Raw genomic sequence first — 230,686 nt, forward strand, 5'->3', positions numbered from 1 at the left:
GGTCGGCGCGGTGCCACCGGTGCAGGTCGTGCCGTTGAGCACGAAGCTGTCCGGCGTCGGGTTGCTGGCGTTGTTCCACGACGCGTTGAAGCCGAAACTCGCGGTGCCGTTGGTGCCCAGGGCGGCGTTGTAGCCGGCGTCCTTGGCGCTGACCTGCGCCCCGGACTGGGTGACCGTGGCGTTCCACGCCTGGGCCACCTGCTGACCGGCCGTGTAGGACCAGGTCAACGTCCAGCCGTTGATCGGGTCACCGAGGTTGGTGACCAGGACGTCGGCGCCGAAGCCGCCGCCCCACTGGCTACTGATCTTGTAATCGACCCGGCAACCGGCGGCGGCGGCCGAAGCCGTCACGGCGGTGAGGGTGCCGGCGGCGAGCGTGGTGGCCGCGGCGGCGGCGAGCAACGCGGCGCGACGACGGGGTGGGCTCAGGTGCACGGAAACGCCTTTCGCGGAGGTCAGCGCACGGTGCCGACGCCGGCCTGCCCGGGCCGGCGGGATGAAGCGCCGTGCTGACGGTGGTGACGGGACGCCTTGCATCGACGTCCATGGTTCGACTCCGCGCAGTCGGATCGTAGGACAACGCTTTCCGCCCGCACAACCCGTACCCGCCCTTGCCCCCGACCGGCCCACCTGATCGACTCGGCCCATGGCTGAGCACATGGACCCCGAGGAGTTCCGTCGCGCCGGGTACGCGGTGGTCGACTGGGTCGCCGACTACTGGCGGACGCTGGACCAGCGCCCGGTGGTCCCCCGGGACCCGCCCGGCACGGTCACCGCCGCCCTGCCGGCCACCCCGCCCACGCACGGCGAACCGGTCGCGGCGATGCTGGCCGACCTGGACGACATCATCGTGCCCCGGGTCACCCACTGGCAGCACCCCGGCTTCTTCGGCTACTTCCCGGCGAACACCAGCGGCCCCAGCGTGCTCGCCGACCTGGTCAGCTCGGGCCTCGGCAGCCAGGGCATGCTCTGGGCCACCAACCCGGCCGGCACCGAACTGGAGACGGTGGTGCTGGACTGGCTGGTCGAACTGATGGACCTGCCCGCGCGGTTCCGCTCCACCGGCACCGGCGGCGGCGTCATCCAGGACTCCGCCTCCTCGGCGACCCTGGTCGCCACCCTGGCCGCCCTGCACCGGGCCAGCGGGGGCCGCTGGCGGGAGGTGGGCGTCGACCGCCGGTACCGGGCGTACACCTCGACACACGGGCACTCCTCGATCGAGAAGGCGGCCCGCATCGCCGGCCTCGGCGGGCAGGGCGTCCGCACCATCGCGGTGGACCCGCAGACCCAGGCGATGCGCCCGGCGGCCCTGCGGGCGGCGATCGAGGCGGACCTGGCCGAAGGCGAGGTGCCGGCCATCGTGGTGGCGACCATCGGAACCACCTCCACCACCGCCGTCGACCCGCTGCCGGAGATCGGCGCGATCTGCGCCGAACACGGCATCTGGCTGCACGTCGACGCCGCGTACGCCGGCGCGGCGGCGGTCTGCCCCGAGCTGCGCTGGTCGCACGCCGGGGTGGAGCACGCCGACTCGTACTGCTTCGACCCGCACAAGTGGCTGCTCACCGGCTTCGACTGCGACGCCTTCTGGGTGGCCGACCGGGGCGAGCTGATCGAGGCGCTGACCGTCATGCCGGAGTTCCTGCGCAACGCCGCAAGCGAATCCGGTGCGGTGATCGACTACCGGGACTGGCAGGTCCCGCTGGGCCGCCGCTTCCGGGCGCTCAAGCTCTGGTTCGTCCTGCGCTGGTACGGCGTCGAGGGGCTGCGCGCGCACCTGCGCTCCGGGATCGCCCTGGCCGACCGGTTCGCCGCCCGGGTCCGCGCCGACGACCGGTTCGCCATCGCCGCCCCGCACCCGTTCTCCCTGGTGACATTCCGGCTACGGGCCGGCGACGAGGCCAGCGCGGCCCTGCTGGCCCGGGTCAACGACGACGGTCAGGTGCACCTGACGCACACCCGGGTCAACGGCCGGTACACCCTGCGCCTGGCCGTCGGCGCACCGCTGACCGGGCCGGAGCACGTGGACCGGGCCTGGGCACTGCTGTCGGCTGCGGCCACGGACCTGCTGGCCGGGGACACCGCCACGGATGGAGCCGCCCGGGGCGACGCGCTTCCCGGGTGACCGTCGCCGCCCCGTACGGGTCACACCGGTGCGCGACGGTCGCCGTGGCCGCGACGGTCGGCCGCGTACCCCCTCGGTGGTTCAGCGCTCGACGACGGCGAGCCGGTCGTCGTCGGCGTCGGCCGGGGCGGCCCCGGCGACGACCCCGGCCGCGACAGCGGAAGCCGCGGTGTCCGGCGACGGCGACGTGGCGACGGCGACGGCGGGGCTGGGCGCGTCGGCGGGGGTGGTGACGGCGGGGGTTTCGGCGGTGGCGGCGTCGACGATGGCGCGGGCCCGACGGGTGCGGCGCAACGCCCGGACGGCGAACGTCAGGGCGACCACCCAGCCCACGGCGAGCAGCACGTAGACCACCGGACGCACGGTCGACCCGGCGTCACCGGCCTTGAGCAGGATGCGGGCGTTGGTCAGCACGATCACCCCGCCGATGGTGGCGCCCAGCAGTTGGGCGGGGACGATCCGCACCAGCCAGGCGGCCACCGGCGCGGCGATCAGGCCGCCGATCAGCAGCGCCGCGACGGTGGGCAGCAGGAAACCCTCGCTGCCCAGGCCGATCAGGAAGCCGATGCTGGCCGCCCCGGCCACCACGAACTCGGCGGTGTCCACCGACCCGATCACCTTGCGGGGCTCCATCCGACCGGAGACCAGCAGCGCCGGAGTGGCCACCGGACCCCATCCCCCGCCGCCGGTGGCGTCGACGAACCCGGCGACCAGGCCCAGCGGGCCGAGGAACCGGCCACGCAGCCGCCCGGCACCGGAGCGCTGGCGCAGCGGGCGGGAGAAACGCACCAGCAGGTACGCCCCGAGGGTGAACAGGATGCCGGCCATCCACGGGGCGGCGTTCTCGGTGGAGATGGAGCTGAGGAAGGTGGCCCCGACGAACGCGCCGACCGCGCCGGGCAGGGCGATCCGGGTGACCACCCGCCAGTCGACGTTGCCGAACCGCCAGTGCGCGACACCGGCGGCGAGCGTGGTGCCGATCTCGGCGAGGTGCACCGACGCCGAGGCGGCGGCCGGGGCGACGCCGACGAAGAGCAGCAGCGTCGACGAGGTCAGCCCGTACGCCATGCCGAGCGCGCCGTCGACGAGCTGTGCGGCCAACCCGACCAGAGCGAGGATCAGAAGCTTGCGCACGAGCCCTCCGAACTTTTCGGCATCTCCTATCGACTTGGTCGAGAATGCGGCACGGCGGCTCCCCGGTCAACCCCTGATCGGTGGGTGGGACGCCCCGGGGCGCGGCGGATCAGCTCCAGGCGCGGGGGTCGGCAGCCAACTCGGTGATCCGGCCGGGAAGTGTCCCGGCCGCCACGTCGGCGATGGTGACCTGCTCCAGGATCGCCCGCTCGCTGGCCCGCAACGCGATCCAGACCTCCTGCAACGCCTGCGCCGCACCGTGGTAACCGAGCTGTTCGGGGCGCTGCCCCCGGACGTGGGCGAGCGGACCGTCGATGACCCGGATCACCTCGGCGAGCGAGATCTCGGCCGCCGGGCGGGCCAACCAGTAACCGCCCTCGGGACCCCGCTGGGCGTGCACGATGCTGCCCCGACGCAACTGGAGCAGGATGCTCTCCAGGAATTTCGGTGGGATGTCCTGCGCCCGGGCGATCTGCTCGGCGGTGACGGGACGGGACCGTCCGGAGTCCCCGCCATCGGCGACCGCCGCGAGCTCGGCGGCCGCGCGTAGGGCATAGTCGACCCGAGCGGAGAGGCGCATGGCCGCAAGGTTAGTCGGCGACCCGGCCGGCCGGGTCGTCACCCTCCACCGAACGGGCAGGGTGTCATGTCCCGGTGGCGGGGACGTGGCACCATACCCCTGTCGCCGGCAGGGTCGCCGGCACACCACGACACACACCAGCGCACCGAAAACCGGCCGATGGGGGCAGCGACAGCGATGCCGGACGTGACACCGCTGAGCCCCCGCGACCCCCGCCAGGCCGGGCCGTACGAACTGGTCGGGAGGCTCGGCGCGGGCGGCCAGGGCGTGGTCTACCTGGGCCGCGACGAGCAGGGCCGATGGGTCGCGGTCAAAGTGATCAACGTGGACCTGCACCAGCATCCCCGGGCGAAGGCACAGTTCGTCAAGGAGATCGCCGCCGCCCGCCGGGTCGCGCCGTTCTGCACCGCGCAGATCCTCTTCGCCGACGTCGACGGTGAGCTGCCCTACGTCGTCAGCGAGTTCATCGAAGGCGTCACCCTGCAACGGCACGTCCGTGAACAGGGCCCGATCAGCGGCAACGCGCTGCACCGGCTGGCCGTGGGCACCGCCACCGCGCTCGCCGCGATCCACCAGTCCGACGTGGTGCACTGCGACCTGAAGCCGGACAACGTCATCCTCGGGGCGGACGGCCCCCGGGTGATCGACTTCGGCATCGCCCGCGCGTTGGACGTCACCGAGACGATGACCAACCGCGTCATGGGCACCGCCCCCTACATGGCCCCGGAACGGTTCCGCGACGACGAGGTCGGGCCGGCCAGCGACGTGTTCGCCTGGGCGGGGACCATCGCCTTCGCGGCGGGCGGACAACCACCGTTCGGCACCGGCCCCGTCGCGGCGGTGCTGCACCGGATCCTGCACGACCCCCCGGACCTGACCGGGCTCACCGGCCCACTGGCCACCCTGATCGGCCAGTGCCTGGACAAGGACCACCGGGCCCGGCCGACCGCCCAGGAGGTGCTGCTGCGGCTGCTCGGGCGGGACACCCGCGAGGTGCCGTTGCAGACCGTGCTGCGGGCCGGCACCGACGCGGCGGCCACCCAGCAGCTGCCCCGTACCCTGTCCTCCCCGCCGGCCGCCCCGCCCGCGCCGACCGGCGCGGTGGCCGACCCCTGGCCGACCGGCGCGGCGGCGGACCCGTGGCCGACCGCCGGGGTGGCGGGACCCGGGCCGACCATCTCGACCGGCCACCCGGCACCGCACGGGCCGAGCGGGCCGGCGATGGCGGCGGCACCGTGGCCCACCACGTCGACCTCCCACCACACTCCGCAGGTACCGACCGACCCGGCGACCGCCCCACCGGCGGCGACCCGGCCCGCCCGGCCGGACCGACGGCACCCCGGGGACCCGGGCCACCGCCCCCGCCCCGGCCCTCACCCCCACACCCACCCGGACGACGACGGACCGGCCGGCCCGGTCACCCCGCCGACCCGGCGGGACGGTTTCGGGCGGCGGCTGCGTCGACAGTGGACCGACCCGTGGGGGATGTCCCTCGCGATCTTCCTCGGCGCGGTGGGCTTCGCCGCCGGGTACGTCGCCAGCACCGCCGTGGGCACGGCCGCCGCCGTCGGCGCGCTCACCCTCGTCGTGGTCTACGGTGTCCGTCTGCTCGTCGCCGCCGCGCTGACCCCGTCCACCACGCCGGACGGTCCCCCACCGCCGCCCGTGCCGGCACCGCGCACCGACACCTGACCCGCCGAACCAACCCCTGGAGGAGCCGATGGCCACCGGTCAGCGTCCCGCCCGACCGTGGCTGCCGCACGCGGTGGCCGTCGTCGCGGGGCTCGCGGTGATCGCCGGGGCGTACCTGTACGTCCGGCCCACGCCCGGCACCGACCGGGCCGACTGCGTACCGCTGGAGGTCAGCTCCTCCACCGAGAAGAGCGCGCTGGTCGCCCAGCTCGCCGACCGGTACAACGCCGCCGACCGGCGCTTCGGTGGGCGGTGCGCGCAGGTGACCGTGCACGGTCTCAACTCGGGCGAGGCGATGGAGGCGCTGGCCGGCGGGTGGGCGCTCACCCAGCCGAAGGTCGCCGAACCACAGGTGTGGCTGCCCACCTCGTCACTGTGGACCGGGCAGCTGCGCCTGCTGGACTCCGCGGCGGGCCGACCCGCCCAGACCCCCGGGCAGTACCCGTCCATCGCCAACAGTCCCCTGGTCATCGCCATGCCCAAGGACCGGGGCGAGGTGGTGCAGCAGCGCGGCCCGCTCGGCTGGGCCGACGTGCTCGGCCTCTCCGGCGACACCGGTTGGGCGGCGTTCGGCAAGCCCGAGTGGGGCCGGTTCACCTTCGGCAAGGACAACCCGCACCTGTCCACCTCCGGCCTGGCCGCCACCATCGCCACCTACTACGCGGCGGTCAGCCGGGCCAGCGACCTGACCAGCGAGGACCTCGCCCAGCCGGCGGTGACCCAGTTCGTCAGGCGGATCGAGGCCAACGTCTCGCACTACAGCGACGACTCGGTGGACCTGCTGCGCAACCTCGCCGAGGCCGACGCCACCGCCACCGGGGACACCCCGGCCACGGACATGAGCGCGATCGTCCTCCAGGAGGAGCTGGTCTACCTCTACAACCAGGGGCAGCTCAGCCCCACCGGCAGCAAGCCCCGGGTCCCGCTGGTGGCGGTGCACCCCAAGGAGGGCACCTTCAACCTCGACCACCCGTACGTGGTGCTGCCCTCCGCCGACCCGGCGCAACGCGAGGCCGCCGAGGACTTCCTCACGTTCCTCCGCGACGGTCCGCAGCAACGCAGCTTCGCCGCGCTCGGTTTCCGGGACGACGAGCGCCAGCCCGCCGACACGCTGCTGGCCACGGTGGCCGGGCCGGGCGGCGACCGGCTCACCTACTTCGACCCGCCCACCCCGGAGGTGGTCGGCGCGATCCTCGGCAGCTGGGACACCCTGCGCAAGAAGGCGAACATCCTGCTCGCCGTGGACACCTCCGGCTCGATGAAGGCCACCGTCGGCGACCGGACCCGGTTCCAGGTGGCGACCGACGCCGCCAGCAAGGCGATCGGGTTGCTCAACGCCGCCGACCAGGTGGCGCTCTGGTCGTTCTCCAGCGAGACCCCGCAACGGCCGAAGAAGCCGTACAGCGAGGAGGTACGGCTCGCGCCGCTGAACCGGGAAGCGTTCAACCGGAAGCTGGCCGGGCTGCGCATCGGCGGCAACACCGCCCTGTACGCGACGGTCCGCGCGGCACACCGCTCCCTGCTCGACAGGTACGACCCGAAGCGGATCAACGCGGTGGTGGTGCTCACCGACGGCAAGAACGAATACCAGAAGGACAGCGACCTGGACCGGTTGCTGCGGGACATCGCACTGGACCCGAACAAGCCGGTGAAGGTCTTCTGCGTGGCCTTCGACCAGGAGTCCGACCTGGCCGCGCTGGACCGGATCGCCAAGGCGTCGTCCGGCAAGGCGTTCGACGCCAAGAACCCGACCACCATCGACGAGGCGTTGGTCAAGGTGGTCAGCAGCTTCTGACCACCCGGCCGGTCCCTGCCCGACCACCTGCGCACCGCCACCGCCCGACGCGCCACCTTCCCCGCACCCCACGGTCAGCGGGTGGCGGCGACCCGGCGCGGGCGGGTCCGCTCAGGCGCCGACGCGGCGCAGCAGGCCCTCCTGGACGGCGCTGGCGATGTGCCGGCCGTCAAGGGTGAACAGCCGGCCGGTGGCCAAACCCCGCGCACCGGAGGCGGACGGGCTCCAGCAGTCGTAGAGGAACCACTCGTCGGCCCGGAACGACCTGTGGAACCACAGGGCGTGGTCCAGGCTCGCCCCGACCAGACCGCCCGGACCCCAGACCTCGCCGTGCACCGACAGGACCGAGTCCAGCAGGGTCAGGTCCGAGGCGTAGGTCAGCGCGCAGGCGTGCAGCAGTGGATCGTCGGGCAACTTGCCGTCGATGCGCATCCAGACCCGCTGGTGCGGGTCGGCGGGCCGGTCGCCGGGGCGTACCCAGCCGGGTTCGCCGACGTAGCGGACGTCGATCGGGCGGGGAATCTGCCCCCAGATGCCGAGCCGCTCCGGATAGCGGGCCAGCCGGTCGGACATCGTCGGCACGTCGTCCGGGCCGGGCACGTCGGGCGGGGTCGGGGCCTGGTGTTCCAGGGCCTCTTCCTGCCGCTGGAAGGACGCCGACATGAAGAAGATCGGCTTGTCGTGCTGCAACGCCACCGAGCGGCGGACCGAGAAGGACCGCCCGTCCCGGACGTTCTCCACCTGGTAGTCGATCGGCTCGGCCGGGTCGCCGGGCCGGACGAAGTAGCCGTGCAGCGAGTGCACGAACCGGTCCGGGTCGACGGTGCGCCCGGCGGCGACCAGTGCCTGTCCGGCGACCTGCCCCCCGAACACCCGCTGCGGACCCACCGAGGGGCTGACCCCACGGAAGGTCATCGAGCCGGTGTGGTCGAGGTCGAGGACCTCGAGGAGCTGGTCGACCGCGGCCTGACCGGTCGCCGCCGGACGCCCGTTCACCGGCCTGCTTCTGTTCGCGACTGCGGGGCTCGCAAACCCGGCTCACTCCTCGCGCTCACCGGGCTGGCTCTGTTCGCGACTGCGGGGCGCGCAAACCCGGCGTGCTCCTCACGCTCACCGGGAGTTTCCCTGTGCTCACTGGAGCGCCCGGGCGGAGGCGGCGTCGACCAGGGAGCCGAGCTGGTGCACCCGCAGGGTGTTGGTGGAGCCGGGGGTGCCGGGCGGGCTGCCCGCGACGATCACCACGTAGTCGCCGGGGGTGGCCTGGTTGAGGCCGAGCAGAGCCTGGTCGACCTGACGGAACATGTCGTCGGTGTGCTGGACGAACGGCATCAGGAAGGTCTCCACGCCCCAGCAGAGCGCCAGCTGGCTGCGCACCTCGGGGACGGGGGTGAAGGCCAGCAGCGGCAGGTCGCAGTGCAACCGGCTGAGCCGCTTGACGGTGTCGCCGGTCTGCGAGAAGGCCACCAGCGCCTTCGCCCCGATGGCGCGGGCGATCGAGGACGCCGCCACGGTCAGCGCGCCACCGTGGGTGCGCGGGTCGTGCTGGAGCCGGGGCACCCCGATCGAACCGGCCTCGGTGGTGGTGATGATCTTTGCCATGGTGCTGACGGTGAGCACCGGGTACTTGCCGACGCTGGTCTCGCCGGAGAGCATCACCGCGTCCGCGCCGTCGAGCACCGCGTTGGCCACGTCGGAGGCCTCGGCGCGGGTGGGCCGGGAATTCTCGATCATGGAGTCGAGCATCTGGGTGGCCACGATGACGGGCTTGGCGTTCTCCCGGCACAGCTGCACGGCCCGCTTCTGCACCAGCGGCACCTGGTCCAGCGGCATCTCGACACCGAGGTCGCCCCGGGCCACCATGACGCCGTCGAAGGCGAGCACGATCGCCTCCAGGTGGTCGACCGCCTCGGGCTTCTCGACCTTGGCCAGCACCGGACGGCGCACACCCTCCTCGTCCATGATGCTGTGGACGAGCTTGATGTCCTCCGCCGTACGGACGAAGGAGAGCGCGATCAGGTCGACGCCCAGGCCGAGGGCGAAACGCAGGTCCTCGGCGTCCTTGTCCGACATCGCCGGGACGCTGACCGCCACGTTGGGCAGCGAGACGCCCTTGTTGTTGGAGACCGGGCCACCCTCGGTGACCAGGCACCGGATGTCGTTGCCGGTGACGTCGCTGACCTCGACGGCGACCCGGCCGTCGTCGATCAGCAGCCGGTCACCCGGCTTCACCTCCTGGGGCAGCTTGCGGTAGGTGCAGGAGACCCGGTCCCGGGTGCCGAGGATGTCGTCCCCGGTGATCACCACCGAGTCGCCGGTACGCCACTCGTGCGGCCCGTCGGCGAACTTGCCGAGCCGGATCTTGGGGCCCTGGAGGTCGGCCAGGATGGCGACCGGCACGCCGACCGCCTCGGCTGCCTCGCGGACCATGCGGTACACCGACTCGTGGTCGGCGTGACTGCCGTGGCTGAAGTTCAGCCTGGCCACGTTCATGCCCGCCTCGATGAGGCCCCGGAGCCGCTCCGGGGACGAGGTGGCGGGACCAAGAGTGCAGACGATCTTCGCGCGGCGGTTCACGCCCATCAGGCTAGTCTCTCCTCCGGGTCGACCTGGGGGTCGACCCCTTGCGGACTGAGGAACAGGGGTCCGACGACGCGCGGGGTGGGCGCCTGGCCGGCGGGACGCAGCCCACGCCGGGACGTCGGGGAGTCGCGGGCATCGGCGACCGCGCGCCGGGAATCGTACCGCCCGGGGACCAACGCCGTCCGCGCGCTCCCGTGCTCGTCCGCCCCGACACCGGCACCGTCGGTCACCACGACCCGACGTCCGGACCCCGCCGCCCCTAGCTGTCGGTCTTGACCAGCGGAAACTCCAACGAGCCGGCCGGGCAGAGGAAACTCAGCACGTCGACCATGTAGAGACCGGCCTGCACCGCCGGGTCCGCCTCCATCACGCTGCGTACGTCCTCGACCGAGCCGGTGCGGGCCAGGCCGATGCCGATCGGCGGGGCGGGCTCCCGGGCCGGGCCGTCGATCGAGCCGGCCACCAGCACCAGACCCCGGCGTTGCAGGGCCCGCATGTGCGCGAAGTGCTCGGCCTGGAGCCGCTGCACGGTCTCCTTCGGCAGCACCCGACCGGCCGGGCCGGGATAGAGCACGATGCACTCGTACGTGTCGAGTGCGAAGTCCAGCTGCGGCGTACCCGTCATCGCGTCCCTTTCCCCGCGTCGGCGCCACCCCGCGCCGGTCTGCCCCGGACCCGGCCAGCGTCGCACGGTGGGCACACCCCTCGCGGCGGGTCGGGACAACTCCCCGGACCGCCTCCCCGGACCGTCGCCGGCACCGACCCGGACCGACGGCGGGCACCGGGACCGGAGCGGGACGGCCGACGCGGGCGGCGCACCGGGTCGGGGTCCGCCGGGCGGGCCCCGGCACGGGCCCGTCGGACAGCGGGGGCGACGTTCCGGCAGACCCGAACCGGATGATCGACAGACGTGCGGATCGGCCCACGCTGGTACGGTCCGACTGATGGGGAAGCGCTCGATCCGCAGAGCGGAGGTCCCGACATGACTCGCTCCGCCGCCGCTCCCCGGCCGCCGGACGACGCACGCTGGCGGGACCTGCTCTCCCGGGCCGGCCGGGCCGGCCGTCGGATCGTCGGGCACGACTGGGCCGGCAGCCCGCTCGGGCCCGTCGAGGACTGGCCGGCGAGCCTGCGTACCGCCCTGGTGATCTGCCTGTACAGCCCCGAACCGGCCGCGATCTGGTGGGGACCGGAACTCGTGCTGCTGCCCAACGACGGGTACCTCGCGCTGCCCGACCCGGTCGGCGCGCAGGAGCCGGGCCAACCCGGGGCGGCGGTCTGGCCGGACGCGGTGCCGACGCTGACCGGGCTGCTGACCACGGGCCAGGTGACCTGCCGGCAGGAACGGGAGGTCGGCTCCGGCGCGGAGCGCCACCGACTGGTCTTCTCGTCGGCTCCGATCGTCGACGCCACCGGCCGGCCCGGCGGCGTCTTCACCACCGTCGCCGAGGCGATCGGCCCCACCGGCGGGGCCACCGACGCCGACGACCCGACCGGATCCCCACGGTCGGACACCACCAGCGCCGGGACCGCCACCAGCACCGGGGTTCCCGCTGTGCGCCGCCGTGGCCGCCGGGACCCCGGCCAGCAGGCCCCACACCCGGCGGCCGGGGAGCGGCGTCAGGCGCTGCGGCAGGCTGAAGGGCTGGCCCGGCTCGCCGGGTCGCTCAGCGCCGCCGGGACCCGCACGGCGGTGACGGACGTGGTCATCACGGTCACGCCGGCGCTGGTCGGGGCAACCGAAGTCCGGGTCGCGGTGGCCACCGCGGGCGCGTTGGACCTGACGGTGACCGACGGGAACGGCCCCGGTCGGCTCGCGGTGGCCGACGACGCGCCGCTGGCCCGCGCGGTACGCGAGGAGGCGACCGTCGCGCTGCCCGACGGGCTGTGCCTGCCGTTGCGCGACGGCACCGGCACCGTGCTCGGGGCGTTGGAGGTGCGCTGGGACGGGCCGGTCGCCGACGAGGAGGCCCGCCGGATCCTGCTCGACGCGGTGGCGGGGCTGTGCAGCCAGGCGTTACGGCGGGCCGAGCTGACCGCGTCCGCGCGGGCGATGGCGGAGTTCGCCGCCCGGCTCAGCGTCACCCGGTCCACCGGTGAGGCGATCGAGGTGATCCTGGACGCCGCGCCGATGGCCCTCGGTGCGGCGCTGCCCGGCCTGGCGATGCGCGACGAGGGCCGACGGGTCCGGCTGTGGCACGCGGAGCTGCCCAGCGGGCTGGTCGCCACCTTCGACGACCTGACCATCGACGATCCCCGGCCGATCGCCCGCGCGCTGCGCACCGGGGAACGGATCATCCTGCGTAACCGGGCCGAGTTCGCCGCCCGGCATCCCGGCCTGCCGGACCCGGCCGGCGAGTACGGGATGGTGACCACCGTCGTGCTGCCGCTGCTGGACGCCTCCCGGCGGCCCATCGCCGCGTTGGGCTTCGGCTGGCCCCGCGAACGTCCGCTGCCCGACGACGACCTGGCGTTGCTGGACACCATCGCCGACCTGTGCGAGCAGACCCTGGAGCGGGTCCGGTTGGCCGCCGCCGAGCACAACCTGGTGACCCGGCTCGCGGGCCGGCTGCGCACCTCGGCCACGGTCGGGCCCCCCGGTCTGGACGTGGCCACCCGCTATCAGCCGGCGATGAGCGGCCTGCACCTGGGCGGGGACTGGTACGACCTGGTCGACCTGGACGACGGCCGGCTGGCCGTGGTGGTCGGCGACGTGGTGGGCCACCAGGTCGAGGCGGCGGCCGACATGGCGCAGCTGCGGACGGTGGTGAACACCCTGATCCGGTCCGGGGTGCCGCTGGCCGAGGTGTTCCCCCGGTTGACCGGGCTGCTCGGGGTCGGGTTCCTCGGCACCTGCCTGGCGATGGTCGTCGACCCGGTGGCCGGCGAGGCGCAGGTGGCCCGGGTGGGGCATCCGCACCCGGTGCTGCTGCCGTCGGGGCGGCCCCCCGAGACGGTCTGGACGGGGCACTCGCTGCCGCTGGGGCTGGTCCGTGATCCGGTGCCGGTGACCACGGTGGCGTTCGGCCCGGGTGACCTGCTGGTGGCGTACACGGACGGGTTGGTGGAACGGCGCGACCAGGCGTACGACGCCGGGGTGACGGCCCTGCACGAGGTGATCGTGCCGGTGCGCGACCAGCCGGTGGAGGCGATCGCGGACACCCTGCTGGCCAAGCTCTCCGGTTCCGACGACGACCAGGCGCTGGTGGTCATCCGGCACGTCGGCTGAGCACCCGTGTCGGTGCCCACATTCGGCCCGTGGGTGTTGCCGACGGCGATCTTCGGGAAAGGCGTTGAGGCGGTGGCTAGATTTGCCGCTGACGACAACGAACAGGATCGGGGTACGGCACATGGGGTCCAGCAGTCAGCCCGCGAAGGCGTCCGGCACCTACCGGATCGGTGGCGACCTCCAGGTCGACCGGCTCGGTTACGGGGCCATGCAGCTCACCGGCCCGGGGGTGTGGGGTGACCCGAAGGACCCGGCCGAGGCGGTGCGGGTGCTACGCCGGGCGTACGAGCTGGGCGTCACGTTCATCGACACCGCCGACTCGTACGGGCCGTTCGTGTCCGAGCTGCTGATCAGGGAGGCGCTGCACCCGTACGCCGACGACCTGGTCATCGCGACCAAGGCCGGGCTGACCCGCTCCGGGCCGGGTGACTGGCGGCCGGTGGGGCGGCCGGAATACCTGCGCCAGCAGTGTGAGCTGAGCCTGCGGCACCTGGGCGTGGAATCGATCGGGCTCTACCAGCTGCACCGCATCGACGCGAAGGTGCCGCTGGCCGACCAGCTCGGCGAGTTGGCCCTGCTCCAGCAGGAGGGCAAGATCCAGCACATCGGGTTGTCCGAGGTGACCGTCGAGCAGATCGAGGCGGCGCAGCAGATCACCCCGATCGTGTCGGTGCAGAACCTCTACAACCTGGCCGACCGCAGCGCCGAGGACGTCCTGGAGCACTGCGAGCGCAACGACCTGGCGTTCATCCCGTGGTTCCCGATCGCCACCGGCAACCTGGCCAAGCCGGGCGGCCCGCTGGACGCCATCGCCACCGGCCACGAGGCGACGCCCGCCCAGCTCGCGCTCGCCTGGCTGCTGCGCCGCTCGCCGGTCATGCTGCCCATTCCGGGTACGTCCTCGGTCGGTCACCTGGAGGAGAACGTCGCCGCCGCCCAGGTGCAGCTCACCGACGAGGAGTACGACGCCCTGGCCAAGGCCGCCTGACCGACCCGCCCCGGCGCGTCGTGCCTGACGGCAACAGGTCGAACAACCCTTATGCCTGTCCGTCATAAATATGACGGACAGGCATAAGGGTCTCGGCGAAAAGTGCCTCCGACAGCCTCCGCAGCACCCGACCCACGACGGGAGCGATGTGGTTTCCGGCCCCGGACGAGACCGGAACCCCGTTCCTCCCGCAGCGCCCGGCACACGAGGGGGGCGATGTAGCGGCATCCCAAGCTGCGGATACCGCTACATCGCCCCCTCGTTGAGCCCCGACGCCCCGAGCGCCGCACGCCGGGCGGGCCCGGGGCGGGCGGGCCCGGGGCGGGCGGGCCCGGGGCGGGCGGGCCCGGGCCCGGGTCGGCTCGGGGCAGGGTGGCGGTGGGTCAGCCGCCGGGGGTGATCTCGTTGCCGGGGTCGGTCGGGCGCAGCGCCCGCTGGGCCTCGTCCAACAGCTTCGCCGCGTCGGTACGGCCGTTGACCTGGATCTCCACCTCGGAGTCGCCGACCTGGAGCCGGATGCTCACCTCGGTCCGCTGCTGGTCCACCCAGCTCTGCACCAGGTTGAACAGGCCGGGCAGCAACCCCTGGGCCACCACCGCGATGATCACCGCGTCGCTGAAACCGGCCCGGCCACCGGCCCCGCCCCCCGGGCCTGCGTCGCGGACCAGGGCCCGGTAGCGCGGGTCGCGGTGCAGCCAGGCCAGCAGCGGCACCCGGTGCGGCCCGGCGGCACGCGGGGCCAGCACCAGCCGGGCCGGGGCGGTGGAACGGGGGGCGGTCATCTCGATCTCCCTATCAGTCGTCGCCACGGTGCGACCCGGCACCGGACGGCACCGTCGACACCGGGTGGCTCAGTCGGCACACGCCGGCTCAGTCGTCACCGGGTTGGAAGGTCAGCTTGCCGTCGACCACCGACAGCACACCGCTGACCCCGACCGTCTGGGTGTCGCTGAACGGGGTGGTCCCGAAGTAGCCGACGGTGCTGCCGGTGGCCCGCGCCGACCCCTGCGACTCGTACGCGGTGGAGACCCGCGCGGTGGTCGGGCCGGTCAGGGTCAGCTCGATCCTCGGGTATTCGGTGATCTTCCAGGCGATCTTCTTCACCGTCGAACCGCCGCTGTAGTAGCGCAGCGGGCAGCCCGGTGGCGCGGCCACCGCCTGCGCCGCGCAGCCGTCCAGGTAGGACCGCACGCTCTGTTCCGCCGCCGCCAGCGCCTCGGGTCGCAGGGTGGGCGTCAGCTCCGCGCCGCTCACGCTCTGCTGCCCGGGTACGACGTAGACCACCCGGGGCGCCGTCTCGCTGAGCGCGTTGCTCTCCCCCGCGACCGTGTACGCCCCGGGCAGCAGCGGTACCGCGACCCCCTCCTCACCGGTGGGTGCGGGCACCCCGTTGACGGTCAGCGGGGCCGGGCCGCCGGGCAGGGTCAGGGTCGCCGGGGCGGCGTCGAGGTGCCAGCGGTGGAACAGCCCGAGCACGGCGGAGTCGTCGCGGCGCAACGGCAGCTCGGCGGTCAGCTTCCGCCCGGCGAGGGTGTAGGCGACCGTCGCGACCGCCTCGTCGCCGTCGCGTTCCACCCCCGTCACGGAGACGTCGGTGGGCGGGCGGTAGTCCTTCGCCGCCACCATCCGGGCGAGCTGCCCGCTGTCGCCCAGCGCCGCCCGCACGCCGGGGGTGAGCCGTTCGAGCGCCTCGGGGGCGTCGTGGTCGTCCAGGGCCGCGAAGTAGTCGCTGACGGCCGCCTGGGGGCGGAAGAACGCCCACTGGGTCGCCGTCAACCCGCCGCCGAGGCAGCTCACCAGCACCAGCGCGCCGACCAGCAGCAGCGCCCGGCGGGAACCGACCGTCGCACCCGTCGTACCGCCGAACAGCTCGTCGAGGCCGCGTGCGGTGGCCGCGCGGTCGGTGGCCGGGTCGGGGACGGGGTGGTCCAGCCGGTCCAGGCGCAGCTCGGACGGCGGGTGGGTGGCGCAGACCGCCTCGTCCCAGCCGCTGCGCCCGGTCTCGAAGGAGCGCCGCCGCTCCAGCATGGCGCGCATCCCCTCCCGGTGCCCGGCGAGCACCGCGCCGGTGTCGGCCCGGTACTCGGCGGCCCGGACGTCCCGGCGGTGGCAGGGCAGGACCAGGTAGCGCATGGTGAGCAGCACCGGCCAGAAGAACAGGAACACCACGAAGTCGGTGGCCGGGTGCGGGAACCGGCGCATCAGCCAGGCCGGCAGTGCGTGCACCAGCACCAGCGGCAGGCCGACGCCCCGGATGAACGCGCTGGTCACCTCGTCGCCGGTGCGCCAGTGCACCAGTTCGTGGCTGAGCAGCGCGGCGATCTCCTCGTCGGTGCAGTCGAGTACGGCGGTGCTCACCACCACGTGCCGGGCGTACGCGCGGGCGTTGGTCAGCACCGGGTCGTCCTCGATCAGCAGCCGGGGTTCACCGGGCAGGCCGAGCCGGGCCGCGCAGTCGCTCAGCAGCGGACGCAGCCGTTCGGCCTCGCGACGGCTGAGCAGACGCGCGCCGGAGACCCCCAGCAGCCACGGTTCCAGCAGCACCCGCCCGACGGTATAGAGCAGCCCGACGAGGCCTGCGGCGACCACCATCCCGGCCAGGCCGGTGAAGAGGTTCGCCGGCTCGTCGAAGGCGTTGCGCCAGGGCAGCACCAGGATGGCCAGGAAACCGACCAGGGCACCGAGCGCGAACCCGGCGAACCCGCCGACCACCCCGCCGGAACGTGCCACGAAGGCTTCCAGCAGCGGCCCGACCAGCGGGGCGTCCCGCAGCAGCGCCGGCACCGCCTCCTCGGACTGGGTGCCCCCGGCGATCAGCCCGTAGAGGCCGAGGGCGAGGCCGCCCCAGACGGCTGCCACCAGCGCCAACGGCACGTAGAACCAGGTGGCCAGGAACGAGCCGAGCACGCCCCGCCAGTCCCGCAGGATGCCGGCGCGCAACCAGACCAGGGCACTCGGGTAGCCGGGCGGGCGGTGGGCGAACCGGTCCCCGGATTCGTCGGCGGGCGACCCGGCCACCGCCCCGGCGGGCGGCGCGGTCGGCGACCCGGCGGGCGGCGCGGTCGGCGACCCGGCCGGTGGCACGTTCCGGGCCGGGGCGGGGTCGACTTCGGGTCCGGGCTGCGGGGCGCTGTCCATGTCGGACACGTCAGGGCTCCTCGACTACAGCGTCACCTGCCGAAACGGCGGGACGATTCCATGGGCACGGCCGAACCACCCACGAGCAGAGTGGGACGATTCCACGAACACGGCGGTTCGTACGGGCCGTGGGAGGCAGCACATTACTCGCCGCGAATGCGCTCGGCGATTCATATTCACCGGCAGAAACGTCGGGACCGTCCATTGTCGGATATCCGTCGGAGTGCGCCCGGGTTCGTCGAGCAATGGCGGCGAAACTGCGCCGGCGAACGGGTCCACACCCCCGCAGGATCCGACGCCACGACGACGCCTGACGGATCAGCAGGTGGCGAGCAGGGCGACGAGCCGACGGACGGCCGGGTCGGTGGTGCCGGTCCGCCAGGCCAGGGCCACGTCGACGGTCGGCACCGGGGCGGCGAAGCGCCGCAGGCGTACCCCCGGAACCTTCAGGGCACGGGCCCGGCCGGCCGGGACGGCCGCGACCACGTCGCCGCCGGCCACCGCGCGCAGCAACTGTTCGTCGTCGGGTTCCTGGCGGACCAGGTGGAAACCGCCGTCGGGCCACACCTGGGCGATGGTGCGGTCGAACATGCCGGGGCCGTTCGCCCGGGGCCACATCACCGCGGGCAGCCCGACCACCTCGGCCCGGCGCACCCGGGCCCGGCCGGCCGCGAGCGGATGCCCCACCGGCACCGCCAGCAGCAACTCCTCCCGGTCGACGGGGTGGCAGGTCAGCCCCGCCTCCGGTAGCGGCGGACGGACGAAGGCGACGTCGAGTCGACCGGTGAGCAGCCCGGTCACGTTGGGTGCGGTCCAGCCGGTCTCGGGGACGACCTCCACCTCGGGGTGCGCCGCCCGGAACCGGGCCACCAGCGCGTCCACCCGACCACCCCGGGCCGAGCGGGTGTACGCCAACCGCAGGCGACCGCCGCGCCCACCGACCAGGTCCCGGATGCGGGCGGTGGCGGCATCCACCTCGGCGAGCAGCCGACGGGCCTCACCGGCCACCTGCGCGCCCACCCCGGTCAGCGTGCAGCCGTGACTGTCCCGGTGCAGCAGGGTCACCCCGAGCTGCCGTTCGAGGGCGCGGATCTGCTGGCTGAGCGCCGGTTGGGCGATCCGCAGCCGGGCGGCGGCCCGGGTGAAGTGCAGTTCGTCGGCCAGCACCACGAAGTACCGCCACCGGCGCAGGTCCCACCCGTCCCGCCCTGGGTCCGGCCGGTCCCGGTCGTGGTCCGGTCGGGTCGGACCGGTGGTCGGTGGTGCCCCCATCCGGGGAGCATAAGCGGCACTTATCGCCGGCCGCCGATTCTGTCTTGGACCGGTCCGTCGGGTCGGGGAGACGATCCAGGTCCGGTCGTCCGCACTGCGGGCGGCACCGACGGGAAGGTCGACGATGGACACGGACGTGCTGGTGGTGGGGGGCGGGATCATCGGGTTGACGGCGGCGGTGCGGCTGCGGGAGCGGGGCGTACGGGTGACACTGCTGACCGCCGACCCGCCCGAAGACACGGTGTCGGCGGTGGCCGCCGCCGTCTGGTACCCCAGCCACACCGACGCCGACCCCCGGGTGCTGCGCTGGGCCACCGAGACGCACACGGAGCTGGGCCGGCAGGCCACCGCCGGGGTGCCCGGGGTGGTGGCCCGGCCGACCCGGATGCTGCTGCGCCGGCCGGGGGTGGGCCCGCCGTGGTGGGCGGCGGCGACCGGCGACCTGGTGACCGGGCCGGGCTTCGGCCCGTACGCGGCGCAGCTGCGGTTCACCGCCCCGACGGTGGAGATGTCGCCCTATCTGGACTGGCTGCGGGACCGGTTCACGGCCGCCGGTGGGGTGCTCCGGGCCGGTCGGCTCGACCGCCTCGACGACGGCTTCGCCCTCGCCCCGACCGTGGTCAACGCCACCGGCCTGGCCGCCGGCCGACTCGCCGACGACCCGGCGGTGCACCCGGTACGCGGGCACCTGGTGCTGGTGGCGAATCCGGGCCTGACCACCTCGGTCCGGGACGAGGAGAACCCGGCCGGGATCACCTACGTGCACCCGCGCCGGCACGACGTGGTGCTCGGCGGCACCTTCGAGCCGGACGAGTGGGACACCGGCCCGGACCCGGCCACCTCGGCGGCGATCCGGGCCCGGTGCGTGGCGCTGGTGCCGGAACTGGCCGACGCCCCCGTGCTGGGGGTGCGGGTCGGGTTGCGGCCGGCCCGGCACGGTGGGCCGAGGGTGGCGGTGCGGGCCGCGCCGGGGCGGCGGCTGGTGCACGCGTACGGCCACGGGGGTGCCGGGGTGACGCTGTCCTGGGGGTGCGCCGACGAGGTGGCCCGGTTGGCGCTGGACACCTGAGCGGTGCCACCCGGCCCCGCCTCACCAGGGGGACCGTGGGACGGGGCCGGGCGTCGGGGCGGAGGGGCGGGCACCCTCCCCCGCGCTAGCGGCGTTCGTAGAAGGTGATGCTCACGCCGCCCGGGGCGGAACCCGGGTCGGAGCTGAGCCAGGTGTTGGCGTTGAGGAAGGCGTACGGGCCGGCGGCGCGGGCCTCGAACGTCGGCACCAGCCGGCCGAACGCCCCGCAGTTGCGGACCAGGATCAGCTCCCGGTCGTTGGTGGACAGCACGTACCGGGCGTCGAGCGTGCTGGTCGCGCCGATGAGCTGGTAGTCCGCCCCGCCGGGCAGGACGGTCCCGGTCACCCGGCCGGTCATGGTGCCGCCGGTGATGGGGATGATGTTGCGGGTGCCGCGCTTGCTGGCCCCGACCGAGACGCTGGCCCCGAGCGTGACGGTCTCGGTGAACACCGCCGAGCCCCGGGTGCCGCTGCCGGTCAGGCAGTCCCACGACTGGTTGGCCGTCCCGGCCGGGTCGCGTAGCTGCACGCGCGGGTCGGCCGGGGACACCCCGGCGACGTCGTACACGGCCAGGGTGAGGGTGTTCGTCGCGGTGTCGACGGTCCGGGTGCCGACGTACGTCCCGGTGTTCAACCAGGCGTACGCGCTGGAGTTCGGGGCCTCGAAGTCGGGCACGATCCGCACGGTGGACTCGCCGGCCGGTGCGACGCCACAGGTGCGCAGGTAGATCGGGGTGCCGTCGCCGGTGCGCAGGATGGCGACCTGTTCCAGCTCGGTCGCGCCGGTGCCGAGGGTGAGTTCGAGGTCGAGGCCGCCGGTGAGGATGGTGCCGTTGATCCGGTCCCCGGTGATCGTGCCGCCCCTGATGTCGAGGATGCGGCGGTGGCCGTACTGGGTGACGCCGACGTCGCGGATCGCGCCGAGTTGGGCGGTGGCGCGGAAGACCAGCCGGCCACGGGTCGGGGGCACGAGGCCTGCGGACCGGCCGCAGGTCCAGGACGGGTCGGGCACGATGGTCGCCTCCGCGCCGCTCGGGGTGGTGCTGGGGGTGGGTGGCGGGGTGCCCGGGGTGGGTGTGTTCGGCGTGGTGGGCGGGGTGGTGCTACCGGTGCAGGGGGTGCCGTTGAGCGCGAAGTCGGTCGGTGCCGGGTTGCTGGCGTTGTTCCACGAGCCGTTGAAGCCGAACGACGTGCTCGCCCCGGTGCCGAGTGCGGCGTTCCAGGTGGTGTTGCCGACGGTGACCCGGCCGCCGTTCTGGGTGACGGTGCCGTTCCAGTACTGGGTGATCTGCTGCCCGGCGGTGAACGACCAGGTGAGCTGCCAACCGTTGAGCGGGTCACCGAGGTTGGTGACGGCGACGTTGGCCCCGAACCCGCCGTTCCACTGGCTGGAGACCGTGTAGGTCACCCGGCAGCCGGTGGCGGCGGAGGCCGAGGTGGCGACCCCGACGACGCCGACCAGGGTGGCGGCGGCAAGCGCTCCCGCGAGCAGGGGCCGCCGGTGTACGAGCCTCATCTGGTCCTCCCGCATCGACGGCACGACGCCGCGCACGCACGGTTATGTTTCAACCAGTGTCTCGATCGGACAAACTTCTGTCAATCGACGTATCTCGATTAGGATGCCGTGGTCGACTCCTCCGGACACCGGGCGGCGCGGGTCGCGACGGAGGAACGGTCCTGGAGGTGGGGACCGGCGCGGGGCGGCTCCGAGCCGGGCTCGGGAGCTGGAGTTCGGCCGGCTGGACGTAGATCGAGCGGCGGGCCACCGCGTCACCCTTGGCGTCGATCTGGTAGCCGTCGAGCCAGGCCCAACCGTCGTACGTGATCCACTCGGTGCGGACCCGGATCAGGCGGAACAGGATCGGCCTGACGAACTGCGGGCTCGCCTTCCGCGTCACCTGCACCAGCACCCCGGCCCGCAGCGCGATCATCGCGGCCCCTCCTGGCCCGGCCAGTGCCGCTGGTTGATCGGGATGCGGTGCCGGTAACGGCAGGGCAGTTCGTTGCCGCACCGGCAGACGAACCGCCACCGCCGCCACGACCACGCCGGCCGGTGCCGCCGCGCCAACGTCATCGCCGTGGCGAGCAGATACTCGTGGTAGGACACTCGTCGTGACATACCGACACGGTCCCTGGTGGAGGTTTAGTCAGATGGCAATAGCCGATCGCAAAGTAGGCGACTCGCTACCGTCAGCCACATGAGTCGTGACCCGGTGCTGCTGATGGGTCCGTACGAGATCGCCCAGCGGATGGGTGTCTCGCGGCAGCGGTTCCAGCAGCTCACCCGGCATCCCACCTTCCCGCGGCCCTACCAGGAGCTACGCGGCATGAAGGTGTGGCTGGCCGAGGACGTCGAAGAGTGGATCACGAAGCACCGGCCGCCGCGCCCCACCGAGGACGACACCCCGGAGTGACCGGCCGCACCTCGGCGCACGACCGTTCGTCGCCGGCACTCACGACGTACGCGACACAGTCGGATCTTGGCGGGAGTGGGTCGGACGCCCACGGCAACGTCCCCGCCGTCGGAGGTCAACAGTGATTGTGGAGAGTTCTTGTCGCCCTGGCGACAAGAACTCTCCACGAAGAAGACCGAGGGCCGGCCTTCGCCAGCGACGAGACGAACAGCGCGCGTACGGCGGAACGGCGCGTCGCGGGGTGGCCCGTCTCGGCAGGACGGTGTCGGAGCTGGGCGTTGCGCAGCTCCTGTTTGCCGGCTCCGACTCCCCTGTTCCCCGCCGGCCCGTTCGACGTGCTCGGCGCGGATGTCTTCCATCGCACGTGGCAGGTGGTCGCCCTTCGTTCCCCCAGGCATGTCCCGTACCGCCGACCCGGAACGGCGTACCCCCGGATTGTTAAATCTTGGGGCCGGCACATAGCTGATCTTGTTTGCCGGATTGGCCTCCCCTACGCTCCCTTCTGCCGGCCACGCCAACCGCGTCCATGGCCCACGCAAAGCCTGCCCGAGGAGCACAATGCTGCCCAGATCCACCTTCTTCGCAGGCAGGCGCCTTGCCGCCGTGGCCGTGACGCTGACAACCACGCTGCTTGCCGTCATGGTCGGGCAACCGGCGAGCGCAATCATCGACGGCACCACCAGTGGCAACCTGACGGGCCAGGTGAACATCTGGATCAACAACGGCGCGTCGTTCCAGTGCACGGGTTCCCTGATCGGCGAAAGATACGTGCTGACCGCAGAACACTGCCTGGTCAGTCCGATTACCAGCATGCGCATCTGGACCGGGAACCGAGCCCCGAAACAGGGTCAGCAGATCGCTGTCGACGGTTACGCGGCGGCGGAGAAGGGCTACGACATCGCCATCCTGCACCTTGCCGGGCCGGTCAAGCAGACACAGAACATCGTCAAATACAGTGCCGGCCCTGGGATCATCAAAGCCGGCGTGAACGTGGCCGTGCGCGGCTGGGGCCGCGAAAGCCGGACCGGCACCGGCCCCAGCCCGTCACTGAAGGTCTGCTCGATGAAGGTCGAGTCCTCCGTTGCCGACGTCTTCCAGATCAAGAGGATCAACGGAGTAACCGCAAAGGGCGATTCCGGCGCGGGGGTCTGGGACGGAAGTCTGATCCGAGGTGTCGTCTCCACCGGGGACGAGCAGGCCTACACGAAGGCGGTGCCGACCGCGCTCGTCGCTGACTGGATCTATGCGAAGACCAACGTCCGGGGCGTCACCTCCTGAGCGGCGACTGATCAGGTCACGACCACTGCGGCGGGCCGATCCTGGGATTCCCGGGATCGGCCCGCCCGGCGTTTACGCGTCACCACCGGGAGCGCTGCGGAAGCGGCGGCCAGCCGGGCAGCCCCACGCATGTGCATGCCGATGACCGGGTCCGACCGGCTACCCGCGTGCCCGGTGGCGGATCTTGATGTCGTCGAGGTCGGTCGCCACCGACCGGAGGTCACGGTGGTCGACACCGAGTGCCGCGACGGCTGCTGCGGCAAGCGTTTCCGCCCGCCCGATCACGACCGCCTCCCCGTCCTCCTCGGTGGCCGGGATCAGGCAGCGGAAGGTGAACGCGAGCAGGGACCGCTCATAGGTCACCGTGCCCTCTTCGGTGAACTTCGCCCGGAACACCTCATGCTCATCGGCTCTCGCGAGCAGCGCGGCACGCTGCACGTCGCCGAGCGGCGCGAACTTGCCGCGCACGATGACCTGATAGGTCTTACCGGCCATGGTGGGGACCTCCGGCTCTGCTGAGCACGACGACATCGGATGGGCGGCGAGCTGGTGCGCCCGGAAGGAAGACGGACAGGCCACCGGGCAACACGCCACTGACCGGCCGGTACGGTACGCGCTGGCGACCCTACCGGGAGGGCCACCGGAACGCCCGGGCTTTTCCAGCAGGGCGCCCCACCGAGGACGCCACCCCGGAGTAACCGGCGCACCACAGCACACGTTCGATCGTGGCTGACACGAAACGATGTAGCGGAAGCCGGTCGGACCTGCCGAGCGGTACGGGCTATGCGATGGCGGCAATGTCCCCGTCGTCAAAGTAGATCGCCTGATGGAGGCGTCCGCCGAGTGCAGCGGCATAGCGGGCGAGGACGTCCTGTCCGGAGATCTTGCCCTGCTCGATCTGGGACACGCGCCCCTTGGTGACACCCATGCGGTCGGCAACCTGCTGTTGAGTCAGGCTGCGGGCACGACGTACCTCGGCGAGGCGGTGCCCGACCACCTCGGCGAGCAACTCCCGCTTGCCGGCCTCGACAGCTCCTTCACCCCCGGCCCGTTCCACATGCTCGGCACGGATGTCGTTCCATCGCACGTAGTTGCTGCTCACGGCCGGTTACCTCTCTCCTCGGCACGTTCCTTCAGGTAGATCTCGTAGCGGTGCTCGGCCAGCGGAATCGCTTCGACGTACCACTGGTGCCATTGTCCGGCCTTGTCGCCCGCGACCAGGAGGACGCTTGAGCGCCAAGGATCGAAGGCGAACAGGATTCGCACGCTGCCGGGTCGCAACTCCTTGAGGTTCGCAATCGTCGAGCCGTGGATCGTGTCGACCAGTGGCCGCCCAAGCCCCGGGCCGACTGCAGCAAGAAGGTCGATGGCCTGCACGACCCTGAAGTTGTAGTGCTGGTCGTAGTTGGTCGACTCGTCGAGCGCGAGCGTGGGTAGCTGGATCGAGGCTGTCGATCCAGTCGCGCACCTCATCGACGAGGTAGATGTCCCACTCTGCCACCACCAGCACAGTATAGCGGATGGTATACATGCGCAGGTAGCCTCGGTCAGTCGGCTTCGACCCGGGAGCCTGTCGCGCCGAGGGCTTCGGCGATGGCGGCGAACTCGCGCAGGGCCGCCTGGAGGTCCTCGACGATCTCCTGGGCGATCACCTCGGGTGGCAGCAGCGCGTCGGCGTCCTCCAGGGAGGCGTCCTTGAGCCAGGTGATGTCCAGGTTCACCTTGTCGCGCGCGATCAGCTCGTCATAGGAGAACGCGCGGAAGCGCTCGGTCGGCACCCGCTCGGAGCGGTCCTTGCCGGGCAGGTAGCAGTCGACGAAATCCTGGAGGTGTTCCCGGCGCAGCGGGTTCTGCTTGAGCGTAAAGTGCTGGTTGGTGCGGAAGTCGTACACCCAGAGGTTTTGGGTCCAGGGTTGTTCGCGGGCGCGCTTGCGCTCGAAGAACAGCACGTTGGCCTTGACGCCACCGGCGTAGAAGATGCCGGTGGGCAGGCGCAGCATGGTGTGCAGGTCGTACTGCTTGAGCAGCCGGCGGCGGATGGTCTCCCCCGCGCCGCCTTCGAACAGCACGTTGTCGGGCAGGACGACGGCCGCCCGGCCGTCGATCTCCAACAGCGCGGCGATGTGCTGGACGAAGTTGAGTTGCTTGTTGGCGGTGGTGGCCCAGAAGTCGGCGCGTTCGATCTCGCGTTCCTCGCGGGAGGAACGGCCGTCCTCCCCCACCATCCGGATCGACGAGCTGCGCCCGAACGGCGGGTTGGCGAGCACCAGGCTGACCCGCTGGTCAGGCTCCCGGCCGAGGGCGTCGCGCACGGCGATCAGCGACGGGCCGTTGGGGGTGCCGATGCCGTGCAGCAGCATGTTCATCGCGGCCAGCCGGGCGGTGCCGTCGACCAGCTCGGTGCCGGTGATCGCGCCGTGGGCGAGCCGTCGCCGCTGGTCGGGGGTGAGGGTGCTGCCGTGGTGACGCTGGATGTGGTCGTAGGCGGCGAGCAGGAACCCGCCCGTGCCGCAGGCCGGGTCGGTGATCGTGTCGTCGGGGGTGGGCAGCATGCAGTCGACCATCGCGGCGGTCAACGCACGCGGGGTGAAGTATTGCCCCGCGCCGGATTTCGCGTCCTCCGCGCCCTTGGCCAGCAACTCCTCGTAGGCGTCGCCCTTGACGTCGACCCCGGTGCCCGACCATTCCTGCTTGTCGATCAGGTCGACGATCAGCCGCTTGAGCTTCGCCGGGTCCTGGATCTTGTTCTGCGCCTTGCGGAAGATGGTGCCGAGGGTGCCACCCTCCCGGGCCAGCCCGGTGAGGATGTGCCGGTATTGCACCTCCAGGTCGTCGCCCTCGGCGTCCAGCAGGGTCTGCCAGCTCAGCTCGTCGGGGACGATCTGCTCCGGCCGGAACGTCCGGTTGGCCCGCTCGTCGGCCATCTTGAGGAACAGCAAATAGGTCAACTGCTCCACATAATCGATGGTCGACACGCCGTCGTCGCGCAGCACGTCACAGTAGTTCCAGAGCTTCTGCACCAGACGGCGCGAATCCACAGTGCTCACAGTGGCAAGGTCTCCTGCTGGTAGTCGTCGCCGGTCACCCTGGTCGGCGGTGCCGCCAACTCCCTGGGGGTACGCCGGGAGCGCGTCCGCTGCTTCGGGATGGTGGCCGCCCGCTCGGCCCTGATCCGGGCGAGCAGTTCGGCAGCCGACTCGTCATTGGGGTCCTGCGCCACAAGCCGCCCGGCAAACGCCTCCATGAGCAACGAGGAGCGAAGTAATCTCGCCTTGACGATCGACCTTTGGCATGCGTCTGATACACGATCAACTATCGCCAAGAATTCACGAAAGCGATTTACGATTTCAGCCTGCCGATCTCGACTCGGCAGCCGGAAAGAGAAATCCTGGACAACCTGCTGATCTATCTTCGGCATCGAACCAGCCAGACCCTTAGCACGCGAGCGGAAATAGTTCCGGGCTGCCGGTGTTTGAAGCATGAGGGCCACGAAGGCTGGCAGCGCGGTTTCGTTCACTCGAACCCGAATGACGAGGTCCGGAAAAATAGCCCAGTCATCAGGCCCTTCGTAGATAGCCGCCGTTCCGACCAACTCCGGCGTATTGGACCGTTGGATCAGAATGTCACCTGACTTAAGCCACAGGTCGCCGACCCGCAGAGGGTCGACTGCAGTCATCTTCGTGAAATCGTCTACGAATTCTGATCTCGTGATCGCAGTCAGGGTCAGCGTCCGAACCGCCCCACCTGCAGCAGCCGGAGCAGAGTGTCCGTTCCGCAGCGGAACGGCCAGAATGTCTCCGAGCCTTACAAGTTCGCCGCCTTGCGCATTGAGCCGCGCATACTCCCGCCCCGCCTCACGAAGACGAACAGCCCGCGCGGCGGCACGACGAACCTGTTCAGATGCAGCATCACAACGAACAACCTGTTCTTCAATAACAGCTACGATGCGGCGCTGCTCAGCAAGCGGCGGAATCGGCAAGGTAATTGACTTCAAATTCGCCCCCGAAATACCCGCTTGTCCGGCGGTCGTGCGCGCAACAGCACGCACAAGCGACCGCACCCGTGGAGCCTCAAAGGCATACTGAACATAGCGGGAGTCGGCGAAAGCTGGATTCACTCTGACCCGGATAAGCTTGTCGGGATAGGTGAGGTCGCCAGTCCCCTCAGGAACCCTAGCGCACGCGCCGACGAAGTCGATGTTTCCGTTGTAACGGGTAAAGAGTAGGTCGCCAGGCAGGAGCAGCGCATCCGAGTCTCTTAGCTCGTGCATATCTCGGGTGCTGTAACGAATATCGCCCAGATTTAGCACCCCTGGCCGCACAGAGCTGATACGGAGAATCGGGACCCCGTTCGGCTCAAGCCCTGGGCGAGAGACGAAGATGCCATTCTTGACGGATTCGGCGATTTCTCCAAGAGTTACTTCGGTCCAACCGGGTGGCAGGTCGGTCACGCGGTTAGCTCCTGGTTGAGTTCGGTGAGGAGGGGTTCGGCACGGTTGCCGAAGGCACCCGCGTACCCGTCGATGCCGCCGCGTTCGGTGAAGGGTGCCCCTTCCAGGTCGTCGGGGGTGATCTCCACGCTGACCGCTATCACGTCCTTGATCCTCTCCAGCCACCACACCTGATCGGCAGTGAAGGTAGCGCCCGCCTGCTGTTGCCGCAGCAGCCACCCACGGAAACGCTCCTCTGTGGCCGTACGAAATGGACGCAATTCCTGGTCGTGGCCCAGTTCGTAGCGGATCAGGGCGACCAGGTCGGTCACCCCGCGCGACCCGGACTGCTCGGCGGTGCGGCCGAGCAGCACGTACGCCTGCCACAGCGACTCCGGGGTCCACGCCTGCGGGGGCCGGGCGATCCGGGCCGCGAGCTCCTTGAGCTGTTCGTAGCTGACCCGGCCCTTGCCCTCGTAGAACACCTGCAACGCGGTGATCTCGTCGCGGTGCTGTTCCAGGTAGTCGTGCCAGCTCCGCACGGTCACCTGGGCGCGTTCGGCGGCGGGCACCCCGGCGGCCGACACCAGCTTGTCGACGTTGACCTCGTCGATGGTGATGTCGTGGGCGCGGCGGATCTCCAGGATGCGGTCGCGGAGCTGCGGGTTCGCAGCCAGCGGGCGCAGCGCCCCGGCCAGCAGGTCACGGACGGCGTCCGGCCCGGCCTGGGTCGCCGGGTTGAGCTGTTCGGGGGCGACGGCGTCGACCAGGCCCCGGACGATGCCGGTGAGCGGCTGCCCGCCCAGCTCCGCCAACTCGGCGCGTTCGTCGTCGGTGAGTTGCCGGTCGAGGCGGGACAACCGGGACGCCAGGGTGGCCACCTCGTTGGCGTCGGCGGTGAGGGTGCCGGCCTTGCGCAGCAGGTCACGCAGCGAGATCTGCTGTTCGGTGTGCCGTTGCAGCGGCACCGCCTCGTCCAGGTCGGCCTCGGTGACGCCTACCGCGTCGACGATGACGAACCGGTCCTTCACCTGGGCGTCCGGGGTGACGGACTGGAAGTCGGCCGGGTCGATGGTGCGTGCCCCACGCCCCTTCATCTGCTCGAAGTAGGTGGCGCTGCGCACCGGCCGGAGGAAGAACACACACTCCAGCGGGCGTACGTCGGTGCCGGTGGCGATCATGTCGACGGTGACCGCGACCCGCATCTCGGGGCTGTTGCGGAACGCCTGGATGAGGGTGTCGGGGTTGTCGCCGTCCCGCCGGGAGGAATAGGTGATCTTCCTGGCGAACTCGTTGCCGCGCCCGAACACCTCCCGGACCATGGCGACGATCTCCTCGGCGTGGTTGTCGTCACACGCGAAGATCAGCGTCTTGGGCACCGTGGAACGGCCGGGGAAGATCTCGGTGAACAGCCGCTCGCGGAAGGTCTCCAGCACCAGCCTCAGCTGCCCCTTGGAGATCACCGACCGGCCGACCTGGCGGCCCGCGTACGTGAAGTCGTCCTCCAGCTCCTGGTAGCGCTCGGCGCGGGTGCGGCGGTCGCGCAGCGGCACGACCGTGCCGGCCTCGATCTTCTGCCCGCCCTCGGTGATCTCGGTCTTGATCCGGTAGACGTCGAAGTTGACGTTCACCCCATCGGCGACCGCCTGCTCGTAGGTGTATTCGGACACCAGGTTCTGCTGGAAGAAGCCGAGGGTCTGCTTCACCGGCGTCGCGGTCAGCCCCACCACGAAGGCGTCGAAATACTCGATCACGGCACGCCACTTGCCATAGATCGAGCGGTGACACTCGTCCACCACGATCAGGTCGAACGTCTCCGGCGGCAACTGCGGGTTGTAACCCACCTCGGCCGGGGAGTCCAGGTCGTAGCTGTCGTACGCCCGGTCGTCCAGGTCGACGTCGGGTAGTTCGACGCCGCGCAGCGCCCCGTGGAGGCGCTGGATCGTGGAGATCACCACGTTCGACGAGTCCAGCAGGCCGACCCCGGAGAGCCGGTCCACCGTGTACAGCTCGGTGAACTTCCGCCCGTCGTCGGGGGTCTGGTAGCCGGCGTACTCGCGCAGGGTCTGCTTGCCGAGGTTGTTCCGGTCGACCAGGAACAGGATGCGGCGGGCACGGGCGTGCTTGAGCAGCCGGTAGCTGCTGGTGACCGCGGTGAAGGTCTTGCCCGCCCCGGTCGCCATCTGGATCAACGCCCGGGGTCGGGCGTCGGCCAGCGAGCGTTCCAGGCCGTCGACCGCGTCGATCTGCGCCGGGCGCAGACCCAGCCGGTCCAGCGCCGGCATCCGGCGCAGCCGGGCACGCAGCGTCGGGGCCTCCGGCTCGTCGTCCGCCTCCCGCATCCACCGGGCGAGCGTCTCCGGCCGATGGAACGCGAACACCTCCCGGGTACGCGGAAACGGGTCGAGCTGGTTGACGAAAGCGGTCTCCGTGCCGGTGGCGACGTATCCGAACGGCAGTGCCGCCTCCCGCCGCCACGCGCTGAGCCGCTGCTCGGCGGTCAACCCGTTGAGGTAGCGGTCGAGCTGCGCCTCCACCCCACGCGGGGCGGTGCCCTCCCGCTTGGCCTCGATCACCCCGACCAGCCGCTGGTTGACATAGAGCAGATAGTCGGCGCGGCCCGTCGCCAGGGTCACCTCGCGCACCGCGACACCGACGCCCGCGTACAGGTTGAGCTGGTTCTCGTCCTGGACCTGCCAACCGGCGGCGGTGAGCTGACGGTCGATCTCGACCCGGGTCTGCGCCTCGTTCAGCGGCTCCTGGGAGGCGCGGCGGGCGCGGGCGATGAAATCCTCCCGCTTGGCGGCGGACACCGTCACCGGCTGCGCACTGTCGAATGCCTGCTGCGCCGCCTCGGCGGCCGGTTCGAGACTGGCGACCAACGCGGCGGCCTGCGGGCGTCGGGCGTCGGCGTCCCGCACCGCCTGCTCGGCGGCATCCGTCGCGGCGGCCTGGGCCAGCGCCAGCGACGGTTGCCCGTCCAGCAACAGCTTCGTCTGGGCAAGCTCCTGCTTGTACCGTTCGATCTCGGCGCGCAGCCCCTCGGCAATCGACACCGGGACCTGCGCCGGAGGCGGGGTCGGGGGCACGAAGCCACGCGGGGAACGGTCGTCGGTCAACGCCCGGTGGTACCAGACGCCCAGCTCGAAACAGGTCCGTAGCAGCGCCAGTGCCTCACGGACCTCGCCGAGGTGGTCGTGGACCGCCCGGTTGCCGGTGTCCCGCAGGCGGTCGAAGGCGGCGTAGACCTTCGCGGTGACGGCACCCGAGGTGTGCAACGCCTGCACCTGGTGAAAGAAGGTGTCCTTGGCCGGGGTGACCTGGGTACGCCGTACCAGGTCCCGGGCGAGGACGTCACCGAACGCGCGGGCCTTGAACATCGCCGACTGCGCGTCGACGTAGACGAGCAGTTCCGCCCCGGCGCCGTACCAGACCAGCAGCGGATGGTCCGCCAAGAACCCGAAGTTGGCAGACTGCTCCGCCAGGCGGCGTACCTCTCGATGATCCACGACTCTCCACGTCCATAGCCGACGGTGAACACGTCAGAATATGAACGGGTGTACATTTTCGGAACCTGGTGCGTTATCGGAAACCCGACAACGTCGGGGCACGGGCGACGCCGGGACACGGGCGGCGTCGGGACGCGGGGCGACGCCGGGACAGACTATGCGGGGAAGGCCTTATGCCACAGCGTCATGAATATGCCTGACAGGCATAACCCTCCCCCAGGAATCATCCCCGCCCGGGGTCAGCCGTGGGGTAGCTCCCTGATGGAGCTGGCGACCTCGATCGACGCCTCCGCATCGAACCGGTCGACATCCACCAGCACGTCGACCGCGAGCCCCGGTCGGACCAGCCAGAACGCCTCGCCCCCGCCGGTCAACCCGACGCCGTCACCGCGCCCGAACTCGGCAAGCGGCCACTCAGCGGAATCCCGCTCGTGGTACCCGGCCAGGAAATCGCGCACCTGCAACAGCGTGGTCAGCCGTTCCCCCCGCAACACGTGCACCCGCAGGTCGACCCGGTAGCCGTCCTCCACCGCACGTTCCCAGACCCGGCTGGCGAAGCTGACGTCCTCCCACTCGGAGGCGAAGTCCGACACCAGTTCCCCGGCCCCGTCCGGCACCCACCCGACGTGGAACCCGTCCAGATCGCCACCGTCACGCCCACCCAACTCCGCCATCCCCATCAACTTGCGGCCTCCAGCCCCGTACCACCGACACGAGCGGTGATCACTCCATCACAACGGAGCAGCCGTGTCACTACCGCTTGGCGACGAGCACTCCGAGCCGTGGACGCCCTGCGCCTCACCCGGCGTCCATTGCCAGTTGCTGCGTCCTGTCGTCCACATGCGACGATCACAGCATGGCCCTGGTCTCTGCCGATGCCCTCGCCGGATATCTTCTCGAGGAGGCGATCGCCTTCCTGCTCAGCTCGAACGGATACCGGCTCCTGCAGGACTCGGATGCCGACGAGCAAGCCCTGCGGCAAGCAGGGCACGGCCTGCTTGTTCGCGGCCGGGGTGCTGACCACCAGGCTGACGTGTTGGGCGATCTGCTGATGCCGACACCGTTCTCTCTGCCTGTTCGATTGTTCGTCGAGGCGAAGAACCGCAAGTCGAAGGTCGGCCTGACGGAGGTGCGGAACGCCCACGGCGTCATCGATGACGTGAACCAGCATTATTCGACCGAACTGTCGAGGTCCTACCGGCATCCGTTACGCCGGTACCAGTACCGCTACGCGCTGTTCTCAGCCGCTGGTTTCAAAAAGGAGGCGCAGAGCTACGCGCTCGCGCAGCAGATCTCGCTCGTCGACCTGTCCGGGCCGGCGTTCTCGCCCCTCATCACCTCGGTGGAACGGGCCGCGAGGCTGATCCTCGCCGAAGCGGTAAGCGCGGATCTCACGACTTTCCCAGTCCGGCAGGTACGACTGGCACTCCGGAGTGCGTTCAGCAGCGCGGGCGCCGAGGTGCCTGCGGCCGAGGCGCCCTATCAGGGTACGGACGGCGGCCTGCCCGGGAACATCCTGGCATCCTGGGCGGCCCGGATGACCGCCGAACTGCAGGATTCGGCAACCGGTGAAGGTCTCATCCTGGGCTTCCCCGCAGCGCCGTTCATTCTGGCCATGCACCCCGACAGCATGGAGGACTTCGAGGCTTTCATCGCAACGCACGGCCCGAACATCGATGTGGACATTCGTTTCGGGCGGGAAGGGGTAAGCGGGGATTGGACCATCACCCCTGTGGCAGACCCTGACGCCTTCCGGCTGTCATTCGGTCTCCCCGGCGCGCTCGAGGCCTGGTTGTTGTCCGTACCTGGGCAGGACCGTCGGCGTGCGGCCGAGTCGAGGCAACTCCTATTGCCGACGATCAGCCTGTTTCTGGAGGACCGGCTGATCCGGTTGCGGTATGAGCCGGTCCAAGCGCCTGCCTGGCCTCCCCCCGACGAGGAGCAGGTCGAGGGCGACGCGGGGACGGATGCAGCCGACACCTCGTTCCTGCGCCGTAGCCTCCCGGCACGGCCCCGGCAACGGGAACGTCCCGAGGTGCGGATCGCGGCCGACAACCAGGCCGAGCGGCTGCCACGCGGGCTCCGAGGCTGGTCGGCGCGGTCAGCGGAAGAGCTGATGACCGTGCTCGACGACTCCTACCCGCTGCACGCCAACCTGATCCGTATGGCGGCGCTCCATCAGGGTCGGTTGGAGCGGGCTCAGGTGTACGACATCGCCGAGTTCCCACCCGCTCGTACGCTGCGCGGACTGACCCGCCCCACGAACCGCATCACGGCCTCGCTCATCGAGCAGGGCCGCCTTCCCGAGGAAGTGGAGTATCCGCTCCAGACGGGCTACGACCACGGCGTCCAGGCGACTCACTTCACCGTGCCGCCCGACCTCGTGGCAGCGCTGCGAGCACTCGGACCGCTACACGGCATTTGAACGAGCGATTGTTGCTAGTACGACCAGGCATTCCCCGACCAGACCGGGATGCTGACCACGCTGGTGGGCTGTGGCTACTACCACCAGAGATCAGTTTCCCAACGCGCGTACCTTGGAGATCGTCTCCTGGAGCTGCTGGTAGGCCGGCTGACCGCCCTGCGTGGCCTGGGCGAGCGCCTGCCGGTAGCTGTCGATCACGCCGATCAGCGGGCCGGCGGCGACGCCCTGCAACGCCCCGGCGACCAGGGAACGCGCCTCGGCGGCGTCCTGTGCGGCCGCTGCCGTCTTCGCCCGCGCCTCGTCCAGCTTCTGCGAGGCCGCCGCCAGCTTCGCGAGCATCTCCGCCGCGCTCACACACGCTCCCCCCTGGCCTGTCGACACACCACAGTCACGCCGCCGCACCGACGATGACCACAGAGAGCCTACGAGGTGAACACCGAACGCAGCCACCCCCCACCGGGACCACCCCCACGCGGTACGGGTGACCACCGCCAATGCCCGGCCCACGCAAAGGCCCCACTGGCCGCCCCCGCCCGGCTAACCCCGCTGGGCTACCCCCGCTCGGCTAACCCCGCTCGGTTAGGCCGCCACCTGCGGCCAAGATCGTGCTCGATCCACGATGTAGTGGCCTCGTAACGCCCGCGGGGATGCCACTACAACCAGGAAGTAGCACGATCTTGGCGTCGGCGTCGACATGGGGCGTCGCCGTGGGGCGTCGGCGTGGCAGGGCACGGGGTGTGGGGCATCCCGGTCACTCCCGCTCGGCGACAAACACCCCAAGCCCGTGGACACCCTGCACCCATCCCTGCGTCTGCAAGACGAGAATGGCTTGCCGCACGACGGTCGTCGAGACGCCGTGCTCAGTCTTGAGCTGCATGGTGGAGGGCAACTGGTCCCCTGGCGCAAGCTCTCCTGATTCGATCTGCCCACGGATCTGGTCCGCGAGTTGTTGCCACTTGGGCTTGACGGGCATGTGTGTACTCCCAGGTCTGCCCCGCCATTCGATCACGTGCCACTACTCGTGACAAGTAACGTGTTGTCGTGCTTGCCTTGCGTGACTAGATGTGTAAAGCTCCCATCGATCGGCTCCCAGGTCTGCAAACCCGGAGCTGGTCGGTTCCGCACCCGCACAGAGCGCCCGGTCGGGTCATCCCCCCGACCCGACCGGGCGTGCCACCACCTGCCCACACGCCCCGACTACTTGTGCACCACCCTCACCAAGATCAGATTGCGATTTTGTACACGACACGCCGAGGGGAGTACGCAAATCGCAATCTGATCTTGAGCGCCAGTCGCTCAAGCAACTGGACCAGCACCGTGCAGCTGACCGTCGCCCCCGACGGCGCGCTCCAGCCACCAGACCCCGCCGAGACTCACCGGATCCGGCTCAACACCCACCAGCCCTCGCCCGAGGAGACCGACCTGGAGGTACCCCGATGAACGACCGACCCGACCACCACCCCAGCCGACGACAGCACGACAACCAGCGACCACACGACAACGAGCGAGCACAGGGCGACCAGCGAGCACAGGACAGCCAGCGAGCGCACGACAACCGCCGTCCGTACGACAGCCACGCGTCGGACGCCGACCTGCCCTCGGAGTCCGGCGGCGACCTCGGCCTGCTCGTCTCCGACCAGGACGTCGAGGACGCCGACGACATCCTGTTCGCCCATCCCCCGCGCGTGGTGACCCGCCGGGTCTGCGGCTGTGGCGCGGACTACCCCTGCGAGCAGGTGAGGTACGCCCGACTGATCAAGGCCGCCGCGCCGAGGGGACGCCGGTGAACGCCGCCGAGCTGCGCCGGTACGCCGCCGGGCGGGCCGCCGAGGCATGGCGGACGTTGGCCGACCACGGCATCGAGACGTACACCGGGATCTGTCGGGGGTGCGGCCGGGGCTGCTCCCCGCCGAGGTGGGCGACCGGCACCAACTCGATCCCGACCCGGCGCAGGCGAAACAGGTACCGACCGTGCGGCCCGGCGGTGACCACGTCGGCAACAGCGGCCGCGAAGGGCTTACCGCCCGACCTCTCCGGTGGTCGTCCCCGTACGAAAGACCACCGGGAAAGCGGAGGCACCGAATTCGGGAGATCAGAAGAGGCGGAGGTCAGCAGACGTTCGCCGTATTCCAACTCACCTTCGTCACGCCCATTGGTACATAGAAGAATCCGTCGCCGGGGGTAGCACAGTCCGTGCCGGTCATAATCGTTCCGGCAGAGTTGAAGCGCCAGCTGATCGCGGCGTTTCGGTTCGTGTAGTTGTAGTAGTTGAAACCCGTGATGTTGCCGGTCCACTCGGTGGTGGTCACCAGGGACGGAGTCTCCGTAGGGACCCCGTTCGGGTGATCCCAGTGGGGCCAGACGCAGAATGTGCCCGGCTGGCAGTTCCCGGGCGGATAGACGCCGGCCCCCAGCTGGGGTGCCGCCGAGGCAGGAGGGGCCACAGCCAGCACACCGGCGACGACCCCGGCGATGGCGAAGGATTTCAACAGCACGGCTACCTACTCCCATTGATGCTGGTGGATCGAAATCTCAAGCTACCGCCGGAAAATTGCACGGTCAAGTACCTGACGCTCGCGGGGTGCCGGCAGGAAACTCGGGCCACCCGGCGGCAGCAATCAGTGACGAGGTTGTTGACACGGGGAATACAATCGATCCAGATCAATTCATTGCGGGTGAACGAGCTCCGGCCCCGTTCCTGGACACCGTGAGGAAGGGAAGCTCATGCGCAGTTTCACCAGCCGAATCGCTGCGGGTCTCGCCGCCGCATTGATCACCACACTGGCCGTAACGATACCGGCGTCGCCCGCAGCCGCTGTCGAGACGCTCAAGGTCCCCGACGTCGGCCTCGTCTTCTACCAGGCCACCACGCAGATCATCGTCGGCAGACAGGCCACGCCCGACGGCATCTGCCGCCCGGTCCCGGCAGAGGCGATCTGGGCGATCGGCTGGAACGGCTTCGGTTCCGTCTCCGGCTACCGGACCTCCGACTGCACCGGTACCGCGTCCGAGCTGAACAACTTCCACAGCTGGCCGTACGAGGGCTACTACCTCTCCTACCGGGCCGGCTGACCAGCGTTCCCGGTGGTCGTTCGCACACGAGCACCGGGACGAGGTCCCTTCTTCACCGCCGCCGCAACGACCACCACCGCCGCAGCAACCGCCACCGGCCCCGCCAGGCACCTCACCGCACGACGCGGAACAGCAGCAGGGTCACGCAGTACGCCAGCGGCACCAGCAGGACGCAGACGACGAAGCCGAGCGGGGCGTACCGGGGCGGATCGGTGCTGGCCAGTGCCGGCCGTCCCCACCGCCCGAGGATCAACCAGCCGGCGACGAAGGAGATCAGCGGCAGCCCGGCGCAGGTCAGCGCGCCCAGGGTGAAGCCGTCGACCACGCCGATGCCGTTGGCGACCACCAGCACCAGCATGACCAGTGCCCCGACGGCGGCACAGCCGGCGTAGACGGCGACCGCGCGGGCGGTCGGTGACCAGGTGGGCAGCAGAGCAGGCCGCTGGGCCAACGCCTCGGCCTGCTGCCCCAGCCGGTCCGCCTCGTCGACCAGCCGCCCGGTCTCCGCCAGCACCACCGCCGGATCGCCGTCCACCCCGGACCCGCCGGGAGCCGTGCCCGCCCGGGGGCGGGCCCCGGGGCCGAACCGGAGCCGACGGCGGGACCCGCACCGGCCCCGGGGACCGGCCCCGGACCGGGGGTCGGGTCGGCCACGGCAGGTAGGCCGGCGGCGGCGGCGAGCTGGGTGAGGCGCTGTTCCTGGGCGGCCAGCCGCTGACCGAGCTGGGTCACCCCGGCGTGCAGGCTCCGGCGGCGTTCCGCCTCGGCGGCGGCACCCCGCTCACCCTCGCGGATCCGGGCGGAGAGCTGCCGGACGGCCGCCGCGTAGTCGTCGTAGCCGGCCACTCAGCGTTCCTCCTCGTCGGGCTGGTGTCCGGGGCGGACGAACGGCACGATCACCGTGCGCCGCTGGGCGTGCCGGTCGACCAGCAGGGCCCGGTTGGGGCGAGGGGTCCACACCAGATCGGTCACCCCGAGATACAGCCCGAGATCGTCGGCGGGCACGTTCAACGCCACCAGGCAGGCCACGTCGTCGCGGTTCTGGCTACCACCGAGGTCGTCGGCGAGCCGACGCAGCCCCCGCCACCAGCCGAGCAGGTGCACCCCACGCCCCGGCCCCTCCCCCAGCAGCGCCCGCAGGTCGTCGTGGCCGGTGCGGTAGGTGTCGGGGTCGGCGGCGGCGAGCACCGCGCCGGCCGCGTCCACCCCGAAGACCACCAGGTACGTCCGGCCGCGCTCGCCGGGGCCGGCGGTCAGCGCACCGATGCGGGCCCGCAGGCCGGCCGCGTCGACCTGGGTCACCTGGTGTCCGGCGGCCTTCAACCCGGCAGCCGTGTCGTCGGCGAGTTCGTCGGCGGCCGACACCAGCGGGACCAGCACGAACTCGGCCTCGCCGGGGCGGTGCTGGCCGGCCAGGCTCAACGCGGCGGCCCGCAGCACGTGCCCGCCGGTCGCCGAGGTGCCCACCACGGCCAGGTGCCGGCCGGGGGAGGCGTCCAGGTCGAACCGGGCGGTGCTGCCGACCACGTCGACCGTCCGGCCCACCAGCACCGCCGGGCGGCGGGTCACGGCGGCGGCCGGCATCGGCTCGTCCTCCACGTGGGCGGTGGCGTAGCCCCGGAAGACCGCGGGCGGGCCGGTGTCGTCGGGGCGGGCGTCCCACAGTTCGTAGCGCAGCCGGGCGAGCTGGCGGGCGTCGGCGTGCGCGTCGGGGAACCGCAGCAGGGTGTCCGCGCCGGCCGCCCCGGCGGCGGTGTTGACCAGCGCCGTGCCGATCCGGGTCGGGCCGGTCACGGTGGCCCGGGGGCCGAGCACCGGCTCACCGCCGGGCAGCGCCACCCGCAGCGCGAACTGCCCGAACAGCGACTCGGCCCGGCCGTACAGGGCCTCCACGCCGCTGGTGCTCTGACTGGCCAGCACCAGGTGCACCCCGTACGAGCGGCCCTTGCGGGCCAGCTCCTCCAGCAGGTCGACGGCTTCCCGGGCCAGCCGGTCGTTGCCGGCGAACAGCACGTGGAACTCGTCGATCACGGCCACCGTGCGGGGCACCGGTTCGGTGTCCGGCAGGTCGGCGAGCTTGGTCACCCCGTGCCGCTTGAACAGCCCGGCCCGCCGGCCCAGCTCCCGGCGCAGCTCCCGCAGCACGGCCAGGCCGTACTCCCGGTCGGATTCGACGCCGACGGCCCGCGCGTGCGGCAGGAACGACGGGTCCCGTTCGGTGGGGACGAACTCGGTGAAGCTGACCCCCTCCTTGAAGTCGAGCAGCCACAGCTGAAGCTCGGCCGGGGAGTAGCGGGCCGCCAGGCCGTAGAGCACGTCGAGCAGGAAGACCGTCTTGCCCGCGCCGGTGCGGCCACCGACCAGCCAGTGCGGCGTCGCGTCGTCGAAGGCCAGCACCACCGGGGTACGACCCGAGCGGCCGACCACGGTCCGCAGGCCGGCGCGGGCGGACTCGCTCCAGCGCCGCTCGGGCAGCAGGTCGGCCAGGTGCAGGGCGGTGTCCCGGCGCACCTGCGCGCCCAACTGGTCGGCCAACGCCTGGACCGCCCCGGCGGGCGGATCGCCGTCGAGCAGCACCGGCACGGGCAGGCCGGTGCCGTCGGCGCTGAACGGTTGCCCCGGCGGGTCGCCGATGCGGGCGTAGCGTTCGTCGAGGCGTACCTCGGTGGTGCCGCCCAGCGCGGGTGGGACCTGCCCGGGCGTGGTCACCGCGCGCCCGGCGAACAGCACGCACACCCCGGCGGTCGGGCCGGCGTGGGTCAGCGCGGCGAGCCGGGCCAGCTCCCGCGGACCGGGCGCGGACGCGGCCACCACCAGCAGCAGTTCCGGTTCCCCCGCACCGGCCTGGGCGGCGCGGGCGTGCGCCTCGGCGGTGTCCAGCAACGCGCCGATCTCCGCCTCGGTGGTGGCGACCCCACCGAGCACCCCGGCGTCGCGCAGCGGGCGCAGCGGAATGAAGGTGGCACCCCACGCGGCCGGGTCGATACCGACCACCCGCACGCTGCCCGGCGTGGCCGTGCTGAGCAGCCGCAGCACCAGCACCCGCAGCAGCACCGCCACCCGGGGATCGCGGGCGTCCCGGTCGACCGCCAGGTGCCGGCCGGCACCCAACGGCAGCAGCAGCGGGAACCGTCCGTCCGCCGTGGACGCCTCCCCGATGCGCACCGGGGCGGGGCCGCCGTCCGCCGGTGGGGCGGCCAGCGTGTCGGCGAGCCGGGCCAGTCGGGCGACCAGGTCGGCGGTGCGTTCCGGGACGGGCTCCCCGGTCAGCCGGTCCAGCAGCGCACGGGCCGCCGTCCACCGCTGCCGGGCCTGCCGGTGCGCGGCGACCGCCTGCCCGTACGCCGATGCGAGCCTGCCCACCCACTGCTCCCCACCGCCGCGCTGACGAATCGAGGGAACCCTAGCGCCCCGGCCGGTCGGCACGCACGACCCGCCCACCGATCAACTCGTCGGCGTCCCGACTGCGGCCCGCCGTCGGCGTCCCGACTGCGGCCCGCCGTCGGCGGTGTCGCCCGGCGCTCCGGTGGGGCGCCGGAGGCGACCGACGCCCGACGCCGACGGTCGGCGACCCGGGGGCCGCCGACCGTCGGCGTGGGTCAGCGCAGCGCGGCGGTGAGCGCCGGCAGGTAGCCGGACCGGTAACCGTCGGCGTTCGGGTGGTATGCCTCGATGACGCCGCTGACGTCGCGGATCCACGGGGCGGCGGCGCAGACACCGTGCCCGGTGAAGAACGGCCGGGTGTCGGCGAAGGTGGCCCCGACCGCCCCGGCCCGCGCGGCGGTGACCGTGGCGAGCACGTCGGCGGCCTCGTTGAGGATGGTCCGCTTGTAGCTGCTCATCGCCAGCACTCCACAGGAGCCGGTTTCGAAGAGCCGGGGGTAGCCGAGCACCACCAGTCGGGCGTTCGGGGCCCGGTCACGGATCGCGGCGTAGGTGGCGTCGAGCCGGCCGGGCAGCGTCGAGGTGGCGAAGCTCTTGGCCTTGTCGACCGCCGCGGTGCAGGTCGCCGTGCTGCCGAACCGGCAACTGGTGATCACGTCGGCGAAGCCTGCGTCGTTGCCACCGATGGTGATGGTGACCAACGTGGTGGTGGCGCTCAGCGAACCGACCTGCTTGCTGATCACGTCGGAGGTGACCGCGCCACCGCAGGCGGGGAAGGCGAAGCTGGTCACCGCGTTGGCGGCGGCCCAGAGCGGGGCGTACGACTTCTGGCTGCGCAGGCAGGTGGACAGGTCGTACGGGCCGGCGCCGACGCCGGAGGAGTACGAGTCGCCGAGCGCCACGTAGTGGACGGTGGCGGCCTGGGCGGGGGTGGGGACGAGCACGACACCGACGGCGGTGGCGAGCAGGGCGGCGAGTGCGGTGGCCGCACGGGCCAGGGCACGACGGGGTAGGGCGCGGTGGGGCATGACGGTCCTCCGGGGGCAGGAAGGGTGGAGCCTCTGGACCGCGCGCGTGGCCAAGGGGGGTGAGGCGTTGTTACTAGTCGGTAATGCTAGCGAAACATCGACACAAAGAGAACAGCCGATCCCCATCGATCCGACGCACACGTTTCCACCGCCGTCGATTAGGTTGTCGGTGCGAACACCCCGATGGAGGGAGTCCACCCCGTGCGACGTGTTTTCACGGCGGCCATCGCCGCCCTGACCGTCACCACCGCCGGCACCCTGGTGACCGGCACCCCCGGCCAGGCCGACGCCCGACCGGGCAAGAGCCGGTCGGTCGCGGTCTCGGCCGCCCCGAAACCCGGCAGCCCCGGCCTCGGCGACCCCTACTTCCCCGACTACGGCAACGGTGGCTACGACGTCGACCACTACGACGTGCGGCTGCGCTACGAGCCGGCCACCGACCGGCTCAGCGGCACCACCACCATCCTGGCCACCGCCACCCAGGACCTCTCCCGGTTCAACCTCGACTTCCTGCTCGACGTGGAGTCGGTGCGGGTCAACGGGTGGACCGCCCGGTTCGCCCGGGAGGGCGACCACGAGCTGGTGGTGACCGCGCCGCGCGGCCTCACCACCGGCCAGGCGATGACCGTCGTGGTCACCTACTCCGGCGTGCCGTCCGAGACCCTGGTGAACGGCTACTCCGGCTGGACCCGCACCGTCGACGGCGCGCTCGCCGTCAACGAGCCCGAGTCGGCCTGGTGGTGGTTCCCGTCCAACGACCACCCGCTGGACAAGGCCACCTGGGACGTCTCGGTGTCGGTGCCCGACGGCGTCGAGGTGATCAGCAACGGCGTGCAGCCCCGGCCCCCGCTGGCCGAGGCCGGCAACCGGATGCGGTGGGGCTGGCGCAGCACCAAACCCGGCGCGACCTACCTGGCGTTCCTCGCGATCGGCCAGTACGACATCGTCACCGACACCGCCCCGAACGGGCAGCCGGTGATCAACGCCTACAGCACCACGCTGGGCGACCGGGCTCCCGCCGCCCGGGCCAGCATCGAACGCACCGCCGAGGTCGTCGACTGGGCCAGTGGCGTCTTCGGGCCGTACCCGTTCGAGGCGCAGGGGGGTGTGGCCGCGCCGATCGACAGCCTCGGCTTCGCCCTGGAGACGCAGACCCGCCCGGTGTACGGGCCCGGCTTCTGGCGACGCGGCAGCAACCCGTACGTGGTGGTGCACGAGAACGCCCACCAGTGGTTCGGCGACTCGGTCTCGGTGGCGAACTGGAGCAACATCTGGCTCAACGAGGGCTTCGCCTCGTACGCCGAGTGGCTCTGGTCGGAGGCGCAGGGTGAGGGCACCGCGCAGGAGCTGTTCGACTTCACCTACGCCAACTACCCCGCCGGCGACGGCTTCTGGCAGGTGCTGCCGGGCAACCCGGGTGCCGGCGCGGTCTTCGACGACGCGGTCTACGACCGGGGCGCGATGGCCCTGCACCAGCTCCGGCTGACCGTCGGCGACGACGCGTTCTTCCGGATCCTGCCCGCCTGGACCGCCGAGCACCGGTACGGCAACGGCACCATCGCCCAGTTCCAGGCCCTCGCCGAGCGGATCTCCGGCCTCGACCTGGACCCGGTCTTCACGACCTGGCTGTTCACCCCCGGCCGGCCCACCCCGGCCACCGCCACCCGCAGCACGACCGCCCCGGCGCAGCCGAAGTCGTGGACCCAGATCCGGGCGGCGCACCAGCTGCTGGCGCGCTGACCGACCCCGGTTCGGGCTGCCCGCCCCCGGCACCGGCGCGGGCAGCCCGAACCGGCCCGCAACCGTGACCTTCCGGCACCCGGGCCGGTCCCGGCGGAACTCGGTCCCGGCTCGGCACGGTTTCGGCCCGAGGTCGGGTCTGGTCTGGTCTGGGGCTGGTCGGGGCCGGGGTCGGCTCTGGGCTGGTCGGGGCCGGGGTCGGTTCCGGGCTGGCCGGGGCCGGGGTCGGCTCCGGGCGACGCCGATCGGGGCAGCGTCGGACCGAGCCGGAACGATGGTTCCGGAGAGCGATATGCCTGACGGGCATATTTATGACTGTCAGGCATATCGCTCTCCGTGGTGATACGTGCTCTCGGGAGGGCTGGCTCCGACACCCCCGTGACACCACAACGGCAGGGCCGGGACAGGTGGTGCCGCAGAAGCGGCTGTGAGCCGGCAGGGCGCAGCGGGCGAAACGATGGCCGTGCCACAGGCCGTGCCACAAGGTCGGGCCGTCAGCCGACCCGGAGACCAGGTCGGCTGACGGCCACCGTTCGACGGGCGGGGGTCAGCGGGCGGCGAGGGGCTGGCGGGCCGGGTCGACCGGGGCCGGCAGGTCACCCACCCCACCCAGGTAGGAGTGGATCGCCGCGGCGGCGGCCCGCCCCTCGGCGATCGCCCAGACGATCAGCGACGCCCCCCGGTGCATGTCCCCGGCGACGAACACCCCGTCGGCGTCGGTCTGCCAGTCGGGGCGGGCGTCGACCGCACCCCGGGCGTTGCGGACCACCCCGAACTGGGCCAGCAGCGGCTGCTCCTCGGTGCCTTCGAAGCCGATGGCCAGCAGCACCAGGTCCGCCGGGAGTTCCCGCTCGGAGCCGGGCAGCGCGGTGACCACCCGTCGGCCGTCGCGCCGCTCCACCGTCACCTCGGCGATCCGGACGCCCTTGACCTGACCGGTGCCGTCGTCCACGAACTCCTGTACGGCCACCGCGAAGACCCGCTCCCCGCCCTCCTCGTGCGCCGGGTAGTTGCGCAGCACCCACGGCCAGGTCGGCCACGGGTCCCGTTCGGCGTCGCGGCCGTGCGGCGGCTCCGGGTAGAGGTCGAGCTGGTGGACGCCGGCCGCGCCCTGCCGGTGGGCCACGCCCAGGCAGTCGGCGGCGGTGTCGCCACCACCGATGATCACCACGTGCTTGCCGGCCGCGTCGATCGGCGTGCCGTCGGGCAGCACCGCCGGCGCGGGTCGACCGTCCCCGGCCGCCGCGACCACCCGGTTGGCGGCGACCAGGTGGGTCATCGCCTGGTGTACGCCGCGCAGCGGCCGACCGGGCGTCTCCGGGGTGTCCCGGCCCTGGAGCGCGCCACAGGCCAGCAGCACCGCGTCGTGCCGGGCCCGCAGCTCCTCGGCGGTCACGTCGACCCCGACGTTCACCCCGGTGCGGAACTGCACGCCCTCGGCGGCGAGCTGGGCCAGCCGCCGGTCGATGTGCTGCTTCTCCAGCTTGAAATCGGGGATGCCGTAACGCAGCAGACCGCCGATCGCGTCGTCCCGCTCGTACACCGTGACGGCGTGACCGGCGCGGGCCAGTTGCTGGGCGGCGGCGAGCCCGGCGGGCCCGGAACCGACCACGGCGACCGACCGCCCGGTCGACGCCGGCACCGGGCGGGGGTTCAGCCCGCCCTGGGCCACCGCCGCGTCGGCGATCTCCACCTCCACCTGCTTGATGGTGACCGGCTGCTGGCCGCCCAGACCCAGCACGCAGGCCGCCTCGCAGGGCGCCGGGCAGAGCCGGCCGGTGAACTCGGGGAAGTTGTTGGTGGCGTGCAGCGACTCGACCGCGGCGTCCCAGGTGCCGGTGCGGACCAGGTCGTTCCAGTCCGGGATGCGGTTGCCCAGCGGGCAGCCATCGTGGCAGAACGGGATGCCGCAGTCCATGCACCGGGTGGCCTGCTCCCGGATCAGCTCGGCCCCGGCGGGCGGGTACACCTCGCGCCAGTCGGTGATCCGCACCGCCACCGGGCGACGGGCCGGCAACTGCCGCTCGTAACGCAGGAAACCATTCGGGTCAGGCACGAGCCACCTCCTGGGCGACCACCCGCGCGGCGGGCGGCACCGACGCGGTCAGCGCAGACATGACCGCGTCGTCGACGTCGCGGCCGGCGGCTTCGGCGGCCTTCATGATCTCCATAACCCGGCGGTAGTCCCGGGGGACCACGGCGGTGAACTCCTCCACCGCCTCCGGCCAGTTCTTGAGCAACTCCGCGCCGACCGCCGAGTCGGTCTCCGCGACGTGCCGCTGCACCAGGTCGTGCAGCAACTCCCGCTCGGCGTCGCGCAGTGGGGACAGGTCGACCAGTTCCGCGTTGACCCGGCCGGTGTCCAACCGGTGCACGTACGCCGTCCCACCGGACATGCCGGCGGCGAAGTTACGGCCCGTCTCGCCGAGCACCACCACCGTGCCACCGGTCATGTACTCGCAACCGTGGTCGCCGACGCCCTCGACGACGGCCACCGCACCGGAGTTACGCACCGCGAAGCGCTCCCCCACCCGGCCGCGCAGGAACAGCTCACCGCCGGTGGCCCCGTACAGGATGGTGTTGCCGGCGATGATCTGGTCCTCGGCGCGCTGCCCTGCGGTGGCCTCGGGGTCGACGAACGGCGCGGCGGCGTCCGGGCGGATCACGATCCGGCCCCCGGAGAGCCCCTTGCCGACGTAGTCGTTGGCGTCGCCGTGCAGTCGCAGGGTCACCCCGCGCGGCAGGAACGCGCCGAAGGACTGCCCGGCGGTGCCGCGCAGCACGAACTCGACGGTGTCGTCCGGCAGGCCGGCGCCGCCGTGCCGGCGGGTCACCTCGCCGCCGAGCATCGCGCCGACGCTGCGGTGCTCGTTGCGCACCGCCACCTCCACCCGGACCGGGCTGCCGTCGCGCAGCGCCGGTTGGGCCAGCGCGATCAGCTCGTTGTCCAGGGCCAGCTCCAGGCCGTGGTCCTGGGCGCGGACACCGCGCCGGGCGGCACCCTCGGGCAGCTGCGGGGTGTGCAGCACCCGGGCCAGGTCGAGGCCGTGGCCCTTCCAGTGGTCGATCGCCGGTACGATGTCGAGCACCTCGGTCTGCCCGATCGCCTCTTCGATGCTGCGGAAGCCCAGCTCGGCCAGGTAGCCGCGGACCTCCTCGGCGAGGAAGAGGAAGAAGTTCTCCACGAACTCCGGCCGGCCGGTGAAGCGTTCCCGCAGCACCGGGTTCTGGGTGGCGATGCCGACCGGGCAGGTGTCGAGGTGGCAGACCCGCATCATCACGCAGCCCTCGACGATCAGCGGGGCGGTGGCGAAACCGAACTCCTCCGCGCCGAGCAGCATCGCCACCACCACGTCCCGGCCGGTCTTGAGCTGGCCGTCGACCTGCACGGTGACCCGGTCACGCAGCTTGTTGAGCAGCAGCGTCTGCTGCGCCTCGGCCAGGCCCAACTCCCAGGGGGTGCCGGCGTGCTTGAGCGAGTTGAGCGGGGACGCGCCGGTCCCGCCGTCGTGCCCGGAGATCAGGATGACGTCGGCCTTGAGCTTGGCGACCCCGGCCGCGACGGTGCCCACACCGACCTCGCTGACCAGCTTGACGTGCACCCGGGCGGCCGGGTTGACGCACTTGAGGTCGTGCACGAGCTGGGCGAGGTCCTCGATGGAGTAGATGTCGTGGTGCGGCGGCGGGGAGATCAGGCCGACGCCGGGGGTGGCGTGCCGGGTGCGGGCGATCCACGGCCACACCTTGTTGCCGGGCAGCTGCCCACCCTCGCCGGGCTTCGCACCCTGCGCCATCTTGATCTGGAGATCGTCGGCGTTGACCAGGTATTCGCTGGTCACCCCGAAGCGTCCGCTGGCGATCTGCTTGACCGCCGAGCGGCGGGCCGGGTCGTGCAGCCGGTCGACGTCCTCGCCGCCCTCGCCGGTGTTGGACTTGCCGCCGAGCCGGTTCATCGCGATGGCCAGCGTCTCGTGCGCCTCCGCCGAGATCGACCCGTACGACATGGCGCCGGTGGCGAACCGCTTGACGATCTCGGCGGCCGGCTCGACCTCCTCGATCGGCACCGCCGGACGCAGCCCGGTCCGCAGGGTGAACAGCCCGCGCAGCGAACCGGCCTGGGCGGCCAGCTCGTCGACCTTGGCGGTGTACTGGCGGAACACGTCGTACTGGCGGCTGCGGGTGGCGTGCTGGAGCAGGAAGACCGTCTCCGGGTTGAACAGGTGCAGTTCACCCTCGCGCCGCCACTGGTACTCGCCGCCCACCTCCAGTCGGGTGGAGCCGACGGTGCCGGGCGTCGGCCAGGCCTGCCCGTGCCGGGCGGCGACCTCGGTGTGGATCCCGGCCAGCCCGATCCCGCCGATGGTGCTGGGTGTGCCCCGGAAATAGCGGTCGACCAGCCGGGTGTCCAGGCCGACGGCCTCGAAGACCTGCGCGCCGCAGTACGACGACACCGTCGAGATGCCCATCTTGGACATGATCTTGAGGACGCCCTTGCCGAGCGCCTTGACGTAGTTGCGGACCGCCTTCGCCGGCTCCACCCCGACCAGGGCCCCGGTGGCGATCATGTCCTCCACCGACTCGAAGGCCAGGTAGGGGTTGACCGCCGCCGCGCCGTACCCGATGAGCACCGCCGCGTGGTGCACCTCGCGGCAGTCACCGGACTCCACGATCAGCGCCACCTGGGTCCGGGTCTGCTCCCGCACCAGGTGCTGGTGCACCGCCGCGGTCAGCAGCAGCGACGGGATCGGCGCCAGGTCGGCGTTGGAGTCCCGGTCGGACAGCACCAGGATGCGCACGCCGTCCTCGATCGCCTCGGACACGTGCCGGCAGATCTCGGTCAGCCGGGCCTTGATGCCGGCCCCGCCGTCGCGGATGCGGTAGAGCCCGGACACCCGGACCGCCTTGAAGCCGGGCAGGTCACCGTCCTCGTCGACGTCGAGCAGCTTCGCCAGCTCGTCGTTGTCGATCACCGGGTAGGGCAGCACGATCTGCCGGCAGCTCGCCGCACCCGGGTCCAGCAGGTTGCCCTCCGGGCCGATGGTCGACGCCAGGCTGGTCACCAACTCCTCCCGGATCGCGTCCAACGGCGGGTTGGTGACCTGCGCGAAGAGCTGGTGGAAGTAGTCGTAGAGCAGCCGGGGCCGGGTCGACAGCGGCGCGATCGGGGTGTCGGTGCCCATCGAGCCCAGCGGCTCCGCCCCGGTACGCGCCATCGGGGCGAGCAGGATCTTCAGCTCCTCCTCGGTGTAACCGAAGGTCTGCTGCCGCCGGCGCACCGAGTCGTGGGTGTAGACCACGTGCTCCCGGGCGGGCAGGTCACCGAGGTCGATCAGGCCGGCGTGCAGCCACTCGTCGTACGGCTGGGCGGCGGCCAACTCGGTCTTGATCTCGTCGTCCGAGACGATCCGGCCGTTGACCGTGTCCACCAGGAACATCCGGCCCGGCTGGAGGCGGCCCTTGGCGACCACCGAGGCCGGGTCGAGGTCGAGCACGCCCGCCTCGCTGCCCAGCACCACCAGCCCGTCGGCGGTCCGCCACCAGCGCCCCGGCCGCAGGCCGTTGCGGTCCAGCACCGCCCCGACGATCTCACCGTCGGTGAAGGCGACCGAGGCCGGCCCGTCCCACGGCTCCATCAGGCTGGCGTGGAACCGGTAGAACGCGCGCTTGTCCGGGCGCATCGCCGGGTCGTTCTCCCACGCCTCCGGGATCATCATCAGCACCGCGTGCGGCAGGCTCCGGCCGGCCAGGTGCAGCAACTCCAGCACCTCGTCGAAGTTGGCCGAGTCGGAAGCGGCCGGAGTGCAGACCGGGAACACCCGGCGGATGTTGCCGGGCAGGTGCGGGCTACGCAGCAGCGCCTCGCGGGCCTGCATCCAGTTCCGGTTGCCGCGGATCGTGTTGATCTCGCCGTTGTGCGCGATGAACCGGTACGGGTGGGCCAACGGCCAGGACGGAAAGGTGTTGGTGGAGAACCGGGAGTGCACCAGCGCGATCGCGCTGTCGACCCGCTCGTCGGTCAGCTCCGGGAAATACTCCGGCAGCTGGTCGGGGGTGAGCATGCCCTTCCAGGTCATCGTCCGCGCCGACAGCGACGGGAAGTAGGCGGTCACCCCCCGCTCGGCGGTCTCCCGCTCGGCCTGCTTACGCACGCAGAACGCCACCCGGTCCAGGTCGATGCCGGACAGCGGGGAACCGGCCGGACCCGCCGGGGTGTCGGTGAGCCGGTGCGCGGCCAGGAAGAGCTGCCGGATCCGGGGCATCGCCGCCAACGCCGTCTCACCGAGCCCGCTCGGGTCGGTCGGCACGTCGCGCCAGCCGAGCACCTCGGCCCCCTCGACGAGGGCGTACTTCTCCACCACCTGACGGGCGCGGGCCTCACCGCCGTCGTCGTCGGGGAGAAAGACCAGACCGGTGGCGTACTGGCCGGCGGGGGGCAGGGGGAAGTCCACCACCGCACGCAGGAACGCGTCCGGCACCTGGATCATGATGCCCGCGCCGTCGCCGGTGTTCTGCTCGGCGCCCCGGGCGCCACGATGGTCGAGCCGGCAGAGCGCACCGAGGCCGTTCGCCACCACCGCATGGGAGCGCCGCCCGTGGAGGTCGGCCACGAAGGCCACCCCGCACGCGTCGTGCTCGTGCGCCGGGTCGTACAGACCGGTCGCGGAAGGGACCGGCTGCGGGCTGTGCGGGTACGGAAGGGCCACCGGGTCTCCTGTCGTCACTCAGGTTGTTTCATGGTCGGGACGACGTCGGCCCTGGGCGGTCTGTTGAGTCTACGTTAGGGCGACCCGGGCAGGGCCAGTGCGGATTGATCACACCTTCCAGACTCTGGGACGTGTAGTCTCGCGCGGTGGATCCTGCGCACCGCGACCTGTTCGACCGGTTGGAACGCTTCTATGACGCGGTGCCCCGGGACGCCGCCCGCGCCGAGGAACACGGCGGCCTGGTGCTGTTCGCCCGGGACGGGGTCGGTTGGCCGTTCTATGCCCGCCCCCGCCTGGACGCCACCGCGCCACCGTCGCTGGCCGACCTGCACACCGTCCGGGAACGGCAGCGTGAGCTGGGCCTGCCCGAGGCGTTCGAGTGGGTGCACGAGACCACCCCGGACCTGCTCGCCACCGCCCGGGCCGCCGGCCTGAGCGTGCTGGAGGCCCCGCTGATGGTGCTCGACCCGCAGGTGATCCCGGCCGACCCGGCGACGCTCACCGACGTACCGGTGCGGGTGCTGGACCCGGACGCGCCCGGCTTCGCGCTCGACGTGGCGGCCCGCCGCGCGGTCGCCGCGGTCGGTTTCTCCGCCGCCGGCACCGCCCCCGGCGCCGCCGGCCCGGCCGAACGGGACGCCGCGATGACCGAGCTGGACGTGGCCGCCCTCGACGAGGAGCGGGCCGCGATCGCCGCCGGCCGGCGACTGTCGGCGGTCGCCTGGACGCCTGACGACGGCGCGTTGGCCAGCGGGATGGCGATGCGGGTCGACGACGTCGCCGAGGTCGCCGGGGTCGCCACCCTGCCGGCCGCCCGCCGCCGGGGCCTCGCCGCCGCGGTCACCGCCACTCTGGCCCGCACCCTGCGCGCCGCCGGCACCGACCTGGTCTTCCTCTCCGCCGGCAGCGAGGACGTCGCCCGCATCTACCTGCGCGTCGGCTTCCGCCGCATCGGCACCGCCTGCATAGCCGAACCCACCGCCCTCCTCTAACAGCCCCTGTCCCTCCCCCGCCCCGCCCCAGCTCGCCCCGCCCCCGCCCCGCCCCGCCCCGGCTCGGCTCGCCCCGCCCCGGCTCGGCTCGGTGATCAAGAAGTTTGCGTCAGGAAATGGGCCGCGCATGACGTAAACCTCTTGATCACCGGCCCGGGGACGGCCGCGCAGGCGGGGCGGGGCGGGGCGGGCGAGCCGGGGGCAGCGGGTCAGGGGGTGGGTGGGGGGCGCCAGGCGGCGGCCGCGGCGGCGGCACCGGAGAGCAGGCGGGGGCTGATCGTGCCGAGCGCCGCGTCGCGGGCGCGCAGGGCCAGCCGGCCCCGGGTCTGGAGCACCGCCGACATCCGGCGGGTCTGCCGGACCACGGTGGCCGCCCGGGGACGGCGCAACCGGTCGTACGCCAGCACGGCGTCGGGCAACCGGGACTCGCGCAGCAGCGACGACAGGGTGGCCGCGTCCTCGAAGGCCAGGCAGGCGCCCTGTCCCAGGTGCGGTGGCATGGCGTGGGCGGCGTCGCCGAGCAGCACCACCCCGCCCGGCCCGGCGGGAAAGCCGTACGCCCGGGGCAGCGGACGCAACTCACGCACCTCCTGCTGCACCAGGTCGGCGGGTTCGGTGGCCGCCAGGAGATCACCGATCGGGGCGGGCCAGCCCGCGTACCACCGCTTGAGCAGGGCGAGCTGGGTCTGCGGGGACTCCGGGCGGGGCGCACCGGCGGCGGTGGCCACCCAGTAGACGCCACCTCGACGGGACGCGCCGGAGGACCCCCGCTCGCCGAGCGAGGCCGCCACGAACCGGTAACCGGCGCCCAGCACCTCACCACCGACCGGCTGGTCGGCCGGCACCGGCACCCGGTACCAGGGGATCACCGCCCGCCAGGCGGCGCAGCCGGAACTGACCACGCTGGCCTCGGGGGCGAGCTGACGGCGCAGCACGCTGTCCGTGCCGTCGGCGGCGACCACCAGGTCCGCCTCGACGAACTGCCCGTTCAGCCCGACCCTGGGCCGCTCGTCGGGGTTCGCCCGGACGCTGTCCACCACGACCCCGGTCCGCAGCTCGACCCGGTCCCCGAGGCCGGCGATCAGGGCGTCGTGCAGATCCTCCCGGTGCACCACCACCGGCATCCGGTCGGCCGGGGTGGGCCGGGGCTGCGCCAGCCAGTGACCGTCGGGGCGGCGGATACCGCCGTCGGGCAGCGGGGTGGCGATGGCGTCCAGGCCGGCGCCGAGGCCGAGTACCCGCAACGCGCGTACCCCGTTGGGCCAGAGCACCACGGCGGTGGGTTCCGGGCGGACCCGGTCGGCCCGTTCCAGCAGGGTGACCTGCCAGCCGGAGCGGGCCAGCGCGCCGGCCACCGACAGTCCGCCGAGCCCGGCGCCGACCACCACCGCGCTGCGCATGCCGGGCCCGCTCAGTTGTCCCGGTCGGCGGGCCGGCCACCCGCGCCGCCGGCCCCCGCTGACGCGTCGACGTCGTCACCCGCGCCGGTCCCGGCGGCCCGGTCGCCGCCGGCCCCCGCCTCCGCACCGCCGCTGAGCCGGTCGGGCTCCGCCGGCTGGTCGTCGTGGCCCGCAGGCTGGTCGTCGTGGCCCGCAGGCTGGTCGTCGTGGCCCGCAGGCTGGTCGTCGTGGCCCGCCGGCTGGTCGTCGGTCGCCGCCGCGTCGTCGGCGGCGGGTCCGTCGGGCCGTACCCCGGTCTCCCGGTACGCGGTGAACTGTTCCTCGTCGACCACCTGGTAGCCCACCGGCGCGACCGTCGCGGCGGACCCCTTGCCGGTCTGGGACAGGTCGACCTGGGAGACGTCGCCGCCGGTCACCGGAGCCGGCGCGGGGGCGTCGATCGGGATCAGGTAACCCCGGGGGCCCCGCACCCGCAGGAAGTAGATCAGCGCGCCGAGGAAGACCAGCCCGGCGGTCCACACGTTGAGCCGGACCCCGAGGATCCGGTTCGCCTCGTCGCTGCGCATCAGCTCGATCCAGAACCGGCCGGCGGTGTAACCCATCACGTAGAGCGCGAAGGCCCGGCCGCGCCCCAGCTTGAACCGCCGGTCCAGGGCGAACACCAGGCCGGCGACGCCGAGGTTCCACAGCGCCTCGTAGGCGAACGTCGGATGGTAGAGGCCGGGCTCCAGGATGGGCTGGTTGGCGTCGTCGCGCAGCGCGTGCCCGGGATTGTCCGGGTCCATCCGGTGGATCTCCAGGCCCCACGGCAGGCTGGTCCGCCCGCCGTACAGCTCGTTGTTGAACCAGTTGCCGAGCCGGCCCACCGCCTGGGCCAGCGGCAGGCCCGGGGCGAGGGCGTCGGCCACCACCGTCAGCGGGATGCCGAGCTGCCGGGCGGCGATCCAGGCACCGACCGCGCCACCGGCGACGGCACCCCAGATGCCGAGACCGCCCTCCCAGATGGCGAACGCCTTCCAGGGGTCACCGCCGGTGCCGAAGTATTTCTCGGGTGAGGTGATCACGTGGTAGATCCGGGCGCCGATGATGCCGGTCGGGACCGCCCAGACCGCGATGTCGAGCACCGCGCCGGGGGCGACGCCACGCTGGCGCAGCCGATGCTCGGTCACCAGACAGGCGATCACGATGCCGGCGACGATGCAGAGGGCGTACGCCCGCAGCGGGACCGGCCCGAGCTGCCAGACGGCGGTCGTCGGGCTGGGCAGCGCCGCCAGGGGCGTCATCGAGACGTGGGTCACGGGTGCACAGGCTACCGCTGCGGAGCCCCACCGTGGCACCCGGTCCGGTCAGACCTGCCACCCGACCATGCAACCCCGTCGTCCGGTCGCCCGACGGACGCCACCCGTGGGGCGAAATGGCAGCATTCCGCCGCAGCGGACACCGCCGTCGCGCCCCCACTGAGTTGATCAATCCGAGCCGTACCGCACCTCGGCGACGGACGGCAGGGTGGGACGGGCCGGCCGGGTGCGGGCTCAGCGGGTCGGGTTGCGGACGCCCTCGGCCAGCTCGGCGGAGAGGGTACGCAGGGCGGCCAACCCCGCGTCGAGGTCCGGGGCGTCCAGCAGCCGGCGGATCAGCGCGCTACCCACGATCACCCCGTCGGCGTACCCGGCGACGGTGGCCGCCTGCGCGCCGGTGCCGACGCCGAGACCCACCCCGACGGGCAGCTCGGTGACCTCCCGCAGCCGGGAGACCAGCACCGGGGCGGCGTCCGAGGTCTGGGAGCGGGCCCCGGTCACCCCCATGATGGCGGTGGCGTAGACGAAGCCCCGGCAGTGCTCGACGGTCATCCGCAGCCGGGCGTCCGTGGACGACGGGGAGACCAGGAACGTCCGGTCCAGCCCGTACGCGTCCGAGGCGGCCAGCCACTCGCCGGCCTCGTCGGGAATGAGGTCGGGGGTGATCAGGCCGGTGCCCCCGGCGGCGGCCAGGTCCCGGGCGAACGCGTCCACCCCGTACTGCTCGATCGGGTTCCAGTAGGTCATGGTGACCACGGGTGCCCCGGTGGCCGCGACCGCCTCGATGATGCGCAGCGTGTCGGCGGTACGGACGCCACCGGCCAGGGCGATGTCGCTGGCCTTCTGGATCACCGGGCCGTCCATCACCGGGTCGGAGTAGGGGATCTCCACCTCGATGACGTCCACCCCGGCCTCGACCATCGCGGTCATCGCGGCGATGCTGCCCTCGACGGTGGGGAACCCGGCCGGCATGCAGCCGACCAGGACGGCCCGCCCGTCGGCCCGGGCCTTGTCGAAGGCCACCCCGATCCGGCTCACGGTCTCACTGCTCCTTGTCGAGGATGCCGAAGTATTCACCGGCGGTGTGCACGTCCTTGTCGCCCCGGCCGGAGAGGTTGACCACGAGGAGCGGTTCCCGGCCCAGCTCGGCGGCGAGCTGCGGGGCGATCTGCACCGCGCCGGCGAGGGCGTGCGCGCTCTCGATCGCCGGGATGATCCCCTCGGTGCGGCAGAGCAGCTCGAACGCGGCCATCGCCTCCCGGTCGGTCACCGGCTGGTAGCGGGCCCGGCCGCTGTCGTGCAGCCACGCGTGCTCCGGGCCGACGCCGGGATAGTCCAGGCCGGCGGAGATCGAGTGCGACTCGACGGTCTGGCCGTCGGCGTTCTGCAGCACGTACGTGCGGGCGCCGTGCAGCACCCCGGGGGTGCCGCCGGTGATGCTGGCGGCGTGCCGGTCGGTGTCCACGCCCTCGCCGCCGGCCTCGAAGCCGTACAGCCGCACGTCGGTGTCGGGCACGAAGGCGTGGAAGATGCCCAGCGCGTTGGAGCCGCCGCCGACGCAGGCGAGCACCGCGTCGGGCAGCCCACCGGTCAGGTCGAGGCACTGCTGGCGGGCCTCGTCGCCGATGCCGCGCACGAAGTCGCGGACCATCTCCGGGAACGGGTGCGGGCCGGCGGCGGTGCCGATCAGGTAGTGGGTGTCGTCGACGTTGGCGACCCAGTCCCGCATCGCCTCGTTCATCGCGTCCTTGAGGGTGCGCGAGCCGGTGGTCACCGGGATCACGGTGGCCCCCAGCATCCGCATCCGGGCCACGTTGAGCGCCTGCCGCTCGGTGTCCACCTCGCCCATGTAGACCACACAGTCGAGGTCGAACAGGGCGGCGGCGGTGGCGGTGGCCACCCCGTGCTGACCGGCGCCGGTCTCGGCGATCACCCGCCGCTTGCCCATCCGCCGGGTGAGCAGCGCCTGGCCCAGCACGTTGCGCACCTTGTGCGCGCCGGTGTGGTTGAGGTCCTCCCGCTTGAGCAGGACCCGGGCACCGATCTTGGCGGAGAACCGCTCGGCGGAGTAGAGCAGGGAGGGGGTGCCGGCGTAGTCGCGCAGCAGGGCCGCGAACTCGGCGAGGAACTCCTCGTCGGTCATCGCCTTGCGGTACGCGGCGTCCATCTCGTCGAGCGCAGCGACCAGCGCCTCGGGGACGAACCGGCCGCCGAACCGGCCGAAGTGACCGGCGGAGTCGGGAAACTGGCCGGCCGGGGTCGTCACGTCGGCGCTCATGCCGTCGCTCCCCGGCCGTCCGCGCGCCGACGCCCCGTCGCGTCGCCGGTGACGAATCGCTCGCGCTCGCTCATCGCGATGTCCTCTCGCTGCGCAGATCTGCCCGTCGGGTCAGCGCGCCGGGCGGGGCGTGGCCGGGTGGTTCCCGGCGTTGACCAGCTCGGCGACCGCCTCACGGGGGCTCTTCTGGGTGACCAGCCCCTCGCCCACCAGGACGGCGTCGGCGCCGGCCGAGGCGTACCGGATCAGGTCGTGCGGACCGCGCACGCCGGACTCGGCGATCTTGACGACGCTGCTCGGCAGGCCGGGGGCGATCCGTTCGAACACCGACCGGTCGACCTCCAGGGTACGCAGGTCACGGGCGTTGACCCCGATCACCTGCGCGCCGGCCTCCAGGGCCCGGTCGGCCTCCTCCTCGGTGTGCACCTCGACCAGCGCGCACATGCCGAGCGACTCGATCCGCTCCAGCAACCCGACCAGGGCGTTCTGCTCCAGCGCGGCGACGATCAGCAGCACCAGGTCGGCACCGTGCGCCCGGGCCTCGTGCACCTGGTAGCTGGAGACCACGAAGTCCTTACGCAGGACCGGCACCTGCACCGCAGCCCGCACCGCCGCCAGGTCGTCGAGTGAGCCACCGAACCAGCGCCCCTCGGTCAGCACACTGATCGCCCGGGCACCACCCGAGGCGTACTCGCCGGCCAGCTCGGCCGGGTCGGCGATCTCGGCCAGTCGGCCCCGGCTCGGTGAGGAACGCTTCACCTCGGCGATCACGGCCACGCCGGGCTTGCGCAGGGCCGCGTACGCGTCCAGCGGCGGCGGCGCGGCGGCGGCCAGTTCGCGCAACCGCTCCAGCGGAAGCTGCTCCTGCCGTCGCGCCACATCCTCGCGGACGCCGGCCAGGATCTCGTCGAGCACGCTTGCGGACGCCGCCGAACCGGCCCCGTCCCCCTCTGCGTGCGCATGCTCAGCAGTCACCAACGGACTCCCCTCTCCGGGTGTCATGGGCCGATGCTAGGGGGCGCCACCTGGCGACAAGTGCCGGGGGTATGGCGCTCCTCACGAGATGGGCTGTGGCATGATGCCGGACCTCCGGTGAACGGAATGTCACACAGCGCCACCGTACCCGTCGGCGGGTGTCATCGACATCCGTCGTCCGGAGCCGCCCGGACCATCGATAGACGCCCATATGCGTTATGAGATCACGTTCCGGCGCACCGCGCAGCTCGGCCCGGTCGAGGCGGCTGTGACGAAACTCAAGGATCTCCGCCCGGTGCAGGTAGGGGCCGTTGACCGGCCCGTCACCAGGGCGAAACGTGAACCGGGCAGCATCGGTTTCGGGCAGACTCGACCATGCGCCTGCCCACCATCGGATCTCATCGTGCGGGGTGACCTATGAGCACTGCGGGGCCGAACGCCGGCATCGGACTCACCACCATCTCCCGAACCGTCGCCTCGCTGGCCGTCGAGGTGGTGCACACCCTGGAACGGGTCGTCGCGGGCGAGGGGCGGGTACGCACCGCCCGGGCAACGCCTGGGAGGCGGTCTGCGCCGACCGGGCGCGCGCCGACCAGCGCGCCGAGCTGGACCGCCTGGTCGCCGAGCTGGCCGCCACCCGGGCCGCGGCCCGGGACCGGCACCCGGGTCAGGACCGGCGGGCCGTTCGGGACCAGCGCGCCACCTGCGCGCCGCAGCCGGTCAGCTGACCGTCGGGTCCTCACCCCGGTCGAGCGCGTCCCACGCCGCCCGGTTGCCCCCCTCGGCGATCGGCCGACCGTCGGGCCGGTCCGGCCCGGTGGCGCGCGCCGTCCGCTCGTAGCGGGCACCCATCGTCGGCCAACCCGCGCCGCGCAGCGCGGTGAGCAACCCGCCTCCGGCCGCCACCAGGCCGCCGAGCAGGCAGAGCGCCGGCCACTGCCGGTGCGCCTCAGCCCCCGGGTCGACGGCCAGCCCGTAACCGCCACCGGCCGCCACCGCCAGGCCGAGCAGGGCGACGAAACCACCCAGCAGCCGCCGCAGCCGCCCCGGGTGGCCAGCACCGCACCGCCACCGGCCAACGCGACCAGCGCCAACGCGGACAGCCAGGGCAGCAGGTCCGCCCCGGAGCGGTCCTGCCGGGCCGGCGGCAACGCCCCCCGGGCGAGCACCTCCACCGACCAGGTGCGGGTCGCCGTCCAGGTGGCCAGGCCCGCCCCCGCCAGGCAGAGCAGCACGGCGTACGTCAGCTCACGCCGCCCGGAGGTGGCCGAACCGCCGGATTCCGCCGAACCGTCGGGGACAGCCGGACCGTCGGAGGCGGTGCCGCTCACCGGGCCGGTCGCAGGGTCTCGGCGGCGGCGATGGCAGCCAGCACGGCGGCGGCCTTGTTCCGGGTCTCCTGGTCCTCGGCGGCCGGATCAGAATCGGCCACCACCCCCGCCCCGGCCTGCACGTACGCCCGGCCGTCGCGGATCAGCGCGGTCCGGATCGCGATCGCCATGTCGAGGTCGCCGCCGAACCCGAAGTAGCCCACGGTGCCGCCGTAGAGCCCTCGGCGCACCGGCTCCAACCCTTCGATGATCTCCATGGCGCGGACCTTCGGGGCCCCGGACAGGGTGCCGGCCGGGAAGGTCGCGGCCAGCGCGTCGAAGGCCGTCCGGTCCTCGCGCAGGGTGCCCACCACCGTGGAGACGATGTGCATCACGTGGCTGTACCGCTCGATGGTGGCGAACTCCGGCACCTGCACGGTGCCCGGCTGGCAGACCCGGCCCAGGTCGTTGCGGCCCAGGTCGACAAGCATCACGTGCTCGGCGCGTTCCTTCGGGTCGGCCAGCAGCTCGGTGGCGAGCCGGGCGTCGGCGACCGGGGTGGACCCGCGCGGCCGGGTGCCGGCGATCGGGTGCAACATCGCCCGCCGCTGCCCGTCGGTGTCGGCGTTGACCTTGAGGTGCGCCTCCGGGGACGAGCCGACGATGTCGAACCCGTCGAAGCGCAGCAGGTACATGTACGGGCTCGGGTTGGTCGTCCGCAGCACCCGGTAGACGTCCAGCGGGTCGGCGTCGGTGGCCCGCTCGAAGCGTTGGGCCAGCACGATCTGGAAGCACTCGCCGGCCCGGATCGCCTCCTTCGCCGCCTCGACCGCCTTCGGGTAGCCGCCGTCCGGGGTGCGGCTGACCACGTCGCCGGCCGGTGGCCGACCCACCGTCGAGATCATGGGCGGAATCGGTCGGGACAACGCGGTGGTCATCGCGTCGAGCCGCCCCACCGCGTGGTGGTAGGCGGCGGTGACCCGGTCGGCCCGGTCCGGGTCGGTAAGCGGTGGCAGCACCGCGTTGGCGACCAGGATCGCCGACCCGTCGTAGTGGTCCAGCACCACCAGGTCGGTGGCGAGCATCATGCCCAACTCCGGCACCCCGAGGTCGTCCTCGGTCAGCTCGGGCAACCGCTCGAACCGGCGGATCAGGTCGTACCCCAGGTAGCCGACCATGCCACCGGTCAGCGGCGGCAGGCCCGCCGCCGGGTCCGGGGTGCCACCGGCGAGCGCCTCGACGGTCTCCCGCAGCACGTGCACCGGGTCGCCGGAGACCGGAACGCCGGCCGGCGGGTGCCGGTCCACTGCGCGACGCCGTCCCGTTCGACCAGGGTGGCGCTGCTGCGCACCCCGATGAACGAGTACCGCGACCAGGCCATGCCGGCCGAACCGACACCCTGCTCGGCGGACTCCAGCAGGAACGTTCCCGGCCCGCCGGCCAGCTTGCGGTAGACCCCCACCGGGGTCTCCGCGTCGGCCAGCAGCCGGCGGGTCACCGGCACCACCCGCCACCGGGCCGCCGCCGCCACGAACCCCGCGAGATCCGGGCTGAGCGCACCGTCGGTCATCGCTGGACCCCCTGACCGGTGACCGGGAGTTCGGTGAAGAAGCAGGTGTGTTCGCCGGTGTGGCAGGCAGCGCCGACCTGGTCCACGCCGACCAGCAGCGCGTCGCCGTCGCAGTCCAACGCCACCGAACGGACGTACTGGTGGTGGCCGGAGGTGGCGCCCTTGACCCAGTACTCCTGCCGGCTGCGCGACCAGTAGGTGGCCCGGCCGGTGGTGAGGGTGCGGTGCAGCGCCTCGTCGTCCATCCAGGCGACCATCAGCACCTCGCCGGTGTCGTGCTGGCGCACGACTGCGGCCACCAGGCCGTCCGGGGTGCGGCGCAGCCGGGCGGCGATGGCCGGGTCGAGACGGGACGGGCGGGCCGCGTCGGCGGGTCCGCCGTCGCTGGGGGCAGAGTCAGGTACGGGCACAGTTCCCGATTGTCCCGCACGCGGTGCGGGCACCTGCGCCCCGTCCCCGACCGCCCGGGACAACTGGGCGACGTAGCGGTCCAGCCGGCCATCGTGCAGCGCCAGGGCGAGGTCCGGGCCGGCCGTCTCGGCGATCCGATCGGCGTACGGGCGGACCAGCGGGAGCACCCCGGCCACCAGGCGGGCCGCGGCGACGCCGACCTCGGCGGCGGCAGCGGGGCGTACCCCCAGGCAGCGCAGCATGTCGTCGCGGTAGCCCGGCGGCGCGACCGGCAGGTCCAGGGCGGCGGCGAAGGCGGCCCGGCGGGACACCACCCGCACCCCCGGGTTGGCCGGGCGCAGCACGCACGGGCAGAGCCGGGCCAGGTCGGCGGCGGCCAGCCGGACGCCGAGCGGGTCGTCGGCGGCCAGCGCCCCGGCCACCTTGCCGAGGGTGGCGACCAGCTCCTCCAGCCGGGGCTGGTCGGCGGGCTGGCAGAGCACGGGCAGGTCGATCCGGCGACGCCAGGTCGGGTCGGCCCAGAGCAGCCGGGTGGGGGTGGTCACCGGCAGCCCGAACGCCCAGTCGGCGGGTTCGCCCAGCCGGTCGACCCAGGTGCGGACGTCCCGCGCGGCCACCGAGACGTGCACGATCCGCCCGTCGACCTCGGTCAGGTAGGCGCGACGGGTGTCGTACGGCGTCTCGGCCGGCCGGCCCGTGCCACCCGGACCGGCGCGGTCGGCGTCGACCGGGGTCGTCTGCCGGGCCGGACCGGTCGGGCCCGGTGCGGACGGCGGACCGGCCCGGCGCGGGCCCGGCGCGGGACCGACCCGCTCGGGCGGCCCGGCGCAGCGGCCCGGCGCGACAGGGCCGACGGCCCCGCACCGGGCGGGGACGCCGGGTCCGAGGGCGGTGACGGGTCCGACAGCGGTGACAGGTGCCACGGATCCGCCGGGACGGGCCGGCCGGTCGCGGTGACCAGGACGTCGAGGTCGACGTCACTGTAGGCGGTGGCGGCTGACCGGGCGTGGCTGCCGCGCAGCAGAATCCCGACCACCGGACGCTCGGCGGAGGCCCGTAACCGGTCGGTCCAGTCGGCCAGGAAGGCGGCCTCCGGCAACGGAGCGTGATCCACCGCGCCATCGTGCCGTACGTCCGATCAGGTCCGCAATGCCCGAAGGCGGACATCCTGTCCGGTCAGAAGGCTAGCGCCCGGTCCGAAGGCTGAAGCCCGGGTCGGGGCTAAAGACCGGTAAGAAGGCTAGCGCCCGATCCGAGGGTAGGGCCGCAGGTGCTGACGGTCGCCTGAGCACGCGGCCCGATCCGGACACCGGCCGAGGTGACCGGATCGGGCCGTTCGTGGCGAGAGAGGCGACCGGCGCAGGTCAGTGGCCGACCGTCCGCATCCCGGCTGCCGCGTACCGCTCGCCGGCCACCGCGTCGGCGGGGACCGCCTCCCGCAACCGGGCCTGTTGGGCGGCGGTGAGCCGCAGATCGGCGGCGGCGGTGTTCTCCTCCAGGTAGCGGACCCGCTTGGTGCCCGGGATCGGGAGCACGTCCGGGCCCTGGGCGAGCAGCCAGGCCAGGGCGGCCTGGGCCGGCGTGCAGCCGATCTCGTCGGCCACCGCCCGGACGGCGGCCACCAGGCGCAGGTTGGCGTCGAGGCTCTCCGCCGCGAAGCGGGGAGCCGCCGCCCGCCAGTCACCCTCGGCGAGCTGGTCCCGCCCGGTGATCGCCCCGGTGAGCAGCCCCCGCCCGACCGGTGAGTACGCCACCAGGGCCACCCCCAACTCCCGGCAGGTGTCCAGCATCTCCCCCTCGACGTCCCGGGTGAACAGGGAGTACTCCATCTGCACGGCCGAGATCGGGTGCACCGCGTGGGCCGTACGCAGGGTCGCCGGGCTGACCTCGGACAGGCCGAGCCGGCGCACCTTGCCCGCCTCGACCAGCTCGGCCATCGCCGTGACGGTCTCCTCGATCGGGGTGCCCGGGTCACGGCGGTGCAGGTAGTACAGGTCGATGGTGTCGACCCCGAGCCGCCCGAGGGAGGCGTCACAGGCCTCCCGGGCCCAGGCCGCGCTGCTGTCGACGCGGACCCCGGTGCCGTCGGGGGTGCGTCGGTTGCCGAACTTGGTGGCCAGGAAGACCTCGTCGCGGCGGGCCCGCACCACCGGGGCGAGCAGCCGCTCGTTGGCGCCGAAGCCGTACATGTCGGCGGTGTCGAGGTGGTTCACCCCCAGGTCGAGGGCGCGGTGCAGGGTGCGCGTCGACTCCGCGTCGTCCGGCCCGCCGTAGGCGAAGCTCATCCCCATGCAGCCCAGGCCGATCGCGGAGACCTCCGGACCGTCGGCCCCCAGCTGTCGACGGATCATCGCCCCTCCTCCGCGCAACGGTAGATTTCGATCTTGTAGTTGAGCACCTTGAGGTCCTCCTCCAGTTCGGCCATCCGGGTCAGTACCCGGACCCGGTGGGCTTCGAACAGCGCCCGTCGGGCGGCCCGCGTCCGGTCGCCCTGGCGGGCCAGCTCGGCGTACCGGCGCATGTCACGCACGGGCATGCCGGTGCGGCGCAGCCGGGTGAGCAGCATCAGCCAGTTCAGGTCGGCCTCGGTGTAGCGGCGGCGGCCGGCCGAGTCGCGGCCGACCGGGGCGACCAGCCCTTCCTGTTCGTACCAGCGCAGTGTGTAGGTGGTCAGGCCGACCCGGGCCGCCGCCTCGCCGACCGACAGGACTCTCTCCCGCGTGCTGATGTCCACGTGCCCCAGGTTCTCAGTTCGAGCGTGCTCGAAGTCAACCGTTGCGCGACACCGGGTAATTCATCTAGCGTTGATTTCAACACACGATGAGTTTTGAGGAGGCGCGATGGACGACGCCATCGCCGTCCGCGACCTGGTCGTCGACCGGGGTCGACGACGGGTGCTGGACGGCATCGGCTGCACGGTGCCGCGCGGCGCGGTCACCGGGCTGCTCGGCCCGAGCGGCAGCGGCAAGACCACCCTGATGCGGGCCGTGGTCGGGGTGCAGACGATCAACTCGGGCACGGTCACCGTGCTGGGTCGACCGGCCGGCGCGGCCGAGCTACGCCGCCGGGTCGGCTACCTGACCCAGGCACCCAGCGTCTACGTCGACCTGACGGTCCGGGAGAACGCCCGCTACTTCGCCGCCCTCCAGGGGCGTACCGCCGCCGACGCCGACGCGGCGGTCACCGACGTCGGCCTGGCCGCCGCCGCCGGCCAACTGGTCGGCACCCTCTCCGGCGGGCAACGCAGCCGGGCCTCACTGGCCTGCGCGCTGGTCGGCGAACCGGAACTGGTCGTCCTCGACGAGCCCACCGTCGGGCAGGACCCGGTGCTACGGGCCGACCTGTGGGCCCGGTTCCACGCCCTGGCCGCCGCCGGGACCACCCTGCTGGTGTCCAGCCACGTGATGGACGAGGCGGCCCGCTGCGACCGGCTGCTGCTGATCCGCCACGGCCGGCTGATCGCCGACGACACCCCCGACGCGGTCCGCGCCGCGACCGGGGTGGACGACCTGGAAGAGGCGTTCCTGCGCCTCATCCGGGCCGGCGAGGCCGGCCCGGCGGACATCGGGGAGGCGGCGTGAACCCGACGATCCTGGCCGCCACCACCGGGCGCATCCTGCGTCAACTGCGACACGACCGGCGTACGGTGGCGCTGCTGGTGGTGGTGCCGACGGTGCTGCTCACCCTGGTCTACTACATGTACGCCGACCAGCCCGCCCCACCCGGGCGACCGTCCCCCTTCGACCGGGTGGCCCTGGTGATGCTGGGCTTCTTCCCGTTCATCATCATGTTCCTGGTGACCAGCATCGCGATGCTCCGGGAACGCACCAGCGGGACGCTGGAACGGCTGCTCACCACCCCGCTGGGCAAGCTCGACCTGCTCTTCGGCTACGGCATCGCGTTCGGGCTGGCCGGGGTGGTCCAGTCGACCGTCGCCGCCGCCGCGGCGTACCGGCTGCTCGGGCTGACCACCGCCGGGTCCGCCGCGCTGGTCGTGCTGATCGCCGCGGTCAACGCGGTGCTGGCCGTCGCGCTGGGGCTGCTGTGCAGCGCCTTCGCCCGCACCGAGTTCCAGGCGGTGCAGTTCATGCCGGTCGTGGTCGCCCCGCAACTGCTCCTGTGCGGGCTGTTCGTGCCGCGCGACCAGATGGCCGGCTGGCTCCAGGCCGTCAGCGACGCGCTGCCCCTGTCGTACGCGGTGGAGGCGCTCCAGGAGGTCGGCGCGCACCCCACACCGACCGGCCTGATGTGGCGCGACGTGTCGATCGTGGCCGGCGCGGCGGTGGTGGCCCTGGTGCTGGCGGCGGCGACCCTGCGCCGGCGCAGCGGGTGAGCCCGGTGACCCGACGCACCGGCCGCCGCCCCGGCAACCAGGACACCCGGGAGGCGATCCTCGCCGCCGCCCGGTCGGCGTTCGCCGAACGCGGTTTCGACGCGACCTCGATCCGGCAGGTCGCCACCGCCGCCGGGGTCGATCCGGCCCTGGTCCACCACTACTTCGGCAGCAAGGAGGAGCTGTTCCGGGCCACCGTCGACATCCCGGTCGACCCGGCCGCGCTGCTGCCCGCCGTGCTGGCCGGCGACCCGGACGGGATCGGGGAACGGCTGGTCCGCACGTTCCTCGGGGTGTGGGACTCGCCGGCCGGCGGGGCGGCGGTGGCGCTGCTCCGCTCGGCGAGCAACAACGAGTGGACGGCCCGGCTGATGCGCGAGTTCCTGACCACCCAGGTGCTGCGCCGGGTGCTCGACCAGCTCGACCTCGACCCGGCGGAACGGCCGCTGCGCGGCGCCCTGGTCGCCACCCAGATGATCGGCCTGGCCATGATGCGCTACGTCATCCGCCTCGAACCGGTCGCCTCCGCCACCCCCGACACCCTGGCCACAACCCTCGGCCCCACCATCCACCGCTACCTCACCGCCCCCCTCCCCTAACCCCGCCCCGGCGACGCCCCGCCCCGGTGATGCCCCGCCCCGGTGATCAAGAGGTTTACGTCACGAAAGCCGCCCGGCATGACGCAAACCTCTTGATCACCGGGGCAGGGGGCGGGGGTGGGAGCGGGGGTGGGGGTCAGGGGTGGGGGTGGGCGGGGTGGGGAGGTGGAGCAGGGGGTGCAGGAGGTGGGGCAGGTCCGCCGGGTCGGTGACCGGGTGGGGGAACGGCAGGCGGGTGCGGCGGCGGTCGCCGGGTCGGCCGTACGCCACGACCAGGCCGTAGCGGTCCAGGCGTACCACCCGGGGCTCGTCGCCGGTCAGCCGGAGCCGACCGCGCAGGTACGCGACCGTCTCCGGCCCGTGGCGGTTGGCGAGATCGGCCAGCAGCGCGGCCTCGTCGGCGTGCAGCGGGTCCGGCTCGGCGGCGGCGTACTCGCCGGGATCGACCCGGTGCACCACACCGGCGGTCTCCAGCCTGGCCTCGACCACCTCGAAGCGGTGCAGCCGGAAGCGGCTCCCGACGTCGAGCAGGTCGCCGGTCGGGTCCACGGCGGCGAAGTCGACGGCGGCGCGACGGGCCGACTCTCCGTCCAGTGGCACCGCCCAGCCGGAGACCCAGGCCCGGCCGGCCGAGGGTGCTCCGGCGGCCGGAGGCAGATCGAGCACGTCGAGCACCACGGCGACGTCCCGGGCGACCCCCGGGTCGAGCTCGGCGGCCAGATCGCTGAAGACCGGGACGAGCAGCAGCACCCGCCCCTCCACGTCGGTGGCGTGCCGGACGTGGAACGGCCCGGGTCGGTGGGCGAGATGCACCAGGCCGGGCAGCCGACCGGCCACCAGGGTACGGATCAGCTCAGCAGGGGTCGGGGCCACCGGGCACCTCCGATAAAGGTTAGCCTTACCTAACCCGCAGCGTAGAGCACCCGGGCGACCACGTCCACCGACCGCCGATTCCGCAGGGACACGCTGCTCGGCGGCACGGACCCGGCGGCCGGTCGCCCGTCACCGGCACCGCGCCGGACGTCAGCGGGCCTGCGCCAACCAGCCAGCCGAAGCGTCCACAGCAGGTGGCAGGGCGGTGTCCGGTGCCGGCCGGTCAGCGGGTCTGTTCCAACCAGGAGGCGTAGAGCAGGCCGTAGACCGAGTCGGGGTCACGGAGGAGTTCCTCGTGCGGGCCGCGCTGCACGATCCGACCCCGGTCCACCACCACCACCTCGTCGGCGGCCTGCGCGGTGGAGAGGCGATGCGCGATGGCCAGCGTGGTACGACCCCGGGTCACCGCGTCCAGGGTGCGTTGCAGGCGTACCTCGGTGGCCGGGTCGACGGCGCTCGTCGCCTCGTCCAGCACCAGCAGATCCGGATCCGCCACGTACGCCCGGGCCAGCGCCACCAGCTGCCGCTCCCCGACGCTCAACGCCTCCCCCCGCTCCCCCACCGCAGTGGCCAGACCCGCCGGCAGACCGTCCAACCAGTCGGCCAGCCCCAGCTCGGTGAACGCGGCGGTGAGCTGCGCGTCGGTCAGCTCGGGGCGGGCGAAGCGGACGTTCTCCCCGACCGTGGCGTCGAACAGGAACCCGTCCTGCGGCACCATCACCACCCGGGACCGCAACGAGTCGAACCGCACCTCGTCCAGCGGCACCCCGGACAGCAGCACCCGCCCCTGCGTCGGGTCCATCAGCCGGGTGAGCAGCTTGGCGAAGGTGGTCTTGCCGCTGCCGGTCTCGCCGACCACCGCCACCCGGCTCTTCGCCGCGATGTCCAGGGTGACGCCGTGCAGCACCGGCGGCCCGCCCGGATAGGCGAACGTCACCCCGGCGAAGCGGATGTCCAACGGCCCGGCCGGCAGCTCCCGACCCTGCTCGCCCGGGTCGGCCACGTCCGGCGCGATGTCGAGCACGTCGAGCACCCGCCGCCAGCCGGCAATGGCGTTCTGCGCCTCGTTGAGCACCTCGGTGGCGATCTGCACCGGCTGGATGAAGAGGGTGACCAGGAACAGGAAGGCGGTGAGCTGGCCGACGGACAGCGTCCGGTCCACCCCGAGCGACACCCCGACCACCACCACCCCGGCCAGTGCCACCCCGGCCGCCAACTCCCCCACCGAGCTGCCCATGATGCTGATCCGGATCGCCCGCTGCTGGGCCACCCGCTGCCCGTCGATCGCCTCGTCCAGCCGGCGGGCCGTCCGCCCGGACACCCCGTACGCCCGGATCACCGGCGCACCCACCACGCTCTCGGCGATCGTGCCGAGCAGGGTGCCCATCCGCTGCCGGACCACCCCGTACGCCCCGGCCAACCGGCGCTGCAGCAGCCGGATCATCAGCACCGCCGGGGTGAACGCGACGAGCACCACCAGCGTCAACTGCCAGGAGTACGCCAGCATCACCGCCGTGGTGACCACGAGCTGGCCCAGGTTGACCAGGAGGATGACCCCGCCCCACTGGAGGAAGTGGGTGATCTGGTCGACGTCGCTGGTCACCCGGGAGACCAGCGAACCGCGCCGCTCGGACTGCTGGTGCAGCATCGACAGGTCGTGCACGTGCCGGAACGCCCTGGTCCGGACGTTGGCCAGTGCGGTCTCGCTGACCGTGAACAGCCGCCGCATCATCAGGTACCCACAGGCGGTGGTGACCACCAGCACCGCCGTGGTGGCGGTGACCACCGTGACGATCACCCCGAGGTCCGGACCACCGGGTACGGCGATCCCCTGGTCGATGCCGCGTTGCACGGCGACCGGGACCGCCACCCGGCCGACCATGTAGACCAACGCCAGGGCGATCGTGCCGGCCAGTCCGGTACGCAGCTCGGGCGAGAGCGCCAGCCCCCGGCGCAACGTCTGCCAGGTCCCCTCGACCCGCTCGTCCCCGCCACCCACATTCGCGCTCACCGGCGTCGACCCTTCGTTCGCGACTGCGGGGCTCCGCTGCGCTGCACTCCTCGCGCTCACCGAACCAACCCTTCGTTCGCGACTGCGGGGCTCCGCTGCGCTGCACTCCTCGCGCTCACCGAACCAACCCTTCGTTCGCGACTGCGGGGCTCCGCTGCGCTGCACTCCTCGCGCTCACCGGTCCACCTCGATTTCCAGGCCCGACGGCAGCGGGGCGACCTCGTCGTACGTCCGGTTCTGTTCGCGTTCCTGCTCGGCCTGCTCGTAGGCGGTGACCAGGTCGACGTAGCCGGGCACGCTGGCCAGCAGCTCGGTGTGGGTGCCCCGGGCCAGCACCCGGCCCTGCTCCAGGTAGATCACCTCGTCGGCGAGCGCGATGGTGGCCCGCCGGTAGGCCACCACCAGGATCGACGCGGCTGCCGGCTGGCCGGGTGCCGGGGCGCGCAGCCCGGCCAGGATGGCCGCCTCGACCCGCGGGTCGACCGCACTGGTGGCGTCGTCGAGCACCAGCAGCCGGGGCCGGCCGGCCAGCGCGCGGGCCAGGGTGAGACGTTGTCGTTGGCCGCCGGAGAGCGAGGTGCCCCGCTCCCCGACCATGGTGTCCAGCCCGTCGGGGAGGGCGGCGACGAAACCGTCGGCCTCGGCCAGCCGCAGCGCCGCCCAGACGTCCTCGTCGTCGATGCCCGGCCGGTCCAGGCTGATGTTGGCCCGGACGGTGTCGTCGAAGACGAACGGCACCTGGGCGACCAGGGCGACGGTCGAGGCGAGTGACGCGGCGGTGAGCCGGCGCACGTCCACCCCGTCGAGGGTGACCGTGCCGGCGTCCGGGTCGACCAGTCGGACCGCCAGCGAGGCGATGGTGGACTTGCCGGCGCCGGTCGGCCCGACCAGCGCCACCGTCCGCCCGGCGGGCACGGTGAAGGCGACCTCGCCGAGCACAGACGTCCCGGGCAGGTGCGCCTCGGCGGGCTCGTAGCCGAAGTGGACGCCGTCGAAGGCGAGGGTGGCGGGCGTGGCGTCGTCGGCGAGGGTGACGTCCCCGTAGGGCATCTCGCCGGTGGCGTCGAGTACCCGGCTGACCCGGTCCCACCCGGCCACGCTGCGGGGCAGCTCGGCCAGCACCCAGCCGATGGCCCGCACCGGGAAGGCCAGCACGGTGAAGAGGAAGGCGACGCTGACCAGTTCGGTGACGGTGATCGCACCCTGCCGCAGCCGGATCGTGCCGACCACGAGCACGGCCAGGGTGCCGAGGCTGGGCAGCGTCTCCAGCAGCGGATCGAAGACCCCCCGCAGCCGGCCGACGGAGATCAGCGAGTCGCGTAGCTCGTGGGCCCGGCCGGCGAACCGGGCGGTCTCCTGAGCCTCCCGGCCCATGGTCTTGACCACCAGCGCGCCGTCGAAGCTCTCGTGGGCGATCCCGCTGACCTCGGCCCGCAGCCGTTGCGCCCGGGCCTGGCGGGGGGCCATCCGGCGGGAGTAGACCACGTTGAGCGCGAACAGGGCGGGGAACACGGCCAGCCCGACCAGGGCGAGCGCCCAGTCGGTGACGAAGAGTGAGCCGACCGCGCCGACCAGCATCACCAGCGTGCCCACCGCGAACGGCAGCGGCGCGATCGGATACCAGGCGGCCTCGACGTCGGAGTTGGCGTTGGACAGCAACGTGCCGGTGGAGTTGCGGTGGTGCCAGGACAGCGGCAGCTCCAGGTAACGGCGCGTCACCCGGCGACGGTAGGCGGCCTGGAGGCGGAACTGCATGTAACCGGCGCCGAGCCGACGGCCGAAGATGCCCACCACCCGCAGCACGCTGATCCCGAACAACGCCACGGCGGCCAGGGCCAGCGTGCTCGTGCCGACCTCGCCGGACTCGATCGCCGGCACCACCACGTCGCCGACGACCGCGCCGACCACGTACGCGCTGACGATCACCAGCCCGCCGAAGAGCACGCTACCGGCGACCGCCACCGCGAAGATCCGCGGTTGTTCCCGGATCGCCCGGCCGAGGACCCACAACCCCCGGTGGATCACGTCCCGACTCGTCCCGCTCGCCACGCTCTCCCCCGCCGTAAGCCGCAATTATCTCCCTTATCCTTACCGCTCGCCGCCACCTACGCCGCCCGGCGCGGTATGTCCACCATCACGTCGAAGACCGCGCCACCACACCGCGCCCGGGCCGCCGGCCCGCCGGACGGCGCTGCCGGACCGCGCGGGGCAGGTGGGAAGGGTCGCTCGCCGCGCCGACTGCGGCCGACCGTCCTACGATCGCTGCATGCCGCGGTACGCCCGAGCGGAGCGCGAGGCGCTCGCCGACCTGATGCTGGAAGTGGGCCCGGACGCCCCGACGATCAACGAGGGGTGGACCGCCCGGGACCTCGCCGCCCACCTGGTGGTGCGGGAGCGCCGCCCCGACGCCGCCGGTGGCATCCTGCTGCCACCTCTGCACGGGTACGCCGAGCGGGTGCGGCTGCGCACGGCCGCCCGGCCCTGGCCGGGGCTGGTCGACCAGGTGCGCCGGCCGCCGGTGTGGAGCCCGGTCAGCAACCCGCTCACCGACGAGTTGGCCAACACGATGGAGTTCTTCATCCACCACGAGGACGTCCGGCGGGCCCGGTCGGGGTGGCACCCCCGGGACCTCCCGGCGGGGCTGGCCGCCCGGTTGTGGAAGCCGGTCGCCCTGCTCGCCCGGACCCGGGCCCGCCGGTTCCCGGCCAGTCTGCTGGTGCAGGCGCCGGGGCACGGCGAGGTGGCCACCGGCCGGGGTGGTGACCGGGTACGCCTGGTCGGCTCCCCCGGTGAGCTGGTGCTGTTCCTCTCCGGCCGGCAACGGGTGGCCCGGGTCCAGCTCGACGGCCCGCCCGCGTTGACCGAACGGCTGCGTACCGCCCAGCTGGGGATGTAGGCGCCCCGGCCCGCACCCGCGTGCCGTCCGGGCACCGGACCGCACGGCCGGCGAGCACCCGCGCGCTGGCAGGTCACCCGTTGTGCCGTTCCCGTCACCTTCTGCCGTGGCGGTCGACTCGACCGCCCCGACCGCCACCGGCAATGATCTGTGTCGATTCCCCAGGCGTACTCTCCGGCAACGCCACCGGTGGGGTGGCCGACTGGGGAAACCATGCGAAGCTTCGACGTCTCGGCGCTGCTCGAACCACCCTTCGTCAGCCGACGGCACGCCGCCACCGACGCGGTGGCGGCGGCGAGCCTGGAGTGGGCCCACCGGCAGGGCCTGGTCGGGGCGGGTCGTTCGGCGGGCCGGCTGCACCGGGCCGGGGCCGCCGAGCTGGCCGGCCGCGCCTGCCCGCAGGCGTCGGTGGCGCACCTGCGGCTGCTCACCGACCTGTTCTCCTGGCTGTTCGTGGTGGACGACGTCTGCGACGACGACGGGCTGGGCAGCACGCCGGCCACCCTCGCGCCGACCGTCGCCGCGCTGCTGGACGTCCTCGACCGGCACGGGGCCCCGACCGGCCGGGGCGCACCGGGCGGGGCGCTCGGTGCCGCCCTGGCCGACCTGTGCCGCCGGGTCGGCCACCAGCGCCGCCCCGCGCTGCTGCTGCGGCTGGTCAGCCAGTTGCGGGCGTACCTGCTCGCGCTGCTGTGGGAGGCGGCGAACCGGGAGCACCGGCGGGTGCCGGGGGTGGCGGAGTACCGCCAGATGCGCCGGCACACCGGTGGGGTACGCCCCAGCCTGGCCCTCACCGATCTGGCGTACGGTCGACTGCCCGGCGCCCGGAGGCGGGTCGACCCCGCGGTGGTCGCGCTGGACGACCTCGCCGTCGACCTGGTCTGCTGGTGCAACGACCTGTTCTCCTACCGCAAGGAGCAGGGTCCGGTGGCCGACCCGCACAACCTGGTGACCGTCCTCGCCGCGCAGACCGGACGGGGTGAGGCGGCCGCCTTCCGCCTGGCTGCCGGGTGGTTCAACGACGGGCTGGCCGACTACCTGGTCCGCGAGGCGGCGCTGGTCGCGCACGGCGGGCCCGCGTTGACGCCCTACCTGGCGGCCCGCCGCTCGTGGCTGCGCGCCACCTACGACTGGTCGGCACGGGCGGACCGGTACGCCTGACCCGGCCGCCGCACCCGCGGGGCTCGGGGAGCGGTCACCGGCCACCTCTGCGGGGATTCAGCCGCCTCACAGGTACGGGGGCTAGCCGATGCCCCGGCGCAGGCAATACCCTTCGGTAACCGCAGCGCGACGTGACCCCCGTCACGTCACCCACCCCTGAAGGCGGCTTCCACGATGGCTCTCGATATCCCGTACCGCTCCATTCCCGACATGTTCCGTAAGCGGGTGGCCGCGACCCCCGACCAGCACGCCTTCGCCCATCCGGCACCCGACGACTCCGGCCCGGTCTGGTTGACCTGGGCCCAGGTAGGCCGGCGGGCCGACGCGGTCGCTGCGGGCCTGCACGGGCTCGGGGTCGGGCTGGAGGATCCGGTGGCGATCCTGGCGAACACCCGACTGGAGTGGATCATCGCCGATTTCGGCATCATGTGCGCGGGCGGGGCGACCACCACCGTCTACCCCACCACCGAGCCGCAGGACGCGGCGTACATCATCGCCGACTCCGGTTCCCGGGTGCTGTTCGCGGAGAACCCGGCCCAGGCGGCGAAGGTCGCGGGCACGCAACTGCCCGCGCTGACCCACGTGGTGCTCTTCGACGGCACCCCCGACCCGGCCGCCGCCGTGCCCCAGTTGACCCTGGCCGAGCTGGAGGAGCAGGGCGCGCAGGCGCTCGCCGCCGACCCGGGCCTGGTCGACCGGCTGATCGCCCCGGTCGGCCCCGATCACCTGGCGACGCTGATCTACACCTCGGGCACCACCGGCCGGCCCAAGGGCGTCGAGCTGCTGCACGGCGGCTGGTGCTGGGAGGGGGTGGTGCAGGCCGAGACGGGTCTGCTGCGCGACGACGACGTGCAGTACCTCTGGCTGCCGCTGTCGCACTCGTTCGGCAAGACGCTGCTCTGCGGCTCGACACACGTCGGACTGCCGACCTACGTCGACGGGCGGGTGGACAAGCTGGTCGAGTTGCTGTCGGTGATCCGGCCGACGCTGATGTGCGGGGCGCCCCGGGTCTACGAGAAGGTCTACAACAAGGCGGTCACCACCGCGCAGGACGCCGGCGGCGCGAAGGCGAAGATCTTCGCCTGGGCCGTCGCGGTCGGCAAGGAGAAGATCGCCCTGGAGCAGGCCGGCCGGCCGGTGCCGGGTGGCCTGAAGCTCAGGTACGCGGTGGCCGAGAAGCTGGTGTTCAGTAAGCTCCAGGCCCGGCTCGGCGGCCGGATCCGGGTGCTCGTCTCCGGGGCGGCCCCGCTGAGCGCGGAGATCGCCACCTTCTTCGCCGCGGCGAACCTGCCCATCTCCGAGGGGTACGGCCTGACCGAGACCAGCGCCGGCAACTTCGTCAACCCGCCCGACGGGTTGCGGATCGGCACGGTCGGCCGGGCGATGGGCGACCTGGAGTGCCGGATCGACACCGACGGGGAGATCCTGGTCCGGGGCCGGCCGGTGATGCGCGGCTACCACAACCTGCCCGAGGAGACGGCCGCCGCGTTCACCGAGGACGGCTTCTTCCGTACCGGGGACATCGGCAGCCTCGACGACGACGGTTACCTGCGCATCACCGACCGCAAGAAGGACCTGGTCAAGACCTCCGGCGGCAAGTACGTCGCGCCGTCGCACATCGAGGGGATGTTCAAGGCGATCTGCCCCTACACCTCGCAGGCGATCGTGATCGGTCAGGCCCGCAACTACTGCACCATGCTGGTCAGCCTGGACCCGGATGCGATCCGGGGTTGGGCGGCGGGCGGCCCGCTCGACGGGCGCGACTACGCCGAGATCGTCGCCTCGCCCGAGGCCCGGGCCATGGTCGAGGAGCACGTCGCCCAGCTCAACACCAAGCTCAACCGCTGGGAGACGATCAAGAAGGTGACCGTCCTGCCCCGCGACCTGACCATCGAGGACGGCGAGATGACCCCGTCGTTGAAGATCAAACGACGCGGGGTGGAGAGCAACTTCGCCGCCGAGATCGACCGGATGTACGCGGGCAGCCTGGCCGAGATCTGAGCGGTCCGGGCCGGTCGACGTCCGTGTCCCCCCGTCCCGGGACACGGCCGTCGACCGGTCACAGGTGCTCGCGACGCCACCGGCTCTGCTCGGCCTCGGCGGCTTCCTGTTCCGCCAGGGCCAGCTGGCGTACCCGGTGCCGACGCCGGCCCTGCCCCCGGGTCTCCACCACCACCAGGGCGACGCAGACCAGCGCCAGCAGGGCCAACGCGCCCACCTCGGACACCCGGGCCCCCACCGGGGCGAGCGCGGCCAGCGCCAGCACCGCCAGCACCGGCGGCCAGCGCAGCACCCGCAGCGCCCGCAGCCCGCAGGCGACGAGGCTGAGCAGGTAGAGACTCACCCCGCCGTAGAGCACCAGCACCCAGTAACCACCCAGCGGCACCCCCCAGTCCGGGTTGTCCGGGTCGGCCACCTCGGTCAGCAGGTCCTTGAGCCCGAGGGCGAAGAAGATGACCCCGGCGACGATCGGCAGGTGCAGGTAGGTGTAGGCGTCCCGGGCCAACCGGGCCCGGTGTGCCGGGTCCCGGCTGCGGTGCAGGGCCTGTTCCAGGGCGAGCGCCAGGGTGTCGAAGTAGGCCCACCAGAGCACCGACGCCACGGCGATGCCGAGCACCGCGGCGATCACCACCGGCCAGGTCAGCGGCAGGCCGGTGACGAACTTCGGGCCGACCCCCAGCGCGATGATCGACTCGCCGAGCGCGATCAGCACCATCAGGGCGTGCCGTTCCGCCCAGTGCCCGGCGGAGACCACCACCCAGTACGTCCCGCCCAGCCGCACCCCGGCCGCGTACTCCAGCAGCAGCGCGGCCGTCCACAGGGTGAGTTGCAGGGCGGTGGCGGCCCCGTCCCCGGAGATCCGGCGCGGCAGCAGCGCGGAGGCGACCAGCAGGGCGGCGGCGACCACCGGCAGCACCGCGAGCCGCCGCCACTGCCGCCACCGGGCCGCCTCGCCCCGGGCGAGCAGCCCGAAGACGGCCAACTGGCAGGCCCGGACCAGGAGGTAGCAGCCGACGAAGACCAACGGGCCGTTCAGCCCACCGGGCCGGTCGTTGAACGCCCCCGGCATGCTCAACGCCAGCAGGAAGGTGGCGGCGATGGTGACGAAGCCGACCACCGGCAACAGCCCCTGGTCGGCGCGGACCACGTTGCCGACGCCCGCGAACCCGGTCCAGCACCACCAGAGCAGCCCCAGCACCAGCAGGCAGCGCAGCAGGTTGGTGCCGGTGGGCTGCTGGGAGGTCAGCGCGGTGACGTTGAAGAAGGCGAAGACGAAGACCAGGTCGTAGAAGAGTTCCAGCCGGGTGGTCCGGGAGCCGGGCGCACCGAGCCGGACCCCGCGCGACCACTGCGGGCTGCCCACTCCGGCAGTCTTCCAGCCGACGCCCGCCGATCAGGCCGGTTCGTCCCGACCGGGACCGCCGTCAGTCCCCGGGGCGGGCCGTCAGGCGATCACTGCCGGTTCCCGCCAGCGCGCCCGGCCGGCACCCCGGTCGAGGTCGTAGCGGATCGCGGCCAGCCGCCCGACCGCCTCCACCAGGTCGGCGGCGGGCAGGGTGAAGGGCAGTCGCAGGAAGCGCTCCAGGGTGCCGTCGAGGCCGAACCGGGGACCGGGGGCCAGCCGTACGCCGACCTCCTCGGCTGCCCGGGCCAGGGCGCTGGAGATCGGGCCGTCCAGCTCCACCCAGAGCGTGACGCCCCCACGGGGCACCCCGACCCGCCAGTCCGGGAGCCGCTCGGCGAGCACGTCGAGCAGGGCGTCCCGCTGGGTGACGAGCTGCGCACGGCGGGCCGCGACGATCGCCGGTGCCTGGGCGAGCAGGTGCACCGCCACCAACTGGTCGAGCACCGGGCTGGCCATGTCCACCCCGACCCGGGCGGCGGCCAGCCGCTGCACCTGCGGCGCGGAGGCGCGTACCCAGCCGATCCGCAGACCGCCCCAGTAGGGCTTGCTCATCCCCCCGATGGAGATCACCCGGGAGTGCCGGTCGAAGACGGCGACCGGCGGGGGCAGCGGTGTGCCGTCCAACGGCAAATCCACGAACGACTCGTCGACGACCAGGTCGGTGCCGGCGGCGTGGGCGGTGGCGACCAGCCGCTCCCGCAGCTCGGCGGGCATCAGGTGGCCGGTGGGGTTCTGGAACTCGGGGATCAGGTAGGCCAGTTTGGGCCGGGTCTGCCGCACGCTGCCCAGCAGCAGGTCGGCGTCCCAGCCGGCGTCGACGGCGAGGCCGTGGGTGCTGATCCGGGCCCGCCGGGCCGCCAACGCGGCGAGCGCGTTCGGGTAGGTGGGCGATTCGACCAGCACGTTCCCACCGGGCGCGAGGGCCAGCCGCAGCACCAGATCCAGCGCGTGCTGGGTGCCGCTGGTCACCATGATCTGCTCGGCGCTGGTCGGCAACCCCCGCTCGGTGTACGCCCGGGCGACCGCCTCGCGCAGCTCGATGATGCCGGTCGGGTGGTAGCCCGCGCCGGACAGGTAACGCGGCAGGTCCTCCACGGCGGCTCGGGCGGCCGGCACCAGCTCGGGTGGGGCGGCCAACGCGGCCACCCCGAGATCGATCATGTCGCGGTCGTCCAGCGGGGTCCACAGGCCGGTGCTGGCGACCCGGTGGGTGCCGGGCAGCATGGTCCAGCTCCCCGCGCCGCGCCGGCTGGCCAGGTGGCCGCTCTCCCGCAACTGCCGGTACGCGGCGGTGACCGTGGTACGGCTGATCCGCAGCGCCTCGGCCAGCTCCCGCTCGGCCGGCAGGCGTACCCCCAGGGGGAGCCGGCCGTCGGCGAGCAGGCCCCGGACGGCGGCGGCGAGCGCGGCGTAGTCGGGGCTGCGGCGACGGCCCGGCAGCGCGTGCCACTGTCCGAGCAACCGGGCCAATTGGACCCCTCGCACCTGGCTGGTCACGGCCACCCCTTCGGAATTGGCTCTTCTGTGGGTGATATTGGACTCTAGAGTGGCATGCATGGCTCTGATTGGCAATCTCCGGCACCGCCCCGCCCGGCGGCTCACCCAGCTCTATGCCGGGCTGGTCCTCTACGGGGTCAGCATGGCCATGATGATCCGCTCCGGGCTCGGGCTGGACCCGTGGGACGTCTTCCACCAGGGGCTGGCCCGGCAGACCGGCCTGTCGTTCGGCACCGTGACCATCGCCGTCGGCGCGGTGGTGCTGCTGCTCTGGATCCCGCTGCGGCAACGGCCGGGCCTCGGCACGATCAGCAACGTACTGGTGATCGGACTGGTGGTGGACGCCACGGTGGCCCTGCTGCCGGCCGGGTGGCCGCTGCCCGCCCGGATCGGCCTGCTGCTCGGCGGCATCGTCGCCAACGGCGCCGCCACCGGCCTCTACCTCGGCGCGCGGCTCGGCCCCGGCCCCCGCGACGGCCTGATGACCGGGTACGTCGCCCGCCGGCCGGGCCGCTCCGTCCGGCTGGTCCGCACCGTCATCGAGATCACCGTGCTGGCGCTGGGCTGGCTGCTCGGCGGCACCGTCGGCGTCGGCACCGTCGCGTACGCGCTGGGCATCGGCCCGTTGGCCCAGTTCTTCATCCCCCGCTTCGCCGTCCCCGCCGAACCGGTCCACCCGGAACCGGTCCACCCGGAACCGGACACCGGGCCGCAGGTCCCCGGCAGGCAGGTCTCCGGGCCGCCGCCTGCGGAGCCCGGCCGACGGGACCATCCGGAACCGGCCCTCGGGCCACCCGTCGCCGGGCCACCCGTGTCGGCTTCCCCGCCGCCCCCGAGCCCGGCCCTCGGGTCACCGGCCCTTGGGTCGCCGGTGTCCGGGTCATCGGCCCCCGGGGCACCGGTGTCCGCCGTTCCGGCGTCCCCGGGAGTCCACCTGGAGGCACCGGTTTCCGGCCCCGGACAACGGTTCCCGGCGAAACCGCCTGCCGAGGGTCCGGGTGTGACCACGCTGAGCTGCGCTGACAGAACAGGGGGGAAGTAGGTGTTTCCTCAACGGACACCTACAGGCATCATTCGTGCATGGGGGAGAATGCGTGGCGCTGGACGGACGCCTGGATCTTCGTGTCACTGGTGATCGCCAGCGGCGCCGGACGGCACCGCCGCGCGGCGGATTCGCGCCGCCCGGAAGGGGTCCGGCTCACTGACGTGCTGTCCACCGCCGACCACCTCAACCAGGCGATACCCGAACGGCACGACGTGGAGACAGCGGTCCAGCGGCTGGTCGGCGCGGGGCTGGTCACCGTCTCCGACGGCTGGTTCCGGATCACCCCCGACGGCGAGCAGCTCTGGCGTACCCGGCCCCGGGCCGGAGTGGGCGGCACGGTCGACAGCATGCAGGGGGTGCTCACCCGGCGACACGCCCCGGGCAGCGCGCAGTGGCACCTGCCCGAGGAGGACCACGCCGCCGCCGTGCAGGAGTACGTGGTCCGATCGATCCCGGCCCCGCGCCGCTCCCCGGAGGGCCAGACCGGCCGCTGAGCCACCCGACCCGCAGGAGCAGTGCGCCAACCGAATGCACGGGGCGACCCGGCGACGGTGCGCTCAGCGGACAGGGTGCCCGGCGGCGGTGCGCTCAGCGCACGGGGTCGCCTGCGGCGGTGCGCTCAGCGGACAAAGTGCCCGGCGCTGCGTTCAGCGGACGGGGTGCCCGGCAGACAGGGTGGCCGGGGCTGTGCGCTCAGCGGACGGGGTGCCCGGCGGTGCGCAGGGCGTCCTTGACCTCGCCGACGGTCAGCTCGCCGAAGTGGAAGACGCTGGCGGCGAGCACCGCGTCGGCCCCCGCGCCGATCGCGGGCGGGAAGTGCGCCACCCGGCCGGCGCCGCCGCTGGCGATCACCGGCACGTCGACCACCGCGCGGACCGCCTCGATCAGGGTGAGGTCGAAGCCGGCCTTGGTGCCGTCGGCATCCATCGAGTTGAGCAGGATCTCCCCCGCGCCCAGCTCGGCCCCGCGCGCCGCCCACTCGACCGCGTCGAGCCCGGTGCCGCGGCGGCCACCGTGGGTGGTCACCTCGAAACCGCTGGGGGTGGTGCCGGCTGGTGCCCGCCGGACGTCCAACGAGAGCACCAGCACCTGCCGGCCGAAGCGGTCGGCGATCTCGGCGATCAGCTCGGGTCGGGCGATGGCGGCGGTGTTCACCCCGACCTTGTCGGCCCCGGCGCGCAGCAGGGTGTCCACGTCGGCGACCTGCCGGACCCCACCGCCGACGGTGAGCGGGATGAAGACCGACTCGGCGGTCCGGCGCACCACGTCGAGCATGGTGCCCCGGTCGCTCGAGGACGCGGTGACGTCCAGGAAGGTCAACTCGTCCGCACCGGCCCGGTCGTACGCCGCCGCCAGCTCCACCGGGTCACCGGCGTCGCGCAGGTCGAGGAAGTTGACCCCCTTGACCACCCGACCGGCGTCCACGTCCAGACACGGAATCACCCGTACCGCCACCGTCATGCGCCGAGCCTATCCAACGCCCCCGCCCCACCCCCTGCCCCGCCCACCCAACCCCACCAACCCCGCCACCTCCCCCACAACCCCGCCACCTCCCCGGTGATCAAGAGGTTTACGTCAGTTCGATCTCCAAAGGTGACGCAAACCTCTTGATCACCGATGCCGGGGCGGGGGCGGGGGGCGGGGAGGAGGGGCGGAGAGGAGGGGGAGGGAGGGTTAGAGGCGGACGAGCATTTTGCCGAGGTTTTCGCCGCGGAGGAGGCCGAGGAACGCTTCAGGGGCGTTGTCGAGGCCGTCGACGATCGTCTCGTCGTAGGAGAGGCGGCCCTCGCGCAGCCAGCCGGCGACCTCGGTGACGAACTGCTCGCGCAGGTCGCCGTGGTCGCCGACCAGGAAGCCGCGCAGGGTGAGCCGCTTGCCGATGACCAGCGCCAGGTTGCGGGGCGCGGCCGGTGGCTCGGCCGAGTTGTACTGCGCGATCATGCCGCAGATCGCGGCCCGACCGTGCAGGTTCATCGCCCCGATGGCGGCCTCCAGGTGCTCGCCGCCGACGTTGTCGAAGTAGACGTCGACCCCGTCCGGAGCGGCGGCCTTCAGCGCGTCGCGGACCGGACCGTCGTGGTAGTCGAACGCGGCGTCGAAGCCGAGCTCCGTCAACCGGGCCACCTTGGCCGGCGAGCCGGCGCTGCCGACCACCCGGCCGGCGCCCCGCAGCTTGGCGATCTGGCCGACCATGCTGCCCACCGCGCCGGCCGCGCCGGAGACGAACACGGTCTCCCCGGGCCGCATCGCCGCCACGTCGAGCAGCCCGGCGTACGCGGTCAGCCCGGTCATCCCGAGCACGCTCAGGTAGGCGCTGACCGGGCCGACGTCCGGATCGACCCGGCGGGCGGACCGGCCGTCGAGCACGGCGTACTCCCGCCAGCCCAGCCCGTGCAGCACGGTGTCGCCGACGCTGATCCCGTCGGCCCCGCCGGCCACCACCTCGCCGACCGCCCCACCGTCGAGGGGCGCGTCCAGGGCGTACGGCGGCACGTAGGACTTGACGTCGTTCATCCGGCCACGCATGTACGGGTCGACCGACATGAACTGGTTGCGGACCACGATCTGCCCCGGGCCCGGGGTGGGCACCTCGGTCTCGACGAGGCGGAAGTTGTCGGCCGTCGGCCACCCCTGGGGGCGGGAGGCCAGGTGGATCTCACGGTTGCTGGTCATCCGGTTCGTCCTCTCGTACGCGATGGTGGTGGTCTGCTGCGGCGCTCAGGCCGCAGCGGCCTCGCGCACGGTGAGCGCCACCTCGATGTTGCCCCGGGTGGCGTTCGAGTAGGGGCAGACCTGGTGGGCGGCCTCGACCAGCTGCTGGGCGGCGGCGCGCTCGACGGCCGGCAGGTCCACCACCAGGGTGACGGCAAGACCGAAGCCGCCGCTGCCGTTCGCTCCGATGCCGACCTCGGCCTCGACGACCGAGCCGGTCACGTCGGCCTTGGCCCGGCGGGCCACCACGCGCAGCGCGGAGTGGAAGCAGGCCGCGTAGCCGGCGGCGAAGAGCTGCTCAGGGTTGGCCGCGCCACCTGCGCCGCCCATCTCCTTCGGAATCGCCAGGTCCAGGTCGAGGGTGGAGTCGGAGGTCCGGACGTGGCCGTCCCGGCCGTCGCCGGTGGCGGTCGCGGACGCGGTGTAGAGAACCTGCATGGGAATCACTGCTCCTTCTGTCGGTGGATCGTCTCGGTGACCCGGGTGAGGGTGTCGCGCAACGCGACCAGCTCGGCCTCGTCGAGCCCGGTGGAACAGGCCACCCGCAACGGCACGTCGGTCATCCGTTGGCGCAGGGCCGCGCCGTCGGCGGTCAGCCCCACCTCAACCCGTCGCTCGTCGAGCGCGGAGCGGGTGCGGACCACCAGGCCCGCCGCCGCCAGCCGTTTGAGCAGCGGGGAGAGGGTGCCGGAGTCGAGCCGCAGCGCGGTCCCCAGCTCGGAGACCGTGGGCGGGTCGTCGCGCTCCCACAGCACCAGCAGCACCAGGTACTGCGGGTAGGTGAGCCCGAACTCGTCGAGGATGGGGCGGTAGACGTCGGTGAGCGCGCGGGAGGCCGCATAGAGCGCGAAGCAGACCTGATCACGCAACACCAGATGGTCACTCACCGGGAAAACGTAGCTCGCAATTCAATTGCGCACAACTTATCTGGCCGGAAGTGACCCGGGTCTCCCCCCGGCGGCGGGCCGGCACGGGGAGCGCCACGGGCCGGGACGGGTCAGCGCCACGGCCCGGGACGGCGGGTCAGGGCGACAGGCCGGGACGGCGGGTCAGGACGGCGGCAGGTAGGCCTCCAGCTCGACCTCCACCAGATGGTCCGGATCGACCAGCCCGGCGACGACGACAAGCGTCGCAGCCGGCCGGACCGGGCCGAAAACGGCATTGTGGGCCCGGCCGACCTCGTCGAGGAAGAGCCGGTCGGTCACGTACAGCCGGGTCCGCACCACGTCGGCGGCACCCGCACCCACCTCGGCCAGGGCGGCCAGGGCGATCCGCAGCGCCTGGGCGGTCTGCGCGGCGGCGTCGCCGACGTGCGTCACCACCCCGTCGACGGTCGACGTGCAGCCGGCCGTCCAAGCCGACCGACCGGCCCGGACCACCCGGGAGTAGCCGTACACCGTCTCCCACGGGCCGCCCGAGCCGAGCCGGGTGACGGTCGCGTCGTCCGGCCCGGCCACGTCGGTCACCCGGCCACCCGCAACGTGGCAAGCGCCTCGGCCACCGTGAACGCACCGGCGTAGAGCGCCTTGCCGGCGATCACGCCCTCCACACCCGCCGGCTCCAGGGTCGCCAGGGCACGCAGGTCGTCCAGGGTCGACACGCCGCCCGAGGCGATCACCGGGGCGTCGGTACGGGCGCAGACCTCACGCAGCAGGTCCAGGTTCGGCCCGCGCATCGTGCCGTCCTTGGTGATGTCGGTCACCACGTACCGGGACGCACCGGCCGCGTCCAGCCGGGCCAGCACCTCCCACAGGTCACCGCCGTCGCGGGTCCAGCCCCGCGCCGAGAGGGTACGACCCCGCACGTCCAGACCGATCGCCACCCGGTCGCCGTACTCGGCGCAGATCCGGTCACACCACTGCGGGTCCTCCAGCGCGGCGGTGCCGATGTTCACCCGGGCCGCCCCGGTGCCGAGCGCCGCGCGCAGCGACGCGTCGTCGCGGATGCCCCCGGACAACTCCACCCGCACGTCCAGCTTGCCGACCACCTCGGCCAGCAGGGCGGCGTTGGAGCCCCGGCCGAAGGCCGCGTCCAGATCGACCAGGTGGATCCACTCCGCCCCGTCGTTCTGCCAGGCCAGCGCCGCGTCGAGCGGGTCGCCGTAGGCGGTCTCGCTGCCGGCGGCGCCCTGCACGAGCCGGACGGCTTGGCCGTCGGCGACGTCCACAGCGGGCAACAGGGTCAGGCTCACGTTTCCTACTCCTCGGTCAGATCCGACGGTCCAGGGCGATCACCACGATCGCCGGCAGGACCAGCAGCAACAGCACGACCAGCGCCACCCGCAGCGCGAGATCGTCGACGAACACCCAGATCAGCACCAGCGCCGCGCCGGTCAACCCGACGATGGCGGCCCGTTCCCCCCGGCTGCGCCGGGCCAACCGGCCCGTCCGGCCCCGCCGCCACTGCGGGGTGACCCGACGGACCAGGGCGCGGCGACGCTGCCGACGGGCCAACTTGCGCTGGCGTACGACACGGTCGCGGGCCGCCTCCGCCTCCCGGACGGCCCGCCGACGGGCCCGCTCCTTACTCACCGCACACCCGACCCGGTGCCGCCGCGCGTCTCAGTCAACCGTGGCCAGCCAGTTGCGCAGCAGTACGGCACCCGTCTCGGCCGACTTCTCCGGGTGGAACTGGGCCGCCGACAGCGGGCCCCACTCCACCGCGGCGACGAACTCCGTGCCGTGGTGGGCGGTGGTGACCCGGGCGCCCGCCTCGCGCAACGACGCCTGGTCGAGCACCCCGTAGGAGTGCACGAAATAGAACCGGCTGTCGGCGGGCAACCCGGCGAAGAGCACCGACCCGTCCGGCGGGGTCACCGTGTTCCAGCCCATGTGGGGCAACCGGTCGGCGGGCAGCCGGGTCACCCCACCGGGCAGCAGCCCCAGCCCCTTGGTCACCACCCCGTGCTCGTCACCGTGCGCGAAGAGCACCTGCATGCCGACGCAGATGCCGAGCACCGGGCGGCCGGCGGTGACCCGTTCGGCGATCACCGGGCCGGCACCCGACGCCTCGATCCCGGCCATGCAGGCCGCGTACGCGCCGACACCCGGCACGACCAGGCCGTCGGCATCGGCGGCGGCGGTCAGGTCGGCGGTGACGGTCACGTCCGCCCCGGCGTGGGCCAGCGCCCGCTCGGCCGACCGCAGGTTGCCCGAGCCGTAGTCGAGCACCACGATCCGCTTGCCGGTGCCGTGCGCGCCCATCAGCCCTCCCCGGGTAGCAGCCAGAGCACCCCGCCGACGGTGGCCAGCACGGCGAGCAGCCCGGTGACCACGATCGCACCGCGTGGCGCGTCCTGCCGGTACAACGACCAGGCCCCACCGACGAGGATGCCGGCGAGGATCAGCAGCAGGGTCGGCAGCACCGGGCCCATCAGCGCCACCCCCCTGGTCGGCCGACCCGCGACGGGCAGTGCCGGGCGGAACCGGAGGCGACCGCGCCGGTCACAGCGCGCCCTTGGTGCTGGGCACCACACCGGCGTTGCGCGGGTCGAGCGCGGTGGCCTCCCGCAGCGCCCGGGAAACCGCCTTGAACTGGGCCTCCACCACGTGGTGGGCGTCCGGGTGGCCGCCCGGCCGGGCCGCCCGCAGCACGTCGACGTGCAGGGTGACCCGGGCCGACTGGCCGAAGGACTCCCAGATGTGCCGGGTCATGCTGGTCGGATAGACCGGCCCGATGTACGGCGACAGCGCCGGCTCGTCGTGCACCACGTACGGGCGGCCGGACAGGTCGACGGCGGCCCGGACGAGCACCTCGTCCATCGGGACGGTCGCCGAGCCGTACCGCCGGATGCCGGCCTTGTCGCCCAGCGCCTGGTCGAACGCGGCGCCCAGGGCCAGCGCGGTGTCCTCCATCGTGTGGTGGGCGTCGATCTCCAGGTCACCGACGGTGCGGACGGTCAGGTCGAAGCCGCCGTGCCGGGCGATCTGGTGGAGCATGTGGTCGTAGAAGCCGACCCCGGTGCTGATCTCGGCCTGGCCGGTGCCGTCGAGATCGATCTCGACGAGGACCTTGGTCTCCTTGGTGATCCGCTCCACCCGGGCGGTGCGACTCATGACAGTTTCTCCATCGCGGTGAGGAAGGCGTCGGTCTCGGCGGGGGTGCCGGCGGTGACCCGCAACCAGCCGGGCAGGCCCACGTCCCGGACGAGCACCCCGGCGTCGAGCAGGGTCCGCCACGCGGTGGCCTGGTCGCCGCCGACGGCGAAGAGCACGAAGTTGGCGTCGCTGTCGGCCACCCGGAAACCCCGGCCCCGCAGCGTGTCGACGATCCGGTCCCGTTGCACCTTGATCGCGTCGACGGTGCCGAGCAGGGCGTCACGGTGGGCCAGCGCCGCGCGGGCGGCGGCCTGGGTGAGCGACGAGAGGTGGTACGGCAGCCGGACCAGCTGCACCGCCGACACCACCGCCGGGTCGGCGACCAGGTAGCCCAACCGGCCACCGGCGAAGCCGAACGCCTTGCTCATGGTCCGGGTCACCACCAGCCGGGGGTGGCCGGGCAGCAGCGCCAGGGCGTCGCTCGTGCCCGGTCGGGCGAACTCGGCGTACGCCTCGTCGACGACCACCATGCCGGGCGCGGCGTCGAGCACGGCGGTGACCACCGCCGGGTCGAGCGCGGTGCCGGTCGGGTTGTTCGGCGAGCAGAGGAAGACCACGTCGGGGCGGTGCTCCCGGACCTCGGCGACCGCCTCGTCGGCGGTCAGCCCGAAGTCGACCCCCCGCTGGGCCGGGACCCACCGGGTGCCGGTGCCCAGGGCCAGCAACGGGTGCATCGAGTACGCCGGCACGAAGCCCAACGCGCTGCGCCCCGGCCCGCCGAACGCCTGCAGCAGCTGCTGCTGGATCTCGTTGGAGCCGTTGGCCGCCCAGACCTGCTCGGCGGTGATCCCGTGCCCGAGGTAGCCGGCCAGGTCGGCGCGCAGCGCCACCGCCTCGCGGTCCGGGTAGCGGTTGAGGTCACGCAGCTCGGCGGCGAGGGCCTTGCCGATCGCCTCCACCACCGGCTCGGGCACCGCGTAGGAGTTCTCGTTGGTGTTCAGCCGGACCGCCACGTCGAGCTGCGGCGCCCCGTACGGCGAGCGGCCCCGCAGGTCGTCGCGGATCGGCAGGTCGTCGAGGGTGGTCACGACGCCTCCCCGGCGAACCGCACCGCTACCGCCTGCCCGTGCGCCGGCAGGTCCTCCACGGTGGCCAGGGTCACCACGTGCGGTGCGACGTCACGCAGCGCCTCCCGGGTGTATTCCACCAGGTGCACCCCGCGCAGGAAGGACTGCACGGACAGCCCGGACGAGTGCCGGGCGCAGCCGCCGGTGGGCAGCACGTGGTTGGAGCCGGCGCAGTAGTCGCCGAGCGACACCGGCGCCCAGGGGCCCACGAAGATCGCCCCGGCGTTGCGTACCCGCAGCGCCCAGTCGCGGGCGTCGCGGGTCTGGATCTCCAGGTGCTCGGCGGCGTACGCGTCGACCACCCGCAACCCGTCGGCCAGGTCGTCGACCAGCACGATGCCGCTCTGCTGCCCGCCCAGCGCGGTGCCGACCCGCTCGGCGTGCTTGGTGGCCGGCACCTGCCGGGCCAGCTCCCGGTCGACCGCGTCGGCCAGCTCGACCGACGGGGTGACCAGCACGCTGGCCGCCAACGGGTCGTGCTCGGCCTGGCTGATCAGGTCGGCGGCGACGTGCGCCGGGTCGGCCGTGTCGTCGGCCAGCACGGCGATCTCGGTCGGGCCGGCCTCGGCGTCGATGCCGACCACCCCGCGCAGCAACCGCTTGGCGGCGGTGACCCAGATGTTGCCCGGCCCGGTGATCATGTCGACCGGCGCGCAGTGCAGGGTGCCCCCCGCGTCGACCGCCGACCCGTACGCCAGCATGGCGACCGCCTGGGCTCCGCCGACGGCGTACACCTCGTCGACGCCGAGCAGCGCGCAGGCGGCGAGGACCCGGGCGTCCGGGAGCCCCCCGTTGTCCAGCTGCGGCGGGCTGACCACCACCAGCGAGCGGACCCCGGCCACCTGGGCCGGCACCACGTTCATCACCACGGTCGACGGGTACATCGCCAGCCCGCCGGGGACGTAGAGGCCGACCCGGTCGACCGGCACCCAGCGCTCGGTGACCGTGCCGCCCGGCACCACCTGGGTGGTGTGGTCGGTGCGCCGCTGGTCGGCGTGCACCCGACGGGCCCGGCTGATCGACTCCAGCAGCGCGGCCCGCACGTCGGGGTCGAGCGTCCCCTCCGCCTCGGTGATCGCCTCGGCCGGGACCCGCAGTACCGGCGGGCAGACACCGTCGAACCGCTCGCTGGCCTCCCGGATCGCCGGGTACCCATGGTCACGGACGGCCTCGACGAGCGGGCGGATCCGCTCGACGGCCACGGACACGTCGAGCTGGGCACGGGGCAGCAGTCGGCGCGGGTCACGGACCCCGCCGCGCAGGTCGATCCGATTCAACACGCTCCCGAGTCTAGGCGGCGGCCCGGAGGGCGACCCGCGCCGCCCGTACCGCGAGACGGTGAGCCGGGACACGCCGACGTCGCGGGATCGGGCTACGCTCGGACGCGTGACCGCACGGCTGCCGGTGTTCCCCCTCGCCACGGTGCTCTTTCCAGGTCTGGTGCTGCCGTTGCACATCTTCGAGGAGCGTTACCGCCACCTGGTGCGGGACCTGGTCGGGCAGCCCGAGGGGGCGCCCCGCGAGTTCGGTGTGCTGGCGATCCGCTCCGGCTGGGAGGTCGCCCCGGGCGCGGGTCGGGCCACCCCGGGCGGCGGCGACGTGACCCTGCACGAGGTGGGCTGCACCGCCGAGCTACGCCAGGTCAACGAGCTGGACGACGGCGGCTTCGACATCGTCACGGTGGGCCGGCGACGGTTCCGGGTCACCGGGATCGACCGGGAGTCCGCCCCCTACCTGACCGCCGACGTCGAGTGGCTGCCCGAGCCGACCGGCCCGGACGAGGCCGCCGAGGTGCTGGCGGCCCGGGTGATCGCGGTCTTCCGGCAGTACCTGGGCCTGATCCGGGCCGACCCGCAGGAGCTGTCCGAGCAGCTCCCGGAGGACCCGACGGTGCTGTCGCACCTGGTGGCGGCCACCGCCGTGCTGACCGTGGCCGACCGGCAGCGGCTGCTCGCCATCGACGACACCACCGCCCGGCTCCGCGCCGAGCTGCGGCTGCTCAATCGCGAGTCGGCCCTGCTGCGTCAGGTGCGGGCGGTTCCGGTGCCGCTGTCGGAGCTGGCGTCCCCGCCGGCCCCCAACTGACCCCGGCCACCCCGTCGTCCCCCGGCTGGTCGGGGGCGGCGGGCATCCCGGGTCCGGGCGGCGGGCCGGTGACGCCGGCGCCCGACCACCCGGTGGCACCGGGGTCGACCGGCCATCCGGGCCCGCCGGGCTCCGGCTCCGGGCGCAGCGAGGGCCAGCGGGACCAGCCGGCCAGCAGGGTGTACGTGACGGCGGCGGCGAACGCCGGCAGCAGCAGGTTGCCGTACGGCAGCGGCAGCACACCGAGGACCCGTTCGATGCCCCCGGCCCGCAGGTCGGCCGGTTTGTCGAACGGCGTACCGGCGGGGGCGGTGGCGAGCAGCCGCTGGTAGCCGTCCAGCCCGATCCGGCGGCCCAGCTGCCAGGCGACCAGGGCGGTGCCGAGCGCCCCCACGGTCAGCGCGACCAGGTTCACCGGCCCGCGTCGGCGGCGCAGCAGCGTCCACACCGCGATCGCGGCGAGCACCCCGAACCCGAGGCCGAGCAGGCTGAACCAGCCGTCGGCGGCGATCGGCTGCTCCGGTTGGGGTTGGGCGTAGACGGCACCCTCGGCGGTCTTGAGCACCGGGGTGTCCGGGGCCAGCGCCGCCCAGAGCAGCCCCAGCGGCCCCCCGAGCAGGGTCAGGCCCAGCACGAGGCTGGCCGCCACCGCGCGGGTGTGCCGGGGGCGTTGCTCCCCCGGCTGCGTCGGCCCGCCCGACGGCGGCGGCCACGGCAGATACGACCCGCCCGGGTCGTATCCGGACACGGTCGGTGGCCCGTCGGCCGGTGCCCCGGTGGGGACGGTGTGCGGGGTGGGCGCGACACCCGCCGGGGCGTCGGCGGGGCGGTACGGATCGGGGGTGTCCGGGCTCACCCGATGATCCTCTCAGGCGGGGCGGTACGGCGGGGCGGCGGAGCCCGTACCGCCCCTCAGCGGGCGAACGGCTCCACCATCACCGAGGCGGCCCGCAGCCACGCGGCCCGGGTCTCGGCCTGGAGCTGGTGGTACTCGATCGACGACCCGGTCTCCAGCACCGGGTCGTACGGCACCACCGCGACGGCCCGGGTCCGGGTGGCGAAGTGCCGCTCCAGGTCGTCCTGGAGCGTCGACCGGCCCGGGGTGGGGCAGGAGATCAGGGTGACCGCGTTGTCGGCCAGCTCACCCATGCCCTCCTCGTGCAGCAGGTCGAGCATCCAGTCGGCGCTGAACGCGGCGTCCTCCCGGGGCACGGTGGTCACCACGAGCTGGTCGGCGGCGTGCATGACGGTGCGCCAGTTGGGGCTCTCCACGTTGTTGCCGGTGTCCACGCAGACCACGTCGTGGGTGCGCCGCAGCAGTTCCAGCACCCGTTTGACGGTGAACTGGTCGAGGCGCTGGGCGAACCGGGGGCTCTCCTCCCCGGCCAGCACGTCGTACGAGCCGTCGGAGGCGTGCCGCAGGTAGTCGTCGAGGGACTCCAGCAGCTCGGCGCCGTCGCGGATCTCGATGTGCGCCAGGTCGCTGATCAGGTGCCGGATCGTGCGGGCGTGCCGGGCGCTGCCGGCGCGCAGGCCGAGGGTGCCGCGCAGCTCGTTGTCGTCCCAGGCGAGCACGCCCCGGCCCCGGACGCTGCCGACGGTGGCGGCGGCGAGCACCGTGGCGGTGGTCTTGTGCACCCCGCCCTTGGGGTTGGCGAACGCGAGCACCCGGGGGGTGCCCAGGTCACGGCGGAGGATGCCGGCGGCGCGTTCCTGCTCGTCCTGGGGGCCCTGCTGACGCCACTCGATGCGGGCCGGCTCGATCCGGGCCGGGTAGCTCCGGTCGGCGGTCACCGCCGGCGGGTAGGTCGGCGGCTCCGGCTGGTAGGTGGGCGCGGCCGGGTAGCCGGGCTCCGGGTAGGCCGGCTCCGGGTAGGCGGGTTGCGGCGGCTGGTACGTCGGCTCCGGCGGCGCGTAGCCGGGCGCGCGGTATCCGTTGTCCAACAGGGCGTACCGGGACTCGGGGGGTGGCGGTTCGGACCGGTAGCCGTTGTCCAGCAGGGCGTAGCGGGACGGGACGACAGGCGGCTCCGGCGGCCGGGCCGGCTCCGGTGGGTAGCCGGGGTCGGCCGGGTAGCCGGGAGCGGCTGCGTAGCCGGGGTCGGCCGGGTAACCGGGGGCGGAGCCGGCCGGATAACCGGGATCGGCCGGGTAGGCCGGGTCGGCGCGGTAGCCCGGGTCGGCGCGGTAGCCGGGAGCGGGCTCGACCGGATAGTCCGGCGCGGCGCGGCGCGGCGGGTCGACCCGGTAGCCGGCCCCGGCGCGGTAGCCCGGGTCCGGTTCGTAGCCGGGCTGCGCACCGTAGCCCGGGTCGGCGGGTGGTGGCACGGAAGCCGATCCCCGCCCGGACCAGCCGCCGGCGGGCCCCCGGCCGGGCAACGGGTCCCGGACCGGCTGCTCGTCGCGGCGGTCCGGCTCCGCCTGGTCGGCGGCGCGTCCGCCGAGGCGGGCACGCTCGAAGAGCGCCCGCCATCGCGGTGCCGGTTCGGCCGACCGACCCCAGCCGGTCTCGCTGCCGTCCAAGGCTCGCCCTCCCGCGCCGTCGATCTCCGCCTGACAGGCTACGAACGAAACCCTATTCGGACCACACCGGTCTGCACACATCCCCCGGGAACAATACTTACGGCGACCGGTCGGACGACCCACCGCTACGGGAGTCCGGGGAGGTGGGGGCGGGGGTCGGGGCGGACCCCGGCCCGACCCCGCTCGACGACGGTGCCGGGGCGATCACAGCGGGTGCCCCTTCCGACGAATCGCCCATCGCCCCACCCGGCGTCGGGACCGGGCCGGTGGACGCCGGGTGCGCCGGTGTTGCGGCGGTGTCGGCGGGTGGCCGGGCCACGTCCCGCTGTTCCGGCAGCGGCGGCAGGAACACCGTCCGGTCCAGCCGGGCCACTTCGGGGGCGGGATCGAGCGCCCGGACCCCGTCGCGTCCGGCCACGGCACGCAGCGCGGTCGGGTCGGCCCGGATCACCGCCGCGTAGACGCAGGCGCAGGCCGCCCGGTAGCCGGCCGCCTCCCGCCCGGCGACCTGCGCCCCGGTCTCGTACCCCTGACGGGCCGTGGGGTCGGTGGTGTCGGCGGCCCGCCGCCGCTGGTCGGCGGCCTCCCGGTCCTTGCGGTCCGCGAGGCCGGCCATGCCGGCGGTGACGTCCTGCGGCAGCAGTTGCGCCGGCAGCCGGACCACCTCGGTCTGCCGACCGGGCAGCGGCACCCGCACCACCACCGCGGCGACCTCGACGTCGGCGAGCAGCGCCGGCAACCGGTCCGGTACGAGGTAGCGGTCGAAGCTGACCAGCGCGTACGCCCCGGCGGTCAGCCCGGCGAGTTCGGCCCGGGCCGCGGCGGCGTACCCGGGCAGCGAGTCACCCGGCAGCACCCCGACCCGGGTCACCTGCCCGACCGTGCGGTCACCCACCGGCGCGGGTCGGCGGGCCACCCAGCCGACGGTGAGCAGCACCGCGCCGACGGCCAGCACCGCTGCGGTGACCAGCCCCCGGCGCGGCCGGGACGCGACGGCGGGCGGCCCGACGCCCGGGCGACTACCCGGCACCGGTCAGTCGCGCAGGATCGTCAGCGCGCGGGCCAGATCGTCCGGGTACTCGCTGACGAAGGTGACGTCGTCACCGGTACGCGGATGGGCGAAGGTCAACGACCGGGCGTGCAGCCACTGCCGGCGCAGTTCGAGCCGCGCCGACAGGGTCGGGTCGGCCCCGTAGGTGAGGTCGCCGACGCACGGGTGCCGCAGGGACGAGAAGTGCACCCGGATCTGGTGGGTACGCCCCGTCTCCAGCCGGACGTCGAGCAGGCTCGCCGCCGGGAACGCCTCGATGGTGTCGTAGTGGGTGATGCTCGGCTTGCCGTCGGAGACCACCGCCCAGCGGTAGTCGTGGTGCGGGTGCCTGTCGATCGGGGCGTCGATGGTGCCGCGCGACGGGTCGGGGTGACCCTGGACGACCGCGTGGTAGCGCTTCTCCACCTCGCGGTACTTGAACGCCCGCTTGAGCGCGGTGTACGCCTGCTCGCTCTTGGCCACCGCCATGATCCCGGTGGTGCCCACGTCGAGGCGGTGCACCACACCCTGCCGTTCGGCGGCCCCGCTGGTGGAGATCCGGTGGCCGATCGCGGCGAGGCCACCGATGACGGTCGGGCCGGTCCAGCCGGGGCTGGGGTGCGCGGCCACCCCGACCGGCTTGTCCACCACCACGATGTCGTCGTCGGCGTAGACCACGGTCAACCCGGGGACCGCCTGCGGCACCACGGTCGGCGGCGCGACCGGCGCGGGCAGCGTCACCTCCAGCCAGGAACCGGCCTTGACCTTGTGCGAGTTCTGCCGGATCACGCCGTCGACAAGCGCGTCCCCGGCGTCGACGAGCGCGGCGGCGGCGGTGCGGGAGAGCCCGAAGAGGCGTGCCACCGCCTGGTCCAGCCGCATGCCGTCGAGGCCGTCCGGCACGGGCAGGGAACGGTGGTCGCCACCGGCGGCGGTCACGCCCGCTCCCGCGGCTCGGCGTCGGTCGCCGTCGGCGCGGCGGCGGCCGGTCCGGTGGGGGCGGCGGCGGTCCGGGTCGCGTCGGTGGGGGCGGTGTCGGTGTCGCCCTTGGCACCGACCCGTCGCCCGTCGCGCTGGCGGCCGGTCAACTCCAGCAGCACGGCCAGCAGCACCCCGGAGACCAGGCAGCTGTCGGCCAGGTTGAACACCGGCCACACCTGGCCGTACGGGTCGAAGAGGCTGACCATGTCGACCACGTGACCGACGAAGTGACCGGGGGCCCGGAAGATCCGGTCGGCGAGGTTGCCCAGCGCCCCGCCCAGCACCAGCCCCAGGGAGACCGCCCACGGCAACGACCGCAGCCGGACCGCCATCCAGCTGATCCAGCCGACCACCCCGATGGTGATCAGCGGGAACACCCAGGTGTGGTCGGCGCCGATGCTCCACGCCGCACCGCTGTTGCGGGTCAGGGTGAGATAGACGGCCCCGCCGAGCAGGCGCACCGGCGCCCGGTCGTCGAGCAGTTGCAGGGCGAGATGCTTGGTGAGCAGATCCGTCAGCAACGCGAGCGTCGCGATGCCGACGAGGACCACGACCGCCCTGCGTCGGGGGGTGCGGCCGGCCGGCCCGGTGGTGCCGGGTCCGGCGGTCGGTGCTGTGGTCATCGACTCCCCATCGACTGTCCCGACGACGCGGGTCCGCCGTCTCTCGAGGTCACCGGGGAGTGGACGTCAGCGCCGCTCCTCCAGCTGCTTGCAGGTCACGCAGAGGGTCGCCGACGGGAAGGCGGCGAGCCGCTCCACCGGGATCGGGTTCCCGCACCGCTCGCACCATCCGTAGCCACCCTCGTCGAGCCGCTCCAGCGCGCGCTCGACCTGGGTGATCCGTTCCCGGATGCTGTTGGCGAGGGAGATCTCCTGCTCGCGCTCGAACGTCTTGGTGCCGGTGTCGGCCTGGTCGTCCCCGGCCGAATCGGTCAACCGGTCGCGCTGCAGCTCGGTGATCTCGCTCAGGGTCTGATCGTACTCGGCGCGCAGCTCGTCCCGTCGGGCCGCCAGGGCCGCCCGGATCTTCTCGGTCTCCGCCGCGCTGCGGGTGGCCTGCGCGGTGGCCTTCGCCGCCGGTTTGCGACCGGCCGTCCTGGTGTCGGCTGGCTTCGCCATCGTCAGCTCCCTCAGCCGCGGGACGCGGCGGTCGGCGGTGCCCGGACAGGGTGCGCCGACATGGCGTCCCCAGGTAACAAAACGGGCGCACGGCAACGGTGGCCGCGCACTCCGGAGGTTGGCAAGAATACGGAACGTACAGGTTTCCGACAACGTGCCGGACCGTTGCGCCGCTATTCAGCCACTAATAACCCCTAATTGGGGCAAAAAGAAGACTAGCAGATCATCCGTCCCGATCCTCGCCGTACTCGCCGAACCACCTCGCCAGGCGACCCCGCCGGCTGACCGCCCGCAGCCGGCGCTCCGCCTCGTCCCGCACCCCGGCGGTCGCCACGATCAACAGGCTGTCCCCGGTCTTGAGCCGGGTGTCCGCCCCCGGTACGAAGCCCACCCCGTCGCGCAGCACCAGGGTCACCGACGCGCCCACCGGCAGCCGCAACTCGTCGACGTGCACCCCGGCCAGCCGGGACCCCGCCGGCACCTCCAACTGGAGCAGGTCCGCCCGCATCCGCTCCAACGGCGCGGTCTCCACCCGGATCTCCGCCGGCTCGGCCGGGGCGGTCACCCGCAGCCGGCGGGCCGCCGTCGCGAGCGTGCCCGCCTGGAGCACCGTGAAGATCACCACCAGCACGAAGACCGCGTCGAACAACCGGTCCGCCCCGGGCACCCGGGCCGACAGCGGAATGGTGGCCAGCACGATCGGCACCGCACCCCGCAGCCCCGCCCAGGACAGGAAGAGCTGCTCACGCAGGCTCACCCGGAACGGCAGCGCCGACACCAGCACCGACAGCGGCCGGGCCAGCAACAGCAGGGCCAGCCCGGTGACCACCGCCGGCAGCAGCGCGGTGTGCAGCCGCTGCGGCGTGGCCAGCAGCCCGAGCAGCACGAACAACCCGATCTGGGCAAGCCAGGCCAGCCCGTCGGCGAATCCCAGGATGGCCTGCCGGTGCGGCAGCCGGGCGTTGCCGAGCAGCACCCCGGCGACGTAGACGGCGAGGAAGCCGGAGGCGTGCAGCACCGCCCCGGCGGCGTACGCCAGCACGGTGAAACCGACGGCGGCGATGGGGTACAACCCGGAGGAGGGCAGCGCCGCCCGCCGCAACGCGAACCGGCCGGCCAGCCCGGCGGCCACCCCGACCGCCGCGCCCACCCCCAGCTCGTAGCCGACCAGGAGGACCTCGAACCACCACGGGTGCTCCACCGGCCCGGTGCGCGACAGCAGCACCACCAGGATCACCACCGGGGCGTCGTTCATGCCCGACTCGGCCTCCAGCGCGGCCACCAGCCGGGGCGGCAGCCGCAACCGGCGTAGCGTGGCGAAGACCGCCGCCGCGTCGGTGGAGGAGAGCACCGCGCCGTAGAGCAGGGCCAACCGCCAGTCCAGCCCGAGCAGCAGGTGCACCACCAGGCCCACGACGACGATGCTGACCAGCACCCCGACGGTGGACAACGCGCCGGCCAGCCCGAGCACCGGGCGCAGGGTGCTCCACCGGGCGGTGAGCCCGCCCTCCGCGATGATCACGATCAGCGCGCAGAAACCCAGCATCCGGGTCAGCTCGGCGTCGTCGAACCGGATGCCCAGCCCGGCCTCACCGATCGCCACCCCGAGCGCCAGATAGACGAGCAGACTCGGCACGCCCAACCGGGTGGAGAACCGCACCGCACCGATCGCCACCAGCAACACGGCCGCGCCGAGGAGCAGGGCCAGATCCAGTCCCGGCGTCACGGGCGCCCCACCCGGGGCGCCGTCACCCGGCCGATCCGTCGCGCAGCCGCCGCAGCAGCCCGCTCAGACCGGGCACCGGTCGGTCGACCAGGAAGAGCTTGTCCCGGCTGGCCGCACCGGTGCGCAGCGCCACCGCCGACGGGCGGACGCCCAGGGCACCGGCCAGCGCCCGCCGGGCCGCCTCGGTGGCCCGGCCGTCCACCGCCGGGGCGGTCACGGCGATCACCAGGGCGGGTCCGTGCGGGCCGGCGAAGCAGCCGCCGACGCGGGCCCGGGACGCGCCGGGCTTCACCCGCACCGCGACGGTCAGCGTGTCGTCCGTGGGCATCGACGCCGGCCTCAGCGGGGGTAGGTGTCGGCGAGCAGGGCGGTGTCCGGGTTGCAGAGACCGCACGGGGTGAACCCGAGGGAGATCGCCTCGTCCACCGGCAGCGGCTCGTGTTCCCGTTCGATCAGGTGGGCGCAGGAGGGCAGGTGGTAGCGGGGATGCCCGTCGACCACCAGCACCTCGGCGTCGAGTCGGGCCACCCGGGCGGCGTCGGCGGGTGGGACCCGCTGGGCCGGTGGATCCCACGGCGACGCGTCGTCCTCCGGCGGATCCCAGGGTGGCCCGGGGTCGTCCCCGGCCGCCCAGGCCGGGTCGTCCGCCGGGTCCCAGCGGGGGTCGTCCGGGTCGGGTCGGGCGGGGTCGGTCGGGGCACGGTCGGCCGGCGGGGCGGCGTGGTCCGGCCCCGACGCGGAGGGCACGACGACGGGGTCCCACGGGGCCTCCGCGTCGGGCTCCCAGGCACCGGCGTCGGGGCGGGTGGCCGCGCCGACGGGGTCGCCGGCCACCGGCTGGCCGGGTGGTTGCCGCCACCCGGCGCCACCGGTGCCGAACGTCGTCGGGGGGTACGTCGTCGGTTCGTCCGACGGCGCGGTCGTGGGCGGCGGGGCGGTCGGACGGGACTCCGTCGCGCTCCGACCGCGTGCCTCGGCCCGTTCCGCCGCCCTCGCCCTGGTCACGGCTGCCTGGCGGGCACCGGCCACCAGGGCGACGGCGGCCAGCAGACTGGCCGCGATGGAGCTGGTCAACAGGGTGCTGGAGCCGCCGACGAGACCGAACACCAGCAGGACCACGGCGACGAGGATGAGCAGGAGACTGGCGACTAGCACGGGCTCACCCCCGCAGCGTCGTGGGTCGTGGTGGGTCGGCGACCGTCGGGGGACGGTCGCCGACCGTGGATCAGCGGCCCGCTTCGAGGGCGCCGGAGCGACCGCCACCGTACGAGCCGGCGAGGCCCGCTGCGGCCAGACCGTTGCCACCGACGGCACGGGTGCCCTCGGCGCGGGTCATCTCGGCTTCGAGGCCCTGGCCCCGACCGTCGAGGTCCCGCAGCTGGCTCTCCAGGTAGGCCTTGAGCCGGGTGCGGTACTCGCGCTCGAACTGCTTGAGCTCCTCGATGTGCTTCTGCAACGCGGTCCGCTTGGCGTCCAGGCCCCCCATGGCCTCCTGGTGCCGCTGACGGGCGTCGCGCTCCAGCGCGTCGGCCTTGGCCCGCGCCTCGCGGGTGACCTCCTCGGCCTTGGAGCGGGCCTCGGAGAGCAGCTGGTCGGCCTCCCGACGGGCGTCGGAGACGTGGTCGTCGGCGGTGCGCTGGGCCATCATCAGCACCCGCAGCGCCTGCTGCTCGCCGTCGCCGCCGACGGCCGGACCGCCGGTCGTGCGGACCTGCTCCAGCTCCGCCTGCATCGCGCGGGCGGCCTGCTCGGCGGCGGCCTTGTCGCGCTGCACCCGGTCGAGCTGGGCCTTGACGTCGTTGAGCTCCGCCGCGAGCCGGGCGTCGCCACCGGGGCCGGCAGGGGCCCCGCCCCGACCGCCGCGCTCCACCTGCGCGCGCAGCTCGTTGTTCTCCTCGATCAGACGGGCCAGCTCACGCTCGACCTCGTCCAGGAAGGCGTCGACCTCCTCCTCGTCGTACCCCCGCTTGCCGATCGGCGGCTTTTTGAAGGCGACGTTGTGCACGTCGGCCGGTGTCAGCGGCATCGAAACTCCTCGGGTCAGTTGCGGCCGCGAAAGCGCGCGCTGGTCAGGAGAAGTTCCTGATCAGCGGATCTAACACAAACCTCATCAGCACGAACAGGATAACCAGGAGCACAAGGGAGGCCAGGTCGATGCTCACGGTACCAATTCGCAGTGGGGGGATCACCCGCCTCAACGCCTTGAGAGGCGGATCAGTGACGCTCCACACGGACTCAAGTCCGGCGGACGCGCCACGCCCCGGTTGCCACCGACGACCGTACTGGAGGACTGCACCGAGAACGAATCGGGCCAACAGCACAATAAGAAAGAGGTACACAATCAGGTACAAGAGTTGGAACATGATCGACAACACAGCAGACGACGTCCCTCGGTCGGGTGGACTTAGCTCAGGGAGAAGAAGCCACCCTCAGCGATCTTGGCCTTGTCCTCCGCGGTGACCTGGACGTTGGCCGGTGAGAGCAGGAACACCCGGTTGGTCACGCGCTCGATCGTACCGCGCAGCCCGAACGCCAGCCCGGCGGCGAAGTCCACCAGCCGGCGGGCGTCGGCCTCGTCCATCTCGGTGAGGTTGATGATCACCGGAACGCCGTCGCGGAAGTGCTCGCCGATGGTCCGCGCCTCGCGGTAGGTCGTCGGATGCAGGGTGGTGATCTGGTAACGCTGCTCCTCCTCGGCCACCACCGGCCGCTCCCGCGGCGACGCCTGCGGCGCCAGGGCGAGATTGTCCCGGGTGTGATAGCTCAGCGCGCCCGAGGACTCCGACCCACCGGACCTGGTGATCGACCGGACGCTCGCCCGCTCCGACCGTTCGGCCCGCTCCGAGCGCTCGGCCCGCTCCGACCGTTCGGCCCGCTCGTCGTCGGCGCGGTCGGCCTCGGCCAGCCGGCTGGACCGGTCCGTCAGCCGACCCCGGTCACCGAGGCGCGGACGCGGTGCCGGCGGCTCCTCCGCGTCGTCCTCGTCGTCGTCGGCGAACTCCTCGGCGTACCGGCTCGACCGGTACCGCGACTCGCGGTAGCCGGGCTTGTCGTAGCCCTCGTCGTAGCCCCGCTCGTCATCCTCCTCGACGAGACCGAGCCAGACCCCCGCCTTGCGCAGTGCACCCATCCCGCGCCCTTCCGTCCGCCGTGCGGCACGCACCCCCGTGCCGTGTCGCCATGATCGCGAATGGGCTTCCATGCCCACCGGATCGAAGTGGCAATCCCTCGACGCGCGATTCGCGGCTCGCCCGTCGTGGCCCCCGACCTGGGGACGCCGCTCCTGAACAACACTGATGTAATTTGCTTCTATCGCGGTCAGGCTACCGCAGCGTGGAACGCATTCCGAGCAACGCGCTGCCGACGCGGACATGTGTCGCGCCGTGTCCGATGGCCACCTCCAGGTCACCGCTCATCCCGGCGGAGAGCACCGTCGCCCCCGGATGGTCGGCCCGGAACCCCGCCGCCACCTCGGCCAACCGGGCGAACGCCCGCTCCGGTTCCCAGCCCAGCGGCGCCACCGCCATCAGCCCGGCCAGTCGCAGCGCCCCGCCCCGGCCAACGCCCCGGCCACCGCACCGAGCCCCCGGTCGGCGTCCGCGGCACCCGGCAGGGCACCCCCTCGGGCCGGGTCGCCGTCGATGCTGACCTGGACCAACGTCTCCAACGGACGGTCCCGGCCGGACTCCGCGGCGGTGGCCAGCGCGCGGGCCAACCGGACACTGTCCACGGAGTGGACCACATCGGCGTACCGGACCACCGAACGGGCCTTGTTGCGTTGCAGTTGGCCGATGAAGTGCCACCGGGCGGCCACCCCCGCCGCCGCCACCTCGGCCGCCTTCGGTGCCGCCTCCTGGTCCCGGTTCTCCCCCAGGTCGGTGACCCCGAGCCCGGCCAGCGCGACCGCGTCGCCGGCCGGGTACGTCTTGGTCACGGCGATCATGGTCACCCCGGCCGGATCCCGGCCGGCGGCGGCGCAGGCGTCGGCGATCCGGGCCCGCACCACGGCCAGGCCGGCCGCGAGCGCGGCCCGGCGGTCCGCACCCACCGGATCGGGGGCGGCGGTCATCTGCCGGACCGCCCGGTCACCGACGGGGCGGCCCGGCCGCCCCGGGACCCGTCCGGCGTCGTCGGGGTGGCGTGCCCGTCTGCGGGACTGCCCGTCATCAACGGGCTCAGGAACCGTTCTTGAGGAAGTCGGGCACGTCGACGTCGTCGAAGAGCACCCGGCGCGGCGACTGCTGCGGCGGCATGGTGGCCGGCGCGGTGACCGCCGGAGCCTGCGGCGTCGGCTGGTTCTGGTTGCTCTTGCGCGGCGACTCGGACGCCTTGTACGCGGGCGTGCCACCGTCGAAACCGGCGGCGATCACGGTGACCCGCACCTCGTCGCCGAGCGCGTCGTCGATGACCGCACCGAAGATGATGTTGGCGTCCGGGTGGGCCGCGTCGGTGACCAGCTGCGCGGCGTCGTTGATCTCGAACAGGCCCAGGTCGGAGCCACCGGCGATGGACAGCAGCACGCCCCGCGCACCGTCCATGCTCTGCTCCAGCAGCGGGCTGGAGATGGCCGCCTCGGCCGCCTCCACCGCCCGGTTCTCCCCCCGGGCGCTGCCGATGCCCATCAGCGCGCTGCCCGCCCCGCTCATCACACTCTTGACGTCGGCGAAGTCCAGGTTGATCAGACCCGGGGTGGTGATCAGGTCGGTGATGCCCTGGACACCGGAGAGCAGCACCTGGTCGGCGGTGCGGAAGGCGTCCATCATGCTGATGCCCCGGTCACCCAGGGCCAGCAGCCGGTCGTTGGGGATGACGATCAGCGTGTCGCACTGGTTGCGCAGTTCGTCTATTCCCGCCTCGGCCTGCACCTGGCGCCGCTTGCCCTCGAAGGAGAACGGCCGGGTCACCACGCCGATCGTCAACGCGCCGAGCTTGCGGGCGATGTTGGCCACCACCGGCGCCCCGCCGGTGCCGGTGCCGCCGCCCTCGCCGCAGGTGACGAAGACCATGTCGGCGCCCTTGAGCACCTCCTCGATCTCGTCGCGGTGATCCTCGGCGGCGTTCTTGCCGACGTCCGGGTTGGCGCCCGCGCCGAGTCCCCGGGTCAGCTCCCGGCCGACGTCGAGCTTGACGTCGGCGTCACTCATCAGCAGCGCCTGCGCGTCGGTGTTGATCGCGATGAACTCGACGCCCTTGAGCCCAACCTCGATCATCCGGTTGACGGCGTTGACGCCGCCGCCGCCGATGCCGACGACCTTGATGACCGCCAGGTAGTTGTGCGGAGGTGTCATCTCCGGTCCTTTCCGTTCGAGATTGGCTCGCACCGCCCCGGTACGGCGTGGCTCAGACCGGTGGTCGGCGAGCTGTCACCAGCGAGGATCAGAGGCGAACCCTAACCCTCTACTAGAGGGTTAGAGTTATGTCAACCACTGATCCTCTTCGGGGCAACGTAAGCGCCCCCACGCCGAGAGCCAAGGACCCCACCGGCGTGTCGCCGTCGCGAGAGTAACGACTCACGTTCGACACGGGCCTCACCGGAAGGTCACCACGTCAGGAGCGCTCACGTCGATCGTGTCGGCCTTACGACCCAGCAACGCCGTCGCCACCCGCGCCTTCTCCTCGCCCCGGGTCGCGTCGCCCCAGACCACCGTCCGCTCGTCACGCAGGGTCAGCCCGATCCGGGCCAGCCCCTCGACGGTCACCTCGACCAGAGCGGCCCGCAACGCCGGGGTGAGCACGGTCAGCACCTGCAACGCCGCCCGGGTGCCCGGATCGTCCGGGCCCGGGTCGGCCAGCCGCACCAGCGGCAACCCCGCCGGGGGCCGGGGCACCGTCCGGAACACCACCCCGCTGCGGTCCAGCACCACGAATTGGTCGTCCCGGGGCACCACCGCCACCCCGGTCCGCTCCACCACCGTCACCACCAGGGTGTCCGGCCAGTCCCGGCGTACGGTGGCCCGCTCGACGGGGGCCAACCCGCCGATCCGCCGGGCCGTCGCGGCCAGGTCCACCCGGGCCAGCGGCGCCCCGTCCGGCACCGCCGCCGCGTCGCGCACCTCGACCGGGGTGACCAGCCGGGCCCCCTCCACCCGGACCTCGCGCACCCCGAACAGGCCGGAGCCGAGCATCGCCCAGGCCACCAGGCCGGCCAGCACCAGCACCCCGGCGACCACCGCCCAGGGCAGGGCGGCCCGCATCCGCCGCTGCCGGGCCCGCGCCATGAACCGCCGGGTGGACGGCGGGACCGCATCGCTACCGGCCCGCACGAGCTGCCAACGCCGTGCCGGACCACGCCGGGAACCACCACCGTCCGCGCCCGCGGGACGGCCCGCGCCGGCCCCGGACTCATCCGGTGGTGGAGACCGTGCCGTCCGGGCCGACGACCGGGCCCGGGGCGACCGGTTCGGCGACCCCGCCGGCCCGGACGGTCAACGCGTCGAGCAGCTGGTCGCCCAGCAGGGAGATCGGCGGGGCACCCATCGTCACCACCACGTCACCGGGACGGGCCCGCCGGGCCACCTCCACCGGCGCGTCGTCGAACGAGTCCACGAAGACCTTGTGCGCGGCGTCCAACGGCACCGCCGCCAGCAACGCCGCCGACCCCTCGCCCGGTTGCCGCAGCTCACCGGGGCCGAAGACCTCCAGCAGCACCAGCTCGTCGGCGATGCCCAGGGCGGCGGCGATCTCCGCCTGGAGGTCCCGGGTGCGGTAGAGCCGGTACGGCTGGAACACCACGATCAGCCGGCCGTCACCGGCGACCTCGCGCAGCGTCTGCAGGGCCAGGGTCATCGAGGTCGGGTGGTAGGCGTACTCGTCGTAGACCAGTACACCGTCGGCGACGCCCTTGCGTTCGAAACGGCGGCGTACCCCCGGGAACGCGGCCAGCGCCGCCTCCGCCGCCGCCACCGGCAGGCCGAGCAGGTGGGCGGCGAGCACCGCCGCGGCGCTGTTGAGCCCCATGTGCCGCCCCGGCACCGGCAGCCGGATCTCGCCCAACGACCGGCCGTCGAGCGCGGCCAGGTACCGCACCCCCTGGGCGGACGAGGCCATCTCGGACAACCGCAGGTCGGCGTCGGCCGCCTCGCCGTACGTCCAGACCCGCCGCCCCTCGGCGCGCAGCGTCTCGGCCAACCGCCGGCCGCCCGGGTCGTCGGCGCAGGTGATGACGAACCCGGCCGGGTCGGTGAGCCGGGCGAACTCGGCGAACGCCGCCTCCAGGGTGGCCAGGTCGCCGTAGGTGTTCAGGTGGTCGGCCTCGACGTTGGTGATGATCGACACGTACGGGCGGTAGATCAGGAACGACCTGTCGCTCTCGTCCGCCTCGACCACGAAGTGCTCGCCGGTGCCGTGGTGCGCGCCCGAGCCGACCTCGGAGATCTCCCCGCCGATCACGAAGGACGGGTCGACGCCGGCCTGCTGGAGCACCATGGTCACCATCGAGGTGGTGGTGGTCTTGCCGTGGGTGCCGGCCACCGCGACGGTACGCCGGCCGGTCATCGCCGCCGCCAGCGCCTCGGAGCGGTGCAGCACCCGCAGCCCGCGCCGCCGCGCCTCGACCATCTCCAGGTGGTCCTGCGGAATCGCCGAGGAGTAGACCACGGTGTCCACCCCGTCGAGGTTGGCCGCGTCGTGGCTCATGTGGATGGTGCCGCCCAGCGCCCGCATCCCGGCCAGCGACGGCCACTCGCGCAGTTCGCTGCCGGAGACCGGCAGGCCCCGGGTGAGGAAGAGCCGGGCCAGGCCGCTCATGCCGACCCCACCCACCCCGATCAGGTGGATCCGGCCCAGGTCCTCCGCGGTGAGCGTGCCGGCCGGGGTGAACTGCGCGGTGTTCATGCCAGGTACCTTTCCGTCGCGGTGGACCGGCTCACCGGGCCACCGCCTCGTAGACGAAGTTGAGCAGGGCCACGTCGCCGTCGCGGCGGCCGTACGCGGCGGCGGCGTGGCTCATCGCGGACAGCCGCTGCGGGTCGCGCAGCAGGGGCAGCACGGTGCGCTCCAGCCAGTCCGGGGTCAGCTCGGCGTCGTCGACGAGCAGCCCGCCGCCGGCCTCCACCACGGGCAGCGCGTTGCGCTTCTGCTCCTGGTTGGAGTGCGGGTACGGCACGTAGATGGTGGGCAGCCCGATGGCGGCCACCTCGGCGCAGGTCATCGCCCCGCCCCGGGCCAGCATCAGGTCGGCGGCGGCGTAACCCAGCTCCATCTCGGACAGGTAGGGCAGCGCCACGTACGGCACCGGCAGGTCGGTGGGGACCGGCACCGGTTCGTTGCGGGCACCCATCACGTGCAGCACCTGCACCCCGTTGCGGGACAGTTCCTTGGCCGCGCCGGAGACCGCCAGGTTGATCGACCGGGCACCCTGGGAGCCACCGGCGACGAAGAGCACCGGCAGGTCGGGGCGGAGTCCGAAGTGGGCGCGGGCGGCGGCCCGCATGGCGAAGCGGTCCAGCCCGGCGATGCCCCGGCGCAGCGGCACCCCGACCACCCGGGCGTCGCGCAGCGCCTCCGCCTGGGCCGGCTGGTGCGGGAATCCGACGGCGATGTTCTTGGTGAACTTCATGCCGAGCCGGTTGGCCACCCCCGGCGGGACGTTCACCTCGTGGATGACGATCGGCATCTCGCGCCGCCACGCGGCCAGGTAGCCGGGGACGGAGACGTACCCGCCGAAGCCGACGACCACGTCGGCGGCGACCTCGTCGATCACCTTGCCGGCGGCGCGGGCCGCCTTCCACATCCGGTCCGGGGTGCGCACCAGCCCCATGTTGACCGAGCGGGGCAGCTGGTAGGCGGGGATCTGCCGCAGGTCGTAGCCGGCCGGCGGGATCAGCTCGTTCTCCAGGCCCTTGGGGGTGCCGAGGCAGGTGATCCGGACGCCCGGGTCGTGTCGGCGCAGGCAGTCGGCGAAGGCGAGCAGCGGGTAGATGTGCCCACCGGTGCCCCCTCCACAGAGCACCACCGAACGCAGCGGACCCATCAGCGTCTCCTCTCGCTCGCCGGCCCGCCCCGGGTCCGGTCCTGCCGGACGCCGCGCGGTACGGCCTGATCGTCGGGTCGCCGCCCGCGCGCCCGGGGTACGGACCCCGGGGCAGCCGGTGGCGACGCCGGTCGGCTCCGCGCACCGGGAAGCGGCGGCAACGGGGCCCAGACTAGTCGGACCCATCGGGCGGGCGGACGGGCGTGCAGGGCTCGGGCGGCGTCGGGTTCGGCGCGGGCGAAGGAGGCGAGCATGCCGACCGCGGCCAGGGTGACGACCAGGGCGCTGCCGCCGTCGGAGATGAACGGCAGCGGCACCCCGGTCAGCGGCAGCAGCTTGGTCACCCCACCGATGTTGATCACGGCCTGGCCGGTCAGCCAGGCGGTGACGGCGGTGGCGGCGAGCCGGCGGAACGGGTCGGCGACCCGGCGGGCGATCCGCAGCCCGGTGTAGGCCAGCACGGCGAAGAGCACCAGGATGACGGTGCAGCCGACCACGCCCAGCTCCTCGGCGATGACGGCGAAGATGAAGTCGTTGTGGGCGGCCGGCAGCCAACCGAACTTGAGGCTGCTCTTGCCCAGCCCGACGCCGAACCAGCCGCCGTGTTCGATGGCGTTGCGGGCCTGGACCATCTGCCAGCAGGCGTCCTCGACGCACTTGGCCGGGTCGGGCGTGTCGAGGAACGAGGTGAGCCGGGCCAGCCGGTAGTTCTCCTGGCCGCGTGCCCCGGAGCCGGCGCCGAGGGAGGCCACCGCGACGAGCAGGCCGACGCCGGCCAGGCCGACCGCGGAGAGGGCGGCGAAGACCCGCAGCCGCACCCCGGCCGCCCAGAGCAGCCCGACCACGATGGCCAGCAGGCAGAGCATGCTGCCCAGGTCGTTGTAGCCGACCAGCACGAAGAGCAGGCCGACCACCGGGAACAGCGGGGTGGCCAACTCCTTCCACCAGCCCAGCGCGGCGCCCTTGCGGGCCACCACGTGCGCGCCCCACAGCACCAGCGCGAGCTTGGCCAGCTCGGCGGGCTGCACCTGGATCGGCCCGAGATAGAGCCAGAGCAGGTTGGCCTGCAGCGGCCCCAGCGACTTCAGCCCGAACAGCGCGTTGAGCGCCACCAGCAGGTTGAGCACCAGCAGCAGCACCACGGCCCCGCCGAGCAGCGGCCGGCCCAGCGAGCGGAAGGTGGTGGCCGGCAGCCGCTGGCAGGCCCAGAACGCGACGATGCCGATCACCGCGAAGATGGCCTGTTTGGTCACCGAGGCGGCGGCGTCGCCGGCCTCGGCGTAGTCGCGCACGCTGGTCGCCGAGAAGACCATGGTCAGGCCGATCAGCAGCAGCAGGCCGGCGCTGGACAGCAGCAGGTAGTAGGAGGCCAGCGGGCGGGCCAGCAGGCCGCGCAGCGCCGCCAGGCCGCCGGCCGGCCCCAGCCCGGACAGCACCGGGGGCGGATCGGCGGTACGCCCCGCGCCCGCGACCCGCCGTGGCTGGGTCTGCGCCGTCGTGCCGGTGCTGGTGCCTCGGTCCTCCCCCACCCGCCCATCATCGCCGCTGCGGGCGGCCGGTTCCGGCCGTTCCCCCCGGTCGGCGTGTCGAAATGCGCGACGGGGGCCCCTCCGGTAGGAGGAACCCCCGTCCGCCGGTGGTCCGGTGGCGTCCCGGCGCGGACGGAACCGGCGCGCGGGGCAGGTACCGGCCCGGAACGCGATCAGCCCATGCTGGCGAGGAAGTCGCTGTAGAACAGGCCCAGCGCGATGGCCACCCCGATGCCCGCGATGATCCAGAACCGGACCACGATGTTGACCTCGCTCCAGCCGGCCAACTCGAAGTGGTGCTGCAGCGGGGACATCCGGAACACCCGCTTGCCGGTGGTCCGGAACGAGATGATCTGGATCACCACGGACATCGTGATGATCACGAACAGCCCGCCGAGGATCGGCAGCAGCAGCACGGTACGGGTGGACATCGCCATCCCGGCGATCAGCCCGCCCAGGCCCAGCGCGCCGGTGTCGCCCATGAAGATCCGGGCCGGCGAGGTGTTCCACCACAGGAAGCCCACGCACGCCCCGGCCGCCGCCCCGGCGATCAGCGCGATCTCCAACGGGTCCCGGACGGCGTAGCAGTAGTTGTCCGGGTTGGCGGTGTACGTCGGGTCGGCGCACCAGTGCCGGTACTGCCAGAACGCGATCAGCGCGTACGCGGCCAGCACCATCACCGAGGCGCCGGTGGCCAGCCCGTCCAGCCCGTCGGTGAGGTTGACCCCGTTGGTCGCCGCCATCACCACCATGATGATCACGATCACCGAGGCGACCTTGCCGATCTCCAGGGCCGGGATGTCCCGGATGAAGCTCAGCGTGGTGCTGCCCACGGTCTCGGTGTTGGTCGTCGCGCCACTGGCGTCGGTCATGCTGCTCGGGAAGTACAGCGCGACCACCCCGAAGACCGCGCCGACCAGGATCTGCCCGAACAGCTTGCCGCGCTTGTTGAGCCCGCCGCTGTGCCGCTTGCGCACCTTGAGGAAGTCGTCGATGAAGCCGACCGCGCCGGAGAAGACCATCAGCCCCAGCAGCACCAGGGCGGTGATGGTCGGCTCGACCTGGGCGATCTGCGCGTCCGGCAGGGTGGTCAGGGCGAGGTGGCCGGCGACGTACGCGATGACCGTGGCCAGGATGAACACCACGCCGCCCATCGTCGGCGTGCCCTTCTTGCCCTCGTTGCTGGCCAGCCCGAGGTTCGATCGGATCGGCTGGCCGGCCTTGAGCCGGGCGAACACCTTGATCGCCAGCGGGGTGGCCAGCAGCGACACCAGGAACGCCACGCCGATGGCGACGATGACCGCCCTCACGCGGCACCCCCCGCGCCGGGCCCGTCAGCCTGGGCGTCGGCCCGCAGGGCGTCGACGACCTCCCAGGTGCGGTACCGGGAGCCCTTCACCAGGACGACGTCGCCCGGTCGTAGCTCGCTGCGCAGCACCTCGACGGCCGCCGCCTGATCGGTGAGCAGCACCGACTCTCCTCCCCAGTCACTTACCGCTGTCGCGCCCTCGTGGATCGGCGCGGCCGGCTCACCCACCACGAGCAGCCGGTCGACACCGAGTTCGGCCGCGAGCCGGCCGACCTCCCGGTGCCCCTCGTCCTCGTACGCGCCCAGCTCGGCCATGTAGCCCAGCGCGGCGAACGTCCGCCCGCCCCGGTGCATCCCGGCCAGCGCCCGCAGCGCCACCGCCATCGAGGCCGGGTTGGCGTTGTACGAGTCGTCGATCACGGTCACCCCGTCGGGACGGGTGAAGACGTCCATCCGGCGGCTGGAGACCAGCCCCAGGTCGCCCAGGGCCGCCGCCAGCTCGGCCAGCGGCATGCCCAGCTCCCGGGCCACCGCCGCCGCGGCGAGCGAGTTGGAGACCTGGTGCCGGCCGGTCAGGCCGAGCCGCACCGGGGCCGTCCCCTCCGGGGTGACGAGGGTGTACGCCGGCCGGCCCCGCTCGTCCAGGGTGACGTCGACCGCGCGGACGTCGGCGTCGGCGGACTCGCCGTAGCGGACCACCCGGGCGGCGGTGCGGGACGCCATCGCGGCGACCAGCGGGTCGTCGGCGTTGAGCACGGCCAGCCCGTCGGCCGGCAGCGCCTCCACCAGCTCCCCCTTGGCCAGGGCGATGTTCTCCACCGAACCGAACTCGCCCAGGTGCGCCACCCCGACGTTGAGCACCACCGAGACCTGCGGCGGCACCACGTCACAGAGGTAGCGGACGTGTCCGACGCCCCGGGCGCCCTTCTCCATCACCAGGTACCGGGTCTGCGCGGTGGCCTGCAACGCGGTGTACGGGTGCCCCAGCTCGTTGTTGAACGACCCGGGCGGGGCGACCGTCGGGCCGAGCCGCACGGCGAGCTGCGCGATCAGGTCCTTGGTGGTGGTCTTGCCCGAGGAACCGGTCAGCCCGATCACGGTGAGCCCGGGCAGCCGGTCCACCACCGTGCGGGCCAGCCGGCCCAGCGCGGCCAGCGCGTCGTCCACCAGCACCATCGGCACCCCGGGCAGCTCCCGGGTGCCGAGCACCGCCACCGCACCGGCGGCGACCGCACCGGCGGCGTAGTCGTGCCCGTCGACCCGCTCGCCGGGGAAGGCGACGAAGAGCGCCCCGGCGGCGACCTTGCGGGAGTCGAACTCGACCGGACCGGTGACCACGGTGGCCGGGTCGGCGGCGTGCAGCCGGCCACCGACCGCCGTGGCGACCTCGGCCAGGCTCAGCGGGATCACCGGCGACCCGCCAGGTCGCCGAAGCGGACGCGCAACGCCTGCGCCAGCTCGGTGCGGTCGTCGAACGGGTGCACCTCGCCGGCGATCTCCTGACCGCGTTCGTGTCCCTTGCCGAGCAGCGCCACCACGTCGCCCGGTGCGGCCAGCCGCACCGCCTCGGCGATCGCCTCCCGTCGGCCCGGCACCTCGACGATCCGGGCGGCGGCGTCGGCGGCGTACGCCCCGGCCAGCACCTCGGCCCGGATCGTCGCCGGGTCCTCGGTGCGCGGGTTGTCGTCGGTCACCAGCACCACGTCGGCACCCCGGGCGGCGGCGGCACCCATCACCGGCCGCTTGCCCCGGTCCCGGTCACCACCGGCGCCGATGACGCAGATCAACCGGCCGGTGCCGGTGTCGCGCAACGCGGCCAGGGCCGCCACCACGGCGTCGGTCTTGTGCGCGTAGTCGACCACGCCGCGCACCGGCGCGTCCCCGCTGACCAGTTCCAGCCGGCCGGGCACCCCGCCGCAGGCGGCCACCCCGGCGACGGCGGTCGCCGGGTCGACCCCGGCGGCGACCAGGCAGGCGACGGCGAGCAGCGCGTTGGCCACGTTGTGCCGGCCGGGCAGCGCCACCCCGGCGGGCAGGGCCAGGTCGTCCGGGCCGTGGGCGGTGAACCGCTGGGCGTAGCCCTCGCCGCCGACCCGGTCGGCCCACCAGGTGGCGGTCGGGTCGCCGGCCGCCGAGTAGCTGACCGTGGCCGGGCGGAACAGCGGACGCAGGGCCGGGTCGTCGTGGTTGAGCACCTCGACCCGGCAGCGCCCGTCGAACAGTTTCGCCTTGGCGGCGAAGTAGTCGGCCGAGTCGGCGTGGAAGTCGAGGTGGTCGGAGCCGAAGTTGGTGTAGCCGCCGACGGTGAACCGGACCCCGCCGACCCGGCCCATCGCCAGCGCGTGACTGGACACCTCCATGACCACCGCGGTCACCCCGCGCTCCCGCGCGGCGGCGAGCAGCGCGTGCAGGTCGGTGGCTTCCGGGGTGGTCCGGACGCTGTCGATCACCAGGTCACCCAACCGGGTCTCCACCGTGCCGATCAGGCCGGTGACGTGACCGGCGGCGCGCAGCCCCGACTCGATCAGGTAGGCGGTGGAGGTCTTGCCGGCGGTGCCGGTCACCCCGATCACGGTCAGCCCGTCGGTCGGGTCGCCGTAGACCGCGGCGGCCAGCTCACCCAGCACCGCCCGGGGGTCGGGCGTCACCAGCACGGGCAGCCCGGTCGCGCCGGCCGCCGCCGCACCGGACGGGTCGGTCAGCACGGCCACCGCGCCGGCCGTGGCGGCGGCGGCGGCGAACTCCGCGCCGTGCCGACGGGCACCGGGCAGCGCGGCGTACAGGTCGCCGGGGCGGACCTCCTGGCTGGCGTGGGTCACCCCGGTCACGACCAGCGCGGCGGCGTCGGCCGGCGGCGTCACGGCGAGCCGGTCGGCGAGGTCGCCGAGCCGGACTCCGGGCACGGTACGGGGGCGTGGATTGCCGGGCACGGCGTCAGACCCTACCCGGTCGTCCGGTTCCGGCCGCACAGCCGCCCCGGTGGTTCGTCGGCACTCACCGATGATGTCCCGCCGTTCCCGGTCAGCGCGGAAAGACCTCGAAGTTGGGAGACTTCCCGCGCGACGGCGGGACCCGGTAGTGACGCAGCGTGAAGCCCATCATCTCGCGGAACGCCGGGGCGACGACCGCGCCGCCACCGCCCTCGGGGTTCCACACGAAGACCGCCACCACGTACCGGGGTGCTTCGGCGGGGGCCATCCCGATGAACGAGCCGACCTCGCCGGGTTGCTGCTTGCCGTTGACGTAGCGCAGCCCGGTGCCGGTCTTGCCGGCGATCCGGTAGCCGGGCACCGCGGCGGCCAGGCCGGTCGCGCCGTCGACGGTGGTGACCGCCTCCAGCAGGGTACGCAGCGCGGCGGCGTTGCTCGGGCTGAGCACCGAACGGGTGACCGGGGCGGCGGCCGGGGTGCGTTTGCCGTCCGCCCCGACCACCTCCTTGATCAGGTGCGGCTGGACGTAGGTGCCGTCGTTGGCGATCGTGGCGTACGCGGCGGCCATCTGCAGCGGGGTCGCGTCGACGCTGTGCCCGATCGGCACCGAGCCGTAGGACGAGCCGCTCCACTGGTCGGCCGGGAGCAGCCGCCCGGACGCCTCGCCGGGCATCCCCTCGCCGGTGGGCTGCCCCAACCCGAACCGCTTCTGGTAGTCGATCAGCCGGTCCGGGCCGAGCCGGTCGCCGATCTCGATGGTGCCGACGTTGGACGAGTAGGCGAGCATCCCGGCCACGCTCAACTTCTTACCCTCGGCCGGGTGGGTGTCGCGGAAGGTCACCCCGCCCCGGGTGATGGTGTTGGCGACCGGCCAGGCGCTGTCGGGGGTGATGACGCCCTCCTGCAACGCCGCGCCGTAGGTGATCGCCTTGTGCACCGAACCCGGGTCGACCACGAAACTGGTGGCCGCGTCCTCCCGGTCGGTGGGCCGGCTCTGATCCGGTGACGCCGCGTTGTAGGTCGGGTTGCTCGCCTGGGCCAGCACCTCACCGGTCTTGACGTCGAGCACCACGGCCGCGCCGATCGCGCCCCGGGTCTGCGCCATCTGCCGGCTGAGGATCTGCTGCACCTGGAACTGGAGGTCCCGGTCGGTGGTGAGCACCAGCGAGCTGCCCGGCCTGGGGGCGGTGGTCTGGCTGTAGCCGCCGGGGATGGGCGCGTCCAGGTCGCCCGCGCCGGCCTCGTAGACCCACCGGCCGTCCTGCCCGCGCAGCACGTCGTCGTAGCGGGCCTCCAGCCCCTCCAGACCGTCCATGTCCGGGCTGGTGAAGCCGACCAGGTTGGCGGCCAGGTCACCGCCGGGCACCTCGCGGCGCTCGTCACGGTGGGTGCCGATGCCGGCCAGTTCGAGCGCCTCGATCTGCTTGGCCTGGGCGATGTCGACGCCCCGGGCCAGATAACGGAACTGGAGCCCGCCCTGGCGCTTCATCTTCTCGGCCAGCTCGGAGACGGGAATGCCGAGCAGCGGGGAAAGCAGCTTCGCGGTCTCCGTCCGGTCCTTGACCAGGGTGGGGTCGACGAAGACGTACCGCGCCTCGACGCTGCGGGCCAGCGGGGCGCCGTTGCGGTCCTCGATCGACCCGCGCGGGGCCGGCAGTTCGACCCGGCTGAGCCGGTTGCCGACGCCACCGCCGGCGTACGCCGGGGTGTCCACGGCCTGCAGGACGACCAGCCGGATACCGATCACGGCGAAGACCGCCAGCACGAGCGCGGTGCCCAGCCGCAGCCGGCGTCGCGGTTCGGCCAGCTTCGGCGGGCGACGCGGCTTGCGGACCGGTCGCCGGCCGGCGGGCCGGTCGGTGCGCCGGGGTGCCTCGGTCCGGCGGGGGCACCCCGGCCGGGTGCGTCGGTGCGGCGCGGGGTGGTGCGGCCGGGGCGGCGGCGCGGCGCGGGCGGATCGGCGAACTCGTCGTCGTCGGGGGCGGCCGTGGCCGGCACGGTCCGGATGACGCCGGTGCGCCCGGTCGGGGCGGCCTCCCGGCGGCCGGCCCGGTTGGCGGCGGCCCGGCCGCCGTCGAGCACCTGGAGGGCGGGCCGGAACGGGTCGCCGGAGCGTCCGGCCCGGGGGGTACGCCGTTGCCCGCCCCGTTCGTCGCTGCTCTCCCGGATGGTCCGCCCCCGGGGGGTGTACGCCCGCGCGTCGGAGATCCCCCCGCCGTCCCCGGCGCGGGGCTGCCCGGTGCGGGCGTCCCCGGCCCGGCCCTGTCCCCGGGACTCACCGGCCCGGGGTCCGGCGGCCGGGGGTTCGCCGGTGCGCGACTGCGGGGTCCGTGGTTCTGGTGTGCGGGGCTCCGGCGGGCGTGGCTCGCCGCCCCGGGCGGTCCCACCACGAACCGATCCGCGCCGGGAGCCCGTGGCGTCCCGGCGCGGTTCGTCGGATCTGGGTGGCACGGGTGTTACCCCCCGTTGCCCTGCTGGCTGGTGATCGCCGGCTGTCCGTCGGCCGGCTGCGGCACGCCGATCAGCCGACCGTCCGGCAGCCGGATGTACGCCGGTTCGCCGGCCTCCACCAGGCCCAGCTTGCGGGCCTCGGCGGTCAGGTTGCCCGGCTCCTTGGCCTCCTCGATCTGCTTCTCCAGCTGCTGCTGGTCGACGTCGAGGCGGGCCTGCTGCTGCTGGAGCTGCTGGAGCCGGAACGCGTTCTCGTTGATCTTGGTGTTGACGGCGAGGATGCCCAGCACCCCACCGACCACCAGCACCACGATCAGTGCCGCGAACGGCGCCCGGGGCACCCGGACCGGCGGCGGCGGCGCCACCCGCAGCCGGGGTGAACCGGTGCCGGTGGTCCGGGTGGCCGGCTGCTCGGCCGGCCGCAGCGCGGCGCTGCCCTGGGTGGGGAACTCGCGCGCCCCCCGGCGAGCCTCCCCCGCTCGACCGGCGAGGTCCGCCGGCATCGTGGTACGGGTCGTGCGCTGCGCCGTGGTCCGGCCCCCCGACCGCGGTGCGCGCTGCCCGACGACCGCGTCGCGGTCGTCACGCTTGTTGACGTTCATGTCCCCTCCCCCTGTTCGTCCGTCCTGCCGTCCCCCGACGTCGCCCCGTCGTCCACTGTGGAACCCGGCGTCGACCCCGTGCCCGGTTGGTGCATCGCCCTGACCCGTCGGCGGGACCGTTCGCGGTCGGTCCGCCCCTGCTGCCCGGTGGTCGGGTCGAGTCGCTCCGCCGCCCGCAACCGCACGGATGCGGCCCGCGGGTTCGCGGTGACCTCGGCCTCCCCGGCGAGTTCGGCACCCCGGCTGAGCAGCCGGAACGTCGGACCCGACCCGGGTAGTTCCACCGGGAGGTCGACCGGGCCCTTACTGCGGACCCGGTCGGCGAGCGCCTGCTTGGTGAGCCGGTCCTCCAACGAGTGGTAGGACAGGACCACCATGCGACCGCCCACGTTGAGCGTGTCGAGGGCAGCCGGCAGCGCCGTCTCCAGCACCACCAGTTCCCTGTTTACCTCGATCCGTAAAGCCTGAAACGTTCTCTTGGCCGGGTGTCCCCCGGTTCGTCGCGCTGGTGCCGGAATGCTCTCCCTGACCAGCTCGGCCAACCGGGCCGACGAGGTGATCCGGCCCCGCTCCCGCTCCCGCAGGATCGCCGAGGCGATCCGGCCGGCGAACTTCTCCTCGCCGTAGACCCGCAACACCCGGGCCAAGTCCGGGTGGGAGTAGCTGTTGACCACCTCCTCGGCGGTCACCCCCCCGGTCTGGTCCATCCGCATGTCCAGGGGCGCGTCCTGGGCGTAGGCGAACCCGCGGTCGGGCGCGTCGAGTTGCAGTGAGGAGACGCCCAGGTCGAACAGCACCGAGTCGATGCCCGGATAGCCCAACCGCGCCACCACCTCGGGCAGCTCGTCGTAGACGGCGTGCTCCAGGTGGATCCGGTCGGCGAACCGGGCCAGCCGGACCCGGGCGTGCGCCAGGGCCTCGGTGTCCCGGTCCAGGCCGATCAGCACCGTGTGCGGGTGCCGTTGCAGCACCGCCTCGGCGTGCCCGGCCAGACCCAGCGTGGCATCGACGTGGACCGTACGGCCGCCCCGGTCCAGCGCGGGGGCCAGCAGCTCGAGGCACCGCTCGAGCAGCACCGGCACGTGCGTGCCGCGCAGCTCCCCCATGTCGACCCCCACTGTGGAATAAGTCTCGTCGTGTCGCGCTCTGCTCGTCGGACGACGCCGTACCGTCGTACCGCCAGATCCCCATCCGCTCCCGCTCCGGCTCCGGGTCACCGACCCGGGGTGGAGATCGTGCCCCTGGCACCGGGGAAGGGGCGCCAGGAACTCGAAAGCGGCTGGAGATCTCGCAGTACGTCGGGCGTCGCCACGCCCTACAGACCGCCGGGCAGCACCCCCTCCTCGATGTCGGCGAAGTCGTCTTCGCTGTCGGCGAGGTAGCTCTCCCAGGCCGCCCGGTCCCAGATCTCCACCCGGGTGGACGCCCCGATCACCACCAGATCCCGGTCGAGCGCGGCATAGGACCGTAGGTGGGCCGGGATGGTGACCCGGCCCTGCTTGTCGGGGACCTCGTCGTGCGCGCTGGCGAAGAAGACCCGGCTGTAGGCCCGGGCCGCCTTGTTCGTCATCGGCTGCGCGCGCAACTGCTCGGCGATCCGCTGGAACTCGGGCGTGGGGAAGACGTAGAGACAGCGATCCTGTCCTTTGGTGATCACGACACCCCCCGCCAGTTCGTCCCGGAACTTGGCCGGAAGGATCAACCGACCCTTTTCGTCCAGGCGCGGAGTGTGGGTGCCGAGGAACATCGGCCCAACCCCCTCGCCCTGAGCGGCGTTCGCGGCGCCGCTGACCCCCTGGGCCGGTGGGCCCTCCCGGCCTCACCAATGCGCCCCACTCTACTCCACTTCCCTCCACCTGCAACCAGAATCGCCCGCCCGGCGCGTCGCCGACGGGGATAAAACCGCACGTCAGAGCCGGTGGAGCGAAGTGGAGGGCCGAGCCGCCCCCGCGCCGCGTCCGCTACCCGACATTGATCGACTCCGTCCGGTGGAGCGCTCACCGACCGGACGCCCGGCCCACCCCGACCGAACGGTTCGCCGTCGGCGGCGATCTGGCGGGCGCGGAGGTCCGGTAACCTCGCTCGCGTGACAGACGCGAAGATGCCCCTGCGGGCGAAGGTGGCCAGCTCCGTGTCGAGGACCGCCGCGGCGCTGTCGCGCGCCGCCGGCCGGGGCGACGGCTCGGTGATCGGCGGGTGGATCGGGCTGAAGATCGACCCGGACCTGCTGGCCCACCTCTCGGCCGGTCGCGCCATCGCGCTGATCTCCGGCACCAACGGCAAGACCACCACCACCCGGCTCAGCGCCGCCGCCGTCGGCGTGCTCGGCCGGGTCGCCACCAACTCCTTCGGCGCCAACATGCCCACCGGGCACACCTCGGCGCTGGCCAAGGCCGGCAGCACCCCGTACGCGGTGCTGGAGGTCGACGAGCACTACCTCGCGCAGGTGCTGGAGGCCACCGAACCGCACGTGGTGGCCCTGCTCAACCTCTCCCGCGACCAGCTCGACCGGGCCAAGGAGGTGGCCATGATGGCGCAGCTCTGGCGGGCCGCCCTGATCCGGCACACCGACGTGCGGGTGGTGGCCAACGCCGACGACCCGATGGTGGTCTGGGCGGCGACCCCGCCGGCCGACCCCGCCCGGGGCGTCCGCCCGCCGCACGTCACCTGGTTCAGCGCCGGCCAGCGCTGGCACGACGACTCCTGGGTCTGCCCGGAGTGCGGCTCCACCATCCAGCGCTCCGGCGAGCAGTGGTGGTGCACCGGCTGCCCGCTGCGCCGCCCGGACGCCCAGTGGACGGTGGAGGACGACGGTGTGCTCGACCCCACCGGGGCCTGGCACAAGGTGACCCTCCAGCTCCCCGGCAAGGTCAACCTCGGCAACGCGGCCACCGCCCTCGCCGTCGCCGCCGAGTTCGGGGTACGCCCCGTCGACGCGGTCTCCCGGCTGCACACGGTCAGCTCGGTCGCCGGCCGGTACGCCCAGGTCGACCGGGACGGCCGCAACATCCGGCTGCTGCTGGCGAAGAACCCGGCCAGCTGGCTGGAGGCGTTCGACATGGCCGACGAGGCGCCGACCCTGCTGTCCATCAACGCCCGCGACCCCGACGGGCTGGACACCTCCTGGCTGTTCGACGTCGACTTCGCCCCGCTGCGCGGCCGGCAGGTGCTCATCACCGGCGACCGGGCGTACGACCTGGCGGTCCGGCTCGACGTCAACGGGGTGCCGTTCCAGCACGTCCGGGCGTTCGGCGAGGCGGTCCGGGCGGTGCCGCCGGGCCGGCTGGAGGTCATCGCGAACTACACCGCCTTCCAGGACATCCGAGCGGAGTTGGACCGTGTCAACTGAGAGCCTGCGTATCGTCTGGATCTACCCCGACCTGCTCTCCACCTACGGCGACCGGGGCAACCTGCTGATCCTGGCCCGCCGGGCGCAGCAGCGCGGGATGCCGGTCGAGGTGCTGGAGGTCCGCTCCGACCAGCGGCTGCCCGCCACCGCCGACATCTACCTGATCGGCGGCGGCGAGGACGGCCCGCAGGCACTCGGCGCGCAGCGCCTGCTCGCCGACGGTGGCCTGCACCGGGCCGTCGCCCAGGGGTCGGTGGTCTTCGGCGTCTGCGCCGGCTACCAACTGCTCGGCACCTCCTTCTTCGCCAAGGGCACCAAGTGCGCCGGGCTGGAGCTGCTCGACCTCTCCTCCGACCGGGGTCCCACCCGGGCGGTCGGCGAGCTGGCCGGCGAGATCGACCCGAGGCTGGGGGTGCCGGCGCTGTCCGGGTTCGAGAACCACGGCGGCCGGACCCACCTCGGCCCCGGTGTGTCGCCACTGGCCCGGGTCAGCGCCGGGGTCGGCAACGACGGCGTCACCGAGGGGGCCTGGCGGGGCAGCCTGCTGGGCACCTACTCGCACGGGCCGGCACTGGCCCGTAACCCGGCCCTGGCCGACCTGCTGCTGCGCTGGGCCACCGGCGCGCACCAACTCCCCCCGCTGGACGACACCTGGGCCGACCGGCTCCGCTCCGAACGCCGCACCGCGGTGGCCTCCGCCGCCCGGACATGACCCACCGTCGGGCGGCCGCGGTCGCCGCCGCCCGGCGGTCGCTCGGTCAGCCGTCCGCCCGGCGGTTCGCCCTGCTGCTGGTCATGCTCGTCGGGTTCGCGGCGGTGCTGCTGGTGGCACCCCGGCCGGACGTCGGCGAGCTGCCCCGGCTGGCCGACACCCTCGGCGGGTACGCCCCGGTCGTCGGGATCGTCGTCGGGGCGTTGCTGCTGGTGGCGCTCGTCCCCCGGACCTTCGTCACGCTCGTGGCGGGGGCCGTCTTCGGTGCCTTGGAGGGGGCGGCGTACGCGCTCGGCGCGGCGCTGCTGGCCGCCGCGCTCGGCTTCGCCGTCGGCCGGGTGCTGGGGCGGGAGTTCGTCGCCGAACGGGTACGCGGCCGGCTGGCCCGGCTCGACGGCTGGTTCGCCCGGCAGAGCGTGCTGGGCGTGATCACCGTACGGATGCTGCCGATCGCCGGGTTCGGCCTGGTCAGCTACGGCTACGGCACCACCGGGGCGCGGGTGTTGCCGTTCCTGGTCGGCAGCGTGCTGGCCTCCGCCCCGACCGCCTTCGGCTACGCCGCCGTCGGCGCGGCGGCCAGCTCCCCCGGCAGCATCAACTGGTACGCCGCCGCCCCGGCCGGCCTCGGGCTGATCGCCAGCGCGGTGCTGGCGTACCAGTGGTGGCGGGCGGAGCGCCGACGCCGGCTCGACCCGGGCTGACCCCGACCGGCGTCGGGGACCGGCGCCGACGCCGGACGGGCCGGCCGGTGGCGTGCCGTCGCCCCGGCGGGTCAGGGGCCGCGATCCGCGTCACGGTCGTCACGGTGCGCGGGGTGGACCAGCCCGGCCTCGTAGGCGGCGATGACCAGGTGTACCCGGTCCCGTGCGCCGAGCTTGGTGAACAGCCGGGCCACGTGGGCCTTGGCGGTGGCCGCGCTGATGAACAGGTGGGCGGCGATCTCCGCGTTGGACAGTCCCCGACCGACCAGGGTCAGCACCTCGCGTTCCCGCTCGGTCACCCCGGGCAGGGGGCGCGGGTGGGCAGCCCGGTCGGGGCGGCGGGCGAATTCGGCGATCAGCCGGCGGGTCACCGCCGGAGCGATGAGGGCGTCACCGGCGGCGACCACCCGGACCGCGCCGAGGATGTCGTCCAGGGCCATGTCCTTGACCAGGAATCCGCTCGCCCCGGCACGCAGTGCGCCGTGCACGTGCGCGTCGTCGTCGAACGTGGTCAGCACCAGCACCCGGGTCGGGCCGCCGGCGGCGGTGATCGCCCGGGTGGCGGTGATGCCGTCGGTCCCGGGCATCCGCAGGTCCATCAGCACCACGTCGGGCACCACGTCCCGGGCCAGCCGGACCGCCTCCGTGCCGGTGCCGGCCTCACCGACCACCTCGATGTCGGGCGCGTCGGCGATCAGCACCCGCAGACCCGCGCGGACCAGCGGCTGGTCGTCGACGAGCAGCACCCGGATGCTCACCCCTCGGCCTCGGCGGGCACCTGGACGCCCACCCGTCCGCCGTCGGCCGGCAGGCGGACCGCAACCCGGAAGCCGCCCTCCGGGCGCGGCCCGGCGGCGAACCGGCCCCGAGCAGAGTCGCCCGTTCCCGCATGCCGAGGATCCCGTGCCCGACGCCCGCACCGCCGGGCGGAGTGCCCCGGCCCGCGTCGACCACCTCGACACGGAGCCCGTCCGGCAGATAGTCGAGGGTGACCCGGCACTGGTCGACGCCCGCGTGCCGCACGACGTTCGTCAGGGCCTCTTGCACGATCCGGTAGGCCGCGAGGTCGACCTCCCCGGGCAGGGGTCGGGGCGGGCCCTCCCGGCGTACCGCCACCCGCACCCCCGCGTCGGCGGCCACGTCGACCAGCCGGTCCAGGTCCGCCAGACCGGGCGGCGGGTCCAGCGACGCCTCCGCCTGCTGCGGGTGACGCAGCGCGCCGACGGTACGCCGCAGCCCGGCCAGCGTGTCCCGGCTGGTCTGCTCGATGGCGGCGAGCGCAGCCCGGGCCTCCCCCGGCTGGGTCTCGATGACCCGGGCGCCGACACCCGCCTGGATGGCGATGACACCGATGCTGTGCGCCACCATGTCGTGCACTTCCCGGGCGATCCGCAGCCGCTCCGCGGTGACCGCCTCGACGGCGGCGTGCGCGCGTGACTCCTCGGCCTGCCGACCGCGGGCCCGCGCCGCGCCGCCGGCCACCACGGCGGCGACCACCAGCAGCACCGAGCTGGCGGCCCGGTCGACCGGGCCGGTGGCTGAGTTGACGAAACCCGCCGTGACCTGCAGCACGAGCACCACGGCGGCGGCGGGGACCGCGATCCGGCCCGGGAAGCGTGCCGCGACCAGCCCCACCATCGCATCGATGACGAGGAACTGCAGGTACCAGACGGCGGACAGGTAGCCGTTCTCCCAGGCGTTCGTCGCCACGGTCACCGTGCAGGCCCCGACGAGGGCCAGCCCCAACGCGAGCAGCGGACGACGTCCCAGCAGCGCGGCGGGCAGCAGCACCACCAGCGCCGGCGCGAGGTAGCGCAGCGGAATCCCCGGCACGCTCCCGTCGGGGGTGGGGACCGGCAGGAGTGGACCACCCGTGCCGACGGTCGACGCGAACAGCACCACGACCGGGAACAGGCCCACCCCGGCCCAGATGAGGACCGTCCGCACCCGGTGGGCGACAGGGTACGGACGGGCGGCGACGGCACGCATGGGCACACCGTAGCCAGCGGGCGGCCGGGTGGTCATCAGCCGGCGGGCGTACGCCCCCGGGCCCGTCCCACAGTGCCCGAAGTGGCCGGCGGTACGACGCCCGCTCGGCCACCGTCCGGCAACGTCGAAGCCGTGATCGAGATACGTGACCTCACCAAGCGGTACGGCCGGACCACGGCCGTCGACCGGCTCACCCTCACCGTCCGACCCGGACACGTGACCGGATTCCTCGGGCCCAACGGCGCCGGCAAGTCCACCACCCTCCGGTTGCTGCTCGGCCTGCACCGCCCGACCAGCGGCAGTGCCCTGGTGGACGGGCAGCCGTTCGCCGCGCGTCGGCGCGGGTTACGGCACGTCGGCGCGCTGCTCGACGCGGGCGACGTGCACGGCGGGCGGAGTGCCCGGTCGCACCTGCGGGCGCTCGCCGCCAGCAACGCCATCGGCCGGTCGCGGGTCGACGAGGTGCTGGGCGAGGTGGGCCTGAGCGGCGTCGCCGGACGCCGGATCGGTGGCTTCTCGCTCGGCATGAAGCAACGACTCGGTATCGCCGCCGCGCTGCTCGGCGATCCGCCGACGCTGCTGTTCGACGAGCCGTTCAACGGGCTCGACCCGGCAGGGGTGCGGTGGGTGCGCGAACTGTTCCGGCGGCTCGCCGCCGAGGGCCGGACCGTCCTCGTCTCCAGCCATCTGATGAGCGAGATGGAACAGACCGCCCAGCACCTGGTGGTGATCGGCCGGGGCGAGTTGATCGCCGACGAGAGCCTGGCCGAGTTCGCCGCCCGCAGCGTCCGGGCGCAGGTCGTGGTCCGTACGCCGGACCCGACGGCGCTGACCGTCGCGGTGCGCGAGGCGGGCGCGGACGTCGGGACGGCCCCGGACGGGGCGCTCACGGTGACCGGCCTGAGCCCGACGGCGCTCGGCGACCTGGCCTTCAGCCGGGGCATCCCGGTGCACGAGTTGATCACCCGGTCCACCTCGTTGGAGGAAGCGTTCATGAACCTCACCGCCGACCGCGTCGACTACCGGGCGGGAGAACACCGGTGACCGCCCCGACCGAGGCCACCCGGGCGCCGGGCGCCGGGCCGTCGAGCCCGCCGCCCGCTTCCGTGACCTGCTCGCCGCCGAGTGGCTCAAGCTGTTCTCGCTGCGGTCCACCTACGGGTCGCTGGCGCTGATCGCGGTGTCGGCCGTGCTGTTCAGCGTGCGGGCGGCGCTGGCCGACCACCACAACTGGCCGGGCTACTCGGCGGAGCGGCAGGCCGCGTTCGACCCGATCCACGACGCCTTCCCCGAGGAGGGTTGGCTGTTCGTCATCCTCGCCGCCGGGGCGGTCGGCGCGGTGGCGATCGCCGGTGAGTACGCCAGCGGCCAGATCCGTACGACGTTCGCCGCCGTACCGGCCCGATCCGCCGTGGCCGCCGCCAAGGTGCTGGTGTTGGCGACGGTCATGCTGGCCGTCGGGGTGCTGACCGCAGCTGTGTCGTTCGGGCTGTCGCAGGCCATCCTCGCCGACCGGGGGGCCGGCGCGTCGCTCGGCGACCCCGGGGCGTTGCGGGCGGTCGTCGCCTCGGCGCTGCTGCTGCCGGTCTGCGCGCTCATCGGCCTGGGCTTCGGCGCGCTGCTGCGGCACACCGCCCCGGCGATCGTCGCGACCACGGGACTGCTGCTGCTGTTGCCGCTGGCCTTCGACCTGGAGAACCGGTGGACGGCCGCGATCCACAACGCCCTGCCGGTGCCGGCCTGGGAACGGCTCGTCGCGAACCCCTACATCCAGTTCAACGAGCATCTCGCCACGATCCCGGGTTCCTGGGTGGCCCTCGCCGTCTGGCCGGTCGTCGCCACCCTGGTGGCCGCGCTGGTCGTCCACCGCCGCGAACCCTGACCCGCCCCGGTCCGGCAGCAGCACGGGGGCGGGCCGGTGGGACGGGCCCCTCGCGCCGCGTGAAGCGTCGACGAGGGGCCCTTCCCGACAGCTCAGGCGACGACCGAGACCAGCCGGCCCGGCACCACGATGACCTTGCGGGGTTCCTTGCCGGCCAGCGCGGACGCGACCGCCGCCAGGGCCGCCGCCCGGACGGCCTCCTGCGGCGCGTCGGCGGGCACCTCGATCCGGCCCCGGACCTTGCCGTTGACCTGCACCGGGTAGGTGACCGTGTCGGCGACCAGCAGCGCCGGGTCGGCGGTCGGGAAGTCCGCGTACGCCAGGGAGGTGTCGTGGCCCAGCATCCGCCACAGCTCCTCGGCGACGTGCGGGGCGAACGGGGCCAGCATCAGCACCAGCGGCTCGGCCACCTCACGGGGGGTCTCCGCCAGCCGGGTCACCGCGTTGGTCAGCTCGATCAGCTTGGCGATCGCGGTGTTGAACCGGATGCCCTCCATGTCGGTCCGGACCCCGTCGATCACCCGGTGCAGCAGCCGGCGGGTCTCGGTGTCGGCGGGCGCGTCGGTGACCCGCAGCGTGCCGGTCTGCTCGTCGACCACGGCCCGCCAGACCCGTTGCAGGAACCGGTACGACCCGACCACCGCCCGGGTCTCCCACGGGCGGGACACCTCCAGCGGGCCCATCGACATCTCGTACACCCGGAAGGTGTCCGCGCCGTAGGCCGCGCACATGTCGTCCGGGGTGACCACGTTGCGCAGCGACTTGCCCATCTTGCCGTACTCGCGGGTCACCTCCTGTTCGCCGTGCATCCAGCGGCCGTCGACCTCGACGACCTCCTCGGCCGGCACCGGGGTGCCCCGGGAGTCGCGGAAGGCGTACGCCTGGATCATGCCCTGGTTGAACAGCTTGCGGAACGGCTCGAACGACGACACGTGCCCCAGGTCGTACAGCACCTTGTGCCAGAACCGGGCGTACAGCAGGTGCAGCACGGCGTGCTCGGCACCCCCGACGTACAGGTCGGTGCCCCCGCAGTCACCCTCGGCGCGCGGGCCCATCCAGTACGCCTCGTTCTCCGGGTCGACGAACCGCCCGGAGTTGGTCGGGTCCAGGTAGCGCAGCTCGTACCAGCAGGAGCCGGCCCACTGCGGCATCACGTTGGTCTCCCGGGTGTACCGCTGGGGCCCGTCGCCCAGGTCCAGCTCCACCTCGACCCAGTCGCGCCGCCGCGACAGCGGGGTCTCCGGGTTGCTGTCGGCGTCATCCGGGTCGAACGTCTTCGGGGAGAAGTCGTCCACCTCGGGCAGCTCGACCGGCAGCATCTCCTCGGGCAGCGCGATCGCCGCGCCGGTGGCGTCGTAGACGATCGGGAACGGCTCGCCCCAGTAGCGCTGCCGGGAGAACAGCCAGTCCCGCAGCCGCCAGGTGACCGCGCCGACACCGTGGCCGTTGGCCTCCAGCCAGGCGATGGTCGCCGCCTTGGCGTCGGCCACCCCCAGCCCGTTCAGGTCCAGGCCGCGCTCGGGCGCGGCGCTGTTGATCGCCGGCCCGTCCCCGGTGTACGCCTTCCCGTCGAACCCGTCGACCGGCTGCACGGTCCGCACGATCGGCAGCTCGAACACCTCGGCGAAGGCCCAGTCCCGCTCGTCCTGGGCGGGTACCGCCATGATCGCGCCGGTGCCGTAACCGGCCAGCACGTAGTCGGCGATGAAGATCGGGATCTGCCCACCGGTGACCGGGTGGGTGGCGTACGCGCCGACGAAGACGCCGGTCTTCTCCTTGGTGTCGGCCTGCCGCTCCACGTCGGTCTTGGCCGCCGCCGCCTTCCGGTACGCCTCGACGGCCTCCCGGGGGCCGGCGTGCCCACCGGTCCAGGCGTCCCGGGTCCCGGCCGGCCAGGCGGCCGGCGTCAGCGCGTCGACCAGCTCGTGCTCGGGGGCCAGCACCAGGTAGGTGGCCCCGAAGATGGTGTCCGGCCGGGTGGTGAACACTCTGATGCGGGCTTCGCCCGCGACACCGGAATCGGTGGTCCCGGTGGCGAAGTCGATGTGCGCGCCGGTGGACCGGCCGATCCAGTTGCGCTGCTGCAGCTTGATCGACTCGGGCCAGTCCAGGGTGTCCAGGTCGTCCAGCAGCCGGTCACCGTACGCGGTGATCCGCATCATCCACTGCTTCAGGTTGCGCTTGAAGACGGGGAAGTTGCCCCGGTCGGAACGGCCGTCGGCGGTGACCTCCTCGTTGGCCAGCACGGTGCCCAGCCCCGGGCACCAGTTCACCGGCGCCTGCGAGACGTACGCCAGCCGGTGGTCGTCGACGATCCGCCGCTGCTCGGCCGGGCTCAGCTCGGCCCAGGCCCGACCGTCGGGGGTGGGCCGGTCACCGGCGGCGAACGCGGCGGTCAGCTCGGCGATCGGCCGGGCCCTGCGGGCGTCGGCGTCGTACCAGGAGTTGAAGACCTGCAGGAAGATCCACTGGGTCCACCGGTAGAAGTCGGTGTCGATGGTGGCCACCGAGCGCCGGTCGTCGTGGGCCAGCCCCAGCCGGCGCAGCTGCGCCTTGTACCGCTCGATGTTGGCCACGGTGGTCGTGCGGGGGTGGGTGCCGGTCTGCACCGCGTACTGTTCGGCGGGCAGGCCGAACGCGTCGAAGCCCATCGCGTGCAGCACGTTGCGCCCGGCCATCCGCTGGTAGCGGGCGAAGCAGTCGGTGCCGATGTAGCCCAGCGGGTGGCCGACGTGCAGCCCCGCCCCGGACGGGTACGGGAACATGTCCAGCACGTACAGCTTCTCCGCGCCCGCCCGCGGGTGCCCGGGGTCGGCCAGCGGACCGGTCGGGTTCGGTGCGTGGAAGGTCCCCTCCCGCTCCCAGGTGTCCTGCCACCGACGCTCGATCTCGTCGGCCATGGCCGCGGTGTACCGGAACGGGGGGATGTCGCCCGCAGGTGCGGCTGCCTCACTCATACCTACTCCTTGGCGCGGTCATCGCGGTCGTGTCGCACTGACGCGATCATCGGGGACCGGTGCCCTCGGGCGGGACCGGCGCGGTCGTGTCGGATCTGGGGAGCGTCGGGCCCGCAGGACCCTGCCGCGGGCACGAAAAAGCCCCTCGCACAGGAGGGGCCGCCGTGCTGTCGCGCGTCAGCGCATCAGCACGGCCCGGTAAGAAGCAGGGAGACTGCGCTCATGTCCCGCAGTCTACCCCCTGGCAGCCGCAGGCCGGGGACCGCACCCGCCCCGACGGTCACCTTCCGTGAGCACCCGGCCGCGTCGGGTCCCCCGACCTGACGAATATCCGCTGTGTGACCGGCCGACTTCCGGCAGGGTTCGGCGTTCACCGTAAACATGGTTAGCCTGAGAGACCAGTGCGATTCCTGCGGCAGACGAGGCTTCCCGTTGCGAACCGAACGACGGGTCCAGGTGCTCTTTACCGAGCTGCCGTCGCGACGAGGAGAAGGCCCGTGACACAACAGACCTGGGACGAGGTGGGCGGCGTACTGCCGCACGACGAGTTCCGCGCCGCCAGCGAGGCCGTGGTGGCCAACATCGAGCAGGTCATCGAGGGCAAGACAGCCACCGTGCGGCTCGCCCTGGCCGTCCTGCTCGCCGAGGGTCACCTGCTGATCGAGGACGTCCCAGGAGTCGGCAAGACCAAACTGGCCAAGGCGCTCGCCCGGTCCATCGACTGCTCGGTGCGGCGCATCCAGTTCACCCCCGACCTCCTGCCCAGCGACGTCACCGGGGTCAGCGTCTACAACCAGGAGACGCACGACTTCGAGTTCCGCCCCGGCGCGGTCTTCGCCAACCTGGTGGTCGGCGACGAGATCAACCGGGCCTCCCCCAAGACGCAGTCCGCCCTACTGGAGTGCATGGAGGAGCGTCAGGTCACCGTCGACGGGGTGACCTACCAGCTGCAGACGCCGTTCATGGTGATCGCCACCCAGAACCCGATCGAGATGGAGGGGACGTACCCCCTCCCCGAGGCGCAGCGGGACCGGTTCACCGCCCGCATCGCGATGGGCTACCCGGGCCCGGAGGCCGAGCTGGCCATGCTGGACGGGCACGGCGCGGCCGACCCGCTCCAGGAGCTGCGGCCCGTCTCCGACGCCGACACGGTCCGCCGCCTGATCGCCACCGTCCGCAACGTGCACGTCGCCGACGCCGTCAAGCAGTACGCCGTCGACCTGGTCACCGCCACCCGGGAGGCCCCCGACCTGCGGCTGGGCGCGTCTCCCCGGGCCACCCTGCAACTGTTGCGCACCGCCCGCGCGGTGGCCGCCCTGGAGGGCCGCGACTACGTGCTGCCCGACGACCTCCAGGCGCTCGCGGTGCCGGTGCTGGCCCACCGGATCATCCCCACCGCCGACGCCCAGCTGGCCCGCCGCACCACCGACGCGATCGTCGCCGAGCTGGTGCACCGGCTGGCCCTGCCGGCCGACCGCAAGCGCCCCACCGGGTACGACACCCCCCGCCCCGCCGCCGGCAACGGCCGCCCGCCGTTCGAGCCGCGGAGGCCGTGACGTGCGTGCCGGGCTGCGTGGACTGACCACCCGGGGCCGTTCGTTCCTGGCGGCGGCGATCGCCGCGGCGATCTCCGCCGGCATCCTCGGCGAACGGGACCTGCTCCGGGTGGCGGTGCTGCTCGGCGTCCTGCCGCTGCTCGCCGCGCTGTACGTCGGCCGGACCCGCTACAAACTGGCCTGCAACCGCTCGCTGGACCCGCACCGGGTGCCGGTCGGGGCCAGCTCCCGGGTGGTGCTGCGGTTGCAGAACATGTCCCGGCTGCCCACCGGCACCCTGCTGCTGGAGGACCGGCTGCCCTACGCGCTGGGCAGCCGTCCCCGGGTGGTGCTGGAACGGCTCGGCGCGCACCAGGCCAGCTCGGTGGCGTACACGGTCCGCGCCGACGTACGCGGCCGCTACGAGGTGGGCCCGCTGGTGGTCCGGATGACCGACCCGTTCGGGCTGTGCGAGCTGAGCCGGGCCTTCCCCAGCACCGAGCAGCTGACCGTGATCCCGCAGGTCACCCCGCTGCCCTCGGTACGCCTACCCGGCGAGTACGCCGGCAGCGGCGACAGCCGGGCCCGGTCGGTGGCGGTGCACGGCGAGGACGACGCCGCCACCCGGGAGTACCGCAGGGGCGACGATCTGCGCCGGGTGCACTGGAAGTCGACGGCCCGCACCGGTGAGCTGATGGTGCGCCGGGAGGAACAGCCCTGGGAGAGCCGGGCCACGGTGCTGCTGGACACCCGGGCGCACGGTCACCGGGGCGACGGTCCCACGGCCAGTTTCGAGTGGTCGGTCTCCGCCGCCGCCAGCATCGCCTCGCACCTGCGGCAGGCCGGTTACAAGCTGCGCCTGGTCACCGGGGACGGGGTGGACGTGGACGCCACCGAGGCCACCGGGGACGGCCTGCTCCTCGACCAGCTCGCCGACGTCCGGCTCGACCAGCGTGGTGACGTGGCGACCCTGGTGCAGCGGGTCCGGCAACGCGCCGACGGGGGCCTGATCATCGCCTTGTTCGGCTCACTGACCACCAGTGAGGCGGAGCTGCTGAGCGGGCTGCGCGGCAGCGGCGCGACGTGCGTCGGCTTCGTGCTCAACAGCTCCACCTGGCTCAGCCTGCCGGAACGGGCCCGGTTCGAGGCCGACCAGACCCACGCCGCCGCCGCGTTGGCCCTGTTGCAGGGCGGCTGGCGGGTCATCGGGGTCAACCACGACGGCCAACTGCCGGTGCTCTGGCCGCAGGCCGGGCGCGGTTCGCAGGGCTTCGCGCTGCGTGCCGCCCTCGCCGAGACGGTCGCCGGGGCCGTCCGGTGAGCCGTCCGACGACAGGAAGGGTGACGTCGTGATCGCGTCCCGGAACATCGGCTTCGTGGCAGCGGTGGCGACCCTGCTCGCCGCGGCACCACTGTCGTCGATCTTCCAACAGTGGACCTGGCTGATCCAGTCCGCCATCGCGGTCGCCGTGGTGGCCGGCGCGGCGGCACTCACCCGACTGGTCCGGGCCCCCCTGTGGGGTCAGGTGCTGGGCATGCTCGCCGGTCTGCTGCTCGCCCTGACCTGGCTCTTCCCCGGTGGTGGCGAGCTGATCGCCTTCCTGCCCACGCCGGCGACGCTGGCCCACTTCGGCGAGCTGGCGCAGGGCTCCTTGCAGGACATGCGCTCCTACGGGGTGAAGGTGCCCGACACCACCCCGCTGCTGTTCATCAGCGTGCTCGGGGTGGGCTCGGTCGCGGTGGTGGTCGACGTCCTCGCCGTCGGGCTGCGGCGACCGGCCCTGGCCGGACTGCCGATGCTGGCCATCTACTCGGTGCCGGTCGCGGTCTACGTCGACAGCGTCCCCGCGCTGCCGTTCGTGGTCGGCGCCGCCGGCTACCTCTGGCTGCTGGTGACCGACAACGTCGACCGGGTCCGCCGGTTCGGCCGCCGGTTCACCGGTGAGGGCCGCGACGTGGACGTCTGGGAGTCCTCCCCGCTGGCCGCCGCCGGTCGCCGGCTGGCGGTGGTCGGGGTGGCGCTGGCCGTGGTGCTGCCGTTGGCCGTGCCGGGGATGACCGGTGGGCTGCTGGACCAGTTCAACACCGCCGGCAACGGCACCGGCCGCCCCGGGCAGGGTGGCGGGCCAGGCCGGATCGACCTCTTCGCGTCGCTCAGCGGGCAGCTCAACCAGTCCGAGGTGGCCGACATGGTCAAGGTCACCACCACCGAGCAGAACCCGTTCTACCTGCGCTTCGGGGTCGCCGACGAGCTGCGCCCGGACGGTTTCCGGGTACGCCCGCCCAACGGCCGCCCGGTGAACCGGGAGCTGCCCGACCCGTCGGGTCGCACCGGGCCGGGGGTGGAGCAGCGGACCTACCGGGCGACGGTGGAGATCAACCGCACGCTGAGCATGCCCTTCGTGCCGCTCTACACCGACCCGGTCAGCTTCGACGGGCTCAACGGCAACTGGTCGTACGACCAGAACCTCGGGGTGGTCTTCTCCAACCGGGACAACTCCCGGAGCAAGCGCTACTCGTTCGAGTACGTGCGCTCGACGTTCACCCCGGCGGCGCTGCGTCGGGCCCGCCCGTTGCCGGCCGAGCACCCGATCCGGCTGCAACAGACCCGCACCCCGGAGGTCCGTGAGGTCAGCCTGCTGGTCAGCCGGCTGGTGGAGGGGAAGTCCACCGACTACGACCGGGTCCGGGCGATCTACGACTACTTCTCCCGGGAGAACGGCTTCAGCTACTCGCTGAGCACCAAGGGCGGCACCAGCGGCCAGGAGATCGTCGACTTCCTCACCAACAAGGTCGGCTACTGCCAGCAGTACGCGGCGGCGCTGGCCTGGCTGGTACGCGAGGCCGGCATCCCGGCCCGGGTGGCGTTCGGCTTCACCAACGGCAGCAGCGCCAACGGGGACACCTACACGTTGACCAACCGGAACCTGCACGCCTGGACGGAGGTCTACTTCGACCAGTTCGGTTGGGTCCCGTTCGACGCCACCCCGGCGTACGGCGTCCAGGGGGCGAACCGGTCGGCGTGGGCGCCGGACTCCGACGCCCCGGACCCGGAGCCGTCGGACACCGCCGCGCCGGCCGCCCCGCAGGACCCGGGGGCCACCACGGGGCCGCAGCGGGACGAGGCCGCCGACAAGGACACCGACGCTGGTTTCGACCCGACCACCGGCGCTCCCGTCGAACGTGCCCCGACCTGGCCCTGGTGGACGGTGGGCGCGCTGCTCGCGGTGGCGGCGCTGTTGGCCGTCCCGGCGCTGCGGCGGCGGGCGCTGCGCCGGCAACGGCACCACCTGCCGACCCCGGTGGCGGCCGGGCCCGCCCCGACGACGGGGCGGGCGGGAGCATCCCGATGACGGTGCTGGGCGTGGACGCCGAACGGGCCCGGGCGGACGCCCACGCGGCCTGGGACGAGTTGCTCGACACCCTGGTCGACTACCGGGTGCGGATCGACCGGACGGAGACGCCCCGGGCGACCGCCGAGCGGCTGGCCCGGGAGGCGGTCGGTGAGGACGCCGGCTCCGCCACGGCGGTACGGCTGCTCGGTCGCGCCGAGGAACGTGCCCGGTACGCCCGGGACCCGCTCACCGGCGAACCGCTGCACCCGGCGTTGCGGACGGTACGCGACAGTCTCGCCGCGCGGGCGGACCGGCGTACCCGGTTCCTCGCCGCCGTGCTGCCCCCCTCGGTGCTGCTGCGCTGGCGTACCTCGCTCGGCGACACGTCGGCGCGTCTGGTGGCGGCTTCCGGCCGGCTCCGCCGCCTGCTGCTGCGCTGGAACCCGCGCCGCCTGCTCGCCACCCGCCGCGCCTGACCCCGCCCCGGCGGGCGGGCCGCTCGTGGGGCGATACAGCCGTGTCAGCCGTCCTGGACAACGCCACGTCGCCGCACGGGAGTGGGCCAGGGATGGTGAGGGGCGGCGTGGGGGCACCGACGGGCCCGGGTGGGCAACCTGGCTGGCAGCAGAGCGCGGGCATAGCGATATGACGGAGGTGGCCGGACCACAGGTCCGGCACCTACCGTCGTCGGCGACGCCCGTCCACCCTCAGGGGTGGGCCGGGTTCAGCGATGTCCCTCCGGACGTTGCCGCCACCGATCCTCCATGCGGTCCAGCAGCGACGGCCGACGGCCGCCCCGGCCACGCGGACGACGACGACTCGTCGTGCCGCCCACCACGTGCAGGTCCGGTGACTGCGCCCGCCGGTGCGACTGCACCGCATAGCCCAACGCGGCCAGCATGACGACGAAGCCCGCCACTGCCAGTGGCGGCGTCTTGATCACCGCGCCGTAGACCAACAGGGCCAGGCCGACGACCACCACGCCGGCAGCGACGAGCAGGCGACGCCGCGTATGGAAACGCGGGTCGCTGGCGCGCACGGCCGAGGCGAATTTGGGGTCCTCGGCAAGCGACCGCTCGATCTGCTCGAACAGCCGCTGCTCGTGCTCCGAGAGCGGCACGGCACTCCTCCCCGGTCACGTTGGTCGGCCCGGTCGGGCCGACAGACCGTGGCAGCCATCCGGCTGCTTGCCGCCAAGTCTACGAGGGGGGTCGCGCGTCGGAAAGCGGGACGACCTATGGCCGACTGCTATTTTCCCCGCGCCGGGGATCACGTTTACCGAGCAGACTGGCCGGACCTATGACGGACCGCCCGAAACGGGCAGCCGCCGCGTCGGCGGCGGTCTCCGCTTCCCGCCATCCCCGCTCCGGTGCGCCCAGCGTGAGTTGTCGCGGTGTGTCGACCGCTCCCGCCAGGCCCTCCACCCGGACGCCGACCAGCCGGACCGGCTCACCCGGGTCGAGAACCGTCCAGAGGCCCCAGGACGTGTCGAATATCTCCCGGGCCACGTCGGTCGCCCCGTCGAGGGTGCGGGACCGGCTGACGGTGCGGAAATCGGACATTCGGACCTTGATCGAGATGGTCCGGCCGACCTGGCCGGCCGCCCGGAGCCGACTGCCCACCTTTTCGCTGAGGGCGAGCAGCGCGCGCCGGATCTCCTGCGCGTCGACGACGTCGACGTCGAAGGTCACCTCGGCCCCGATCGACTTCTCCACCTGGTCCGGGCTGACCGGGCGCGCGTCGCGCCCCCGGGCCAACTCGTGCAGGTGGGTCGCGGACGCCACACCGAGCGCCTTGCGGAGCATCCCGGCGGGTGCCTCGGCCAGGTCGCCGACGGTGCGTAGGCCGAGCCGCCGCAGCGTCTCGGCGGACCGCTCCCCCACCCCCCACAACGCGTCGACCGGCAGTGGGTGGAGGAACTCCAACACCCGATCGGCCGGCACCACCAGCAGGCCGTCCGGCTTGGCCCGGGTGGAGCCGAGCTTGGCCACGAACTTACTCGGCCCCACCCCGACCGAGCAGGTCAACGCCTGCTCGGCGGCGACCCGGGCCCGGATCCGCCGGGCGATGGCGGCGGGCGGGCCGAACAGCCGGCGGGCACCCGTCACGTCGAGGAACGCCTCGTCGAGGGAGAGCGGCTCGACCAGCGGGGTGACGTCCCGGAAGATCCGCATCACCGCGTCGGAGGCCGCCCGGTAGCGGGCGAAGTCGGGGGGCAGGTAGACCGCGCCGGGGCAGAGCGCGCGGGCCCGCGCGGTGGGCATGGCGCTGCGCACGCCGAAGCGGCGGGCCTCGTAGCTGGCGGAACTGACCACACCCCGCGGCCCGACCCCGCCGACCACCACCGGACGGCCGGCCAACTCGGGCCGGTGACGCACCTCGACGGAGGCGAAGAAGGCATCCATGTCGACGTGCAGGATCGGGCTGGCCGAGTCGTCGGCGTCGGGCCCGAAACGCGGGTCACCAGCACCACGCGGCAACGACTGGCTCCGGCCCATCACCGCAGGCTAGCCGCCCGGTACGACAACCGGCCCGGCGGTCAGCCCCGGACCACCAGCAGCGGCACGGTCATCTCCGCCGCGCTGTCCGCCCCGTGGTACGCCACCAGCCGGGACGCCGCCGGCGGCTCCGACCGGGTGGCCAGCACCGCGTACGTGTCGCGGCAGGTCACCACCACGTCACCGACCCGGGACAGGTGTTCCTCGGCGACCGGGCCGAACCAGCCCTCGGCCACCAGCTCCTCCCGGGTGCACACCCGGGCGGCCGGCCCGAGCACCGCCGACCAGGTGGCCACCACGTCGTCCACCGCCCCCGGCTCGACGTGCAGGTACCGCACCCGGGGCTCACCGGCGACCACCCGGATGCCGGCCCGCAGCCGCAGATCGGTGTCCAGGTCGAAACGGTGGGCCGCCGGCACGTCGAGCTGGCCGTGGTCGGCGGTGACCAGCAGCGCGGCGTCGGCCGGCAACCCGTCGACGAGCCGGGCGAGCAGGCCGTCCACCTCGGCGGCGGCGATCCGCCAGGGCGCGGAGTCGACCCCGCTGAGGTGCCCGTGCCGGTCCAGGTCGGGGTGGTAGCCGGAGACCAGGGTGGGGTCGGCCCCGGCGGACAGCGCCGCCAGCATCGTCCGGCCCAGGGCGTCCACCCCGGCGGCGCCCCGGTAGTCGCCACCCCGGTTGGCGGCCAGGGTGAGCCCGCTGCCGGCGTACTCGGGACGACTCACCACGCTCACCGCGACCCCGGCGGCACGGGCCCGCTGCCACTGGGTGCGTACCGGCTGCCAGTGCAGCGGGTCCGGGTCGCCGTGCCAGTCGATGTGGTTGAGCACCCGGTCGGTGCCGGGCACCCGGACGGTGAAGCCGAGCACGCCGTGCGTGCCGGGGGCCGCGCCCGCGCCCAGGGTCACCAGGCTGGTCGGGGTGGTGGAGGGGAAGCCGCAGGTGAGCGGGCGGCCCACCGTCGCGGCCAGCCCGGTCAGGGTCGGGGCGTACCGGGCGGCGGTGGGGAGCTGGTACCAGCCGAGACCGTCGACGAGCAGCACGGCGACCCGGCGTACCCCGGCCAGGCCGGGGGCGAGCCCGAGCAGGTCGACCGCGCCCGGCACACCGAGCACGGCCAGCGCGCTGGGCAGCACGTCGGCCAGGCTGCCCCCGCCGTAGCGCGGCGACACCACCGCGAGCGGGTCCGCCGCAGGCACCGGCCCCGCCGCTCGGTCCACCGGCACAGCAGCCGGGGGCAGGGTCGTCCCGGCCGGGGGCAGGTCGGTCATGCCGGGCGGCGGGCGAACAGGTGCAGTTGGGCGGCGAGATCCCGGTAGGGCGGACGCCCGGCCAGCGCCTTCTCCAACTCGACCAGGGCACCCGGCTGACCGTCGGCGACGGCGGCGGGCAGCAGGTCGGCGAGGACGCGTACCCCGTGGATCTCCTCGACGGTGAGGCCGGCGGCGCGCAACAGGGCGGTGGCCTGCTCGGCGTCGAAGCGGCGGCGCAGCGTGTCCCGGGGGCCGGCGGCGCCGTCGGTGGCGGCGGCCAGCGCGGCGGCGACGTCCAGGTGACCGTTCATCGCCCGACCCAGCACGGCGGCGGCCCGCCCGGCGACCAGCACACTCGCCGCCCCACCGGGGCGCAGCGCGGCGGCCAGCGCGGTCGTCACCGGCAGCGGGTCGTCGACCACCTCCAGCACCGCATGGCACAGCACCAGGTCGACGGAGGCCGGTTCGACCAGGCCGGTCAACGCGTCGCCGTCGCCCTGCACGGCGCGGACCCGGTCGGCCACCCCGGCCTCGGCGGCCCGGCGGGTGAGGGCGGCGAGGGCGTCGGGGCTGGCGTCGACCACGGTCACCCGGTGGCCGGCCTGGGCGAGCGGCACGGCGAAGCCGCCGGTGCCGCCGCCCACGTCGAGCACGGTCAGCGTGTCGTCGGCCCGCCGGTCCAGCTCGGCGGCGAGCACCGACCAGATGACGGCGGTACGGGGGGTCAACGGCGGCTCGACGAACCGACCTCGGGTGCTCTGCTCCACCCGGTGGAGCCTAGTCACCCGCCTCACCCGACCCCCGCTGGCGGTGCCGACGCCGACGGCTCAGATCTCGCCGCCGCCGGCCGGGTCCTCCTCGGCGCGGGACCGGCGGTCGTTCGCCACCGGGCCCTCGGTCACCTGGTACTCCCGCGGCTCGGCGTCCTGGGCGGGCGTCCAACCGGCGCCCAGCCGGGTACGCCGGGCGTTCGCCAGTCCACCGGTGTACGTGCTGTCCATCGTCACTGGTCATCCCCCTTGCCGCGAGCGGGCCGCTCTGCCCGCGCGTGCCGGAATTCTCCCGTCTCCCGGCCCGGAAAACCGTAATGTGGATCACTTCACCGGAAGTCGCGGGAGGCGGATTCCACCGGCGGCGTGATCGGGTCCAGCCGGTCGGCGGTGAGGTTGGTGACCCCCTCGTGCCGCTGCAACCGACCACGGACCACGAGGGCGCTGCTGGTGCGGGCGATTCGACGATAGCGCTGCCACAGCCCCGGGGAGCAAGTGACATTCAGCATCCCCGTCTCGTCCTCCAGGTTGAGGAAGGTGACCCCACCGGCGGTCGCCGGCCGTTGCCGGTGGGTGACGATCCCGCCGACCCGGACCCGCCGACCCGACTCCACCCGCCCCAACCGGGCGATCGGCACCGCACCCAGCGCGTCGAGCCGGTCCCGGACGAACCGGGCCGGGTGGGTCTCCGGGGACAGCCCGGTGGCCCAGACGTCGGCGACGAGCCGGTCCACCGCCTCCATCCCCGGCAGGGTCGGGGCCGCCGCGCCGGTCACCGTGCCGGGCAGCCGGCCCGGCCGGTCCTGGGCCGCCGCCCCGGCCGCCCAGAGCGCCTCCCGCCGGGTCAGCCCGAAACAGGCGAAGGCGTCCGCGGTGGCCAGCGCCTCCAGCTGACCCGCGGTGAGACCGACCCGCCGGGCCAGATCAGGCATGTCCCGGTACGCCCCGTGCGCCGTCCGCTCCGCCACGATCCGCCCGGCCAGGTCGTCGCCGAGGGTACGCACACCGCCCAGCCCGAGCCGGACCGCCGGACCGCCCAGCCCCCAGGCGTGCGGCGGTTCCCCCGGCACGCTCCCCCACCGGGTCTGCGGGGTGGACTCCAGCACCGCCCCGGCCCCACTGGCGTTGACGTCCGGCCGGCGGACCTCGACGCCGTGCCGCCGGGCGTCGTCGACCAGGGTCTGCGGCGCGTAGAACCCCATCGGCTGGGCGTTGAGCAGGGCGGCCAGGAACGCCGCCGGATGGTGCCGCTTGAGCCACGAGCTGGCGTACACCAGGTAGGCGAAACTCATCGCGTGGCTCTCCGGGAAGCCGTAGCTGGCGAACGCGGTGAGCTTGCGGTAGACGTCGTCGGCCAACTCGCCGGTGATGCCCCGCTCGGCCATCCCGGCGTAGAGCCGGTCGGCGAGCTGCGCCATCCGCTGCACCGACCGTTTCGCCCCCATCGCCCGGCGCAACTGGTCGGCCCCGGCGGCGTCGAAGCCGGCCAGGTCGATGGCGAGTTGCATCAGCTGCTCCTGGAACAGCGGCACGCCGAGGGTCTTCTCCAGCGCGTTGCGCATCAGCGGATGCGGGTACGTCACCGGCTCCTGGCCGTTCTTGCGCCTGATGTACGGGTGCACCGAGCCGCCCTGGATCGGGCCGGGCCGGATCAGCGCCACCTCCACCACCAGGTCGTAGAACTCGCGGGGTTTCAGCCGGGGCAGGGTGGCCATCTGGGCGCGGCTCTCCACCTGGAACACCCCGACCGAGTCGGCCCGGCAGAGCATGTCGTAGACCTCGGGGTCGTCCAACGTCATGTCGCCCAGGTCCAGCCTGGACCCGATCAGGTCGTAGCCGTAGTGCAGGGCCGACAGCATGCCCAGCCCGAGCAGGTCGAACTTGACCAGCCCGACGGCCGCGCAGTCGTCCTTGTCCCACTGGAGCACGCTGCGGCCGGGCATCCGCCCCCACTCCACCGGGCACACCTCGATCACCGGCCGGTCGCAGATCACCATCCCGCCGGAGTGGATGCCGAGGTGCCGGGGGAACGTCTGCAACTCGTTGGCGTACGCCACCACCTGCTCGGGGATGCCTTCGACGTCGACCGCCGCGACGGAACCCCAGCGGTCGATCTGCTTGCTCCAGGCGTCCTGCTGGCCGGGCGAGTAGCCGAACGCCTTCGCCACGTCCCGCACCGCCGACCGGGGCCGGTAGGAGATGACGTTGGCGACCTGGGCGGTGTGCTCCCGGCCGTAGCGGGCGTAGACGTGCTGGATCACCTCCTCCCGCCGGTCGGACTCGATGTCCACGTCGATGTCGGGTGGCCCGTCGCGTTCCGGGGCGAGGAACCGTTCGAACAGCAGCCGGTGCCGTACCGCGTCCACGTTGGTGATCCGCAGCGCGTAGCAGACCGCCGAGTTGGCCGCCGAACCCCGGCCCTGGCAGTAGATGTCCTGCGCGCGGCAGAACGCCACGATGTCGTAGACCACCAGGAAGTAGCCGGGGAAGCCCAGCTCGTCGATCATCCGCAGCTCGTGTTCCAGCTGCGCGTACGCCTCCGGGTGCGCCCCGGGCGGCCCGTAGCGCTCGTGCGCCCCGGCCAGCGTCAGGTGGCGCAGCCAGCTCATCTCGGTGTGCCCCGCCGGCACCGGGTACGCCGGCAGCCGGGGCGCGACCAGGTGCAGGTCGAAGGCGAGTTCCGCGCCGAACTCGGCGGCCCGGGACACCGCACCCGGGTACGCGGCGAAGCGGGCCGTCATCTCCGCACCGCTGCGCAGGTGGGCGGTGGCGGCAGCCGGCAGCCAACCGTCGATCTCGTCCAGGCTACGGCGGGCCCGGACAGCGGCCAGGGTGGTCGCCAACCGTCGTCGCCCCGGGCTGGCGTAGTGCACGTTGTTGCTGGCCACGGTGGGCAGCCCGGCGGTGGCGGCCAGCTCGGCGAGCGCGTCGTTGCGGTCGGCGTCGACCGGGTGCCCGTGGTCGGTAAGCTCCACCGCCACCGTCTCCGCGCCGAACAGCGCGGTGAGCCGGTCCAGCTCCCGGGCCGCCGCGTCGACCCCCGTGGTGAGCAGCGCCGCCGGCACGTGCCCCTTGCGGCAACCGGTCAGCACCAACACGTGGTCGCGCAGCTCGGCGGCGACCTCCTCCAGCTCGCCGTAGACCGGCCGGCCCTTCTCCCCGCCGCGTAGCTGGGCCCGGGAGATGACCGACGCGAGCCGGGCGTACCCCTCGTGGCCGTGGGCGAGCACCAGCAGGTGCCGGCCCAGCGGGTCGGGCTCGCCCTGCTGCGGGCCGGGCAGCCCCAGCGACAGCTCCGCCCCGAAGACCGTGGGCAGGCGCAGCGTACGGGCCGCCTCGGCGAACCGGACCACCCCGTAGAACCCGTCGTGGTCGGTCACGGCGAGCGCGGTCAGCCCCAACCGGGCGGCCTCCTCGGCCAGTTCCTCCGGGTGGCTCGCCCCGTCGAGGAAACTGAAGTTGGTGTGCGCGTGCAGCTCGGCGTAGGGCACCGGGTCGTCCGGGCGGGCCAGCTCGGGGGGCGCGTACCGCTCACGGTGCCGGGTCCAGGCCGGCGAGTCGCCGCCGTCGGCCTCGGCGAGCGGGTCCACCACGTGCAGGTGCCGTTCCCCGCGCCGCCGCCCGCCCCGCCCCCCGCCGTCCTGGGCCCGCCGTCCCGGAGGCGGTCGTCCCGGAGGCGGTCGTCACGGAGGCGGTCGTCACGGAGGCGGTCGTCACGGGAGCGGTCGTCACGGGAGCGGTGGTCCGCGCCGCCGTCGGTGGTGGACCGTCCGGACAGCACCCGCTCCAGCTCCGACCAGGGCAGCTTCGGATTGTGGAAGCTCATCCGGCCGCCCCGGTAGCGCGGGTCGGCCTTCTGCGTGCGGCGGTGGGACCGGGCGTGGCCACTACGGACAGCCATGGTCCTCCCGATGAGTGATATGCCACTGAGGCATATTTATGCCGCTGAGGCATACCACTCACCCGGAAACATCGTCGGGACGCGGGGTGACCCCGGACGGAACACCGCACCGATCGGCATACAGCCGACCGGCATGCGGTCAGCCGACACGCGGTCAGCCGGCAATGCCCGAACCGGCAGCACTCCGGCAGACCCGGAACCAGCGCGCACCCGACCGACCGGCATACCACCGGCCGACACACGGCCGACCTGCACGCAGCCGGCCGATCCGGGTCCAGCCCGGAAAGGTCCCACCGGCGCACACGAGGCCAGCGCGAACGAGGCCAGCCCAGGCAAGACCAGCCCGGACCGGACCAGCCCGGAGCACCGGTCAGTCATAGATCGCCTCCACCAGCCACCGGCCGGCCTCGACGGCCAGCAGCAGGGCGGCACCGTCGGCCAGGCAGACCTGGAACCGGGCCCGGCGACGGGCCTCGGCGGGGGCCCACCACCGCTCGTCCACCGGCCACGGGCCCGTCCAGCCGACGATCTCCGTCGGCGCGGTGCCGCCGACGGCCAGCCGGGCGGGCGCCGCGCTGACCACCAGCCTGGCGCTGACCAGCACCGGTTCGCCGGTGGCGTCGTGCACGGTCGCGGTGAGCGGAACGGGCAGCACCACGGCCGGCGCGGGTGGCGGCAGTCGCCCCGGCCAGGGCGGTACGGGACCCGGCCGCCGTGGCCCGCCCCGCCTGGCACCCCCGGCCCCCGTCACCGCCTGCCCGGCACCCCGGCCCCCGTCACCGCCCGCCCAACGCCCCCGGCCCCGTCACCGCCCGCCCGGCACCAGCAGACTGCGCCACCGCCCGCCCGACGCCACCGGACTGTGCCACCGCCCGCCCGGCGGCACCAGGCTCCGCCTCGGTGACGCCCGGCAGTGGGGGCGGGCCGGGGCGGGCGGGGAGGCGTTCGTCGCCCCAGGGGACCAGGCGGGTCTGGTCGGCCGGGGACCGACCACCGCCCAGCACGGCGGTGACCACCGCCTCCGGACCGAGGATGCCCTGCACCCGGCTCAACGCCCGGTGTGCCCGGTCGCGTTCCTCGCCGACCTCCCCCCACAGGCCGGGTTGCAGCCCACCCCGGGACAGCAGCCCGTCGGGCACCAGCCGCAGCCGGATGATCCCGGCGGTCGGTCGGGCCGGTCGGGCACCGGCCCGACCGGTGCCGCCGGAGAGCCAACCGTCGAGCTGCCAACGCACCCGGTCGGCGATGGCGGCGGCGGTGAGCAGCCCGTCGTGCCGCCACACCCGGTGCAGTTCCTGGCCGTGCGCGGTGACCGCCTCGATGCCGAGCCGGGTGCAGGCCAGCCCGTGCCCGGCCAGCCGGTCGTGCAGCCGTTCGGCGAGCATCCGGGCGGCGAAGGCCGCCGCGTCGACCCGGTCGAGGGGTTCGTCGTGGTGGGCGGTGACGGTCAGGTCGACGGGGGGCTGCCGGACGGCGAGCGGCCGGTGGTCGTGCCCGGCGGCGAGCCGGTGGGCGAGGGCCCCGTCGAAGCCGAACCGGGCCAGCACGTCACCGGCGGGCAGCGCCGCGAAGTCGCCCAGCGTGCGTACGCCGAGCCGGCGCAGCAGGTCGGCCAGGGCCGGGCGGCCGATCGCCTCGACGGGCAGCCCCGCCAGGAACCCCGGCGTCCCGCCCGGCGGCACCACCTGACCGGTACGCGCGGCGAGGCCGGCGGCGAAGACCCCGTCGGCGATGCCGATCTGGCTCTCCGCCGCGCAGGACTCGGCGACCTGCTCGACGATCCGCTCGGCGGCGGCCTCCTCACCACCGAGGTAGCGGGCGGGCCCCCGGGCGGCGAGCGCGCAGACGCCGGGGCGGACCACCTCGACCCCGGCGGCGACCTCCTCCACGGCGGCGACGACCGGTTCGAAGGCGCGGGCGTCCCGACCGGGGTCGTGGTCGACGACGGTCAGCGTGGGGCAGCGCCCCTGCGCCTCCCGGCGGCGCAGGCCCCGGCGTACCCCGGCGGCGCGGGCCGGTGCGGAGCAGGACACCACCCGGTTGGCGTGCAGCACGGCCACCGGGCCGGTGGCGGGCACCCCGTCGACGATCTCGGCGGCGAGCACCGGCCAGTCCGGGCACCAGAGCAGCAGGGTGCGCACGGGCGTGCCGGTCACCCGGACCCGACCACGGTGAATCCGCCCGGCCGGGGCCCGGCGGTTGCGGCGGGGACGGCCGACGCGGCGGCGGGCACGACCCGGGTGAGCCCGTCGCCGGGCAGCCACATCGTGATCTCCTTGGGACGGGCCGCCGCTCCGCGTCCGCGTGCCGACACGGTGACCTCGCGTCGGCGCAGCCGGCCCTGCCCCGCCCCGAGCCCCTCCCAGACCCCCCGGACCACCTGGAGCGTCACGTCCGCGCCGGTCCACCGGCCGTACGGGACGAGCACGCAGCCGCGCTGCCGGGCCCGGGCGGCCAGCCGGTCGGCGACCGGGGCGGAGACGGTGTGCGGCACGGCGGTCACCACCACGTCGACCCCGTCGATCAGGGCGGCGACCACGGTGGGCCACTCCGGGCCGGGATGGGGCACCAGGGCCAGCCGGTCCAGGGCGATGCCGGCCTCGGCGGCGGCGCCGGCCCCGAACGTGGGCACCCCGACCACCGCGCACCACGACCCGGCCCGGGACGCCTCGGCGAGCAACGCCAGCACCAGGGAGGTGCCGCCACTGCGCCGGGGCTGGCCGACGGTCACGGCGACGGTGCTGCCCCGGCGCAGCCCCCGGTGTGGCAGCAGGCCGGTCAGCTCGGGTGCCACCGGGAGCAGCCGGTGACCGACCGCCGGGTCCGGAGCGCTCGCCGGGCGTACCAGAGCGGCCAGTGCGGCGGAACCGCCCACCATGCGGCCCGCCATCGGACCAACCCCCCGTCGTGTCGTTGCGTGGATCAGGTGCACTGCGTGCTCGCCCCGGACGCGGTGGGACGCTGCGTCGAGGTGCTGCGGCGGGCCCGGTGCCGGCCGGATCAGGTGCCCGGCGGGGACCCGGGCCCGCCCCCGGGTCAGGCGGCGAGGCCGTCGAGGGCGGGCTGGTGGGTCACGCCGAGCGCCTGCTCCACCACCGTCACGAACTGTTCGGCGGCCCGGAGCAGGTCGTCGGCCTCCCGGGCGTTCACCACCCGGGGTATGCCGGCCTCGGCGGCGGCCCGCTTGCCGGCGGCGGCGGCGAAGTAGCGGGACCACTCGTCCAGTTCGGGGGCGACCCCGGCGAGCAGCACCCAGACGCTGGTGATCCGGCGGCGGCGGGCGGGCGCGGGCCGGGCCCGGGCGGCCAGCAGGGCGGCGGCGGCGCGGAGCGCGGCCAGGTGGGCGGCGGCGTAGCGCAGCCCGTCGGGGCGGGTCTGGGCGGCCTCGGCCAGCCCGTGTCGGGCCACCGTGAGGAGTTGGGTCGGGGTGCGGTGCGGCAGCACGTGCGCGGGCACCGTCGGCGCCTGGGCCGGGTTGGTCGGCATGACTGTCTCCTCCGCGTGACCGGATCGGGCGGGACGCCCGGTGGAGGAGGTCCACCGGCGCGATGCCCGGGGCGGGTGGTGCGGAGGAAGACGCACCGCTGGGGGCCGGCCGGGTGCGGATGCTTCCCCACACCACACCCGGCCGGCGAACCGGCGGGTTCGTCGCCCGCCGCCCGGGGGTCGTGGGCGGCGGGCGACGACCTGCCTTGACGGGACCGGGCTCGCGACTGCCCGGAACCCGGTGCGGTCCGCGAAACCGCACCTGCCCGGGTCGACGCCGCGAAACACCGCCCGGGGGCGTTGGAACGGGTGTGCGACTGAATCGAACACTCGTTCTAACTGCTCTGACAGTACACCCTGCCCCCGACGAAAACGCAACGTCTGGCGTACGGCGTGCCAGCGACGATTCCCAGCCGGCGCACAGCGACGGCAAAGCCTGACCCGAGGTCACCGCCGCAGGGTGGAACGCATGAGTGAAGGACCCGCCGGAACGCCCCGCGGATGAGCGCCACCGTCCTGGACCGGGGTACCCCGCGCCGGCCGTTGCCCACCGCCCCCGGCTGGTGGGCCGACCTGGCCGGCAGCGCGGCGGTGCTCAGCCTGCTGGTCGTCGTCGCGCTCTGGACCGCCGACCGGGGGGTGCAGGAACTGCTCTCCGGGGTGGCCACCGGCCTCACCTCCGCCGGCCGGCTCACCGGCCTGCTCAGTGCCGACCTGATGCTCGTCCAGGTGGTGCTGATGGCCCGGGTGCCGCTCGTCGAACGGCGCTTCGGCCAGGACCGGATCGCCCGCTGGCACCGGCTGGCCGGCTTCACCTCGTTCCACCTGCTGCTGGCCCACGTGCTGCTGACCACCCTGGGGTACGCCGGCACCGCCCGGGAGAACCCCGTGACGCAGCTCTGGCTGCTGGTCACCGGGTACCCGGGGATGCTGCTGGCCACCGCCGCGCTGGCACTGCTGGTGCTGGTGGTGGTCACCTCCGTCCGGGCGGCCCGCCGTCGGCTGCGCTACGAGTCCTGGCACCTGCTGCACCTGTACGCGTACCTGGGGATCGGGTTGGCGCTGCCGCACCAGTTGTGGACCGGCGCGGACTTCGTCTCCTCGGCCGCCGCGCGGGCGTACTGGTGGACGGTGTACCTGGGGGCGCTGGGCAGTGTGCTGGTGTTCCGGCTCGGGCTGCCGGCGTACCGCTCGCTGCGGCACCGGGTCGAGGTGGCCGCGGTGGTCCCCGAGGCGCCCGGCGTCACCTCGGTCTGGTTGCGCGGGCGGGACCTGGACCGGCTGCCGGTCCGGGCCGGGCAGTTCTTCGGCTGGCGCTTCCTGACCGGCCCCGGCTGGTCCCGGGCGCACCCGTACTCGCTGTCCGCCCCGCCGACGGGCGACCTGATGCGGATCACCGTCAAGGACCTCGGCGACGACAGCTCCCGGGTGGCCACCCTGCGACCGGGCACCCGGGTGCTGTTGGAGGGCCCGTACGGGCGGCTGACCGGGCAGCACTGGCGCGGCGGCGGGATCACCCTGCTCGCCTGCGGGATCGGCGTCACCCCGCTGCTGGCCCTGCTCCGGGAGCTGCCGTACGCACCCGGGCAGGCGGTGCTGCTCTACCGCGTGCGTACCCAGCAGGAGCTGGCCTTCCGGGCGGAGCTGGAGCGGCTCGCGGTCGAACGCGGGGTGTCGGTCCACTACCTGGTCGGTCCGCGCGGCCGGCAACCCTCCTGGCTGCCCGGTTACGCGGCCGGGCTCCCGGACGCCGAGGCGCTGCGCCGGCTCTCCCCCGGCATCGCCGACCACGACGTCTACCTGTGCGGCCCGGACGGCTGGGTCGACGCGGTGCAGGCCGCGACCCGGGCCGCCGGGGTGCCCGAGCGGCACGTCCATCACGAACGCTTCGCCTGGTGACGGGCGGGAAGGGGGAACCGTGCGACGGATCACCATCTGGCTGCTCTCCACGGTGACCGCCCTGGTGCTGCTGTTCAGCTACCGGACCAGCACCATGGGCGTCGGCGGGGGGACCAGCGCCGTCGCCGTCGACCGTGGCGGCACCACCCCCGGCTCCGGGGACACGCCCACCGGCACCGACCCGGGCTCGGGCGTGCCGGGCGGAGACACCGGCGAGGGTGGAAACACCGGCGACAGCGCAAGCACCGGCGACAGCGGCGGCGGAAGCTACGACGGGTCGGTGGCGCAGACCCGGTGGGGGCCGGTGCAGGTCCGGATCACCGTGGCGGGCGGGCGGATCACCGACGTCACGGCACTCCAGGTGCCCGACGGCAACTTCCGGGACCAGCAGATCAACGACTACGCGGTACCGATCCTGCGGCAGGCGGCGCTCACCGCGCAGAGCGCCCGGATCGACACCGTGTCCGGGGCGACCGTCACCAGCGACGGTTACCGCGAGTCCCTCCAGGCCGCCATCGACGCGGCGCACCTGAAATGAGCACGCCGACGGGCCGGACGGCGGAGCTGGACCGGCGGGCCTGGGTGGTGCAGGTGATGGGGCTGCCGGTGAGCGTGCACCTGCGCGGCCCGGAGGTGCACGACGACGCGGTCGCCGCCCGGGTGGAGCGGTTCTTCACCTGGCTGGGCGCGATCGACGCGACGTTCAGCGTCTACCGGTCGGAGAGCGAGATCGGACGGCTGGCCGGGCGGGAACCCGATCCGGCCACCGCGAGCCCACTGGTGCGGGAGGTGGCGGAGCTGTGCGAACTGGCCCGGACGCGCACCGGCGGCCGGTTCGACGCCCGGCGGCTGCCGCTGCCCACCGGCGGTGCCGGCTACGACCCGTCCGGGCTGGTCAAGGGGTGGGCGGTGCAGCGGGCGGCCGGGTGGCTGGCCGATCTGGCCGGGCACGACCTCTGTCTCAACGCCGGTGGGGACGTGGTGCTGCGCGCCGAGGCGGACCGGCCGGCCTGGCGGGTCGGCATCGAGGACCCGGACCGCCCCGGCCACCTGCTGGACGTGCTGGACCGGCGCGACGGCGCGGTCGCCACCTCGGGCACCGCCCGGCGCGGCGCGCACATCGTGGACCCCCGCACCGGCCGACCGGCGACCGCGCTGCGGTCGGTCACCGTGGTCGGGCCGGAGCTGCTCTGGGCCGACGTGTACGCCACCGCGGCGATGACCCGCGACGCCGACGACGCACTGACCTGGCTGACCGGGCTGGCCGACCACGAGGCGCTGCTGGTGACCGCCGACGGCCGGATCCGGGCCACCGGGCACTGGCCCGGCACCCGTCCCGGGTCGCCGCCCGCCCGCTGACCCGCCACGGTGGGCGGCCGGCTGCGGGGTGTCGGGGCGTACCGGGGAGAATGGGCCGCATGCAGTCACACCCGAACGTGCAGGCGGTGCAGCGGGCGCTCGACGAGGCGGGCGCGCGGGACGGTTCCGGTGCGGCCAGCCGGGTCCGTCTGCTACCCGAGGCGGCGCACACCGCCGCCGCGGCGGCCGACGCGCTCGGCGTCGACGTCGGCGCGATCGCCAACTCGCTGGTCTTCGAGGCCGACGGCACGCCGCTGCTGGTGCTCACCTCCGGCGCGCACCGGGTCGACACCGCCGGCCTGGCCGCCCAGCTCGGGGTGACCCACCTGCGCCGGGCCACCCCCGACTTCGTCCGGGAGCACACCGGCCAGGTGATCGGCGGGGTCGCCCCGGTCGGCCACCCCGGGCCGCTGCGCACCCTCGTCGACACCGCCCTGACCGGGCACCCGCAGGTGTGGGCCGCCGGTGGCGTACCGCAGGCGGTCTTCCCCACCACCTACCCGGAGCTGCTGCGGATCACCGGCGGCACCCCCGCCGAGGTGGCGTGAACACCACCCCGGAGCTGGTCACCCTGCACGTGTGGCGGGTGCCCCGGGCCGCCGTCGGTCGGGCGTTGGCCCGGATGGCCCGGCATCCGTGGCAGCTGCGACGCACCCCCGGCGTACGGTTCGGCAAGCTGCTCGGCACCGGGACCGGCACCGGCTTCGGCCCGGGGGACGCCGACCTGACCCGGTGGGCGGCGCTGGTGGTGTGGGAATCCCCCGCCGCGGCGGCCGGCTTCGACGCCTCCCCGGTCGGCCGTTCCTGGGCCCGGATCGCCCAGGCGTCGGCCCGGCTGGAGCTGCGCCCGGTGACCAGCCGGGGCGAGTGGTCGGGCCGGCGGCCGTTCGGCGATCCGGCGGGCGGCCGGGTCGACGGGCCGGTGCTGGCGCTGACCCGGGCCCGGCTGCGCCCCCGCCGCGCGCTCACCTTCTGGCAGGCCGTCCCGCCGGTCGCCGCCGCACTGCACGCCGCGCCGGGGCTGCTCGCCCGGTTCGGTGTCGGTGAGGCCCCGCTGGGTTGGCAGGGCACGGTCAGCGTGTGGCGCGACCCGACGGACCTCGTGGCCTTCGCGTACCGTCACCCGGAGCACCGGGCGGCGATCACCCGCACCCCCACCGAAGGGTGGTACGCGGAGGAGTTGTTCGCGCGCTTCGAGGTGCGCGCAGTGGTCGGTGACCGGTCGGTGCTGGGATGGGTCGCCGACGGTGATCCGCAACCGTGAGAGGACGCGCATGAGGTTGGTGCGGTGGACGCCGGAGGATCTCGTCCGGCGGCTCGACGACGTGGTCGCGGTGTACGGGGAGGCGATGGGCTACCGCAGCGACCTGCTGGAGGCCCGACGCGGCTACATCGCCACCCACGCCCGCCGGCCCGGGTTCCGCGCCGTCGCCAGCCTCACCAGCGAGGGCCACCTGGCCGGCTTCGGGTACGGCTACCTCGGCGCGGGTGGACAGTGGTGGCACGACCAGGTCTACCGGGCGCTGGACCCGGACGCCCGGCAGCGCTGGCTGACCCACTGCTTCGAGGTGGTCGAGTTGCACGTCCGGCCGCCCGCGCAGGGGCACGGCCTGGGTGCCCGGCAGCTCACCGCCCTGCTCAGCATCGCCGAGGGCGGCACCACCCTGCTGTCCACCCCGGAGGCCGACGAGCGGACGTCGCGGGCCTGGCGGCTCTACCGGCGGTTCGGCTTCGTCGACGTGCTGCGGCACTTCCGCTTCCCCGGCGACGAACGGCCGTTCGGGGTGCTCGGCCGGGACCTGCCGCTGCCCCGACCCGACACGTCCGGCCCGGCCTCGTCGTGACCCGCCGGCACGTCCCGTGGCTGCTGCTGGCCCTGCTGGTGCTGATCCAGATCTGCTACCCGCTCACCACCGGGGTCACCCGGGCCCGGCTCACCGTCGCCACGGTCGTGCTGGGCTACCTGCTGTCGGTGGGGCACGCGCTGCTCACCCGGGGTGCCCGTACGGCGGCGGCGCTGGTCGCGGTGGCCACCGGCGGCGGGTTCGCCATCGAGGCGCTGGGGGTGGCGACGGGCTTCCCGTTCGGCAGCTACGACTACTCGGGGGAGTTGGGGCCGAAGCTGGCCGGGGTGCCGTTGATCATCCCGCTGGCCTGGACCTGGATGGCCTGGCCCGCCTGGCTGGCCGCCGTGCGGCTGACCACGCCCGCCGGCCAACTGACCACGCCCGCCGGCCGGATGCCCGGCACCGTGTCGCCCGCCGGCCGGATGCCCGGCACCGTGTCGACCACCGGTCGGACGCCTGGCACCCTGACGCCGGCGGGGCACGTCGGGCGGGTGGCGTTGGCCACCGTCGGGCTGGCCGGCTGGGACCTCTTCCTCGACCCGCAGATGGTTGCCGAGGGCTACTGGGTGTGGCGCGACGCCACCCCGGCGCTGCCCGGACTGCCCGGCATCCCGGTCAGCAACTACCTGGGCTGGTTGCTGTTCGCGGTGCTGCTGATGAGCGCGCTGCGCCCGCTGGCGGGGCCGGCCGTCGCGGTCACCGGCTCCCGCGACGACCCGATGTTCGCCCTCTACCTGTGGACGTACTTCTCCAGCGTGCTGGCGCACGCGGTCTTCCTCCGGCTGCCCGCCTCGGCGCTCTGGGGTGCGGTGGGCATGGCGGTGGTGGCGGTGCCGCTGGCGGTGACCCTGCTGCGCGCCCGCCGACGGCCCGCCGACCGGCCGGCACCGCAGCGGCGCGGCGTCGACACCCCGGCATGAGCGGCACCCGCCCCGGCCGACCCGCCCCGCCACCGCGCCGGCACCCGACGCCGGGACGACGACCGCACCCGGCCTGGTCGGTGGGGGTCCGGCGGTGACCGTGGTTGCGCTCGTGCTGGCCGTCGCGGTGACCGCGCTGACCGCGCACACCTGGGTCAACGCCCGGTACTGGCTGCGCCGGCCCGCCGACGGGCCGGTCGGGGTCGACGAGACGGTGGCGGTGCTGCTGCCGCTGCGCGACGAGGCCGACCGGGTCACCCCGTGCCTGCGCGCGCTGCTCGCCCAGCAGGGGGTGCCCGGCCTACGGATCGTGGTGCTCGACGACGGTTCGACCGACGGCACCGCCGGGGTGGTCCGCGCGGTCGTCGGCGACGACCCCCGGGTCACCCTGCGCACCGGGGTCACCCCGCCACCGGGCTGGCTGGGCAAGCCGTACGCCTGCCACCAGCTCGCCGGGCACGCCGGGCCGGACGCCACCGTGTACGCCTTCGTCGACGCGGACGTGGTGCTCACCCCGTACGCGGTGGCGGCGGCGGTGACCGAGCTGCGCGCGGCACGGGCGGCGCTGCTGTCGGCGTACCCGAGGATTCTGGTGCGGACGGTGGGTGACCGGCTGGTGCAGCCGCTGTTGCAGTGGTTGTGGCTGACCTTCCTGCCGCTGCGCGCGATGGAACGCTCGCCGCGGCCGTCGCTGGCCGCCGCCGGTGGGCAGTTCCTGCTGGTGGACCGGGCCGGCTACGAGCGGGCCGGCGGGCACGCCGCGGTCGCCGACCGGGTGCTGGAGGACATCGAGCTGGCCCGGGCGGTGAAACGCGCGGGCGGCCGGATCGCGTTGGCCGACGGCTCCCGGCTGGCCGCCTGCCGGATGTACGAGACCTGGCCGCAACTGCGCGACGGCTACACCAAGTCGCTCTGGGCCACCTTCGGCCACCCGGGGGCCGCCGCGACCGTGGTCGCCGCGCTGCTGCTGCTCTACACCGCGCCGCCGCTGCTGGCGGTGGCGGCGCTGGCGGCGGGTTCGCCGTCGGCCGCCGGGCTGGCCCTGACCGGGTACGCGGCGGGAGTCGCCGGGCGGGTGGTCGCCGCCCGCGCCACCGGCGGCCGGGCCTGGCCCGACGCGCTGGCCCACCCCGGCTCGGTCGTGGTGCTCGGTTGGCTGACCCTGCGGTCGTACCATCTGCGGAAGCGGCGTCGCCTGTCCTGGCGTGGCCGCCCGGTCAGCTAGGAGGCGCGGCATGGCGCGGATCGTGGTCATCGGCGCCGGCGTGGGCGGGCTGGCCACCGCCGCCCGGCTGGCCGTCAGCGGGCACGAGGTGACCGTCTTCGAACGGTCCGACACCGTCGGCGGCAAACTCGGCAGGTACGTCCACGACACCCCGGCGGGCAGCTTCCACTTCGACACCGGGCCGAGCCTGCTCACCCTGCCGCAGGTCTTCCACGACCTGTTCGAGGCCACCGGCGCGAAACTCGACGAGTACCTCGACCTGACCCCGCTGGACCCGATCGTGCGGCACGTCTTCCCCGGCGGCGGGCCGGCCCTCGACTCGTGCGCCGACCCGGACGAGTTCGCCGCCCGCATCGGCGTCGCCCTCGGCGACCGGGCCGCCGCCGACTGGCGGCGGCTGTGGCGGCGGGCCGCCCGGGTGTGGACCGCGTCGCACCGGGACATCCTGCGGCGTACGGTCGACTCGCCGCGCGACCTGGCGGCGCTGGCCTGGCGGCTGGGTGACCTGGCCGCCATCGGGCCCGGCCGTACCCTGCGCGGGCTGGGTCGCAGCCACCTGTCCGACCCCCGGCTGCGGATGCTGCTCGACCGGTACGCCACCTACACCGGCGCGGACCCGCGCCGGGCCCCGGCCGCGCTGGTCGCCGTCCCCTACGCCGAGCTGGCCTTCGGCGGCTGGTACCTGCGCGGCGGGCTGGGCACCCTGGCCGACGCGCTGCTCTCCCGCTGCCTGGACCTGGGCGTGACGGTCCGCACCGGGGAGACCGTCACCCGCATCGACGCCGCCGGTGGCCGGGTGCACGGGGTACGCCTCGCCGGGGTCCACGCGCCCGTCCCCGCCGACGTGGTCGTCGCCAACGCCGACGCGCTCACCGTCTACCGGGACCTGCTGCCGCACCCGGGCCGGCTGGCCGCCCTCACCGACCGCAGCCTGGCCGGTTTCGTGCTGCTGCTCGGGGTACGCGGCGACTCCGGGCTGGCCCACCACAACGTCTTCTTCCCCACCGACTACGACGCCGAGTTCGACGCCGTCTTCGGTGACCCCGGTCGGGGGGTGCGGGCCCGACCGGCGACCGACCCGACGATCTTCGTCACCGTGGCCGACGACCCGACCGCCCGCCCGACCGGGCACGAGGCGTGGTTCGTGCTGGTCAACGCCGCCCGCCACGGCACCGCCCCGGACGCCGTCAACTGGCGTCGGCCGGGGCTCGCCGACGCGTACGCCGACCGGATCCTCGACGTGCTCGCCGCGCGGGGGGTCGACGTCCGCGACCGGCTGGTGTTCCGCGAGACCCGTACCCCCGCCGACCTGGACGCCGCGACCGCCGCGCCCGGCGGGTCGATCTACGGCACGGCCGGTGGGCTGCTCCGCCCCGCCAACCGGGGGCCGGTGCACGGGTTGTGGCTGGTCGGCGGCTCCACCCACCCCGGCGGCGGCCTGCCCATGGTCACCCTGTCCGCGCAGATCGTCGCCGACGAGATCGGCCCCGCCTGGTAGGCCCCGCCCCTGCCCGGCCCGTCGGGGCGGGCGGGTCAGCCGGCGTCGAGCAGGGCGCGGCGGACGGTGGACAACAGCTGCCCCAGGCCGAAGCCGGCCAGCAGCACCCAGACGGCGGTGGCCATGGTGATGGTGCCGGCCGTCAGGTCGAGGTCGATGAGCCCGGTCAACCCGGCCAGCAGCAGCCCGACCAGGGCGACGCAGACCCGGGTGGGCCGCTCCCCCACGGTGACCGCGCCGATCTCCCGCATCCCGGCGGCGACCGCGCGGGCCCGCACGTACTCGTGCAGCCAGGACAACGCGCCGGCCGCGACGACCAGCGCGCCGGGCGCTCCGATCAGCCAGAAAGCCGCCAGCCAGGCGATCTCACCGAGCCGGTCGGCGACCGAGTCGTAGACGTAGCCGAGCCGGGTGGTCCGGCCGGTGGCGACCGCGACCGCCCCGTCGACACTGTCGGCGACCGAGGCCAACAGCACGAACAGCGCGCCGACGATCGGGCCCTGCGCCGACCGGACGCTGAACAGCGGCACGCACAGGCAGAGCAGCACCCCGCCGACGGTCACCGCGGTCGGGGTCACCCGCAGCCGTCCCAGCACATAGCCGACGTGGTACGCGAAACGCAGCCAGGCCCGGACCACCGGCGCCGCGACCCGGGGGTCGAAGCCACCGTGCAGCCGCGCCCACGCGGTCGCGTACTCGTCCCATTTCAGCTGTGTGCCCACCATCGGTCAACCGTCGCGGCCTGGTCGAGGTGTCGGGGTCGACGCGTTCACACCCGGGCGTCGGCCCGCAGGCTGCGCCACACCTCCCGGGTCGCGGGAGAACGGTTGAGGGTGATGAAGTGGATGCCGGGCACCCCCTCGTCGAGCAACCGGGCACACATCTCGCTGGCCTGTTCGATGCCGAGCCGGCGGACCGCCTCCGGGTCGTCGGCGACCCGGGCGAACCGCTCGGCCAGCGCGGGCGGGAAGGGCGCTCCGGACAGCTGCACCGAGCGTTCGATGGTGCCGATCTGGGTCACCGGCATCACCCCGGCCAGGATCGGGGTGTCGCAGCCGGCCGCCGCGACCCGGTCGCGCAGCCGCAGGTAGTCGTCGGCGTCGAAGAACATCTGGGTGATGGCGAACTCCGCGCCGGCCCGACACTTACGCACGAAGTGCGCGGTGTCGCTGTCCACGTCGGCCGAGCGGGGATGCTTGTAGGGGAAGGCGGCCACCCCGACGCTGAAGTCGCCGGCCTCCCGGACCAGCCGGACCAGGTCCTCGGCGTAGTCGACGCCCTCCGGGTGCCGGATCCACTCCCCTCCCGGGTCACCGGGCGGGTCCCCACGGACGGCGAGCACGTTGCGCACCCCCACGCCGGCCAGCCGTCCGATCACGTTGCGCAGCTCGGCGACGGAGTGGTTGACGGCGGTCAGGTGGGCCATCGGCAGCAGCGTGGTCTCGGTGGCGATCCGTTCGGTCACCGCGACGGTGGTGTCCCGGGTCGAACCACCGGCCCCGTAGGTGATCGACACGAACGACGGGCGCAACGACTCCAGCTCCCGGATGGCCTGCCAGAGCAGCCGCTCGCCCTGCGCCGTCTTGGGCGGGAAGAACTCGAACGAGAACGTCGGCTGGCGGTCGCGGATCAGCTCCCCGATCGCCGGCTGGGGATTGGGAAGGACAGAGGGAAGACCGAGCGCCACGTGACGACTCTAGCGGGCGACCCGGCCCGACCCCACGCACTTCCCACCAGAGCATCGACACCCGCCGAAACCCGGCCGACCGACGCCGTCGCCACGCGGCGGCGCACGTCGTACCCCCGGGGTGGAAACGTCGTACGCCGGGGGTAGAACGGACGGGCGCGGGTGGCGTCGGTCGGTGCCGACGCCCGGGGTCACGCGCGGGGGTCGGCCACCATGACCGGCGGCATCCCGGCCGTGCTGTGGGGCGGACGGGCATGGCCGCGTCGACACCCACCGGAGGACCGATGACCCCGTCCGACCCGAGCCTGCTCGGGCCGCTGATCACCCAACTGCGGCTGGCCCGTGGGTGGAGCCAGCAGCGGCTCGCCGACGAGCTGTGCGCCACCGCCGGCACACCCACCCTGACCCGGCACGAGGTGTCCCGGTGGGAACGGGCGGTACGGGTGCCGGGCGACCGCTGGCGACGGCAGCTCGCCGTCGTCCTCGACGCTCCGATCGGGTCCCTGGCCGGCGGCCCGACCCGCGACCGGCAGGCCGCTCCGACCCAGCGGGCCGACCCGACCCGGCGAGCCACTCCCACCCGGCAGGCCGACCCCACCCGGCAAGCCACTCCCACCCGGCGAGCCACCCCGACCCGGCGAGCCACTCCGAAGCCGACCCGGGCCGGCAACGCCGCCCCGGGTCGATGGATCGAGCCGGGTCCGGACGGGCCGACACCGCAGCGGCGGCGGACCGGTCCGACGCCGGGCAAGGGACCGGGGTCGGGCGGCGGTCCCGTGTCGGGCAACGGACCGGGGTCGGGCGGCCGTCCCGTGTCGGGCAAAGGACCGGCGTCGGGCAACGGTCCGTCCCGTCCGGCGGGACACCCCGGCCGCCCGGTCGGGCGGGGTCGGGGTGGCGACCGGGGTGACGCGCCGAGCCGCTGGTGAGGCGGCGGCGGTGGGGACCGGCTAGCGTCGTGGCGTGACCCACGCTGCTCCCGTCTCCCCTGTCGACCGTGCCGGCCTGCGGCAGCGCGTCGACAAGGCGCTGACCGAGTTCCTGTCCGGCCGGCGCAGCTGGATGGCCGGCATCGACGAGGCACTGGCCCCGATCGCCGAGTCCATCGAGGGGTTCGTGCTCGGTGGCGGCAAGCGGCTGCGTCCGGCCTTCGCGTACTGGGGGTTCCGGGGTGCCGGCGGGGTGGACGCCGACCCGGTGGTGACCGCCCTGGCGGCACTGGAGTTCTTCCAGGCCAGCGCGCTGATCCACGACGACCTGATGGACCGGTCGGACACCCGGCGCGGTGAGCCTGCGGTGCACCGACGGTTCGCCACCCGACACCGGGCGTCCGGCTGGCACGGTGATCCGGACAGCTTCGGCGACGCGGCGGCGATCCTGCTCGGTGACCTCTGCCTGGTCTGGTCCGACGAGCTGCTGCACTCCGCCGGACTGGCCCCGCACACGGTGGCCCGGGCCCGACCGGTCTTCGACGAGATGCGCGGCGAGGTCACCGTCGGGCAGTACCTCGACGTCCTCACCCAGGCGACCGGTGAGGTCTCGCTGGAGCGGGCCGGCAAGGTGGCCCGGTACAAGTCGGCCAAGTACACCGTCGAGCGGCCGTTGCTGCTCGGCGCTGCGCTCGCCGACGCGTCGCCCGACGTGCGTACCGCCTACTCGGCGTACGGGTTGCCGCTCGGTGAGGCGTTCCAGCTCCGCGACGACGTGCTGGGGGTGTTCGGCGACCCGGCGCAGACCGGCAAGCCGGCCGGGGACGACCTGCGCGAGGGTAAGCGCACCTACCTGGTGGCGGCGGCGGTGGAGGTCGCCGACGAGGCCGGCCGGGACCTGCTGCTCAGCCGGCTCGGCGATCCGGAGCTGGACGAGGACGGGGTGGCCCGGCTCCGCGAGCTGATCAGCGCCACCGGCGCGTTGGCCCGCACCGAGCAGCGCATCGTCACCCTCACCGACACCGCCCTGGCCGCCCTGGCCGGCGTCGACCTCGACACCGAGGCCCGCCAGGCCCTGGTCGACCTGGCCATAGCCGCCACCCGCCGCGCCGACTAACCCGCACCCCCTCCCCCGCCTCCCCCGCCGCCCGCCCCTCCCCGCCCGCCCCTCCCCGCCCCGCCCGATCACGTTGATCAAGAGGTTTCGGTCACGAATGGGCCGTCAGATGACCCAAACCTCTTGATCAACTGACCCAAACCTCTTGATCAACGCGGGCGGGGGCAGGGGGGTGGGGGGTGGGGGTGGGGTGGAAGGGGCGAGGGGTGGGGCGGGGGTCGGGCTAGAAGCCGAGGGCCTGGGCGCGGCGTTTCACCTCGCGGGCGTGGTCGCCGCCGAGGGTGACCGCGCCCGTGCCGCCGGAGAGGGTGTCGTCGGGCTCGTAGAGCCAGCGCAGGGCGGCCTCGTCGTCGTAGCCGGCGTCGGCGAGCAGGTTGAGCACGCCGGGCAGGTGCTTGAGCACCGTCTTGTTGGCCACCAGGTCGGCGGGGATCCGGCGGACGCCGTCGCGGCGGACGGCGATCAGCTCGCGGTCCCGGATCATCTGGTGGACCTTGCTGATCGACAGGTCGAGCCGCTCGGCGACGTCGGGGAGGGTGAGCCACTCGGCCGGGTCGCGGGGGCCGCCGAGGTCGCTGTCGGCAGGCTGGTCGGCGGGTACGGAATCGGTCACCGGACCACCCTGCCACGTCACCCGGCCACCCGTGCAGCGGCACCCCGTCGGGCCTGGGTGAGCGCGCCGGGACGGACCGGCGGGGACCCCGGCTGTAGCATCCTGTTCAACCTTCACCCTCAGGACACATAGACTCCCTGCCGATGGACATACAGGTCGCCGACACGTTGCTGGGCTCGCTGCTCGACGGGCGCTACCGCATTCGCGGCCGCGTGGCCCGTGGCGGCATGGCGACCGTGTACACCGCCACCGACGAGCGCCTGGAGCGTACCGTCGCGGTGAAGATCATCCACCCGTCCCAGGCCGCCGAGGCGCGGTCGCGGCTGGCGGGCTTTCCGGACCGGTTCACCGACGAGGCCAAGGCCATCGCCCGGCTGACCCACCCCAACGTGGTCGCCGTCTACGACCAGGGCACCCACCAGGGGCTGCCCTACCTGGTGATGGAGTACGTCCGGGGTCGCACCCTGCGTGAGGTGCTCGCCGAACGCCGCCGGCTGAACCCCGACGAGGCGCTTGCGATCATGGAGCAGATGCTCGCCGCGATCGCCGCCGCGCACCGGGCCGGACTGGTCCATCGTGATGTCAAGCCGGAGAACGTGCTGGTGGCCGAGGCGCCCACCGGCGGGGTCGCCAATCTGGTCGACAGCGTGGTCAAGGTCGCCGACTTCGGCCTGGCCCGCGCGGTGGAGGCCAGCGCCGAGGAGGGCGACGGCAACCAACTGATGGCGACCGTCGCGTACGTGGCGCCGGAGCTGGTCACCGACGGACGCGCCGATCCCCGTACCGACGTCTACTCGGCCGGCATCGTGCTGTTCGAGATGCTCACCGGCCGGGTGCCGTACGACGGGGACCGCCCGGTCGACGTGGCCTGGCAGCACGTCGACCGGGACGTCCCGGCCCCGTCGGTCCTGGTGCCGGGCCTGCCCCGGGTGCTCGACGAGTTGGTCGCCCGGGCGACCCGACGGGACCCGGGCGCGCGTCCGGCCGACGCGGGCGCCCTGCTGGCCGAGGTGCAGGTGGCCCGGGACGACCTGGGCAACCCGAACGCGCACACCGCCGTGCTGGGTCGGGTGGCCGAGGAGTTGCCGGCGGTGGCCCAGCCGACGATGGTGGTCGCGGCGGTCACCCCGGTCACCCGGCCGACCTGGGCGCGGCTGCCCGAGCCGGCCGCCCCGCAGCGCCCGCACCGACGCCGGGCCGCCGAGAGCGCCGGCCTGGGGTCCCGCCTGGCGGAGCTGCGTACCCGGGTGATGGGCACCCCGCGCGGCCGGCTGTCGGTGGCGGCGGCCGTGGTGGTGGTCGGCCTGCTCGCCGCGATGGGCGGCTGGTGGGTGGGGGTGGGCCGGTACACGGTCGCGCCGCAGCTGGTGAACCTCAGCCGGGCCGACGCGCAGGCGCAGGCGGACCGGGCGGGTTTCCAGCTCGACTTCGCCGCGCCGCGCTACGACGAGAAGATCCCCCGCGACGGGGTGGTCGCCCAGGACCCGGGTTCGGCCGCCAAGATCCTCAAGGGTGGCACCATCACGGTGACCCTCTCCCTCGGCCCGGAGCGGTTCCCGCTGCCGGATGTCGTCGGCAAGGAGTTCGGCCTGGCCGAGGCCGACCTGACCGGCGCGAAGCTGGTGGTCGCCAAGGGCAGCCCCCGCTATGACGACAACCTGCCGGCCGGGGTGGTGGTGGACACCAACCCGAAGGTGGGCACCGAGGTCAAGCCGGGCACGAAGGTGACCGTCATCCTCAGCCGGGGCCGCGCCCCGATTACCGTGCCCGACCTGGTCGGCAAGAGCCTCAACGACGCCCGGTCCGCGTTGTCCCGGCTCGGGCTGGTGGTGGCCGAGACGACCTACAAGGAGTCCGACAAGCCCCGCGACGAGGTTCTCGGGCAGAGCCCGGCCGACGGTGCGGGCGTGGAGAAGGGCACCAAGGTCAAGCTGGAGGTCAGCAAGGGCCCGCCGCAGGTGACCGTCCCACGGGTCGTCGACCTGCCCTGCCAGCAGGCCAAGCAGCAGTTGGAGGGGGCCGGGTTCACGGTGAACGTCCAGTTCAACCCCAACGGCACCGTCCGGTTCCAGAACCCGGGCGAAAACTCGCAGGTGCCGCCGGGCACCCCGGTCACCCTGGGCTGCCTGTGAGCACCCGCCGGCCGGTCGGCTCGCACACCCCCACCTCGGGTGGGCTGGCCAGGGCCGCCCTGCCGTACGTGGACGCGGCCGGCTCCCAGGTGGTGCAGGTCTACGTCGCCAACTCGCGGGGCTGGGCGTTGCCGCCGGGCGACCCGGCTCAGGACGCACTGTTCGCCGAGGGTTGCGCCGCCCGGGGCGTGCCCGTCTACATCCACGCGTCGCTGCTGGTGAACCTCGGCTCGCCCACCCCGGCGACGGTGGAGAAGTCGACGCAGACGCTGGCGCACGCGCTGCGCCGGGGGCGGGCGATCGGCGCCCGGGGCGTGGTGTTCCACGCCGGTAGCGCGGTCGACGCCGGTTACGCCGAGACCGCCCTGCGGCAGGTACGCGAGTCGCTGCTGCCGCTGCTCGACGAGATCACGGCCGGCGGCGGTCCGCTGCTGCTGGTGGAGCCGAGCGCCGGTGGCGGCCGGTCACTGGCCTCCCGGGTGGAGCACCTCGGCCCCTATCTGGACGCGGTCGACCGGCATCCGGGGCTGGGCGTCTGCTTCGACACCTGCCACGCCTGGGCGGCCGGGCACGACCTGGCCGTGCCGGGCGGCATGACGGCGACCCTGGACACCCTGGTCGCCACGGTAGGGGCGGACCGGCTGAAGCTGATCCACGCCAACGACTCCAAGGACCTGTGCGGCTCCACCCGGGACCGGCACGAGAACATCGGCAAGGGCAACATCGGCGAGCCCGCCTTCGCCGAGCTGATGACCCACCCGGCGACCGCCGGCGTCCCCGTCGTCGTGGAAACCCCCTCGGACAAACACGAGGGCCACGCCACCGACATAGCCACCCTCACCCGCCTCCAAACCCCCTGACCCCCACCCCCGCACGCCCTCCCACCCGCCGCCCCCACCCGCCGCCCCGACTCGCCGCCCCCGACTCGGCGTCCCCGACTCGCCGTCCCCGGCGATCAAGAGGTTCGCGTCAAGTTTGATCTCCAGGCTGACGCAAACCTCTTGATCAACGCCCGACGGCGCGGAGGCGCGGAGGGCGCGGAGGGTGCGGGCAGCGCCGGTGGGAGGTCAGGGGGTTAGGAGGTGGGGGAGGATCTTGGTGGCGTGGTCGATGGCGGCGTCGTCGAGGTCGAGGTGGGTGACCAGGCGGGCGGTACGGGGGCCGAGCACCGACAGCAGCACCCCCTCGGCGCGGGCGGCGGCGGCCAGGGCCCGCGCGTCGAGCCGGTGCCCGGTCAGGTCCAACGGGACGATGTTGGTGCGTACCGGACCGGCGAGCACCCCGCACGGGGCGAGCGCCTCGGCGAGCCGGGCGGCGCGGGCGTGGTCGTCGGCGAGCCGGTCGAGATGGTGGGCCAGGGCGTACCGGCCGGCGGCGGCGAGCACCCCGACCTGCCGCATCCCGCCCCCCATCCGCTTGCGCAGGAACCGGGCCCGGTCGATCCGCTCGGCGCTGCCCACGACCAGCGAGCCGACCGGTGCGCCGAGGCCCTTGGACAGGCAGACCGACAGGGTGTCGAAGAGTGCGCCGTACTCGTGCAGCGGCACCCCGTCGGCGACGTGCGCGTGCCAGATCCGGGCGCCGTCGCAGTGCAGGGCGAGACCGGCGGTGTCGGCGACCCGGCGCAGCTCCCGCAGGATCGCCAGCGGGATCACCCCACCACCACCCCGGTTGTGGGTCTGCTCCACGGCGATCGCCCGGGTCGGCACCGCGAAGTAGCCGTCCGGCCGGATCATCGCCGCCACCACGCCCGGGTCGAGGTCCGCGCCGACGGCCGGCCAGGTCCGGGTGGAGATCGCACCGTACGCCGCCGCCGCGCCGACCTCGTACGTGACCACGTGCGCGTCGGCGTCGCAGAGCAGTTCGTCACCCGGTGCGACGACCAGTTGCAGGGCGATCTGGTTGGCCATCGAGCCGGTCGGGGCGTAGAGCGCCGCCTCGTGCCCGAAGAGCGCGGCGACCTCGGCCTCCAACGCGTTGACCGTCGGGTCCTCGGCGTAGACGTCGTCGCCGACCTCGGCGGCGGCCATCGCTTCGCGCATTCCGGCGGTGGGCCGGGTCACCGTGTCGGAGCGCAGGTCCACCAGCGGGCCCGGGTCGCCGGGGCGGCCGGAACGCGCCGGGCCCGGCCCGCCCGTCGGGTCACCGGCGAGGTCGGCCGGATGGTCAGCCACGGAGCATCTCCGCGACCAGGAAGGCCAGCTCCAGCGACTGCTGGGTGTTAAGCCGGGGGTCGCAGGCGGTCTCGTACCGGCCGGGCAGGTCGAGGTCCTCGATGCCCTGGGCGCCGCCGAGGCACTCGGTGACGTCCTCACCGGTCAGCTCGACGTGGATGCCGCCGGGGTGGGTGTCCAGCCCCCGGTGCACCTCGAAGTAGCCGAGCACCTCGTCGACGATCCGGTCGAAGTGCCGGGTCTTGTAGCCGTTCGACGACTCGTGGGTGTTGCCGTGCATCGGGTCGCACTGCCACACCACCTTCGCCCCGGCGGCGGTGACCTTGGCGACGATCGGCGGCAGCGCGTCGCGGACCTTGTGGTTGCCCATCCGGCTGATCAGGGTGAGCCGGCCCGGGATGTTCTCCGGGTTGAGCTTCTCGCACAGCTCGATCGCCTCGTCCGGGGTGGTCGTCGGGCCGAGCTTCACCCCGATCGGGTTGGCGATGCGGGAGATGTAGTCGATGTGCGCGCCGTCGAGCTGCCGGGTCCGCTCGCCGACCCACAGGAAGTGCCCGGACAGCCCGTACGCCCGGCGGTCGGAGACCCGGGTGAGCGCCCGGTCGTACTCCAGGGCCAGCGCCTCGTGGGAGCAGTAGAGGGTGACGGTACGCAGCGCGTCGTCCTCGGTCATCCCGCAGGCCCGGATGAACGCGATGGCCCGGTCGATCTCCCGGGCGATCGCCTCGTAGCGCTCCCCCGCCGGGGAGTTCTTCACGAAGCCCTTGTTCCAGTCGTGCACCGCGTGCAGGTCGGCCAGCCCGCCGGCCAGGTAGGCGCGCAGCATGTTCATCGCGGCGGCCGAGTTCGCGTACGCCCGGATCATGCGCTGCGGGTCGGCGACCCGGGCGGCCGGATCGGCCTCCAGCGCGTTGATCATGTCGCCGCGGTAGGCGGGCAGGCCCCGGGCGTCGGTCGGCAGCGACCGGGGCTTGGTGTACTGGCCGGCGACCCGGGCCACCTTCACCACCGGCAGGGACGCGCCGTAGGTGAGCACGATCGCCATCTGGAGCAGGGTGCGGGCGTTGGCCAGCAGGTGGCTCTCGGTGTTGTCGGCGAAGGTCTCGGCGCAGTCACCGCCCTGGAGCAGGAACGCCTTGCCCTCGCAGACCAGGGCGAGCTTGCGCCGCAGCTGGTCGACCTCGTAGGGGGCGACCACCGACGGCACGGTGTCGAGCACCTTGCACACCTCGGCGACCTGGGCCGGGTCGGACCACGGCGGGGTCTGCTGACGGGGCAGTTCGCGCCACCGGTCGAGGCCGAGCGCGGCGTCCTCGGCCGAGTCGACGGTGGGGCGGCTGGTCTGCAGCCCGGGGCTGCTCACGGCGGGGTAGCTCAGCTGATGCCACTCATGGCGCATGGGAGAAAGCGTACGGCGACGGTCCGGACGCCGCGCCCCCGAGGGGCGGGGTTCCGGAAGGTGGGAGTCAGGGGGTGACCGACGGTGCCGGGGTGTGCCCGCCGGGCTCCTCGCCCGCGATGCACCAGTCCGCGCCGTCGCGGGTGACGGTGAACAGCAGCGGCCGGGTGGTCTTCTTCGACCCCACCGACACGGTCACGGTGGTGCTGACCTCCTGGCCCCGGGAGCCGGCCCGGATGTCGGTGATCCTCGCGGCGGGCACCGTGAAGTGGTCGGCGAAGTCACCGTTCGGCCCGGTCGCGGCGGCGTCGAAGCCCGCCTGCATCGTCGCGCAGAGCTGGTTGCGGCCGGCGGCCGGGTCCTTGGCCGCCATCGCGTCGAGGTACGCCTGCACCCGCTCGCGGGCCTTGGCGGACGCCTCCTGGACGGGCACCCTGGTGGGCCCGCCGTCGGCCTCGTCGTCCCCCCCGAGACCGCAGCCGAGCAGGGCGAACGGCAGCAGGGCCAGCGGTACGACGCCGACGGTGCGGAACCTGCGGCCCATGCGTCCTCCCCGGGTGCGGATGTCGACCGGCCCCTGGGGCGGTTGTCGACCGGATGCCGAGCGGCGAGTCTGCCACACCGCACCCGTGCGGTGGCAACCCGTCACGGCCGCGCCGCCCGAGCCGGCCGGCGTTTCGTCCGACGGGACCGCCCGACGTCGGAAGCTGACCACCCTACCCGGCACGGGCCGACCCGGACGGGCGTCGGACGGGCCCCGGCCGCAGCCGGGCGGGGAGGGACCGGTGGCCGGTCCCTCCCCGCGCGGGTGGCGCGTCGGGCGCTCGGCTCAGCCGAGGCCGCCCTTGATGGCGCCGATCAGCTCACCGTTGCTCGTGTCGCCGGAGAGCTCCCAGAAGAACGCGCCGCCGAGGCCCTGGTTCTTCGCGTAGGTCATCTTGCCGCCGATGGTGGCCGGGGTGTCGTAGCTCCACCAGTTGCTGCCGCACTTGGCGTACGCGGTGCCGGCGATGGTGCCGGTGGCCGGGCAGGTGTTCTTCAGCACCTTGTAGTCCTCGATGCCCGCCTCGTAGGTGCCGGGGGCCGCGCCGGTGGCGGTGCCGCCCGGGGCGGCCTGGGTCACCCCGGTCCAGCCCCGACCGTAGAAGCCGACGCCGAGCAGCAGCTTGTTGGCCGGTACGCCCTTGGACTTGAGCTTCTGGATCGCCGCGTCGGAGTTGAAGCCCTGCTGCGGGATCCCGGTGTACGAGGTGAGCGGCGAGTGCGGGGCGGTGGGCCCCTGGGCGTTGAACGCGCCGAAGTAGTCGTACGTCATCGGCATCAGCCAGTTGAGGTTGCCCACCGCACCGGCGTAGTCGGTGGCGTCGATCTTGCCGCCGTTGCTGCCGTCGGCCGTGATCGCGGCCGTGACCAGGGCCGACGAGCCGAACTTGGCCCGCAGCGCGGAGATCACGTTCTTGAACGCGTTCGGGCCGCTGCTGTCACAGCTCAGACCGCAGGCGTTGGGGTACTCCCAGTCGACGTCGATGCCGTCGAAGACGTCCGCCCAGCGCGGGTCCTCGACCAGGTTGTAGCAGCTGTCGGCGAACGCGGCCGGGTTCTGCGCGGCCTGGGTGAAGCCACCCGACCAGGTCCAGCCGCCGAAGGACCAGATCACCTTGAGGTGCGGGTACATCTTCTTGAGCTTGCGCAGCTGGTTGAAGCTGCCGCGCAGCGGCTGGTCCCAGGTGTCGGCGACGCCGTCGACGCTGTCCGCCGCCGTGTACGCCTTGTCGTAGTCGGCGTAGCTGTCCCCGATCGTGCACCGACCGCCGGTGGTGTTACCGAAGGCGTACAGGATGTGGGTGAGTTTGGCGGCGGAGCCGCTGGTGGCGATGTTCTTGACGTGGTAGTTGCGGCCGTAGACGCCCCATTCGGCGAAGTAGCCGACGACCTTCTTGTCCCCACTGGGCGGGGTGGTCGTGGGTGGCGGGGTCGTCGGGGCGGGGTCGTCGGCGGGGCGGTGGTGGGCGGGGCCGTGGTGGGCGGCGGGGTCGTCGGCGGCTTCGTGGTGGGCGGGGTGCCGCCGCCGCACGACGCGCCGTTGATCGTGCAGTTCAGCGGCGCCTTGTACGGCCCGGTGCCGTTGTAGCCCCAGCTGAAGCTGGCCCCCGGGGCGAGCGGCCCGGCCCAGCTCTTCTTCACCGCCACGTAGTGGTTGCCGCTGCTGGTGACGTCGGCGTCCCAGAAGCTGCTGATGGTGGTGCCGGACGGCAGGTCGAACTCGATGCGCCAGGTGCTGACGCTGGCGCTGGAGCCGTTGGCCACGGTGACCCGCCCTTCGTGGCCGGTCCCCCAGTCCTGGGCCGAGGCGAATGTCGCGGTGACGCTTCCGGCGCCGAACGCCGAGGTCACCGGTACCGCCGCCACGGTCAGCGCCATGACGGCGCCGGCCCAGAGGGCGCGGCGGAGCGATCTCTTCATGAGGCGCCTCCTCAAACAGTTAGGAAACTTTCCAAATCGATGGGGAGACGCTACTCACACCGTCATCACTTCGTCAAGATGCGCATCCGTCGATTCGTCACCGGCCCGGGGCGACGGGACGAGCAGCGGACCCGCCGGCGGGACGAGCAGCGAAGCGGGCGGCGGGACGAGCAGCGAAGCGGGCGGCGGGACGAGCAGCGAAGCGGGCGGCGGCCCGGGCGCTAACCTCGCCACATGACCGTCTTCGACATCGAGATCGACGCCCTGGCCGGTGGCCCGGCCGCCCTGGCCGGCTACCGGGGCCGGGCACTGCTGGTGGTGAACGTGGCCTCCCGCTGCGGCCTCACCCCGCAGTACGCCGCCCTCCAGGCGCTGGCCACCGAGTACGCCGACCGGGGCCTGGTGGTGCTCGGCGTACCGTGCAACCAGTTCGCCGGGCAGGAACCCGGCACGGCCGCCGAGATCGGCGAATTCTGCCAGGTCAACTATCGCGTCACCTTTCCGCTGACCGAGAAGGTCGACGTCAACGGCCCGGCCCGGCACCCCCTCTACGCGGCGCTGGTCGACACTCCCGACGCCGAGGGGCACACCGGCGACGTCCGGTGGAACTTCGAGAAGTTCCTGGTCGCCCCGGACGGCACCGTCGCCGCCCGGTTCGCGCCGACCGTCACGCCGGACTCGGCCGACCTACGCGCCGCCATCGAGAAGGTTCTCCCCGCCTGAAGGCTCGCCCCTGCTTCCGGGTCGCACCGTCCGGGTCGGTCCCGTTCCGGGGCCGCCCACCGGTCCGACCCGGACGGTTCGGGCCGACCGCCGGCCGAGCCCCCGTCGGCCGGCTCACCCCTACCCGCCGGGCGCCGCCCACGACGCGGACCGCCCCGCCCCCACAAGGGTCTCCTCGCGCCCTTTCGAGCTGACGACACCAACGAGTCACCCCGCCCGGACAGGACGACACCCCACTCCCCCGCGTAGGAAGCCGGGCCGAGTCGACCGCGAACCCCGACCTACGCCGAGCAGCGCCGTCCGGACCCCGGTGACGACACGCCACGTGATTTCCACCGGTCCCGACGACCCACCCCGGCCGGGAGTCCCGGCCCGGCCGGGGTGGACCAGCACGCGCTGCGGGCGCGGTCTGCGTCGACGACACCCGTCCAGCCCCCGTCCAGACGCCGAGCGGCCGGACGGGGGCCGTCGGAGCCGGGCCGGGCAGCGAGTCGTCAACGTCATCAGCTCGAAAGCGTCCGCGACGGCATCGGCAGGAGGGCAGACGCCCGGCACTCGACCGGACGGCCCGACCACGCCCGCAAGCCAACCCACCCACGCCCGCAAGCCGGCCGACCCGCACCCCGGAAGCCGGCCGGAACAGGGACACCTGCGGACCCGACCCGGCCGGACAGGATGCCGCAGACCCACCCGACGGCCGTGACCGCGCCGACCCGGGCGGGGCGACGCGGTCACGGTGGAGCCGGCGGGACGCGGTTCAGGTCAACCGGCGGCGGAGCGGAAGACCGGGTAGTAGCCGCCGGACTGCCCGGCCGCCGTCGGGTGGTACGAGACGCCGAGGTTGGCGAAGTTCAACGCGTGCAGCCACTTCTCGCCGTAGCTGCACAGCTGGTGACCGACGAAGATGGACCGTACGTCGGCGAACGTGAAGCCGGCCGAGGTGGCGGCGGTGCGGGTGATGTCGTCGATCAGGTTGATGCCTTCGTTGATCTTCGCGCGGGAGTTCGCGCTGAGCCCCACGCAGACCGTGCCGAGCTGGTAGAAGACCGGGTAGCCGACGACCACCACCCGGGCCGACGGCGCACGCGACCTGATCCCGTTGTAGACGGTGGCGAGCTTGGCGGGCAGTTCCGCGCGGGCCTTGTTCTCGGCGGCCTGCACGGCCGCGACGCACTGGGTCTCCCCCTGGAGCACGCAGGTCGACATGATCGTGGTGAACCCGACGTCGTTGCCACCGATGGTGACGCTGACCAGGGTGGTGGTCGAGGTCAGCGCGGAGAGCTGGTTGTTGACCACGTCGGTGGTGGTCGCGCCGGAGCAGGCCACCGACTTGTACGAGGCCGGCTTGATGTTGGTGTTGTACAGCGCCGGGTACGCGTTGGTGCTGCGCTGACAGGAGCCGCTCTCGGAGGTGTAGCTGCCGGCGCCGACACCGGAGGCGTACGAGTCGCCGAGGGCCACGTACCGGTCGGTGGGGGCGGCCTGGACGGGCACCGCCGCGCCGAGGGTCACGCCGATGGACGCCGCGAGACTCACGGCGAGGGTCACGAGTCGGGATCTCCGCACGTCGCACTCCTGGGGGTTAGGAAGTGGTGGTGGGAGATAGATATCACTCAATCATGTGTTTACGGAAGATTATCGATGGGCAACAGGGGTTACTAGGGGTTCATCCGCACGTGACGTCGCCGTCGGACAGACGACCCGGCCGGGCCGACGTGGACGGTCGACATCCGGCGCACAACCCATCGGTCAGGTCGGGAATACCCACCCACGCCGGCCGGTTGGTCACCGGCATGACAACTGTGGGACTCATCGGCAGCGGCAACATCGGCAGCACCCTGGCCCGGCTGGCGGTCACCGCCGGACATGACGTGGTGCTCAGCAACTCACGCGGCCCGGAGACGCTCAAGGACCTGGTCGACGAGTTGGGCATACGGGCCCGGGCGGCCACCCCGGCCGAGGCGGCGGCAGCGGGCGACCTGGTGGTGGTCACCATCCCGCTGCGCGCCTACCGGGAGGTGCCGGCCGCGCCGCTCGCCGGCAAGACCGTCATCGACACCAACAACTACTACCCGGAGCGCGACGACAGCTTCCCGGAGCTGGACGACGAGTCGACCACCACCAGCGAGCTGCTCCAGCGGCACCTGCCGGAGTCGCAGGTGGTCAAGGCCTTCAACAACATCTACTTCAAGCACCTGCTCGCGCTGGCCCGCCCGGCGGGGGCCACCGACCGCACCTCGCTGCCGGTCGCCGGGGACGACGCCGCGGCCAAGGCCGAGGTCACCGCGTTCATCGACTCCGTCGGGTACGACACCGTCGACGTGGGGCCGCTCGCCGAGGGCTGGCGGTTCCAGCGGGACACCGCCGCGTACGGCGTCTTCTACACCGCCGACCCGGCGGCCGGCTACGAACAGCCGGGCCTGCCGACCGACGCGCAGCGGCTGCGCGACGCCCTGGCCGCCGCCCGCCGCTACGCCGACGTCTGACCGGTACCACCACCGCGCCGGCCGGGACGGCAGCCGCGAGGCCCGTCCCGGCCGGTGCGGCCGGCGGGCGGCCCCCGTGTCAGCGAGGAGCCTGCCACTCGTCGGCCAGCACCGCCCACACCTCCATGTCCACCCGGCCCGCCGGCCCCCGAGCGACCTGACGCAGGGTGCCCTCGTGCCGCATGCCGAGCCGCCGGGCCACCGCGATGCTGCGGACGTTGCCGACGCTGGTCCGCCACTCGACCCGGTGGATGCCGCGTTCCCGGATCGCCCAGTCCACGATCCGGGTCGCCGCCCGGGTCACCAGGCCCCGACCCTCGGCGGCCGGCTCCAGCCAGCAGCCCGCCTCCGCCACCCCCGTCGCCGTGCTGAACGACACGAACAGCACCCCGCCGACCAGGACGCCGTCGAGCCAGATCCCCCAGATGCCCCCGGCGTCGTCGGCCCACTTGTCGGCCGACCGACGCAGCACCCGGCGGGCCGCCTCCAGGTCGGTGGCCACGAAGGACGTACCCACCCACGGGGCGATGTGTGCCCGGGCCCGGTCCAGGTGGGCCAGGAACTCCTCGGCCTGCCACGGTGCGAGCGGACGCAGCTCGGCGTCCCCGGTCAGCGGTAGTGCGAACATCCGTCAGTTCCTCCGGTGTGCGACCGGCAGGCTCAGCCGCAGCGTGGGCCCGGGAGTGGGGACGAAGCCCAGCGACCGGTAGAGCGGCTCGCCGTCGGTCGAAGCCCGCAGGTCGACCTTGCCGACCCCGCGCTGCCGGTACCAGTCCAGCAATGCCTCCAGGCAGGCCCGGGCGTAGCCGCGCCGACGGTGCACCGGCTCGGTGGCCACGTTGAAGACGTACCCGGTCAGGCCGTCGGGGTTGCCGGGGCCGCCGAGACGCTGCTCGATGGTCCCGGTCGCGCAGGCCGCCAGGACGCCGGGCCGGGCCGGGTCGTCGACGACGAAGACCGCCATCAGGTCGGCCGGCTCGGCCAGCCGTCGGTGCAGCACCTCCCGGGACGCCTGCTGCCAGGGCCCCGGCGCCGGGTCCAACTGGTCGATGTCGGCCAGCATCACCCCACGCAGGCGAACGATCTCACCAGCGTCGGCGACCACGGCCCGTCGAACGTTGATCACGAACGGACGGTACCGGATGCCCCGGGCGGACCGCCGACCCGAACCGCGCCGACCCGGGACCGCCCGACCGGAAACGACGGAACCGGCCCGGAACCGCGCCGACCGGAAAGTGCCGGAACACGACGTCCGGCCAACTTGCCATCGGGTCCCACTCACGGGACGCTGGGGGTCGGGACCGACACCACCTCGGAGGCGAGATGCCCCAGCTCCCCACCGTTCCGCGTCGGCTGCTCGCCGCCGCCGGCACGCTCCTGCTCGGCACCGCGCTGGCCACCATCGGCATCACGCCCGCCGGGGCGGCGGCCGGCGACGTCGGCTACGTCCGGCTCGCCCACCTCTCCCCCGACACCCCCGCCGTGGACGTCTACCTCTCCGCCCCCGGCAGCGCCGCACCGCAGGTCTTCCCCGCCGTCGGCTACGGCGTCGTCTCCCGCTACCTGCCCCTGGCCGTCGGCCGCTACGCGGTGGCGATGCGGCAGGCCGGCACCCCGGCCAGCGAACCCCCGGTGCTCACCACCGAGGTGGACCTCGGCGCGGGCGAGGCGTACACGGTGGCCGGGGTGGGCCGTTACGCCGACCTGGGCCTGCGGGTGCTCGCCGACGACCTCACCGCCCCGGCCCCCGGCCAGGCGAAGGTACGGGTCGTCCACGCCTCCGTGCGCGCCCCGGTGGTCGACGTGACGGCCGACGACGGGCCGACCATCGCCGACGCCGTCCGGTTCGCCACCACCACCAACTACCGGCAGGTCGAGCCGGGTCGTTGGCGGCTGCGCCTCGGCGGCGGCAGCGGCCCGAGCACCGACGCCGAGGTGACCCTCACCGGTGGGCGGGTCTACTCGCTGCTGGTGCTCGACGGCAAGCGGGGCGGACTCACCACCGAGCTGCGCGAGGACGCCCGGGGCGGCGGGGTCGCCCCGGCCGGTGGCGTGCCGGCGGGAGCGGGAGGGCTGGCCGGGGACGGGCCCGGGGCGTACCCGATGGTGGCCGGCGGGGTGCTCGCGGGGCCGTGGTGGTGGGGGCGACGGTGCTGGCGCGGCGACGGCGGCGACCGGTCTGGTGACCGGGCCCGGCTTCGCGATCCGCCGGCACCGCGCCCGCCGGACGCCGGCCGCCGCCCTGGTCGCGGCCGGGGCGGTGCTCTGTTTGGCCGCCGGCACCGGCGTCGGCCTGGCCACCGACACGCGCCTGACCGGCGACTCCGCCCGCCCGGCCGACCCGGCCGGCGCCTGGCAGCCCGGCTGCGCGGCCGGTTGCGCCACCAGCGCCGGCACCCCCGCGCCACCCCGACACCGCCCACCCGGGTACGCGTGGCGCGGATCGGCGTCGACTCCCCACTCACCGCCCTCGGGCTGGACCGGGCCGGCATCCTGGTCCCCCCGGCGGACTTCACCCGGGCCGGCTGGTACGGCGGCGGCCCCGCGCCGGGCGACCCGGGACCGGCGGTGATCGCCGGGCACCTCGACTCGCGGCGCGGCCCGGCCGTCTTCGCCCGCCTCGGCGAACTGCGCCCCGGCGACCGGATCGAGGTGTGGCGGGGCGGACGACGGGTGCCGTTCCGGGTCACCGGCGCGCTGCGCACCCCGAAGGACGCCTTCCCCACCGCCACCGTGTACGGCCCGACGCCCGGCCCGGAGCTGCGGCTGATCACCTGCGGCGGCGACTTCGACAGACGGGTCGGCCACTACCGGGACAACGTGGTGGTCTTCGCCGTCGCCGACGCACCGGCCGATCCCCTCCCCCGCTCCGCCGCCGACTGACTCACCCGGCCACCCGCCGAGCTGACCTGCCCCGGGTGTCGCGCGCGATCTTGGAGTTCTGGTGCCGATTTCGCGGTGATACACCCCTTTTGCAACCCACCACAACTCCATGATCGACGCGGAGGGGTGGGGCGCGGGGGTGGGGAGGGGCGGAGGGTGGGGGTGGGGGGTTAGCGGATGGGGCGGCGGCCGGCGAAGCCGCACTCGACGCGGTGGAACCAGCGGACGTCGGGGTCACCCTCCAGCCAGCACCAGAGCACCGCCCGGCCCTCGTGTTCGCCGGGGAAGTCGAGCAGCACCGGGGCGATCCCCTTGACCTGGATGTCGTGCGAGTTCAGCTCCTCCAGCACGCCGTGCAGCCGGGCCTCCAGGGCCTTGACCTCGGCCCGGCCGCCCAGCGCCGACATCCCCGGGCCGGCCAGGTCGGCCCGCAGCTCGGCCAGGTCGGCCCGGATGCCGATCAGCTCGTCGATGCGGGGGTGCAGGGTGGCGACCAGGTACCGCGCCTGGGCGAGAGTGAACACGGGGCCAGTATGGGGCACCCGGGTGATCCGCACCGACCCGTCCGCCGGCTTCAGTCGGCCCGGAGGCGTCCGAACCGACCCGTCGACGTCCGAAGCGCTCGGCAGGCGTGCCGACATGCCGGAGCCGAGGTGGAAGGTCCAGTTGTCCCAGCCGCCGTTGGCGACCGGTTCGACCGGCAGTTCGGCCCAGTGCGGAAACTGGGTGGCGACGAGGCGGCGCACCTGCGCCACGTCGACGACGACCCGTTCGGGTGGCGGACCGAGATCCGGAATGCCGTCGGCCCCCGCCCCTGACACGGCGAGCCCGGGTCAGTCGGCCTGGGCGGCGAGTTCGCGGGCGCGGTCGCGGGCGGCTTCCAGCGCCGCCAGCAGCGCCGCGCGTACCCCGTGTTTCTCCAGCTCGCGGACGGCGGAGATGGTGGTGCCGGCCGGCGAGGTGACCGCCTCGCGGAGCTTGACCGGGTGTTCGCCGGAGTCGCGCAGCATCACAGCCGAACCGATCGCGGTCTGCACGATCAGCTCGTGCGCCACCTGCCGGGGCAGGCCGAGCAGGATGCCGGCGTCGATCATGGCTTCGACCAGCAGGTAGAAGTAGGCCGGGCCGGAGCCGGAGAGGGCGGTGACCGCGTCCTGCTGCGACTCGGGCACCCGCAGGGTCGCCCCGAGCGGGGCGAACATCTCCTCGGCCAGGGCCAGGTGTTCGCCGGTGGCGTGGGCGCCGGCCGAGATGGCGCTCATCGCCTGGTCGACCAGGGCCGGGGTGTTGGTCATCACCCGGACCACCGGGGTGCCCTCGGGCAGCCGGCGGCTGAAGAAGCTGGTGGGCAGCCCGGCGCAGAGCGAGACGACCAGCTTGTCGGCCGGCACCTTGGGGCCGATCTCGTCCAGCAGGACCCCTGCGTCCTGGGGTTTCACCGCGATCGCCAGCACCGCCGCCTCGGTCACGGCGGTCAGGTTGTCGACCACCCGTACGCCGTACCGGGTGGCCAGTTCCTCGGCCCGGACGGGTCGGCGGGCGGTCGCCAGCAGGCGCTGCGCCGGCCAGCCGGACCGCAACAGCCCGGAGAGCACCAGCTCGCCGATCTTTCCCGCCCCGATCACCGCGACGGTGTGTCTCGCCGACCCCATGTCACCCTTCCGTCCCGCTCGTCCGGTCCCGTGCCCCTTCCCCTCCGGCGCTGCGGAGGGGAAGGGGATGGGCTGCGATCAGCTGCCGAAGAAGACCTCGGCCTCGTCGTAGCGCTCGACCGGGACGGTCTTCAGCTCGCGGGTGGCCTCGGCCAGCGGCACCCGGACGATGTCCGTGCTCTGCATCGCGACCATCTTGCCCCAGTCACCCTCGTGCGCGGCGTCGATGGCCTGGAGGCCGAGCCGGGTGGCGAGCACCCGGTCGAACGCGGTCGGGGTGCCGCCGCGCTGGATGTGCCCGAGCACGACGGTGCGGGCCTCCTTGCCGGTCTTGGCCTCCAGCTGCTCGGCCAGCCACTGGCCGATGCCACCCAGCCGGACGTGCCCGAAGGCGTCCAGCTCCTGGTTGTGCAGGACCATCTGGCCGTCCAGCGGCTGGGCGCCCTCGGCGACCACGACGATCGGGGCGTACTGGTGCTGGAAGCGCTTCTCGACGTAGCCGGCGACCTGGTCGACGTCGAACTTGCGCTCCGGCAGCAGGATCACGTTGGCGCCGCCGGCGAGGCCGGCGTGCAGGGCGATCCAGCCGGCGTGCCGGCCCATCACCTCGACGACGAGGGTGCGGTGGTGGCTCTCCGCGGTGGTGTGCAGCCGGTCGATCGCCTCCATGGCGATGTTGACGGCGGTGTCGAAGCCGAAGGTGTAGTCGGTGGCGCCCAGGTCGTTGTCGATCGTCTTCGGTACGCCGACCACGTTGACGCCCAGCTCGTGCAGCTTGGTGGCGACGCCCAGGGTGTCCTCGCCGCCGATCGCGATCAGCGCGTCCACGCCCTGCCCGGCGAGGTTCTCCTTGATCCGCTCCACGCCGTTCTCGATCTTGAACGGGTTGGTGCGGGACGAACCGAGGATGGTGCCGCCGCGCGGGAGGATGCCCCGCACCTCAGGAATGCCGAGCGGCTTGGACAGGCCCTCCAGCGGACCCTTCCACCCGTCCCGGAAACCCACGAACTCGTGACCGTAAGTAGCGACGCCCTTACGGACCACCGCTCGAATGACCGCGTTGAGACCTGGGCAGTCGCCGCCGCCGGTGAGCACGCCGATACGCATGATCTGCTCATCCTCCTGGAACGTCAGGTGAAGCCCGGATAAGCCCCAGGATATGTGTCCGCTCAGACCATCGGCGTCGTTGCCGGCCCGGGGCGGGCCGTCAGTGCGCACTGTAGTCGGCTCAGCTGCACGCCGACACCGCGCCCCGGCCGGTCCCGCCCACCCCGGCGGCTACCGGTCAGTAGCTGACCTCGTGGTTCTCCCCCGCCTCCGGCGGCCTCCCGGTGACCGCCGCCCTGGCGAACCCGAGCAGGTTGACCACCGTGCCACCCGGGGAGTCCCAGTACTCGGCCGAGCTGGCGTGCACCTTGAGCAGGGTCAGCCCGGGGGTGTCCAGCCCGTCGGGGAACCAGGCCTTGAACAGCGGGTTCCACAGCTGCTCGGCCCGCGCCCGGTCGTACGCCTCCTGGGCGGTGCCGGCGATCGACACCCAGGCGTGGTGGCGCTGGTCGGAGAAGGCGACGTTGACCTCCGGGTTGACCCGGATCTGACGCACCTTGGCGGAGTCGGCGTAGGCGAAGAACCACAGGTCGCCGTCGAACTCGGCCGCCTGGAGCGCCATCGGCCGGCTGAGCATCCGACCGTCCACGCCGATCGTGGTCAACATGCAGATCCGGGCGTCCCGGATCAGCTCGGTCACCCGCCGCCGGGCGTCGGTGATGGTGGTCGCGTCGTCGGCCATGGCGCACTCCCTCGGATCGGCTCGCCCGGACCCGGTGCCCCCGACGGGACCAGCCAAACCTGCTGATCGTCACGGGCTGTCATCAGCCACCCGGCCAGCCAGGGAGCGGCCGGGCCGCCGGCCGGACCCGGCGGGCCGGGCCGGGGCTCAGACCGGACGGGCCGTCATCGCCCGCCAGCGGGCCAGGTTGTGCCGGGCGTCGACCAGCGCGTCGTGCCGGTCGGCCGCCGCGTCCGGCAACCGGGGACGACCGACGTCGTCCCAGAGCTGCCGCAGCTCCTTGGTGAACCGGGGGATCTCCCGGGGCAGCGCCGGCATCGCCCCCCAGAGCTGGGCCAGCACCACATGGTCGTACGCGGCGTACCAGGCCCACAGCTCCAGCTGCTCGTTCGGCCGGTCGCGGACCGGCTCCAGCAGGAACTCGTGCAGGTCGTCGCGGATGCGGGCCCGGGAGCGCCAGGCCCGGTCGGCCGGCGACGGGAGCTTGTCCAGCACGTTACGGCGGACCCAGGGCACGGCGCGGGAGTCGTCGAACTCGGTGGAGACCGCGTAGAACTCGCGGCCGTACTCGTCGACGACACCGATCGACACGAGGTCGACGCTGCGGCCGTCCTCGATGAATTCGCAGTCGTAGAAATAGCGGTAGACCATCGCCGTCCATCCTCGCCCACCGCCGGTGACCGCCGACGGGCGGGGCGGCACCGGAGCGGCCGGGTGGGCGGTGCCGGAGCCGCGGGTGGACGGTGCCGGAGCGGCCGGGTGGGGCTCCAGGGCCGTACCCTCGCCGTCCGCCGCAGCTCCGGAGTGTCACGGAAAGGTTTACAGGGGTGTACAGCAAGCGACTGGGCCGTCATGATCTGATGTGTACCGCTACCGGACGCCGAACCGGTGTCAGTTCACCTCTGCAGGGGCCGTCAGGGTTCACCCGGTGAGCGAAATTTGTGGTCCTTGACCGGGGAGGGGTGGGGCGGTGGAGATGCGCCTACCGGAGCCGGGTGACGCCCTCACGGGGGTGGAGATGTTCGCCGGGTTGGAGCCCGAGGTGCGCCAGCGGGTGATCGCCGCAGCCGTGCCGCGCACCTACCGTAAGGGTCAGCTGCTCTTCGTCGAGAACGATCCCGGTGAGTCGCTGATCGTCCTGCGTCGGGGGGCGGTGGCGGTGTTCCGCACCGCGCCGACCGGAGAGCGTGCCGTGTTGTCGGTCATCCGACCACCGGACGTGCTGGGTGAGGTCTCCCTGCTGGACGCCTCCACCCGGTCCGCCTCGGCCGAGGCGATCGAGGACTGTGCGGCGCTCGCCCTGTCCCGTCCGGCCTTCATGGAACTGGTGCACTCCAACCCGCGCATCCTGGACGCGGTGATGCGGTCGCTGGGCGCGCTGATCCGGCGGCTCACCGAGCAGAACGCCGACCATGTCTTCCTCGACCTGCCCGGTCGGGTGGCCAAGACGCTGGTCCGGCTGGCCGGCGAGAGCCAGGCCCCGATGATCACCATCGAGCTGAACCAGAGCCAGCTGGCCGAGATGGCCGGTGGTTCCCGACAGAGCGTCAACCAGGCGATCGGCTCCTTCGCCAACCGGGGCTGGCTGCGTACCGAGGGGCGCCGGATCGTGGTCACCGACGTGGCGGCGCTGCGCCGACGCGCCGGCATGAACGACCGCTGACCGACGATCCCCGGCGGACGCCCGCATCCAGGCGACGGCGGCGGGTTTCCTGGCGGGGCCGGGGTACGTGACGGTGGCACCGACAGCGGCGTGGCCGGTGGACCTGGTCCGCCGGCCACGCCGGTCACTCACTTGCCGCTGTCGTCCGCGGGCGGGGCACCCGGTCCGGGTCCGATCTCGTCCGGCGGTGTGCCTGGTCCGGGCCCGATCTTCTGCGGCTTTGACGGCGAGGTCGTGGTCGTGCCAGTGTCCGAGGACGCCTTGCTGTCGGGATTCTCCACCATGCCCTGTTCCTCCATTCTGGCGAGAGTGACCGCGTCGACGTCGACCGTCTCCCCGGGAGACCGGACGGTACCGTTCGGGTCGGTCCAGTAGCCGGACAATCGCACCTGCACGGCACTCTCCTGACAGTGAGTTTTCCTCGTGAGGAACACTAGTGGCGGCCGACCAGCGGCAGGGTCCGCCCGCACGTCGGGTACCCGACTGGCCCGCCGCAGCGGGATAATGGGACCTCCTCACGTACGGAGTTCGTCATCGACCTCAAGTGTGGACACTGCTCCCGGGCGGCGGGACCGGACGACCGCTTCTGCGGCGGCTGCGGACAGGCGCTGTCGCTCGGCTGTGCCTCCTGCGGGCACGGCAACAACCCCGAGGCCAACTTCTGCACCAACTGCGGGCAGCCGCTGCGTGACCACGGGGTCACCGTGCAGGAGGACCGCCGCCAGGTCAGCGTGCTCTTCATCGACATCGTCGACTTCACCACGTACGCCGAGCGGGCCGACCCGGAGCAGGCGCGCAGCCTCCAGCAGGCGTACTTCGCCACCGTCCGCAAGCTGGTCCACCAGTACGGCGGGGTGGTCGAGAAGTACATCGGCGACGCGGTGATGGCGCTGTTCGGTGCCCCCGTCGCCACGGACAACGACGCGCTGCGCTGCGTACGGGCCGGTCTGGAGCTGCAACGCAACCTGGCCCGGCAGGCCGCCGGCCCGCACCCGCCGCTGGGTTTCCGGGTGGGTGTCGCCACCGGTGAGGCGCTGGTGGACCTGTCCGCCACCCGTGACGGCGGCCAGGCGTTCGTCACCGGCGACGTGGTGAACACCGCCTCCCGGTTGCAGGCGCTGGCGCCCACCGGCGGGGTGGTCGTCGACGAGAGCACCTGGGCGGCGACCCGACACGAGTTGGAGTACGTCGACCGGCCGGCCGTCACCCTGCGGGGGCGCTCGGCGGTGAGCCGGATCTGGCTCGCCGTACGGGCCCGGCCGCGCAGCGGGCCGCAGGCCGCCGAGCTGACCCCGATGGTCGACCGGGAGCACGAGCGCGGGCTGCTGGTCAGTGCCCTGCACCGCACCGTCAACGAGCGCACCTCCCAACTGGTGACCGTCTTCGGGCCGGCCGGGGTGGGCAAGAGCCGGTTGCTGCGCGAGTTGTCCCGGCACGCCGCCAACCTGCCCGGCCACCGGGTCACCTGGCTGGTCGGGCAGTGCCCGCCGTTCGGCGAGAACGTCACCTACGCTGCCCTGGCGGACATCGTCAAGGGGTGGCTGGGGGTGCCGGAGGGCGACGACCCGGAGCCGCTGCGCGACCGGCTGCGCCAACGGCTGGGCCAGCTCGGCGATCCGCACGCCACCCGGTTGGCCAACGCCCTGGGGCCGCTGCTCGGGGTCGCCGCCGGCACCCGGCTCAACTCGGGGGAGACCGAGGCGGCCTGGCGGCGGTTCCTGCTCACCCTGGCCGGGCAGGGGCCGACGGTGCTGGTGTTCGAGGACATGCACTGGGCCGACCAGGCGATGCTCACCTTCGTCGAGCAGCTCGGCGCGGCGGCCCGGGGCGTACCGCTGCTGGTGGTGGCGACCGCGCGGCCGGAGCTGCGGGAGCGGCAGCCGGCCTGGACGGGCACGATCAGCGGGGCGATGTCGATCTCGGTGCCGCCCATGCACGACGCGGACATCGACACCCTCTACTCGCTGCTGCTCGGGCAGGCCGCGCTGCCGGCGGCGGCCCGTGAGCCGCTGATCGAGTTCGCCGACGGCAATCCGCTCTACGCCCAGGAGTACGCCCGGATGCTGATGGACGGCGGGCTGCTGGAGCCGGCCGCCCGGTTCGCCCCGGCCGGCACCAGCGACATGCCACGCACCGTCCAGGCCGTCATCGCCAACCGGCTCGACCTGCTCGACCCGGCGGACCGGGCGGTGCTCCAGGCCGCCGCCGTGGTGGGGGTGCAGTTCTGGCCGGTGCCGGTGGCGACCGCGCTGGGGCGGACGGTGGAGTGGGTGGAGCGGGCGCTGGACCGGTTGCAGCGCCGGGACATGGTCTTCGAACTGCCCGCCTCCACCATGGCCGGTCAGCCGGAGTACCGGTTCCGGCACATCCTGGTCCGCGACGTGTGCTACCAGCGGCTGCCCCGGGCGGAACGGGTGCTGCGCCACCAGCGCACCGCCGACTGGCTCGCCCAGCTCACCGACGCCGGGCAGCAGGACCTGGCCGAGGTGCTGGCCAACCACCGCTGGACCGCCCACGAGATCGCCCGGACGGTCGGACTGGACCCGACCCCGTACGCGGTGGCGGCCCGGACGGCGCTGCACCAGGCCGCCCGCCGGGCGTACGAGCTGCACGCGTTGGAGAACGCCGCGACGTTGGTCGGGCGGGCCCTGGCCGTCGGCGGGGACCCCGACCCGGGGCTGGAGCTGTTCGCCGCCGAGCTGGCCTTCTTCCGGGACGGGGACGCCTTCCTCGTCGACGGGGGGACCGAGGTGCTGGCCGGGCTCACCGAGCGGTTGGCCGCCGTCGGGGACCGTGCCGGCGCGGCCCGCGCCTGGACCCGGCTCGCCACCGCCGCCTGGAGCCGGGCCGACCGGTCCGAGACGCTGCGTTGCCTGGACCGGGCCAACGCGATCTACGCGGAGTTGCCGGAGTCCGAGGAGAAGGCGGAGGCCCTGCTGGAGCTGGCCCGGGTCCGGATGCTCAACGCCGAGACCGATCAGGCCTGCGTGGCGGCCCGCGCGGCGGTCGAGCTGGCCGAGCGGCTGCTGCTGCCCGAGGTACGCGCCAACGCGCGGATCACCCTGGCGGTGGCCCGGTACATGGCCGGCGAGCAGCAGGCGTACGCGGAGCTGGCCGAGGTCGCCGAGCAGTGCCGGGTGGACCGGTTGGCCAGCCGACGCCGGGCGGTGCACAACCTGGCCTGGGCGGCGCAGGAGGAGGGTGACCTGGCCCGGTCGGCCGAACTGGTCGACGAGCAGCGCACGCTGGACCCGGGTGGCGGGCACAGCCTCGCGACCAGTTTCGCCGACAAGTGGGCCCGGGCGTACTACGCCGGCGACTGGGTGGCGGCGCTGGAGCTGGGCACCGAGTCGACCCGGCTGCCGACCGCCGAGTGGGACCTGCACATCGTCGCGATCTCGGGGTGGATGCGCGCCCTGCGCGCCGACGACCCACCCGCCCACCCGACGACCCAACCACCGGCTCGTCCGCCGGCCGGCCAGCCGGCTCATCCGCTGGTGCCGATCCAGCCCGGCCCGGCCGACGAGGGGCCCCGGGCGTCGGCCCCGACCCGCCACACGCCGAGCGGTCCCGGGACGCCCGACCCGGAGGCACCCGACGCCGAGGCGGCCGGCCCGGGGTCGGGCGACGCCGGGGCGGACGATCACGATCTGGTGTCCCGGGCCCTGGTCGCGGCGCGGCGCAGCGGTTTCCACCGGGTGTTGCAGTCGACGCTGGCGCACGCCGCGCTCTGCCGGGCGGTCCGGGGCCGCCGGGACGAGGCGATGCGGCTGCTGGTGGAGTTGGACGAGGACTGGGGCCGGACCCGGATGATCCCGTTCGCCGAGTGGGTGCCGGCGGTCGGTCACGTCGCCGCGGTGCTCGGCCCGCAGGCCGCCCGGCTGGTGCACGACATGCTCGACCGGTCCCCCGGATGACCCCCTGGGCGGAGGCCGCCGGGCAGGTCGCCGACGCCACCCTGGCGCTGGCCGACGGGGACGCCGAGCGGTCCGCCCGGCTGTTCCGCACGGCGGCGCAGAGCTACGCCCGGATGACCGACGCCACGGACCACGTGCTGACCACCGCGCTGTCGGTGCGGGCGCTGGCCGTCGCCGACCCCGCCCAGGCGGCGGCCACCATCGACCGGGTACGCGACTTCGCCGATCGCAACGACGTGCCCGGTCTGCTCCGGCTCGCCACTGCGGCCCCCGCGACCTGACCCCGCCCACCACCCGCCCGGGCCAGGCCGACCCGGGCCAGGACGGGCCAGGCACCTTGATCAACTTGCTCGGACCGCTCGCGGTACGGGGATACCCGGTGAAGTATTCCGTTTCGCGCCGGATGTGAGTTCTTGCAGACACTGCCCCGGAACGGGCCGGTGGAGAGTGGTCGGATCCGCCGCCGACGCGGGGCACCGGACCGCCGACGGGCAGGTCGACGGCGCCTCCCCCGGCAGCGGATGGTCCCGCCCCGCGCGGCGCAACGGCGCCCAGTTGCACTACCAGCCGGTACGGCCACGGTTCGCGGCCTCCACCCGGGCCCGGACTCCGGGTCCAGAGAGTCCGGGCAGCTCGGCCAGGGCGGCCGGACGATCGTCCACGACGGTGACCGACGGGGAGGCGGCCGGCCCGGAGCCGACGAACCACGAGCGGCACGCCACAACGCACTCCCGGAACGGGGTGCCGACGTGTCACGATTCAGAGCACGGCGTACGGGGCGCCGACACGACCGCACCGGGAGGTGCGCGGAGGAGGATGTCCGGTGTCAGCGGGTGGTGCCCGCCGGGGACGGCGGGACAACGGGCTCGACGCGAGCGAGTACGCCGTCGCGGGCGACGTCGATCCGCGCGTCGGCGAGCACCTGCTCGACGTGCTCGCCGCGGGCGGGATCGCCGCCTACCTCCAGCCCTCCGCCGACCTGAACCCGATCACCCGGACCACCACCGTGCCGTCCCGGCCGGTCGACCGGCTCTACGTGGACCGCTCGCACCTGACCACCGCCCGGGACTACCTCACCCAGCTCGCCGACGAGGCGACGCCGGAGCCGGCCCGGGCCGAGCCGGACGTCGACGCCGAGTGGGAACGCCTGGTCGCCGCCTTCCACACCGCCCCGGCCGCCGGCAGTCATCCCTGGCCGGCCGCCGAGGACGTCGACGACGAGCCGACCGACCCGACCACCCGGGCCGGTGGATCGACGACCCGGGCCGACGAGCCGACCGGCCCGACCGCCACCGACGTGCGGCGGCTGCCGTACGCGGCTGACATCTCCGGCATCTCGGTGACCCCCCGGGGCCGCCAGGACGAGCCGTCGCTGCTGGACGGCCTGGACACCTTCGGGGCGGACCTGCCGGACGATCCGGAGGAGGGGTACACCCCGCCGCCACCCCCGCCGCTGCCCCGGATCTCGAAGTACGCGGTGGTCGGCGTGCTGGGGATCGTGCTCGGTTTCGTCCTGTTCCTCAATCCGTCGTTGCTGCCGGTGGACGCCTCGGTGGTGACCCTGCTCGGTTTCACCGGCATCCTCGCCGGGTTCGTCACGTTGATCTGGCGACTGCGCCCCGGTGACGAGGACGACCACGACCCCGACGACGGCGCGGTCGTCTGAGTCCCCACCCCCTGCACATCACCGCCCCCGCCGTCGACCTTCGCCCGCATCCCGGGACACCGTCGCCCCCACGCCGGGCGTAACAGTGGTGTAACTTACGGTCAGTAGGAATACCGCTGTAGGTCACTTCGCCCACCGACTGCCCGGTTGTTCCTTGCTCGCGTGGTCGGTCCCCTGCCGATCGGAATGCCCGAGATGCGACAGAGTTCCCTGGTGGTGGTCGCCAACCGGCTCCCCATCGACGACAGCGTGGCGCCCGACGGCGCCTGCGAGTGGCGCCGCAGCCCCGGCGGGCTGGTCAGCGCGCTGCACCCACTGCTCCGACAGACCCCGGCCACCTGGGTGGGCTGGGCCGGCGGCACCGGGCCGGCGCCCGTGCTGCCCGACGTGGACGGCGTGCACATGCAGACCGTCCCGCTCAGCGCCGACGACCTGCGCGACCACTACGAGGGCTTCGCCAACGCGACCCTCTGGCCGCTCTACCACGACGCCGTCGAGCAACCCGAATACCACCGCCGCTGGTGGGAGGCGTACCAGCGGGTCAACCAGCGGTTCGCCGAGGCGACCGCCGAGGTGGCCGACCCGGGCGCGGTGGTCTGGGTGCAGGACTACCACCTGCAACTGGTCCCCGGCCTGCTCCGCGAGCTACGGCCCGACCTGCGGATCGGCTTCTTCCTGCACGTGCCGTTCCCACCGCCGGAGCTGTTCATGCAGCTGCCCCGCCGGGCGGAGCTGCTACGTGGGATGCTCGGTGCCGACCTGATCGGTTTCCAGCGGGCCCAGGCGGCACACAACTTCGCCCAGCTGGCCAGCAAGGTCCTCGGGCTGCCCGCCACCGACCGGCGGATCGGCGTGCAGGACCGGGTGGTGCGGATCGGGGCGTACCCGGTCTCGATCGACACCGCCGAGATGGCGGCGCTGGCCGGCCGACCGGACGTCACCGCGCGGGCCCGCCGCCTGCGGCACGACCTGGGCGACCCGGAGCGGGTCATCCTCAGCCTCGACCGGATGGACTACACCAAGGGCATCGAGCAGCGGCTGAAGGCCTACAGCGAGCTGCTCGCCAGCGGTGACGTCAAGGTCCGCGACACGGTGCTGGTGCAGGTCGCCATGCCGAGCCGGGAACGTGTCGGCCAGTACCAGATCCTGCGCGAACGGATCGAACGCGAGGTCGGCCGGATCAACGGCGAGTTCGGCCGGGTCGGCGAGCCGGCCATCCACTACCTCACCCAGCCCTTCGACCGGGCCGAGCTGGCGGCGCTCTACCGGGTCGCCGACGTCATGGCGGTCACTCCGCTGCGCGACGGGATGAACCTCGTCGCCAAGGAGTACGTGGCCGCCCGGGTCGACGACACGGGTGCGTTGCTGCTCAGCGAGTTCGCCGGAGCGGCAGCCGAGCTGGACCAGGCGTACCTGGTCAATCCGCACGACCTGGAGGGGCTCAAGCAGGGGCTGTTGTCGGCGTTGCGGGCCGGGCCGGACGACGTCGGCGACCGGATGCGGGCGATGCGCGACCACCTGCACCGGCACGACATCCGGGCCTGGGCCCGCTCCTACCTCAGCGCCCTGGACGACACCGGCTCCCTGCTCACCCGGCTCAGCAGCACCGGCTGACCCGCCGCCGGCCCGGCTACCCCGCCCGGCGGGGTGGCCGGTGTCCGCCGAGCCGGCGACGGGGCGACGGTCAGCGGCGGCCCGGCTCCTTGACCAGCCAGTCCAGGAGGGCGTCCAGCGGCTCCTGCCACCGGGTGTCCAGCATCAGGTCGTGGCCCATGCCGGGGAAGAGCAGCGGGGCCGCGCCGTACCTGCCGGCCGCCCGGGTCAGGGCGGCCGGCGGGACGACCCGGTCGTCCGGGCTGCCCAGCACCAGCACGGGTGGGTGGCCCACCGCCGGCTCGGCCGGTCGGCCGGCGAGCAGCTGCCACTGGGCCCGCCGGTCGGCCCGCCCCAGCCGGGCCAGGTGCCGCCGGGCGTCCGCGTCGGGCAGTTCCCGGCCGAACAGCTGCCGGCGGTGCAGCCGCAGCGCCCCGCCGAACAGGGCGGGCAGCGTGCCGACCGGGTTGGCCCGCAGCGCCGCGAGGGCCGTGGCCGGGCCACCGAGCACCGGCGCGACCAGCACTGCGGCCCGGGCCGGATACCGCGCCAACGCGTGCGACACCACCAACGCCCCGGCGCCGTGCCCCACCAGCACCGCCTGCCGTGGCAGCTCCGCCGCCGCCTGGACCACATCATGGGTGTACGCCCGCAGCGTCGCCCCCGGCGCAGGTTCGCTGCCGCCGTGCCCGCGCAGGCTCACCGCGTACGCGGGAAAACCGCGCGACGCGGCGTGCTCCAGCCAGTGCTCGGCGAACGCCCAGGCCCCGTGCCCGAACCCCGGGACGAACAGCAGCGGCGGGCGTCCCTCGTCCAGCTCGGGCACGGCGCTGAGCACCTCCCGGCGGGCCGGACGGACCGGGTGCGCCCACTCCCGGCTCCGCAGGATCCGTACCCGCTCCTCGGTCGTCCCGCTCACTTGCCCTCCAAGTCGTCGAGGGCGCGCTGCACCGCGCGCAGGTAGTCGACGTGGCCCACCTCGAACCAGTGCCGGCTGCTGTCCTTGACCCTCCCGGCGTACCGCTCCCCCGCGCCGGCCGCCACCCGGGACGCGAACGCGGCGGCCCGCTGCGGCCGGTCCCGACGCAACCGCAGCGACCGGGCGAAGAGCACCGTCTGCCAGTGCGCCAGGGTGAACAGGCCCGAGTCGGGCTGCAACAGCCCGGCCACCGCCAGGGTCGGGTGGCCCGGCGGGAAGGCGTGCAGCCAGAGCCGGGGCCGGCCGGAGCCGTCGGCGTCGCCGAGGATCTGCGGGTCGAGGAACTCGAAGCGGGGCAGGTAACCGGTGGCGAAGACGACCATCTCGGGGTCGATCTCCCGGCCGTCGGTGAGGCTCACCCCGCCGGGATGGAACCGGGCCACCTCCGGGACCGGGGTGATCTCGCCGTGGCCGACGTAGTAGACCAGTTGGCTGTTGGCGATCGGGTGCGTCTCGTAGACCCGGTGGTCGGGCTTCGGCAGCCCGAACCGGGTCAGGTCGCCGACGGTCAGCCGCAGGGTCCGGTGGTAGAGCCACTGCCGCAGCCGCAGCGGCACCCGCCACGACAGCAGCGCGTCGTTGACCTGGTCGGCGGGGCGGCCGAGGACGTACTTGGGGGCGTACCAGTAGCCGCGGCGGGTGGAGTGCCAGCAGCGGGACGCCTGCTGGGCGGCCTCGACGGCCAGGTCACAGCCGGTGTTTCCGGCCCCGACCACCAGCACCCGCTTGCCGCGCAGCTGGGCGGGGTCCTTGTAGGACGAGGCGTGCATGACCTCGCCCCGGAACTCCTCCAGCCCCTCGTAGCGGGGCAGCTTCGGTGACCAGTTGTGCCCGTTGGCGACCAGCACGGCGGCGTACCGGGAGGTGCGCTCGGGGCCGTACCCGCCGGTGCTGCGGGTGGTGACGTCCCACCGGTCACCGTCGACCGGCTCCACCCGGACCACCTCGGTGCCGAACCAGATGTGCCGGCGCAGGTCGAAGTGGTCGGCGTACCGCTCGAAGTAGGACAGCACCTGACCGTGGTGCGGGTAGTCCGGCCAGGAGTCCGGCATGGGGAAGTCGGGGAACTGGGTGAACGGCCGCGACGAGATGAGGTGGGTGCTGGCGTACACCGGGCTGCGGTCGTGCCGCCAGTTCCAGGCACCGCCGACGCCGGTTTCCCGTTCGTAGCAGTCGACACCGAAGCCGTGTTCGGTGAGGTTCTTGACGGCGGTGAGGCCGCTGGCCCCGGCCCCGATCACGCAGACCGTGTCGCCCCGGTCGGAGACCGGCCGGCCGTCCCGGCTCGGGGCGGGCGTCGTGGTCTCCGGATCGGGCCGGCCGTGCTCGGTGGAGGAGGGCACCGGAAATCTCCTTTGATGCGGCCAGGTACGCCGGTTCGACGGGCATCCTCCCCGTACCCGCATCCCGTTGTCCAGCCCGGCTCGCGGGGGCCCGGACCCGGCGACGGCTGCTCCCCGGTCGGCGGTGTCGGCCCGCCGGGGACGCCTGCCGGCCGGTCAGCCGGCGGCGGGCAGCAGCAGGTCGACCAGGACCGGGAAGTGGTCGCTGGCCCGGCGGGTCGTCGGGGTGTCCACCACGTCGTAGCCGACGACCTCGACGCGTGGGTCGACGAAGAGGGCGTCGATGCGCCGGCGCGGGTTGGTGCACGAGTAGGTGTGCCGGTCGGCCGCGTCGGCGGCGACCGCGGCGTCGACGAGTCCGCTCGCGACGGTGCCCCAGGCCGGGCCGTCCGGGCCCTCGTTGAGGTCGGCCCCGAAGACCACCGGCAGGTCGCTCGCGGCCAGTTCCCGCTTGAGCAGCGCGGCCTGGCCGGGGCGTTCGGCCGGGTCGGTGGCCAGGTGCGAGCCGGCCAGCAGGAACCGGGCCCCGCCGACCTGGCAGCGGGCGTACGCCGCGCCGCGCAGGTGCCGGCCGGGGGTGAGCGGGAACCGTTGGCAGTGCGTCCCGGTCACCCGGACCCGCAGGCTGGTCAGCAGCAGGTTGCCCAGCGAGGGCAGGCCACCGGCGGCCACCACCAGGCCGAACGAGTCGGCGAGGGTGGCGGACTTCTGCCGCCACCGGAACCGGCGCGGTGCCTCCTGCACGATCACCACGTCCGGGGCGGCCTCGCGGACCACGCTGGCCAGCGCCGCGGTGTCGTCGCGCTGGCTGTGGATGTTGTACGACACCACCCGCAGCGGCACCTGCCCGGCACCGGTCGGGGCGGCCCCGGCGGGGGCACCCGACCCGGAGGCCCCGGCGGCGGCGAGCCTGTCGGCGGTGGGGCTGGCGGCGGTGGGGCCGGTGGCGGCCGGGTCCTGCGGTGCGGCGGTCACCGGCGGCGGGCCAGGTCGGCGGCGCCGATGACGCCGGCGGTGTTGCCCAGCTCGGCGGGGCGCACCTGCGCCACCGGGAGTCGGCTGCGCTGGGCCAGCGCGTCGGCGAAGGACCGCCGGGTCGGGCCGAGCAGCAGGTCACCGGCGTCCACCACGCCGCCGCCGACCACCAGCACCTGCGGGTCGAGGATCTGGGCCATGTCGGCGAGGCTGGTGCCGAGCCAGCGGCCGATCTGGGCGAACGCCTCGGCCGAGATCGGGTCGCCGGCCTGCGCGGCGGCGGTGACCATCGGCCCGGTGATCGCCTCGGCCTCGCCACCGGCCAGCTCCAGCAGGGCGGTGGCCCGCTGCGGCTCCTGTCGGGCGCCGGCCCGGGCGAACCGGACCAGGGCGCTGCCGCTGGCGTACTGCTCGATGCAGCCGAGCCGGCCGCAGCCGCACTGGTGGCCGTCGGGGACGGTGAGCATGTGGCCCAGCTCGGCGGCGATGCCGTTGGCGCCACGGACCAGCTCACCGCCGAGCACGATGCCGCCGCCGACACCGGTGCCGATGGTGAACATGACCATGGAGTCGTCGGCGTCGCGGGCCGCGCCGTGCCGGAACTCGGCCCAGGCCGCCACGTTGCCGTCGTTCTCGACGATCACCGGCAGCCCGGTGGCGGTGCTGACGTAGTCGCGCAGCGGTTCGTCGCGCCAGGCCAGGTTGGGGGCGAAGAGGACGGTGGAGCGGGAGGCGTCGATCCAGCCGGCCGCGCCGATCCCCACCGCGTCCACCTGGTGGCCGGTGGACAGCTCGGTGACCAGCTCGATGATGACGTCGCGGGTCTTGCCGACGTCGTCCGCGGGGGTGTCCCGCCGGGCCTGCACGAGAACCCGGCCGGTGTCGTCCACGACACCGCCGGCCACCTTCGTGCCACCGACGTCGACTCCGATGGTCAGCGTCACCGCGGCCACTCCCCTCTGCTGTGCTGCCCGGCATCGACCGAAACAGGCCGTACGCTGCCGGGATGTCCGGTGGTCAGGCCCCGTCGCCTGGTGCGTCCCCGTCTGCGCCGGCCGGCGCGCGCGAGGCGGGCACCACGTGACCGTCGGCCGTGGGCCGGACCTGCTGGGCCGGCGCGGCCGGCCCGGCGTCGTCGACGGGCGGTGCGGCGACGGCCGGTGCGACCGCGTCCTCCGCCCGGGTGGCGGCGGACCAGACGTCCCGCTCCGGCGCCGACGCAGAATCATGCCCGGTGCGGGTGGCCTCGCGCCACACATGATCGGCCTCGGAATCGGAAGGGCCGCCCCGACCTGTCGTCGCGCTGGCGTCACCGGGCGTCCCGTGGGATGCTTCCCCGCCTGCGGGCGGGGCGAACGCCCGCATCAGGCTGGCGATTCCGGCGGCCAGGTCCCCCGCGCCGGTGGCGAGCCGCTCGGCGAACTCGGGACTGGGATCGCGCAAGGCGGTGACAGCCCGGCAGATCGGACAGATGCAGCACTCGGGTGATCCGGTGGCGAAACCCTCCGCCCGGTGGGTGCCGGCGGTCGGCCGGGCCGCGCCGGCACTGTGACCGAGGACACCCGAGACGATCCCACCGAGCGGACCCCACGGTCCCGTCCCCGACCCGGTGCCGGCGGAGGCCAGCCGGGCCGTCGCGAGCAGCGTGGCGACCAGCCGTTCCGCTTCCTCCCGGGCCGAACCCGGTTCCGTTGCGCCCATGGTCGGCTCCTCCGTCGTGTCGCCGGCCGTTGTGTCGCTACGCCGCACCGGATGCTTCTACCCGGCGCTTGAGCTGCTTCAACGCCGTATCCATGATCATTTTCTCGGCTTTGCGGCGAAACATGCCGAGCATGCCCACCGACAACTCGACCTCAAGCGTGTAGGTCACCGTGCAGGTGCCGTCCGGGTTGCCGACCAGGTCGTACGAGCCACGCTGGGTCTTCTGCATCTTCGAGGGTGCCACCAGGTGCCACTCGACGCGGGAGAGGTCCTCGGCGTACTCGTAGGCCAGCACGTACTCGTCGGCCATCACCCCGGCGTCGATGGTGAACCGGACCTGGCTGGCGTAGCCGTCCTCGTACTCCTCGACGACCTCGGCCCGACGCACCGCCTCGGTCCACCGGGGGTAACTCGCGAAGTCACAGATGACCGCCGCCACCCGGTCCGGTGACGCGCCGATGATGATCGACTGGGTGGAGGAGTCCGCCATGGGGGGAGGCTACCCGCCGCCTCCGCCGGCCGCCCCGCTCCACCCCCGAAGCCGGGTCCCGGGCCGCCCCGCAGCGGGGCCGGGGGTGGCCCGCAGCGGGCTCCCGGGCCGTCCCCGACGGGGTCCGGGCCGGTGGGGCGGGCAACCTGCCTGGGGCGTTCGGTGGGCCGGCCGGGTAGGTTTCGACCATGCCGGCCAAGGTCGGCCCGGCCAGTGCGAGCACGAGGGAGTGCAGGTGCGCGAGTTCTCCGTTCCGCCGATCGTCAGCATCGGCGACGCGGCAAACCTGACCGACCCGGTCTGGGACAACGCCGAGGCGGCCCCGGACGCGGTGCAGTTCGTCCGGCCCGCCGCCGACGGCAGCGCCGGGACCGACGTCACCTGCCGGCAGTTCCGCGACGAGGTCGTGGCGGTCGCCCGGGGCCTGGCCGGCGCGGGGGTGGCCCCCGGTGACCGGGTCGCCCTGATGAGCCGCACCCGCTACGAGTGGACCCTGCTCGACTACGCCATCTGGGTGGCCGGCGCGGTCACCGTCCCGATCTACGAGACGTCCAGCGCCGAGCAGGCCGCCTGGATCCTCGCCGACTCCGGCGCGGTCGCCGTGGTGGTGGAGACCAACAGCCACGCCACCCTGGTCGCCGGGGTCCGCGACCGGCTGCCCGAGCTGCGCGACGTCTGGCAGATCGAGCTGGGCGGGGTGGACGAGATCGTCGCCGCCGGAGCGTCGGTCGACCCCGCCGAGATCGAGCGCCGCCGCACCTCGGTCCGCGCCGACGACGTCGCCACGATCATCTACACCAGCGGCACCACCGGCCGCCCCAAGGGCTGCGTGCTGACCCACCGCAACATGTACGCCGACATCGCCAACGCGGTGCCGGTGCTGCCGAACCTGTTCCGGCCGGGGGCCTCGACCCTGCTGTTCCTCCCCCTGGCACACGCCTTCGCCCGGCTCATCCAGATCGGGGTGGTGCAGGCCCGGGCCACGATGGCGCACTGCGCCGACACCCGGGACCTGGTCGCCCAGCTCCAGGAGTTCCGGCCGACGTTCGTGCTCTCGGTGCCACGGGTCTTCGAGAAGGTCTACAACGGCGCCCGGCAGAAGGCCCAGGCCGACGGCAAGGGCGCGATCTTCGACCGGGCGGAGAAGGTCGCCATCGCCTGGAGCGAGGCGCAGGAGACCCCGGGGGGTCCCGGGTTCGCGCTGCGCGCCCAGCACGCGGTCTTCGACCGGCTGGTCTACCGGAAGCTGCGGGCCGCCCTCGGTGGCCGGTGCCGGGACGCGATCTCCGGCGGTGCCCCGCTCGGCGCCCGGCTCGGGCACTTCTTCCGGGGCATCGGGGTGACCATCTGCGAGGGGTACGGCCTCACCGAGACCTCCCCCGCCGCCGCGGCCAACCTGCCCACCGGCACGAAGATCGGCACCGTCGGCCGGCCGCTGCCCGGCGTGACCATCCGGATCGCCGACGACGGCGAGATCCTGATCGCCGGTGACCTGATCTTCCAGGGCTACTGGAAGAACGAGTCGGCCACCGCCGAGGCGCTCGCCGACGGCTGGTTCCGCACCGGCGACCTGGGGCACCTCGACGACGACGGCTTCCTCAGCATCACCGGCCGCAAGAAGGAGATCATCGTGACGGCCGCCGGCAAGAACGTCGCCCCGGCCGTGCTGGAGGACCAGGTCCGGGCGCATCCGCTGGTCAGCCAGTGCGTGGTGGTCGGTGACCGGCAGCCGTTCATCGCCGCCCTGGTCACCGTCGACGAGGAGGCCCTGCCGAAGTGGCTGGCCGGGCACGGACTGCCCGAGGACACCCCGGTCGAACAGCTCGTGACGCACGACGGGCTGCGGGCCGAAATCCAGGGAGCGGTGGACACCGCCAACCTGGCCGTCTCCAAGGCCGAATCGATCAAGGTGTTCCGCATCCTGCCCCGCGACTTCACCGAGGCGACCGGCGAGCTGACCCCCTCACTCAAGGTCAAGCGGCAGGTCGTGCACAAGTCGTACGCGGCCGAGATCGCGGAGATCTACCAAGGCTGACTACGATCCGTCACGTGTCCGCCTCCACAGCTGTCCGCCCCCAGACGCGACCCGTCGCCGCCGCCGCGCGTGCGGTGATGCTCGCGCTGGTCGGCGCACTGACCCTGATCGCCACCGGCGATCCCGCCCAGCTCTGGTGGATCGCCCTGTTGGCGGTCGCCGGGGCACCCGCCCTGCTGGCCCCCGAGCACCGGTTGATCGGCCCGTTGAGCCGGCTCGCCGAGGCGGTGGTGATCGGGCTGGCCGCCAGCCAGGTCGCCGTCTCCGCCACCCTCGGCTCGTCGGTCGGCGGGCTGGGCGCCTCGGCCGTACTGCCCTATCTGGCGGTGCCGGTGACGGTCACCGCGCTGCGCCGGCAGTTCCGTGAGGGGGCGGTGCTGCTCGGGGTCACCGCCGCCACCCTGGTGGTCGCCGGTGGTTTCACCGAGGTCGACGGCGGGCGGCAGTTGGGCCAGCCGGGCTACCTGGCGGTCTGCGCGCAGTGGTTGATCCTCGCCGGGCTCGGCCTCTACGCCGCCGGCACGCTGCACCAGGTGATGCGGGTCCGGGCCGAGGGCAAGCCCCAGCCGTACGCCGAGGCGACCCGGCTGCTGACCCAGCTGCGCACGGTCGCCCGGCAGCTGCCCGGGGCCACCCTCGATCCGGGCGGCATCTCCGAGCACCTGCTGGAGGAGCTGCGGACCGTCGCCCCCGTCAACCGGGGCGCGGTGCTGTCGGCCAGCGGCGGCGGGCGGTTGGTGGTGCTCGCCCAGATCGGCGTGGACCGGGTCGACTGGGAGACGACGCTGGACTCCGACTCGGCGATCGCCGACGCCTGGGCCAGTCAGCAGCCCCAGACCGCGGCCCGGTCGCAGGCCCGCTCGCACACCGGCGGGGACGTCTCGTCGCTGATCGTTCCGCTGGTCGCCGGGGTCCGCACGGTCGGCCTGGTGGTGCTGGAGGCGGACGCGGCACACGCGTACCCGCCGCCGGTGGTGTCCCGGGTGACCGCGCTGACCGGCCCGGCGGCGCTGCGGCTGGAGGCGGCGCTGCTCTTCGACGACGTGCGGTCGCTGGCCACCAACGAGGAGCGGCAGCGGCTGGCCCGGGAGATCCACGACGGGGTGGCGCAGGAGCTGGTGATGGTCGGCTACGGCATCGACAACGCGCTGGCCTACGTCGACGAGGACCCGAAGGAGACGGCCGAGGCGCTGCGCACCCTGCGCGGCGAGGTGACCCGGGTGATCACCGAACTGCGGTTGAGCCTGTTCGAGCTGCGCAGCGAGGTGGACCGGCACGGCGGCCTGGCGGCGGCGATCGCCGAGTACGCCCGGACCGTGGGTTCGGCCGGCGGGCTGCGGGTGCACCTGTCGCTGGACGAGTCGACCGCCCGGCTGCCGGCCGCCACCGAGGCCGAGTTGCTGCGCATCGCCCAGGAGGCGGTGACCAACGCCCGAAAGCACGCCGGGGCGTCGAATCTCTGGGTCACCTGCGAGGTGGACCCCCCGTACGCGCAAATTGAAGTGTCGGATGACGGTCACGGCATCGGTGACCAGCGCACCGACGGTCACTACGGCCTTGCGATCATGGCGGAGAGGGCGGAACGTATCCGGGGCCGGTTGGAGATCAGTCCCCGGCAACCCAGTGGTACGACCGTGGCGGTGGTGGTGGGTTCGTCGCCCCGGCGCGATAACGTGCGTGGCAGCGCAGCAGCAGAAGTGGAGTAATTCGAGGATGACCACAAGCCCGACACCGGCCACCCGTACCAAGGTCCTCCTTGTCGACGATCACGACCTGATCCGCAAGGGGCTGCGGCACGCCTTCGAGCGTGACCGTCAGTTCGAGGTCGTCGGCGAGGCCGCCACGGCGGCGGAGGGCGTGCGCCAGGCCGGCGCGCTGCAACCGGACGTCGTGATCATGGATCTGCGGCTTCCCGACGGCAGCGGCCTGGAGGCCACCCGGGCGCTGCGCAAGTCCAGTGCGTCGATGGGCATCGTGGTGCTCACCATGTACGCCGGTGACGACCAGCTCTTCGGCGCGTTGGAGGCGGGGGCGAGCGCGTTCGTGCCGAAGACCGCGCCGGCCGACGAGGTGGTCGCCGCCGCCCGGCACGCCGCCTCCTCACCCAGCGCGTTCACCGCGGCCGACCTGGCCGAGGCGATGAAGCGTCGGCTGGCCCCGTCCGGCCCGCAGCTCTCCCCCCGCGAGGGGCAGGTGCTGCGGCTGCTCGCCGACGGCATGAGCGTGGCCGGCATCGCCAAGCAGCTCTTCGTCAGCGAGTCCACCGCCAAGACCCACATCTCCAAGCTCTACGAGAAGCTGGGTGCGGCCAACCGGGCGCAGGCGTTGATGACCGCCCTGCGGTTGGGTCTGCTCGAGGCGCCGGACGCCCCGAAGTTCTGAGCGGGTCCCCACCCGCAGGCCGGCAGGCCCGGGTCCCTCGTCGGACCGGGCCTGCCGGGCGATCCACAGGTTTCGATCGCACCCGGTGAGGGGATGATCGCGCACAGATCGCGGTCTTTGCACCTGGGCAATGGGCGGGCACAATACCCGGGTGAACCGCGCAGGCGACGACCCACGTGGTGATACTCGACAAAGGGGTTGGGGATGCAGCGACCGGACTGGGCACCCGACGACATCGACGTCGAACGCCCCAGCGTCGCCCGCATGTACGACTACTACCTCGGCGGCTCGCACAACTTCGCCGCCGACCGGGTCGCCGCCCGGGCGATGGTCGAGGCGGTCCCCGACGCGCCGCTGATGGCCCAGGCCAACCGTGCGTTCCTGCGTCGGGTGGTGCAATACCTGGGCGACGCCGGCATCCGGCAGTTCGTCGACATCGGCTCCGGCATCCCCACCGTCGGCAATGTGCACGAGATCGCCCAGCGGGCCGCTCCGGACGCCCGGGTGGTCTACGTCGACGTCGATCCGGTCGCCGTGGCGCACAGCCAGGAGATCCTCGCCGGCAACCGCAACGCCGCCGTCGTCCGGGAGGACCTGCGCCGGCCGGAGGCGATCCTGCGGCACCCCGAGGTGACCCGGCTGATCGACTTCTCCCAGCCGGTGGCCGTGATGGTCGTGGCGGTGCTGCACTTCATCCCGCACGCGGACCATCCGGAGGACACCCTGCGGACGTTGCGCGCGGCGCTGGCCCCGGGCAGTCACCTGGTCCTCTCCCAGGCCGGCGAGGACGGTCGCCGCAGGGCGGAGCGGATCGAGGCGGAACGGGTCTACCGCCGCACCGACAATCCGCTGTGCATCCGCAGCCGGGCCGAGCTGACCGCGTTCTTCGACGGCTTCACGCTGGTCGATCCCGGGGTGGTCTGGGTGCCGCAGTGGCGACCCGAGACACCGGAGAGCGCCGAGGACGCCGAGCGGGCCGGCTTCCTGGGCGGCGTCGGGCGTCTCGATGGGTGAGCCGGCGGGCACCGGGGCGTCCTGCCCGGGCACCTTCGCCCGCGCCTGGGCCAAGGCGGTCTCCGGCACCAGCTACCTGCCGATGACCCAGGCCCAGCTGGAGGCGTTGCTGCAACGGCTCACCCAACGGTTGGCCGCCGCGCTGCGGGCCGAGCCGTTCGACCCGCGCGTCGGTCACCAGGTGGGCGCGGAGCTGGTGGCCGCGCACATCGCCTCGGCCGAAGGGCTGGGGCGTACCGTCGAGGTCATCCAGCTCCGCCTGTTGCGGGACCTCGGCCTCGTCGGCGACGACATCTCCGACCGGCTGGCCCGGCTGCTGGCCACCGTCACCACCGGGTACGCCCGCGCGCTGCGCGACCGGACGCTCGACGAGCAGGAGTCGATCCGGCGGGCCGCGATGGTGGCCCGTGCGCAGGCCGAACGGGCGCTGCGCGACAGCGAGTCCCGGTTCCGCCACCAGGCCACCCACGACCCGCTCACCGACCTGCCCAACCGCACCCTGTTCACCGACCGGCTCGCCGCCGCCATCGCCGCGCCGGGGCGGGGTGCCGACCGGGTCGGGGTCTGCTTCCTCGACCTCGACCGGTTCAAGGTGGTCAACGACTCGCTCGGACACCAGGTCGGTGACGCGCTGCTGGTGCAGGTGGCGCAGCGGCTGCGCCGGGCGCTCGGCGACCACCTGGTGGCCCGGCTCGGCGGTGACGAGTTCGTCATCCTGGTCGAGCGGACCGGCGGCACCGACGACGTGGTCAAGGCGGCCGAGGCGGCGCTGGCGGCGGTCAGCGAGCCGGCCCTGGCCGACGGGCACGAGCTGAGCGTCACGGCCAGCGTCGGCATCGTGGAGCGGCCGGTGGCCGGCACCACCCCCGGTGAGTTGATGCGGGCCGCCGACAGCACCCTGCACTGGGCCAAGGCGGCCGGCGGCGCCCGGTGGGCGCTGTTCGACCCGGCCCGGCACCGCACCGAGCTGGCCCGGTACGCCCTGTCGGCGGCGATCCCCGCCGCCCTGGACCGGGGCGAGTTCTTCCTGGATTACCAGCCGCTGACGTCGCTGCGCGACGGCACCCTGCTCGGGGTGGAGGCGTTGGTCCGCTGGCGGCACCCCGAGCTGGGGGTGTTGAGCCCCGGCAGCTTCATCGGGCTGGCCGAGGAGACCGGGCTGATCGTCCGGCTCGGCGGCTGGGTGCTCGCCGAGGCGTGCCGGGAGGCGGAGAGCTGGGCGGCCGGCGGCGGACCGGCGCCGTTCGTCAGCGTCAACCTCGCCGTCCGGCAGGTCAACCGCCCGGATCTGGTGCAGGAGGTACGCGGGCTGCTGGCGCAGACCGGCCTGCCGCCGGAGCGGCTCCAGCTGGAGATCACCGAGAGCACCATGATGAGCGCAGGCGCGGAGGATCCGGTCCGGGCCCTGCGGGCGCTCAACGACCTGGGCGTCCGGATCGCCATCGACGACTTCGGCACCGGTTACAGCAACCTGGCCTACCTGCGGGACCTGCCGGTGACCGAGCTGAAGATGGCCGGTGAGTTCGTGACCGGGCTGCGTGCCCCGCAGGTCGACCCGGCCAGCCGTACCGACGAGCGGATCCTGGCCTCGCTGGTGTCGCTGGCCCACGCGCTGGACCTGACCGTCACCGCCGAGGGGGTGGAGACCGCCGACCAGGCCGACCTGCTCCGTGCCATCGGCTGCGACGCCGGCCAGGGCTGGCACTTCGGCCGGCCCGCCCCCGCCGCCCGCATCCTCGAACAGATCCGCTGAGCCGCCGACCGGACTGACCGGCACGGCACCGGCCGCTGAGGTGACGCGCACCGGGGCGGGCCGGGCCGACCTGCGGAGTCGGTCAGTGGCGGCTCAGCCGGGTGAGGTGGTGCCCGCGAGCAGGTCGGTCAGTCGACGGGCCTGGGTCTCCCAGCGCCACTCCTTCTCCACCCAGGCCCGGCCGGCCGCGCCGAGCTGGCGGGCCAGGTCCCGGTCGGCGAGCAGGGTGGCCACCCGGTCGGCGAGCTGGGCGACGTCGCGGCCCGGGACGACATATCCGGTCTCGCCCTCGCGGACCGCGTCGGGTGCGCCGCCGGAGTCACCGGCCACCACCGGCAGCCCGGTCGCCGACGCCTCCAGATAGACGATGCCCAGCCCCTCGACGTCCAGGCCCCGGTTGCGGGTGCGGCAGGGCATCGCGTAGACGTCACCGGCCGCATAGTGGGCGGGCAGTTCGTCCCACGGGACCGAGCCGGTGAACACCACGTCCTGCTCGACACCGGTGGATCGGGCCAGCTTCTCCAGCGTCGCCCGGTACGGCCCACCCCCGACCACCAGCAGCGCCGCGTCGGGCACCCGACGGCGGATCGCCGGCAGGGCCCGGATCAGCATGTCCTGGCCCTTGCGCGCGACCAGCCGGGAGACGCAGACCACCACCGGCCGGTCGGTCAGCCCGAGCCGGGCCCGCACCGGTGCGCCGTCCACCGCCGGGTGGTAGGTGTCCACGTCGACCCCGGGGGCGAGCCGGTGCAGCGCGGTGACGCCGTGCAGGGCGCGTTCCAGCCGTACCCGGGTGTAGTCGCCGAGGTAGGTGACCACGTCGGTGTCCCGGCCGATCCGACGCAGCGCGGTGCGGGCTCCGGGCAGGGCCGCCCAGCCGGCCTCGTGGCCGTGGGTCAACGCGACCGCCCGCCGGATGCCGGCACGTCGGCGCAGCCCACCGGCGAGCAGGCCCAGCGGGGCCGCGGCACCGAACCAGACGGTGTCGCAGCTGTGCTCGCGGGCCAGCCGGGCGGCCCGGCGGGCGACCCGTGGGGTGGGCAGCAGCACCCGGGTGGCGTCCCGGATCACCGGGAAGGGTTGCGCGGCGTCGAACTCGGCGGTGTTCCGCCAACTGGAGGCGTAGACCACCACCGAGCCGGGCGGCTGGCGGACCGCCAGGTGGTGCACGAAGGACTGGATGCCGCCGGGGCGGGGCGGGAAGTCGTTGGTGATCAGCAGGGTACGACTCATCGGCCGACCTCCCGGGCGTACGCGCGGGCGGCGGCCATCCGCTCCACGGTGGACGGATGCGACGCCGACCAGAGGTACGCCCAGCGGGGCGGGTCGGGGTCGGCCAGGTTGACCCCGGCGAGCCGGCGTTGCATCGCCTCGAAGGTGGCCGGGTCACCGGTGAGCGCCATCGCGTGCGCGTCGGCCCGCGCCTCGACCCGGCGCGACATCAGCGCCTGCACCGGGCCGGCGATCAGCCCGACGACCGTCACCAGGGCGACCAGCAGCGCGAACGCGCGCGGCTCGGCGATCGAATCGACGCCGGCCCGGCGCAGCAGCGGCGTCCAGGAACCGAGCAGATAGAGCCCGACGACTGCGGCGGCGGCCCCCAGCGCGCCGGTCACCGTGCCGGTCCAGACGTCCCGGTCCTTGGCGTGACCCAGCTCGTGCGCGACGACGCTGGTCACCTCGGCGGGGGTGGCCTCGCGCAGCAGGGTGTCGTAGACCACCACCCGCCGGGTCGGCCCCAGACCGGAGACGTACGCGTTGACCGCCGTGGTCCGCCGGGAGGCGTCCGCGACCAGCACATCCCGCACCGGTACGCCGTCGCGGGCGGCCAGCGCGGTCAGCTCGGTGCGCAGCGGCCCCTGCGCCATCGGGGTGAACCGGTTGAACACCGGCTCCACCAGCACCGGCAGCACGAAGGAGAGCAGCACGACCAGCCCCGCCGCGCCGGCCGCTCCGAACGCCCACCACCAGCGCGGGGCGAGCCGGGTGACGGTGTAGAAGCCGAGCAGCACGACCGCGGCGACCACCGCGCTGAGCGCGTACGACTTGAGCAGGTCGACCGTCCAGCCGCCCCAGCCCTGGGTGCTCAGCCCGTAGCGGGTCAGCACCGACTGCCGCCAGGCGGCGAAGGGCAGGGTGAGCAGGTCGGCGACGAGCACCACGGCGATCCCGCCGAGCACGGCGCGGGCGATCCAGTGGTCACCGAAGGGCCGGCCGGCCAACTCGACCAGTCTCGCCCCGAGCGGGGTCAGCCCGAGCAGCAGCGCCACGACGAGCCCGACGGCCAGCCCGGTGTAGCGGCCGGGGCGCAGGGCCGCCTGCAACGCCCGCCCCCGGGCCACCTGGTCGGCGGGCAGGTCACGCAACGCGGCGAGCTGATCGGACCGGGGGGCCGGGGGCCGGCTCCACGGGACCAGCAGGGCCCCGACCACGAGCAGCGCCAGCACCAACGCCGCCAGGGTGAGCACCGCCCAACCGCGCGGGGTCACCTCGACGCCCCGCGAGCGGGCCTGCGGGTGTGGCGTCGTACCCGTGTCATGCCGCCGCTCCTCCCGCCGTGAGCGCCCATCCTATGGCCCACCGGGGCGGCCCCGGCGCGGTGTGTGCCCCGGCCCCACCCGGCCCGCGCGGAGCAACCCTCAGCCACGGACATCGCTGGCCCGGCGGGCCTGCTCCGGCGGGGCGGTGGCGGTCAGGCGACCCGGCGGCGGGTGGACCGGGCCCGGCGGGTCTCGTGGGCCAGCACCTCCACCTCGAAGCCGGAGCGGGTGAGCACCTCGATCGCCCGGTGCTCGGCGGCACCCAGGCCGGCGGCCGGCGAGTCGGTGTCGAGCAGGGCCGTCACCAGGCAGCCGGCGCAGCCCGCGCCCCGGACCCGGCAACCGTCGCAGTCGATGAGCATCGTGCCTCCTGACGCAGTGCGGCGTCGGGCGGAGGACCATCGTCACCACCCGAGCACCGTCGGTCAGGTCGGACACTAGCCATCGGGTACGACAAAATCAGACAACCAGTGAGCCTGTTCCAAGCTGATCTGCAGCTCAGGGCGGGTGTGGCAGGCCCGGTGATCGATGGGTGCGAAGCTCCAGGTAGGACAGCCGTCGACCAAGACTCGAAGCCCCAAACCGAGAGCCTTGCCATGCTGTCCTACCCCGCCACAATTCCGTTGTCCAGCCGCACCCTGAACCACCTCGCCGAACGCATCCGCAGTCACCATCAGCAGCGCCGATCCCGGTGGCGGCGCCTCGCGCCCGGCCGGCAGGCGCTGCTGGCTCTCGCCCATCTACACAACGGCGACAGGTACACCAGACTCGCGGCTGGCTTCGAGATCGGCGCGCCACTGCCTGGCGCTACGTCCAAGAGGCGATAGCCATGCTCAGCGCGGCAGCCAACTACTCTGCACACCGCGATGCGACGCATCCGGCCGCTGGCATACGCGATCCTGGACGGCACGCTGATCCCGACCGACCGGATCGCCGAGCAGAAGCCCTACTACAGCGGCAAGCACAACGCCACGGCGTGAATGTGCAGGTGATCGCCGATGCCGCCGGCCGGCTCGTGTGGGCATCGATCGGCGACACTGCCTGGCTCTGCGCCGCCGCCCTCCATCACGGAATCGTATTAGAAGCAGCGAAACCGACAGGTGGGGGTAGACGGCCGACCGAAATAGCTACAAAAGCTAGGCTAAGCCAGCGTGGCGGCCACGGGCGAACAGGAGCTCAGCCATCCGAAGCATCGCTCCACATCGCTTCAAATTGACGAAGCCAGTATCGGAACCACTTTTGATCGTTGCTATCTAGACGTACATGCATCCTGGACGACAGCGAGTCGCTCCTATATCCATGGAACTCTACATTGATGAAGCCTTCTGAAGCAGTCGGGTCTATCGCTACCAAGCTAAATCCTGGATTGAAGGATATCATCTTAACCAACAGCTTCCCTTCCATATCCCACTCGCTCATTCTCCTTAACCGATCGTATGTCTCCGCCAGCGCTGTATGAGCTGATTGGATGGACCGCTCAAGGAGACCGTCGAGCTGCATCGCCCGTTTATCATCAGACTTGAGCGGTGCCAGCAAAATCACACGCACAACACCACCGCGTCGAGAAAGTGGCCCATTTTTAAGCGATTCACATCGCTCAACAGTAAGGAGATTCGAGCCAATTGGCGCAAAGATAGAAACCTCCCTAGCGCTCTCGAATACCCGACCAATAGGGCGCTCCTCGTAGGCACTTCGATCAAGAAGAACACGCGCTTGAAGTTGCGGCCGAGTCGACGCTATCGACCTCAACATTATGATTCCAATGGCAGCAAGCAGGATCGACCATCGGATATCGTCGTCAAGATCTGCACCAATCAAAAGCCAGGCAGCAAAGAACATTGAGACCGCAGTAGTGACGTAAAGGTCCAGGTAGCGACCACTCCTTACGTCTTCGGCAAATTGAAGTAATCGACGCTTCAACTTTCGGGGCAATGATACCTCACTTCATGGACCGAGGAACGCACCGCTCAGCCTACTTGAATAAGCCGCGTCACCTTCCTACCGAACTAAACCCTTCAAGCGAACCCCTTCCCATTTCTGACTCAGGTCTTCTGCGCGACTTACTGATTGTAAATGCTGCTCCCCGGTCAAACTCAGTCGAAGTACCGCGTACCTTTGCGTCCAGTCAGCCGAGACGGAGGAAAAATCGTCACCTTCGCCCCGCGGATAGAGGAGGAGCTTTTCCAACAACGCTAGGGTCGAGTTCAGGTAGGCGAAAGCAGTAACACGGCTGCCAGGTTCTAGTGACTGCGCCAGGTCCAATTCGCGCTGTCCCCGTTCATAGTATGACCGCCAAGCCTGATCCTGAATTGCAGCAAGATTTTCGGCTCTATTTATCAAAATCGTTCCGTAAGTCGTTCGCGTGTAGGCATCCTCGTAGAGAGATACGGATCGCCCCGCGAAGGACTCAGCACGAGCCCAATCAAGCTTTGACTTGGCATAAATAGCACGCTGCTCCCAATAGCGCCCATTCCAATCACCAAATACTGGCCGCAGAGCCTCATAAAACGAATCCAAATCCTCTCCAGGAAATGTCTTCTGTAGATTTTTGCCAGTCATCAGGTGTGCGACTAAGAGAGGAACACGATTCCTCTTCTGCAGGCTTGCCCGGCTAGCCATAGGAGCGAGTCGCTGGATAAATCCTAAGACCTTACTAAGAGCCACAGATCGCCCAAGCTTATTAATGACGGGCTCGATAGCACGATCTCGCTGCCTGGCGAGCAGCCGCCCCTCTACGCTCTCCACCAGCGCAGAAAAATGTTCTTCCGAATCTACTGCGGAACCGACTAGATCCGCCGATATTCCGAGAGCGACCGACGCATCCACTAGGCCCACCGGGCGATTTACTTGAGCAGCCAGACCCAATAACAATATGAGATCCAAGCGCCAACCAACATCGACGGCGTTCAGTTCGTTTTCTAAGCGCCTCCTGAAGCCAAGAGAATACTCAACATCCATCATCGACGAGAAGATGTCTCGCCCCATGAAGTTCTTTTGACGTTCTCCTCTATCCTTCAGCTCAAGCGATCCAAGACGGCCGAATTTTTCCAAAACCTTGACCACAGAGGAGGCACCAGCTCGCACGAGGCGATTTGGCACATTGGTGACATCCTTGAAATATGAACCAGTCAGCCGCCCTTCAAGCCGAAGCACATTGCTAAATGTCTCAGAAACCACGATATAAAGACGCGCTCCAGCATCAACAGCGAGCTTTAGGGTGCGGTCAACGTCATCCGCAAAGTCGCGTCCACCATCTAGTAACAGGAGCGTCGGACGCTGCCGCGCGAGGTCCACCATCAACTCGACGTCCCAACGCGATGACTTATCGAAAATATAGGGATCAACGTGCATTTTAGTAGCTTCCCGGGCAACAGCATAAAGTCCAGATGATGTTCCGGTCAGCCTCTCCCCATAGACAATATGAAGCGTTTGGTCCTTCTCAGAACCTTCTGCCTCTAGCGCCCAACTTCGTACGCCAGATACCACGGACGCCATCCAATCAAGCCCCGCGATATGTCCAACTACTGCGTCTGACCACAGAGGAGCATCTCCGCCGAAGTAATCATGTCCGCTGGGCGGAGGATTAAAGACATTCGTCTGCAGCTTAGAAAATTGAGGAATGGACAACGCATGCGATTGCCTCAAAGCATGAAGTTCGCCTTCTGTAAGCCCAAATGAGCTACGCCAGGCATCGATAAAATCGTAAGGCATTTCTTTAACGACTCTGAAACCGAGCCCTTCGAGTTCCCACTTGTTATCCGAAGAAATGCACGGATCCACAACAAAGGAGGGCGCAAGACCTCGCGGTGGGTTGTTCATCAGCAGTGCTTCGATGTCCGGATCTTCCAACATTTTGGCACCGATCACCACAAAAGGCTCAGAGCCAACAACTCCAGACAGCACCTGATCCCATACGGGGTGGGCTTGTGCCGCCGTCTGATACTCGGAGAATGAGAATACTAGCTTGCTTGGATTTAACCCATGCACATGTCCATGCAGATGCACTACTTGCAAGTCTCCAGTGTCCGAATAGGCATCCTGCCAATCAATTATACTGAGTTTTCTATCTGACTTACCCGCCCGGGATCGATAGGAATTTTCGAAGGCGTCATCGATGTTCAGTGTCCAGACACGCCTCCAGGGCAACTGGGTCATTTCCACGAACCACGGATCATGACTTGCCCCGGAGAAGATCCTCTTTAGCGTCCCCCAGACGTGCTCCGTAGAAGAAACTTTAACGGCTCGCTGATAAGCGCGAGTCAAAGTTCCTTTCGAGTTAATGGGGGCGCTTGGGTATTCTTCTGCCAAGATCTCCACGAGACCACTAGCTAAAGGCAGCGGACCGAAGGAGTTCACGGCACCGACACTGGCACCCGCGCCTAAGAGAAGCTGATATCTCCCTGAGCGGGCAGCGTCTCTCGCCACGCCGCTTTCCTTCTTGCTCAATCCCAATAGGTGCACGAAGTCTATTGTGCACTATCATGTGCGGCGAGAGAAGCCGAAGACGATTCCTACTCAACTGCCACCAATCCGGCAGCTAAGGTACAGATCTACTGGCGGCTGGCCCGCACATTGCCGTGTTGCTCTCTGTTAGAGGACGTCTCAGGTGGCGAGTTTGAGGTAGCGCTTGTGGCAGGTCACGGCGGCGGCGAGGGTGACGAATGCGCAGTACAGGCTGGGGTCGCGTTCGTAACGGATGGTCAGACGGCGGTAGCCGGTGAACCAGGCGAAGGTCCTCTCGATCACCCACCGGTGCCGGCCAAGGCGGTCCGGGGACTCGATGCCCCGGCGGGCGATGCGGGGTCGGATGCCACGTTGGCGCAGCATGCGCCGCAGGTGGGGGTAGTCGTAGCCCTTGTCAGCGTGCAGCTTTTCGGGGCGTCGGCGGCGGGGTCCGCGTCGGGACTTGACGGCGGGAATGGCCTGGACCAGGGATTCCAGCCAGCGGCTGTCGTGGGTGTTCGCCGCCGACACCCCCACCGACAGCGGCAGTCCGCCACGCTCGGACAAGGCGTGGATCTTGCTGCCAGGCTTGCCCCGGTCGACCGGACTCGGACCGGTCAGCAGACCCCCCTTTTCGCCCGCACGTAGGCGGCATCGGCGGTTGCCCTGGACCAGTCGATCAGTCCTTGCGCGCCCAACTGGTCCAAGGCTGCGATATGCAGCCGGCGCCACAGGCCGGCGGCCGTCCACGCCGTGAACCGACGGTGCACGGTGGCCCGGGACACCCCGAATCCGGGCGGGAGATGCCGCCACGCGCAGCCGGTGGTCAGGACGTACACGATCGTCGCGAACACCGCCCGCGCGTCCAGGGGCGGTGTGCCCCTACCCTGCCGACGCCGAGGCGGGACCAAGGGGTCCACCAGATCCCACAACTCGTCAGGCACCCACTGCTGGACCAACCGCTTGTCCACAATAGGAGTGATTTACCACGAAGATCACCCGACCGCCACCCGAGACGCGCTCTTATTCGCGCAAAGTTCTGACTACTAACGGTCATAATGTAGTGCGGTCGTGCTCAATGTGGAGCACGACCAGCTCGGCGGCGACGATCTTGCCGATCCCCCAGGGGTTGAGGCTGACGTTACGCAGCGCTTGAAGGTCATTTTGAGCAGCGAGTTGCCGCGTTCGCCGATGGCGAGCAGCTGTTGTGGGCCTTGTTGAGCTGCCGCTGAACAAGATTGAGCCTGCCGTTCTTCGGCTTCTTGAACGCGACGGTGATCGCACTGGACTCGCCTTCGGTAGCCCAGATTGCCGAGGGAGCGCAGGCCGGAGCCTGCACTGGTGAGGGCGGGCAGGATCTCGGGCGTGGGCTTGGTCACGACATGACAGAGAACGGGTTCCAGCATGGGTGCCGCAGCGGACGCGTTCGGTGGTGAGCAGTGCGGCGAGTACGTCCACGATGTTCGCGTACCTGCAGGACGGCGGTGTATGTGACACTCATCGTCGGCGCAGGACTTCCATGAAGTTGAGCTGTAGGAGCCCACCTTCCTATCGAGGTTCTGCGCCGCTTCTACGTAGCCCGTGGCCATCCGGCGCGTCTCGGACTTTCTACGCGTCTTGCCCACTTCAGACAGCAACCGCAACGTTGCGCGGAATGGCTCAGTTGCCCATAGCCCCGCGTCCTTCTTGAACGGCGTGAACAACAGCTTGCCAGTCGAACTCTGCCAAGAATGGGGTGATGTTAACACCATTTATAGCGAGAAGTTGGGAGCTGGAATTGTGTGCAGGGTGCCGCGCAAGCTGCGCATTCACGTTCGGGAAGGCATAGATCGGCAGCCCTGCACCGAGCGCCTGATTGAGGATGCCGAGGGCAACATTGTCGTTGAGCCCGAGTGCCCACTTGTTCATGACATTGAAAGTGGCTGGCGCGACCACGACCACGTCGGCCGCTGGATGAGGCTCCGGGTCACCGGGCTGCCGCCACTCGACCCGGACTGGGTACCCGGTCTGTCGCGCCAGGGCCTCCCGGTCGATCCAGGTTGCGGCGGTGGGCGTGGCGGTGACACACACCGTCCACCCGCCACTGATCAGTAGGTCGATGAGTTCAGCGATCCGCAGGGCGGGTGGTGCCGCAGCGACGATGAGGGCCAAGACTGGCTTGTCACTCACACCAGCACTCCCGCCCGTTCCGCCAGCGGTCGAAGCCCTGGTGTCGCAGCTTTCCGCTCCTTCGACAGCAGGTCGACCAACAGCATGCGCGCCTGGATGTTGGTGTGAACGGTCTCGGGGGCGACCCGTTCTGCTTCGAGGAGGTGGAGTGTCGCGGCCGACCTGTCTGCCGTGCCCATCGTGGCAGCGGCAGCAAGGTCGACATGCACCTGGGCTCGCCGGCCGACCAGCACCACAGGAAGGCGAGAGGTCTCCAGTCGGGTTCCGATTTCCACAGCCCGCTCCGGCAATTCTGCGCGGACCGCAGCCGAGACGGCGTGAATGGTGACATTCGTCGGCCCGAACCCGGTCCAGAGACGGTTGCCGTCTGACCCGAGTTGCGTCGCAAGCTCTGCCGCCTCGCTGAGATGGCACCCGGCTGCCTTCGTGTCCCGGCGGCCGGCAGCCATCACGGCGGCCAGGAGGAGCAGCGCGCCATGCGCGGAAAGGAGGTCCGGACTGACGTTCGTCTGTTGGGTGCAGAGATTGTCAACGGTGGTCTGCACAACCTGCTCCGCATCACCCGTCCGTCCGGGCAGACGAAGAAGTGCGCACGCTGCCTGATAGGCGGCGACTGCTGCCAATGGACGATCACCCCCGAGGCCGGCAGCGGTGGAGGCGCGATCGGCGGCCAGCAGGGCAGCATGGCCATCTCCGACCTTGACGGCAAGCTTCGAGGCAGCGAGGTAGGCAGCCGCGAGCAATCGGAGCGCCTGGGCGCGATCACCCCCGGGCGCGTGAATCGCCAGCTCGGTGGCCTGGCCGAGCAGCTCCGGCAGGAGCCGAGCCGCCGAGCTGTAGCTTGCGCGCTGGTAAAGATGGTGGACTCTGCCGACGTCCCGCCGTACCTCGGCGACGGCACGCACCTGCTCTGTCTGGTGTACCGGAACGTAGTTGCCGAGAAACGCCCGTAGGCCGGTCAGGAGTTCCGTTCGGGCCGTTTCGGGGGATGGAGCCGGGTTTCCGTTTCCCATGATCTGACCTCGCGGGGGCGCTACCGAGACGTCGACGAGCATCTCGTCGAGCTGTTCGAGCGTAACCCGCATTGCCGCAGCGATCCGACTTCGATGCCAGGGCTGCGGGTCCGTCTCAGCGCTCTCCCAACGGACCACGGTAGACCGCTCCACGCCCAGCAACTCGGCCAACCGCTCCTGACTGAGGCCAAGCGCCTTACGTCGCTGGCAGAGCCGATGTCGCTTCAGAGCCACCCCACGAACTCCCTTCACCTGCCGTCACTGTAGTAACCATCTGTCGATTTCGCGGGTACGCAGATGCCACATTGATGCGTCAATTCGGCTCCTCGGGTGCTGTGGTTGCTGGTCCGGCTCCCCTCGACGCTGGGATGCATGACCCGGGGCGGGTGCCGGGCTCCGGGGTGGTGTCGACCCGAACGACACGACCTCGTCCCCGCCCGCCCCGGTGTCCGTCCACCTTCCGCGACGCACAGGGGCGCAGACACGATGACCACCAGGGCAGACATCCCCGACGGGGACCGGCCACCCGGCGACGGCCAGCCGGGGCAGGACACCTGCGGCATGACACCGGCCGAGATCGTCCGCCGCTGGTTGCATCTGGTGACGGCGGATGCGGAGCTGTCGCCGTACCTCGTGGGGGTGGATCGGGTTCGGCTGGCCGCGCACCTGACGGCGAGCGTGACCGCCGCGCTCGCCGGGGAACCGGCGGACGCCTGGGGTGGGCTGGGCCTGTCCGAGGAGCAGCACCGGCGCATCGGTGACTACCTGGTCGGGGTGTGCTGGGCGGCGGACCTGCCCGACGAACGGATCGCCCAGGTGCGCCGGGCGGTGGCCCCGGAGATCCCCGGCTGACACTGCGGCCAGCCCGGACCGGACGTTCGCCCGGTCCTCCTCACGGGGTACCGCAGCGCGCCCGCCCGGTTCGGCGCGCTCGCCGCCGAGACGGTGCCCGTACACCCCGGTCGACGGCCACCGCACCGACGCCGTCCGCGTCGCTCAGGAGCGGGCGAGCCTGCGCAGCAGCGAATCCGCGCCCAGCGGGTACGCCCCATGCCGGCGTACCCCGTCGGCGACCTCCCGGTCGGAGGAGACCACCACCACCGGGCGGCCGGGCGGCTCGGCCCGGACCAGCCGACGGATCAGCTCGTCTGCGGTCTCGCCCTTGCGGGAGAAGAGCACCCGCACCCCGCGCGGGGTGGGCGGCAGGCCGTGCATCCGCTCCGCCCCGTCGAAGACCACCGTCACCTCGTCACCGGTCTGCGCGGCGATCCCGCCGAGCCCGGTGATCAGCCGTTTGCGCTGCTGCTCCAGGGACATCTCACCGAACCCGCGCTTGGTGACGTTGTAACCGTCGACGACCAGGTGCGCCCGGGGCAGGGCGAGCAGTTGGTCCAGGCGGGCCGGGTCGTCGGTGTCCCGGGCGCGGGTGGCCGGCCCGCTCTGGGCGGTGACCGGGGCGTCGGTGAAGGCGTCGGCCACGAAGTCGGCGGGGAGCTTGTCCACCGGGTCCAGGGCCAGTTCCCGGCGCAGCCCCACGGCGGCCTGGCCGATCGTCTCCAGCAGCAGCCACAGCCGGGCGTCGTCGACCGAGCGGGCCTCCTTGGCGCTGGCCTTGGCCACCCCGGCCGCCGCCTCGGCCTCGGCCAGCCGGGCCCGCGCCCGGCGCAGCTCGGCGTCGCTGTCGGCGGCAGCCCGGGTGGCCCGGCCGCGTTCGGTGGCGAGCAGTTCGTTGGCCCGGCGTTCCCGGGTCTGGGTCTCCCGCAGGCTGCGCTGGAGCTGCCGGGACTCCTCCCGGAGCTGGCCCAGCTCCTCGCGGACCCGGGCCAGTTCGTCGCGGAGCTTCTCCGCCTCCACCCGGGCCACCGCCCGGTCGTGCTCGGCCCGGGTGGCCCGCTGCTCGGCCTCCCGGACCAGCTCGGCGACGACCGCGCTGTCCGCCTCGGCACGGACCGCCGCGCCGCTGGCGTCGATCAGCTCCCGCCAGCCCCGGGGTCGGACCAGGTAGGCCAGGGCGGCCACCTCGACCGGGTCGGCGGCGGCCGGCGCGGTGCCCTCGACCACGGCCGCGCCGAGGTCACCGGCGTCGGCCAGCACCCGGGCGGTGACCCGCTGCCGGAACAGCGGGTCGGCGGTGAGCTGGGCGGCGATGACCGAACCACCGAGCCGGGCCCGGCGGTTCGGGGCGAACTTCGCCACCCGGCGCAGCGGCACCGGCACCTCGTCGGCGGGCAGACCGGGCAGGACGGCGGCGGTGAGCGCCACGATCCGCTGCCGGACCGGCTCGGGCAGGGTGGGCTCCGGCTCCGGCAGACCAGTCTCGGACTCGGGCAGGATGGGCTCAGGCTCCGGCAGGATGGGCTCGGGCTCGGGCGCCCCGCACCCGAGTCCCCGCCGGCCTCGGGCGCGGCGACGGACGACCCCTCCTCCGGGAGGTGGTCGTCGTACGGCTCGGTGAGGGGCATGGGGCAAGTCTCCCACCGCGACCGGGCCCACCGCCGGATGAGTGAGCCGATCTCTCATCCTATGCCGGCAGGGGCCCCTGGGGCTGCGGTGACGGGAGTGTCGCACCGAACGGTTAGCCTGCCGCCCGTGGCACCTGGGGAGTACGTCCAGCAGACCCTGGCCGGCCTGGACCAGTCGGCCGGCGGCGTCGATCCGGCCCTGCCGTTGTATGCGACGACGTTCGTGGTGGTCGACCTGGAGACCACCGGCGGCTCACCCGACGGCGGGGGCATCACCGAGATCGGCGCGGTCAAGGTGCGCGGCGGCGAGGAGCTGGGGGTGCTCGCCACCCTGGTCAACCCGGGGGTGCCGATCCCGCCGTTCATCACCGTGCTGACCGGCATCACCCAGGCCATGCTGGTCCCCGCCCCGCCGATAGCGCAGGTGCTGCCGAGCTTCCTGGAGTTCATCGCCGACGCCGTGCTGGTGGCCCACAACGCGCCCTACGATGTCGGGTTCCTCAAGGCCGCCTGCGCGAAGCACGGCTACCGCTGGCCCAACCCCCGGGTGCTGGACACGGCGGCGCTGGCCCGCCGGGTGCTCAGCCGCGACGAGGTGCCCAACCGCAAGCTGGGCACCCTGGCCGCCTACTTCCGCACCACCACCCAACCCACCCACCGGGCGCTGGACGACGCCAAGGCGACGGTGGACGTGCTGCACGGGCTGATCGCCCGGCTCGGCGGGCACCGGGTCGACACGGTCGGCGAGGCGATCGAGTTCGCCCGGGCGGTCACCCCCACCCAGCGGCGCAAGCGGCACCTGGCCGACGGGCTGCCCAAGGCACCCGGGGTCTACATCTTCCGGGCCGCCGACGACCGGCCGCTCTACGTGGGCACCTCCGGCGACATCGCCACCCGGGTCCGCAGCTACTTCACCGCCGCCGAGAAGCGGGCCCGGATGTCGGAGATGCTGGCCGCCGCCGAGCGGGTGGAGGCGGTCGAGTGCGCCCACCCGCTGGAGGCGGAGGTGCGCGAGCTGCGCCTGATCGCCGCGCACGCGCCGCCGTACAACCGGCGGTCGAAGTATCCGGAACGGATGGTGTGGCTCAAGCTCACCGGCGGGCCGTACCCCCGGTTGTCGGTGGTGCGCGGCCTGGCCCCCGGTGACACCGCCTACCTGGGTCCGTTCCGCTCCACCCGGGCCGCCGAGCTGGCCGCCGCCGGGTTCCACGACGCGGTGCCGCTGCGCCAGTGCACGCACAGGCTCTCACTGCGCACGGTCACACCGGCCTGCGCGCTGGCCGAGCTGGGCCGCTGCCCGGCACCCTGCGAGCACCGGATCACCCCGCAGGAGTACGACGACCGCGCCGTCGCGCCGTTCCGCACCGCCACCACCAGTGACCCGCAGGTGGTGGTGGACGCCCTGCTGGCCCGGATCGAGGCGCTGTCGACGGCGCAGCGCTACGAGGAGGCGGCGGTGGTGCGGTCCCGGCTGGCGGCGGTGCTGCGGGCCGCCGTCCGGATGCAGCGGCTGGCCGCGTTGACCCGGATCGCCGAGGTGGCCGCCGCCCGACCCGCCACCGGGGGTGGCTGGGAGCTGGCGCTGGTCCGGTACGGGCGGCTCGCCGGTGCCGGGGTTTCCCCGCCGGGTGTCCATCCGCGACCGACGATCACCGCGATCCGGGCCACCGCCGAGACGGTGGAACCGGGTGGGCACGGGCCGGTGCCCCGGGCCACCGCCGAGGAGACCGAGCGGATCCTGTCCTGGTTGGAGCGACCGGAGACCCGGCTGGTGGAGATGACGTCCGTTTGGTCGTCCCCGGTGGCCGGCGCGGGGCGGTTCCGTGACCTGCTGGTCAAGGCTGAGGGCGGCGGGTCCCACCAACTCTCGACCGAACGCCCATGAGCAAGTGACCGATCGGACGACCTCGCCTCGCTTAGTCTGTTAAGGGAGTGCAGTCCTGCCCGTTTCGTGGGCCTGCTTCCGGTTGCCGGTGACGGTGACCGTGGAGCCGGGGTGAGGAGGTGTCCCACGTGGACGTCGACGCCGGACACGGCGCCGCCCTGGGGGGTGCGCTCCCGGCCCAGCCGGGTGAGTTGCCCCTGGCCCGGCGGCTCCGGTCCCTGTTGAGTTGGCCGGCCAACGACGCCGACCCGGTGACCCAGCTCGTCCGTACCCACCGCGGCATCCACTCCAGCGCGGACGCCTCGGTGCTGCGCCGGGCGTACACGATCGCCGAGAACATGCACCGCGGTCAGTTCCGCAAGAGCGGCGAGCCCTACATCACCCACCCGCTGGCGGTCGCCCAGATCTGTGCCGACCTCGGGATGGACACCACCACCCTGGTCGCGGCGCTGCTGCACGACACGGTGGAGGACACCCGCTACACCCTCCAGGCGCTCAGCGAGGACTTCGGCCACGAGGTGGCGCACCTGGTCGACGGGGTGACCAAGTTCGACAAGGCGTTCTACGGCAAGGCCGCCGAGGCGGAGACGATCCGCAAGATGATCATCGCGGCCGGCAAGGACGTCCGGGTGCTGATCATCAAGCTGGCCGACCGGCTGCACAACATGCGTACCCTCGGGGTCCGCTCGGCCGCCTCCCGGGAGCGGATCGCCCGCAAGACCCAGGAGGTCCTGGTCCCGCTCTGCGACCGGCTCGGCATCCAGACCCTCAAGCGTGACCTGGACGACGTGGTGCTGCTGCACCTGGAGCCCGACGAGCACGCCCGGCTGGCCCGGCACGTGCACGACCGGCCCGGCTGGGACGCCTACCTCGACGACGTGGTGGCCCAGGCCAAGGTGGCGCTGCGCCGCAGCCGGGTGGACGCCGAGGTGAGCGTTCGCCCCCGGCACCTCTACTCGATCTGGAAGGACACCGTGGCCGGCGGGCACGCCCAGCCGTACGACCTGCCCCGGATCGTGATCGTGGTCGACGGCCCGGCCACCGACTGTTACGCCGCCCTCGGCGCGGTGCACGGCCGCTGGCGGCCGGTCTCCGGCCGGTTCAAGGACTTCATCGCCTCCCCCAAGAACAACCTCTACCGCTCCCTGCACACCAGCGTCTGCGGCCCGCAGAACCGCACCGTCGAGGTGCTGATCCGCACCCGGGAGATGCACCGTTGCGCCGAGTACGGCGTGGCCGCCGACTTCCGCTTCCCCCGCGCCGCCACCGGGGCCAGCAACACCGACCAGCTCTCCTGGCTGCGCCGGGTGCTCGACTGGGAGCAGGAGGCCCCCGACCCGGCCCAGTTCCTCCAGTCGCTGCGGTGCGACCTGGCCGAGGCGCAGATCCAGGTGGTCGCCGACGGCCGGCAGGTGGTGCTCCCGGCCGGGGCCACCCCGATCGACCTGGCCTACGAGCTGGGCACCGAGCGGGGCGACCACTGCCTCGCCGCGCGGATCAACGGCCGGCTCGCCCCACTGGCGTCCGAACTGGACGAGGGCGACGTGGTGGAGATCTACTCGGAGAGCAGCGTCGCGAGCGGCTTCGAGGCGGACGTCGCCCCCCGGGGCCCCGCCGCGAGTGGCTCGACTTCGTCAAGTCGCCGCACGCGCAGATGCAGATCAGCCGCTGGTTCACCGAGCACGTCGAGCCGGGCATCTCCATCGCCGACAAGGTCCGCCTCGGCCGGGCCACCATCGGCCTGGCGCTGCGTACGCACAACCGGGGGCTGGCCAGCGACCTGCCGTTGCTGCGGCTGTCGGAGGAGCTCGGCTACCCCGACCTGGAGACCCTGTTGGTCGCGGTCTTCGACCGGGCGGTCGAACCGGACACCGTGGTCCGTCAGCTCATCGACCTGGTCGACCATCGACAGTGAGTCCCTGGCCGGGTGACCGGTCGCCCCGCACCCCACGGCAGCACGCCGACGGCCTAGCCTGGAGCGATGATCCTCCGTTCCCGCGCCACCGGCCGGGCCGTGGCGTACAAGGTCTTCTACCGGCTGCCGGTCTCGGTGCGGCGTCGCCTGGTCCGGCTCGCCGGGCCGAAGTACGTCGTCGGCGCGGTGACCCTGGTCCGGGACAGCGGGGCCGACGGCGCCGGCCGCCTGCTGCTGCTGCGCCAACCCCCCGGGCACAGTTGGACGCTGCCCGCCGGCCTGCTCCAACGCGGTGAGACCCCGGTCGTCGGCGCGGCCCGCGAACTGCACGAGGAGTCCGGGGTCCGGCTCGCCCCGGAGCAGCTCCGCCCGGCCGTGCCGAACGCCGTGGTGCACACCCGGGGTTGGGTGGACATGGTCTTCGAGGCGGAGGTGCCCGCCGCCACCACCACCCTGGCCGTCGACGGCGCGGAGGTCTTCGAGGCCGCCTGGCACCCGCTGGACGACCTGCCCCGGCTGAGCCGGGCCACCGCCAACCTGCTCGGCCACTACGGCATCGGGCCGCAGGCCGGCCAGCCGACGACGTGACCGCCCCGGACGGCCTGTGCGCGGTGGTGCTCGCCGCCGGTGAGGGCACCCGGCTGCGCCCGCTCACCGCCCGGGTGCCCAAGGCGCTCTGCCCGGTCGGCAACGTGCCGCTGCTGGACCGGGCCCTGCACCGGCTCGCCGGGCTGGGCCTGACCGGGCCCCGGCGGGTCGCGGTGAACGCCTGTTACCTGGCCGACCAGGTGGTGGCGCACGTCGGCGACCGGGCGCACCTGTCGGTGGAGCCGGGTGACCCGTTGGGCACCGCCGGTGGCCTGGGCAACCTGCGGGACTGGATCGCCGGTCGGGGGGTGCTGGTCGGCAACGCCGACGCCTACCTGGCCGATCCGGGGGCCGCCCCCGGCCCCGACATCGCGGCGCTGCTGGCCGGGTGGGACTTCCACTCCGTACGGCTGCTGGGTCGGCCGGCGCCCGACCCGCGCGCGCCCGGCACCTTCGACGGGCACGTCTTCACCGGCTTCTCCCTGCTGCCCTGGCACCGGGTGCGCGAGCTGCCGGCCAGCTTCGGTGACCTGGTCCGCGCGGTGTGGCGGCCGGCGGAGGCGGCCGGCGAGCTGACCGTGGTGCCGTACCCGGGCACGTTCTTCGACACCGGCACGCCCGCCGACTACCTGGCGGCCAACCTGCACGCCGCCGGCGACGACGCCCTGATCGCCCCGGACGCCACCGTCACCGGTCGGGTCCGGCACGCGGTGGTCGGCGCTTGCGCGGTGGTACGCGGCGACGTGGAGCGCGTGGTGGTCTGGCCCGGCGCGACGGTCGGCCCGGACGAACGGCTCCGCGACGCGATCCGGGCCGACGACGGGCTCTCCGTCGCCGCCCCACCAGGCGGACGTTGATCACCGGTGTCAGAATCACCAGCATGCAGCCCTCCGTGCCTCGGATCCCCCTGTCGGTCGGCTACCGGTCGAGCCGTACCGGTCGGGTCGTCTCGTTGCTGGTGCTGGGTGTCATCCTGACTATCGGTTGCGGTTGTGTCGGCGCCTTCATCGGCACCGGCATCAACGCGGCCGGCGGCAACGACACCTCGGGCAGCGCGGCGGTGCCGGCGATCGCCGCGCTGGTGTCGGCCGGGCTGGTCCTGCTCCTCATCGGCCTGCTGGTGACCAGCATCGTGCGCAGCGGCGCCTGGTTGGAGGGCAGCCGGCTCACCGTGGTCGGGCTCACCACGAAGAGCGTCGACCTGCGGGCCGCCCGGTCGGTGTCGCTGCACGCGGCGGCCGTCGCGCAGACCGGCGTCTCCAGTGACGGTTCGCTGGTCGCCACCGGCGCGGTCACCCGGACCCCGGTGCTCACCGTCACCGCCGACTCCGGCACCGTCAAGCTGGGGCTGCGCAGCAGGGAGAGCCTGCTCATCCCGCCGCCCGAGATGTACGCCCTGGCCGCCGCGCTGGACACCGCCCGCTGTCCCGGGGCGGCGGAGGCGGCCGCCTGGCTGCGCGCCATGGCCGCCGACCCGCGCACCATGCTGCTCTGACCGGCAGCCGGGTCCACCGGAGGGCCGCCCGCGGGCGGCGAGGGCGGCACTAGCATGGTCGACGACACCAGGCCGGCGTCGCGCCGGGCACGACGAACGGAGAATCGTCCAGTGATCACCGCGATCGTCCTGATCGACTGCGCCACCGACTCGATCCCCGAGGTGGCCGAGAACCTGGCCAACCTGCCCGGTGTCAGCGAGGTCTACTCGGTGGCCGGACACGTCGACCTGATCGCCATCGTCCGGGTCCGGGAGTTCGAGCAGATCGCCCAGGTCATCGCCGGCAGCATCTCCAAGGTGCCGGGGGTGCTCAACACCGAGTCGCACATCGCCTTCCGCGCGTACTCCCAGCACGACCTGGAGGAGGCGTTCGCGATCGGCCTGGCCAGCGCCGACTGACCGACGCCCGGACAGGCGACGGTGGCCGGCCCCTGGGGACCGGCCACCATCAGGTGGTACGAGAGGTCAGCTGTTGCCCGGAACGGGCGTCTCGGTGGTGCCGCCCGGTTCCGGCGACTCCGTGCCGCCGCCCGGGGTCGGGGACCCGGTCGTGCCACCCGGTGCCGGCGTACCGCTGCCACCCGGGCTCGCGGTGCCGCTGGCGCTGGTCTGCGGGACCGGGATGCCCAACTCCTGGGCCAGGGCCACCAGCGCGTCGTAGTGCGCCTGCAACACCGGCAGGGCGTCCTGCGCCAACTGGACCACCGACTGCTCGGAGCCCTGCGAGATCTCGGTCTGGGTGGCCTGGATGGCCTGCACGTGACCGGCCAGCTCAGCGGTCACCCAGGCCTTGTCGAACGCGGCGCCCTTGAGGCCGTTGAGCTTGTCGATCACCTTCTGCTGATCGGCTGTCGGCGCGTTCGGCAAGGTCACGTTCAGCTGCTGCGCGGTGCTCTGCACCGTCTGGTCGAGCTGGGTGTGATCCGTGACGAACTGCTGCCCCAACTGCTTGACCTGCTCGTTCTGCCCCTTCTTCTGGGCCAGGTTCCCGGTGACGATCTCCGCCAGGTTGACCTGGTGCACCGCCTGCAGGTACTGGGTGTCCTGCGCCGACGGTTGCGCGGCGGCCTGCGCGGCAGCCGCGGGTGCCAGGCCGACCACCGCCAGCGTGGCCAGCAGTCCCAGGCGTTTGATACCCAACATGTTTCCTCCCCGTTTTCGGTGGACCGCACGGATACCCGACTGGCGAGGGTTAATCCTGGCTTTCCACCCGTTGGGGTCCGGCCGCGCCGGCCCGCCGGCCGGAAAACGGACACCGCACCGCACGCCCCCACCGCACCGGAGCGGATACGGACGAGGCGGGCCGGGGATACGGACGAGGCGCCCGCCGGAATCCTCCGGCGGGCGCCTCGGTCGAGTGGTACGGGCAGGTCAGCGGCGGGAATCTCCGCTGCCGATCTCCTCCCGCTCCGGGCGGGGTTCCACCGGCGGGTGCCCCGGCGAGACCGGTGCCTCGACCGGCTTCTCGATCGGGTAGAAGAAGCCCCGGATCGCCGGGCCGAGCGCCCCGAGCCGGTTCATCTTCTTCGGCACCACCCAGCCGACGTAGTCCAACTCGCCGTGCCCGTGGCCGTCACCGGCGCTGAGCGGCTGGTGGACCTCCTCGAACCGGCCGTCGGGCAGGCGGCGGATGATGCCGGTCTCCACGCCGTGGGCCAGCACCTCCCGGTCGTGCTGCTGGAGCCCGAGGCAGATCCGGTAGGTGACGTAGTACGCCACCGGCGGGACGATCAGCAGGCCGATCCGGCCCGCCCAGGTCATCGCGTTCAGGCTGATGTGGAACTTGTCGGCGATCACGTCGTTCGCGCCGGAGAGGGTCAGCACGATGTAGAAGGCGACGGCCATCGCGCCCACCGCGGTCCGGGCCGGGACGTCCCGGGGCCGCTGGAGCAGGTTGTGGTGCCGGTAGTCCTTGAGCTGCCGGGCCTCCACGAACGGATAGAGCGTGGAGAGGCCGACCAGGATGCCGGGCAGGACGACCGTCGGCCAGAACAGCGGCGGGATGACGTACCCGTTGCCGATCGGGATGTTGATCTCCCAGGCCGGCATCAGTCGGGTCGAGCCGTCGAGGAACATGACGTACCAGTCGGGCTGGCTGGCGGCCGAGACCACCCACGCCTCGTACGGGCCGAAGTACCAGATCGGGTTGATCTGGAACAGGCCGCCCATCAGCGCGATCACGCCGAAGACGACCATGAAGAAGCCGCCCTGCTTGAGCGCGTAGCGGGGGAACATCCGCTCGCCGACCACGTTGTCGTTGGTCCGGCCGGGGCCGGGCCACTGGGTGTGCTTCTGCTTGAACACCAGGCCCAGGTGGGCGCTGATGAGCGCGACCAGCAGACCCGGGATGAGCAGCACGTGGGCGATGAAGAACCGGCTGATGATGATCTCACCGGGGAACTCACCGCCGAAGATCGACGAGGTGACCCAGGAGCCGATCACCGGGATCGACAGCATGATGCCGGAGGCGATCCGCAGGCCGGTGCCGGACAGGCCGTCGTCCGGCAGCGAGTAGCCGGAGAAACCGGCGAGGAAGCCGACCCAGAACAGCAGCGACCCGATGATCCAGTTGGTCTCCCGCGGCTTGCGGAACGCGCCGGTGAAGAAGACCCGCATCATGTGCACCACGATCGCGGCCATGAACAGCAGCGCGGACCAGTGGTGCATCTGCCGCATGATCAGGCCACCCCGGACATCGAACGAGATGTCCAGGCTGGAGGCGTACGCGGCGGACATCGGGGTGCCCCGCAGCGGGGCGTAACTGCCGTTGTAGACCACCTCGGTCATCGCCGGCTCGTAGAAGAAGGTCAGGAAGACGCCGGTCAGCAGCAGCACGACGAACGAGAAGAGCGCGATCTCGCCGAGCAGGAACGACCAGTGGTCCGGGAAGACCTTGTTGAGCAGCTTGCGCAACGGGGTGGCGACCTGGAAGCGGTCGTCCACTCCCCCGGCGGCCTTGCCCGGCACCGCTGCTACGTCAAACTTTCGGCGCTTCATGGCCGCTCCCAGAAGTCGGGGCCGACGGTTTCGGTGTAGTCGGACTTCGCCACGAAGAAGCCTTCCTCGTCCACCTCGATCGGCAGCTGGGGCAGCCGCCGGCTCGCCGGGCCGAAGACCGGACGGGCGTTGTCGGTGATCAGGAACTGGCTCTGGTGACACGGGCAGAGCAGCCGGTTGGTCTGCTGCTCGTACAGGCTCGCCGGGCAGCCGGCGTGCGTGCAGATCTTGGAGTACGCCGCGTAGTTGCCCCACATGTAGTCACCGTGACCGACCCGCGAGTTGGCCTGCCGGGACTTCTCCGCGTCGGACTCCCGCAGGTGGATCAGCAGCGTCGGCGAGTCGGCGTGCTTGTTGCTCACGCCGTGCTCGATGCCGGGGAAGACGGTCAGCTGACCACCGGTGCTGACGTCGGCGGGCCGGATCGGCCGGCCGTCCTCGCGGACCAGCCGGATCTTCTTGCCGTCGGCCGGCGCGAACCCGGTGGTGAACATCTGGTTGTTCTTGTGCGGGTTGGAGATCAGGCCACCGACCAGCGGGGCCGCCGCGACCGCACCGACCGGCAGCAGGCCGGCGACCAGCGAGACACCGAGCAGCGGACGACGCCGTACCCCCATCTCGTCGGCGAGGTAGAGCATCGTCTCGCCGGTGATCTTCCGGTCCTCCGCCGACCCGGGACCGTCGTGCCGGTCCTGGATCGAGACCTCCTTGGGCAGCAGCTTCTTGCCCCAGGTGAGGATGCCGAAGCCGATGCCGAGCAGGGCGACACCCAGGGTGAGGCCGAGCAGCGGGGTGTACCACTTGTCACCACCGCGACCCGGCTCGTACTCCCAGGGCCACCAGATGTAGACGACCAGGAATGCGGTGGCGGCCAGGCCGGTGAGCAGGAACATCGCCGCGACCGTACGGGTCAGCCGGCGCTCGGCCTTGCTGCCCGGGACGACCTGCTCCTCGTAGTGGACGATCTCGATGTCGTCCCGGCGGGCGCCCTCGGTGACGATGTCGAACCGGGAGAGCCGGGGGTCGTGGACGTCGAGCGGCTCCCGACCCTGCGGGGCGTGCTGCTCGGTCTGGGTGCTCATGCCGTCACCTCGCTACGGGCGGTGCCGGCGCACGGCACCACGGCAATGCTGTTGACGATCCGCTGGGTCACGACTTGCCCGCAATCCACAGGCTCGCGAAGACCAGCGCGACGATGCCCACCAGGAAGATCGCCAGACCCTCGGTGGACGGGCCGTACCGGCCGAGGTTGAAGCCACCCTGGTCCTGGTCGGCCTTCAGGGACTCCTGGATGTAGGCGATGATGTCCGCCTTCTGCTCCGGGGTGATCTGGTTGTCGCCGAACACCGGCATGTTCTGCGGGCCGCTGAGCATCGCGGCGTAGATCTGCGCGTCGCTGGCCGGTGCGAGGCTCGGGGCGTACTTGCCCGAGGAGAGCGCGCCGCCGCCGCCGCCGAAGGCGTGGCACTGCGAGCAGTTGATCCGGAACAGCTCGCCGCCGGTGGCGAGGTTGGCACCCTCGCGGAGGTTGCCCTGCGGGACCTGCGGGCCGCCGCCGAGCTCCTGGATGTACTGGCCGAGCTGGCGGACCTGCTCGTCGGTGAAGACCGGCGGCTTGCGCATGGCCTGCGCCTCCTGCCGGGCCATCGGCATCCGACCGCTGCTGACCTGGAACTCCACCGAGGCGGAGCCGACACCGATCAGGCTCGGGCCACGACCCTCGACGCCCTGGGCGTTGCGGCCGTGGCAGGTCACGCAGCTCACGTCGAACAGCGCCCGACCCTCGGCTGCGGCACCGGTCAGCGGCGGGTTTTCCTGCGCCTGCACGCCGGGGGCGAAGACGGTGTAGGCGCCGCCGGCCAGCGTCAACGCGGCGATCAGCCGGAACGCCGCGCCCAGCCGGCGGCGGCCCCTGCTGCGCGCCGCGGGCCGCCCGCGCAGGCGCGCGAGCAGACCGCGTCGGCGGTCGTTGTCAGAAGTCATGACCTGTGTCCTTAACCGGTTGGACCTTGTCTCAGGGGACGGAGCAGCGGCGCGGAACGTGACACGCCAAGATCACTGAAGCCAGTAGATCATGGCGTAGAGCCCGATCCACACGACGTCGACGAAGTGCCAGTAGTACGACACGACGATCGCCGACGTGGCCTGGGCCGGGGTGAAGCGGCCCATGGTCGTGCGGATCATGAAGATGATGAAGGCGATGAGACCGCCGGTCACGTGCAGGCCGTGGAAGCCGGTGGTCAGGTAGAACATCGACCCGTAACCGTCTTCGTTGATCTTCACGCCCTCGTGCACCAGGGTCAGGTACTCGTTCGCCTGGCCGAGCACGAAGATCAGGCCCATCACGAAGGTGAGCGTGAACCAGCGCCGCAGGGCGTGGACGTCACCCTTCTCGGCCGCGAAGACACCGAGCTGGCAGGTCACCGAGGACAGCACCAGGATCACCGTGAAGGTGGTCGCATAGGGGATGTTGAGTACCTCGGTGTGCTTCTCCCACTGCTCCGGCGCCGCCGCACGGATCGAGAAGTACATCGCGAACAGCGCCGCGAAGAACATGAGTTCGCTGGAGAGCCACACGATCGTCCCGACGCTGACCATGTTGGGCCGCGTCAGAGAGTGGATCCGGCTCTTGTCAATGGCTGGGGCCGCAGTCACGCGGTCATTATTGCCCTTGACCGGGGCGGGCGATCAGCGGGGGGCCAAACCCGGGTGAGGGATGGCCCGATCGTGGCGGTCCGGTTCGCCTGGCCTAGCCTGAAAAGCGTGCTGCACGTCGATTCGATCTTCGCCGCCACCTCGACGGCCCCGCCCACCGGCCTCGCGGCGGGCGGCGTCGAGGTACCGCCGCCGTTCGACATCACCCGGGTCTTCACCGAAACCCGGCTGGACAGCTGGCTCGCCCTGGGCCTGGTCCTCGCCGCCGGCCTCTACCTCTACGGGGTCCACCGGCTCCGGCTGCGCGGCGACCGCTGGCCGGTGGTCCGTACCGTCTGCTTCCTCGGGCCGGGCCTGGGTGGCATCGCCGCGGTCACGGTCAGCGGCCTGCACGCCTACGACACCGCCCTGCTCTCGGTGCACATGGTGCAGCACATGGTGCTGTCGATGGTCTCCCCGATCTTCCTGGCCCTGGGCGCACCGATCACCCTGGCGCTGCGCACCCTGCCCGTCGGCCCGCGCAAACGGCTGCTGGCGGTGGTGCACAGCCGGATCGCCCGGATCTACAGCTTCCCGCTGGTGGCGTTCACCATCTTCGTGGTCAACCCGTTCGCGCTCTACTTCACCGACCTGTACCGCTACACCCTCGAACACGCCTGGGCGCACGAACTGGTGCACGCGCACTTCATCATGACCGGCTGCGTGTTCTTCTGGCCGCTGCTCGGGCTGGACCCGTTGCCCGGCCGCTGGCCGTACCCGGCGCGGGCGCTGCTGATGCTGCTGTCGGTGCCGTTCCACACCGTGCTCGGGCTCACCATCATGCAGAGCACCACGCTGTTCGGCGGCGACTGGTACCCGTCGCTCAACCTGGCCTGGTCCGACCCGTGGAACGACCAGGTGGTCGCTGGCGGCGTCCTGTGGGCCGGCGGGGAGTTCGTCAGCGTGACGATGCTCGCGGTGCTGGTGGTGCAGTGGGTGAAGCAGTCCGAGCGGGAGGCCCGCCGGGTGGACCGCGAGCTGGACCGGCAGGAGGCCCGCGACCGCGCCGCCGAGGCTGCCGCCACCCCGGCCGCGGCCCCCGGAACCCCATCCTGAGCTGCCGCGACACCCGGTCGACCCGGGGCCGGCAGGCGGGATGTCGGGTACGCCACACCGCCCGGTACGATCAACGGCAGCAACGAGGAGTACAGCCCATGAGTGAGCGCAGCGAGCGAGTCAGGCTCAGTGCGACGGTGCCTCATCACGGCACGGAGCGAAGCGGAGTGTCGGCATGAGCGAGCGTCTCTGCACCGTCCTGCTCTACAGCGACGACGCGCAGGTCCGGGACCGGATGCGGCTGGCCGTCGGCACCCGTCCCGCCCCAGGGATCACGATCGAGTTCGTCGAGGCGTCCGACTACTTCGGCTGCGTCCGGCTGGTCGACGACTACGAGATCGACCTGATGCTGCTCGACGGCGAGGCCAGCCCCGGCGGCGGCATCGGCATCGCCCGCCAGATCAAGGACGACCGGGAAGACGCCCCGCCCACCTGCGTGGTCATCGCCCGGGCCGCCGACCGATGGCTCGCCTCCTACGCGCAGGTCGACGGCGTGCTGATGCACCCGCTCGACCCGGTGACCACCGGCACCACGGTCGCCGAGCTGCTGCGTACGCACGCCGCCGCCTGAGTCAGCAGCACACGGCGGCGCCCAGGCGCCCGGGGTTGACGGGCGCACCCGTCCACCCGCACCCCACGCCCGCTCGGGAGGCCCATCATGGGCGAACGGACCTGGCCGCACCTGCTCAACGCGCTGCTGCGCGGCGACGAGCTGTCCACCGCCGACACCACCTGGGCGATGAACGAGATCATGGCCGGCGCCGCCGGCCCGGCGCAGATCGCCGGCTTCGCGGTCGCCCTGCGCGCCAAGGGTGAGACCCCGGCCGAACTGGCCGGCCTGGTCGAGGCGATGCTCGGCAACTCGGTGGCGGTGACCCTGCCGGAGGAGTTGCGGCGCACCTCGGTCGACGTCGTCGGCACCGGTGGTGACCTCGCCCACACGGTCAACATCTCCACGATGACCGCCCTGGTGGTGGCCGGTGCCGGCGTCCACGTGGTCAAGCACGGCAACCGGGCCGCGTCCTCGCTGTGCGGCACCGCCGACCTGCTGGAGTTCTTCGGCGTACCGCTGGATCTCGGCCCGGAGCAGGTGGCCCGGTGCGTGGCCGAGGCGGGGATCGGCTTCTGCTTCGCACCCCGGTTCCACCCGGGGATGCGCCACGCCGGCCCGGTCCGGCGGGAGATCGGCGTGCCGACCGCGTTCAACTTCCTCGGCCCGCTGACCAACCCGGCCCGGCCGCACGCCGGCGCGGTCGGCTGCTTCGACGCCCGGATGGCCGCCGTGATGGCCGAGGTCTTCGCCCGTCGGGGCGACTCGGTGATCGTGATGCGCGGCGAGGACGGCCTGGACGAGTTCACCACCGCCGCGCCGACCCGGGTCTGGGTGGCCCAGCAGGGCACCGTCCGGGAGGCCGTGCTGGACGCGGCCGACCTCGGGGTACCCCGGGCCACCCTGGCCGACCTGCGGGGCGGTGACGCGGCGCACAACGCCGCCGTGGCCCACCGGCTGCTGGCCGGCGAGACCGGCCCGGTCCGCGACGCCGTCCTGGTCAACGCGGCCGTCGCGCTGGCCACCCAGACCCCGCTGGACGGTGACCTCACCGAGGCGGTACGCGCCGGCATGGCCCGGGCCGCCGAGTCCGTCGACTCGGGGGCGGCGGCGGCCGTCCTGGACCGCTGGGTCGACGTCGCCCGTTCCCTCTGACCCGCCGTTCTGCGCGGCCCGCTCTGACCCGCCGTTCTGCGCGGCCTGCTCCCCCGGGCCGAGCGGTGTGCCGGGCATGGGCTGGCGGGGCTAGCGGGGCTGGCGGGGAAGTGTCGGAGGGGCGTGGGAAACTACATGGGAGTAATTTTCCGTTTCCGGTGATGGCGGCGATGTCCATCGGCGGGTTCCGGAACGAGAGGAGACGCCCGTGTCGGACCGCGAGCTCTACTGCGACACCTGCGAGGGCGTTCAGCCGTTCGAGATGCCGCCCTGCGCCGACGGCCACGGTGCCGACTGCCCCGAGCTGCTCTGCACCGGCTGCGGCACGGCGGTGCTGATCGCCACCTTCGCCTTCCAGCCCACCCGCCTGACCGACCGTCGCCGCCGCCCGTCAGCCGGTCGTCACGCGGCCTGACCCCTGCCGGTCGTCACGCGGCCTGAGCCCTGCCGGGCACCGCCGGCTCCCTGGTCCTGTCGGGAGATCCGGCCTGCTCAGTTGCGTGGCAGGATCACCGGATGCTCCGACTCACGGATTTCATCATCGACTGCCCGGACACCATGAGGCTGGCGGCCTTCTACGCCGCGGTGACGGGTCGCCCGGTCAGGGAGGGCAGTGACGGGGACTGGGCCGGCATCCGGTTCGGCGAGATCGAGCTGGCCTTCATCAGGGTGACGGATTACCGCGCCCCGCAGTGGCCCGACGGCGAGCACCCCAAACAGTTCCACCTCGACTTCGAGGTCGATGACATCGAGGCCGAGCAGGCTCGCGTCCTGGCCCTCAGCGCGACCCTGGCGCAGGATTTCCTCGGCCCCGAAGGCTACGGATGGCGGGTCTACACCGACCCGGTCGGTCACCCCTTCTGCCTCTGCCGCAACAGGGGTGTCACCTGGACCGACCAGGGACCCGTCTGGCCCGGGCCGGCCTGATCCACCCAGCCGGCCTGATCCACCCAGGCCGAGCCGAAACAGCGGCATCAGCCCGCCGGGGACACCGCGACTTCGGCCCCCTGGAGTCGATCACCCGCCCAACGACGACAGGCCCGCCTCCCCGGGTGGGGGCGGGCCTGTCGGGTGGCTCTCCGGGCGCTGACGCGGCGAACGGGGCTCGCCGCGAGCAGGCCGGTGGGTCAGTGCTCGGCGGTGCGGCGGGTGCCGGAGTAGTACTCGAAGAGCAGGCCGCAGGCGGTGACGATGACCAGCACCAGACCGAGGCCGAGCAGCCAGAACTGCCAGAACACCAGGCCCAGGCCGGCGACCGCGGCGGCCAGCGCGAGGCCGAACGGCCAGTAGCTGCCGGGGCTGAAGAAGCCGATCTCGCCCGCGCCGTCGGCGATCTCGCCGTCCGGCCGGTCCTCCGGGCGCAGGTCGATACGGCGGGAGACGAACCAGAAGAAGCCGCCGCACATCGCGCAGAGCAGGAAGGACAGCAGCAGGGCCACCGTGCCGACCCACTCGACCTGGCCACCGGAGTCGCCGTACGTCCAGGCGCCGTAGAGGATCGTCGCGCCGAGGAGGAACCCGGCGATGATGAGGAAGATGCGCCACTCGGTCTTCATGCCGGATACCTCAGTTTCCCGCGCCCGCGGACGCGCCGTCCGGGTTGAAGTTGTCCTTGGTCCGCCGGGTGTCGAACGGCTGGGTGGTCTTCGCGTACGGGTCCTGGCCGATGGCGGTGAGCGCCTCCTGCGTCGACTTGCCGTCCCGCTTGGCCGCCAGGAACTGGTCGTACGCCTCCGGGGAGACCACCCGCAGCTCGAAGTTCATGAAGGCGTGGTAGCTGCCGCACAGCTCGGCGCAGCGGCCCACGTACGCCCCCTCGGACTCCAGCTTGGAGACCTCGAACACGTTACGGATCTTGCCGGGCATCACGTCGCGCTTGAACAGCAGCTCCGGCACCCAGAAGGAGTGGATGACGTCGCGGCTGGTCTCCTCGAACCGGATGGACCGGTTGGTCGGCAGCACCAGCACCGGGATGACCTCGCTGGTGCCCAGCACCGACGCCACGGTGTTGGCCTCGGTGCCCTGGCCGTCGCGGTAGTTGAACTGCCAGTTCCACTTGAAGGCGACGACCTCGACGGTGACGTCGGGGTTCTTGGTCGTCCGCACCACGTCGGTCTGGACCACTGCCGTGTAGTAGAAGAGCACCGAGACGATCAGGATCGGCGCGATGGTGTAGAGGAACTCCATCGGCAGGTTGTAGCGGGTCTGCACCGGCAGCTCGTTGCCGCGCTTGCGGTAGCGCACCACGCACCAGAAGATCAGGCCCCAGACGAAGACACCGACCGCCAGGGCGGCGATGCAGGAGGCGATCCACAGGTCGTACATCCGGTGCGATTCGGGGGTGATGCCGCCCTGCGGCCAGCCGAAGCCGTCGACCGAGCTGCCGACGTCACACCCGGTGAGCAGAACCAGCAGCGCAGCTCCGCCGAGACCGAGCCCGGCGAGCCGGCCAGCACCACGCCGCCGACGCTCACCGGCTCCGGGGGAAGCGCTGTGCCGTACGGCCGACGGCCGTACCTCCGAACTCCTTGCGACCACCTGGTCCTGCCTCCCTAGCGCGCCGCGGTGGGGCTTTCCATCAACACCGACGGCAAAGGCGTCACCGACGGTCGCAGATTACTCGACCATGGCGGGCTCGACCGTCTTGGGGTCGCTGTCCGACCCCATCGGGGGGATCGTGGCCATCCCGACGCGATAGCGTCGTCAGCCGTGAGTGCCCACCCGGTCTACCTGGACGCGGCCACCGCCGCGCCGCTGCACCCGGTCGCCCGGCAGGCGTTGCTGGCGGCCCTCGACGACGGCTGGGCCGACCCCGCCCGCCTCTACAGCGGGGCCCGCCGGGCCGCCCAACTCCTCGACGCCGCCCGCGAGGCCACCGCCGGCACCCTCGGCGTCCGCCCCGACGAGGTCTCCTTCACCCCCAGCGGTACGCACGCCGCGCACTCCGCCGTGCTCGGCGGCCTGGCCGGGCGGCAGCGCACCGGCGACACGCTTGTCCACTCGGCGATCGAACACTCGGCGGTGCTGCACGCCGCGCAGCGGCACGTGGCGGCCGGTGGCACCGCGACCTCCGTAGCGGTGGACCGGCTCGGCCGGCTCGACCTGACCGCCTGGTCGGCGGCGGTGCGCTCCCCCGGGGTGGCGCTGGCGACGCTGATCGGGGCCAGTCACGAGGTGGGCACCGTGCAGCCGGCCACCGGGGCCGCCGACGCCTGCGCCACCGTCGGGGTGCCGCTGCACGTCGACGCGGCCCAGCTCGTCGGCCGGGTGCCGGTGCCGGACGGGTGGTCGGTGCTGACCGCCAGCGCGCACAAGTGGGGCGGCCCACCCGGCGTCGGGCTGCTCGTGGTCCGCAAGGGCACCCGCTGGGAGTCGCCGTGGCCGGCCGACGAGCGGGAGTTCGGACGTACCCCCGGGGTGGTGAACCTGCCGGCGGTGGTGGCGGCGGCGGCGAGCCTGCGCGCTGCGGCGGCCGACGCGGCGGCCGAGGCGGCCCGGCTGACCCCGCTGGTGGACCTGATCCGGGCCCGGGTCGCCGCCGAGGTGCCGGACGTGGAGGTCGTCGGCGACCCCGTCGACCGGCTCCCCCACCTGGTCACCTTCTCCTGCCTGTACGTCGACGGCGAGGTGCTGCTGCACGCGTTGGACCGGCGCGGCTTCGCCGTCTCCTCCGGCTCCTCCTGCACCTCCTCGACGCTGCGCCCGTCGCACGTGCTGGAGGCGATGGGGGTGCTGTCGCACGGCAACGTCCGGGTCTCGCTGCACCGGGAGACCACCACGGCGGACGTCGAGCGGTTCCTCGCCGAACTGCCCGGGATCGTCGCCGACCTGCGCGCCGACGCCGGCGTGGTGGGCCTGTGACCACCCCGCCCAGCCCGGACAGCCCCCCGACCGGCGCGGACGGCCTCCCGACCGGCGCGGACGGCCTCCCGACCGGCGCGGACGGCCTCCCGACCGGCGCGGACGGCCTCCCGACCGGCGCGGACGGCCTCCCGACCGGCGCGGACGGCCTCCCGACCGGGCCGGGCGGCGGCGAGGCCGGACCGGGCGGCGACGGGGCGGGGCCGGTCGAGGTGCTGGACTGTCGGGGGCAGCGCTGCCCGCTACCGGTGATCGCGCTGGCCCGCCGGCTGCCTGAGCTGCCCGTCGGCGCGGTGCTGCGGGTCCTCGCCGACGACCCGGCCGCCGCCGTGGACATCCCCGCCTGGTGCCGGATGCGCGCCCAGCAGTTCGTCACCGCCATCCCCGACGGCCCGGGCTACGAGGTACGCCGCACCCACTGACCCACCCCGCCCCGCCCCGCTCCGTCGATCCAGATCAGGCGGAGGCGGCGACCGGTGCGGGTGAAGAGCCGCAACGCGCTCTCGGCGTCGGCGAAGTGCCCAGTCGACGTTCTCCCGTCGTGGCGCAGCAGCGCGCTGTCCCGGAACGCCACGCCCCAGGCGAAGACCCCGCCGTCGAGGCGGTCGCCGTACTCCTCGCAGAGCGCGAACCGGCGTGGGGCGAACTCGTTCGCCAGGTCGACGAGCATCAGGTGGAACTCCTCGGGCGTGCCGAGCGGCGCGGGGTCAGGCATGACCACCTCCAAGAGTCGTTGCTATACGTATAGCCCCTATCCTTGCTCTTTGGAAGACTCGACGGCATGATGTTCTCGTCGGTACACAGTGGTGGAGGCGATACATGGGCAGGCGGACAGATCCTTCGGCGCTGCGCTGGCTGATCGGTGCCGAGCTGGGTCGGTATCGCCGCGAGGCACCGATGACGCTGACCGAGCTGTCGGCCCGCACCGGCATCGGCAAGCCGAAGCTCGGCCACATGGAGACCGGCCGTTACCAACAGTTCCCCGAGGACATCGCGGCCGTGCTCCGCGCCTGCGGGGCCGACCAGCCGGCGATCGACCGGCTGACCACGCTGGCCGGCCGCTCCGACGCCAGGACCTGGTGGGCACCCTGGGCCGCGGTGATGCCTGACTGGTTCAAGACGTACGTCGGGCTGGAAGGGCTGGCCGACGGGGCGTTCGTGTTCGAGTCGATGGTCATCCCCGGCCTGTTCCAGACCGAGGAGTACGCCCAGGCGCTGACCCTGGGCACCGGATTCGTCCGCCCCGACCACGCCGAACGTTTCGTGTCCTTCCGGCAGACCCGGGCCCGGCGGCTCACCGACGACGACCCGCTCACCCTGCACGCGGTGATCGGCGAGGCGGCGCTGCGGCTACGGGTCAACGGCGACGAGACCCGGCGGGCCCAGCTCGCCCACCTGGCCACCATGTCCGAGCTGCCGAACGTCACCGTGCAGGTGCTCCGCCCCGAGGACGGCCCGCACGCCGCCGGTGCGATCGGCAAATTCGTCCTGCTGGACTTCGCCAACGTGCGCCCGATCGCCTACACCGAGGTGCTGGACGGGGCGGTGTACGTGCAGGACCCGGACGGTGTCCGCACCTATAGCATGGTGGCAGACAACCTGCGCCAGGTCGCCCTCTCGCCCGCCGAGTCGCGCGCGTTGATCAGGGAGTTGGCCGGCGCGGCCTAACGCCCCTCGGAGGCCACCGTGCGCACCCCCGACCCCACCACCGCCCGCTGGTTCACCAGCAGCCGCAGCACCAACAACGGCGACTGCGTCGAGTGCGCCGTCCTGCCCGACCGGATGGCGGTGCGGGACAGCAAGGACCCCTCCGGCCCGGTGCTGTTCTTCCCCGCCCGCCAGTGGTCCGCGTTCGTCGCCGCCACCCCGGCCCGCTCCCCCGGTCAGGCCGGCTGACCTCGCCCGGCGCAAGGCGGACGGCCTTCCCCGAAATCGGCCGCCAGCCCCACCAGCCGCACGCCAGGTGCCCCGGACCGGGACAGCCAGGTACCCAGACCGGGATCGGGACAGCCAGTCGGGTCGGGATCAGGTGAGGTAACGCAGGAGCGCCGGGAGCGGGTCGATCGCGATGGCGGTGTCGACCACCAGCCGGGGGCCGATCAACGGTTCGTACTCCGCGCCACGCTGCCGGGTCTGCTCCCAGGTCGGAGCGTGCGGGTCGGCGGCGTGCCGGGCCTCGACCCGGCGACGCAGCTCCGCCTCGTCACCGCAGTGCACCTCGATCAGCCGCAGCGGCACCCCGGACCGCACGGCCAGGTCGAGCCAGAGCCCTCGCGCGCCGGCCACCGGGTTCGCCGCGTCGACCACCACGCCGGTGCCCAGCCCGAGCTGCACCTCGGCCAGCCCGGCCAACGCGTCGTAGCCGGCCAGGCCCGTGCCGGGGCCGGTCAGCCCGTGCCGGGCCAGTGCCCGCTCGATCGGGTCGACAGGCAGCACCGGGGCACCCAGGGCCACGCCGACCTGCCGGGCGATGGTGCTCTTACCCACCCCCGGCAGACCGGCGAAGACGACCAGGAGCTGCGTCACGGCACCAGGTGTGGCCGGACGTCCTGGGCGGCGGCGTCCCCGTACGACTCGGCCAGCCGCTTGACGAACACGTCGCGGCGCACGTCGTACTCCTGGGTGCCGACGGTCTCCAGGACCAGGGCGGCCAGCAGCGAACCGACCTGGGCGGCACGTTCCAGGCCGAGGCCCCAGGACAGGGCGGCAAAGAAACCGGCCCGGAAGCCGTCACCGACCCCGGTGGGGTCGACGGCCCGCGCGTCCCGGACGATCGGCACCCGCAACGACTCCCCGTCCCGGGTGACGATCTCCACGCCGTCCTTGCCGAGGGTGGTGACCCGGACCTTCACCCGTTCCAGGAGCTGGGCGTCGGTGAGGCCGACCTTGCTCTGCAGCAGCGACTTCTCGTACTCGTTGGTCATCAGGTACTCGGCGCCATCGATCAGCGCGACCACGTCGTCGCCGTCCATCCGGGCGAGCTGCTGCGACGGGTCGGCGACGAAGGCGTAGCCGCGGTCCCGGCACTCGGCCGAGTGCCGGATCATCGCCTCCGGGTCGTTCGCGCTGACCAGGACCAGGTCGAGGCCGCCGAGCCGGTCCGCGACGGGGCCCAGCTCGATGTTGCGGGCCTCGCTCATCGCACCGGCATAGAACGAGGCGATCTGGCACATGTCGGTGTCGGTGGTGCAGACGAAACGGGCGGTGTGCGCCACCTCGCTGACGTGCACCGAGTCGCAGTCCACGCCGTGCCGCTCCAGCCAGGAACGGTAGTCGGCGAAGTCGGCACCCACCGCGCCGAGCAGGATCGGGCTCAGCCCGAGCTGCCCCATGCCGAAGGCGATGTTGGCGGCCACCCCGCCCCGGCGCAACACCAGGTCGTCCACCAGGAAGGAGAGCGACACCTTGTGCAACTGGTCGGCGATGAGCTGGTCGGCGAAGCGACCCGGGAAGCTCATCAGGTGGTCGGTCGCGATCGAGCCGGTCACGGCGATCTTCATGTCAACCCTCGGGGTCGGGAGCACGGCGCGGGTCAGCCTACCGGTCGCGCGCGAACGACGGTCGACGGTCGGACGGGCACCGGCCACCACCTGCTCATCCGCCCGCCACACACCGGCAACCCCGTGCCACCGGGCACATCGGCACGAGCAGCCCGGCCACCGCGACCGGCACCGCCTCGGCCCGGACAGGGTTGCCGGACGCGCGCCGGGGCCGCCCCGTGGTGGGGCGGCCCCGGCGACGGCGACGGTCGCGACTCAGCTGAACGAGTCGCCGCAGGCGCAGGAGCTGCCCGCGTTGGGGTTGTCGATGGTGAAGCCCTGGGCGTCGATCCGGTCGGCGAAGTCGATGGTCGCCCCGGACAGGTAGGGGGCGCTCATCCGGTCGACGACGACGCCGACGCCGTCGAAGTCGGTGACGACGTCACCGTCGAGCGAACGCTCGTCGAAGAAGAGCTGGTACCGCAGGCCGGAGCAGCCACCCGGCTGCACCGCGACCCTGAGCCGCAGGTCGTCGCGGCCTTCCTGCTCGATCAGGGCCTTGACCTTCTGCGCCGCGACGTCGGTGAGGACGACGGAAGTAGGGGCCTGGGCCTCGGTCGAGTCGGTCTGCGCTGGCGTGGTCACGTGGAAATCTCCCTGCGCGGTATGGGTCCGGACACCCTGGTCAACAGCACGCGTCGCCCAGTGATTCCCGGTTTGGTCCAGCTTCGATGGTACGCCGCCCCGGCCGACCCCACCCGGCCGGCGTGATCGCCGCTCCAGGCCACCCGCACCACCCCACCCGCACCACACCCACCCGCCCGCGCCCACCCGGCGCACGTGCGAGCCGGTCGCACCCCGGTGGTCCGGCCCACCCCGGTGGTCCGGTCAGCGGCTCCACTGGCGGGCCAGTCGGGCACCGAGCGCCCGCAGCCCCTCGACGGGCCGGCCCATCGCCGCCGCCACCCCGCCGCGTTCCTCACCACCGAAGTGCTCCACCAGGCTGTACGCCTCGGTCACCCCGGCGGAGGCGGCCTCCCGCCGGCCGGTGCTCACCCGACCCGCCAGCACCACGCAGGGCACCCCCCGGTCGCGGGCCGCCCCGGCCACCCCGGCGACCACCTTGCCGCGCAGCGACTGGTGGTCGAACGATCCCTCCCCGGTGATCACCAGATCGCAGTCGTCGAGCGCGGCCTCCAGCCCGATCGCCCGGCTGACCAGGTCGATGCCGGATTCGCAGCGCCCACCGAGGGCCAGGATCGCCGCACCGAGGCCACCGGCCGCGCCGCCACCGGGCAGCGTGCCCAGGCCGGGCGGGCAGCCGGGCAGGTCCCGTTCCAGCACCGCCGCCCACCGCTGCAGTGCGGCGTCGAGTAGCAGCACGTCGGCCCGGTCGGCGCCCTTCTGCGGACCGTAGACGTTGCTCGCGCCGTGCAGGCCGAGCAGCGGGTTGTCCACGTCGGTGGCGGCGACCAGGGTCACCCCGCGCAGTCGGGGGACGCCGTCGAGGGCGGCGACGGCGGTCAGCGCCGCACCGCCGTACGGCAGGGCCCGGCCGGCGTCGTCGAGCGGGGTCGCACCGAGCGCGGTGAACAGGCCGGCCCCGCCGTCGTTGGTGCCGGAGCCGCCCAGCCCGATCACCACCGTCCGGGCCCCGTGCTCCACGGCGGCGGCGACCAGCGCGCCGAGGCCGTACGAGGTGGCGGCCTTCGGGTCCCGCTCGGCGGCGGCCAGCAGGTGCAGCCCGCAGGCCTGGGCGCTCTCCAGGTAGCCGACGCCGTCGGCGGTGAGCAGGATCTCACCGGTGACGGGCCGGCCCAGCGGGTCGAGGGTGGAGACCGGCACCCGCCGCCCGTCGAGAGCGTCGGCGAGCACCGTGACGAAGCCCGGCCCGCCGTCGGCGAGGGGACGGATGAGCAGCTCGCCGGCGTCGTCCACCTCGCGCCAGCCGGCGGCGACGGCGGCCGCCACCTCGGGCGCTTCCAGGGTGCCGGCGAACTTGTCGGGACAGAGCAGCACGCGCATGCCCAGAGTGTGGCAGGCCACATCGGCGCGGGGGCAGTGCGGCAGCCCACACCGGCAGCGGTCGTGCGAACGCCCCGTTGTGGGACCATGAGGACGTGACTTCGACCTGGGTGGAACCCTCCAACACGGCGACCGCGCTGCTGCTCCTCGGCCGCGGCAGCGACCCCGCCACCGAGCGTGGCGTGGAGTGTCCGGGAGACCTGCCGGCGCCGAGCGACCCGGACCTGGTGGCCCGGGCGGCGGCGGCGAAGGCCGCGCTGGGCACGAAGGTGTTCGTTCTCGGCCACCACTACCAGCGCGACGAGGTGATCCAGTTCGCCGACGTCACCGGCGACTCGTTCAAGCTGGCCCGGGAGGCGGCGGCCCGCCCCGACGCGGAGTACATCGTCTTCTGCGGCGTGCACTTCATGGCCGAGAGCGCGGACATCCTCACCACCGACGCGCAGCGGGTGATCCTGCCCGACCTGGCGGCCGGTTGCTCGATGGCCGACATGGCGGTGCTGTCGCAGGTCGAGCGGGCCTGGGAGGTGCTGACCGACCTGGGCGTCGCGGCGGACACCGTTCCGGTGACGTACATGAACTCCTCGGCGGACATCAAGGGCTTCGTCGGCCGCAACGGCGGTGTGGTCTGCACCTCGTCGAACGCCAAGCGGGCGCTGGACTGGGCGTACGCGCAGGGTTCGAAGGTGCTGTTCCTGCCCGACCAGCACCTGGGCCGCAACACGGCGGTGCTGGAGATGGGCTACTCGCTCGACGACTGCGTGCTCTACGACCCGCACAAGCCGAACGGTGGGCTCACCGCCGAGGAGCTGCGCGACGCCAAGATGATCCTGTGGCGCGGGCACTGCTCGGTGCACGGCCGGTTCACCCTGGACAGCGTCGCCGACGTCCGGGCCCGGGTGCCCGGGGTC

General features: G+C 73.0%; 198 protein-coding genes and 16 pseudogenes (2 of these 214 running past the window's edge). 77 read left to right on the plus strand and 137 right to left on the minus strand.

Annotated features, from left to right (window positions below):
* Both J7462_RS10410 and J7462_RS33585 read right to left on the minus strand, forming a co-directional pair.
* A protein-coding gene (locus J7462_RS10410; protein WP_374197514.1) for a rhamnogalacturonan lyase crosses the window boundary here: on the minus strand, positions 1-17 show its 5' end (the start). It extends 1,864 nt beyond the left edge of the window; the window shows 17 of its 1,881 coding nt (coding positions 1-17); it begins with the start codon at positions 15-17; the stop codon falls past the left edge of the window.
* Positions 18-81: 64 nt separating this feature from the next.
* Positions 82-660 (minus strand): annotated as a pseudogene (locus tag J7462_RS33585) (cellulose binding domain-containing protein); the annotation flags it as partial.
* On the opposite strand from J7462_RS33585, the gene J7462_RS10415 reads away from it, so the two are divergent.
* The gene (locus tag J7462_RS10415; protein WP_255597664.1) at positions 647-2,125 is read left to right on the plus strand and encodes a pyridoxal-dependent decarboxylase; all 1,479 of its coding nucleotides are present in this window, start codon (positions 647-649) and stop codon (positions 2,123-2,125) included. The pseudogene J7462_RS33585 and the gene J7462_RS10415 sit on opposite strands and share 14 nt — an antisense overlap.
* Positions 2,126-2,206: 81 nt before the next feature.
* Here J7462_RS10415 and J7462_RS10420 read toward each other — a convergent pair whose 3' ends face one another.
* Both J7462_RS10420 and J7462_RS10425 read right to left on the minus strand, forming a co-directional pair.
* A complete protein-coding gene (locus J7462_RS10420; protein WP_219463810.1) occupies positions 2,207-3,259 on the minus strand; it encodes a sulfite exporter TauE/SafE family protein in 1,053 nt (350 codons plus the stop codon).
* A 109-nt stretch (positions 3,260-3,368) separates the two neighbouring features.
* Positions 3,369-3,839: an Rrf2 family transcriptional regulator gene (locus J7462_RS10425; RefSeq protein WP_219463812.1), complete on the minus strand. Its 471-nt coding sequence runs from the start codon at positions 3,837-3,839 to the stop codon at positions 3,369-3,371.
* A gap of 177 nt (positions 3,840-4,016) precedes the next feature.
* On the opposite strand from J7462_RS10425, the gene J7462_RS32940 reads away from it, so the two are divergent.
* Together J7462_RS32940 and J7462_RS10435 are read left to right on the plus strand one after the other, a co-directional pair.
* Complete coding sequence (locus J7462_RS32940; RefSeq protein WP_219463815.1) at positions 4,017-5,531, plus strand: serine/threonine-protein kinase; 1,515 nt, start codon at positions 4,017-4,019, stop codon at positions 5,529-5,531.
* Positions 5,532-5,559: 28 nt separating this feature from the next.
* Positions 5,560-7,326: an extracellular solute-binding protein gene (locus tag J7462_RS10435; protein WP_219463816.1), complete on the plus strand. Its 1,767-nt coding sequence runs from the start codon at positions 5,560-5,562 to the stop codon at positions 7,324-7,326.
* 111 nt (positions 7,327-7,437) lie between these two features.
* On the opposite strand, the gene J7462_RS10440 is transcribed toward J7462_RS10435, so the two are convergent.
* The 3 genes from J7462_RS10440 to J7462_RS10450 form a co-directional block, all read right to left on the minus strand.
* Positions 7,438-8,322, minus strand: a complete 885-nt coding sequence (locus J7462_RS10440; protein WP_208569250.1) for an acyl-CoA thioesterase II — start codon at positions 8,320-8,322, stop codon at positions 7,438-7,440.
* A 135-nt stretch (positions 8,323-8,457) separates the two neighbouring features.
* Complete coding sequence (gene pyk / locus J7462_RS10445) at positions 8,458-9,906, minus strand: pyruvate kinase (protein WP_219463817.1); 1,449 nt, start codon at positions 9,904-9,906, stop codon at positions 8,458-8,460.
* Positions 9,907-10,165: 259 nt separating this feature from the next.
* Positions 10,166-10,531 (minus strand): YciI family protein, encoded by a 366-nt coding sequence (locus tag J7462_RS10450; protein WP_208569252.1) that lies wholly within the window; start codon positions 10,529-10,531, stop codon positions 10,166-10,168.
* Positions 10,532-10,888: 357 nt separating this feature from the next.
* On the opposite strand from J7462_RS10450, the gene J7462_RS10455 reads away from it, so the two are divergent.
* Both J7462_RS10455 and J7462_RS10460 read left to right on the plus strand, forming a co-directional pair.
* Complete coding sequence (locus tag J7462_RS10455; RefSeq protein ID WP_219463818.1) at positions 10,889-13,135, plus strand: PP2C family protein-serine/threonine phosphatase; 2,247 nt, start codon at positions 10,889-10,891, stop codon at positions 13,133-13,135.
* Between the two features lie 121 nt (positions 13,136-13,256).
* Positions 13,257-14,123, plus strand: a complete 867-nt coding sequence (locus tag J7462_RS10460; protein ID WP_219463819.1) for an aldo/keto reductase — start codon at positions 13,257-13,259, stop codon at positions 14,121-14,123.
* 383 nt (positions 14,124-14,506) lie between these two features.
* Here J7462_RS10460 and J7462_RS10465 read toward each other — a convergent pair whose 3' ends face one another.
* The 3 genes from J7462_RS10465 to J7462_RS10475 all read right to left on the minus strand — a co-directional run bounded on the left by J7462_RS10465 (position 14,507) and on the right by J7462_RS10475 (position 18,533).
* On the minus strand, positions 14,507-14,905 hold the full coding sequence (locus J7462_RS10465) for a hypothetical protein (RefSeq protein ID WP_219463820.1): 399 nt from the start codon (positions 14,903-14,905) through the stop codon (positions 14,507-14,509).
* An 88-nt stretch (positions 14,906-14,993) separates the two neighbouring features.
* Entirely contained in the window at positions 14,994-17,261 is a 2,268-nt protein-coding gene (locus tag J7462_RS10470; protein ID WP_255598425.1) for a M48 family metalloprotease, read from the minus strand.
* Positions 17,262-17,579: 318 nt separating this feature from the next.
* On the minus strand, positions 17,580-18,533 hold the full coding sequence (locus J7462_RS10475; RefSeq protein WP_255597665.1) for a LysR family transcriptional regulator: 954 nt from the start codon (positions 18,531-18,533) through the stop codon (positions 17,580-17,582).
* A 124-nt stretch (positions 18,534-18,657) separates the two neighbouring features.
* On the opposite strand from J7462_RS10475, the gene J7462_RS10480 reads away from it, so the two are divergent.
* A complete protein-coding gene (locus J7462_RS10480) occupies positions 18,658-19,602 on the plus strand; it encodes an FAD-dependent oxidoreductase (RefSeq protein ID WP_219463826.1) in 945 nt (314 codons plus the stop codon).
* An 85-nt stretch (positions 19,603-19,687) separates the two neighbouring features.
* Here J7462_RS10480 and J7462_RS10485 read toward each other — a convergent pair whose 3' ends face one another.
* The 3 genes from J7462_RS10485 to J7462_RS10495 are packed head-to-tail and all read right to left on the minus strand — an operon-like array spanning position 19,688 to position 21,721.
* Positions 19,688-21,118: a DUF3237 family protein gene (locus J7462_RS10485; protein ID WP_255597666.1), complete on the minus strand. Its 1,431-nt coding sequence runs from the start codon at positions 21,116-21,118 to the stop codon at positions 19,688-19,690.
* Positions 21,119-21,167: 49 nt separating this feature from the next.
* Positions 21,168-21,533: a hypothetical protein gene (locus tag J7462_RS10490; protein ID WP_255597668.1), complete on the minus strand. Its 366-nt coding sequence runs from the start codon at positions 21,531-21,533 to the stop codon at positions 21,168-21,170.
* A complete protein-coding gene (locus J7462_RS10495; RefSeq protein ID WP_219463829.1) occupies positions 21,530-21,721 on the minus strand; it encodes a hypothetical protein in 192 nt (63 codons plus the stop codon). The genes J7462_RS10490 and J7462_RS10495 overlap by 4 nt, the downstream gene beginning before the upstream one ends.
* A 79-nt stretch (positions 21,722-21,800) precedes the next feature.
* On the opposite strand from J7462_RS10495, the gene J7462_RS10500 reads away from it, so the two are divergent.
* Positions 21,801-22,016: an AlpA family transcriptional regulator gene (locus J7462_RS10500; RefSeq protein WP_219463832.1), complete on the plus strand. Its 216-nt coding sequence runs from the start codon at positions 21,801-21,803 to the stop codon at positions 22,014-22,016.
* 558 nt (positions 22,017-22,574) lie between these two features.
* On the plus strand, positions 22,575-23,294 hold the full coding sequence (locus J7462_RS10505; protein WP_219463834.1) for a trypsin-like serine protease: 720 nt from the start codon (positions 22,575-22,577) through the stop codon (positions 23,292-23,294).
* Between the two features lie 159 nt (positions 23,295-23,453).
* Here the strand turns inward: J7462_RS10505 and J7462_RS10510 are convergent, their stop codons facing one another.
* From J7462_RS10510 to J7462_RS10540, 7 genes and pseudogenes are all read right to left on the minus strand, one after another.
* Entirely contained in the window at positions 23,454-23,789 is a 336-nt protein-coding gene (locus J7462_RS10510; protein WP_219463836.1) for a DUF6204 family protein, read from the minus strand.
* A gap of 286 nt (positions 23,790-24,075) precedes the next feature.
* Positions 24,076-24,396, minus strand: a complete 321-nt coding sequence (locus tag J7462_RS10515; RefSeq protein ID WP_219463838.1) for a helix-turn-helix domain-containing protein — start codon at positions 24,394-24,396, stop codon at positions 24,076-24,078.
* Positions 24,393-24,825, minus strand: a pseudogene (locus tag J7462_RS10520) (type II toxin-antitoxin system RelE/ParE family toxin). The gene J7462_RS10515 and the pseudogene J7462_RS10520 overlap by 4 nt, the downstream one beginning before the upstream one ends.
* Before the next feature lie 16 nt (positions 24,826-24,841).
* Entirely contained in the window at positions 24,842-26,332 is a 1,491-nt protein-coding gene (locus J7462_RS10525; protein ID WP_219463842.1) for a class I SAM-dependent DNA methyltransferase, read from the minus strand.
* Between the two features lie 5 nt (positions 26,333-26,337).
* On the minus strand, positions 26,338-27,744 hold the full coding sequence (locus tag J7462_RS10530) for a restriction endonuclease subunit S (protein WP_219463844.1): 1,407 nt from the start codon (positions 27,742-27,744) through the stop codon (positions 26,338-26,340).
* Positions 27,741-31,232, minus strand: a complete 3,492-nt coding sequence (locus J7462_RS33250) for a DEAD/DEAH box helicase family protein (protein ID WP_308290854.1) — start codon at positions 31,230-31,232, stop codon at positions 27,741-27,743. The genes J7462_RS10530 and J7462_RS33250 overlap by 4 nt, the downstream gene beginning before the upstream one ends.
* 239 nt (positions 31,233-31,471) lie before the next feature.
* Positions 31,472-31,906 (minus strand): hypothetical protein, encoded by a 435-nt coding sequence (locus J7462_RS10540; RefSeq protein WP_219463846.1) that lies wholly within the window; start codon positions 31,904-31,906, stop codon positions 31,472-31,474.
* 182 nt (positions 31,907-32,088) lie between these two features.
* Here J7462_RS10540 and J7462_RS10545 point away from each other — a divergent pair, with 182 nt between their 5' ends.
* Entirely contained in the window at positions 32,089-33,657 is a 1,569-nt protein-coding gene (locus J7462_RS10545) for a restriction endonuclease (RefSeq protein WP_219463848.1), read from the plus strand.
* Positions 33,658-33,747: 90 nt separating this feature from the next.
* Here the strand turns inward: J7462_RS10545 and J7462_RS10550 are convergent, their stop codons facing one another.
* Both J7462_RS10550 and J7462_RS10555 read right to left on the minus strand, forming a co-directional pair.
* Complete coding sequence (locus J7462_RS10550; protein ID WP_219463849.1) at positions 33,748-34,011, minus strand: DUF6244 family protein; 264 nt, start codon at positions 34,009-34,011, stop codon at positions 33,748-33,750.
* A 397-nt stretch (positions 34,012-34,408) separates the two neighbouring features.
* Positions 34,409-34,630 (minus strand): winged helix-turn-helix domain-containing protein, encoded by a 222-nt coding sequence (locus J7462_RS10555; RefSeq protein ID WP_208570915.1) that lies wholly within the window; start codon positions 34,628-34,630, stop codon positions 34,409-34,411.
* A 308-nt stretch (positions 34,631-34,938) separates the two neighbouring features.
* On the opposite strand from J7462_RS10555, the gene J7462_RS10560 reads away from it, so the two are divergent.
* Both J7462_RS10560 and J7462_RS10565 read left to right on the plus strand, forming a co-directional pair.
* A complete protein-coding gene (locus J7462_RS10560) occupies positions 34,939-35,097 on the plus strand; it encodes a hypothetical protein (protein WP_219463851.1) in 159 nt (52 codons plus the stop codon).
* The gene (locus tag J7462_RS10565) at positions 35,094-35,444 is read left to right on the plus strand and encodes a hypothetical protein (RefSeq protein ID WP_219463852.1); all 351 of its coding nucleotides are present in this window, start codon (positions 35,094-35,096) and stop codon (positions 35,442-35,444) included. Before J7462_RS10560 ends, J7462_RS10565 begins: the two co-directional genes overlap by 4 nt.
* A gap of 321 nt (positions 35,445-35,765) precedes the next feature.
* On the opposite strand, the gene J7462_RS32090 is transcribed toward J7462_RS10565, so the two are convergent.
* Positions 35,766-35,966, minus strand: coding sequence for a hypothetical protein (locus J7462_RS32090; RefSeq protein ID WP_255597670.1), 201 nt, complete (start codon positions 35,964-35,966; stop codon positions 35,766-35,768).
* Positions 35,967-36,381: 415 nt separating this feature from the next.
* Between J7462_RS32090 and J7462_RS10575 the strand changes: the two genes are divergently transcribed.
* Positions 36,382-36,729, plus strand: a complete 348-nt coding sequence (locus J7462_RS10575; protein ID WP_208570917.1) for a hypothetical protein — start codon at positions 36,382-36,384, stop codon at positions 36,727-36,729.
* A gap of 112 nt (positions 36,730-36,841) precedes the next feature.
* Here the strand turns inward: J7462_RS10575 and J7462_RS32095 are convergent, their stop codons facing one another.
* The 3 genes from J7462_RS32095 to J7462_RS10590 form a co-directional block, all read right to left on the minus strand.
* A complete protein-coding gene (locus J7462_RS32095) occupies positions 36,842-37,264 on the minus strand; it encodes a hypothetical protein (protein WP_308290855.1) in 423 nt (140 codons plus the stop codon).
* A gap of 311 nt (positions 37,265-37,575) precedes the next feature.
* Complete coding sequence (locus tag J7462_RS10585; protein WP_219463854.1) at positions 37,576-40,092, minus strand: FtsK/SpoIIIE domain-containing protein; 2,517 nt, start codon at positions 40,090-40,092, stop codon at positions 37,576-37,578.
* A gap of 236 nt (positions 40,093-40,328) precedes the next feature.
* Positions 40,329-41,141, minus strand: coding sequence for an SGNH/GDSL hydrolase family protein (locus J7462_RS10590; protein ID WP_219463856.1), 813 nt, complete (start codon positions 41,139-41,141; stop codon positions 40,329-40,331).
* 201 nt (positions 41,142-41,342) lie between these two features.
* On the opposite strand from J7462_RS10590, the gene J7462_RS10595 reads away from it, so the two are divergent.
* Positions 41,343-42,881, plus strand: coding sequence for a M1 family metallopeptidase (locus J7462_RS10595; RefSeq protein WP_219463859.1), 1,539 nt, complete (start codon positions 41,343-41,345; stop codon positions 42,879-42,881).
* Positions 42,882-43,428: 547 nt separating this feature from the next.
* Here the strand turns inward: J7462_RS10595 and J7462_RS10600 are convergent.
* Both J7462_RS10600 and gltB read right to left on the minus strand, forming a co-directional pair.
* A complete protein-coding gene (locus J7462_RS10600) occupies positions 43,429-44,937 on the minus strand; it encodes a glutamate synthase subunit beta (protein WP_219463860.1) in 1,509 nt (502 codons plus the stop codon).
* Entirely contained in the window at positions 44,930-49,585 is a 4,656-nt protein-coding gene (gene gltB, locus J7462_RS10605) for a glutamate synthase large subunit (RefSeq protein WP_219463861.1), read from the minus strand. The genes J7462_RS10600 and gltB overlap by 8 nt, the downstream gene beginning before the upstream one ends.
* 146 nt (positions 49,586-49,731) lie before the next feature.
* Here gltB and J7462_RS10610 point away from each other — a divergent pair, with 146 nt between their 5' ends.
* Positions 49,732-50,577: a GNAT family N-acetyltransferase gene (locus J7462_RS10610; protein ID WP_219463864.1), complete on the plus strand. Its 846-nt coding sequence runs from the start codon at positions 49,732-49,734 to the stop codon at positions 50,575-50,577.
* 209 nt (positions 50,578-50,786) lie between these two features.
* Here the strand turns inward: J7462_RS10610 and J7462_RS10615 are convergent, their stop codons facing one another.
* From J7462_RS10615 to trpC, 5 genes are all read right to left on the minus strand, one after another.
* Positions 50,787-51,977, minus strand: a complete 1,191-nt coding sequence (locus J7462_RS10615; RefSeq protein WP_219463866.1) for an NAD(P)/FAD-dependent oxidoreductase — start codon at positions 51,975-51,977, stop codon at positions 50,787-50,789.
* A gap of 11 nt (positions 51,978-51,988) precedes the next feature.
* Entirely contained in the window at positions 51,989-53,260 is a 1,272-nt protein-coding gene (gene lgt / locus J7462_RS10620) for a prolipoprotein diacylglyceryl transferase (RefSeq protein WP_219470221.1), read from the minus strand.
* A gap of 249 nt (positions 53,261-53,509) precedes the next feature.
* Positions 53,510-54,313 carry a tryptophan synthase subunit alpha gene (gene trpA / locus J7462_RS10625; RefSeq protein WP_208569690.1) on the minus strand — a complete coding sequence of 268 codons (804 nt, stop codon included), beginning with the start codon at positions 54,311-54,313 and terminating at the stop codon, positions 53,510-53,512.
* 4 nt (positions 54,314-54,317) lie between these two features.
* Positions 54,318-55,553: a tryptophan synthase subunit beta gene (gene trpB / locus J7462_RS10630; RefSeq protein ID WP_219463868.1), complete on the minus strand. Its 1,236-nt coding sequence runs from the start codon at positions 55,551-55,553 to the stop codon at positions 54,318-54,320.
* Between the two features lie 111 nt (positions 55,554-55,664).
* Positions 55,665-56,468, minus strand: a complete 804-nt coding sequence (gene trpC, locus J7462_RS10635) for an indole-3-glycerol phosphate synthase TrpC (RefSeq protein ID WP_176738808.1) — start codon at positions 56,466-56,468, stop codon at positions 55,665-55,667.
* Between the two features lie 477 nt (positions 56,469-56,945).
* Between trpC and J7462_RS10640 the strand changes: the two are divergent.
* Positions 56,946-57,256 (plus strand): annotated as a pseudogene (locus J7462_RS10640) (hypothetical protein).
* Here the strand turns inward: J7462_RS10640 and J7462_RS10645 are convergent.
* From J7462_RS10645 to J7462_RS10665, 6 genes and pseudogenes are all read right to left on the minus strand, one after another.
* Positions 57,249-57,859 (minus strand): annotated as a pseudogene (locus tag J7462_RS10645) (Trp biosynthesis-associated membrane protein). The pseudogenes J7462_RS10640 and J7462_RS10645 overlap by 8 nt on opposite strands.
* Positions 57,856-59,408 (minus strand): annotated as a pseudogene (locus tag J7462_RS10650) (anthranilate synthase component I). The pseudogenes J7462_RS10645 and J7462_RS10650 overlap by 4 nt, the downstream one beginning before the upstream one ends.
* Positions 59,405-59,818 carry a phosphoribosyl-AMP cyclohydrolase gene (hisI, locus tag J7462_RS32100; RefSeq protein WP_308291109.1) on the minus strand — a complete coding sequence of 138 codons (414 nt, stop codon included), beginning with the start codon at positions 59,816-59,818 and terminating at the stop codon, positions 59,405-59,407. The pseudogene J7462_RS10650 and the gene hisI overlap by 4 nt, the downstream one beginning before the upstream one ends.
* Positions 59,819-60,025: 207 nt before the next feature.
* Positions 60,026-60,742, minus strand: a pseudogene (locus tag J7462_RS33255) (hypothetical protein); the annotation flags it as partial.
* Between the two features lie 441 nt (positions 60,743-61,183).
* Entirely contained in the window at positions 61,184-62,170 is a 987-nt protein-coding gene (locus J7462_RS10660) for an aldo/keto reductase (RefSeq protein ID WP_219463872.1), read from the minus strand.
* Positions 62,167-62,553, minus strand: coding sequence for a MerR family transcriptional regulator (locus J7462_RS10665; protein ID WP_208569696.1), 387 nt, complete (start codon positions 62,551-62,553; stop codon positions 62,167-62,169). Before J7462_RS10665 ends, J7462_RS10660 begins: the two co-directional genes overlap by 4 nt.
* Before the next feature lie 106 nt (positions 62,554-62,659).
* On the opposite strand from J7462_RS10665, the gene J7462_RS10670 reads away from it, so the two are divergent.
* Genes J7462_RS10670 through J7462_RS10680 form a run of 3 tightly spaced genes read left to right on the plus strand, consistent with a single transcriptional unit; the run spans position 62,660 to position 64,751 of the window.
* Entirely contained in the window at positions 62,660-63,400 is a 741-nt protein-coding gene (locus J7462_RS10670; RefSeq protein WP_219463875.1) for an ABC transporter ATP-binding protein, read from the plus strand.
* Complete coding sequence (locus J7462_RS10675) at positions 63,397-64,152, plus strand: ABC transporter permease (RefSeq protein WP_219463877.1); 756 nt, start codon at positions 63,397-63,399, stop codon at positions 64,150-64,152. The genes J7462_RS10670 and J7462_RS10675 overlap by 4 nt, the downstream gene beginning before the upstream one ends.
* A gap of 5 nt (positions 64,153-64,157) precedes the next feature.
* The gene (locus tag J7462_RS10680; protein ID WP_219463879.1) at positions 64,158-64,751 is read left to right on the plus strand and encodes a TetR family transcriptional regulator; all 594 of its coding nucleotides are present in this window, start codon (positions 64,158-64,160) and stop codon (positions 64,749-64,751) included.
* Between the two features lie 96 nt (positions 64,752-64,847).
* Here J7462_RS10680 and J7462_RS10685 read toward each other — a convergent pair whose 3' ends face one another.
* From J7462_RS10685 to J7462_RS10695, 3 genes are all read right to left on the minus strand, one after another.
* A complete protein-coding gene (locus J7462_RS10685) occupies positions 64,848-65,624 on the minus strand; it encodes a DUF2470 domain-containing protein (protein WP_308290856.1) in 777 nt (258 codons plus the stop codon).
* A 223-nt stretch (positions 65,625-65,847) separates the two neighbouring features.
* Positions 65,848-67,635 carry an ABC transporter ATP-binding protein gene (locus tag J7462_RS10690; RefSeq protein WP_308290857.1) on the minus strand — a complete coding sequence of 596 codons (1,788 nt, stop codon included), beginning with the start codon at positions 67,633-67,635 and terminating at the stop codon, positions 65,848-65,850.
* A 174-nt stretch (positions 67,636-67,809) separates the two neighbouring features.
* The gene (locus tag J7462_RS10695; RefSeq protein WP_219463881.1) at positions 67,810-69,684 is read right to left on the minus strand and encodes an ABC transporter ATP-binding protein; all 1,875 of its coding nucleotides are present in this window, start codon (positions 69,682-69,684) and stop codon (positions 67,810-67,812) included.
* A 217-nt stretch (positions 69,685-69,901) separates the two neighbouring features.
* Between J7462_RS10695 and J7462_RS10700 the strand changes: the two genes are divergently transcribed.
* The 3 genes from J7462_RS10700 to J7462_RS10710 all read left to right on the plus strand — a co-directional run bounded on the left by J7462_RS10700 (position 69,902) and on the right by J7462_RS10710 (position 73,693).
* Positions 69,902-70,531, plus strand: coding sequence for a TIGR03085 family metal-binding protein (locus tag J7462_RS10700; RefSeq protein ID WP_219463884.1), 630 nt, complete (start codon positions 69,902-69,904; stop codon positions 70,529-70,531).
* A 213-nt stretch (positions 70,532-70,744) separates the two neighbouring features.
* Positions 70,745-71,692, plus strand: coding sequence for a terpene synthase (locus J7462_RS10705; protein ID WP_219463886.1), 948 nt, complete (start codon positions 70,745-70,747; stop codon positions 71,690-71,692).
* A gap of 174 nt (positions 71,693-71,866) precedes the next feature.
* On the plus strand, positions 71,867-73,693 hold the full coding sequence (locus J7462_RS10710; protein ID WP_208569704.1) for a long-chain fatty acid--CoA ligase: 1,827 nt from the start codon (positions 71,867-71,869) through the stop codon (positions 73,691-73,693).
* 58 nt (positions 73,694-73,751) lie between these two features.
* Here the strand turns inward: J7462_RS10710 and J7462_RS10715 are convergent, their stop codons facing one another.
* Together J7462_RS10715 and J7462_RS10720 are read right to left on the minus strand one after the other, a co-directional pair.
* Positions 73,752-75,056, minus strand: a complete 1,305-nt coding sequence (locus tag J7462_RS10715; RefSeq protein ID WP_219463887.1) for a low temperature requirement protein A — start codon at positions 75,054-75,056, stop codon at positions 73,752-73,754.
* Between the two features lie 81 nt (positions 75,057-75,137).
* A complete protein-coding gene (locus tag J7462_RS10720; RefSeq protein ID WP_219463889.1) occupies positions 75,138-76,595 on the minus strand; it encodes a PLP-dependent aminotransferase family protein in 1,458 nt (485 codons plus the stop codon).
* Positions 76,596-76,653: 58 nt separating this feature from the next.
* On the opposite strand from J7462_RS10720, the pseudogene J7462_RS10725 reads away from it, so the two are divergent.
* Together J7462_RS10725 and J7462_RS10730 are read left to right on the plus strand one after the other, a co-directional pair.
* Positions 76,654-77,316: pseudogene (locus tag J7462_RS10725) on the plus strand (YitT family protein); the annotation flags it as partial.
* A gap of 359 nt (positions 77,317-77,675) precedes the next feature.
* Entirely contained in the window at positions 77,676-78,134 is a 459-nt protein-coding gene (locus tag J7462_RS10730) for a hypothetical protein (protein WP_208569707.1), read from the plus strand.
* 199 nt (positions 78,135-78,333) lie between these two features.
* On the opposite strand, the gene hisF is transcribed toward J7462_RS10730, so the two are convergent.
* The 12 genes from hisF to hisD all read right to left on the minus strand — a co-directional run bounded on the left by hisF (position 78,334) and on the right by hisD (position 86,796).
* The gene (gene hisF, locus J7462_RS10735) at positions 78,334-79,101 is read right to left on the minus strand and encodes an imidazole glycerol phosphate synthase subunit HisF (RefSeq protein WP_208569708.1); all 768 of its coding nucleotides are present in this window, start codon (positions 79,099-79,101) and stop codon (positions 78,334-78,336) included.
* Positions 79,102-79,314: 213 nt separating this feature from the next.
* Complete coding sequence (locus J7462_RS10740) at positions 79,315-80,313, minus strand: NADP-dependent oxidoreductase (protein ID WP_219463891.1); 999 nt, start codon at positions 80,311-80,313, stop codon at positions 79,315-79,317.
* Between the two features lie 45 nt (positions 80,314-80,358).
* Positions 80,359-80,790: an organic hydroperoxide resistance protein gene (locus J7462_RS10745; protein WP_244253193.1), complete on the minus strand. Its 432-nt coding sequence runs from the start codon at positions 80,788-80,790 to the stop codon at positions 80,359-80,361.
* A gap of 5 nt (positions 80,791-80,795) precedes the next feature.
* Positions 80,796-81,239 carry a MarR family winged helix-turn-helix transcriptional regulator gene (locus J7462_RS10750; RefSeq protein ID WP_219463894.1) on the minus strand — a complete coding sequence of 148 codons (444 nt, stop codon included), beginning with the start codon at positions 81,237-81,239 and terminating at the stop codon, positions 80,796-80,798.
* A 162-nt stretch (positions 81,240-81,401) separates the two neighbouring features.
* Positions 81,402-81,818 (minus strand): Rid family hydrolase, encoded by a 417-nt coding sequence (locus tag J7462_RS10755; RefSeq protein ID WP_208569712.1) that lies wholly within the window; start codon positions 81,816-81,818, stop codon positions 81,402-81,404.
* On the minus strand, positions 81,815-82,543 hold the full coding sequence (gene priA / locus J7462_RS10760; protein ID WP_219463896.1) for a bifunctional 1-(5-phosphoribosyl)-5-((5-phosphoribosylamino)methylideneamino)imidazole-4-carboxamide isomerase/phosphoribosylanthranilate isomerase PriA: 729 nt from the start codon (positions 82,541-82,543) through the stop codon (positions 81,815-81,817). Before priA ends, J7462_RS10755 begins: the two co-directional genes overlap by 4 nt.
* Positions 82,544-82,559: 16 nt before the next feature.
* Complete coding sequence (locus tag J7462_RS10765; protein WP_091237477.1) at positions 82,560-82,883, minus strand: hypothetical protein; 324 nt, start codon at positions 82,881-82,883, stop codon at positions 82,560-82,562.
* Positions 82,884-82,913: 30 nt separating this feature from the next.
* Complete coding sequence (hisH, locus tag J7462_RS10770) at positions 82,914-83,555, minus strand: imidazole glycerol phosphate synthase subunit HisH (RefSeq protein ID WP_219463899.1); 642 nt, start codon at positions 83,553-83,555, stop codon at positions 82,914-82,916.
* Positions 83,555-83,725 carry a hypothetical protein gene (locus J7462_RS10775; RefSeq protein ID WP_168222542.1) on the minus strand — a complete coding sequence of 57 codons (171 nt, stop codon included), beginning with the start codon at positions 83,723-83,725 and terminating at the stop codon, positions 83,555-83,557. Before J7462_RS10775 ends, hisH begins: the two co-directional genes overlap by 1 nt.
* 70 nt (positions 83,726-83,795) lie before the next feature.
* Positions 83,796-84,407 (minus strand): imidazoleglycerol-phosphate dehydratase HisB, encoded by a 612-nt coding sequence (gene hisB / locus J7462_RS10780; protein ID WP_219463902.1) that lies wholly within the window; start codon positions 84,405-84,407, stop codon positions 83,796-83,798.
* Positions 84,404-85,477 carry a histidinol-phosphate transaminase gene (locus J7462_RS10785; protein ID WP_219463904.1) on the minus strand — a complete coding sequence of 358 codons (1,074 nt, stop codon included), beginning with the start codon at positions 85,475-85,477 and terminating at the stop codon, positions 84,404-84,406. The genes hisB and J7462_RS10785 overlap by 4 nt, the downstream gene beginning before the upstream one ends.
* Positions 85,474-86,796 (minus strand): histidinol dehydrogenase, encoded by a 1,323-nt coding sequence (gene hisD, locus J7462_RS10790; RefSeq protein ID WP_208569717.1) that lies wholly within the window; start codon positions 86,794-86,796, stop codon positions 85,474-85,476. The genes J7462_RS10785 and hisD overlap by 4 nt, the downstream gene beginning before the upstream one ends.
* A 106-nt stretch (positions 86,797-86,902) precedes the next feature.
* Between hisD and J7462_RS10795 the strand changes: the two genes are divergently transcribed.
* Complete coding sequence (locus J7462_RS10795) at positions 86,903-87,601, plus strand: LON peptidase substrate-binding domain-containing protein (protein WP_219463906.1); 699 nt, start codon at positions 86,903-86,905, stop codon at positions 87,599-87,601.
* Here J7462_RS10795 and J7462_RS10800 read toward each other — a convergent pair.
* The 26 genes and pseudogenes from J7462_RS10800 to mraZ form a co-directional block, all read right to left on the minus strand.
* Positions 87,516-88,457, minus strand: a complete 942-nt coding sequence (locus J7462_RS10800; RefSeq protein WP_308290858.1) for a DUF2567 domain-containing protein — start codon at positions 88,455-88,457, stop codon at positions 87,516-87,518. The genes J7462_RS10795 and J7462_RS10800 overlap by 86 nt on opposite strands.
* A 56-nt stretch (positions 88,458-88,513) precedes the next feature.
* The gene (locus J7462_RS10805) at positions 88,514-90,124 is read right to left on the minus strand and encodes an AAA family ATPase (protein WP_219463909.1); all 1,611 of its coding nucleotides are present in this window, start codon (positions 90,122-90,124) and stop codon (positions 88,514-88,516) included.
* A 97-nt stretch (positions 90,125-90,221) separates the two neighbouring features.
* The gene (locus tag J7462_RS10810; RefSeq protein ID WP_219463912.1) at positions 90,222-91,154 is read right to left on the minus strand and encodes a hypothetical protein; all 933 of its coding nucleotides are present in this window, start codon (positions 91,152-91,154) and stop codon (positions 90,222-90,224) included.
* 3 nt (positions 91,155-91,157) lie between these two features.
* Positions 91,158-92,036, minus strand: a complete 879-nt coding sequence (locus tag J7462_RS10815; RefSeq protein ID WP_255598443.1) for an RluA family pseudouridine synthase — start codon at positions 92,034-92,036, stop codon at positions 91,158-91,160.
* Positions 92,037-92,089: 53 nt separating this feature from the next.
* Positions 92,090-92,758, minus strand: coding sequence for a signal peptidase II (lspA, locus tag J7462_RS10820; protein ID WP_219463913.1), 669 nt, complete (start codon positions 92,756-92,758; stop codon positions 92,090-92,092).
* A 66-nt stretch (positions 92,759-92,824) separates the two neighbouring features.
* Positions 92,825-93,256, minus strand: coding sequence for a TraR/DksA C4-type zinc finger protein (locus J7462_RS10825; protein WP_204959263.1), 432 nt, complete (start codon positions 93,254-93,256; stop codon positions 92,825-92,827).
* A gap of 223 nt (positions 93,257-93,479) precedes the next feature.
* Complete coding sequence (locus tag J7462_RS10830) at positions 93,480-94,982, minus strand: potassium/proton antiporter (RefSeq protein ID WP_219463914.1); 1,503 nt, start codon at positions 94,980-94,982, stop codon at positions 93,480-93,482.
* 22 nt (positions 94,983-95,004) lie between these two features.
* Positions 95,005-95,310 carry a DUF167 domain-containing protein gene (locus J7462_RS10835; RefSeq protein ID WP_208569724.1) on the minus strand — a complete coding sequence of 102 codons (306 nt, stop codon included), beginning with the start codon at positions 95,308-95,310 and terminating at the stop codon, positions 95,005-95,007.
* 11 nt (positions 95,311-95,321) lie between these two features.
* On the minus strand, positions 95,322-95,987 hold the full coding sequence (locus J7462_RS33590) for a hypothetical protein (protein WP_374197571.1): 666 nt from the start codon (positions 95,985-95,987) through the stop codon (positions 95,322-95,324).
* A gap of 220 nt (positions 95,988-96,207) precedes the next feature.
* Positions 96,208-97,008, minus strand: coding sequence for a DivIVA domain-containing protein (locus tag J7462_RS10845; RefSeq protein WP_088643047.1), 801 nt, complete (start codon positions 97,006-97,008; stop codon positions 96,208-96,210).
* 43 nt (positions 97,009-97,051) lie between these two features.
* Positions 97,052-97,357, minus strand: coding sequence for a YggT family protein (locus J7462_RS10850; protein WP_091237509.1), 306 nt, complete (start codon positions 97,355-97,357; stop codon positions 97,052-97,054).
* A gap of 29 nt (positions 97,358-97,386) precedes the next feature.
* Positions 97,387-98,112 carry a cell division protein SepF gene (locus J7462_RS10855; RefSeq protein WP_219463919.1) on the minus strand — a complete coding sequence of 242 codons (726 nt, stop codon included), beginning with the start codon at positions 98,110-98,112 and terminating at the stop codon, positions 97,387-97,389.
* 193 nt (positions 98,113-98,305) lie between these two features.
* A pseudogene (locus J7462_RS10860) lies at positions 98,306-99,051 on the minus strand (YggS family pyridoxal phosphate-dependent enzyme).
* A 106-nt stretch (positions 99,052-99,157) separates the two neighbouring features.
* The gene (gene ftsZ / locus J7462_RS10865; RefSeq protein WP_219463928.1) at positions 99,158-100,270 is read right to left on the minus strand and encodes a cell division protein FtsZ; all 1,113 of its coding nucleotides are present in this window, start codon (positions 100,268-100,270) and stop codon (positions 99,158-99,160) included.
* Between the two features lie 240 nt (positions 100,271-100,510).
* Positions 100,511-101,176: a cell division protein FtsQ/DivIB gene (locus J7462_RS10870; protein ID WP_255598446.1), complete on the minus strand. Its 666-nt coding sequence runs from the start codon at positions 101,174-101,176 to the stop codon at positions 100,511-100,513.
* Between the two features lie 148 nt (positions 101,177-101,324).
* Positions 101,325-102,815: a UDP-N-acetylmuramate--L-alanine ligase gene (gene murC / locus J7462_RS10875; protein WP_219463933.1), complete on the minus strand. Its 1,491-nt coding sequence runs from the start codon at positions 102,813-102,815 to the stop codon at positions 101,325-101,327.
* A gap of 31 nt (positions 102,816-102,846) precedes the next feature.
* Positions 102,847-103,953 carry an undecaprenyldiphospho-muramoylpentapeptide beta-N-acetylglucosaminyltransferase gene (gene murG, locus J7462_RS10880; RefSeq protein ID WP_208569730.1) on the minus strand — a complete coding sequence of 369 codons (1,107 nt, stop codon included), beginning with the start codon at positions 103,951-103,953 and terminating at the stop codon, positions 102,847-102,849.
* Complete coding sequence (locus tag J7462_RS10885) at positions 103,953-105,359, minus strand: FtsW/RodA/SpoVE family cell cycle protein (protein ID WP_219470225.1); 1,407 nt, start codon at positions 105,357-105,359, stop codon at positions 103,953-103,955. The genes murG and J7462_RS10885 overlap by 1 nt, the downstream gene beginning before the upstream one ends.
* 296 nt (positions 105,360-105,655) lie before the next feature.
* A complete protein-coding gene (mraY, locus tag J7462_RS10890; RefSeq protein ID WP_208569731.1) occupies positions 105,656-106,792 on the minus strand; it encodes a phospho-N-acetylmuramoyl-pentapeptide-transferase in 1,137 nt (378 codons plus the stop codon).
* Entirely contained in the window at positions 106,789-108,201 is a 1,413-nt protein-coding gene (gene murF / locus J7462_RS10895; protein WP_219463935.1) for a UDP-N-acetylmuramoyl-tripeptide--D-alanyl-D-alanine ligase, read from the minus strand. Before murF ends, mraY begins: the two co-directional genes overlap by 4 nt.
* On the minus strand, positions 108,198-109,760 hold the full coding sequence (locus J7462_RS10900; RefSeq protein WP_219463937.1) for a UDP-N-acetylmuramoyl-L-alanyl-D-glutamate--2,6-diaminopimelate ligase: 1,563 nt from the start codon (positions 109,758-109,760) through the stop codon (positions 108,198-108,200). The genes murF and J7462_RS10900 overlap by 4 nt, the downstream gene beginning before the upstream one ends.
* Positions 109,761-109,812: 52 nt before the next feature.
* Positions 109,813-111,486, minus strand: coding sequence for a peptidoglycan D,D-transpeptidase FtsI family protein (locus tag J7462_RS10905; protein ID WP_374197515.1), 1,674 nt, complete (start codon positions 111,484-111,486; stop codon positions 109,813-109,815).
* Positions 111,465-112,172 (minus strand): hypothetical protein, encoded by a 708-nt coding sequence (locus J7462_RS32110; protein WP_255597675.1) that lies wholly within the window; start codon positions 112,170-112,172, stop codon positions 111,465-111,467. The genes J7462_RS10905 and J7462_RS32110 overlap by 22 nt, the downstream gene beginning before the upstream one ends.
* Positions 112,173-112,177: 5 nt before the next feature.
* On the minus strand, positions 112,178-112,774 hold the full coding sequence (locus tag J7462_RS10910; RefSeq protein ID WP_219463939.1) for a hypothetical protein: 597 nt from the start codon (positions 112,772-112,774) through the stop codon (positions 112,178-112,180).
* On the minus strand, positions 112,771-113,880 hold the full coding sequence (gene rsmH / locus J7462_RS10915; protein ID WP_219470227.1) for a 16S rRNA (cytosine(1402)-N(4))-methyltransferase RsmH: 1,110 nt from the start codon (positions 113,878-113,880) through the stop codon (positions 112,771-112,773). The genes J7462_RS10910 and rsmH overlap by 4 nt, the downstream gene beginning before the upstream one ends.
* A gap of 209 nt (positions 113,881-114,089) precedes the next feature.
* Positions 114,090-114,521: a division/cell wall cluster transcriptional repressor MraZ gene (gene mraZ / locus J7462_RS10920; protein ID WP_208569736.1), complete on the minus strand. Its 432-nt coding sequence runs from the start codon at positions 114,519-114,521 to the stop codon at positions 114,090-114,092.
* 354 nt (positions 114,522-114,875) lie between these two features.
* Between mraZ and J7462_RS10925 the strand changes: the two genes are divergently transcribed.
* The 3 genes from J7462_RS10925 to J7462_RS10935 are packed head-to-tail and all read left to right on the plus strand — an operon-like array spanning position 114,876 to position 117,536.
* Positions 114,876-116,123: a MurT ligase domain-containing protein gene (locus tag J7462_RS10925; RefSeq protein ID WP_208569768.1), complete on the plus strand. Its 1,248-nt coding sequence runs from the start codon at positions 114,876-114,878 to the stop codon at positions 116,121-116,123.
* Complete coding sequence (locus J7462_RS10930; RefSeq protein ID WP_219463941.1) at positions 116,113-116,835, plus strand: type 1 glutamine amidotransferase; 723 nt, start codon at positions 116,113-116,115, stop codon at positions 116,833-116,835. The genes J7462_RS10925 and J7462_RS10930 overlap by 11 nt, the downstream gene beginning before the upstream one ends.
* Complete coding sequence (locus J7462_RS10935; protein ID WP_219463943.1) at positions 116,832-117,536, plus strand: TVP38/TMEM64 family protein; 705 nt, start codon at positions 116,832-116,834, stop codon at positions 117,534-117,536. Before J7462_RS10930 ends, J7462_RS10935 begins: the two co-directional genes overlap by 4 nt.
* Before the next feature lie 71 nt (positions 117,537-117,607).
* Here the strand turns inward: J7462_RS10935 and J7462_RS10940 are convergent, their stop codons facing one another.
* Positions 117,608-118,294 carry a response regulator transcription factor gene (locus J7462_RS10940; protein ID WP_219463945.1) on the minus strand — a complete coding sequence of 229 codons (687 nt, stop codon included), beginning with the start codon at positions 118,292-118,294 and terminating at the stop codon, positions 117,608-117,610.
* Positions 118,197-119,525, minus strand: a complete 1,329-nt coding sequence (locus tag J7462_RS10945; RefSeq protein WP_219463947.1) for a sensor histidine kinase — start codon at positions 119,523-119,525, stop codon at positions 118,197-118,199. Before J7462_RS10945 ends, J7462_RS10940 begins: the two co-directional genes overlap by 98 nt.
* A 132-nt stretch (positions 119,526-119,657) precedes the next feature.
* Between J7462_RS10945 and J7462_RS10950 the strand changes: the two genes are divergently transcribed.
* Together J7462_RS10950 and J7462_RS10955 are read left to right on the plus strand one after the other, a co-directional pair.
* The gene (locus J7462_RS10950) at positions 119,658-120,569 is read left to right on the plus strand and encodes an ABC transporter ATP-binding protein (protein WP_219463955.1); all 912 of its coding nucleotides are present in this window, start codon (positions 119,658-119,660) and stop codon (positions 120,567-120,569) included.
* A gap of 145 nt (positions 120,570-120,714) precedes the next feature.
* Positions 120,715-121,407 (plus strand): ABC transporter permease, encoded by a 693-nt coding sequence (locus tag J7462_RS10955; protein WP_219463957.1) that lies wholly within the window; start codon positions 120,715-120,717, stop codon positions 121,405-121,407.
* Between the two features lie 92 nt (positions 121,408-121,499).
* Here J7462_RS10955 and leuS read toward each other — a convergent pair whose 3' ends face one another.
* Complete coding sequence (leuS, locus tag J7462_RS10960) at positions 121,500-124,364, minus strand: leucine--tRNA ligase (protein WP_219463960.1); 2,865 nt, start codon at positions 124,362-124,364, stop codon at positions 121,500-121,502.
* A gap of 497 nt (positions 124,365-124,861) precedes the next feature.
* On the opposite strand from leuS, the gene J7462_RS10965 reads away from it, so the two are divergent.
* The 3 genes and pseudogenes from J7462_RS10965 to J7462_RS10975 all read left to right on the plus strand — a co-directional run bounded on the left by J7462_RS10965 (position 124,862) and on the right by J7462_RS10975 (position 129,710).
* Positions 124,862-125,920 carry a MoxR family ATPase gene (locus tag J7462_RS10965; protein ID WP_091237553.1) on the plus strand — a complete coding sequence of 353 codons (1,059 nt, stop codon included), beginning with the start codon at positions 124,862-124,864 and terminating at the stop codon, positions 125,918-125,920.
* A gap of 1 nt (position 125,921) precedes the next feature.
* Positions 125,922-127,220 carry a DUF58 domain-containing protein gene (locus tag J7462_RS10970; RefSeq protein ID WP_219463962.1) on the plus strand — a complete coding sequence of 433 codons (1,299 nt, stop codon included), beginning with the start codon at positions 125,922-125,924 and terminating at the stop codon, positions 127,218-127,220.
* A 28-nt stretch (positions 127,221-127,248) separates the two neighbouring features.
* A pseudogene (locus J7462_RS10975) lies at positions 127,249-129,710 on the plus strand (DUF3488 and DUF4129 domain-containing transglutaminase family protein).
* A gap of 248 nt (positions 129,711-129,958) precedes the next feature.
* On the opposite strand, the gene J7462_RS10980 reads toward J7462_RS10975, so the two are convergent.
* From J7462_RS10980 to J7462_RS11025, 10 genes and pseudogenes are all read right to left on the minus strand, one after another.
* Complete coding sequence (locus tag J7462_RS10980; protein ID WP_067301847.1) at positions 129,959-130,354, minus strand: DUF3040 domain-containing protein; 396 nt, start codon at positions 130,352-130,354, stop codon at positions 129,959-129,961.
* Between the two features lie 115 nt (positions 130,355-130,469).
* On the minus strand, positions 130,470-131,732 hold the full coding sequence (locus J7462_RS10985) for a DNA polymerase IV (RefSeq protein ID WP_219463963.1): 1,263 nt from the start codon (positions 131,730-131,732) through the stop codon (positions 130,470-130,472).
* A gap of 41 nt (positions 131,733-131,773) precedes the next feature.
* Entirely contained in the window at positions 131,774-133,003 is a 1,230-nt protein-coding gene (locus J7462_RS10990) for an alkaline phosphatase family protein (protein ID WP_219463965.1), read from the minus strand.
* Complete coding sequence (locus J7462_RS10995; RefSeq protein WP_208569749.1) at positions 133,000-133,770, minus strand: methyltransferase domain-containing protein; 771 nt, start codon at positions 133,768-133,770, stop codon at positions 133,000-133,002. The genes J7462_RS10990 and J7462_RS10995 overlap by 4 nt, the downstream gene beginning before the upstream one ends.
* Positions 133,771-133,812: 42 nt before the next feature.
* Complete coding sequence (locus J7462_RS11000; RefSeq protein WP_067301863.1) at positions 133,813-133,992, minus strand: hypothetical protein; 180 nt, start codon at positions 133,990-133,992, stop codon at positions 133,813-133,815.
* A gap of 92 nt (positions 133,993-134,084) precedes the next feature.
* Positions 134,085-137,348 (minus strand): error-prone DNA polymerase, encoded by a 3,264-nt coding sequence (locus J7462_RS11005; RefSeq protein ID WP_219463966.1) that lies wholly within the window; start codon positions 137,346-137,348, stop codon positions 134,085-134,087.
* 678 nt (positions 137,349-138,026) lie between these two features.
* Positions 138,027-138,374: pseudogene (locus J7462_RS33595) on the minus strand (DNA polymerase Y family protein); the annotation flags it as partial.
* A gap of 199 nt (positions 138,375-138,573) precedes the next feature.
* Positions 138,574-139,812 (minus strand): annotated as a pseudogene (locus J7462_RS11015) (DNA polymerase Y family protein); the annotation flags it as partial.
* Entirely contained in the window at positions 139,809-140,546 is a 738-nt protein-coding gene (locus tag J7462_RS11020; RefSeq protein WP_219463970.1) for a hypothetical protein, read from the minus strand. The gene J7462_RS11020 and the pseudogene J7462_RS11015, both read right to left, overlap by 4 nt.
* A 146-nt stretch (positions 140,547-140,692) precedes the next feature.
* Positions 140,693-141,142, minus strand: coding sequence for an SAV_6107 family HEPN domain-containing protein (locus J7462_RS11025; protein ID WP_219463972.1), 450 nt, complete (start codon positions 141,140-141,142; stop codon positions 140,693-140,695).
* Between the two features lie 501 nt (positions 141,143-141,643).
* Between J7462_RS11025 and J7462_RS11030 the strand changes: the two genes are divergently transcribed.
* The 9 genes from J7462_RS11030 to J7462_RS11070 all read left to right on the plus strand — a co-directional run bounded on the left by J7462_RS11030 (position 141,644) and on the right by J7462_RS11070 (position 149,890).
* Positions 141,644-143,041: a ferric reductase-like transmembrane domain-containing protein gene (locus J7462_RS11030; RefSeq protein WP_219463973.1), complete on the plus strand. Its 1,398-nt coding sequence runs from the start codon at positions 141,644-141,646 to the stop codon at positions 143,039-143,041.
* Positions 143,042-143,060: 19 nt separating this feature from the next.
* A complete protein-coding gene (locus tag J7462_RS11035) occupies positions 143,061-143,579 on the plus strand; it encodes an FMN-binding protein (RefSeq protein WP_219463975.1) in 519 nt (172 codons plus the stop codon).
* The gene (locus tag J7462_RS11040) at positions 143,576-144,400 is read left to right on the plus strand and encodes an FAD:protein FMN transferase (RefSeq protein WP_219463976.1); all 825 of its coding nucleotides are present in this window, start codon (positions 143,576-143,578) and stop codon (positions 144,398-144,400) included. Before J7462_RS11035 ends, J7462_RS11040 begins: the two co-directional genes overlap by 4 nt.
* 59 nt (positions 144,401-144,459) lie before the next feature.
* Complete coding sequence (locus tag J7462_RS11045) at positions 144,460-144,948, plus strand: YbaK/EbsC family protein (protein ID WP_219463977.1); 489 nt, start codon at positions 144,460-144,462, stop codon at positions 144,946-144,948.
* A complete protein-coding gene (locus J7462_RS11050) occupies positions 144,945-145,664 on the plus strand; it encodes a monooxygenase (RefSeq protein ID WP_219463978.1) in 720 nt (239 codons plus the stop codon). The genes J7462_RS11045 and J7462_RS11050 overlap by 4 nt, the downstream gene beginning before the upstream one ends.
* 10 nt (positions 145,665-145,674) lie before the next feature.
* The gene (locus J7462_RS11055) at positions 145,675-146,244 is read left to right on the plus strand and encodes a GNAT family N-acetyltransferase (protein WP_219463979.1); all 570 of its coding nucleotides are present in this window, start codon (positions 145,675-145,677) and stop codon (positions 146,242-146,244) included.
* Positions 146,241-147,167 carry a carotenoid biosynthesis protein gene (locus J7462_RS11060; RefSeq protein WP_219463980.1) on the plus strand — a complete coding sequence of 309 codons (927 nt, stop codon included), beginning with the start codon at positions 146,241-146,243 and terminating at the stop codon, positions 147,165-147,167. Before J7462_RS11055 ends, J7462_RS11060 begins: the two co-directional genes overlap by 4 nt.
* A gap of 100 nt (positions 147,168-147,267) precedes the next feature.
* Complete coding sequence (locus J7462_RS11065) at positions 147,268-148,392, plus strand: glycosyltransferase family 2 protein (RefSeq protein ID WP_219470229.1); 1,125 nt, start codon at positions 147,268-147,270, stop codon at positions 148,390-148,392.
* A 10-nt stretch (positions 148,393-148,402) separates the two neighbouring features.
* Positions 148,403-149,890, plus strand: coding sequence for an NAD(P)/FAD-dependent oxidoreductase (locus J7462_RS11070; protein WP_219463981.1), 1,488 nt, complete (start codon positions 148,403-148,405; stop codon positions 149,888-149,890).
* A 35-nt stretch (positions 149,891-149,925) separates the two neighbouring features.
* Here J7462_RS11070 and J7462_RS11075 read toward each other — a convergent pair whose 3' ends face one another.
* Together J7462_RS11075 and metF are read right to left on the minus strand one after the other, a co-directional pair.
* Complete coding sequence (locus tag J7462_RS11075) at positions 149,926-150,615, minus strand: CDP-alcohol phosphatidyltransferase family protein (RefSeq protein WP_208569760.1); 690 nt, start codon at positions 150,613-150,615, stop codon at positions 149,926-149,928.
* Positions 150,616-150,659: 44 nt separating this feature from the next.
* Positions 150,660-151,577, minus strand: coding sequence for a methylenetetrahydrofolate reductase [NAD(P)H] (gene metF, locus J7462_RS11080; protein WP_219463984.1), 918 nt, complete (start codon positions 151,575-151,577; stop codon positions 150,660-150,662).
* 284 nt (positions 151,578-151,861) lie between these two features.
* Here metF and J7462_RS32115 point away from each other — a divergent pair, with 284 nt between their 5' ends.
* Positions 151,862-152,506 (plus strand): helix-turn-helix domain-containing protein, encoded by a 645-nt coding sequence (locus J7462_RS32115; protein ID WP_255597678.1) that lies wholly within the window; start codon positions 151,862-151,864, stop codon positions 152,504-152,506.
* Between the two features lie 34 nt (positions 152,507-152,540).
* On the plus strand, positions 152,541-153,623 hold the full coding sequence (locus tag J7462_RS11090) for a polyprenyl synthetase family protein (protein WP_219463987.1): 1,083 nt from the start codon (positions 152,541-152,543) through the stop codon (positions 153,621-153,623).
* A gap of 223 nt (positions 153,624-153,846) precedes the next feature.
* Here the strand turns inward: J7462_RS11090 and J7462_RS11095 are convergent, their stop codons facing one another.
* Positions 153,847-154,236 carry an Rv2175c family DNA-binding protein gene (locus J7462_RS11095; RefSeq protein ID WP_208568675.1) on the minus strand — a complete coding sequence of 130 codons (390 nt, stop codon included), beginning with the start codon at positions 154,234-154,236 and terminating at the stop codon, positions 153,847-153,849.
* 143 nt (positions 154,237-154,379) lie between these two features.
* Between J7462_RS11095 and pknB the strand changes: the two genes are divergently transcribed.
* Both pknB and J7462_RS11105 read left to right on the plus strand, forming a co-directional pair.
* The gene (gene pknB, locus J7462_RS11100) at positions 154,380-156,368 is read left to right on the plus strand and encodes a Stk1 family PASTA domain-containing Ser/Thr kinase (RefSeq protein ID WP_219463988.1); all 1,989 of its coding nucleotides are present in this window, start codon (positions 154,380-154,382) and stop codon (positions 156,366-156,368) included.
* On the plus strand, positions 156,365-157,228 hold the full coding sequence (locus J7462_RS11105) for a deoxyribonuclease IV (protein ID WP_219463991.1): 864 nt from the start codon (positions 156,365-156,367) through the stop codon (positions 157,226-157,228). The genes pknB and J7462_RS11105 overlap by 4 nt, the downstream gene beginning before the upstream one ends.
* A gap of 207 nt (positions 157,229-157,435) precedes the next feature.
* Here J7462_RS11105 and J7462_RS11110 read toward each other — a convergent pair whose 3' ends face one another.
* The 4 genes and pseudogenes from J7462_RS11110 to J7462_RS11125 all read right to left on the minus strand — a co-directional run bounded on the left by J7462_RS11110 (position 157,436) and on the right by J7462_RS11125 (position 162,404).
* Positions 157,436-158,455, minus strand: coding sequence for a low specificity L-threonine aldolase (locus J7462_RS11110; protein ID WP_219470231.1), 1,020 nt, complete (start codon positions 158,453-158,455; stop codon positions 157,436-157,438).
* Positions 158,456-158,534: 79 nt separating this feature from the next.
* Complete coding sequence (locus tag J7462_RS11115) at positions 158,535-159,941, minus strand: class II 3-deoxy-7-phosphoheptulonate synthase (protein ID WP_208568678.1); 1,407 nt, start codon at positions 159,939-159,941, stop codon at positions 158,535-158,537.
* A gap of 67 nt (positions 159,942-160,008) precedes the next feature.
* Positions 160,009-160,485 (minus strand): hypothetical protein, encoded by a 477-nt coding sequence (locus J7462_RS11120; RefSeq protein WP_219463993.1) that lies wholly within the window; start codon positions 160,483-160,485, stop codon positions 160,009-160,011.
* A 285-nt stretch (positions 160,486-160,770) separates the two neighbouring features.
* Positions 160,771-162,404 (minus strand): annotated as a pseudogene (locus J7462_RS11125) (glycosyl hydrolase family 18 protein).
* A gap of 234 nt (positions 162,405-162,638) precedes the next feature.
* Between J7462_RS11125 and J7462_RS11130 the strand changes: the two are divergent.
* A complete protein-coding gene (locus J7462_RS11130; protein ID WP_219463994.1) occupies positions 162,639-163,127 on the plus strand; it encodes a glutathione peroxidase in 489 nt (162 codons plus the stop codon).
* A 762-nt stretch (positions 163,128-163,889) separates the two neighbouring features.
* Here the strand turns inward: J7462_RS11130 and J7462_RS11135 are convergent.
* Positions 163,890-164,693, minus strand: a complete 804-nt coding sequence (locus J7462_RS11135; RefSeq protein ID WP_219463995.1) for an SGNH/GDSL hydrolase family protein — start codon at positions 164,691-164,693, stop codon at positions 163,890-163,892.
* 227 nt (positions 164,694-164,920) lie between these two features.
* Here J7462_RS11135 and J7462_RS11140 point away from each other — a divergent pair, with 227 nt between their 5' ends.
* Positions 164,921-165,613: an NADPH-dependent F420 reductase gene (locus tag J7462_RS11140; protein ID WP_219463996.1), complete on the plus strand. Its 693-nt coding sequence runs from the start codon at positions 164,921-164,923 to the stop codon at positions 165,611-165,613.
* 79 nt (positions 165,614-165,692) lie between these two features.
* On the opposite strand, the gene J7462_RS11145 is transcribed toward J7462_RS11140, so the two are convergent.
* Complete coding sequence (locus J7462_RS11145; protein ID WP_219463997.1) at positions 165,693-166,241, minus strand: GNAT family N-acetyltransferase; 549 nt, start codon at positions 166,239-166,241, stop codon at positions 165,693-165,695.
* Positions 166,242-166,244: 3 nt separating this feature from the next.
* Positions 166,245-166,739, minus strand: coding sequence for a GNAT family N-acetyltransferase (locus tag J7462_RS11150; protein ID WP_308290859.1), 495 nt, complete (start codon positions 166,737-166,739; stop codon positions 166,245-166,247).
* A 197-nt stretch (positions 166,740-166,936) separates the two neighbouring features.
* Between J7462_RS11150 and J7462_RS11155 the strand changes: the two genes are divergently transcribed.
* Positions 166,937-168,496 carry a class F sortase gene (locus J7462_RS11155; protein WP_219463999.1) on the plus strand — a complete coding sequence of 520 codons (1,560 nt, stop codon included), beginning with the start codon at positions 166,937-166,939 and terminating at the stop codon, positions 168,494-168,496.
* A gap of 170 nt (positions 168,497-168,666) precedes the next feature.
* Here the strand turns inward: J7462_RS11155 and J7462_RS11160 are convergent, their stop codons facing one another.
* From J7462_RS11160 to J7462_RS11180, 5 genes are all read right to left on the minus strand, one after another.
* The gene (locus J7462_RS11160) at positions 168,667-169,317 is read right to left on the minus strand and encodes a DUF2203 family protein (RefSeq protein WP_308290860.1); all 651 of its coding nucleotides are present in this window, start codon (positions 169,315-169,317) and stop codon (positions 168,667-168,669) included.
* A gap of 12 nt (positions 169,318-169,329) precedes the next feature.
* Entirely contained in the window at positions 169,330-170,148 is an 819-nt protein-coding gene (proC, locus tag J7462_RS11165) for a pyrroline-5-carboxylate reductase (RefSeq protein WP_219464000.1), read from the minus strand.
* Positions 170,149-170,226: 78 nt separating this feature from the next.
* Positions 170,227-171,255: a 6-phosphofructokinase gene (locus J7462_RS11170; RefSeq protein WP_219464001.1), complete on the minus strand. Its 1,029-nt coding sequence runs from the start codon at positions 171,253-171,255 to the stop codon at positions 170,227-170,229.
* Positions 171,256-171,433: 178 nt separating this feature from the next.
* Entirely contained in the window at positions 171,434-171,937 is a 504-nt protein-coding gene (locus J7462_RS11175; RefSeq protein WP_219464002.1) for a pyridoxamine 5'-phosphate oxidase family protein, read from the minus strand.
* A 147-nt stretch (positions 171,938-172,084) separates the two neighbouring features.
* A complete protein-coding gene (locus tag J7462_RS11180; RefSeq protein ID WP_208568690.1) occupies positions 172,085-172,588 on the minus strand; it encodes a polyadenylate-specific 3'-exoribonuclease AS in 504 nt (167 codons plus the stop codon).
* 319 nt (positions 172,589-172,907) lie between these two features.
* On the opposite strand from J7462_RS11180, the gene J7462_RS11185 reads away from it, so the two are divergent.
* The 6 genes and pseudogenes from J7462_RS11185 to J7462_RS11205 all read left to right on the plus strand — a co-directional run bounded on the left by J7462_RS11185 (position 172,908) and on the right by J7462_RS11205 (position 180,797).
* Entirely contained in the window at positions 172,908-173,600 is a 693-nt protein-coding gene (locus tag J7462_RS11185; protein ID WP_208568691.1) for a Crp/Fnr family transcriptional regulator, read from the plus strand.
* 533 nt (positions 173,601-174,133) lie between these two features.
* Positions 174,134-174,217, plus strand: a pseudogene (locus tag J7462_RS33600) (hypothetical protein); the annotation flags it as partial.
* 87 nt (positions 174,218-174,304) lie between these two features.
* Positions 174,305-177,517, plus strand: a complete 3,213-nt coding sequence (locus J7462_RS32950) for an adenylate/guanylate cyclase domain-containing protein (RefSeq protein WP_374197516.1) — start codon at positions 174,305-174,307, stop codon at positions 177,515-177,517.
* Positions 177,514-177,798, plus strand: a complete 285-nt coding sequence (locus J7462_RS11195) for a hypothetical protein (RefSeq protein WP_219464003.1) — start codon at positions 177,514-177,516, stop codon at positions 177,796-177,798. The genes J7462_RS32950 and J7462_RS11195 overlap by 4 nt, the downstream gene beginning before the upstream one ends.
* A gap of 542 nt (positions 177,799-178,340) precedes the next feature.
* On the plus strand, positions 178,341-179,183 hold the full coding sequence (locus tag J7462_RS11200) for a DUF308 domain-containing protein (RefSeq protein ID WP_219464004.1): 843 nt from the start codon (positions 178,341-178,343) through the stop codon (positions 179,181-179,183).
* A gap of 195 nt (positions 179,184-179,378) precedes the next feature.
* Positions 179,379-180,797 carry a trehalose-6-phosphate synthase gene (locus tag J7462_RS11205; protein WP_219464005.1) on the plus strand — a complete coding sequence of 473 codons (1,419 nt, stop codon included), beginning with the start codon at positions 179,379-179,381 and terminating at the stop codon, positions 180,795-180,797.
* A gap of 70 nt (positions 180,798-180,867) precedes the next feature.
* Here the strand turns inward: J7462_RS11205 and J7462_RS11210 are convergent, their stop codons facing one another.
* The 6 genes from J7462_RS11210 to J7462_RS11235 all read right to left on the minus strand — a co-directional run bounded on the left by J7462_RS11210 (position 180,868) and on the right by J7462_RS11235 (position 186,264).
* On the minus strand, positions 180,868-181,695 hold the full coding sequence (locus tag J7462_RS11210) for an alpha/beta hydrolase (protein WP_219464006.1): 828 nt from the start codon (positions 181,693-181,695) through the stop codon (positions 180,868-180,870).
* A complete protein-coding gene (locus J7462_RS11215; protein WP_219464008.1) occupies positions 181,692-183,098 on the minus strand; it encodes an NAD(P)/FAD-dependent oxidoreductase in 1,407 nt (468 codons plus the stop codon). Before J7462_RS11215 ends, J7462_RS11210 begins: the two co-directional genes overlap by 4 nt.
* Before the next feature lie 156 nt (positions 183,099-183,254).
* Entirely contained in the window at positions 183,255-183,941 is a 687-nt protein-coding gene (locus J7462_RS11220) for an endonuclease/exonuclease/phosphatase family protein (protein ID WP_208568809.1), read from the minus strand.
* 128 nt (positions 183,942-184,069) lie between these two features.
* The gene (locus tag J7462_RS11225; RefSeq protein ID WP_219464010.1) at positions 184,070-185,017 is read right to left on the minus strand and encodes an ROK family glucokinase; all 948 of its coding nucleotides are present in this window, start codon (positions 185,015-185,017) and stop codon (positions 184,070-184,072) included.
* Positions 185,018-185,090: 73 nt separating this feature from the next.
* On the minus strand, positions 185,091-185,774 hold the full coding sequence (locus J7462_RS11230) for a hypothetical protein (RefSeq protein ID WP_219464014.1): 684 nt from the start codon (positions 185,772-185,774) through the stop codon (positions 185,091-185,093).
* Between the two features lie 37 nt (positions 185,775-185,811).
* Positions 185,812-186,264 (minus strand): SRPBCC family protein, encoded by a 453-nt coding sequence (locus J7462_RS11235; protein ID WP_219464016.1) that lies wholly within the window; start codon positions 186,262-186,264, stop codon positions 185,812-185,814.
* Between the two features lie 235 nt (positions 186,265-186,499).
* On the opposite strand from J7462_RS11235, the gene J7462_RS11240 reads away from it, so the two are divergent.
* The 5 genes from J7462_RS11240 to J7462_RS11260 all read left to right on the plus strand — a co-directional run bounded on the left by J7462_RS11240 (position 186,500) and on the right by J7462_RS11260 (position 193,448).
* The gene (locus tag J7462_RS11240; protein WP_219464017.1) at positions 186,500-188,299 is read left to right on the plus strand and encodes a long-chain fatty acid--CoA ligase; all 1,800 of its coding nucleotides are present in this window, start codon (positions 186,500-186,502) and stop codon (positions 188,297-188,299) included.
* Between the two features lie 14 nt (positions 188,300-188,313).
* Positions 188,314-190,005 (plus strand): GAF domain-containing sensor histidine kinase, encoded by a 1,692-nt coding sequence (locus tag J7462_RS11245; RefSeq protein ID WP_219464019.1) that lies wholly within the window; start codon positions 188,314-188,316, stop codon positions 190,003-190,005.
* Between the two features lie 7 nt (positions 190,006-190,012).
* Positions 190,013-190,681, plus strand: coding sequence for a response regulator transcription factor (locus tag J7462_RS11250; RefSeq protein WP_007072219.1), 669 nt, complete (start codon positions 190,013-190,015; stop codon positions 190,679-190,681).
* A gap of 204 nt (positions 190,682-190,885) precedes the next feature.
* Complete coding sequence (locus J7462_RS11255; protein WP_219464020.1) at positions 190,886-191,695, plus strand: SAM-dependent methyltransferase; 810 nt, start codon at positions 190,886-190,888, stop codon at positions 191,693-191,695.
* Positions 191,688-193,448, plus strand: a complete 1,761-nt coding sequence (locus tag J7462_RS11260; protein ID WP_219464021.1) for a bifunctional diguanylate cyclase/phosphodiesterase — start codon at positions 191,688-191,690, stop codon at positions 193,446-193,448. The genes J7462_RS11255 and J7462_RS11260 overlap by 8 nt, the downstream gene beginning before the upstream one ends.
* Before the next feature lie 93 nt (positions 193,449-193,541).
* On the opposite strand, the gene J7462_RS11265 is transcribed toward J7462_RS11260, so the two are convergent.
* The 3 genes from J7462_RS11265 to J7462_RS11275 all read right to left on the minus strand — a co-directional run bounded on the left by J7462_RS11265 (position 193,542) and on the right by J7462_RS11275 (position 196,350).
* A complete protein-coding gene (locus tag J7462_RS11265; RefSeq protein ID WP_219464022.1) occupies positions 193,542-194,681 on the minus strand; it encodes a glycosyltransferase family 4 protein in 1,140 nt (379 codons plus the stop codon).
* A complete protein-coding gene (locus tag J7462_RS11270) occupies positions 194,678-195,937 on the minus strand; it encodes a M48 family metallopeptidase (protein ID WP_219464023.1) in 1,260 nt (419 codons plus the stop codon). The genes J7462_RS11265 and J7462_RS11270 overlap by 4 nt, the downstream gene beginning before the upstream one ends.
* A 203-nt stretch (positions 195,938-196,140) precedes the next feature.
* Positions 196,141-196,350, minus strand: coding sequence for a hypothetical protein (locus tag J7462_RS11275; protein ID WP_091237684.1), 210 nt, complete (start codon positions 196,348-196,350; stop codon positions 196,141-196,143).
* A gap of 234 nt (positions 196,351-196,584) precedes the next feature.
* Here J7462_RS11275 and J7462_RS11280 point away from each other — a divergent pair.
* Positions 196,585-197,015, plus strand: a pseudogene (locus J7462_RS11280) (transposase family protein); the annotation flags it as partial.
* 149 nt (positions 197,016-197,164) lie between these two features.
* Here the strand turns inward: J7462_RS11280 and J7462_RS11285 are convergent.
* The 5 genes from J7462_RS11285 to J7462_RS11310 form a co-directional block, all read right to left on the minus strand.
* Positions 197,165-197,908: a hypothetical protein gene (locus J7462_RS11285; RefSeq protein WP_219464024.1), complete on the minus strand. Its 744-nt coding sequence runs from the start codon at positions 197,906-197,908 to the stop codon at positions 197,165-197,167.
* Positions 197,909-197,986: 78 nt separating this feature from the next.
* On the minus strand, positions 197,987-200,434 hold the full coding sequence (locus J7462_RS11290; protein ID WP_219464025.1) for an SIR2 family protein: 2,448 nt from the start codon (positions 200,432-200,434) through the stop codon (positions 197,987-197,989).
* A 156-nt stretch (positions 200,435-200,590) separates the two neighbouring features.
* Positions 200,591-201,390 (minus strand): IS5 family transposase gene (locus tag J7462_RS11295; protein WP_374197572.1). Its coding sequence is split into 2 segments (ribosomal slippage): positions 200,591-201,058 and positions 201,061-201,390, totalling 798 coding nucleotides; the frame shifts between segments, so codons are not numbered across the junction.
* Between the two features lie 700 nt (positions 201,391-202,090).
* Positions 202,091-202,600, minus strand: a complete 510-nt coding sequence (locus J7462_RS11305; protein ID WP_219464026.1) for a flavoprotein — start codon at positions 202,598-202,600, stop codon at positions 202,091-202,093.
* Positions 202,597-203,847: a helix-turn-helix domain-containing protein gene (locus J7462_RS11310; RefSeq protein ID WP_219464027.1), complete on the minus strand. Its 1,251-nt coding sequence runs from the start codon at positions 203,845-203,847 to the stop codon at positions 202,597-202,599. The genes J7462_RS11305 and J7462_RS11310 overlap by 4 nt, the downstream gene beginning before the upstream one ends.
* Positions 203,848-204,099: 252 nt before the next feature.
* Between J7462_RS11310 and J7462_RS11315 the strand changes: the two genes are divergently transcribed.
* Positions 204,100-204,465, plus strand: a complete 366-nt coding sequence (locus J7462_RS11315) for a hypothetical protein (protein WP_255597680.1) — start codon at positions 204,100-204,102, stop codon at positions 204,463-204,465.
* Positions 204,466-204,609: 144 nt separating this feature from the next.
* On the opposite strand, the pseudogene J7462_RS11320 reads toward J7462_RS11315, so the two are convergent.
* Positions 204,610-206,075: pseudogene (locus tag J7462_RS11320) on the minus strand (NYN domain-containing protein).
* A gap of 127 nt (positions 206,076-206,202) precedes the next feature.
* On the opposite strand from J7462_RS11320, the gene J7462_RS11325 reads away from it, so the two are divergent.
* From J7462_RS11325 to J7462_RS11350, 6 genes and pseudogenes are all read left to right on the plus strand, one after another.
* Entirely contained in the window at positions 206,203-207,960 is a 1,758-nt protein-coding gene (locus J7462_RS11325) for a DEDD exonuclease domain-containing protein (protein WP_219464028.1), read from the plus strand.
* 128 nt (positions 207,961-208,088) lie between these two features.
* A pseudogene (locus J7462_RS11330) lies at positions 208,089-209,875 on the plus strand (bifunctional (p)ppGpp synthetase/guanosine-3',5'-bis(diphosphate) 3'-pyrophosphohydrolase).
* Positions 209,876-209,941: 66 nt separating this feature from the next.
* Positions 209,942-210,463 carry an NUDIX hydrolase gene (locus tag J7462_RS11335; protein WP_208568712.1) on the plus strand — a complete coding sequence of 174 codons (522 nt, stop codon included), beginning with the start codon at positions 209,942-209,944 and terminating at the stop codon, positions 210,461-210,463.
* Positions 210,460-211,320 (plus strand): sugar phosphate nucleotidyltransferase, encoded by an 861-nt coding sequence (locus J7462_RS11340; RefSeq protein WP_219464029.1) that lies wholly within the window; start codon positions 210,460-210,462, stop codon positions 211,318-211,320. Before J7462_RS11335 ends, J7462_RS11340 begins: the two co-directional genes overlap by 4 nt.
* 23 nt (positions 211,321-211,343) lie before the next feature.
* The gene (locus J7462_RS11345; protein WP_219464030.1) at positions 211,344-211,958 is read left to right on the plus strand and encodes a hypothetical protein; all 615 of its coding nucleotides are present in this window, start codon (positions 211,344-211,346) and stop codon (positions 211,956-211,958) included.
* A gap of 111 nt (positions 211,959-212,069) precedes the next feature.
* A complete protein-coding gene (locus tag J7462_RS11350) occupies positions 212,070-212,357 on the plus strand; it encodes an Lrp/AsnC family transcriptional regulator (protein ID WP_208568715.1) in 288 nt (95 codons plus the stop codon).
* A 66-nt stretch (positions 212,358-212,423) separates the two neighbouring features.
* Here the strand turns inward: J7462_RS11350 and J7462_RS11355 are convergent, their stop codons facing one another.
* From J7462_RS11355 to J7462_RS11375, 5 genes are all read right to left on the minus strand, one after another.
* Positions 212,424-213,101: a DUF4142 domain-containing protein gene (locus tag J7462_RS11355; protein ID WP_208568716.1), complete on the minus strand. Its 678-nt coding sequence runs from the start codon at positions 213,099-213,101 to the stop codon at positions 212,424-212,426.
* Positions 213,102-213,329: 228 nt separating this feature from the next.
* Complete coding sequence (locus J7462_RS11360; RefSeq protein WP_219464031.1) at positions 213,330-214,955, minus strand: cytochrome bc complex cytochrome b subunit; 1,626 nt, start codon at positions 214,953-214,955, stop codon at positions 213,330-213,332.
* Entirely contained in the window at positions 214,952-216,037 is a 1,086-nt protein-coding gene (locus J7462_RS11365; protein WP_208568718.1) for a ubiquinol-cytochrome c reductase iron-sulfur subunit, read from the minus strand. Before J7462_RS11365 ends, J7462_RS11360 begins: the two co-directional genes overlap by 4 nt.
* 67 nt (positions 216,038-216,104) lie before the next feature.
* Positions 216,105-216,938: a cytochrome c gene (locus J7462_RS11370; protein ID WP_208568719.1), complete on the minus strand. Its 834-nt coding sequence runs from the start codon at positions 216,936-216,938 to the stop codon at positions 216,105-216,107.
* Positions 216,939-217,010: 72 nt separating this feature from the next.
* Positions 217,011-217,610 carry a heme-copper oxidase subunit III gene (locus tag J7462_RS11375; RefSeq protein WP_067314692.1) on the minus strand — a complete coding sequence of 200 codons (600 nt, stop codon included), beginning with the start codon at positions 217,608-217,610 and terminating at the stop codon, positions 217,011-217,013.
* A 108-nt stretch (positions 217,611-217,718) separates the two neighbouring features.
* Here J7462_RS11375 and J7462_RS11380 point away from each other — a divergent pair, with 108 nt between their 5' ends.
* The 5 genes from J7462_RS11380 (at position 217,719) to J7462_RS11400 (ending at position 221,337) form a co-directional block, all read left to right on the plus strand.
* The gene (locus J7462_RS11380) at positions 217,719-218,705 is read left to right on the plus strand and encodes a cytochrome c oxidase assembly protein (RefSeq protein WP_219464032.1); all 987 of its coding nucleotides are present in this window, start codon (positions 217,719-217,721) and stop codon (positions 218,703-218,705) included.
* Between the two features lie 175 nt (positions 218,706-218,880).
* Complete coding sequence (locus J7462_RS11385) at positions 218,881-219,276, plus strand: hypothetical protein (RefSeq protein WP_208568721.1); 396 nt, start codon at positions 218,881-218,883, stop codon at positions 219,274-219,276.
* 87 nt (positions 219,277-219,363) lie between these two features.
* Positions 219,364-220,410 carry an anthranilate phosphoribosyltransferase gene (gene trpD, locus J7462_RS11390; RefSeq protein WP_219464033.1) on the plus strand — a complete coding sequence of 349 codons (1,047 nt, stop codon included), beginning with the start codon at positions 219,364-219,366 and terminating at the stop codon, positions 220,408-220,410.
* A gap of 208 nt (positions 220,411-220,618) precedes the next feature.
* A complete protein-coding gene (locus J7462_RS11395; RefSeq protein WP_219464034.1) occupies positions 220,619-220,825 on the plus strand; it encodes a hypothetical protein in 207 nt (68 codons plus the stop codon).
* A 101-nt stretch (positions 220,826-220,926) separates the two neighbouring features.
* The gene (locus J7462_RS11400) at positions 220,927-221,337 is read left to right on the plus strand and encodes a VOC family protein (protein WP_219464036.1); all 411 of its coding nucleotides are present in this window, start codon (positions 220,927-220,929) and stop codon (positions 221,335-221,337) included.
* A 200-nt stretch (positions 221,338-221,537) separates the two neighbouring features.
* On the opposite strand, the gene J7462_RS11405 is transcribed toward J7462_RS11400, so the two are convergent.
* Positions 221,538-221,966, minus strand: coding sequence for a cytochrome c oxidase subunit 4 (locus J7462_RS11405; RefSeq protein ID WP_208568725.1), 429 nt, complete (start codon positions 221,964-221,966; stop codon positions 221,538-221,540).
* Between the two features lie 10 nt (positions 221,967-221,976).
* Positions 221,977-222,948: a cytochrome c oxidase subunit II gene (coxB, locus tag J7462_RS11410; protein WP_219464037.1), complete on the minus strand. Its 972-nt coding sequence runs from the start codon at positions 222,946-222,948 to the stop codon at positions 221,977-221,979.
* A 171-nt stretch (positions 222,949-223,119) separates the two neighbouring features.
* Between coxB and J7462_RS11415 the strand changes: the two genes are divergently transcribed.
* Together J7462_RS11415 and J7462_RS11420 are read left to right on the plus strand one after the other, a co-directional pair.
* On the plus strand, positions 223,120-224,271 hold the full coding sequence (locus tag J7462_RS11415; RefSeq protein WP_219464038.1) for an aminotransferase class V-fold PLP-dependent enzyme: 1,152 nt from the start codon (positions 223,120-223,122) through the stop codon (positions 224,269-224,271).
* A gap of 212 nt (positions 224,272-224,483) precedes the next feature.
* Positions 224,484-224,693 carry a sulfurtransferase TusA family protein gene (locus J7462_RS11420; protein ID WP_219470244.1) on the plus strand — a complete coding sequence of 70 codons (210 nt, stop codon included), beginning with the start codon at positions 224,484-224,486 and terminating at the stop codon, positions 224,691-224,693.
* Here J7462_RS11420 and J7462_RS11425 read toward each other — a convergent pair.
* Positions 224,669-224,986, minus strand: coding sequence for a hypothetical protein (locus J7462_RS11425; RefSeq protein ID WP_219464039.1), 318 nt, complete (start codon positions 224,984-224,986; stop codon positions 224,669-224,671). The genes J7462_RS11420 and J7462_RS11425 overlap by 25 nt on opposite strands.
* Before the next feature lie 104 nt (positions 224,987-225,090).
* On the opposite strand from J7462_RS11425, the gene J7462_RS11430 reads away from it, so the two are divergent.
* Positions 225,091-225,939, plus strand: coding sequence for a helix-turn-helix transcriptional regulator (locus J7462_RS11430; RefSeq protein ID WP_219464040.1), 849 nt, complete (start codon positions 225,091-225,093; stop codon positions 225,937-225,939).
* Between the two features lie 18 nt (positions 225,940-225,957).
* Positions 225,958-226,167 (plus strand): DUF397 domain-containing protein, encoded by a 210-nt coding sequence (locus J7462_RS11435; protein ID WP_219464041.1) that lies wholly within the window; start codon positions 225,958-225,960, stop codon positions 226,165-226,167.
* A gap of 129 nt (positions 226,168-226,296) precedes the next feature.
* Here the strand turns inward: J7462_RS11435 and J7462_RS11440 are convergent, their stop codons facing one another.
* The 4 genes from J7462_RS11440 to J7462_RS11455 all read right to left on the minus strand — a co-directional run bounded on the left by J7462_RS11440 (position 226,297) and on the right by J7462_RS11455 (position 229,775).
* A complete protein-coding gene (locus J7462_RS11440; protein ID WP_219464042.1) occupies positions 226,297-226,797 on the minus strand; it encodes an ATP-binding protein in 501 nt (166 codons plus the stop codon).
* Positions 226,794-227,771, minus strand: coding sequence for a carbohydrate kinase family protein (locus J7462_RS11445; protein WP_219464043.1), 978 nt, complete (start codon positions 227,769-227,771; stop codon positions 226,794-226,796). Before J7462_RS11445 ends, J7462_RS11440 begins: the two co-directional genes overlap by 4 nt.
* A 255-nt stretch (positions 227,772-228,026) precedes the next feature.
* On the minus strand, positions 228,027-228,395 hold the full coding sequence (erpA, locus tag J7462_RS11450; RefSeq protein ID WP_091237771.1) for an iron-sulfur cluster insertion protein ErpA: 369 nt from the start codon (positions 228,393-228,395) through the stop codon (positions 228,027-228,029).
* 243 nt (positions 228,396-228,638) lie between these two features.
* Positions 228,639-229,775 carry a glycerate kinase gene (locus tag J7462_RS11455; protein WP_219464044.1) on the minus strand — a complete coding sequence of 379 codons (1,137 nt, stop codon included), beginning with the start codon at positions 229,773-229,775 and terminating at the stop codon, positions 228,639-228,641.
* A 95-nt stretch (positions 229,776-229,870) separates the two neighbouring features.
* Here J7462_RS11455 and nadA point away from each other — a divergent pair, with 95 nt between their 5' ends.
* Positions 229,871-230,686, plus strand: partial view of a quinolinate synthase NadA gene (gene nadA / locus J7462_RS11460; RefSeq protein ID WP_219464045.1) — the 5' portion only. The gene runs 384 nt beyond the window's last position; the window shows 816 of its 1,200 coding nt (coding positions 1-816); it begins with the start codon at positions 229,871-229,873; its stop codon lies beyond the right edge, outside the window.

This window comes from Micromonospora sp. RL09-050-HVF-A, from assembly GCF_019374995.1.
GTDB classification, from domain to species: Bacteria; Actinomycetota; Actinomycetes; order Mycobacteriales; family Micromonosporaceae; genus Micromonospora; species Micromonospora antibiotica.

Bases quoted from the DNA above. Each gene is read 5' to 3' on its own strand.
- leuS (WP_219463960.1), bottom strand. From the start codon at position 124,364: ATGAGTGAGGCAGCCGCACCTGCGGGCGACATCCCCCCGTTCCGGTAC.
- J7462_RS10485 (WP_255597666.1), bottom strand. From the start codon at position 21,118: ATGAGGCTCGTACACCGGCGGCCCCTGCTCGCGGGAGCGCTTGCCGCC.
- J7462_RS10615 (WP_219463866.1), bottom strand. From the start codon at position 51,977: ATGCGCAGCGCGGTGGTGGTCGGCGCCGGGCTCGGCGGACTGTCGGTG.
- lgt (WP_219470221.1), bottom strand. From the start codon at position 53,260: ATGACGCCCCTGGCGGCGCTGCCCAGCCCGACGACCGCCGTCTGGCAG.
- J7462_RS10490 (WP_255597668.1), bottom strand. From the start codon at position 21,533: ATGATCGCGCTGCGGGCCGGGGTGCTGGTGCAGGTGACGCGGAAGGCG.
- J7462_RS10500 (WP_219463832.1), top strand. From the start codon at position 21,801: ATGAGTCGTGACCCGGTGCTGCTGATGGGTCCGTACGAGATCGCCCAG.
- J7462_RS10555 (WP_208570915.1), bottom strand. From the start codon at position 34,630: ATGCCCGTCAAGCCCAAGTGGCAACAACTCGCGGACCAGATCCGTGGG.
- J7462_RS11025 (WP_219463972.1), bottom strand. From the start codon at position 141,142: ATGCCGACCAACCCGGCCCAGGCGCCGACGGTGCCCGCGCACGTGCTG.
- J7462_RS11255 (WP_219464020.1), top strand. From the start codon at position 190,886: ATGCAGCGACCGGACTGGGCACCCGACGACATCGACGTCGAACGCCCC.
- J7462_RS11075 (WP_208569760.1), bottom strand. From the start codon at position 150,615: ATGGTGGGCACACAGCTGAAATGGGACGAGTACGCGACCGCGTGGGCG.
- J7462_RS11120 (WP_219463993.1), bottom strand. From the start codon at position 160,485: ATGGGCCGCAGGTTCCGCACCGTCGGCGTCGTACCGCTGGCCCTGCTG.
- J7462_RS11040 (WP_219463976.1), top strand. From the start codon at position 143,576: ATGAGCACGCCGACGGGCCGGACGGCGGAGCTGGACCGGCGGGCCTGG.
- hisB (WP_219463902.1), bottom strand. From the start codon at position 84,407: ATGAGTCGCACCGCCCGGGTGGAGCGGATCACCAAGGAGACCAAGGTC.
- J7462_RS10510 (WP_219463836.1), bottom strand. From the start codon at position 23,789: ATGGCCGGTAAGACCTATCAGGTCATCGTGCGCGGCAAGTTCGCGCCG.
- J7462_RS10705 (WP_219463886.1), top strand. From the start codon at position 70,745: ATGCGAAGCTTCGACGTCTCGGCGCTGCTCGAACCACCCTTCGTCAGC.
- J7462_RS10710 (WP_208569704.1), top strand. From the start codon at position 71,867: ATGGCTCTCGATATCCCGTACCGCTCCATTCCCGACATGTTCCGTAAG.
- J7462_RS10480 (WP_219463826.1), top strand. From the start codon at position 18,658: ATGGACACGGACGTGCTGGTGGTGGGGGGCGGGATCATCGGGTTGACG.
- J7462_RS11425 (WP_219464039.1), bottom strand. From the start codon at position 224,986: ATGCCTGACCCCGCGCCGCTCGGCACGCCCGAGGAGTTCCACCTGATG.
- J7462_RS11355 (WP_208568716.1), bottom strand. From the start codon at position 213,101: ATGTTGGGTATCAAACGCCTGGGACTGCTGGCCACGCTGGCGGTGGTC.
- J7462_RS10450 (WP_208569252.1), bottom strand. From the start codon at position 10,531: ATGACGGGTACGCCGCAGCTGGACTTCGCACTCGACACGTACGAGTGC.
- ftsZ (WP_219463928.1), bottom strand. From the start codon at position 100,270: ATGACACCTCCGCACAACTACCTGGCGGTCATCAAGGTCGTCGGCATC.
- hisH (WP_219463899.1), bottom strand. From the start codon at position 83,555: ATGGGCGCGCACGGCACCGGCAAGCGGATCGTGGTGCTCGACTACGGC.
- J7462_RS10740 (WP_219463891.1), bottom strand. From the start codon at position 80,313: ATGACCAGCAACCGTGAGATCCACCTGGCCTCCCGCCCCCAGGGGTGG.
- J7462_RS10590 (WP_219463856.1), bottom strand. From the start codon at position 41,141: ATGCCCCACCGCGCCCTACCCCGTCGTGCCCTGGCCCGTGCGGCCACC.
- J7462_RS10825 (WP_204959263.1), bottom strand. From the start codon at position 93,256: ATGGCGAAGCCAGCCGACACCAGGACGGCCGGTCGCAAACCGGCGGCG.
- J7462_RS10415 (WP_255597664.1), top strand. From the start codon at position 647: ATGGCTGAGCACATGGACCCCGAGGAGTTCCGTCGCGCCGGGTACGCG.
- J7462_RS10425 (WP_219463812.1), bottom strand. From the start codon at position 3,839: ATGCGCCTCTCCGCTCGGGTCGACTATGCCCTACGCGCGGCCGCCGAG.
- J7462_RS10575 (WP_208570917.1), top strand. From the start codon at position 36,382: ATGCGCAGTTTCACCAGCCGAATCGCTGCGGGTCTCGCCGCCGCATTG.
- J7462_RS11275 (WP_091237684.1), bottom strand. From the start codon at position 196,350: ATGCTCATCGACTGCGACGGTTGCCGGGTCCGGGGCGCGGGCTGCGCC.
- J7462_RS11430 (WP_219464040.1), top strand. From the start codon at position 225,091: ATGGGCAGGCGGACAGATCCTTCGGCGCTGCGCTGGCTGATCGGTGCC.
- J7462_RS11385 (WP_208568721.1), top strand. From the start codon at position 218,881: ATGAGCGAGCGTCTCTGCACCGTCCTGCTCTACAGCGACGACGCGCAG.
- J7462_RS11115 (WP_208568678.1), bottom strand. From the start codon at position 159,941: ATGCGCCATGAGTGGCATCAGCTGAGCTACCCCGCCGTGAGCAGCCCC.
- J7462_RS10835 (WP_208569724.1), bottom strand. From the start codon at position 95,310: ATGCCCACGGACGACACGCTGACCGTCGCGGTGCGGGTGAAGCCCGGC.
- J7462_RS11230 (WP_219464014.1), bottom strand. From the start codon at position 185,774: ATGGGCGCAACGGAACCGGGTTCGGCCCGGGAGGAAGCGGAACGGCTG.
- murC (WP_219463933.1), bottom strand. From the start codon at position 102,815: ATGAACACCGCGCAGTTCACCCCGGCCGGCACGCTCACCGCGGAGGAC.
- J7462_RS11195 (WP_219464003.1), top strand. From the start codon at position 177,514: ATGACCCCCTGGGCGGAGGCCGCCGGGCAGGTCGCCGACGCCACCCTG.
- trpD (WP_219464033.1), top strand. From the start codon at position 219,364: ATGGGCGAACGGACCTGGCCGCACCTGCTCAACGCGCTGCTGCGCGGC.
- J7462_RS10870 (WP_255598446.1), bottom strand. From the start codon at position 101,176: ATGCGGGCCGCCCTGCCCTGGGCGGTGGTCGCCGGGGTGCTGGTGCTG.
- J7462_RS10565 (WP_219463852.1), top strand. From the start codon at position 35,094: ATGAACGACCGACCCGACCACCACCCCAGCCGACGACAGCACGACAAC.
- murG (WP_208569730.1), bottom strand. From the start codon at position 103,953: ATGGGTCCGCTGCGTTCGGTGGTGCTCTGTGGAGGGGGCACCGGTGGG.
- J7462_RS11145 (WP_219463997.1), bottom strand. From the start codon at position 166,241: ATGTTCGCACTACCGCTGACCGGGGACGCCGAGCTGCGTCCGCTCGCA.
- J7462_RS10540 (WP_219463846.1), bottom strand. From the start codon at position 31,906: ATGGCGGAGTTGGGTGGGCGTGACGGTGGCGATCTGGACGGGTTCCAC.
- lspA (WP_219463913.1), bottom strand. From the start codon at position 92,758: ATGACCACAGCACCGACCGCCGGACCCGGCACCACCGGGCCGGCCGGC.
- J7462_RS10660 (WP_219463872.1), bottom strand. From the start codon at position 62,170: ATGATCCGTCGACAGCTGGGGGCCGACGGTCCGGAGGTCTCCGCGATC.
- J7462_RS11335 (WP_208568712.1), top strand. From the start codon at position 209,942: ATGATCCTCCGTTCCCGCGCCACCGGCCGGGCCGTGGCGTACAAGGTC.
- J7462_RS10745 (WP_244253193.1), bottom strand. From the start codon at position 80,790: ATGCAGGTTCTCTACACCGCGTCCGCGACCGCCACCGGCGACGGCCGG.
- J7462_RS10815 (WP_255598443.1), bottom strand. From the start codon at position 92,036: ATGCGGCTGGACCAGGCGGTGGCACGCCTCTTCGGGCTCTCCCGCACC.
- J7462_RS11400 (WP_219464036.1), top strand. From the start codon at position 220,927: ATGCTCCGACTCACGGATTTCATCATCGACTGCCCGGACACCATGAGG.
- J7462_RS11345 (WP_219464030.1), top strand. From the start codon at position 211,344: ATGCAGCCCTCCGTGCCTCGGATCCCCCTGTCGGTCGGCTACCGGTCG.
- J7462_RS10435 (WP_219463816.1), top strand. From the start codon at position 5,560: ATGGCCACCGGTCAGCGTCCCGCCCGACCGTGGCTGCCGCACGCGGTG.
- J7462_RS32115 (WP_255597678.1), top strand. From the start codon at position 151,862: ATGACCCCGTCCGACCCGAGCCTGCTCGGGCCGCTGATCACCCAACTG.
- J7462_RS10990 (WP_219463965.1), bottom strand. From the start codon at position 133,003: ATGACCGACCTGCCCCCGGCCGGGACGACCCTGCCCCCGGCTGCTGTG.
- J7462_RS11175 (WP_219464002.1), bottom strand. From the start codon at position 171,937: ATGGCCGACGACGCGACCACCATCACCGACGCCCGGCGGCGGGTGACC.
- J7462_RS10730 (WP_208569707.1), top strand. From the start codon at position 77,676: ATGGGGGAGAATGCGTGGCGCTGGACGGACGCCTGGATCTTCGTGTCA.
- J7462_RS11455 (WP_219464044.1), bottom strand. From the start codon at position 229,775: ATGCGCGTGCTGCTCTGTCCCGACAAGTTCGCCGGCACCCTGGAAGCG.
- rsmH (WP_219470227.1), bottom strand. From the start codon at position 113,880: ATGGGGGAGCTGCGCGGCACGCACGTGCCGGTGCTGCTCGAGCGGTGC.
- J7462_RS10460 (WP_219463819.1), top strand. From the start codon at position 13,257: ATGGGGTCCAGCAGTCAGCCCGCGAAGGCGTCCGGCACCTACCGGATC.
- J7462_RS11170 (WP_219464001.1), bottom strand. From the start codon at position 171,255: ATGCGTATCGGCGTGCTCACCGGCGGCGGCGACTGCCCAGGTCTCAAC.
- J7462_RS11250 (WP_007072219.1), top strand. From the start codon at position 190,013: ATGACCACAAGCCCGACACCGGCCACCCGTACCAAGGTCCTCCTTGTC.
- J7462_RS11180 (WP_208568690.1), bottom strand. From the start codon at position 172,588: ATGGTCTACCGCTATTTCTACGACTGCGAATTCATCGAGGACGGCCGC.
- J7462_RS10945 (WP_219463947.1), bottom strand. From the start codon at position 119,525: ATGCGTGCCGTCGCCGCCCGTCCGTACCCTGTCGCCCACCGGGTGCGG.
- J7462_RS11205 (WP_219464005.1), top strand. From the start codon at position 179,379: ATGCGACAGAGTTCCCTGGTGGTGGTCGCCAACCGGCTCCCCATCGAC.
- J7462_RS10470 (WP_255598425.1), bottom strand. From the start codon at position 17,261: ATGGACAGCGCCCCGCAGCCCGGACCCGAAGTCGACCCCGCCCCGGCC.
- J7462_RS10670 (WP_219463875.1), top strand. From the start codon at position 62,660: ATGGACGACGCCATCGCCGTCCGCGACCTGGTCGTCGACCGGGGTCGA.
- J7462_RS10465 (WP_219463820.1), bottom strand. From the start codon at position 14,905: ATGACCGCCCCCCGTTCCACCGCCCCGGCCCGGCTGGTGCTGGCCCCG.
- J7462_RS10700 (WP_219463884.1), top strand. From the start codon at position 69,902: ATGCCGCGGTACGCCCGAGCGGAGCGCGAGGCGCTCGCCGACCTGATG.
- proC (WP_219464000.1), bottom strand. From the start codon at position 170,148: ATGGGGTCGGCGAGACACACCGTCGCGGTGATCGGGGCGGGAAAGATC.
- J7462_RS10935 (WP_219463943.1), top strand. From the start codon at position 116,832: ATGACCCACCGTCGGGCGGCCGCGGTCGCCGCCGCCCGGCGGTCGCTC.
- J7462_RS11370 (WP_208568719.1), bottom strand. From the start codon at position 216,938: ATGACTTCTGACAACGACCGCCGACGCGGTCTGCTCGCGCGCCTGCGC.
- J7462_RS10985 (WP_219463963.1), bottom strand. From the start codon at position 131,732: ATGGGCCGGAGCCAGTCGTTGCCGCGTGGTGCTGGTGACCCGCGTTTC.
- J7462_RS10475 (WP_255597665.1), bottom strand. From the start codon at position 18,533: ATGGGGGCACCACCGACCACCGGTCCGACCCGACCGGACCACGACCGG.
- J7462_RS10855 (WP_219463919.1), bottom strand. From the start codon at position 98,112: ATGGGTGCACTGCGCAAGGCGGGGGTCTGGCTCGGTCTCGTCGAGGAG.
- J7462_RS11315 (WP_255597680.1), top strand. From the start codon at position 204,100: ATGACCACCAGGGCAGACATCCCCGACGGGGACCGGCCACCCGGCGAC.
- mraZ (WP_208569736.1), bottom strand. From the start codon at position 114,521: ATGTTCCTCGGCACCCACACTCCGCGCCTGGACGAAAAGGGTCGGTTG.
- J7462_RS11030 (WP_219463973.1), top strand. From the start codon at position 141,644: ATGAGCGCCACCGTCCTGGACCGGGGTACCCCGCGCCGGCCGTTGCCC.
- trpB (WP_219463868.1), bottom strand. From the start codon at position 55,553: ATGAGCGCCGACGTGACGACCCCGGCCGGCCAGTTTCCCGACTCCGCC.
- J7462_RS11265 (WP_219464022.1), bottom strand. From the start codon at position 194,681: ATGAGTCGTACCCTGCTGATCACCAACGACTTCCCGCCCCGCCCCGGC.
- J7462_RS10505 (WP_219463834.1), top strand. From the start codon at position 22,575: ATGCTGCCCAGATCCACCTTCTTCGCAGGCAGGCGCCTTGCCGCCGTG.
- J7462_RS10910 (WP_219463939.1), bottom strand. From the start codon at position 112,774: ATGAACGTCAACAAGCGTGACGACCGCGACGCGGTCGTCGGGCAGCGC.
- J7462_RS11360 (WP_219464031.1), bottom strand. From the start codon at position 214,955: ATGAAGCGCCGAAAGTTTGACGTAGCAGCGGTGCCGGGCAAGGCCGCC.
- J7462_RS11235 (WP_219464016.1), bottom strand. From the start codon at position 186,264: ATGGCGGACTCCTCCACCCAGTCGATCATCATCGGCGCGTCACCGGAC.
- J7462_RS10845 (WP_088643047.1), bottom strand. From the start codon at position 97,008: ATGCCGCTGACACCGGCCGACGTGCACAACGTCGCCTTCAAAAAGCCG.
- J7462_RS11140 (WP_219463996.1), top strand. From the start codon at position 164,921: ATGACAACTGTGGGACTCATCGGCAGCGGCAACATCGGCAGCACCCTG.
- J7462_RS11070 (WP_219463981.1), top strand. From the start codon at position 148,403: ATGGCGCGGATCGTGGTCATCGGCGCCGGCGTGGGCGGGCTGGCCACC.
- J7462_RS32940 (WP_219463815.1), top strand. From the start codon at position 4,017: ATGCCGGACGTGACACCGCTGAGCCCCCGCGACCCCCGCCAGGCCGGG.
- J7462_RS10495 (WP_219463829.1), bottom strand. From the start codon at position 21,721: ATGTCACGACGAGTGTCCTACCACGAGTATCTGCTCGCCACGGCGATG.
- J7462_RS11130 (WP_219463994.1), top strand. From the start codon at position 162,639: ATGACCGTCTTCGACATCGAGATCGACGCCCTGGCCGGTGGCCCGGCC.
- hisF (WP_208569708.1), bottom strand. From the start codon at position 79,101: ATGACGGTGGCGGTACGGGTGATTCCGTGTCTGGACGTGGACGCCGGT.
- pyk (WP_219463817.1), bottom strand. From the start codon at position 9,906: ATGGGCGTGAACCGCCGCGCGAAGATCGTCTGCACTCTTGGTCCCGCC.
- J7462_RS11260 (WP_219464021.1), top strand. From the start codon at position 191,688: ATGGGTGAGCCGGCGGGCACCGGGGCGTCCTGCCCGGGCACCTTCGCC.
- J7462_RS10455 (WP_219463818.1), top strand. From the start codon at position 10,889: ATGACTCGCTCCGCCGCCGCTCCCCGGCCGCCGGACGACGCACGCTGG.
- J7462_RS10775 (WP_168222542.1), bottom strand. From the start codon at position 83,725: ATGGGCCCGGTGCTGCCGACCCTGCTGCTGATCCTCGCCGGCATCCTC.
- J7462_RS11055 (WP_219463979.1), top strand. From the start codon at position 145,675: ATGAGGTTGGTGCGGTGGACGCCGGAGGATCTCGTCCGGCGGCTCGAC.
- J7462_RS11405 (WP_208568725.1), bottom strand. From the start codon at position 221,966: ATGAAGACCGAGTGGCGCATCTTCCTCATCATCGCCGGGTTCCTCCTC.
- J7462_RS11365 (WP_208568718.1), bottom strand. From the start codon at position 216,037: ATGAGCACCCAGACCGAGCAGCACGCCCCGCAGGGTCGGGAGCCGCTC.
- J7462_RS11045 (WP_219463977.1), top strand. From the start codon at position 144,460: ATGCAGTCACACCCGAACGTGCAGGCGGTGCAGCGGGCGCTCGACGAG.
- J7462_RS10545 (WP_219463848.1), top strand. From the start codon at position 32,089: ATGGCCCTGGTCTCTGCCGATGCCCTCGCCGGATATCTTCTCGAGGAG.
- J7462_RS10925 (WP_208569768.1), top strand. From the start codon at position 114,876: ATGCCCCTGCGGGCGAAGGTGGCCAGCTCCGTGTCGAGGACCGCCGCG.
- pknB (WP_219463988.1), top strand. From the start codon at position 154,380: ATGGACATACAGGTCGCCGACACGTTGCTGGGCTCGCTGCTCGACGGG.
- J7462_RS11155 (WP_219463999.1), top strand. From the start codon at position 166,937: ATGCCCCAGCTCCCCACCGTTCCGCGTCGGCTGCTCGCCGCCGCCGGC.
- J7462_RS11020 (WP_219463970.1), bottom strand. From the start codon at position 140,546: ATGGCGGGCCGCATGGTGGGCGGTTCCGCCGCACTGGCCGCTCTGGTA.
- J7462_RS11445 (WP_219464043.1), bottom strand. From the start codon at position 227,771: ATGAAGATCGCCGTGACCGGCTCGATCGCGACCGACCACCTGATGAGC.